The sequence below is a fragment of the Bradyrhizobium sp. NBAIM08 genome, assembly GCF_020193935.1.
Taxonomy (GTDB): Bacteria; Pseudomonadota; Alphaproteobacteria; order Rhizobiales; family Xanthobacteraceae; genus Bradyrhizobium; species Bradyrhizobium yuanmingense.
In genome coordinates this window covers 168467-390049 of sequence record NZ_JADYVR010000004.1, presented here as the reverse complement: position 1 = coordinate 390049, position 221583 = coordinate 168467, and the positions used below count along the sequence as shown (strand labels likewise).

230 protein-coding genes, 2 tRNA genes, 1 pseudogene and 1 riboswitch (2 of these 234 only partly in view) are annotated in these 221583 nt (G+C 65.3%); of the genes and pseudogenes, 140 read left to right on the top strand and 93 right to left on the bottom strand.

What is annotated here, in order from left to right; all coding sequences use genetic code 11:
* From I6F37_RS16535 to I6F37_RS16510, 6 genes are all read left to right on the top strand, one after another.
* Positions 1 to 621 carry the 3' portion of an ABC transporter permease gene (locus I6F37_RS16535; protein WP_036014490.1) on the top strand. The gene continues 321 nt to the left of window position 1, outside the view, so only the last 621 of its 942 coding nucleotides appear in the window; its start codon lies off the left edge, out of view; the stop codon is at positions 619 to 621.
* Positions 621 to 1529 carry an ABC transporter permease gene (locus I6F37_RS16530; protein WP_225151981.1) on the top strand — a complete coding sequence of 303 codons (909 nt, stop codon included), beginning with the start codon at positions 621 to 623 and terminating at the stop codon, positions 1527 to 1529. The genes I6F37_RS16535 and I6F37_RS16530 overlap by 1 nt, the downstream gene beginning before the upstream one ends.
* Positions 1526 to 2515 (top strand): ABC transporter ATP-binding protein, encoded by a 990-nt coding sequence (locus I6F37_RS16525; protein ID WP_225150896.1) that lies wholly within the window; start codon positions 1526 to 1528, stop codon positions 2513 to 2515. The genes I6F37_RS16530 and I6F37_RS16525 overlap by 4 nt, the downstream gene beginning before the upstream one ends.
* Entirely contained in the window at positions 2512 to 3540 is a 1029-nt protein-coding gene (locus tag I6F37_RS16520) for an ABC transporter ATP-binding protein (RefSeq protein WP_225151979.1), read from the top strand. Before I6F37_RS16525 ends, I6F37_RS16520 begins: the two co-directional genes overlap by 4 nt.
* A gap of 25 nt (positions 3541 to 3565) precedes the next feature.
* Positions 3566 to 5131: an ABC transporter substrate-binding protein gene (locus I6F37_RS16515; protein WP_225151977.1), complete on the top strand. Its 1566-nt coding sequence runs from the start codon at positions 3566 to 3568 to the stop codon at positions 5129 to 5131.
* A gap of 160 nt (positions 5132 to 5291) precedes the next feature.
* Complete coding sequence (locus I6F37_RS16510; RefSeq protein ID WP_162130853.1) at positions 5292 to 5429, top strand: hypothetical protein; 138 nt, start codon at positions 5292 to 5294, stop codon at positions 5427 to 5429.
* 6 nt (positions 5430 to 5435) lie between these two features.
* Here I6F37_RS16510 and I6F37_RS16505 read toward each other — a convergent pair whose 3' ends face one another.
* Together I6F37_RS16505 and I6F37_RS16500 are read right to left on the bottom strand one after the other, a co-directional pair.
* Complete coding sequence (locus I6F37_RS16505) at positions 5436 to 6101, bottom strand: GntR family transcriptional regulator (protein WP_036014455.1); 666 nt, start codon at positions 6099 to 6101, stop codon at positions 5436 to 5438.
* A gap of 7 nt (positions 6102 to 6108) precedes the next feature.
* Positions 6109 to 7521: an FAD-binding oxidoreductase gene (locus tag I6F37_RS16500; RefSeq protein WP_225151976.1), complete on the bottom strand. Its 1413-nt coding sequence runs from the start codon at positions 7519 to 7521 to the stop codon at positions 6109 to 6111.
* Between the two features lie 165 nt (positions 7522 to 7686).
* Between I6F37_RS16500 and I6F37_RS16495 the strand changes: the two genes are divergently transcribed.
* The 14 genes from I6F37_RS16495 to I6F37_RS16430 all read left to right on the top strand — a co-directional run bounded on the left by I6F37_RS16495 (position 7687) and on the right by I6F37_RS16430 (position 26290).
* Positions 7687 to 8571 (top strand): dihydrodipicolinate synthase family protein, encoded by an 885-nt coding sequence (locus I6F37_RS16495; RefSeq protein ID WP_225151973.1) that lies wholly within the window; start codon positions 7687 to 7689, stop codon positions 8569 to 8571.
* A gap of 192 nt (positions 8572 to 8763) precedes the next feature.
* Positions 8764 to 11097 carry a TonB-dependent siderophore receptor gene (locus tag I6F37_RS16490; protein WP_225151971.1) on the top strand — a complete coding sequence of 778 codons (2334 nt, stop codon included), beginning with the start codon at positions 8764 to 8766 and terminating at the stop codon, positions 11095 to 11097.
* 2 nt (positions 11098 to 11099) lie between these two features.
* Entirely contained in the window at positions 11100 to 12296 is a 1197-nt protein-coding gene (locus I6F37_RS16485; RefSeq protein ID WP_225151969.1) for a PepSY domain-containing protein, read from the top strand.
* A 76-nt stretch (positions 12297 to 12372) separates the two neighbouring features.
* Positions 12373 to 13605: a rhodanese-like domain-containing protein gene (locus tag I6F37_RS16480; protein ID WP_225151967.1), complete on the top strand. Its 1233-nt coding sequence runs from the start codon at positions 12373 to 12375 to the stop codon at positions 13603 to 13605.
* A 125-nt stretch (positions 13606 to 13730) separates the two neighbouring features.
* The gene (gene serA / locus I6F37_RS16475; protein ID WP_036014487.1) at positions 13731 to 14975 is read left to right on the top strand and encodes a phosphoglycerate dehydrogenase; all 1245 of its coding nucleotides are present in this window, start codon (positions 13731 to 13733) and stop codon (positions 14973 to 14975) included.
* Positions 14976 to 15083: 108 nt separating this feature from the next.
* A complete protein-coding gene (locus tag I6F37_RS16470; protein ID WP_225151965.1) occupies positions 15084 to 16103 on the top strand; it encodes a patatin-like phospholipase family protein in 1020 nt (339 codons plus the stop codon).
* A 3-nt stretch (positions 16104 to 16106) separates the two neighbouring features.
* Entirely contained in the window at positions 16107 to 17561 is a 1455-nt protein-coding gene (locus I6F37_RS16465; RefSeq protein ID WP_128264933.1) for a GntP family permease, read from the top strand.
* Positions 17562 to 17653: 92 nt separating this feature from the next.
* Positions 17654 to 19315 (top strand): tannase/feruloyl esterase family alpha/beta hydrolase, encoded by a 1662-nt coding sequence (locus tag I6F37_RS16460; protein WP_225151963.1) that lies wholly within the window; start codon positions 17654 to 17656, stop codon positions 19313 to 19315.
* Between the two features lie 49 nt (positions 19316 to 19364).
* Positions 19365 to 19814, top strand: coding sequence for a MarR family winged helix-turn-helix transcriptional regulator (locus I6F37_RS16455; protein ID WP_225151961.1), 450 nt, complete (start codon positions 19365 to 19367; stop codon positions 19812 to 19814).
* A gap of 14 nt (positions 19815 to 19828) precedes the next feature.
* Positions 19829 to 20599: an enoyl-CoA hydratase gene (locus I6F37_RS16450; RefSeq protein WP_225151959.1), complete on the top strand. Its 771-nt coding sequence runs from the start codon at positions 19829 to 19831 to the stop codon at positions 20597 to 20599.
* Positions 20600 to 20710: 111 nt separating this feature from the next.
* The gene (locus I6F37_RS16445) at positions 20711 to 22792 is read left to right on the top strand and encodes a methyl-accepting chemotaxis protein (RefSeq protein ID WP_225151957.1); all 2082 of its coding nucleotides are present in this window, start codon (positions 20711 to 20713) and stop codon (positions 22790 to 22792) included.
* Between the two features lie 125 nt (positions 22793 to 22917).
* The gene (locus I6F37_RS16440) at positions 22918 to 23856 is read left to right on the top strand and encodes a dihydrodipicolinate synthase family protein (protein ID WP_225151955.1); all 939 of its coding nucleotides are present in this window, start codon (positions 22918 to 22920) and stop codon (positions 23854 to 23856) included.
* Between the two features lie 356 nt (positions 23857 to 24212).
* Complete coding sequence (locus I6F37_RS16435) at positions 24213 to 25613, top strand: selenium-binding protein SBP56-related protein (RefSeq protein WP_036014420.1); 1401 nt, start codon at positions 24213 to 24215, stop codon at positions 25611 to 25613.
* Between the two features lie 83 nt (positions 25614 to 25696).
* Positions 25697 to 26290: a hypothetical protein gene (locus tag I6F37_RS16430; protein ID WP_085972252.1), complete on the top strand. Its 594-nt coding sequence runs from the start codon at positions 25697 to 25699 to the stop codon at positions 26288 to 26290.
* A gap of 3 nt (positions 26291 to 26293) precedes the next feature.
* Here I6F37_RS16430 and I6F37_RS16425 read toward each other — a convergent pair whose 3' ends face one another.
* From I6F37_RS16425 to I6F37_RS16415, 3 genes are read right to left on the bottom strand one after another with little or no spacing between them, the layout of a single operon-like run.
* Positions 26294 to 26992 carry a DUF1045 domain-containing protein gene (locus I6F37_RS16425; protein ID WP_225151951.1) on the bottom strand — a complete coding sequence of 233 codons (699 nt, stop codon included), beginning with the start codon at positions 26990 to 26992 and terminating at the stop codon, positions 26294 to 26296.
* An 18-nt stretch (positions 26993 to 27010) separates the two neighbouring features.
* Positions 27011 to 28204 (bottom strand): alpha-D-ribose 1-methylphosphonate 5-triphosphate diphosphatase, encoded by a 1194-nt coding sequence (locus tag I6F37_RS16420; RefSeq protein WP_225151949.1) that lies wholly within the window; start codon positions 28202 to 28204, stop codon positions 27011 to 27013.
* Entirely contained in the window at positions 28201 to 28869 is a 669-nt protein-coding gene (locus I6F37_RS16415) for a chloramphenicol acetyltransferase (RefSeq protein WP_036026920.1), read from the bottom strand. Before I6F37_RS16415 ends, I6F37_RS16420 begins: the two co-directional genes overlap by 4 nt.
* Before the next feature lie 174 nt (positions 28870 to 29043).
* Here I6F37_RS16415 and phnC point away from each other — a divergent pair, with 174 nt between their 5' ends.
* The 4 genes from phnC (at position 29044) to phnE (I6F37_RS16395) (ending at position 32646) form a co-directional block, all read left to right on the top strand.
* Positions 29044 to 29859, top strand: a complete 816-nt coding sequence (phnC, locus tag I6F37_RS16410) for a phosphonate ABC transporter ATP-binding protein (RefSeq protein ID WP_225144940.1) — start codon at positions 29044 to 29046, stop codon at positions 29857 to 29859.
* A gap of 75 nt (positions 29860 to 29934) precedes the next feature.
* The gene (phnD, locus tag I6F37_RS16405) at positions 29935 to 30840 is read left to right on the top strand and encodes a phosphonate ABC transporter substrate-binding protein (RefSeq protein WP_225151947.1); all 906 of its coding nucleotides are present in this window, start codon (positions 29935 to 29937) and stop codon (positions 30838 to 30840) included.
* Positions 30841 to 30907: 67 nt separating this feature from the next.
* The gene (gene phnE, locus I6F37_RS16400; protein WP_225147383.1) at positions 30908 to 31795 is read left to right on the top strand and encodes a phosphonate ABC transporter, permease protein PhnE; all 888 of its coding nucleotides are present in this window, start codon (positions 30908 to 30910) and stop codon (positions 31793 to 31795) included.
* Positions 31792 to 32646, top strand: a complete 855-nt coding sequence (gene phnE, locus I6F37_RS16395; RefSeq protein ID WP_225151945.1) for a phosphonate ABC transporter, permease protein PhnE — start codon at positions 31792 to 31794, stop codon at positions 32644 to 32646. Before phnE (I6F37_RS16400) ends, phnE (I6F37_RS16395) begins: the two co-directional genes overlap by 4 nt.
* A gap of 136 nt (positions 32647 to 32782) precedes the next feature.
* On the opposite strand, the gene phnF is transcribed toward phnE (I6F37_RS16395), so the two are convergent.
* Positions 32783 to 33514: a phosphonate metabolism transcriptional regulator PhnF gene (gene phnF, locus I6F37_RS16390; RefSeq protein WP_225151943.1), complete on the bottom strand. Its 732-nt coding sequence runs from the start codon at positions 33512 to 33514 to the stop codon at positions 32783 to 32785.
* Positions 33515 to 33632: 118 nt separating this feature from the next.
* Here phnF and phnG point away from each other — a divergent pair, with 118 nt between their 5' ends.
* The 9 genes from phnG to I6F37_RS16345 are packed head-to-tail and all read left to right on the top strand — an operon-like array spanning position 33633 to position 40616.
* Entirely contained in the window at positions 33633 to 34097 is a 465-nt protein-coding gene (phnG, locus tag I6F37_RS16385) for a phosphonate C-P lyase system protein PhnG (protein WP_225113388.1), read from the top strand.
* Between the two features lie 4 nt (positions 34098 to 34101).
* The gene (gene phnH / locus I6F37_RS16380; RefSeq protein ID WP_225151941.1) at positions 34102 to 34710 is read left to right on the top strand and encodes a phosphonate C-P lyase system protein PhnH; all 609 of its coding nucleotides are present in this window, start codon (positions 34102 to 34104) and stop codon (positions 34708 to 34710) included.
* 4 nt (positions 34711 to 34714) lie between these two features.
* Entirely contained in the window at positions 34715 to 35818 is a 1104-nt protein-coding gene (locus tag I6F37_RS16375) for a carbon-phosphorus lyase complex subunit PhnI (RefSeq protein WP_225151939.1), read from the top strand.
* Positions 35815 to 36711, top strand: a complete 897-nt coding sequence (locus I6F37_RS16370) for an alpha-D-ribose 1-methylphosphonate 5-phosphate C-P-lyase PhnJ (protein WP_036014400.1) — start codon at positions 35815 to 35817, stop codon at positions 36709 to 36711. Before I6F37_RS16375 ends, I6F37_RS16370 begins: the two co-directional genes overlap by 4 nt.
* Positions 36704 to 37501 carry a phosphonate C-P lyase system protein PhnK gene (gene phnK / locus I6F37_RS16365; RefSeq protein WP_036014398.1) on the top strand — a complete coding sequence of 266 codons (798 nt, stop codon included), beginning with the start codon at positions 36704 to 36706 and terminating at the stop codon, positions 37499 to 37501. The genes I6F37_RS16370 and phnK overlap by 8 nt, the downstream gene beginning before the upstream one ends.
* 22 nt (positions 37502 to 37523) lie before the next feature.
* Complete coding sequence (gene phnL, locus I6F37_RS16360; RefSeq protein WP_057027587.1) at positions 37524 to 38222, top strand: phosphonate C-P lyase system protein PhnL; 699 nt, start codon at positions 37524 to 37526, stop codon at positions 38220 to 38222.
* Between the two features lie 12 nt (positions 38223 to 38234).
* Positions 38235 to 39383: an alpha-D-ribose 1-methylphosphonate 5-triphosphate diphosphatase gene (locus I6F37_RS16355; protein WP_057027588.1), complete on the top strand. Its 1149-nt coding sequence runs from the start codon at positions 38235 to 38237 to the stop codon at positions 39381 to 39383.
* Positions 39380 to 39976, top strand: a complete 597-nt coding sequence (gene phnN / locus I6F37_RS16350) for a phosphonate metabolism protein/1,5-bisphosphokinase (PRPP-forming) PhnN (protein ID WP_225151937.1) — start codon at positions 39380 to 39382, stop codon at positions 39974 to 39976. Before I6F37_RS16355 ends, phnN begins: the two co-directional genes overlap by 4 nt.
* A 28-nt stretch (positions 39977 to 40004) precedes the next feature.
* Positions 40005 to 40616: a pyridoxamine 5'-phosphate oxidase family protein gene (locus I6F37_RS16345; protein WP_036026947.1), complete on the top strand. Its 612-nt coding sequence runs from the start codon at positions 40005 to 40007 to the stop codon at positions 40614 to 40616.
* 193 nt (positions 40617 to 40809) lie between these two features.
* On the opposite strand, the gene I6F37_RS16340 is transcribed toward I6F37_RS16345, so the two are convergent.
* From I6F37_RS16340 to I6F37_RS16325, 4 genes are all read right to left on the bottom strand, one after another.
* Positions 40810 to 41313, bottom strand: a complete 504-nt coding sequence (locus I6F37_RS16340; protein WP_036014392.1) for a DUF6496 domain-containing protein — start codon at positions 41311 to 41313, stop codon at positions 40810 to 40812.
* A 127-nt stretch (positions 41314 to 41440) separates the two neighbouring features.
* Complete coding sequence (locus I6F37_RS16335) at positions 41441 to 42223, bottom strand: alpha/beta fold hydrolase (protein WP_036014391.1); 783 nt, start codon at positions 42221 to 42223, stop codon at positions 41441 to 41443.
* 4 nt (positions 42224 to 42227) lie between these two features.
* Positions 42228 to 43523 carry an O-acetylhomoserine aminocarboxypropyltransferase gene (locus I6F37_RS16330; protein ID WP_036014390.1) on the bottom strand — a complete coding sequence of 432 codons (1296 nt, stop codon included), beginning with the start codon at positions 43521 to 43523 and terminating at the stop codon, positions 42228 to 42230.
* A 278-nt stretch (positions 43524 to 43801) separates the two neighbouring features.
* Positions 43802 to 44602: an IclR family transcriptional regulator gene (locus I6F37_RS16325; protein ID WP_036014389.1), complete on the bottom strand. Its 801-nt coding sequence runs from the start codon at positions 44600 to 44602 to the stop codon at positions 43802 to 43804.
* A 129-nt stretch (positions 44603 to 44731) separates the two neighbouring features.
* On the opposite strand from I6F37_RS16325, the gene I6F37_RS16320 reads away from it, so the two are divergent.
* Genes I6F37_RS16320 through I6F37_RS16295 form a run of 6 tightly spaced genes read left to right on the top strand, consistent with a single transcriptional unit; the run spans position 44732 to position 49346 of the window.
* Positions 44732 to 45697 carry a tripartite tricarboxylate transporter substrate binding protein gene (locus tag I6F37_RS16320; RefSeq protein WP_036014388.1) on the top strand — a complete coding sequence of 322 codons (966 nt, stop codon included), beginning with the start codon at positions 44732 to 44734 and terminating at the stop codon, positions 45695 to 45697.
* 3 nt (positions 45698 to 45700) lie between these two features.
* A complete protein-coding gene (locus tag I6F37_RS16315) occupies positions 45701 to 46318 on the top strand; it encodes a flavin reductase family protein (protein ID WP_036014386.1) in 618 nt (205 codons plus the stop codon).
* Between the two features lie 52 nt (positions 46319 to 46370).
* Positions 46371 to 47231, top strand: a complete 861-nt coding sequence (locus I6F37_RS16310) for a fumarylacetoacetate hydrolase family protein (protein WP_036014385.1) — start codon at positions 46371 to 46373, stop codon at positions 47229 to 47231.
* Between the two features lie 3 nt (positions 47232 to 47234).
* Positions 47235 to 48038: a 2-oxo-hept-4-ene-1,7-dioate hydratase gene (gene hpaH, locus I6F37_RS16305; protein WP_036014384.1), complete on the top strand. Its 804-nt coding sequence runs from the start codon at positions 47235 to 47237 to the stop codon at positions 48036 to 48038.
* Between the two features lie 24 nt (positions 48039 to 48062).
* Positions 48063 to 48458, top strand: a complete 396-nt coding sequence (locus I6F37_RS16300; RefSeq protein ID WP_036014383.1) for a RidA family protein — start codon at positions 48063 to 48065, stop codon at positions 48456 to 48458.
* A 12-nt stretch (positions 48459 to 48470) separates the two neighbouring features.
* The gene (locus I6F37_RS16295) at positions 48471 to 49346 is read left to right on the top strand and encodes an amidohydrolase (RefSeq protein WP_225151935.1); all 876 of its coding nucleotides are present in this window, start codon (positions 48471 to 48473) and stop codon (positions 49344 to 49346) included.
* 187 nt (positions 49347 to 49533) lie between these two features.
* Here the strand turns inward: I6F37_RS16295 and I6F37_RS16290 are convergent, their stop codons facing one another.
* Complete coding sequence (locus I6F37_RS16290) at positions 49534 to 50541, bottom strand: LLM class flavin-dependent oxidoreductase (RefSeq protein ID WP_036014381.1); 1008 nt, start codon at positions 50539 to 50541, stop codon at positions 49534 to 49536.
* A gap of 252 nt (positions 50542 to 50793) precedes the next feature.
* Here I6F37_RS16290 and I6F37_RS16285 point away from each other — a divergent pair, with 252 nt between their 5' ends.
* The 4 genes from I6F37_RS16285 (at position 50794) to I6F37_RS16270 (ending at position 53809) form a co-directional block, all read left to right on the top strand.
* Positions 50794 to 51297: a twin-arginine translocation pathway signal gene (locus tag I6F37_RS16285; RefSeq protein ID WP_036014379.1), complete on the top strand. Its 504-nt coding sequence runs from the start codon at positions 50794 to 50796 to the stop codon at positions 51295 to 51297.
* Between the two features lie 13 nt (positions 51298 to 51310).
* Positions 51311 to 51949: a ferric reductase-like transmembrane domain-containing protein gene (locus I6F37_RS16280; protein ID WP_036014376.1), complete on the top strand. Its 639-nt coding sequence runs from the start codon at positions 51311 to 51313 to the stop codon at positions 51947 to 51949.
* 321 nt (positions 51950 to 52270) lie between these two features.
* On the top strand, positions 52271 to 53059 hold the full coding sequence (locus tag I6F37_RS16275) for a class I SAM-dependent methyltransferase (RefSeq protein ID WP_036014374.1): 789 nt from the start codon (positions 52271 to 52273) through the stop codon (positions 53057 to 53059).
* 273 nt (positions 53060 to 53332) lie between these two features.
* Positions 53333 to 53809, top strand: a complete 477-nt coding sequence (locus tag I6F37_RS16270; protein WP_036014373.1) for a cyclic nucleotide-binding domain-containing protein — start codon at positions 53333 to 53335, stop codon at positions 53807 to 53809.
* Positions 53810 to 53935: 126 nt separating this feature from the next.
* Here the strand turns inward: I6F37_RS16270 and I6F37_RS16265 are convergent, their stop codons facing one another.
* The 3 genes from I6F37_RS16265 to I6F37_RS16255 form a co-directional block, all read right to left on the bottom strand.
* Positions 53936 to 54139 carry a hypothetical protein gene (locus I6F37_RS16265; protein ID WP_036026980.1) on the bottom strand — a complete coding sequence of 68 codons (204 nt, stop codon included), beginning with the start codon at positions 54137 to 54139 and terminating at the stop codon, positions 53936 to 53938.
* A gap of 802 nt (positions 54140 to 54941) precedes the next feature.
* Positions 54942 to 55292 (bottom strand): RidA family protein, encoded by a 351-nt coding sequence (locus I6F37_RS16260; protein ID WP_085969234.1) that lies wholly within the window; start codon positions 55290 to 55292, stop codon positions 54942 to 54944.
* Between the two features lie 94 nt (positions 55293 to 55386).
* Positions 55387 to 55461: transfer RNA gene (locus I6F37_RS16255), tRNA-Thr, on the bottom strand.
* 317 nt (positions 55462 to 55778) lie between these two features.
* Here I6F37_RS16255 and I6F37_RS16250 point away from each other — a divergent pair.
* The 13 genes from I6F37_RS16250 (at position 55779) to I6F37_RS16190 (ending at position 65158) form a co-directional block, all read left to right on the top strand.
* Positions 55779 to 55967 (top strand): hypothetical protein, encoded by a 189-nt coding sequence (locus I6F37_RS16250; protein WP_036014369.1) that lies wholly within the window; start codon positions 55779 to 55781, stop codon positions 55965 to 55967.
* A gap of 38 nt (positions 55968 to 56005) precedes the next feature.
* Positions 56006 to 57712 carry an FAD-dependent oxidoreductase gene (locus tag I6F37_RS16245; RefSeq protein WP_225152221.1) on the top strand — a complete coding sequence of 569 codons (1707 nt, stop codon included), beginning with the start codon at positions 56006 to 56008 and terminating at the stop codon, positions 57710 to 57712.
* 125 nt (positions 57713 to 57837) lie between these two features.
* On the top strand, positions 57838 to 58146 hold the full coding sequence (locus I6F37_RS16240) for an EthD family reductase (RefSeq protein ID WP_036014366.1): 309 nt from the start codon (positions 57838 to 57840) through the stop codon (positions 58144 to 58146).
* Between the two features lie 191 nt (positions 58147 to 58337).
* Complete coding sequence (locus I6F37_RS16235) at positions 58338 to 58847, top strand: hypothetical protein (protein ID WP_036014365.1); 510 nt, start codon at positions 58338 to 58340, stop codon at positions 58845 to 58847.
* A 150-nt stretch (positions 58848 to 58997) separates the two neighbouring features.
* On the top strand, positions 58998 to 59822 hold the full coding sequence (locus I6F37_RS16230; protein ID WP_128264893.1) for an alpha/beta fold hydrolase: 825 nt from the start codon (positions 58998 to 59000) through the stop codon (positions 59820 to 59822).
* A gap of 142 nt (positions 59823 to 59964) precedes the next feature.
* Positions 59965 to 60408 (top strand): DUF2948 family protein, encoded by a 444-nt coding sequence (locus I6F37_RS16225; RefSeq protein WP_036014359.1) that lies wholly within the window; start codon positions 59965 to 59967, stop codon positions 60406 to 60408.
* A 139-nt stretch (positions 60409 to 60547) separates the two neighbouring features.
* Positions 60548 to 61843 (top strand): histidinol dehydrogenase, encoded by a 1296-nt coding sequence (gene hisD, locus I6F37_RS16220; RefSeq protein WP_225151933.1) that lies wholly within the window; start codon positions 60548 to 60550, stop codon positions 61841 to 61843.
* A complete protein-coding gene (locus tag I6F37_RS16215; RefSeq protein WP_025032375.1) occupies positions 61840 to 62337 on the top strand; it encodes a UPF0262 family protein in 498 nt (165 codons plus the stop codon). Before hisD ends, I6F37_RS16215 begins: the two co-directional genes overlap by 4 nt.
* 5 nt (positions 62338 to 62342) lie before the next feature.
* Positions 62343 to 62810, top strand: a complete 468-nt coding sequence (locus I6F37_RS16210) for a low molecular weight phosphatase family protein (protein ID WP_225151931.1) — start codon at positions 62343 to 62345, stop codon at positions 62808 to 62810.
* Positions 62811 to 62964: 154 nt separating this feature from the next.
* Positions 62965 to 63594 (top strand): Maf-like protein, encoded by a 630-nt coding sequence (locus I6F37_RS16205; RefSeq protein ID WP_025032373.1) that lies wholly within the window; start codon positions 62965 to 62967, stop codon positions 63592 to 63594.
* Positions 63595 to 63760: 166 nt separating this feature from the next.
* Complete coding sequence (yacG, locus tag I6F37_RS16200; RefSeq protein WP_225151929.1) at positions 63761 to 63937, top strand: DNA gyrase inhibitor YacG; 177 nt, start codon at positions 63761 to 63763, stop codon at positions 63935 to 63937.
* Between the two features lie 186 nt (positions 63938 to 64123).
* Positions 64124 to 64199: transfer RNA gene (locus I6F37_RS16195), tRNA-Phe, on the top strand.
* 239 nt (positions 64200 to 64438) lie between these two features.
* Complete coding sequence (locus I6F37_RS16190) at positions 64439 to 65158, top strand: hypothetical protein (RefSeq protein ID WP_225151927.1); 720 nt, start codon at positions 64439 to 64441, stop codon at positions 65156 to 65158.
* Between the two features lie 110 nt (positions 65159 to 65268).
* Here I6F37_RS16190 and I6F37_RS16185 read toward each other — a convergent pair whose 3' ends face one another.
* Complete coding sequence (locus tag I6F37_RS16185) at positions 65269 to 66210, bottom strand: GlxA family transcriptional regulator (protein WP_225126902.1); 942 nt, start codon at positions 66208 to 66210, stop codon at positions 65269 to 65271.
* A gap of 147 nt (positions 66211 to 66357) precedes the next feature.
* Between I6F37_RS16185 and I6F37_RS16180 the strand changes: the two genes are divergently transcribed.
* The 9 genes from I6F37_RS16180 to I6F37_RS16140 all read left to right on the top strand — a co-directional run bounded on the left by I6F37_RS16180 (position 66358) and on the right by I6F37_RS16140 (position 76415).
* Positions 66358 to 67377: an alcohol dehydrogenase catalytic domain-containing protein gene (locus I6F37_RS16180; RefSeq protein ID WP_225151925.1), complete on the top strand. Its 1020-nt coding sequence runs from the start codon at positions 66358 to 66360 to the stop codon at positions 67375 to 67377.
* A 63-nt stretch (positions 67378 to 67440) separates the two neighbouring features.
* Positions 67441 to 68265 carry an alpha/beta fold hydrolase gene (locus tag I6F37_RS16175; protein WP_225113367.1) on the top strand — a complete coding sequence of 275 codons (825 nt, stop codon included), beginning with the start codon at positions 67441 to 67443 and terminating at the stop codon, positions 68263 to 68265.
* A 487-nt stretch (positions 68266 to 68752) separates the two neighbouring features.
* Positions 68753 to 69385: a DUF1326 domain-containing protein gene (locus tag I6F37_RS16170; RefSeq protein WP_057027610.1), complete on the top strand. Its 633-nt coding sequence runs from the start codon at positions 68753 to 68755 to the stop codon at positions 69383 to 69385.
* A 60-nt stretch (positions 69386 to 69445) separates the two neighbouring features.
* Positions 69446 to 70225 (top strand): DUF2182 domain-containing protein, encoded by a 780-nt coding sequence (locus I6F37_RS16165; protein WP_036014354.1) that lies wholly within the window; start codon positions 69446 to 69448, stop codon positions 70223 to 70225.
* Positions 70226 to 70564: 339 nt separating this feature from the next.
* Positions 70565 to 73132, top strand: a complete 2568-nt coding sequence (locus I6F37_RS16160; RefSeq protein WP_225151923.1) for an EAL domain-containing protein — start codon at positions 70565 to 70567, stop codon at positions 73130 to 73132.
* Positions 73133 to 73305: 173 nt separating this feature from the next.
* Complete coding sequence (locus I6F37_RS16155) at positions 73306 to 73554, top strand: hypothetical protein (protein WP_025032359.1); 249 nt, start codon at positions 73306 to 73308, stop codon at positions 73552 to 73554.
* A gap of 190 nt (positions 73555 to 73744) precedes the next feature.
* Entirely contained in the window at positions 73745 to 74407 is a 663-nt protein-coding gene (locus tag I6F37_RS16150; RefSeq protein ID WP_036014348.1) for an FABP family protein, read from the top strand.
* A gap of 19 nt (positions 74408 to 74426) precedes the next feature.
* The gene (locus tag I6F37_RS16145) at positions 74427 to 75134 is read left to right on the top strand and encodes a dihydrofolate reductase family protein (protein ID WP_225151921.1); all 708 of its coding nucleotides are present in this window, start codon (positions 74427 to 74429) and stop codon (positions 75132 to 75134) included.
* 9 nt (positions 75135 to 75143) lie between these two features.
* Positions 75144 to 76415: an NAD(P)/FAD-dependent oxidoreductase gene (locus I6F37_RS16140; protein WP_225151919.1), complete on the top strand. Its 1272-nt coding sequence runs from the start codon at positions 75144 to 75146 to the stop codon at positions 76413 to 76415.
* A gap of 50 nt (positions 76416 to 76465) precedes the next feature.
* Here the strand turns inward: I6F37_RS16140 and I6F37_RS16135 are convergent, their stop codons facing one another.
* From I6F37_RS16135 to I6F37_RS16115, 5 genes are all read right to left on the bottom strand, one after another.
* Positions 76466 to 76768, bottom strand: coding sequence for a hypothetical protein (locus I6F37_RS16135; protein ID WP_036027019.1), 303 nt, complete (start codon positions 76766 to 76768; stop codon positions 76466 to 76468).
* 415 nt (positions 76769 to 77183) lie between these two features.
* The gene (locus I6F37_RS16130) at positions 77184 to 77789 is read right to left on the bottom strand and encodes a hypothetical protein (RefSeq protein WP_225151917.1); all 606 of its coding nucleotides are present in this window, start codon (positions 77787 to 77789) and stop codon (positions 77184 to 77186) included.
* A 228-nt stretch (positions 77790 to 78017) separates the two neighbouring features.
* Positions 78018 to 79331 (bottom strand): tetratricopeptide repeat protein, encoded by a 1314-nt coding sequence (locus I6F37_RS16125; protein ID WP_225151915.1) that lies wholly within the window; start codon positions 79329 to 79331, stop codon positions 78018 to 78020.
* 12 nt (positions 79332 to 79343) lie between these two features.
* Complete coding sequence (locus tag I6F37_RS16120) at positions 79344 to 80354, bottom strand: aldo/keto reductase (protein WP_225140507.1); 1011 nt, start codon at positions 80352 to 80354, stop codon at positions 79344 to 79346.
* A 297-nt stretch (positions 80355 to 80651) separates the two neighbouring features.
* Positions 80652 to 81077 (bottom strand): PaaI family thioesterase, encoded by a 426-nt coding sequence (locus I6F37_RS16115; RefSeq protein ID WP_036014328.1) that lies wholly within the window; start codon positions 81075 to 81077, stop codon positions 80652 to 80654.
* Positions 81078 to 81147: 70 nt separating this feature from the next.
* Here I6F37_RS16115 and I6F37_RS16110 point away from each other — a divergent pair, with 70 nt between their 5' ends.
* Positions 81148 to 81774 carry a CoA pyrophosphatase gene (locus tag I6F37_RS16110; protein WP_225151913.1) on the top strand — a complete coding sequence of 209 codons (627 nt, stop codon included), beginning with the start codon at positions 81148 to 81150 and terminating at the stop codon, positions 81772 to 81774.
* Positions 81775 to 81830: 56 nt separating this feature from the next.
* Positions 81831 to 83048 (top strand): hypothetical protein, encoded by a 1218-nt coding sequence (locus tag I6F37_RS16105; RefSeq protein WP_225151911.1) that lies wholly within the window; start codon positions 81831 to 81833, stop codon positions 83046 to 83048.
* A 167-nt stretch (positions 83049 to 83215) separates the two neighbouring features.
* Here the strand turns inward: I6F37_RS16105 and I6F37_RS16100 are convergent, their stop codons facing one another.
* Entirely contained in the window at positions 83216 to 83521 is a 306-nt protein-coding gene (locus I6F37_RS16100; RefSeq protein ID WP_225151909.1) for a hypothetical protein, read from the bottom strand.
* A 193-nt stretch (positions 83522 to 83714) separates the two neighbouring features.
* Here I6F37_RS16100 and I6F37_RS16095 point away from each other — a divergent pair, with 193 nt between their 5' ends.
* The 5 genes from I6F37_RS16095 to I6F37_RS16075 all read left to right on the top strand — a co-directional run bounded on the left by I6F37_RS16095 (position 83715) and on the right by I6F37_RS16075 (position 89043).
* Entirely contained in the window at positions 83715 to 84194 is a 480-nt protein-coding gene (locus I6F37_RS16095; RefSeq protein ID WP_036014322.1) for a hypothetical protein, read from the top strand.
* 344 nt (positions 84195 to 84538) lie between these two features.
* Complete coding sequence (locus I6F37_RS16090) at positions 84539 to 85486, top strand: TAXI family TRAP transporter solute-binding subunit (RefSeq protein ID WP_225151908.1); 948 nt, start codon at positions 84539 to 84541, stop codon at positions 85484 to 85486.
* Between the two features lie 162 nt (positions 85487 to 85648).
* Positions 85649 to 87769 (top strand): TRAP transporter permease, encoded by a 2121-nt coding sequence (locus tag I6F37_RS16085; protein WP_225151906.1) that lies wholly within the window; start codon positions 85649 to 85651, stop codon positions 87767 to 87769.
* On the top strand, positions 87730 to 88143 hold the full coding sequence (locus I6F37_RS16080) for a DUF1850 domain-containing protein (protein ID WP_225151903.1): 414 nt from the start codon (positions 87730 to 87732) through the stop codon (positions 88141 to 88143). The genes I6F37_RS16085 and I6F37_RS16080 overlap by 40 nt, the downstream gene beginning before the upstream one ends.
* Positions 88144 to 88236: 93 nt before the next feature.
* A complete protein-coding gene (locus I6F37_RS16075) occupies positions 88237 to 89043 on the top strand; it encodes an SDR family NAD(P)-dependent oxidoreductase (protein ID WP_225151901.1) in 807 nt (268 codons plus the stop codon).
* A gap of 78 nt (positions 89044 to 89121) precedes the next feature.
* Here the strand turns inward: I6F37_RS16075 and I6F37_RS16070 are convergent, their stop codons facing one another.
* On the bottom strand, positions 89122 to 89457 hold the full coding sequence (locus tag I6F37_RS16070; RefSeq protein ID WP_225151899.1) for a putative quinol monooxygenase: 336 nt from the start codon (positions 89455 to 89457) through the stop codon (positions 89122 to 89124).
* Between the two features lie 149 nt (positions 89458 to 89606).
* Here I6F37_RS16070 and I6F37_RS16065 point away from each other — a divergent pair, with 149 nt between their 5' ends.
* From I6F37_RS16065 to I6F37_RS16050, 4 genes are all read left to right on the top strand, one after another.
* Complete coding sequence (locus I6F37_RS16065) at positions 89607 to 90848, top strand: FAD-binding protein (RefSeq protein ID WP_225151897.1); 1242 nt, start codon at positions 89607 to 89609, stop codon at positions 90846 to 90848.
* Complete coding sequence (glcF, locus tag I6F37_RS16060) at positions 90848 to 92170, top strand: glycolate oxidase subunit GlcF (protein ID WP_057027623.1); 1323 nt, start codon at positions 90848 to 90850, stop codon at positions 92168 to 92170. Before I6F37_RS16065 ends, glcF begins: the two co-directional genes overlap by 1 nt.
* A gap of 85 nt (positions 92171 to 92255) precedes the next feature.
* Complete coding sequence (locus I6F37_RS16055) at positions 92256 to 92615, top strand: hypothetical protein (RefSeq protein ID WP_036039910.1); 360 nt, start codon at positions 92256 to 92258, stop codon at positions 92613 to 92615.
* A gap of 451 nt (positions 92616 to 93066) precedes the next feature.
* Positions 93067 to 94080, top strand: coding sequence for a TorF family putative porin (locus I6F37_RS16050; RefSeq protein WP_036027050.1), 1014 nt, complete (start codon positions 93067 to 93069; stop codon positions 94078 to 94080).
* Positions 94081 to 94221: 141 nt separating this feature from the next.
* On the opposite strand, the gene I6F37_RS16045 is transcribed toward I6F37_RS16050, so the two are convergent.
* Positions 94222 to 95973 carry an ABC transporter ATP-binding protein/permease gene (locus I6F37_RS16045; protein WP_225151895.1) on the bottom strand — a complete coding sequence of 584 codons (1752 nt, stop codon included), beginning with the start codon at positions 95971 to 95973 and terminating at the stop codon, positions 94222 to 94224.
* A 387-nt stretch (positions 95974 to 96360) separates the two neighbouring features.
* On the opposite strand from I6F37_RS16045, the gene I6F37_RS16040 reads away from it, so the two are divergent.
* Entirely contained in the window at positions 96361 to 96759 is a 399-nt protein-coding gene (locus I6F37_RS16040; RefSeq protein WP_036014293.1) for an META domain-containing protein, read from the top strand.
* Positions 96760 to 96849: 90 nt separating this feature from the next.
* On the opposite strand, the gene I6F37_RS16035 is transcribed toward I6F37_RS16040, so the two are convergent.
* The 3 genes from I6F37_RS16035 to groES form a co-directional block, all read right to left on the bottom strand.
* Positions 96850 to 98055 (bottom strand): hypothetical protein, encoded by a 1206-nt coding sequence (locus tag I6F37_RS16035; protein WP_225151893.1) that lies wholly within the window; start codon positions 98053 to 98055, stop codon positions 96850 to 96852.
* Positions 98056 to 98252: 197 nt separating this feature from the next.
* Positions 98253 to 99884 carry a chaperonin GroEL gene (groL, locus tag I6F37_RS16030; RefSeq protein ID WP_036014289.1) on the bottom strand — a complete coding sequence of 544 codons (1632 nt, stop codon included), beginning with the start codon at positions 99882 to 99884 and terminating at the stop codon, positions 98253 to 98255.
* Between the two features lie 118 nt (positions 99885 to 100002).
* Positions 100003 to 100299, bottom strand: a complete 297-nt coding sequence (gene groES, locus I6F37_RS16025) for a co-chaperone GroES (RefSeq protein WP_025033779.1) — start codon at positions 100297 to 100299, stop codon at positions 100003 to 100005.
* A gap of 314 nt (positions 100300 to 100613) precedes the next feature.
* Here groES and I6F37_RS16020 point away from each other — a divergent pair, with 314 nt between their 5' ends.
* Complete coding sequence (locus I6F37_RS16020) at positions 100614 to 101135, top strand: hypothetical protein (protein WP_036027056.1); 522 nt, start codon at positions 100614 to 100616, stop codon at positions 101133 to 101135.
* A gap of 233 nt (positions 101136 to 101368) precedes the next feature.
* Here the strand turns inward: I6F37_RS16020 and I6F37_RS16015 are convergent, their stop codons facing one another.
* On the bottom strand, positions 101369 to 102154 hold the full coding sequence (locus I6F37_RS16015) for a protein phosphatase CheZ (RefSeq protein WP_036014285.1): 786 nt from the start codon (positions 102152 to 102154) through the stop codon (positions 101369 to 101371).
* Between the two features lie 315 nt (positions 102155 to 102469).
* On the opposite strand from I6F37_RS16015, the gene I6F37_RS16010 reads away from it, so the two are divergent.
* Together I6F37_RS16010 and I6F37_RS16005 are read left to right on the top strand one after the other, a co-directional pair.
* On the top strand, positions 102470 to 103300 hold the full coding sequence (locus I6F37_RS16010) for a L,D-transpeptidase (protein WP_036014283.1): 831 nt from the start codon (positions 102470 to 102472) through the stop codon (positions 103298 to 103300).
* Between the two features lie 34 nt (positions 103301 to 103334).
* A complete protein-coding gene (locus I6F37_RS16005) occupies positions 103335 to 103532 on the top strand; it encodes a hypothetical protein (protein ID WP_146207773.1) in 198 nt (65 codons plus the stop codon).
* Positions 103533 to 103949: 417 nt separating this feature from the next.
* Here the strand turns inward: I6F37_RS16005 and I6F37_RS16000 are convergent, their stop codons facing one another.
* From I6F37_RS16000 to I6F37_RS15975, 6 genes are all read right to left on the bottom strand, one after another.
* Positions 103950 to 104765, bottom strand: coding sequence for a DUF2076 domain-containing protein (locus tag I6F37_RS16000; protein WP_036014279.1), 816 nt, complete (start codon positions 104763 to 104765; stop codon positions 103950 to 103952).
* 124 nt (positions 104766 to 104889) lie between these two features.
* Positions 104890 to 105735, bottom strand: a complete 846-nt coding sequence (locus I6F37_RS15995; RefSeq protein ID WP_225151891.1) for a ChbG/HpnK family deacetylase — start codon at positions 105733 to 105735, stop codon at positions 104890 to 104892.
* Complete coding sequence (locus I6F37_RS15990) at positions 105732 to 106769, bottom strand: glycosyltransferase family 2 protein (RefSeq protein WP_225151889.1); 1038 nt, start codon at positions 106767 to 106769, stop codon at positions 105732 to 105734. The genes I6F37_RS15995 and I6F37_RS15990 overlap by 4 nt, the downstream gene beginning before the upstream one ends.
* Before the next feature lie 86 nt (positions 106770 to 106855).
* On the bottom strand, positions 106856 to 107833 hold the full coding sequence (hisG, locus tag I6F37_RS15985) for an ATP phosphoribosyltransferase (RefSeq protein WP_225151887.1): 978 nt from the start codon (positions 107831 to 107833) through the stop codon (positions 106856 to 106858).
* A gap of 4 nt (positions 107834 to 107837) precedes the next feature.
* Positions 107838 to 108989 (bottom strand): ATP phosphoribosyltransferase regulatory subunit, encoded by a 1152-nt coding sequence (locus tag I6F37_RS15980; protein WP_109145350.1) that lies wholly within the window; start codon positions 108987 to 108989, stop codon positions 107838 to 107840.
* A 238-nt stretch (positions 108990 to 109227) separates the two neighbouring features.
* The gene (locus I6F37_RS15975) at positions 109228 to 109983 is read right to left on the bottom strand and encodes a 16S rRNA (uracil(1498)-N(3))-methyltransferase (RefSeq protein ID WP_225151885.1); all 756 of its coding nucleotides are present in this window, start codon (positions 109981 to 109983) and stop codon (positions 109228 to 109230) included.
* A 208-nt stretch (positions 109984 to 110191) separates the two neighbouring features.
* Between I6F37_RS15975 and I6F37_RS15970 the strand changes: the two genes are divergently transcribed.
* Both I6F37_RS15970 and ubiA read left to right on the top strand, forming a co-directional pair.
* Complete coding sequence (locus I6F37_RS15970; RefSeq protein WP_225140496.1) at positions 110192 to 110854, top strand: hypothetical protein; 663 nt, start codon at positions 110192 to 110194, stop codon at positions 110852 to 110854.
* On the top strand, positions 110851 to 111783 hold the full coding sequence (gene ubiA, locus I6F37_RS15965; protein ID WP_225151883.1) for a 4-hydroxybenzoate octaprenyltransferase: 933 nt from the start codon (positions 110851 to 110853) through the stop codon (positions 111781 to 111783). The genes I6F37_RS15970 and ubiA overlap by 4 nt, the downstream gene beginning before the upstream one ends.
* A 118-nt stretch (positions 111784 to 111901) precedes the next feature.
* Here the strand turns inward: ubiA and I6F37_RS15960 are convergent, their stop codons facing one another.
* Positions 111902 to 112420, bottom strand: a complete 519-nt coding sequence (locus tag I6F37_RS15960; RefSeq protein ID WP_109145346.1) for a DUF6101 family protein — start codon at positions 112418 to 112420, stop codon at positions 111902 to 111904.
* A 264-nt stretch (positions 112421 to 112684) separates the two neighbouring features.
* On the opposite strand from I6F37_RS15960, the gene I6F37_RS15955 reads away from it, so the two are divergent.
* The 6 genes from I6F37_RS15955 (at position 112685) to lpxK (ending at position 118219) form a co-directional block, all read left to right on the top strand.
* Positions 112685 to 114076, top strand: a complete 1392-nt coding sequence (locus I6F37_RS15955; RefSeq protein ID WP_036027073.1) for a TldD/PmbA family protein — start codon at positions 112685 to 112687, stop codon at positions 114074 to 114076.
* Positions 114063 to 114881, top strand: coding sequence for a 3'(2'),5'-bisphosphate nucleotidase CysQ (locus I6F37_RS15950; protein ID WP_036009209.1), 819 nt, complete (start codon positions 114063 to 114065; stop codon positions 114879 to 114881). Before I6F37_RS15955 ends, I6F37_RS15950 begins: the two co-directional genes overlap by 14 nt.
* Before the next feature lie 61 nt (positions 114882 to 114942).
* Positions 114943 to 115185 carry a DUF4170 domain-containing protein gene (locus I6F37_RS15945; protein ID WP_036039955.1) on the top strand — a complete coding sequence of 81 codons (243 nt, stop codon included), beginning with the start codon at positions 114943 to 114945 and terminating at the stop codon, positions 115183 to 115185.
* A complete protein-coding gene (locus tag I6F37_RS15940) occupies positions 115182 to 115901 on the top strand; it encodes a lysophospholipid acyltransferase family protein (protein WP_036039958.1) in 720 nt (239 codons plus the stop codon). Before I6F37_RS15945 ends, I6F37_RS15940 begins: the two co-directional genes overlap by 4 nt.
* Positions 115864 to 117210 (top strand): 3-deoxy-D-manno-octulosonic acid transferase, encoded by a 1347-nt coding sequence (locus tag I6F37_RS15935; RefSeq protein WP_225151881.1) that lies wholly within the window; start codon positions 115864 to 115866, stop codon positions 117208 to 117210. The genes I6F37_RS15940 and I6F37_RS15935 overlap by 38 nt, the downstream gene beginning before the upstream one ends.
* On the top strand, positions 117203 to 118219 hold the full coding sequence (gene lpxK / locus I6F37_RS15930) for a tetraacyldisaccharide 4'-kinase (RefSeq protein WP_225151879.1): 1017 nt from the start codon (positions 117203 to 117205) through the stop codon (positions 118217 to 118219). Before I6F37_RS15935 ends, lpxK begins: the two co-directional genes overlap by 8 nt.
* A gap of 317 nt (positions 118220 to 118536) precedes the next feature.
* Here lpxK and I6F37_RS15925 read toward each other — a convergent pair whose 3' ends face one another.
* The 5 genes from I6F37_RS15925 to I6F37_RS15905 form a co-directional block, all read right to left on the bottom strand.
* Positions 118537 to 118764: a hypothetical protein gene (locus I6F37_RS15925; RefSeq protein ID WP_225144895.1), complete on the bottom strand. Its 228-nt coding sequence runs from the start codon at positions 118762 to 118764 to the stop codon at positions 118537 to 118539.
* 309 nt (positions 118765 to 119073) lie between these two features.
* On the bottom strand, positions 119074 to 119451 hold the full coding sequence (locus I6F37_RS15920) for a TadE/TadG family type IV pilus assembly protein (RefSeq protein ID WP_225113339.1): 378 nt from the start codon (positions 119449 to 119451) through the stop codon (positions 119074 to 119076).
* Positions 119448 to 119888 (bottom strand): TadE/TadG family type IV pilus assembly protein, encoded by a 441-nt coding sequence (locus I6F37_RS15915; protein ID WP_036027076.1) that lies wholly within the window; start codon positions 119886 to 119888, stop codon positions 119448 to 119450. The genes I6F37_RS15920 and I6F37_RS15915 overlap by 4 nt, the downstream gene beginning before the upstream one ends.
* Before the next feature lie 74 nt (positions 119889 to 119962).
* Entirely contained in the window at positions 119963 to 121198 is a 1236-nt protein-coding gene (locus tag I6F37_RS15910; RefSeq protein ID WP_225151877.1) for a TadE/TadG family type IV pilus assembly protein, read from the bottom strand.
* A 304-nt stretch (positions 121199 to 121502) separates the two neighbouring features.
* Positions 121503 to 121727, bottom strand: a complete 225-nt coding sequence (locus tag I6F37_RS15905; protein ID WP_036009228.1) for a DUF2093 domain-containing protein — start codon at positions 121725 to 121727, stop codon at positions 121503 to 121505.
* A 194-nt stretch (positions 121728 to 121921) separates the two neighbouring features.
* Here I6F37_RS15905 and I6F37_RS15900 point away from each other — a divergent pair, with 194 nt between their 5' ends.
* On the top strand, positions 121922 to 122716 hold the full coding sequence (locus I6F37_RS15900) for a dienelactone hydrolase family protein (protein WP_225151875.1): 795 nt from the start codon (positions 121922 to 121924) through the stop codon (positions 122714 to 122716).
* A 267-nt stretch (positions 122717 to 122983) separates the two neighbouring features.
* Complete coding sequence (locus I6F37_RS15895; protein WP_197424412.1) at positions 122984 to 123130, top strand: hypothetical protein; 147 nt, start codon at positions 122984 to 122986, stop codon at positions 123128 to 123130.
* 145 nt (positions 123131 to 123275) lie between these two features.
* Here I6F37_RS15895 and xseA read toward each other — a convergent pair whose 3' ends face one another.
* Positions 123276 to 124895, bottom strand: a complete 1620-nt coding sequence (gene xseA, locus I6F37_RS15890) for an exodeoxyribonuclease VII large subunit (RefSeq protein ID WP_225151873.1) — start codon at positions 124893 to 124895, stop codon at positions 123276 to 123278.
* Positions 124896 to 125024: 129 nt separating this feature from the next.
* Between xseA and I6F37_RS15885 the strand changes: the two genes are divergently transcribed.
* The 4 genes from I6F37_RS15885 to I6F37_RS15870 are packed head-to-tail and all read left to right on the top strand — an operon-like array spanning position 125025 to position 127409.
* Complete coding sequence (locus tag I6F37_RS15885; protein ID WP_225151871.1) at positions 125025 to 126035, top strand: alpha/beta hydrolase; 1011 nt, start codon at positions 125025 to 125027, stop codon at positions 126033 to 126035.
* Between the two features lie 2 nt (positions 126036 to 126037).
* Entirely contained in the window at positions 126038 to 126559 is a 522-nt protein-coding gene (locus I6F37_RS15880) for a DUF2306 domain-containing protein (protein ID WP_225151869.1), read from the top strand.
* A complete protein-coding gene (locus tag I6F37_RS15875; protein WP_225151867.1) occupies positions 126556 to 127107 on the top strand; it encodes a hypothetical protein in 552 nt (183 codons plus the stop codon). The genes I6F37_RS15880 and I6F37_RS15875 overlap by 4 nt, the downstream gene beginning before the upstream one ends.
* A 2-nt stretch (positions 127108 to 127109) precedes the next feature.
* Positions 127110 to 127409: a transcriptional regulator gene (locus tag I6F37_RS15870; RefSeq protein WP_225151865.1), complete on the top strand. Its 300-nt coding sequence runs from the start codon at positions 127110 to 127112 to the stop codon at positions 127407 to 127409.
* 142 nt (positions 127410 to 127551) lie between these two features.
* Here the strand turns inward: I6F37_RS15870 and I6F37_RS15865 are convergent, their stop codons facing one another.
* Complete coding sequence (locus I6F37_RS15865; protein ID WP_225151864.1) at positions 127552 to 129972, bottom strand: S8 family peptidase; 2421 nt, start codon at positions 129970 to 129972, stop codon at positions 127552 to 127554.
* Between the two features lie 55 nt (positions 129973 to 130027).
* Positions 130028 to 131005, bottom strand: coding sequence for an AAA family ATPase (locus I6F37_RS15860; protein ID WP_225151863.1), 978 nt, complete (start codon positions 131003 to 131005; stop codon positions 130028 to 130030).
* 624 nt (positions 131006 to 131629) lie between these two features.
* Here I6F37_RS15860 and purD point away from each other — a divergent pair.
* Entirely contained in the window at positions 131630 to 132913 is a 1284-nt protein-coding gene (gene purD / locus I6F37_RS15855; RefSeq protein WP_225140483.1) for a phosphoribosylamine--glycine ligase, read from the top strand.
* Between the two features lie 204 nt (positions 132914 to 133117).
* Positions 133118 to 134020, top strand: coding sequence for an alpha/beta fold hydrolase (locus I6F37_RS15850; RefSeq protein WP_225151862.1), 903 nt, complete (start codon positions 133118 to 133120; stop codon positions 134018 to 134020).
* Between the two features lie 104 nt (positions 134021 to 134124).
* Here the strand turns inward: I6F37_RS15850 and I6F37_RS15845 are convergent, their stop codons facing one another.
* Positions 134125 to 134583, bottom strand: a complete 459-nt coding sequence (locus tag I6F37_RS15845; protein WP_225151861.1) for a nucleoside deaminase — start codon at positions 134581 to 134583, stop codon at positions 134125 to 134127.
* Positions 134584 to 134700: 117 nt separating this feature from the next.
* On the opposite strand from I6F37_RS15845, the gene I6F37_RS15840 reads away from it, so the two are divergent.
* Together I6F37_RS15840 and rsmD are read left to right on the top strand one after the other, a co-directional pair.
* Entirely contained in the window at positions 134701 to 136716 is a 2016-nt protein-coding gene (locus I6F37_RS15840) for a pseudouridine synthase (protein ID WP_225151860.1), read from the top strand.
* A gap of 2 nt (positions 136717 to 136718) precedes the next feature.
* Positions 136719 to 137276, top strand: coding sequence for a 16S rRNA (guanine(966)-N(2))-methyltransferase RsmD (rsmD, locus tag I6F37_RS15835; RefSeq protein ID WP_249795282.1), 558 nt, complete (start codon positions 136719 to 136721; stop codon positions 137274 to 137276).
* A gap of 79 nt (positions 137277 to 137355) precedes the next feature.
* On the opposite strand, the gene mutL is transcribed toward rsmD, so the two are convergent.
* Complete coding sequence (gene mutL, locus I6F37_RS15830) at positions 137356 to 139170, bottom strand: DNA mismatch repair endonuclease MutL (RefSeq protein ID WP_225151857.1); 1815 nt, start codon at positions 139168 to 139170, stop codon at positions 137356 to 137358.
* Positions 139171 to 139486: 316 nt separating this feature from the next.
* Between mutL and I6F37_RS15825 the strand changes: the two genes are divergently transcribed.
* Positions 139487 to 139795: a hypothetical protein gene (locus I6F37_RS15825; RefSeq protein WP_225126843.1), complete on the top strand. Its 309-nt coding sequence runs from the start codon at positions 139487 to 139489 to the stop codon at positions 139793 to 139795.
* Positions 139796 to 139851: 56 nt separating this feature from the next.
* Here the strand turns inward: I6F37_RS15825 and arfB are convergent, their stop codons facing one another.
* The 7 genes from arfB to I6F37_RS15790 form a co-directional block, all read right to left on the bottom strand.
* Positions 139852 to 140268 carry an alternative ribosome rescue aminoacyl-tRNA hydrolase ArfB gene (arfB, locus tag I6F37_RS15820; protein WP_027575820.1) on the bottom strand — a complete coding sequence of 139 codons (417 nt, stop codon included), beginning with the start codon at positions 140266 to 140268 and terminating at the stop codon, positions 139852 to 139854.
* A 99-nt stretch (positions 140269 to 140367) separates the two neighbouring features.
* A complete protein-coding gene (locus tag I6F37_RS15815) occupies positions 140368 to 141735 on the bottom strand; it encodes a pitrilysin family protein (RefSeq protein WP_225151856.1) in 1368 nt (455 codons plus the stop codon).
* Positions 141732 to 143123 (bottom strand): pitrilysin family protein, encoded by a 1392-nt coding sequence (locus I6F37_RS15810; protein ID WP_036027162.1) that lies wholly within the window; start codon positions 143121 to 143123, stop codon positions 141732 to 141734. Before I6F37_RS15810 ends, I6F37_RS15815 begins: the two co-directional genes overlap by 4 nt.
* Positions 143124 to 143330: 207 nt before the next feature.
* Positions 143331 to 144059 carry a hypothetical protein gene (locus I6F37_RS15805; protein ID WP_036009255.1) on the bottom strand — a complete coding sequence of 243 codons (729 nt, stop codon included), beginning with the start codon at positions 144057 to 144059 and terminating at the stop codon, positions 143331 to 143333.
* 96 nt (positions 144060 to 144155) lie between these two features.
* On the bottom strand, positions 144156 to 144650 hold the full coding sequence (gene lspA / locus I6F37_RS15800; protein WP_036009258.1) for a signal peptidase II: 495 nt from the start codon (positions 144648 to 144650) through the stop codon (positions 144156 to 144158).
* 10 nt (positions 144651 to 144660) lie between these two features.
* Positions 144661 to 147669 carry an isoleucine--tRNA ligase gene (gene ileS / locus I6F37_RS15795; protein WP_225151854.1) on the bottom strand — a complete coding sequence of 1003 codons (3009 nt, stop codon included), beginning with the start codon at positions 147667 to 147669 and terminating at the stop codon, positions 144661 to 144663.
* A 203-nt stretch (positions 147670 to 147872) separates the two neighbouring features.
* The gene (locus I6F37_RS15790; protein ID WP_036027101.1) at positions 147873 to 148844 is read right to left on the bottom strand and encodes a bifunctional riboflavin kinase/FAD synthetase; all 972 of its coding nucleotides are present in this window, start codon (positions 148842 to 148844) and stop codon (positions 147873 to 147875) included.
* Between the two features lie 230 nt (positions 148845 to 149074).
* On the opposite strand from I6F37_RS15790, the gene I6F37_RS15785 reads away from it, so the two are divergent.
* A complete protein-coding gene (locus I6F37_RS15785; RefSeq protein WP_008567674.1) occupies positions 149075 to 149470 on the top strand; it encodes a response regulator in 396 nt (131 codons plus the stop codon).
* A 217-nt stretch (positions 149471 to 149687) separates the two neighbouring features.
* On the opposite strand, the gene I6F37_RS15780 is transcribed toward I6F37_RS15785, so the two are convergent.
* Together I6F37_RS15780 and I6F37_RS15775 are read right to left on the bottom strand one after the other, a co-directional pair.
* Positions 149688 to 150542: a TIGR01459 family HAD-type hydrolase gene (locus I6F37_RS15780; RefSeq protein ID WP_036009268.1), complete on the bottom strand. Its 855-nt coding sequence runs from the start codon at positions 150540 to 150542 to the stop codon at positions 149688 to 149690.
* Positions 150543 to 150557: 15 nt separating this feature from the next.
* Positions 150558 to 152036: an EAL domain-containing protein gene (locus I6F37_RS15775; protein ID WP_225151852.1), complete on the bottom strand. Its 1479-nt coding sequence runs from the start codon at positions 152034 to 152036 to the stop codon at positions 150558 to 150560.
* A 295-nt stretch (positions 152037 to 152331) separates the two neighbouring features.
* On the opposite strand from I6F37_RS15775, the gene I6F37_RS15770 reads away from it, so the two are divergent.
* Entirely contained in the window at positions 152332 to 153171 is an 840-nt protein-coding gene (locus I6F37_RS15770; RefSeq protein ID WP_036009273.1) for a class I SAM-dependent methyltransferase, read from the top strand.
* Between the two features lie 47 nt (positions 153172 to 153218).
* Here I6F37_RS15770 and I6F37_RS15765 read toward each other — a convergent pair whose 3' ends face one another.
* The 7 genes from I6F37_RS15765 to uvrC form a co-directional block, all read right to left on the bottom strand.
* A complete protein-coding gene (locus I6F37_RS15765; protein WP_036009276.1) occupies positions 153219 to 154349 on the bottom strand; it encodes a YihY/virulence factor BrkB family protein in 1131 nt (376 codons plus the stop codon).
* Positions 154349 to 154933, bottom strand: a complete 585-nt coding sequence (locus tag I6F37_RS15760; RefSeq protein WP_036009277.1) for a phage holin family protein — start codon at positions 154931 to 154933, stop codon at positions 154349 to 154351. The genes I6F37_RS15765 and I6F37_RS15760 overlap by 1 nt, the downstream gene beginning before the upstream one ends.
* A 91-nt stretch (positions 154934 to 155024) precedes the next feature.
* Positions 155025 to 155984: a 50S ribosomal protein L3 N(5)-glutamine methyltransferase gene (gene prmB / locus I6F37_RS15755; protein WP_036009280.1), complete on the bottom strand. Its 960-nt coding sequence runs from the start codon at positions 155982 to 155984 to the stop codon at positions 155025 to 155027.
* Positions 155984 to 156451 carry a molybdenum cofactor biosynthesis protein MoaE gene (locus tag I6F37_RS15750; RefSeq protein ID WP_036009282.1) on the bottom strand — a complete coding sequence of 156 codons (468 nt, stop codon included), beginning with the start codon at positions 156449 to 156451 and terminating at the stop codon, positions 155984 to 155986. The genes prmB and I6F37_RS15750 overlap by 1 nt, the downstream gene beginning before the upstream one ends.
* A 4-nt stretch (positions 156452 to 156455) precedes the next feature.
* On the bottom strand, positions 156456 to 156707 hold the full coding sequence (gene moaD / locus I6F37_RS15745) for a molybdopterin converting factor subunit 1 (RefSeq protein WP_036009285.1): 252 nt from the start codon (positions 156705 to 156707) through the stop codon (positions 156456 to 156458).
* Complete coding sequence (gene pgsA / locus I6F37_RS15740; RefSeq protein WP_036009286.1) at positions 156704 to 157321, bottom strand: CDP-diacylglycerol--glycerol-3-phosphate 3-phosphatidyltransferase; 618 nt, start codon at positions 157319 to 157321, stop codon at positions 156704 to 156706. Before pgsA ends, moaD begins: the two co-directional genes overlap by 4 nt.
* Before the next feature lie 97 nt (positions 157322 to 157418).
* Positions 157419 to 159485 (bottom strand): excinuclease ABC subunit UvrC, encoded by a 2067-nt coding sequence (uvrC, locus tag I6F37_RS15735; RefSeq protein ID WP_036009290.1) that lies wholly within the window; start codon positions 159483 to 159485, stop codon positions 157419 to 157421.
* A 250-nt stretch (positions 159486 to 159735) separates the two neighbouring features.
* On the opposite strand from uvrC, the gene I6F37_RS15730 reads away from it, so the two are divergent.
* Positions 159736 to 160359, top strand: a complete 624-nt coding sequence (locus I6F37_RS15730; protein WP_036009293.1) for an outer membrane protein — start codon at positions 159736 to 159738, stop codon at positions 160357 to 160359.
* A 70-nt stretch (positions 160360 to 160429) separates the two neighbouring features.
* On the opposite strand, the gene I6F37_RS15725 is transcribed toward I6F37_RS15730, so the two are convergent.
* From I6F37_RS15725 to I6F37_RS15710, 4 genes are all read right to left on the bottom strand, one after another.
* Positions 160430 to 160645: a cold-shock protein gene (locus tag I6F37_RS15725; RefSeq protein ID WP_008544396.1), complete on the bottom strand. Its 216-nt coding sequence runs from the start codon at positions 160643 to 160645 to the stop codon at positions 160430 to 160432.
* A 278-nt stretch (positions 160646 to 160923) separates the two neighbouring features.
* Entirely contained in the window at positions 160924 to 161784 is an 861-nt protein-coding gene (locus I6F37_RS15720) for a 23S rRNA (adenine(2030)-N(6))-methyltransferase RlmJ (protein WP_225151850.1), read from the bottom strand.
* Positions 161785 to 161943: 159 nt separating this feature from the next.
* The gene (locus I6F37_RS15715) at positions 161944 to 162636 is read right to left on the bottom strand and encodes a ribonuclease T2 (RefSeq protein ID WP_036009339.1); all 693 of its coding nucleotides are present in this window, start codon (positions 162634 to 162636) and stop codon (positions 161944 to 161946) included.
* Between the two features lie 115 nt (positions 162637 to 162751).
* The gene (locus tag I6F37_RS15710) at positions 162752 to 163213 is read right to left on the bottom strand and encodes a hypothetical protein (protein WP_036009298.1); all 462 of its coding nucleotides are present in this window, start codon (positions 163211 to 163213) and stop codon (positions 162752 to 162754) included.
* A 184-nt stretch (positions 163214 to 163397) separates the two neighbouring features.
* Here I6F37_RS15710 and I6F37_RS15705 point away from each other — a divergent pair, with 184 nt between their 5' ends.
* Positions 163398 to 163703, top strand: a complete 306-nt coding sequence (locus I6F37_RS15705) for a hypothetical protein (RefSeq protein WP_036009301.1) — start codon at positions 163398 to 163400, stop codon at positions 163701 to 163703.
* 46 nt (positions 163704 to 163749) lie between these two features.
* A complete protein-coding gene (locus I6F37_RS15700; RefSeq protein WP_036009304.1) occupies positions 163750 to 164280 on the top strand; it encodes a DUF3617 family protein in 531 nt (176 codons plus the stop codon).
* A gap of 6 nt (positions 164281 to 164286) precedes the next feature.
* Here the strand turns inward: I6F37_RS15700 and I6F37_RS15695 are convergent, their stop codons facing one another.
* The 4 genes from I6F37_RS15695 to I6F37_RS15680 are packed head-to-tail and all read right to left on the bottom strand — an operon-like array spanning position 164287 to position 167394.
* Complete coding sequence (locus I6F37_RS15695) at positions 164287 to 164697, bottom strand: hypothetical protein (protein ID WP_036009309.1); 411 nt, start codon at positions 164695 to 164697, stop codon at positions 164287 to 164289.
* 17 nt (positions 164698 to 164714) lie between these two features.
* Positions 164715 to 166103: an ATP-binding protein gene (locus I6F37_RS15690; RefSeq protein WP_036009312.1), complete on the bottom strand. Its 1389-nt coding sequence runs from the start codon at positions 166101 to 166103 to the stop codon at positions 164715 to 164717.
* Between the two features lie 20 nt (positions 166104 to 166123).
* On the bottom strand, positions 166124 to 166855 hold the full coding sequence (locus I6F37_RS15685) for a response regulator (protein WP_036009315.1): 732 nt from the start codon (positions 166853 to 166855) through the stop codon (positions 166124 to 166126).
* The gene (locus tag I6F37_RS15680; protein ID WP_050991840.1) at positions 166852 to 167394 is read right to left on the bottom strand and encodes a MarR family winged helix-turn-helix transcriptional regulator; all 543 of its coding nucleotides are present in this window, start codon (positions 167392 to 167394) and stop codon (positions 166852 to 166854) included. The genes I6F37_RS15685 and I6F37_RS15680 overlap by 4 nt, the downstream gene beginning before the upstream one ends.
* Before the next feature lie 337 nt (positions 167395 to 167731).
* Here I6F37_RS15680 and I6F37_RS15675 point away from each other — a divergent pair, with 337 nt between their 5' ends.
* The 5 genes from I6F37_RS15675 (at position 167732) to I6F37_RS15655 (ending at position 172104) form a co-directional block, all read left to right on the top strand.
* Entirely contained in the window at positions 167732 to 168814 is a 1083-nt protein-coding gene (locus I6F37_RS15675) for a branched-chain amino acid aminotransferase (RefSeq protein WP_036009351.1), read from the top strand.
* Positions 168815 to 169119: 305 nt separating this feature from the next.
* Complete coding sequence (locus I6F37_RS15670) at positions 169120 to 169644, top strand: YegJ family protein (protein ID WP_036009354.1); 525 nt, start codon at positions 169120 to 169122, stop codon at positions 169642 to 169644.
* Between the two features lie 39 nt (positions 169645 to 169683).
* Positions 169684 to 171204: a histidine--tRNA ligase gene (hisS, locus tag I6F37_RS15665; protein WP_036009357.1), complete on the top strand. Its 1521-nt coding sequence runs from the start codon at positions 169684 to 169686 to the stop codon at positions 171202 to 171204.
* 67 nt (positions 171205 to 171271) lie between these two features.
* A complete protein-coding gene (locus I6F37_RS15660) occupies positions 171272 to 171526 on the top strand; it encodes a tautomerase family protein (RefSeq protein WP_275498569.1) in 255 nt (84 codons plus the stop codon).
* Positions 171527 to 171711: 185 nt separating this feature from the next.
* Positions 171712 to 172104, top strand: a complete 393-nt coding sequence (locus I6F37_RS15655) for a thioesterase family protein (RefSeq protein ID WP_225151848.1) — start codon at positions 171712 to 171714, stop codon at positions 172102 to 172104.
* A gap of 18 nt (positions 172105 to 172122) precedes the next feature.
* On the opposite strand, the gene I6F37_RS15650 is transcribed toward I6F37_RS15655, so the two are convergent.
* From I6F37_RS15650 to I6F37_RS15640, 3 genes are all read right to left on the bottom strand, one after another.
* Positions 172123 to 173484, bottom strand: coding sequence for an NAD(P)H-dependent oxidoreductase (locus I6F37_RS15650; RefSeq protein ID WP_036009368.1), 1362 nt, complete (start codon positions 173482 to 173484; stop codon positions 172123 to 172125).
* Between the two features lie 67 nt (positions 173485 to 173551).
* Positions 173552 to 174376, bottom strand: coding sequence for a pyrroline-5-carboxylate reductase (gene proC, locus I6F37_RS15645; RefSeq protein ID WP_036009371.1), 825 nt, complete (start codon positions 174374 to 174376; stop codon positions 173552 to 173554).
* A gap of 203 nt (positions 174377 to 174579) precedes the next feature.
* Positions 174580 to 175080: a YbjN domain-containing protein gene (locus tag I6F37_RS15640; RefSeq protein WP_036009392.1), complete on the bottom strand. Its 501-nt coding sequence runs from the start codon at positions 175078 to 175080 to the stop codon at positions 174580 to 174582.
* A gap of 433 nt (positions 175081 to 175513) precedes the next feature.
* Positions 175514 to 175672, top strand: a riboswitch (FMN riboswitch).
* A gap of 77 nt (positions 175673 to 175749) precedes the next feature.
* On the opposite strand from I6F37_RS15640, the gene I6F37_RS15635 reads away from it, so the two are divergent.
* Positions 175750 to 176307 (top strand): 6,7-dimethyl-8-ribityllumazine synthase, encoded by a 558-nt coding sequence (locus tag I6F37_RS15635; protein WP_036009395.1) that lies wholly within the window; start codon positions 175750 to 175752, stop codon positions 176305 to 176307.
* A gap of 124 nt (positions 176308 to 176431) precedes the next feature.
* Here the strand turns inward: I6F37_RS15635 and I6F37_RS15630 are convergent, their stop codons facing one another.
* From I6F37_RS15630 to lgt, 5 genes are all read right to left on the bottom strand, one after another.
* A complete protein-coding gene (locus tag I6F37_RS15630; protein ID WP_036009398.1) occupies positions 176432 to 177385 on the bottom strand; it encodes a ribose-phosphate pyrophosphokinase in 954 nt (317 codons plus the stop codon).
* A 194-nt stretch (positions 177386 to 177579) separates the two neighbouring features.
* Positions 177580 to 178197: a hypothetical protein gene (locus I6F37_RS15625; protein ID WP_036009374.1), complete on the bottom strand. Its 618-nt coding sequence runs from the start codon at positions 178195 to 178197 to the stop codon at positions 177580 to 177582.
* A 186-nt stretch (positions 178198 to 178383) separates the two neighbouring features.
* Positions 178384 to 179151 carry a peptidoglycan editing factor PgeF gene (gene pgeF, locus I6F37_RS15620; protein ID WP_036009377.1) on the bottom strand — a complete coding sequence of 256 codons (768 nt, stop codon included), beginning with the start codon at positions 179149 to 179151 and terminating at the stop codon, positions 178384 to 178386.
* On the bottom strand, positions 179148 to 180266 hold the full coding sequence (locus tag I6F37_RS15615) for a class I SAM-dependent methyltransferase (protein ID WP_036009380.1): 1119 nt from the start codon (positions 180264 to 180266) through the stop codon (positions 179148 to 179150). The genes pgeF and I6F37_RS15615 overlap by 4 nt, the downstream gene beginning before the upstream one ends.
* Before the next feature lie 20 nt (positions 180267 to 180286).
* Positions 180287 to 181132 carry a prolipoprotein diacylglyceryl transferase gene (lgt, locus tag I6F37_RS15610; RefSeq protein ID WP_036009383.1) on the bottom strand — a complete coding sequence of 282 codons (846 nt, stop codon included), beginning with the start codon at positions 181130 to 181132 and terminating at the stop codon, positions 180287 to 180289.
* A 198-nt stretch (positions 181133 to 181330) separates the two neighbouring features.
* On the opposite strand from lgt, the gene I6F37_RS15605 reads away from it, so the two are divergent.
* The 4 genes from I6F37_RS15605 to ychF all read left to right on the top strand — a co-directional run bounded on the left by I6F37_RS15605 (position 181331) and on the right by ychF (position 184535).
* Entirely contained in the window at positions 181331 to 181594 is a 264-nt protein-coding gene (locus tag I6F37_RS15605; protein ID WP_036009386.1) for an accessory factor UbiK family protein, read from the top strand.
* Positions 181595 to 181933: 339 nt separating this feature from the next.
* On the top strand, positions 181934 to 182650 hold the full coding sequence (locus I6F37_RS15600; RefSeq protein ID WP_225115004.1) for a 50S ribosomal protein L25/general stress protein Ctc: 717 nt from the start codon (positions 181934 to 181936) through the stop codon (positions 182648 to 182650).
* 58 nt (positions 182651 to 182708) lie between these two features.
* The gene (gene pth, locus I6F37_RS15595) at positions 182709 to 183314 is read left to right on the top strand and encodes an aminoacyl-tRNA hydrolase (protein ID WP_036009403.1); all 606 of its coding nucleotides are present in this window, start codon (positions 182709 to 182711) and stop codon (positions 183312 to 183314) included.
* Between the two features lie 123 nt (positions 183315 to 183437).
* Positions 183438 to 184535 (top strand): redox-regulated ATPase YchF, encoded by a 1098-nt coding sequence (ychF, locus tag I6F37_RS15590; protein WP_036009406.1) that lies wholly within the window; start codon positions 183438 to 183440, stop codon positions 184533 to 184535.
* A 114-nt stretch (positions 184536 to 184649) separates the two neighbouring features.
* Here the strand turns inward: ychF and I6F37_RS15585 are convergent, their stop codons facing one another.
* The gene (locus tag I6F37_RS15585; protein ID WP_028134403.1) at positions 184650 to 184946 is read right to left on the bottom strand and encodes a DUF4282 domain-containing protein; all 297 of its coding nucleotides are present in this window, start codon (positions 184944 to 184946) and stop codon (positions 184650 to 184652) included.
* Between the two features lie 179 nt (positions 184947 to 185125).
* On the opposite strand from I6F37_RS15585, the gene I6F37_RS15580 reads away from it, so the two are divergent.
* The 3 genes from I6F37_RS15580 to I6F37_RS15570 all read left to right on the top strand — a co-directional run bounded on the left by I6F37_RS15580 (position 185126) and on the right by I6F37_RS15570 (position 186401).
* Positions 185126 to 185578 carry a MaoC family dehydratase gene (locus tag I6F37_RS15580; protein ID WP_036009409.1) on the top strand — a complete coding sequence of 151 codons (453 nt, stop codon included), beginning with the start codon at positions 185126 to 185128 and terminating at the stop codon, positions 185576 to 185578.
* Positions 185578 to 186057, top strand: coding sequence for a MaoC family dehydratase (locus tag I6F37_RS15575; protein WP_036009411.1), 480 nt, complete (start codon positions 185578 to 185580; stop codon positions 186055 to 186057). The genes I6F37_RS15580 and I6F37_RS15575 overlap by 1 nt, the downstream gene beginning before the upstream one ends.
* A 197-nt stretch (positions 186058 to 186254) precedes the next feature.
* On the top strand, positions 186255 to 186401 hold the full coding sequence (locus I6F37_RS15570; protein WP_036009412.1) for a hypothetical protein: 147 nt from the start codon (positions 186255 to 186257) through the stop codon (positions 186399 to 186401).
* Between the two features lie 38 nt (positions 186402 to 186439).
* Here I6F37_RS15570 and I6F37_RS15565 read toward each other — a convergent pair whose 3' ends face one another.
* The 5 genes from I6F37_RS15565 to I6F37_RS15545 form a co-directional block, all read right to left on the bottom strand.
* The gene (locus I6F37_RS15565; protein ID WP_007614812.1) at positions 186440 to 186577 is read right to left on the bottom strand and encodes a hypothetical protein; all 138 of its coding nucleotides are present in this window, start codon (positions 186575 to 186577) and stop codon (positions 186440 to 186442) included.
* Positions 186578 to 186905: 328 nt separating this feature from the next.
* On the bottom strand, positions 186906 to 187328 hold the full coding sequence (locus I6F37_RS15560) for a hypothetical protein (RefSeq protein ID WP_036009414.1): 423 nt from the start codon (positions 187326 to 187328) through the stop codon (positions 186906 to 186908).
* A gap of 217 nt (positions 187329 to 187545) precedes the next feature.
* Positions 187546 to 188454: a hypothetical protein gene (locus tag I6F37_RS15555; RefSeq protein ID WP_225115005.1), complete on the bottom strand. Its 909-nt coding sequence runs from the start codon at positions 188452 to 188454 to the stop codon at positions 187546 to 187548.
* A 372-nt stretch (positions 188455 to 188826) separates the two neighbouring features.
* Positions 188827 to 189267, bottom strand: a complete 441-nt coding sequence (locus tag I6F37_RS15550) for a nuclear transport factor 2 family protein (RefSeq protein ID WP_036009417.1) — start codon at positions 189265 to 189267, stop codon at positions 188827 to 188829.
* Positions 189268 to 189467: 200 nt separating this feature from the next.
* A complete protein-coding gene (locus I6F37_RS15545) occupies positions 189468 to 189908 on the bottom strand; it encodes a nuclear transport factor 2 family protein (protein WP_036009420.1) in 441 nt (146 codons plus the stop codon).
* Positions 189909 to 190254: 346 nt separating this feature from the next.
* Between I6F37_RS15545 and I6F37_RS15540 the strand changes: the two genes are divergently transcribed.
* Positions 190255 to 190641, top strand: a complete 387-nt coding sequence (locus I6F37_RS15540) for a hypothetical protein (protein WP_036009422.1) — start codon at positions 190255 to 190257, stop codon at positions 190639 to 190641.
* 37 nt (positions 190642 to 190678) lie between these two features.
* On the opposite strand, the gene uvrB is transcribed toward I6F37_RS15540, so the two are convergent.
* The 4 genes from uvrB to I6F37_RS15520 form a co-directional block, all read right to left on the bottom strand.
* Positions 190679 to 193636 (bottom strand): excinuclease ABC subunit UvrB, encoded by a 2958-nt coding sequence (gene uvrB / locus I6F37_RS15535; protein WP_225151845.1) that lies wholly within the window; start codon positions 193634 to 193636, stop codon positions 190679 to 190681.
* A gap of 93 nt (positions 193637 to 193729) precedes the next feature.
* On the bottom strand, positions 193730 to 193957 hold the full coding sequence (locus tag I6F37_RS15530) for a hypothetical protein (RefSeq protein WP_036009436.1): 228 nt from the start codon (positions 193955 to 193957) through the stop codon (positions 193730 to 193732).
* 52 nt (positions 193958 to 194009) lie between these two features.
* Positions 194010 to 194234, bottom strand: a complete 225-nt coding sequence (locus I6F37_RS15525) for a hypothetical protein (protein WP_036009439.1) — start codon at positions 194232 to 194234, stop codon at positions 194010 to 194012.
* Positions 194235 to 194338: 104 nt separating this feature from the next.
* Positions 194339 to 195253 (bottom strand): LysR substrate-binding domain-containing protein, encoded by a 915-nt coding sequence (locus I6F37_RS15520; RefSeq protein ID WP_074448039.1) that lies wholly within the window; start codon positions 195251 to 195253, stop codon positions 194339 to 194341.
* Between the two features lie 190 nt (positions 195254 to 195443).
* Between I6F37_RS15520 and I6F37_RS15515 the strand changes: the two genes are divergently transcribed.
* The 3 genes from I6F37_RS15515 (at position 195444) to I6F37_RS15505 (ending at position 197261) form a co-directional block, all read left to right on the top strand.
* A complete protein-coding gene (locus tag I6F37_RS15515) occupies positions 195444 to 196223 on the top strand; it encodes a sulfite exporter TauE/SafE family protein (protein WP_109145303.1) in 780 nt (259 codons plus the stop codon).
* Positions 196220 to 196450, top strand: a complete 231-nt coding sequence (locus I6F37_RS15510) for a hypothetical protein (RefSeq protein ID WP_225114101.1) — start codon at positions 196220 to 196222, stop codon at positions 196448 to 196450. Before I6F37_RS15515 ends, I6F37_RS15510 begins: the two co-directional genes overlap by 4 nt.
* A 112-nt stretch (positions 196451 to 196562) precedes the next feature.
* Complete coding sequence (locus tag I6F37_RS15505) at positions 196563 to 197261, top strand: glutathione S-transferase family protein (RefSeq protein ID WP_225114100.1); 699 nt, start codon at positions 196563 to 196565, stop codon at positions 197259 to 197261.
* 63 nt (positions 197262 to 197324) lie between these two features.
* On the opposite strand, the gene I6F37_RS15500 is transcribed toward I6F37_RS15505, so the two are convergent.
* The gene (locus I6F37_RS15500; protein WP_109145300.1) at positions 197325 to 197540 is read right to left on the bottom strand and encodes a cysteine-rich CWC family protein; all 216 of its coding nucleotides are present in this window, start codon (positions 197538 to 197540) and stop codon (positions 197325 to 197327) included.
* Between the two features lie 118 nt (positions 197541 to 197658).
* On the opposite strand from I6F37_RS15500, the gene I6F37_RS15495 reads away from it, so the two are divergent.
* The 3 genes from I6F37_RS15495 to I6F37_RS15485 all read left to right on the top strand — a co-directional run bounded on the left by I6F37_RS15495 (position 197659) and on the right by I6F37_RS15485 (position 201014).
* Positions 197659 to 199200, top strand: a complete 1542-nt coding sequence (locus tag I6F37_RS15495; protein WP_225114099.1) for a DUF1800 domain-containing protein — start codon at positions 197659 to 197661, stop codon at positions 199198 to 199200.
* A gap of 2 nt (positions 199201 to 199202) precedes the next feature.
* Complete coding sequence (locus I6F37_RS15490) at positions 199203 to 200420, top strand: DUF1501 domain-containing protein (protein ID WP_225114098.1); 1218 nt, start codon at positions 199203 to 199205, stop codon at positions 200418 to 200420.
* 270 nt (positions 200421 to 200690) lie between these two features.
* Positions 200691 to 201014, top strand: a complete 324-nt coding sequence (locus I6F37_RS15485) for an antibiotic biosynthesis monooxygenase (RefSeq protein WP_036009456.1) — start codon at positions 200691 to 200693, stop codon at positions 201012 to 201014.
* Positions 201015 to 201191: 177 nt separating this feature from the next.
* Here I6F37_RS15485 and I6F37_RS15480 read toward each other — a convergent pair whose 3' ends face one another.
* The 5 genes from I6F37_RS15480 to I6F37_RS15460 all read right to left on the bottom strand — a co-directional run bounded on the left by I6F37_RS15480 (position 201192) and on the right by I6F37_RS15460 (position 203979).
* Positions 201192 to 201647, bottom strand: a complete 456-nt coding sequence (locus I6F37_RS15480; RefSeq protein WP_036030968.1) for a GNAT family N-acetyltransferase — start codon at positions 201645 to 201647, stop codon at positions 201192 to 201194.
* Positions 201648 to 201733: 86 nt separating this feature from the next.
* The gene (locus tag I6F37_RS15475; protein WP_225114097.1) at positions 201734 to 202546 is read right to left on the bottom strand and encodes a PAS-domain containing protein; all 813 of its coding nucleotides are present in this window, start codon (positions 202544 to 202546) and stop codon (positions 201734 to 201736) included.
* A 229-nt stretch (positions 202547 to 202775) separates the two neighbouring features.
* A complete protein-coding gene (locus tag I6F37_RS15470; protein WP_036009463.1) occupies positions 202776 to 202925 on the bottom strand; it encodes a hypothetical protein in 150 nt (49 codons plus the stop codon).
* Between the two features lie 73 nt (positions 202926 to 202998).
* Entirely contained in the window at positions 202999 to 203175 is a 177-nt protein-coding gene (locus I6F37_RS15465) for a hypothetical protein (RefSeq protein ID WP_162832045.1), read from the bottom strand.
* A 153-nt stretch (positions 203176 to 203328) separates the two neighbouring features.
* Positions 203329 to 203979 (bottom strand): glutathione S-transferase family protein, encoded by a 651-nt coding sequence (locus I6F37_RS15460; RefSeq protein ID WP_025032208.1) that lies wholly within the window; start codon positions 203977 to 203979, stop codon positions 203329 to 203331.
* A gap of 591 nt (positions 203980 to 204570) precedes the next feature.
* Here I6F37_RS15460 and I6F37_RS15455 point away from each other — a divergent pair.
* The 7 genes from I6F37_RS15455 to I6F37_RS15425 all read left to right on the top strand — a co-directional run bounded on the left by I6F37_RS15455 (position 204571) and on the right by I6F37_RS15425 (position 212781).
* Positions 204571 to 205773 (top strand): pyridoxal phosphate-dependent aminotransferase, encoded by a 1203-nt coding sequence (locus I6F37_RS15455; protein ID WP_225114096.1) that lies wholly within the window; start codon positions 204571 to 204573, stop codon positions 205771 to 205773.
* Between the two features lie 339 nt (positions 205774 to 206112).
* Complete coding sequence (locus tag I6F37_RS15450; protein ID WP_225114095.1) at positions 206113 to 206592, top strand: DUF992 domain-containing protein; 480 nt, start codon at positions 206113 to 206115, stop codon at positions 206590 to 206592.
* Between the two features lie 155 nt (positions 206593 to 206747).
* Positions 206748 to 208796, top strand: coding sequence for an elongation factor G (locus I6F37_RS15445; RefSeq protein ID WP_036009483.1), 2049 nt, complete (start codon positions 206748 to 206750; stop codon positions 208794 to 208796).
* A 267-nt stretch (positions 208797 to 209063) separates the two neighbouring features.
* The gene (locus I6F37_RS15440; protein ID WP_008566993.1) at positions 209064 to 209336 is read left to right on the top strand and encodes a helix-turn-helix domain-containing protein; all 273 of its coding nucleotides are present in this window, start codon (positions 209064 to 209066) and stop codon (positions 209334 to 209336) included.
* A gap of 105 nt (positions 209337 to 209441) precedes the next feature.
* Entirely contained in the window at positions 209442 to 211184 is a 1743-nt protein-coding gene (locus I6F37_RS15435; protein WP_225151843.1) for a SulP family inorganic anion transporter, read from the top strand.
* 66 nt (positions 211185 to 211250) lie between these two features.
* Positions 211251 to 212090, top strand: coding sequence for a shikimate dehydrogenase (locus I6F37_RS15430; RefSeq protein WP_036009498.1), 840 nt, complete (start codon positions 211251 to 211253; stop codon positions 212088 to 212090).
* 64 nt (positions 212091 to 212154) lie between these two features.
* Positions 212155 to 212781: a hypothetical protein gene (locus I6F37_RS15425; RefSeq protein ID WP_036030974.1), complete on the top strand. Its 627-nt coding sequence runs from the start codon at positions 212155 to 212157 to the stop codon at positions 212779 to 212781.
* 229 nt (positions 212782 to 213010) lie between these two features.
* On the opposite strand, the gene I6F37_RS15420 is transcribed toward I6F37_RS15425, so the two are convergent.
* Positions 213011 to 214147 (bottom strand): alpha-hydroxy acid oxidase, encoded by a 1137-nt coding sequence (locus I6F37_RS15420; RefSeq protein ID WP_036009502.1) that lies wholly within the window; start codon positions 214145 to 214147, stop codon positions 213011 to 213013.
* Positions 214148 to 214276: 129 nt separating this feature from the next.
* Here I6F37_RS15420 and I6F37_RS15415 point away from each other — a divergent pair, with 129 nt between their 5' ends.
* The 9 genes and pseudogenes from I6F37_RS15415 to I6F37_RS15375 all read left to right on the top strand — a co-directional run.
* A complete protein-coding gene (locus tag I6F37_RS15415) occupies positions 214277 to 214444 on the top strand; it encodes a hypothetical protein (protein ID WP_167361667.1) in 168 nt (55 codons plus the stop codon).
* A gap of 221 nt (positions 214445 to 214665) precedes the next feature.
* Positions 214666 to 216009, top strand: coding sequence for a phosphoglucosamine mutase (gene glmM, locus I6F37_RS15410; RefSeq protein ID WP_036009507.1), 1344 nt, complete (start codon positions 214666 to 214668; stop codon positions 216007 to 216009).
* 246 nt (positions 216010 to 216255) lie between these two features.
* Positions 216256 to 217499 (top strand): annotated as a pseudogene (locus I6F37_RS15405) (MFS transporter).
* A gap of 237 nt (positions 217500 to 217736) precedes the next feature.
* Positions 217737 to 218567 (top strand): outer membrane protein, encoded by an 831-nt coding sequence (locus I6F37_RS15400; RefSeq protein ID WP_036009511.1) that lies wholly within the window; start codon positions 217737 to 217739, stop codon positions 218565 to 218567.
* Positions 218568 to 218733: 166 nt separating this feature from the next.
* Positions 218734 to 219621, top strand: coding sequence for an outer membrane protein (locus I6F37_RS15395; protein ID WP_036009512.1), 888 nt, complete (start codon positions 218734 to 218736; stop codon positions 219619 to 219621).
* 70 nt (positions 219622 to 219691) lie between these two features.
* Positions 219692 to 220282, top strand: a complete 591-nt coding sequence (locus I6F37_RS15390) for a glutathione S-transferase family protein (protein ID WP_036009513.1) — start codon at positions 219692 to 219694, stop codon at positions 220280 to 220282.
* A gap of 18 nt (positions 220283 to 220300) precedes the next feature.
* On the top strand, positions 220301 to 220765 hold the full coding sequence (locus tag I6F37_RS15385; RefSeq protein ID WP_109145289.1) for a GNAT family N-acetyltransferase: 465 nt from the start codon (positions 220301 to 220303) through the stop codon (positions 220763 to 220765).
* 160 nt (positions 220766 to 220925) lie between these two features.
* The gene (locus I6F37_RS15380) at positions 220926 to 221132 is read left to right on the top strand and encodes a hypothetical protein (protein ID WP_225151841.1); all 207 of its coding nucleotides are present in this window, start codon (positions 220926 to 220928) and stop codon (positions 221130 to 221132) included.
* 79 nt (positions 221133 to 221211) lie between these two features.
* Positions 221212 to 221583 carry the 5' portion of a phosphoserine transaminase gene (locus tag I6F37_RS15375; RefSeq protein ID WP_036009516.1) on the top strand. The gene runs 801 nt beyond the window's last position, so the window shows 372 of its 1173 coding nt (coding positions 1-372); its start codon is at positions 221212 to 221214; the stop codon falls past the right edge of the window.

The window sequence follows — 221583 nt, the reverse complement described above, 5'->3', positions numbered from 1 at the left end:
ATTGCGGTCGTCGTCGCCGTGCCGCTCGGCCTCGTCGCCGCCTATCGTCCGAGGGGGCTCGTCGCGCGCCTGACCATGGCGGGGGCGGTGCTCGGCTTCTCATTGCCGGTCTTCGTCGTCGCTTTCGCGCTTGTCTATACGCTCGCACTCGGCCTGCACTGGTTTCCGGTGCAGGGCTATAAGCCGCTGTCGCAGGGCGTGCTGGCCTGCCTGCATTCGCTCGTGCTGCCCGCGATCTCGCTGAGCTTCCTCTATATCGCCTTGATCGCGAGGGTGACGCGCGCTGCGGTGCTGGAGGTGCTGCGCGAAGATTATGTCCGCACCGCCCATGCCAAGGGGCTCGCGGCCCGCAAAATCATCGTACGGCACGTGCTCAGCAATGCCGCAGTCCCGATCATCACGGTCGTCGGCATCGGATTTGCCGCGCTGCTTGGCGGCGTCGTCGTTACCGAGACCGTGTTTTCCATTCCCGGCCTCGGCCGGCTGACCGCAGACTCCATTCTCCGGCGCGACTATCCGGTGGTGCAAGCCCTGATCCTGCTGTTCGCCTTCGTCTATGTCGTCGTCAATCTCGTGGTCGACATTCTCTACGCTGTCGTCGATCCGCGGATCCGGTACTGATGCAGGACGAGCCGATGGCGATGACCCACGCAGCTGAAGGGCTCGATGCGCCGGACATCGGTGTCAACCGGTTTGCGCAGATCGCGAGCCTGCCGGTTCGCCAGCCCATACTGGCTCTGAGTTGCGTTCTGCTGCTCGCCTTTGGCGTGACGGCCGTCGTGAGCCCGTGGATCACCGCGGATCCCGCTGCGCTGGACCCGCTGAACCGGCTTCAACCGCCGTCGCCGGCGGAGCCCTTCGGCACCGATCAAGTCGGACGTTCCGTGTTTGCCCGCGCGCTGGTGGGAACGCGGGTTTCGCTGTCGGTCGGCATTGCCGTTGCTGTTCTCACCACGCTGATCGGCGTGTGCATCGGTGTCATCGCCGGTTATTTCCGCAGCGTCGACAAGATCGTGATGCGCGCGATGGATGCGGTGATGGCGATCCCCGCGATCCTGCTCGCGATCGCACTCGTGGCGCTGATTGGCGCTTCGCCCATCGTGATCGTCACGGCGATCAGCCTCCCGGAAATTCCTCGCATGGCGCGCGTGGTGCGCGCCAGCGTTCTCAGTTTGCGCGAACGCGTCTATGTCGAGGCCGCCATCACTTGTGGCGGGCGTACCGTGACCATCCTGCATCGTCACATCCTGCCCGGCGCTGCCGGGCCGATCATGGTGCAGTCGACCTACGTCTTTGCCTCCGCGATGATCCTGGAATCGATCCTGTCGTTTCTCGGTGCAGGCACGCCGCCCGACGTGCCGAGCTGGGGCAACATGATGTCGGAGGGACGGCAGTTCCTGCAGATCGCGCCGTGGATTCTCGGCTTCCCAGCCTTGATGCTGGCGATGACGGTGCTCGCCGCCAACCTGCTCGGCGATGCGCTTCGCGACCTGCTCGATCCGAGCTTTGTGGGAGGCGAGATGCGATGAGTGCGCCGTTGCTCTCCGTCGAGAACCTCTCCATTACGCTCAACACCCGAGGCACCCCGGTGCCGCTCGTCCGCAACGTCTCGTTTGCGATCGATCCGGGTGAGACGCTGTGCCTCGTCGGCGAGAGCGGCTGCGGCAAGAGCCTGACCGCGCTCTCAATCATCGGTCTGCTCAACCGAAGCGTCATGCAGGTCGCTTCCGGCCGCATCCTCTTCGAGGGGCGCGATCTCGTCACGCTCGGCGCCGAGGAACTGCGCAAGCTCCGGGGCGACCGTCTCGCCATGGTGTTTCAGGAGCCGATGACGTCGCTCAATCCGCTGCTGCGGGTCGGCGAGCAGATCGCGGAGGTGATCGTCGAGCATCGTGGCGTGTCCGAGGCGGACGCGCGGCGGCAGGCGGTCGGATTGCTCGATCTCGTCCGCATTCCGGATGCGCGGCGACGGGCCTCCGAATTTCCGCACCAGCTTTCCGGTGGCATGCGGCAGCGCGTGATGATCGCGATGGCGCTCGCCCTGCGCCCTGCATTGCTGATCGCCGACGAGCCGACCACCGCGCTCGACGTCACCATCCAGGCCCAGGTCTTGACCCTGATCGACGATCTGCGTCGCGAGTTCGGCACGTCCGTGCTCCTGATCACGCACGATCTCGGGGTGGTCGCGGAAATGGCCGACCGGGTCGTCGTGCTCTACGCCGGCAGCATCGTGGAGCAGGCCGGCGTCAACGGCATCTTCGATGCCGCGGCCCATCCCTATACGCGCGGCCTGCTTGGGGCGATCGGCCAGCTCAACAGCGGCACCCGCGATCGTCTCGCCGAGATTCCCGGCAGCGTGCCGAGCCCGGTCTCGCTCGGCACGGGCTGCGCCTTTCGCCAGCGCTGCGGCGCGGCGATGCCGGTGTGTCACTCGGAGCCGCCGTTGTTGTCGGGCGCTGACGAGCACCTGACGGCATGCTGGCTGGGCAAGGCCGGCGCGATGGTGCCGGCATGAGCGCCGTCCTCGAGGTCTCAGGTCTGACCCAGATCTTCACCTCACGGCAGGGGCCGTTCGGATTGTTCGGCCGGCGCGATCTTCGCGCCGTCGACGACGTCAGCTTCGTCGTCGCGCACGGACGTACCTTCTGCCTCGTTGGTGAAAGCGGCTGCGGCAAGACCACGATCGGCCGCATGGTCGTGCGCCTGTTGCGGCCGACGGCCGGCTCGGTCCACATCAATGGCGAGGACTTCGGCAATCTCTCCGGCGAGACGCTGCGCAGGAAGCGCCAGCAGGTGCAGATGGTGTTCCAGGATCCCTTCGCCTGCCTCAACTCGCGCATGACCGCGGCGGAGATCGTCGAAGAGCCCTTGCAGAATTTCGGCATCGGCGATGCGGTGTCGCGACGGCGGAAGGTCGCGCGTCTGTTCGACCAGGTCGGACTGCCCCAACATTTTCGCGCACGTCTGCCGCATCATTTGTCGGGCGGACAGCGGCAGCGCCTCGGCATCGCGCGGGCGCTCGCCGCGGATCCCGCGCTGATCGTCGCGGACGAGGCGGTCGCGGCGCTGGACGTGTCGATCCGCTCCCAGATCCTGAATCTCCTGAAGGATGTCCAGCGCGAGATCGGGATCTCCTATCTGTTCATCTCGCATGATCTCGCCGTGGTGCGCTATCTCGCGGACGACGTGGCGGTGATGTATCTCGGCGCCATCGTCGAGCAGGGGCCGGCGAAGGCCGTATTCGCTGCACCGGCGCATCCGTATACGCGGGCGTTGATCGATTCCGTCCCTGCGGTCCACCCGCGCAACCGGCGCCGCCGCGCGGCTCTCGAAGGCGAGGTGCCGAGTGCCGCTTCGCTGCCGTCCGGATGCCGCTTTCGCACGCGCTGTCCGTTCGCGACGGACATTTGCGCGCAAGCGGCGCCGGCGATGACTGAAGTCACGCCCGGCCATGCCGTCGCCTGTCATCACGCAGGATCGCTGCCACGCTTCGACGCGCCGGGTCCGGGCCGGGCCGTAGCCCCCGACGCAGTTGCCTAGAAACAGAAAACGGGAGGAGTATCAAATGAGATCGCCGAACGGAATATTTGCGGTCATGATGGCGGCAGGCTGGCTGGGTGCAATATCGCCTGCCGTTGCGGAGACGGTGCTCAAGATCCGCCCCTTCGGCGATCTCAAGCAGATCGATCCCGTGATCACGTCCGACTATATGGTTCGTAACCACGGCTATATGGTGTACGACACGCTGTTCTCACTGGACGAGAAGCTCGTCGCGCAGCCGCAGATGCTGGAGTCCTTTGCGGTCGGCAGCGATCAACTCACCTACACCTTCACGCTGCGCGGCGGCCTGACCTTCAGCAACGGCCAGCCGGTCACCGCGGAGGATGCGGTCGTATCGCTGAAGCGCTGGTGGCAGCGCGATGGCCTTGGCCAACAGCTTGCCTCCGTCAGCGACAGCCTGACGGTCAAGGACGAAAAATCCTTCGAACTGAAGCTCAAGCGCCCGTGGGGGCTGGTGATCGAGGCGCTCTCCAAGCCGAGCTCCAATGTGCCCTTCATCATGCCGAAGGGGATCGCTGCGACGCCGGCGGACACCGCCATCACGGATGCGACCGGCTCGGGTCCCTTCATCATGAAGAAGGACGAGTGGGTTCCGGGCTCCAAGGTCGTTTACGTCAAGAGCCCGTCCTACAAGTCGCGCGCGGAGCCGGCGAACGGGCTTGCCGGCGGTAAGCTCGCCAAGGTCGACCGGGTCGAATGGCATTACATCCCGGATGCGCAGACCGCGCTCAATGCACTCCAGGCCGGCGAGATCGACATTTTCGAGGAGGTGCCGCCGGACTTCCTGCCGACGCTTGCCGGCAATCCCGACATCAAGACGATGCCGCAGGACACGCTCGGCATGCAGATGGTGTTCCGCATGAACATTTCGGTCCCGCCGTTCAACAATCCAAAGGTCCGGCAGGCGATCAGCTACATGATCGACCAGGACAAGTTCGCGCGAGCCTATGTCAGCGACCCCAAGCTCTACAAGAGCTGCCCGAGCTTCTACATGTGCTCGTCACCCTATTTCACGGCCGCCGGCTGGACCAAGCCCGATATCGAAAAAGCCAAGAAGCTGATTGCCGAGAGCGGTTATGACGGTACGCCGGTCGTGGTGCTGCATGCGACCGAAAGCGGGCCCACGAATACGTTCAGCCTCGTTGCCGAGCAGTTGATGCGTCAGATCGGCCTCAAGGTCGAACCTCAGGCGATGGACTGGGGCACGCTGGTTGGACGGCGCGCATCCAAGGAAACCGTCGACAAGGGCGGCTGGTCACTGTTCATGTCGGGACCGACGGGCGCCGACATGTTCGAGCCGGTCGGCCACCTTGGGCTGCGCGCAAACTGCGACAAGGCCTGGTTCGGCTGGCCTTGCGACGAGCAGATCGAAAAGCTGCGCAACGAATTCGCGTTGGCGACAGATCCCGAGCAGAAAAAGAAGATCGCAGCCGACCTCCAGCTCCGCGCCGTCGACTATGTGCCGTATTGGCCGGCTGCACAGCTCTATCTGGTGCGGGCGGTACGCAGCAACGTTGACGGCCTCGTAAAGGGAGCGGTCCCGGTCTACTGGAACATCACCAAGAAGTAGTGCGATCCGGCACGGCGCCGGAGGAACCAATCGCTCCCAGCAACATTCAAATGGAGGGTTCGACGCGGGCCCGGGTTGCGCGCGCCTCCATCGTCTCGGCGTCCGTGACGTCGCCTCTGGCGATGGGGGAATCGTGGGTACGGTCATAGAGAACTTGCTGATGCGGAAGCAGAAGCTGGTGGAACAGCTCGAACAGGCGCCATCGGTGGAGGATCGCGACCGAATCGAGCACCAGCTCGAGCAGATCAACACCGCGCTGGATTTTCTGGACAGGCCGGGATCGAAGGAGGAGCGGTAGACGCGCTCAATCCACCTTCAGCGCCGTGGCATAGACCATTCCCGAATTCGTGATGTGCGTCGTCATCAGGCCTTCGAAGGCGGCGAACTCGCCGCGCGCGAACAGATCGAGCAGCTTGCGGTGCTCGTCGAAGGACGTGCGGGTGCGCACGTCGATCGGCGAGGTCAGATTGGTGCGCAGCGCGGCGACGCGGCCGGAGACGAGCTGATAGGATTCGGCGAGATAACGGTTGCCGCAATGGGCGAACAGCGCCTCGTGAAAAGCGGTGTCGGCGCGGCCATAGGCGATGTTGTCCTTTGCCGCGACGGCCGGCTCCATCGCCGCGATCGCCGCGCTCATGGACGCAATCGCGCCGTCGCGGTCATTGCGGAAGGCGAGCTCGGCGGCCTTGGGCTCGAGCGCAATGCGGAAGGTGCAGAGCGCATGGATGTCGTCCGCACTCGGCGTGAAGACGAAGCTGCCGACCTGGGGTCGGATCACCACGAGTCCCTGCGCCTGCAGCTGGCCCATGGCCTCGCGCACCGGTGTGCGGCTGACGCCGAAGGAATTGGCCACCATCTCCTCGGAGATGGCAGCGCCTAACGCGAACTCGCCGTCGATGATGGCCTGGCGCAGCCGCAGCATCACCCGCTGCGACAGCGATTTCGGCGTATCGAGCTTGAGCGATCGCATCGTGCGTTCAGATCACCTTGCCGGGATTGAGCAGGTGATCGGGGTCGAGCGCCGCCTTGAGCGTGCGCATCAGCGCGATCTCGGCCTCGCCCCTCGCATGGCCCAGCCATTGCTTCTTCAAGGTGCCGATGCCGTGCTCGGCGGAGACGCTGCCGCCGAGCTCGCGGACCAGACGGTAGATGATCGCGTCCATCTCCTCCTTCGGCTGCTGCGCGACGGAAAGGCCGGTGACCCAGGCGACGAGATGCAGATTGCCGTCGCCGATATGGCCGTAATAGACGCTCTCGCAACCCTCGATGCCCGCAGCGAGCGCCGCCTTGCAGCGTGTGACGAACTCGTCCATCCGTGCCACCGCAAGGCCGATGTCGTAGGAGATGTGCGGCCCCAGCATCTGACCGAATTCGGCGCAGACGTCGCGCACGCGCCAGAAGGCTTGCGTCTGCGCCAGCGATTGCGCCACCGCGGCATCCGCCAGCAGCCCGCGCTCCATCAGCTCCTCGAGCCAGTTCTGGAAGCGCGGCGCATCCACGCTCTCGTCGGTGCCCTGCGCTTCCACCAGCACGTAGAGACCGTGGCCTGGGGCGACCGGCGGCTTCACGCCGGCGCGCTTCGTGATCACGTCCCAATAATCCGGCCACATCACCTCGAAGGCGGACAGCAGCGGGCCGAGCCCTGAGCGCGCCGCGTCGAGCAGCGCGATCACCGCGGCATAATCCTTCAAGGCGCACAGCGCGGCCATGGTCGAGCGCGGCTTCGGGAACAGTTTTAGCACCACGCGCGTGATGATGCCGAGGGTGCCTTCCGAGCCGATGAACAGATGCTTCAGGTCATAGCCGGCATTGTTCTTCATCAGCTTGTTGAGGCTGGTGATGACGGTGCCGTCGGGCAGCACCACTTCGAGACCAAGCACCAGCTCGCGCGTCATGCCGTAGCGGATCACGCGGTTGCCGCCGGCATTGGTCGAGAGATTGCCGCCGATCGCGCAGGAGCCGCGCGAGCCGAGATCGAGCGGAAAGAAGAAGCCGGCTTCGTCGGCCGCCTTCTGGATCGTCTCCAGCGGCGTGCCGGCTTTCACCGTCATCGTCATCGAGGCGCGATCGATCTCTTCGATGCCGGTCATGCGCTCCAGCGAGATCGCGACCCAGCCCGCTTCGGGCGAAGCGCCGCGGCACAGGCCGGTCAGTCCGCCCTGTGGCACGAACGGCAGATGCGCCTGCCGGCAGGTCGCAATCGCATCGGCGACGCCCTGCGCATCGACGGGGCGGATCACCGCGCGCGGCGTCTGCGGCAGGCTCGCGCTCCAGTCGTTGCAATTGCGCGCCGGCACATCTGTGCCAACAAGCACTGCCAGCGCGCCGAGCCTGTCGCGCAACGCGCCGAGCAATTGGTCGGGGCGTCCGGTGGGGGTCACCATGTCCATGCGAGACCTCCTCAAGATCTGGCCGCGCACATGGCGCGGAGGATTTGCATGAACGTTGTATGTAAGGTACAAGAGCAAAAGTAAAGTGAAAACAAGGTCTCGGCAAGCGTGAAAGATCGTTGGAGATCAGCGGCTTAGCCGGGGGCGGCAGCAAAGGGTGGTGTGATGACCGAGGCAATTTGCGGGTTCTGGGTGGCGTCGGCGACGCCGCTGGCAGCGGACGGCAGCGTGGACTCCGCAAAGCTCGCGGCACACGCCAAGCAGCTGTTTAGCAAGGGCGTCGACGGCGTCGTGCTGTTCGGCACCACCGGCGAGGGGACCTCATTCAATGCCGTCGAACGCATTGCGACGATCGAGGCGATGCTCAAGTCCGGGATCGCGGCGGAGCGCATCGGAATCGGCGGCGGCTTTCCTGCCATCACCGACAGCATCGCGCTGACGCGCGCCGTGCTCGGCCTCGGCCTGCGTCACATGTTGCTGCTGCCGCCTTATTTCGATCGGAGTGTCACGCCTGAAGGCATCGAGGACGCCTTTGCCGCCATCATCGACGGTGTTGCCGACGATCGCCTGCGCGCCTCGCTCTACCACATTCCGCAAGTCTCGGGCGTTGCGATCCCGACGACAGTCGCCGCAAGCCTGCGCAAGCGCTACGGCCAAGTGGTTGCCGGTCTGAAGGACTCCAGCGGCGACTTCAAGCAGTTCCAGGCATTCCGTGCCGCCGCGCCCGAGCTCGCCATCACCGTCGGCAACGAACCCGACATCGCCCGCGCGATCGCTGCGGGCGGCGCCGGCACCATCTGCGGCATGGCCAACATTGCGCCGGAGCTGGTCAAGGCGATGGTTGACGGCAAGAACGTCGAAGCGCGCATGCAGGCGGCGGTCGACGTCGTGCTGAAGACGCCCTCCCTTGTCGCAACGCTGAAGGCGATCCTTGCGGCGCAGACCGGCGATGCAGGTTGGTTGCGCGTGCGTCCGCCGCTCCCCGCTTTGTCGGACGGCAGTGCGTTCAAGCGGAAGCTCGACGAGTTGATCGCTCCCGCCATCGCGTGATCGTGAAATATCGGGCCACGATTTCGCGTGCAGCGTGTCATGCGCGGTGGACCGGCAATTCATGATTGCTGTCCAGCATCCGCCTCCTCTTAGAACAATTCAACACTAGAGCGATTCAAGCCCGGCTACGGTTCTCCTTGATCGCGGCGGCTGTTACAGGCGCACACTTCAATGCTCCTGACTTGAAGTGGAATGAAAGTGCGTGCCTTCGTGGATGGCCAACGTGACAACGGCCATCGAACTCGTGCCGGCAAGAGCCGTGCAGGTCTTCTCATGGGAGCAGCGGTGCTGCTCATCGAATATCCCTCCATCACGACGAGCGCACAGGCGCAATCGGCTCTGCCGCCGGTGAGGGTGGAGGCGCCGGCGCCACGACCGAAGCCGGCACGTGCATCGGAGCAGTCGTCACGCCGCGCGCAAACGGCGGCGCGCCGCCAGCCCAGCCGCAATCCCGCACCCGCGGCGCCGACGCTGTCGGAGCGCGCCGCTGCCGTAGCCGCCGCACAGCAAGCCGCAAAGCTCGGCTACCGCGCGATGCCGAGCGCGACCACGCTGCGCAGCGGCGCCTCGCCGCTCGACACCTCGCAGGCCGTCAACGTCGTGCCCGCGCAGGTGCTGAAGGACCAGCTCCCGCGCAACATCGACGACGCGCTGAGCAACGTCTCCGGCGTCACCCAGACCAACACGCTCGCCGGCAGCCAGGACGCGGTGATCCGCCGTGGCTTCGGCGACAACCGCGACGGCTCGATCATGCGCAACGGCATGCCGCTGGTGCAGGGCCGCAGTCTCAATCCTGCGGTCGAAAGCGTCGAGGTGCTGAAAGGTCCGGCTTCGCTGCTCTACGGCATCATGGATCCCGGCGGCATCGTCAACACCATCAGCAAGCGGCCCGAGCTCTATCAGCACGGCTCGGTCACGCTGCTCGGCTCGGCCTTCAGTGCCTCCAAGACCGGTGCCGACGGCCTGCTCGACGTCACCGGTCCGATCGGCGACCAGGGGCTCGCCTATCGTTTCATCGGCTACGGCGTCAGCGAGGATTATTGGCGGAATTTCGGTCGTCACCGCGAGATGCTGGTTGCGCCCTCGCTCGCGTGGTACGGCCAGGACACCACGGTGCAGCTGAACTACGAGCACCGCGAGTTCATCTATCCGTTCGACCGCGGCACCGCGTTCAATCCGGTGACGAAGGCGCCGCTGGCCGTGCCCGCTACGCGCCGACTGGATGAGCCTTTCAACAACACCTGGGGCACGTCCGATCTGATCCAGGCTTCGGTCGAGCACCGCTTCAACCAGGATTGGAAGCTCTACGCAGGCTACAGCTACAACACCGAAACCTTCAGCGCCAACCAGCTCCGCATCACCGGCATCAATTTCACGACCGGCGTCGAGACGCGCAGCAACGACGGCACGGGAAGCTCGCTGAGCAATGTCAGCTATGGGACATCCTATGTCTCGGGCGGCTTCTGGCTCGGCGACATGCGCAACGAGATGCTATTCGGCGGCGACGGTCAGTATCGCACGATCTATCGCGACGTCTTGATCCGGCAGACAACTCCCGCCTTCAACGTCTACGATCCTGTCTATGGGCTGATCGGGCCTGGAACCAGGGTGTCGAACCCCGACAGCGCCCAGACCGACAAGCTTGGCCAGTGGTCGCTGTTCTTCCAGGACACGCTGCATCTGACCGAGCGGTTCGCACTGGTCGGTGGTGTGCGCTATATGGACTACGATCAGATCGCCGGACGCGGAAAGCCGTTCAACACCAACACAAACGTGTCGCAAGACAAGGTGCTCCCGCTTGGCGGCGCGATTTTCAAGCTGACCGACCAGATCTCGCTTTATGCGAGCTACACCGAATCGCTGAAGCCGAACTCGACGATTGCGCCGATCGGCGTGGTGATCGACTCCAGGGTCGCGCCCGAGGAGGGTGTGTCGTACGAGACCGGCGTGAAGTTCGACATCAACCGGCGCATCTCCGGGACCGTCGCATTCTACGACCTCGACAAGAAGAATGTGCAAACGACGAAGACGAACAGCGCGGGCGTGGTGGAGCTTCACACCGTCGGCCGCGCTCATTCGCGCGGCCTCGAAATCGACGTCACCGGCAGGCTCACCGACAGTTGGGCATTGATTGGGAGCTATGGCTATACCGACGCCCGCGTGACGGTCTCCGAGGATCTGACGTTGCTCGGCAAGAAGCTGCAAAACGTCGCCTTGAACACCGCTTCGCTCTATCTGGTCCACGACTTCGGCACCGCCTTGCCCGGCCAGCTCCGTCTCGGCGGCGGCGCGCGCTATGTCGGCGATCGTCCCGGCGATTCGATCAACAGCTTCTTCCTGCCGTCCTATGTCGTCGCAGACCTCTTTGCGACTTACGAGACGAAACACGAGCAGTTTCCGGTGGTGTACCAGGTGAACGTCAAGAACCTGTTCGACACGGTCTACTATCCCTCAGCCGTGAATAATTTAAACGTCGCTATCGGCGACGCGCGCCGGGTGTCTCTCTCGGCGACGGTGAAGTTCTAGCCATGGCCGCGCGGCCCGGGCACATGATCAAAACTGTCCTGCTCCAGGTCCATTCCATCGCAGGCCTGGTGCTCGCGCTGCTGCTAGCCTTGATCGCGCTGACCGGCGCGATCATGAGTTTCGAGGACGAGATCGTCGATCATCTCAACGCCGGCATCATGCATGTCGTGCCACGCGAGATGCCGGCGCTGATGCCGGACGAGCTGGTCGCGCGGCTGGGGGCGGGGCAAAATTTCGGTCAGGTCTCGGCCGTCATGTTGTCGAGCGATCCGACTGCGGCCGTGCGGGTCCGCTTCGCGCGCGACGAGCAGGGCGAGCGGCCGAATTCGCTCTATGTCGACCCCTATGATGCGCGCGTGCTGGGTGCGCCGCGCGGCGAGGCGTTCTTCGCGACGGTTCGGAAGCTGCATCGCTGGCTGCTGATCCCTGGCGATGCCAAGGGCTGGGGACGCCAGATCACCGGTGTGGCCGCGCTCGGCCTGATCGTCATGCTGGTCTCGGGCCTCGTGCTGCGCTGGCCCCGCCGCGTGCGCAGCGTGAAGATGTGGCTCAAGCCCAATCTCGGTTTCGGCGGACGCGGGCTGCATCGCTCGCTGCATGCGGTGATCGGCACCTGGGTTCTTCCGGTCTATCTGGTGATGACGCTCACGGGCCTGTGGTATTCGTTCGACTGGTACAAGGACGGCGTCGTCTGGCTGCTGTCGCGTCCAGAAGTCTCTGCCGCGAAGATGCAGCCAAGAATGTCCGCGAAGGCGCCGCGTGCGGCGGCTCGTTCCGAGCCGGCCCAGCCGATCGGGTTCGACCTGGCATGGACGACGTTCCGGCGTGAGGAGGGCGACCGCTTTGCCAGGGCTCTGCTGACGCTGCCGCCGGGGCCTGGCACGGCGATACGGATCCGGTCGTGGGGGAAGGATTCGACGCTGGACACCACGCGCGATGAATTCCGCATCGATGCCGTCACCGGTCAGGTCGCCTCCGCCGAACGTTACGCCGACAAGACGTTCGGCGAGAAGATCATCGCCAACATGCTCGATAACCATCGCGGCGCGGTCCTGGGCTGGCCCGGCAAGCTCGCCTTCATGATTGCCGCGGCCCTGATGCCGCTGTTCTCGGTCACCGGCATTTTGCTCTATCTGTCGCGCCGCAAGCTGCGGCGCCCGGCGCAGCCGCCGCTCGGGCGGCTCGTTCCGGGCGAGTGAGTTGCAGCCGAAGAGGCTAGCCAACACCTCGACAATCGTTCAAAAGCCCGTGGCACGTCCTTGTCAGGTTTTCGCCATGAAGCTTCCGACCGTCACCCCCGCCGATATCCGCCGCGCCCTGCTCCTGCGCGAGGAGATCGCGCTGCTCGATCTCAGATACGAGGCCGCCTTTGCCACCGGCCATCCGCTGTTCGCCGCCAACATGGCCGCCGACCGGATCGCGATCGAGGCCGAGGTGCGGCTGCCGCGCAAGGACGTTGCGATCGTGCTTTATGATGACGGCGAGGGGCTGGTTGCGACCTGCGCCGAGCGTCTGGCTGCACTCGGCTACAGCAATGTCAGCGCACTCGAGGGCGGGCTGAAGGCGTGGCGCGATGCGGGCTTCGAGGTTTTCGAGGACGTCAATTCCTATTCCAAGGCCTTCGGCGAGCTGGTCGAGTCGCGTCGCCACACGCCCTCGCTGAGTGCCGATGAGGTGGCAAAGCTGATCGCCGACAAGGCCAACATCGCCATCCTCGACGTCCGCCGCTTCGACGAATACGCGACCATGAACATCCCGGGCTCGGTCAGCGTGCCCGGCGCGGAGCTGGTGCTGCGGGCAGGCCAGGCCGCGCCCGACCCTGAAACCACGATCATCGTCAATTGCGCCGGCCGCACCCGCTCCATCATCGGCACCCAGTCGCTGATCAATGCCGGCGTGCCCAACAAGGTGCGGGCGCTGCGCAACGGCACCATCGGCTGGACCCTGGCGCGGCACGGGCTCAATCACGGCGCCGACAGGCGCGGCGCGATCGGCCCGTTCGAGGGCGGCCCGGCCAATGCCCGCGACGTCGCCTATCGCGCCGGTGTCCGCCATATCGGAGCGAACGAGATGGCGGCGCTGGTCGCAGAAACCCATCGCACGCTGTATCGCTTCGACGTGCGCGGTGCCGAGGACTATGCGGCCGGGCATCTTCCCGGCTTCCGCCATTATCCCGGCGGCCAGCTCGTGCAGGAAACCGACATGGCCGCGCCCGTGCGCGGCGCGCGCATCGTCCTGACCGATGACAGATGCGTCCGCGCCGACATGACGGCGTCCTGGCTGGCGCAGATGGGTTGGGAAGTCTATGTGCTCGAGGGCGGCTATGATTGCGCGCTGGAAATCGGTCCACCGCAAGTCTTGCCGAGGCCCGACCCGGCCCACCGCTACCGCCGTCCCTATGAAGGCACCGATGTGGCCGAAGCTGCGATGCAGGCCTATCTCGATTGGGAATACGGCCTCGTCGAGCAGCTCCGCCGCGACGGCACGCACGGGTTCTATGTGATTTGACCGAGCTCTGGGATGCCAAGCGCATCCTCGGCTCCGGCCGTCTTCTCCCCGTATCCGTTCCCTATTGTGCTGCGCACCGCCCGCGGTCTATGTGCGAAGGCAAAGCTGCCATCTACGGAGATGCCATGTCCGCCCCAGGCCAAAGCCCTGAGCGAAGCGCCAAGGCGCTGCTGCTCGAAGGCGTCAATGATAGCGCTGTCGACCTGTTCGCGAGCGCCGGCTTCACCAATGTCGAACGGCTGACCAAGGCGCTGGACGGCGCGGATCTGCGGCACGCGCTCGAGGGCGTGTCGCTGCTCGGCATCCGTTCGCGCACGCAGATCACGGATGAGGTTCTGGCGGCGGCCGGCCAGCTTCTCGCGGTCGGCTGCTTCAGCGTCGGCACCAACCAGGTCGATCTTTCGGCGGCGCGCAAGCGCGGTATTCCCGTCTTCAACGCCCCGTTCTCCAACACGCGCAGCGTCGCCGAGCTCGTCATCGGCGAGATCGTGATGCTGCTGCGGCGGATCTTTCCGCGCTCGGTGTCGGCCCATGCCGGGGGCTGGGACAAATCGGCGGCGGGCAGCCGCGAGGTGCGCGGCCGCACGCTTGGCATCGTCGGCTACGGCAATATCGGCTCGCAGCTTTCGACGTTGGCCGAAGCCATGGGCATGCGCGTGATCTATTTCGACCGCACCGACAAGCTTCGCCACGGCAACACCGAGCCGGTCGAGAAGCTGGAAGATCTGCTGGCGCAGAGCGACGTCGTCAGCCTGCACGTGCCGGAGACGCCGGAGACTGCGGGCATGATCGGCGAGAGGGAGCTGCGGGCGATGAAGCCGGGCTCGTTCCTGATCAACAACAGCCGCGGCACCGTGGTCGATCTCGATGCGCTGGCGCGTGCCTTGCGCGACGGTCATCTCGCCGGTGCGGCCGTCGACGTCTTTCCCGTCGAGCCTTCGTCGAATGCCGATCGTTTCAATAGTCCCATTCAGGGCATCGAGAACGTCATCCTCACCCCCCATATCGGTGGGTCGACTGAGGAGGCGCAGGAGCGCATCGGCGGCGAGGTCGCGCGAAAACTGGTCGACTATTTCATTACCGGCTCGACGATGGGCGCGGTCAACTTCCCGGAGGTGCAGCTGCATCTTCGTCCCTCCGGTGCACGCTTCAGCCATGTCCATCGCAACGTGCCCGGCATGTTGCGGCGGCTGAACGAGGTCTTCCTTCAGCGCGACATCAACATCGCCGCGCAATATCTGGAGACCGCCGGCGACCTCGGCTACGTCGTGCTCGACGCCGATCTCGGCGGTCAGGATTCCGGCGAGCTGCTGCGGCAGATCCGCGGCCTCGAGGGAACGGTCGGGGCGCGGCTGGTATTTGAGCACTAAACCGCCCACGTTCCGGTTGCATCTTGCGGCCGGTGCTCCCACACTGCGGTCGAATTCGACGTGTTCCAGTCACGTCGAATTTGAGCTTCAGTTGCGTGAGTGTCCGCCATGGAACGGGACGCCGTACTGATTGATCTCGCGCTGCAGGGCGGCGGTTCGCATGGCGCCTTCTCCTGGGGTGTGCTCGACCGTCTTCTGGAAGAGAAATGGCTGGAGATCGCCGCGATCTCCGGAACCTCCGCAGGCGCGATGAATGCGGCGGTCCTGGCGGACGGGTGGACGGCCGGCGGCGCCGAGGGGGCGCGTGAGGCGCTCGACCGATACTGGCGTCGTATCTCGAAGGCCGCGGCCTTCAGCCCGCTACAGCGCTCTCCGCTCGACCGCTTGATGGGGCGCTGGACCCTCGATACGTCGCCGTTCTACATCCTCACCGATTTGATGTCGCGTGTGCTCTCGCCCTACGACCTCAATCCTACCGGTAACAATCCGCTGCGCGCGGTGCTGGCCGAGAGCATCGATTTCGAACGGCTCGTGCGCTCGCCGATCCAGCTATTCATCACCGCGACCCGGGTACGCACCGGGCGCGGACGTATCTTCCGCAACGCGGAGATCACGGCCGACGTGCTGCTGGCATCGGCCTGTCTTCCAACCATGTTCCGCGCGATCGAGATCGACGGCGAGCCCTATTGGGACGGCGGCTATGCTGGCAACCCGACCATCACGCCGCTGGTCCGCGAAAGCGACGCGCATGACACCATTCTCGTCCAGATCAATCCGACCGAGCGGCCGGAGCAACCGCGGACGGCTGCGGAGATCCTCAACCGTCTCAACGAAATCTCCTTCAACTCGCCGCTGATGAAGGAGCTGCGCATGATCGCGCTGCTGCGCCAGGCGGCCGATCCGGGCAGCGGCGAGGGCGCGCGCTGGGCGAAGATGCGCACGCACCGGATCAAGAGCGACATGCTGGCGAAGTTCGGGGCCTCCTCGAAGCTCAACGCGGAGTGGGAGTTCGTCTCGATGCTGCGCGCCGAGGGACGCATGGCCGCGGACAACTTCCTCGCCGAGCACGGCGCGGAGATCGGCCGCCGCTCGACCGCCGATCTCGATGTCCTGCTGTCGGAGTGCTGAGGCATGGGTCTCCTCGGCCTCCTCGTCGGACTCGGTCTGCTCGTCCTATTCGCCTTCCGCGGTTGGAGCGTCCTGCTGCTCGCGCCGTTCGCCGCACTCATTGCTGCGTTGTTCGGCGGTGAGCCGCTGCTCGCGAACCTGACCCAGGTGTTCATGGTGAACGCGGCGGGATTTCTGGCGCAGTTCTTTCCGATCTTTCTGCTTGGTGCCGTCTTCGGCAAGTTGATGGACGACAGTGGCGCGGTGACGTCGGTCGCCGGCTTCATGGCGGAGCGCCTCGGCGAACGCCGCGTGATCCCGGCGGTCGTGCTCGCCGGCGCGCTGGTCACCTATGGTGGTGTCAGCCTGTTCGTTGCGTTCTTCGTCATCGTTCCAATGGCCCGCTCGCTGTTTCGTGCCGCTTCGATTCCGCGTCGTCTGATCCCGGCCGCGATCGTGCTGGGAACGTCGACCTTCACCATGTCGGCCCTACCTGGCACGCCGTCGATCCAGAATGCGATTCCGATGCCGTTCTTCGGCACGACGCCGTTTGCCGCGCCGGGCCTCGGCATCGTCGGCTCGCTCATCATGCTCGGCGCGGGATTGTGGTGGCTGCATCGCGCCGAAGCTGCGGCGCGCCGCGCCGGGGAAGGCTATGGCGACGACGCCGAGGGCGCGATCGAGCAGGCCGCTGCTGACGAGCTCGTGCGCGAGCGCGCGACGACTGCCCGCGAGTTCGATCCGGCGGAGCTACAGCACGGTCATCGCAGCGAGCGGCCGTCGCCCGTGCTGAACGCCATGGCGCCGCTCGTCGTTGTCGTGACCGTCAACCTGTTGATGTCGCTGGTGGTGCTGCCGCGGCTCGATGTCAGCTATCTCGCCGAGCCGCGCTTTGGCGACACGACGCTTGCGGCGGTCGCAGGCGTGTGGTCGGTCGCGGTGGCGCTGGCTGCCGCCATCGTCACGACCATCGCGCTGAACTGGGCGCGCCTGCCGGTGCTGCGCCGGACCATGGACGCCGGGGCCAATGCGTCGGTCCTGCCTGCGTTCAGCGTCGCCAGCCTCGTCGGCTTCGGCGCCGTCGTGGCCTCGCTGCCGGCGTTCACGATCGTGCGCGACTGGGTGCTGGCGATCGAAGGGGGACCGCTGGTCTCGCTCGCCGTCGCGACCAACATCCTGGCCGCGCTGACCGGGTCGGCGTCGGGCGGCCTGACCATCGCCCTCGATGCTCTCGGCCCGACCTATGTCGAACTTGCCGCGCGCCACGGCATCGACCTTGCGCTGATGCATCGCGTGGCGGTGATCGGCGCGGGAACGCTGGACATCCTGCCGCATAACGGTGCGGTGGTCAGCCTGCTCGCGATCTGCGGCCTGACCCATCGCGACAGCTATTTCGATATCGTCATGGTCGGTATCGTGACCTCGCTCCTGGCGCTGCTGGCGGTGATCGCCCTGGGCACTGCGCTGGGCTCGTTCTGACGGAAAGCCGGCGTCAGCGATTGACGGACGGGCGAAGGTTGCATTGAATGCGGCCAAGTGCCGAACGCAACAGGACAAGCCGGGTGGAAACGATGAAGCGCAACAGAGCGAAGCTGTGTGCATGGCTGGTGGGCACTGCGGCCGCAATGAGCGCGAGTGGTGCCTCAGCGGCAACGCTGGCCGAAGACGCCGAGACCGTCTGCAAAGGCCTCGTCGGCGGCGCTGACGCCGTGAAGATCGATTCCGCGACCCTGCAGGCGCCGTCGCAATTGGCCGTGGCCGAGCGCGGGCCGACGCCATTGGCACGCATCACGCCGGCTAATCCGCGCTTCTGCAAGGTGCTCGGCCATATCGATCCCACCGATCCCAAGGCGCCCCCGATCAAATTCCAGGTCAACCTCCCCGTCGAATGGAACGGGCGCTCGCTGCAATATGGCGGCGGCGGCTTCAACGGTGTGCTGATCACGGGCCTTGCCCTGCCGCCGGCCTATCCCTTCGACAGGCCCTCGCCGCTGGCGCGCGGCTTCGTCACCTACGGCACCGACTCTGGCCACGAGACCAAGCAGGGCGAGCCGCCGCAGGTCTTTGCGCTGAACGACGAGGCCTTCGAGAATTTCGCCCATCGGGCGTACAAGAAGGTGCGCGACGCCGCGGTCGGGCTGATGCAGCGCGCCTACGGCAGGAAGCCGGAGAAGCTGTACTTCATGGGCTCGTCGGAGGGCGGCCGCGAAGGCCTCACCATGGCGCAGCGCTATCCCGACGATTTCGACGGCATCTTCGCCCGTGTGCCCGTGATCAACTGGGTCGGGCTGCAGCATGCCGGCACGCGCTCGGGTCTCGTCACCATGGGCGAGGGCTGGATCAACCCGGCGCAGGTCAAGCTCGTAGGCGAGGCCGTGCGCGCGGCTTGCGACAAGGCCGACGGCTCCGACGATGCGCTGGTGCAGGATCCCGTCGGCTGCAAGGCGGCGTTCAAGGTCGAGACGCTGCGCTGCGCGGCCGGGCAGAGCGGCGACCACTGTCTCACCGATGCACAGATCAAGGCGGTGAACACGCTGCACGCCACCTACAAATTCCCCTTCGCGCTCGCCAATGGTCTCGACGATTATCCGGGCTGGGGCGTCTCCGGCGAGGACATCCCCGCGGTCGGGCCGACCGGCGGCTGGGTCTCCTGGTGGCTCGGCACCGCGCCGCCGGCGCAGCCGCCCGCGCCGAACAACGGCATCGCCTGGATCTACGGCGCCGGCGGCATCCAATATGTCTTCGCGCGCGATCCGAAGCTCGACGTCACCACCTACAAGGTGGAAGAGCACAAGGCGCGGCTGCTCGAGGTCTCCAGCCTGATGGATTCCACCGATCCCGATCTCAGTCGGTTCCGGGCGCGGGGCGGCCGGCTGATCGTGCTCGAGCACATGGCCGACTACGCCCAGAGCCCCTATGCCGGCATCCGCTACTTCGAGAGCGTCGAGCGCAAGATGGGCAAGGCCGAGACCGCGGAGTTCGCGCGCCTCTACACCGCGCCCGGCGTCGACCATGTCGGCTCCGGCGCGCCCGCCAATGTCGATATGCTGAGCGTTCTGGTCGACTGGGTCGAGAATGGCAAAGCGCCCGGCGACCTCGAAGTCAGGGAGCAGAAGGTCGAGGCGCCGTCGTTTGCCGCGACGCGCTCGCTGCCGCTGTGCCGCTGGCCGGCCTGGCCGCACTACAAGAGCGGCCCGGTGACGGAAGCGGCGAGCTTCACCTGCGCGCCATAACCAAGAGGGCCCGTTTGACAACGCGCCTGCGTTTCACTATCTATTTCGCATGCGAAATAACAGCGCCGGCGCGCAGCACCATCGGCTGATCTACTTGCTGAGTGTCGCCCAGCGCCGGCTGCAGCGCTGGATGGCGGCGCAGCCCGAGAGCGCGGTGACGCCGGCGCAGGCGGGGCTACTGTTCATCCTTGGCAAGCAGGATGGCGTCCTGATGGGCGAGGCGGGGGCGGCACTCGACATGGGGCCGGCTGGCATTTCTGGTCTCGTTGACCGCACGGTGGCTGCGAAGCTGGTCGAGCGGCGGGCCGACCGCGAGGACGGCCGCGCCTTTCGCATCTGGTTGACGCCGAAGGGGCGCACCGCGCTGGCGCAGGCCAAGACCAGCGCGGCGGAGGTCAACGCGGCGCTGACGGAAGGTTTCACGGCCGCGGAAATCGACATCGTCGCACGCTGGCTGACGAGCATTCAGGACAAGTTTCCAAGACGTTCAGACGAATAACACGGAGCAGGCCAATGACCGAGCAGGTCCGGATCGAGAATAGCGGCGGAATCCTCACCCTCACGCTGGCACGTCCCGACAAGAAGAACGCGCTGACGGATGCGATGTACGGCAAGCTCGCCGATGCGATCGAATCCGCCGAGTTCGACCCATCCGCCCGCGTGATCCTGATCCGCGGCGAGGGCGACATGTTCACCGCCGGCAACGACGTCGGCGAGTTCGCGGCCGTCGCGGCCGGCAAGTCCGAAGGCAGCCGCAACGTGGTGCGCTTCATCCAGTCGCTGGCGCGCTGCACCCGGCCGCTGGTCGCGGCCGTGCAGGGCCGTGCCGTCGGCGTCGGCACCACGATGCTGCTGCATTGCGATCTCGTCGTGCTCGCCGACAACGCGCAATTGTCGACGCCGTTCGTCAGCCTCGCGTTGGTGCCTGAAGCCGCCTCCAGCCTGTTGATGCCGGCGCGCATCGGCTACGCCCGCGCCTACGAGATGTTCGCGCTTGGCAAAACCGTGCCGGCCAGGTCGGCGCTGGAATGGGGCCTCGCCAACCGTGTGGTGCCGCTCGACAAGCTGGATGCGGAAGCGCTTGCGCTGGCGCAGCGTCTCGCCCGCCAGCCGGCCGGGGCTCTCATCGCGACCAAGCGGCTGATGCGCAACGGCGAGGCGCTGGTCGCGCAGATGCAGGCCGAAGGCGAGCAGTTCGCGCAGCGCCTGCGCACCGCCGAAGCGCGCGAGGCGTTTACGGCGTTTGCGGAGCGCCGCCCGCCGGATTTCACCAGAATAGGATAGTATTCCGAATGCGTGCAGGTTGGATCGCTTCGATTCAACTCAAACCTTAACGAAACATTGGCACGTGGCGGTGCAAGGTGGGCCTCTCCTGAGAGTTAGATCCCTCGACCCATGTCCATTTTTAAGAAATCGGTAAGCACGCTCCTCCTGGTCCTGATGACGCTGCTGGCGGCCGGCGCGCTGACCAGCACGGCCATCCAGATGGTCGGGGCTTTCGGCCGCTACAGCGACAGTCTGGAGACCGAGCGGCTCGCGAATGCCGACAAGTCGATCTTCCATGGTGTGGTTGCCCTGCGCAGCAACCGTGGCGATGCCCAGAGCGCCCTGCTCGGCGAGGACGATCCGCGCGCCAAGCTCGGCGTTGCCGAGAAGGCGGAACAGGCCGGCTTCGACGCCATCAGCGCGGCGCTCTCCACCGTCGAATTCGCCCGCCGCGACGAGCTCGCCAGCACGCTGAAGCAGCGCTGGAGCGAGGCCGCGCCAAAATTCCAGTTGTTCTACGACGAGGCCAAGCTGCCGCGCGCCGAGCGCAAGCTGGAGCGGACCGCGCCCTGGTACGATGCGGTCACCAAGGTGATCGAGACCGCCAATCTCGCGTCCACCGCGGTGTCGAACCGCGCCTGGATGAACGATCCTTACATCGCCCGCATGATCCAGGCCCGCCGCCTCGCCTGGCAGGTGCGCGACCGCTACGGCATCCAGTGCTCGACCCTGCGGCCGAACGTCAACGCCAGCAAGCCGCTCGACGATGCCCAGAAGCAGACCGTGGCCGGATGGAACGGCGTCGTCACCGCCGGCTGGACCGGCATGGAGGAGCTGCTGGCTGCGCCTGACGTGCCGGCCGACCTCGTCAACACGGCCAAGGAGGCGAGGGCCAAGACTGACGGCGCCCTCAAGCAGATCGGCGAGCTCACCAAGGGCTTGGATGGCAGCGGCCGTCCCGCGATGCCCGCTTCGGAATGGAACGCGTTGTGCCAGGCTCCGTTCGCCTCCATCGTCGCGGTCGCGAGCAAGGCGCTCGACCTGTCGATCGCGCACGCGGAGGCGGTTCAGGCGAAAGCCCTCACCAATCTCATCGTGCAATCCTTCGGCTTCCTGCTCGCACTGGCCGTGACTGTCGCGGGCGTGTTTGTGGTGCGCAACCGGCTGATGCGCCCGGTGCGCGCCATCCTCGACGCCATCGCCCGCATCAGCGCCCGCGACTATGCGACGCCGGTGCCGCAATCGCGGCATCCCGACGAGTTCGGCACCATGGCGGCTGCGCTCGAAAGCCTGCGCGAGAGCGCGGGGACCGCGGAGCGGCTGGGTAAGGAACGCGAATCGCAGCAGGCGCTTCAGCTCGCCCGCTCCGGCACCGTCGACGCCGCCTGCCGCAGCTTCGACGAGACGGTGCAGGCCGTCATCCAGAGCGTCGCAGCCTCGACGCGGGACCTCGACGCCACCGCAAGCGGCGTGCGCTCGCTGGTCTCGGAATCGAGCAGCCAGACCGCCGCGGTCTCCTCCTCGGCCGAGCAGGCCACCAACAATCTCGAGACCATCGCGGCCGCGACCGAGGAGCTCTCCGCATCCGTGGGCGAGATCTCCGCGCAGGTGCAGTCGAGCGCGCGCGAGGCCCGCGAGGCCGTAGCCCAGGCCGAGCAGACCAATGCGACGGTCGAGATCCTCGATCAGACGGCAAGCCGCATCGGCGAGGTCGTGAAGATGATCAACGCGATCGCGGCCCAGACCAATCTGCTGGCGTTGAACGCCACCATCGAGGCCGCGCGCGCCGGCGAGGCCGGCCGCGGCTTCGCGGTGGTTGCAGGCGAGGTCAAGAGCCTTGCGGCGCAGACCGCGACGGCGACGGAAGAGATCTCGCGCCAGGTCGAGGAGATCCAAGGCGCCACCGGCCAGGCGGTCGCCGCGATCCGGTTGATCGGCGGCGCCATCGGCGGCATCGACGAGAAGATGACGGCGATTGCCGCCGCGGTCGAACAGCAGCGCGCGGCCACGACGGAGATCTCGCGCAACTTCCAGCAGGCGGCCCAGGGCACCCGCGAGGTCACCGATACCATCGGCAGCGTCGCCAGGCTCAACCAGGAGACCGGCAATGCCGGGACGGTGCTGTCGGAGTCCGTCAAGAAGATGTCGGCGGACGCCGATCGTCTCCGCGTCGCGGTCGAGGGTTTCCTGGGCGCCGTGAAGAGCGCCTGATTTTCGTACTCTTTCCACCTGATGTCGCGCGGGCATTGCCGCAGCTCGGCACTGCGGGTACATCTGTGCCGCCTCGCTCCCGCGGGCGCGGCGACAGACGCAAGACATCAGGGATGGAGAGTTCGATGCCGGTCACCCCACACAAGGCCCAACGCCCCTATCGCGGCGTGTTCCCGGTCGCGCCCACCATCTTCGACGAGCGCGGCGAGCTCGACCTCGAGGGTCAGCGCCGCTGCATCGATTTCATGATCGATGCCGGCTCGCACGGCATTTGCATCCTCGCCAATTTCTCCGAGCAGTTCGTGCTCACCGATGCCGAGCGCGACGCGGTGATGCATGCGGTGCTGGACCATGTGGCCGGCCGGGTTCCCGTGATCGTCACCACCACCCATTTCAGCTCGGCCGTATGCGCCGCGCGCAGCAAGCAGGCCGAGGCGGCCGGCGCCGCCATGGTGATGGTGATGCCGCCCTATCACGGCGCGACCTTCCGCGTCCCCGAGAAAGGCATCGTCGAATTCTTCAAGGTGCTCTCCGGCGCGATCAACATCCCGATCATGATCCAGGACGCGCCGGTTGCCGGCACGCCGCTGTCGGTCGAGTTGCTCGCGCGGCTGTCGCGCGAGTTTTCCAACATCCGCTATTTCAAGATCGAGGTGCCGGGCGCGGCCTCGAAGCTCCGCAGCCTGATCGAGGCGGGCGGCAAGGACATCGAGGGCCCCTGGGACGGCGAGGAGGCGATCACGCTGCTCGCCGATCTCGACGCCGGCGCCACCGGCGCCATGACCGGCGGCGGCTATCCCGACGGCATCCGCCAGATCATCGATCCCTATTTCGCGGGCGATCGCGAAAAGGCGAAGGCCGCCTACGAGCGCTGGCTGCCGCTGATCAATTACGAGAACCGCCAATGCGGCCTGATCGCCTGCAAGGTCATGATGCAGGCCGGCGGCGTGATCAAGTCGGAGGCGGTGCGCCATCCGCTGCAGCCGCTGCATCCGGCGACGCGCGCCGGGCTATTGGAGCTCGCCAAGGAGCGCGACGCGTTGGCGCTCAGGTGGGGGAAGTAATTCTCTCCCCCGTCATTGCGTGAAGCTGTCGTAGGGTGGGCAAAGCGAAGCGTGCCCACCAACTTGCGCGCCCGCGGGAAGAGCGGTGGGCACGGCGCTTTGCGCCTTTGCCCACCCTACGAAGGCTGCGAGGAGCGACTTGTGCGCCCTCGCTCGAAATGAACGAGGGATGCCCATTTCGCCTGAAGGCGTCGAATTAGCGCGTTCCGGGCCGTTCCCCATAGCCCCGCGATGGCATAATGTACGCGCGCCAACCGGCGCCTTGCGGAGATTCCCAGGACATCGCGCAACAGCTCTTCTTTTGCCACTATCCCGAGCCAGGTTGGTGCAAACCGACAGAACAGGGAGGCAGTGCCATGACGATGAGGCCGGATCCTACCTTTCACGCATCGCCCAAGCTTGCGATGGAAGCGCCTGCGGAGAACTTTGCTTACACCTTGCTGCTCAGTCCGGATTTCTCAAAGCCGGATGCTCTCGCGGTCATCGACGTCAAGCCGGGATCGCCGACCTATAGCCAGATCGTCCATACCGTAGCGATGCCCAACAAGGGTGATGAGTTTCATCATTTCGGCTGGAATGCTTGCTCCTCCGCCCTGTCGCCGCTCGCCGGACACGCCTTCATCGAGCGGCGCTATCTCATTATCCCCGGGCTGCGCTCGTCGCGGATCTACGTGATCGATACCAAGCCCGATCCGACGCAGGCTAAGATCCACAAGATCATCGAGCCAGAGGAGGTCTTCAAGAAGACCGGCTACTCGCGACCGCACACGATCCATTGCGGGCCGGACGGCATTTACGTGAGCACGCTGGGTGGCGGCGGCAAGGACGGCACCAACGGACCTCCGGGCGTCTTCATCATGGATTGCGAGACGTTCGAAGTTCTTGGACGATGGGAGATCGACCGTGGCCCGCAGACGCTGCATTATGATTTCTGGTGGAATCTGCCGCGCGATTACATGGTGACGAGCGAATGGGCGTTACCGCCGCAGTTCGAGAACGGGATCGTCCCGGAAGATCTGCTGGCGAATAAATATGGCCATCGTCTCCACTTCTGGGACCTTCGCGCCCGTCGCAACGTCCAGACCATCGACCTCGGCGCCAATCATCAGATGGCGCTGGAGGTGCGCCCCGCGCACGATCCGGTTCGCGAGTACGGCTTCGTCGGTGTCGTGGTCGACACCACCAACCTCGAAGCGTCGATCTGGACCTGGTGGCGCGAGGGCGGAAAATTCCATGCCGAGAAAACGGCGACGATCCCTCCCGAACCCGCGCCCAAGGAGAAGCTGCCGCCGCTGCTGCAGGGATTTGGCGCCGTGCCGCCGCTGGTGACGGACATCGACCTGTCGATGGACGACCGGTTTCTCTATGTCTCGTGCTGGGGCACGGGTGAGATGCGCCAGTACGACGTCAGCGATCCCAGAAAGCCGAAGCTTGCGGGCTCAGTCCACATCGGCGGCATCGCGCGCCGCACGCCCCATCCGAACGGCAAGCCCTTTGCGGCGGGTCCGCAGATGGTCGAGATCAGCCGCGACGGCCGGCGCGTGTACTGGACCAATTCGCTCTATTCCACCTGGGACGACCAGTTCTATCCCGACGGGGTTCCGGGTGTGGAAGTCATGGCCAATGTCGGTCGGAACGGCGGCCTCGAACTCGACAAGGACTATTTCGTGAGCTTCCCCGACGGATATCGTGCGCACCAGATCAGGCTCGAGGGCGGCGATTGTTCGACGGACTCATTTTGCTACCCGTCGGTCTAGATGGGACGCAGGCGAGCCCGGCCCTTGGCTGGCTGTGGCTCGCGCTTGTTGCGAGCGGTCTCTACCACGGGGTCAATCCGGGAATGGGATGGCCGCTCGCCGTTTCGGCCGGGCTCATGGACAAGAGCCCCCTCGCGCTCTTCCGTGCATTGTGGGCTCTGGCGGCCGGGCACCTCCTGGCAACACTTCTCGTGCTGCTGCCGTTCGCCTTCCTGCTCGTACTGGCCGAATGGCAGCGTCCAATCCAGATCGGTGCGAGTCTTCTCGTCATCGGCTTTGGCGTCTACCGGCTGATCGACCGGCGTCATCCGCGCGCGCTGGCACGAATTCCGCCGACGCAATTGGTGCTCTGGTCATTTGCCGTCGCCATCGCTCACGGCGCTGCCCTGATGCTCGTGCCGATCTATCTCGGGCTCTGCCAGGCCTTCGAGCTCGATGCCGGCCATCAGGCGGCGGGCGCGCTGATGACGGCAAATCTCGGGATGGCGGTGCTGGTGTCGCTGGTGCACGTTGCCGCCATGGTCGGCGCCGGCGGATGTCTGGCGTGGCTGGTCTACCGCCATCTGGGACTGAGGTTCGTCTCGCGAAGCTGGTTCAACCTGGATGCAGTCTGGGCGACCAGCCTCGTTCTGGTTGGCGCGGTGGCACTCGCTTTCAATCTTGCGGCCTCGCGCTGAGGTCTACCGCACCAAAGCCCATTCGCCGATGATGCGAAATCTTGCTTTGGCATCCTCCTGCTTGAACAGCGCGATGCGATCGACCGCGAGCGTCTCGATGCCGAGCGCCGCAAACCTTGCCCGCAGCATCTGAAGGATCGGCCCGCGCCGCTCCGCATCCAGCCGACCCGTCAAGGTCATGTGGAAACGGAATTCCTCCATCACGTAGGGATAGCCCCAGCGGTCGAGATAATCGCGCTGCCGCTCGCTGAGCTTCTCCGGCTTGCGCCGAGCGCGATCTTCCGCCGTCAGCGGGGCGCGAAACGGGTCGAACGCGCGAACGCAATCAGCGGCAAGTTGCTGGAGCGTTTCCATCGGCTCGGCCGGACTAACGGCAATGAAGCCGCTGATGGCATCGACCACTGGTCGGATTGCCGGGATCGGACGTGTCCTGCCCGCGAAGGCCGCGCAGGCGGCCAGCAGCTCGGCTTCGGTATTGCCAGGCGCCAGCGCCATCGGCGCCTTCAGCGTGGCGTGAAAGCCGTATTTGCGAGGATCGGCGCTGACCTCGCGCCAGTCGGGCGCGGCGTGCAGCGCCTGCTCTGGAAACGAAATCTCGCCGCCGCTGTAGGCGTCATAGCCGAGCAGCTCGGCGCCGAAGCGGGAGAGGGCGCTGTCGCGGCCTGCGGCATAATAGATCGCGTAGCGGGGGAAACCTGTCATTGCCTCAGCATAACCAATTTACGCCGCGACGACAGTCTCGCGCGGGGCCGCCACTGCGGTGAGCAGCCGCGTCGCGTCGGTGAGATGCACGAGCCTGCCGCCTGAGATCACCGCGATCACCCGCGGCCGCAGCTTCACGTTGTCGTCGACGAGGAGAATGTCAGCGCGGCGTCCCTCCGCGAGCAGGCCGCGATCGGTGAGGCCGGTCGCGCGCGCCGGGCCGGCGGAGACCAGATCCCAGGCCTGAGCCAGAGGCACCACGCCATCGGCGGCCAGGCGGAACGCGGCGAGCAGCTGCGCGGGATAATAATAGTCAGACGCCAGCACCGAGCAGAGCCCCTTGGCGATCATGTCGGAGGCCCTGGTCCAGCCGGTGTGGCTGCCGCCGCGCACGACGTTCGGCGCGCCGTAGACGATGGTATCGCCGTGGCTGGCCGCTGCGCGCGCCGTCTCCTCGTTGATCGGAAACTCCGCGATCAAGGCGCCGAGCTCGCGAAAGTCCCGGCGCATCGCCGGGCTCGAATCGTCGTGCGAGAGCATCCGCACCTCGGCCCCGCGGGCCGCAGCGGCCAGGCGTGACACCGAGGCGGGCACCTCGTCGGCGCGCGAGACCACGCGCTCGACCAGCCGGTCGAATTCTTCGCTCGACAGACCGGTGCGCTCCACCATGCGGTTGCGCTTGCGTGGGTTGGAGATGTCGGCAACGACGCCGTCCATATGATCGTTGAAGGCGAACAGGTCGACGCGGCCCTCGCTGAGCCACTGTGCGATCTCCGCTTCGGCATCGAGATTGAAGGTCTCGTGCCGCAGGTGGAAGCGGGTGTCGGCAGCGAATTGCGGACGCTGCCGCTCGATCGCCTCCATCAGGCCGCGCGCATTGTCGGCGCTGCGCAGGCCCGGCTCCCACGAGCAGGTCGTGGCGTGAAACACGGTAGTGATGCCGTTGCTGATCGCCTGGCGGTCGCTGTCGGCGAGCGCGACGTCGATCGGAAAGTCGACGCCGGCGCGCGGCATCATCTGGCGCTCGAAGGCATCGCCATGCAGATCGACGATGCCGGGCAGCACCAGCAGGTCACGGGCATCCAGCGCCAGCCGCGCCCGGCCGCGAGAGGCGTCGACCTCTGCAATGTCTGTTCCGGAGACGAGAAGGGAGGTTGCGACGAGCTCGGCGCCGATCAGGGCCCGGCCGCCTTCGATGAATATGTCTGTCACGCGACCGCGCTTCGTTTGCTGGCAGGAGAATTGGCGAGTGAGCTCGCTTTTGCTTCGTATGCCGAGAGGAAATCTTCAATCCCGAGCTTGCGGAAATTGGGCAGCGCCTCGCGCAACTTGTCGTGATCCCAGTCCCACCAAGCAAGCCTTGCGAGCCGTCCGGCGATCTCCTCCGAGAATCGCCGCCGCACGATGCGGGCCGGATTGCCGGCGACGATGCTGTAGGCCGGCACGTCCTTGGTGACGATCGCGCCGGCGGCGATCACCGCGCCGGTGCCGATGTTGCGGCCCGGCAGCACGATCGCGCCATGGCCGATCCAGACGTCATGGCCGATATGAACGTGATGCCGGCGGCGCCAGTCGAAGAACTCGAGATCGTCGCTCTCACCTTCGAAATAGGCGCTGGATCGGTAAGTGAAATGCGCCTGAGTGGCGCGATGCATCGGATGGTTGCCGGGATTGATGCGGGTCATCGCCGCGATCGAGCAGAACTTTCCGATGGTGGCGTAGGTGATCTGCGCATCGTTCACGACATAGGAATAATCGCCCATCGCCACTTCATGCAGGATCGTGCGCGCGCCGACCTCGGTGTAGGCGCCGAGCCTGGTCTCATGCAGCTTGGCCGAGGGATCGACGGTCGGCTGAACCGAAAGAGCTTTGGCCATGTTGCATCCGAAGTGCGAGGGCGGGAGTCTTTCTTCGAGCGGCCGGATGACGGTGTCGTGACAATGAGATGACAGGGGATGACGTGCGTAGGATGGCCGCACTGCAGCAGCCTTGTCACACAAGTGTTAACCACGGGCGTTAGCGGTTGGCTCCAGCTACTCTGGAGCCCCTCGATGCTGGTGGTTGAAGGCCTGACGTGTCGCTTCGGCGCGAAGGCCGCTGTGGACGATGCTTCGTTTCAAGTTTCCCCTGGCGGCTTCGTCGGGGTGATCGGGCGATCCGGCGCCGGCAAGTCGACATTGCTGCGGTCCATCAACCGCCTCATCGAGCCCTCCGAAGGCCGCATCCTGTTCGAAGGCGTCGACGTCACCGCGCTGCGCGGCAAGGAGCTGCGGCAGTGGCGTGCGCGGTCGGCGATGATTTTTCAGCAGTTCAACCTCGTCGGCCGGCTCGACGTCCTCACCAATGTGCTGATGGGGCGGCTGTCGACGGTGCCGACATGGCGGTCGCTGCTGCAGCTTTGGCCCGAAGAAGACAAGGCCATCGCGATGTCGGCGCTCGAGCAGTTCGACATGGCTGCCATCGCGGCCCAGCGCGCCGACCAGCTCTCGGGCGGTCAGCAGCAGCGCGTGGCGATCGCGCGGGCGCTGGTTCAGCAGCCCGACATTATCCTTGCCGACGAGCCGATCGCCTCGCTCGATCCCCGCAACACCAAGATCGTGATGGATGCGCTTCTGCGCATCAACAAGCATTTCGGTATCACCGTGCTCTGCAACCTGCATTCGCTCGATCTCGCCCGCAGCTATTGCGACCGCCTGATCGGGATGGCCGCGGGGCGGGTGGTGTTCGACGGCGCGCCGGCGGCCTTGACCGATCATATCGCGCGCGAGCTGTACGATCTCGAGGCGAATGAAGTCATGGATGTTGCGCCCGCGGATGCATCGGTCGGCACGGCAGTTCCTGCCCTCCGCACGGTTGCCGTGGCCTGATCGCTGCTTCTTTAAATCGAGCCTGGTCGTAGAGCCGGAACTCGACAGTTTCATAACCTTGAAATGGGAGACGTCATGATAGACCGTCGTACGATCGTTGCCGCTGCGGCCCTGGCATTTTCAGTTTCAGCCGCTGCGGCGCAGGACTGGAAGGCAAAATATCCTGAGTTGATCTTCGCAAAAGTCCCCGACGAGAATGCCTCCGGCACCACCAACCGCTGGACGCCTCTGACGGAGTACCTGTCCCGCGAGCTTGGAACCAAGGTCACGCTGCGCATCGCCAACGACTACGCCGCGGTGATCGAAGGTCAGCGTGCAGGAAACATTCACATTGCGATGTACGGCCCGGCGTCCTACGCGCGTGCCTACATCATTGGCGCGAAGGTCGAACCGTTCGCGATGGAGGTGAACGGCGACGGCACCAAAGGCTATTACTCGGTTCTCTATGTCAAAAGCGATTCGAGCTACAAGGACATTAAGGACCTGCAAGGCAAGAACCTCTGCCTCGTCGATCCCAATTCGACTTCCGGCAACAACGTGCCGCGTTTCGCGATGAACAAGATGGGCATCGACCCGGAAAAGTTCTTCGCCAAGGTGGTCTATTCGGGGAGCCATGAAAACGCGGTGATCGGGCTTTCCCAGGGCACCTGCGACGCGGCGTTCAACTGGTGGAACGACGAGAAGGAATCGAACCTGCTCCGGATGGAACGGAAGGGCATGGCGAAGGCCGCTGATTTCAAGATCATCATGAAGTCCGAGCAGATCGTGAACTCGCCGATGGCCTATCTCAGCAGCCTGCCTGACGACCTCAAGGCGGCGATCAAGAAAGCCGTGCTGGAAATTGCGGTGAAGGACAAGGCGGCTTTCGACAAGATCTATGAGGGGAAGCAATTGCCCTACGTCGAGGTCGACCACAAGGCGTATGAGGCCGTGATCGAACTGACCAAGTTTGTCGACAGCATTCGTAAGCAGAAATCCTGAGGGAAACGAAGGGTTGGACAAGGCGGGCAGATTGCAAGATCTGCCCGTCGGCTCTTCCGAACATCCCATGCGAACAGCAGTTCCCGAATTTCCGGAAGCCAGGCTGCGTGAGCTTGGCGATCGCTATGCCGCTGCAATTGCCGCCAAGCGCCGGCGCGTATGGCTCGGTGCCGCCGTCCTGATCGCCGTTGCCATTGCCGCGGGCTGGATGGGCGAGGTCAGTCTCGGAAATTTTGTCGAGAACTTCTGGCGCTTCCCGGCCTATTTCGTCAGCATCGCACCCAAATTTTCGTTCGCGACCGCATGGAGCGATTTGGCGGACTGGCTGTGGGGATTGCCGCGCTGGGCACGGCTTCTCGGGGATACGTTGCTGATAGCCTATATGGGCACCCTCTCGGGTGCGCTGTGCGGTTTCGCGCTTTGCTTCCTCGCCTCGGCCAATCTCGTGAAATCAGGAACGACTGTTTTCGTCACCCGGCGCGTTCTGGAGTTTTTCAGGACCGTGCCGGAGATCGTGTTTGCCCTGATCTTCGTGCTGGCCTTTGGTCTCGGGCCGCTGCCGGGCGTTCTGGCGATTGCAATCCATACCGCCGGAGCGTTGGGCAAGCAATTCGCCGAGGTTGTCGAGAACATCGACAGCAAGCCGGTCGAAGGGGTGGCGGCAAGCGGGGGCAGCTGGGTTCAGGTTGTTCGGTTCGGCGCGTTGCCTCAGGTCCTCTCGAACTTCGTGAGCTATGCCTTGCTCAGGTTCGAGATCAACGTGCGTGGCGCGGCCGTGATGGGCTTCGTCGGCGCCGGCGGGATCGGCCAGGATCTGATCGAGGCGGTTCGCAAGTTCTACTTCACCGACGTCAGCGCCATCCTGCTGCTCATCGTCCTTACCGTCATGTTGATCGACTTCCTGACGGAACGGTTGCGACACCGCCTGCTCGGGCTGGAGGGAAGCACCCGATGAGCTCCTTCAGTTTTGAAAACCGGGCCGGCATTGCCCATCGGTATCCCGACGTCTTCCGGACCGATTGGTGGCAGCGGGGAAGGATCGCAATACTCGTCGGCGGGACGGTCGGGCTGTTCCTGTTCGGGATCGTCCAGCTCGATATTCCCTTTAATCGGCTCTCCCTGGGCATGGTCAGGCTGGGCGAATTCGTCCAGCTCATGTTGCCGCCCAACCCGGGTTCTTGGGCGGAGGTTCTGAAATATCTGCATGCGCTCGGAGAGACGGTGTCGATCGCGTTTCTCGGCACCCTGGGCGGCGCGCTGCTCGCGCTGCCGGTATCCCTGCTCGCGGCGCGCAACGTGGTTGCAAACCGGATCATCCGCCTATTGACGCGTCGTGGCCTCGATACCATCCGTGGAGTCGACACTTTGATCTGGGCACTGATCTGGGTCGGCGTCGTGGGGCTGGGGCCGTTTGCCGGCATCCTGGCCGTGATCTGCAGCGATTTCGGAACGTTCGGCAAGCTGTTCTCGGAAGCGATCGAGGTCGCCGAGAAGAACCCCGCGGAAGGCGTTCGGTCATCGGGCGGCAACCATCTCCACAGCGTCCGCTTCGGATTGCTGCCGCAGGTGTTCCCGGTCTTGCTGAGCCAGGTGCTCTACTATTTCGAGTCGAATACGCGATCGGCGACGATCATCGGAATCGTTGGCGCTGGCGGCATTGGCCTTCAGCTTGCCGAACAGATCCGGGTGCTGGAATGGCAGAAGGTAACGTTTCTGATCCTGCTGATCCTGGTAACTGTATCGTCGATCGACTGGATTTCCGGCAAGCTGCGCTTCGCGATCATCGGCAAGCGGACGGTCGCCTAACGTCGTGCTGCAGTCTTATCCGTTCCGATTGGATCGGAACGGAGCTCTGATTTTTGTTTTGACGCGTTTTCTCGACGCAAATCGTTTCCACCCCGGATCAAGTCCGAGGGCAGGCTTCGCTGGAAAACGCTCTGATCTAAGCGTTCTCCACCAAAAACTCCACCCGCTCTGCCGCAAAGCGCGAGTGCTTCGTCACCAGCGGCTTGCCCGTGAGATCGTGGTCGGTGGCGTCGACCACCAGGATCGGCCGCCCCAGCGCCAGGTCGAGCCGTGCGGCGTCGCTCGCGTCGACAATCCCCGCGGTGATTCTCGTTGCGCCACGGCGATAATCGCGGACGCCGAAATGCTCCAGCAGCTTCGTCATCGAGCGCGTTGCCGCGAACACGGCGCCTGCATCCGGGAACAGCTCAGCCGAGAGCCAGGTGGTGGAAACACAGATCGGCGTGCGGTCGGCGAGGCGAATCGCCTCGATCCGCACCAGGGGCGCGCCGGTCTTAAGGCCCAGCTCCCGTGCGAGCTCGCGCGTCGCGACGTCATCGGTCGCCTCGATCAGCCGGCCATGCGGCTCGCGGCCATCGGCGCCGACGATCTCGGAGAAGCGCGTGCGCGAGCGCAGGGGATAAGCGAGCTTCTGCGCCTCGACATAGGTTCCGCTGCCGCGCTCGGCGCGCACCAGGCCGCGCTCGGCAAGCGCTGCCAGCGCGCGCCGCACGGTGTGGCGGTTGACGCGATAGGTTTCGGCGATCTCCATCTCGCCCGGCAATTTGTCGCCGGCCGCAAAGCGGCCGTCGGCGATGCCGCGCTCGATGCCATCGGCCACGAGGCGCCATAGCGCGACGCCCGAGGAGGCTGTGTCCTGCATGCTCATGTCGCGGGAAACCTACTCCAGAAATCACAGCATTGTCACGAAACAGTCATGGCGCGTCCGTATGAAGTTGTCTATTATTATAGACAACTTCGGTGCGGCAAGTTCTGTAGAAGGTTCGATGGACCAGGTGACCCAGCACAACGACCAGCAAGCCCAGCGCAAGGCCGCAATGGCGGTGCTGGCGCACGCGGAGGCGGGCGAGATCGCCGCTCGCCTCCGCAACTTGGCCCTCCCGGACCATCAGGATCTGCGCACGCCCGAGAACGGCCTCGTCATGCTGCGCGGCCGGGTCGGCGGCGACGGCGCGCCGTTCAATCTCGGCGAAGCGACGGTGTCGCGCGCCGCGGTGCGGCTTGCGAGCGGCGAGGTCGGGTTCGGCTACACGCTCGGCCGCGACGGTGAGAAGGCGCGTCTGATCGCGCTGTGCGATGCGCTGGTGCAGTCCCGCGATTTCGGCGGAGCGGTGGAGCGCGACGTTATCGCGCCGTTGCGCGAGCAGCTTATGGTCAGGCGCAAGCAGGCGGCGGCAGCGGCCGCCGCAACGAAGGTTGATTTCTACACCATGGTGCGCGGTGAGGGGTGAGATCATGACCACGATTGCGGAACTGCCGCCGGGTTTCGCCGACAAGGTGCTGTCGGCGCAATCGACATTTCGCTCGGTCATGGACGCCATGGCGCGGCCGGGCTCGGTCCAGCGCATCGTGCCGATGGCGGGGGCGCCAGGGCCGATGATGCGAGGCACCGCCGCGATCGCGCTGACGCTGTTCGACCACGACACGCCGCTCTGGCTCGACGCACGGATGGCGGAAAGCGCGGACGTGACGAAGTGGCTGAAGTTCCACACCGGAGCGCCGGTTGTGCAGGATTCGTCGGTTGCTTCGTTCGCGCTCATCAGTGACGGCGGCGCCTTGCCTTCGTTCGAATCCTTCGCGCTCGGCACCAGCGAGTATCCGGACCGGTCGACCACGGTCATCATCCAGGTCGACAGCCTCGCCTCCGGGCGCAGCTTCGAGCTGCGCGGCCCCGGCATCGACGGGGTCGCCACGCTGCAAGCGTCGATCAAGCCGTTCGACCTGTTCGAGCGCCTGAATATGAACGAAGCGCTGTTTCCGCGCGGCATCGATGTGGTGCTGGTCGCCGATGACGCCGTGGTCGCGATCCCCCGCACCACGCGCGTCGTGAGCAAGGGAAGCTAGAAGCATGTATGTCGCAGTCAAAGGCGGCGAACGCGCCATCGAGAACGCCCATCGCCTGCTCGCGCATAAGCGGCGCGGCGACCAGAGCGTTGCGGAAATCACGCTCGACCAGATCTCGGAGCAGCTCGGCCTGGCCGTCGATCGCGTCATGAGCGAAGGCTCGCTCTATGACCGCGAGCTCGCGTCGCTTGCGATCAAGCAGGCGCGCGGCGATTTGATCGAGGCGATCTTCCTGGTTCGCGCCTTCCGCGCCACGCTGCCGCGCTTCGGTGCCAGCGAGCCGGTCGACACCGGCACCATGCGGGTGCAGCGGCGGGTGTCGGCGACCTTCAAGGACATTCCCGGCGGCCAGATCCTGGGGCCGACCTTCGACTACACGCACCGCCTGCTCGATCCATCGCTCGCCCAAGGTTTTGTGCCGGAGAGGCCAGCTGCGGCCGAAGCCTCCACCGCGCCGACGCCGCGCGTGACAGACATTCTCGGGCGCGACGGGCTGATCGAATCATCGCCGGAAGCCGAGGACGGTGCCAGCGTCGGCGATCTCACCCGCGAGCCGCTGAATTTCCCCGCGGACCGTGATTTGCGCCTGCAAAACCTCGCGCGCGGTGACGAAGGCTTTCTGCTCGCGATGGGCTATTCCACCCAGCGCGGCTACGGCCGCAACCATCCCTTCGTCGGCGAGATCCGCTTCGGCGAGGTCGAGGTCGAATTCGTCGCGGAAGACGTCGGCTTCGCCGTGCCGCTCGGTGCGATCGAGCTGACCGAGTGCCAGATGGTCAACCAGTTCAAGGGCTCGGCGACCGAGGCGCCGTGCTTCACCCGCGGCTATGGCCTCGCCTTCGGCCAGAGCGAACGCAAGACCATGTCGATGGCGCTGGTCGACCGCGCATTGCGCGCCCGTGAGCTCGGCGAGGAGGCGCTCGCACCGGCGCAGGACGAGGAGTTCGTGATGTCGCATTCGGACAATGTGCAGGCGACCGGCTTCGTCGAGCACCTAAAGCTGCCGCACTATGTCGACTTCCAGTCCGAGCTCGGCCTGCTCCGAAAGTTGCGGCAAGAGTTTGCCGATGCCAATGCGCCCGATGCCATGAAGGAGGCCGCGGAATGAACGCGCCCGCCTACAATTTCGCCTATCTCGACGAGCAGACCAAGCGCATGATCCGCCGCGCGATCCTGAAGGCGATCGCCATCCCCGGCTATCAGGTGCCGTTCGCCAGCCGGGAAATGCCGATGCCCTATGGCTGGGGCACCGGCGGCGTGCAGGTCACGGCCGCGATCCTGGGGCCGCAGGACGTGCTGAAGGTGATCGACCAGGGCTCCGACGACACCACCAACGCGATCTCGATCCGCAAATTCTTCGCCAAGACCGCGGGCGTTGCGACCACGACGGCGACGGACGAGGCTACCGTGATCCAGACCCGTCACCGCATCCCCGAGACGGCGCTGAACGAGAACCAGGTGCTGGTCTATCAGGTGCCGATCCCCGAGCCGTTGCGCTTCCTCGAGCCGCGCGAGACCGAGACGCGGCGCATGCACGCGCTCGCCGAATACGGCCTGATGCATGTGAAGCTCTACGAGGACATCGCACGCTTCGGCCACATCGCCACGGCCTATGCCTACCCGGTGAAGGTCAACGCGCGCTATGTGATGGACCCGTCACCGACGCCGAAATTCGACAATCCCAAGATGGACAATTCCCCGGCGCTGCAATTGTTCGGCGCCGGCCGCGAGAAGCGCATCTACGCCATCCCGCCCTACACGCAAGTGGTGTCGCTCGATTTCGAGGATCACCCGTTCGAGCCCTACCGCTTCAACGCGCCCTGCGCGCTCTGTGGCGCGGAGAATTCCTATCTCGACGAGATCGTGACCGACGACAAGGGCGGGCGCATGTTCGTGTGCTCGGATACCGATTATTGCGAGGGCCGCCAGGCCGCCGGCCATCACGGCAGCCTCAGTGCCGCGCCGTACAAGGATAAGGCGCAGGAGGCCGCGAATGGCTGATCAGAATCTGGTCGAGAACGACGAGCCGCTGCTGGTCGCAAAATCCCTCAGCAAGTCGTTCGGCCGCATCAATGCCTGTCGCGACGTGTCGTTCTCGCTCTATCCCGGCGAGGTGTTGGCGATCGTCGGCGAATCCGGCTCGGGCAAGTCGACGCTGCTGCAAATGCTGTCGGGCCAGCTCGCGCCGAGTGCAGGCCATGTGTCCTATCGGATGCGTGATGGCGTCACCCGCGATCTCACGACGCTCGGCGAGGCCGAGCGCCGCTTCCTGTTCCGCACCGATTGGGGCTTTGTGCATCAAGACCCCGCGCAGGGCCTGCGCATGGCAGTCTCGGCCGGCGCCAATGTCGGCGAGCGGCTGATGGCGGTCGGGTGGAATCACTACGGCCGCATCCGTGAGACCGCGTCGGATTGGCTGACGCGCGTCGAGATCGACGTCGCGCGCATCGACGATGCGCCGCGCACCTATTCCGGCGGCATGCGCCAGCGCCTCCAGATCGCCCGCAACCTCGTTACCGAGCCGCGGCTCGTGTTCATGGACGAGCCGACCGGCGGCCTTGACGTATCGGTGCAGGCGCGCCTGCTCGATCTCTTGCGCAGCCTCGTCGCCGAGCTGAACCTCGCCGTCATCATCGTCACCCACGATCTCGCGGTGGCGCGCCTCTTGTCGCACCGCGTGATGGTGATGAAAGGCGGCCGCGTCATCGAGACCGGTCTCACGGACCAGGTGCTCGACGACCCGCGCGAGCCCTATACCCAGCTCCTCGTCTCCTCGATCCTGCCGCCATGAACTTTACGATATGAGCTTTCCAATGACCGCCATGATCGACATCACTGACGCCGGCAAGACCTTTACGATGCACCTGCAGGGCGGCATCGAGCTGCCTGTCGTGCGTGGCGTGACCTTCCAGGTCAATCCAGGCGAGTGCGTCGTGCTGTCGGGGCCGTCGGGCGCCGGCAAGTCGTCCATCCTGAAGATGATCTTCGGCAATTATCGCTGCGATAGCGGCTGCATCGGCATCCGCCATCGCGGCAAAGTGGTCGATCTTGCCACCGCCGAGCCACGCCAGGTGCTCAACATCCGCCGCTCCACCATCGGCTATGTCAGCCAGTTCCTGCGCGCGGTGCCGCGCGTCGCCACCATCGACGTCGTCGCGGAGCCGCTGATCGCGAATGGCATGAGCCGGGCAGACGCACAGGCGCGCGCCGGCGAGCTGCTGCATCGTCTCAACATCCCCGAACGGCTCTGGCAGCTTCCCCCCGCGACCTTCTCCGGCGGCGAGCAGCAGCGCGTGAACATCGCCCGTGGCTTCATCTCCGACCTGCCGATCCTTCTGCTGGACGAGCCGACCGCCTCGCTCGATGCGGCCAATCGCGCCGTGGTGGTCGAGCTGGTCGCTGAAAAGAAACGTCAGGGCGTCGCCATGGTCGCCATTGTCCATGACGACGAAATCCGTCATTTGATTGCCGACCGCATCGTCGACGTCACCGGCTTTGCCGCCGCGGCCTGAAGGAATGGGGAAATGAAGAAGGAATCCGTGATCGCCAACGCCAGGATCGTGCTGGCTGACCGGGTGATCGAGCAGGGCTGGCTCGCGCTTGCCGACGGCCGCATTGCGGAGATCGGCGAGGGGAGGGCGCCCGCGGGTGCCGAGGATGCCGGCGGCGATCTGATCATGCCCGGCCTGATCGAACTCCACACCGACCATCTCGAGGCGCATTACGTGCCGCGGCCAAAAGTGTTCTGGAATCCTGTCGCCGCCGTCATCTCCTATGACGGCCAGCTTGCGACCTCGGGCATCACCACCGTGTTCGATTCGCTCCGGGTCTGGCGCGAGGACGGCGCTGAGGAGGTCGATGGCCGCGCCGGCGTGCTCGCCGCCGCGATCACCACCGCGCGCGAGGCCAACCTGCTGCGCGCCGATCACTTCCTGCATCTGCGCTGCGAGATCCCGATGCCGAGCGTGGTCGAGGAGGCCAAGGAGCTGATCGACCGTCCCGACGTCAAGCTGATGTCGCTGATGGACCACACGCCGGGCCAACGCCAGTTTCGCGACGAGGTCAAGCTGCGCGACTATTACCGCGGCAAGGGCGGCGGCAAGACCGATGCCGAGCTCGACGAGCTGTTCGCAAAGCGGTTCGAATATCAAAGGCTCTACGCCGCGGCCAACATGCGCGAGATCGTGGCGCTGGCGCATCAGTACAACATTCCGCTGGCGAGCCACGACGACACCACCGAGGAGAACGTCGCGGACGCCGTGCGCGACCGCGTCTCGGTCGCGGAATTCCCGACCACGCTGGAGGCCGCGCGCGGCCTGCACCAGGCCGGCATCGACATCCTGATGGGCGCGCCGAACGTGGTGCGCGGCGGCTCGCACTCCGGCAACATCGCCGCGGTCGATCTCGCCCGCGAGGGCCTGCTCGACATCCTGTCGTCGGATTACATTCCGTCGAGCCTTTTGATGGCCGCGTTGCAATTGCCCGAGCATGTGCCCGCGATCAGCCTTCCGGCCGCGGTCCGCACCGTGACGAAAGCGCCCGCCGAAGCGGTCGGCCTCACCGACCGCGGCGAGGTCGCGACCGGCAAGCGCGCCGATCTGATCCGCGTCCATGTCGCAGGCCACGTTCCCGTGGTCCGCAGCGTCTGGCGCGAAGGACACCGCGTCGCATGAGCGAGATGGCGGCCACGGGCGAAGGCGAGACGGGTGCGATCGGCCCCGGCCGGCTCGTGCTCGTGGTCGGCCCCAGCGGCGCCGGCAAGGATACCTTGCTGCGGCTAGCCCAGGCGGCTTGCAGCGACGATCCCGACATCGTCTTCCCGCGCCGCATCGTGACGCGTGCGTCCTCGGTCGATGAAGACAATATCGCGGTCAGTCCCGACGAATTCCGCCGCGCGTGCGAGCACGGCGACTTTGCCGTGCACTGGGAGGCGCATGGGCATTCCTATGCACTGCCGCTCGAGATCAACGACGACGTCCGCGCGGGCCGCACCATCGTTGCCAACGTCTCACGCACCGTGATCGCTGCCTTGCGCCGGGCCTATGCCAACGTCGTGGTGGTCGCGATCACGGCGCCGCCGGACGTATTGGCGCAGCGGCTTGCCGCGCGCGCCCGGAAAAGCGATGGCGACATCGCCGAGCGGCTGTCGCGCAGCGTCGATGACGCCTCGGCACACGCCGATGTCACCATCCTCAATGCCGGCAGCGCCGACTATCACAGCCGCCAGCTCGTGCGCGTGATCAGGAAGCAAGGCTGGCAAGATTAGTTGCGGGCAATAACACGGAGAGAGTGGAATGACGGTGATTGAAACGGTCGAGCAGCTGGAGGCCATCTACGGCGTCACGAACGATGCCTCGACCGTCAAAGTTGCCGACCACGTCACCCCGCTCTACCGCATCTTCATCGAGAAGGCGCCGTTCGCCGCGCTCGCCACCATCGGGCCCGAAGGCATCGACTGCTCGCCGCGCGGCGATCTGCCCGGCTTTGTCCGCATCCACGACCCCAAGACGCTGATGCTGCCCGACCGCCGCGGCAACAACCGGGTCGATTCCTTGCGCAATATCGTGCGCGACCCGCGCGTGTCGCTGATGTTCCTGATCCCCGGCTCGGGCAATGCGGTGCGGGCCAACGGCCGCGCGCATCTGTCGATCGATCCGGAGCTGCTGGCCTCGTTCAAGGTCGAGGGTAAGGCGCCGCGTAGCGTCATGGTGATGAACGTGGACGAGATCTACTTCCAGTGCGCCCGCGCCATCGTCCGCGCCGATCTCTGGAATCCCGACAAGCGCGTCGATCCGAAGACGCTGCCGACACCGGGGCAGATTCTTGCGGAGATGAGCGACAACAAAGTCGGCGGCGCGGAATACGACCGCATCTGGCCGGAGCGCGCCGCCGCGACGATGTGGTGAGTGAGCCGTCTCTTTCCACGATCGACGGAATCGTAGGGTGGGCAAAGGCGCATTTGCGCCGTGCCCACGACCTGCCCAACGCGGCGAAGAATCGTGGGCACGCCTCGCTTTGCCCACCCCACAGACGCCCGCGATGTGGTGCCGACCACTTCTGACCGCGCCAGATGAATCCGCCTGACGCCGCCTGAGCTGATCAGCTCTGGCGGCGCGCCCTGGTGCGCGCCGCCTTCTTCGCGGCGGCGGAGCGCACCTTGGCACCCTTGGTGTGGCTTGCCTTGCGCGCGGCGGCTGAACGGGACGCTGCGCTTCGGCGGCTTGCGGCTCGCTTGGCCTGTTTCGACAGCGCACTGCGCGATGCGGTCGATCGCGGTTCCTTCTTCAGAGCGTTCGTGGCGGCGCGCGATACTTTTGGCCTCCGCTTCGGCGTGCGTTTGCCCTGGCCGACCTCGTAAGCGTACTTGGCACTACGGCGCGTCGACTTCTTAGTGCTTCCCTTGCGCGGTGGCGGCAGATCGACACCGGCGCGACGCGCTTCGGAGAGGCCGATCGCGATGGCCTGCTTGGTCGAGCGTGCGCCGTGCTTGCCTTTCCGGATCCTGTCGATCTCGTCCTTGACGAATTCGCCGGCCTGCGTGCTGGCCGACTTGCCGGCGCGCTTGTCTTGCCTGGCTTTGCGAATGACTTCCTGTCTCGGCATGGTCCAGTTCCCTTCTTGAGTGAGAGGGATGTCTGACCGCAACGCGCAAGACGGAAGATTGATCCGCCTAAAGCATGATCCGGAAAAGTGCGAAGCGGTTTTCCGGAAAGATCATGCGTAGACAACTTTAGTTCCTCAGCGCCGCCAGCAGCTCGTCCGGCCGCTCGGCCATGATCATGTGGCCGGCGCCGGGCACCACGACGGTCTTTGCATGCGGGATCGCCGCGGCGAGCGCCTTGCCGGCCTTCGCCGGCGTCATCATGTCCCGCTCGCCGAGGATGAGCGTCGTCGGCACCTTCACGGTCGCCGCAGCGGCAAGCGCATTCGTATAGGAGTTGCAGGCCGACAGATCCCTGAACAGCACGCCCGGCTCGCATGCCCTGAGCACCGCCTGCGCGCCGCCATGCATCCACAGGCCCGGCGCCAGGCTGCCGCCGAGCTCCGCGTTGAAGCCGAGGCCCCAGATCGAGACCATGTCGTTGGCATCCTGCGAGTTGGCTTCGGCGGCTTTCAACAGATCCGGACCCACCGTCATGGTCGCGGCGGTGCCGATCAGGCTCAGCGCTGACACCTTGTCGGGATGTCGCGCGGCGGTCTCCAGCGAGATCAGCGAGCCCATGGAGTGACCGATCAGATGCGCCTTTGCGGCGCCCGCCGCATCGAGCAGCGCCGCCGTCCAGTCGGCCATCTCGGCGATGCTGCCGAGCGAAGGCCCAGTAGAGCGGCCGTGGCCGGGCAGGTCGGGCGCCAGCACGGCAAAGCCGTGATGGGCGAACCAGCGCGTATGCAACGCCCAGGTCGCATGGTCGAAGCCGGCGCCGTGGATGAAGACGACCGCGGGCAGGGACTTGTCGAAGTCGCGGCCACCGGTTGCGACAAGCACATCGGTGCCGTTGACGGAGAGCTTCATGGTGTCAGGCCTTTTGCGAGATGCGCAGCGCTTGGTTGAGGTCGTCGATGATGTCGCTTGCGGTCTCGATGCCGACCGAGAGCCGCACCAGCTCTTCGCCGATGCCGGCCGCCTTGAGCTGCTCGGCGTCCATCTGCTGATGCGTGGTCGAGGCCGGATGGATCACCAGCGTCTTGGCGTCGCCGACATTGGCGAGATGGCTGATCATGCGTAAGCTCTCGATGAACTTGCGTCCGGCAGGCCGGCCGCCCTTGATGCCGAAGGAGACGATCGAGCCGGCACCGCGCGGCAGCAGCGTCTTGGCAAGCTGGTAGTCCGTATGATCCTCGAGCGACGGGTGCAGCACCCAGTCCACGGCCTTGTTGGACTTCAGCGCCTCCAGCACCAGATGCGTGTTCTGCATATGCCGGTCCATGCGCACGCCGAGCGTCTCGACGCCCTGGAGCAGCTGGAACGCGTTGGTCGGCGACAGGCAGGCGCCGAAATCGCGCAGGCCTTCCGTGCGGGCGCGCATGATGAAAGCGGCGGTGCCGAACTGCTCGTCGAAGACGATGCCGTGATAGCCGCCATAGGGCTCGGTCAGCACGCCGAACTTGCCGGAGGAGCGCCAGTCGAAGCGGCCGCCGTCGACGATGGCGCCGCCGATCGCGATGCCGTGGCCGCCGATCCATTTGGTCGCCGAATGCATCACGATGTCGGCGCCGAGCTCGATCGGACGGCTGAGATAGGGCGTGGCGAAGGTGTTGTCGATCAGAAGCGGAATCTTGGCCTCATGCGCGATCGCCGCAACCTTCGGGATGTCGAGCACCTCGAGGCCGGGGTTGCCGATGGTCTCGCCGATCACGAGCTTCGTGTTCGGTTTGATCGCCGCCCGGAATGCGTCGAGATCGCGTGGTTTCACAAACGTCGTGGTGATGCCGAAGCGGGGCAGCGTGTGCGCCAACAAATTGATGGTGCCGCCATAGAGCGAGCTCGACGCCACGATGTGGTCGCCGGCATTGAGCAGCGTGGCGATGGCGAGGTGCAGCGCCGCCTGGCCGCTCGCCGTGCAGATCGCGCCGACGCCGCCTTCCAGCGCCGCAAGCCGCTCCTCCAGCACGCCGGTGGTCGGATTGGAGATGCGCGTATAGATGTGGCCGGCGCGCTCCAGATTGAACAGCGCGGCGGCGTGATCGGAATCCTGGAACACGTAGGACGTGGTCTGGTAGATCGGCACCGCCCGGGCGCCGGTCGTGGGATCCGGATGCTGGCCCGCATGCAGGCTCAGGGTCTCGAAGGCAGGCGGTTTCGGCGCGGGCATGCGTGGCCTCGTTGATCGGTCGGCGATGGCGGCCGTTGTGCCACAAAACGGAGCGGTACGTCAGCCCATTGACAGCGCTGGGTTTGAAGCGAGCTCCAGCCGCGCCGGCGGTGCGCTCCCTCGCCCCGTTCTTACGGGGAGAGGGTTGGGGTGAGGGGCTCTCTCCACGAAGATGATGGCAGCTGGACTCGCGGAGGCTCCCCCTCACCCGGAATTTGCTGCGCAAATATCCGGCCTCTCCCCGCAAGCGGGAGAGGCGAAGAGGCGCCGTCCGCGCTTCACCCCCCGATCGCCTGCTCGATCACCCGCGCCTCCCGCAGCAGGATCTCCGCGACCTCCTGCTCGCGCCTTGGCCCGAGCCTCGTGCGAACGGCGGAGACGGTCATCGCTGCTGCCGGTTGCCCGTCCGGCGTCTTGATCCAGGTCGAGATCGATTTCGTCCCCTGCACCAGTCCGATCTCTCTCATGCCATATCCCAGCCGCCTGGCGGCGGTGACCTCGCCGAGCACGGTCGCGACGTCGGTCCGGTAGGCCTCGAACCGCTTCTCGTTCGCCGCGACGATCTTTCGCGCCTCCTGCGCCGGCATTGCGGCGAGAATGGCAACGCCGGCGCTGGAGACGCCGAGCGGCCGGCGCGCGCCGACCTCGATCGACAGCACCTGGATCGGGTAGACGCCGATCCGGCGATCGACGCAGAGCGTGTCGTTGCCGGTGCGCACCGTCAGGAACAGCGTGTCGCCGATCGCGGCGGACGCGCGCTGCAGCGACGGATTTGCGGCGACCAAGAGCCGCGATGGCCGCGGACGCGCCAGCGCCAGTTCCGGTACCTGGTTGCCGATCGCGTAGCGGCCGCTCCGGCCGTGCCGCTCGACGATGCCTTCCTCGATCAGCACGTGGACGATGCGATGCACGGTGGGGCGGGTGAGCCCGGTCGTGCGGACCACCTCGGCCAATGGCACACCGTCCTCGCGCCCTGCGGCCAGGATGCGCAGCACCGCGAGCGCGCGCCGGATCGCCTGCGCGCCATGTCGCGGCTCCACGGCGCTGCGGGTGGATTTCGTTGCGCGTCGTTTGTCCATAATATGGACAAGAACGCCACAATTCGCTCGACAGGGCAAGCGCGCATCTGGAGATTGCGCTCCGATCGGGATGCCATGCACGAAAGTCTGCGCCCGATATGGAATTGGAAGCGCCGCCGGGAGGTTAACATGAGATTAATCTGGATTGCCATCGCTGCAGCAGCCGCAATGTTGGCGGGACCCGCCTCCGGCCAGCAATGGCCGGCGCGCAACGTCAAGCTGATCGTGCCCTATCCCGCCGGCGGCAATGTCGACAGCGCCGCGCGCATCGTCGCCGACAAGCTCCAGGAGAAGCTCGGCCAACCCTTCGTCATCGAGAACAAGGCCGGCGCCGGCGGCATGATCGCGGGCGAAGCCTTCGCCAAGTCGGCGCCCGACGGCTACACGCTGTTCGTCGGCGCCAACGGCCCGGTGCTGTTCGCGACCGAGATCAACAAGCGCGACGCCTATAATTGGAAGAAGGACTTTCTCCCGATCTCGACGATCTCGATGACGCCGCTGGTGCTCGAGGTTCATCCCTCGGTGCAGGCGACCACGCTCAAGGAGTTTCTCGACCTCGCCAAGCGCGAGCCCGGCAAGCTGACCATGGCCTCGCCCGGCCCCGGCACCACCAACCATCTGCTTAGCGAGCTGATGCAGTCGAATCTCGGCCTGCAATGGGTCACCGCGCATTATCGCGGCAATGCGCCGGCCATCAACGATCTCCTGGGCGGTCAGGTGCAGTTCGCCTTCGACCAGCTCACGGTCAGCCTCCAGCACATCAAGGCCGGCCTGTTCCGCGCGCTCGCCGTCACCTCACCGCATCGATTGAAATCGCTGCCCGACGTGCCGACCTTCGCCGAGCTCGGCTACAAGGACTTCGACGGCCAGACCTTCACCGGCCTGTTCGCGCCCGCTGGCACGCCTGCGCCCATCGTCGAGAAGCTGCACGAGACGCTGGTCGCGATTCTCAAAGACCCCGCCGTGGTCGACAAGTTCGAAAAGCTCGGCGGCGAAGCCACGCCGATGACGCCGGCCGAATTCAGGGCCTATCTCGAGCGCGAGGACGCCAAGTGGATTCCGGTGGTGCGCAAGGCCAATATCAGGGCGGACTGATCGATGCGGATCGATCCGACCGAGCTCGGCGCCGAGCGCATCTACCGCCTGATGACCGGCATCGTGGTGCCGCGCCCGATCGCCTGGGTGACCAGCCTGTCAGCCTCGGGTGTGCTCAATCTCGCCCCGTTCAGCGCCTTCACCTTCGTCTCGCAGAAGCCGCCGATGCTCGCCATCAGCGTCGGCCGCAAGGGCGCTGACTACAAGGACACCGCGCACAACATCCTCGATACCGAGGAATATGTGATCCACATCGCGGATACGCCGCTGATGAATGCCGTGCACGACAGCTCCGTCGAGCATCCGCCTGAAATCAGCGAGGTCGAGCATCTCGGCCTGGAGACGCTCGCGAGCGAGCGCATCAAGGTGCCGCGGCTTGCCGCCGCGCCGGTCGCGATGGAGTGCCGATTCCGGCAGTGCCTCGAATTCGGTGACGCCAAGAGCCGGCTCATCGTCGGCGAGGTCGTGCTGTTCCATTTGCGCGACGGTCTCGTCAACGACGGCAAGGTCGAGACCAGGGCGCTCGACCCGATCGCGCGCATCGGCGGGCCGCGCTACGCCCGCCTCGGCGAGATCGTGACGCTGGGCAGCGTGTTCCAGACTCCCAAGTCGAAAGACTGAGTGTGCGGGCCTCATCGCCGGCCGCCGCCCCAAGATCATCGGAGGACATACAATGCGACTGCTGAGCTATCTGCTGGACGGCGAGGCGCGCTACGGCGCGGCCGTGGACGGCGGCGTGGTCGATCTGACCAGGCGCATCGGCCGCGACTATTCGGACGTCAAGGCGCTGATCGCGGCCAACGCACTCGCCGAAGCGCAGGAGGCCGTCGCGGGGCAAAAGCCGGATCATGCGCTGGACAAGCTCGTCCTGTTGCCGCCGGTGCTGGCGCCGGAGAAGCTCTGGTGCATCGGCGTCAATTACGCCGAGCGCAATGCGGAGTATAAAGACAATTCCGACCTGCCCAAATATCCCAGCCTGTTCGTGCGCAGCATGTCCTCGATGACGGGCTCCGGCCAGCCGATCGTGAAGCCCAGGGTTTCGGACCAGCTCGACTACGAAGGCGAGCTCGTCATCGTGATCGGGCAGGGCGGCCGCCACATTCCCCGCGAGAAGGCGTGGTCGCACATCTTCGGCATGACCTTGTGCAACGAGGGCACGATCCGCGACTGGCTGCGCCACGGCAAGTTCAACGTCACGCAGGGCAAGAATTTTGATCGTTCCGGCAGCATCGGCCCATGGATTGTGACGTCGGATGAGCTCGATCCGCGTGGTCCCCATGACATCATCACGCGCGTCAACGGCGAGGTGCGACAGCAGGACACCACCGAGCGGCTGATGTTCCCGTTCGACTTCCTGATCTCCTATCTTTCGACCTTCGCCACCCTCAAGCCCGGCGACATGATCGTCACGGGCTCGCCGACGGGCGCGGGCGCGCGCTTCGATCCGCCGCGCTGGCTCAGGAGCGGCGACGTCGTCGAGGTCGAATCCAGCCGCATCGGCGTGCTGCGCAACACCGTCATGGCGGAGCAGTAAACGATGCTGGACAATGCCACGATCGAGCGCCTCGCCGCCCGGCTCGACGAAGCCGAGCGCACGAAATCGCTGATCCCGACGTTCACGAAAGAATATCCCGATTTCAGCATCGAGGATGCCTACGCCGTCCAGCGCGCCTGGACCAAGCTTCAGCTCGGCCGCGGCCGCATCATCAAGGGCCACAAGATCGGCCTGACCTCGAAGGCGATGCAGAACGCGGTCGGAATCAACGAGCCCGACTATGGCGTGCTGTTCGCCGATATGTTCTACGCTGATGCCACGCCTGTTCCGTTCGACCGCTTCCACGCGCCGAGGATCGAGGTCGAGCTCGCCTTCGTGCTGAAGGCGCCGCTGCGCGGGCCCGATTGCACCATTTTCGACGTGCTCAACGCCACCGACTACGTCACGCCGGCGCTGGAGATTCTGGAGACGCGCATGCACCGCGTCGATCCGGAGACCGGCAAGACGCGCAAGGTGATGGACACGATCTCGGACAACGCGGCCAATGCCGCGCTGGTGCTCGGCGGCCGGCCGATCCGCCCGATGGATGCGGATCTGCGCTGGATCGGCGCATTGCTGTTCCGCAACGGCGAGGTCGAGGAGACCGGCCTTGCCGCCGGCGTGCTCAATCACCCCGCCAACGGCATCGCCTGGCTCGCCAACCGCCTCGCGCCGCATGATGAGCATCTCAAGGCCGGCGAGGTCGTGCTGGCGGGATCGTTCACGCGGCCCGTCGACATCCGCCGCGGCGACACCTTCCATGCCGATTACGGCGCCTTCGGCTCGGTGTCATGCCAGTTCGTCTGAAGCAACAATAAAAGGGAGCGCAACATGAGTGGTCAAACGCGGCGCAAGAGCATCCACATCGGCGGCTTCAAGCACGTCAACCCGATTCCGAACGCCTGCCGCATCGGCAATCTCGTGATGTCCGGCGTCATCCTCGGCCGCGATCCCGCGACCAATGCGATGCCCGAGAGTCTCGACGCCCAATGCGCCAACATGTTCGCGCATATGAAGGCGACGGTGGAGGCCGCCGGCGGCTCGACCTCCGACATCATCAAGATGACGGTGTGGCTGAAGGACCGCTCGCAGCGCGGCCCCGTCAATGTCGAATGGCTCAAGATGTTTCCGGACGAGCATTCGCGCCCCGCACGTCACGCGCTGCCGATGGACAACATGGACGGCGGCGCGCTGGTGCAATGCGACTTCACCGCCGTGATCGACTGAGGGAGCGCTTCCATGCCGACCTATCTGCCGTTCGACCCCAACCCGCGCCGCCCAAGCAAGGCGCCGCCGCCGAAGACCATCGACAGCCAGTTTCACGTGCTGGGTCCGATCGAGAAATATCCTGAGCGTCCCGGCGCCGCCTATCGGATGCCGACCGCGACCTGGGAAGCGGCGCTGCGCATGCACAAGACGCTCGGCATCGAGCGCGGCATCATCGTGCAGACCACGACCTACGGCGCCGACCACGCCGTCGTGCTCGACGGCCTTGCCGCGATGGGCCCGAATTATCGCGGCTGCGCCAATGCGCTGGTGTTCGCGGAAGCCAGCGACGCCTATCTCGCAAAACTGCATGATGCCGGCGTGCGCGGCGCGCGCTTCAGCTTCCGCCAGGAGCTCGGCGCCGTGCTGTCGGACGCCGATTTCGCCCGCGCCATCGCCCGCATCCGCGAGCTCGGCTGGTACGTCAAGATACAGCCCGAGAAGGACGGCATCATGTCGAGCGTCGCCAAATACGAAGATCTCGACGTGCCCGTGCTGATCGACCACATGGCGCGCCCCGACCCCGACGCCGGCAGGAACGATCCGAATCTGCGCAAGATGCTGGAGCTGCTCGCCAAGGGCAATTTCTGGGTGATGCTCTCGCTCGGCGAGAAGACCTCGAAGACCGGCGCGCCTTACGACGACGTGATCCCGATCGCGCGCGCCTATATCGAGGCCGCTTCCGATCGCTGCGTCTGGGCCAGCGACTGGCCGCATCCGGTCTCGGTGAAGCAGCCGCCGAACGATGCCGATCTGCTCGAGCTGATGTACCGTTACGCGCCCGACCAGGCGGAGCTGGAGAAGATCCTGGTGCACAATCCGGCCAAGCTGTTCGGCTTTGCGGATTAGGGCATGAGAGGATTGGGCTGAGCAGCTCGCCACGCGCGCGGTGCGCTCCCTCTCCCGCGTGCGGGAGAGGGTCGGGGTGAGGGCTCTTTCCTCTAGGGGATTGTCCCATTGCGGAGACACCCTCTCCCCAACCCTCCCCCGCAAGCGGGGGAGGGAGCGCACCTTCATCGCCGCGACAATCGGGCCCTCACCCCACCGGCTGCTTCGCGAGCCTATCCCGCACCTCCGCGGCGATCTCGAACGAGCGCAGCCGTGCCGTGTGGTCGTAGATCTGCCCCGTCGTCATCAATTCGTCCGCGCCGGTTTCAGTGATCAGCGCCTTCAGCTTCGCTTCGACCACATCGGGCGACCCGACCGCTGAGCACGACAGCGCTTGCGCAACGCCGGCCTTCTCGGCCGGCGACCACAACGCGTCCATGTCCTCCACCGGCGGCGGCAGCGGCCCCGGCGTGCCGCGGCGCAGGTTGATGAATTGCTGCTGCAGCGAGGAGAACATCCGCTGTGCCTCTTCATCGCTGTCGGCCGCGAACACGTTGACGCCGATCATCGCATAGGGCTTGTCGAGCTGCGCCGAGGGCTCGAAGCGCGCCCGATATTCGCGCAGCGCCGGCATCATCATCTGCGGCGCGAAATGCGAGGCGAACGCGAAGGGCAGGCCGAGCATTGCCGCCAGCTGCGCGCCAAAGGTGCTCGATCCCAAGATCCACAGCGGCACCTTGGTCCCCATGCCGGGCACGGCGCGGATCGCCTGGTTCGGCTGCACGTCGCCGAGCAGCGCCTGCAGCTCCAGCACGTCATGCGGAAAGTTCTCGGACGTGGTGGCAAGGTCGCGCCGCAGCGCCCGCGCGGTGAACTGGTCGGTGCCCGGCGCCCGGCCGAGCCCGAGATCGATCCGCCCGGGATAGAGCGATTCCAGCGTGCCGAACTGCTCGGCGATGACGAGCGGCGAGTGGTTCGGCAGCATGATCCCGCCGGAGCCGACGCGGATCGTTTTCGTTCCGCCCGCGATGTGGCCGATCACTACCGACGTCGCCGCGCTGGCGATGCCCGTCATGTTGTGATGCTCGGCCAGCCAGAACCGCTTGAAGCCCCACGTCTCGGCATGCCGGGCCAGATCGAGCGAATTGCGAAAGGCCTGCGCCGCGTCGCCGCCCTGCCGAATGGGTGCGAGGTCGAGCACGGAGAAGGGGATCATGGGAGGGCTGCCAGTGTGGAGGGGCCGCGTGACGGTGCGCGCTTGCAGGACACACATGTAATGGCAGCGCGCAGAATAGGTAGAGCACTTGCGGGCCCCTCTTGTCAGCTCATCTGAGAGATGCACGCCGCGAAGACGGCCGTTCACAACACTGTTATTGCAGGCCCTGGCGCCCCTCGCGCCAACTGGGCGTTTTACACCTGGTATTGTAGCTTGCGGGAAGCAGCTGCGCTGCTGCCAGGAGGAACTGACATGACCACGGTCGTCTTCACCCGCCGCAACCTCCTCGCTGCCGGCGGCTCCGTCCTCGCAACGGGCCTTCTGGCAACCGGCGCTTCCGGCGTCCTGCTGCCCGCCCGTGCGAGCGGCCTCGCACCGACCGAATCGATGTCGGGCGGCGCGAACAATTACCGCAAGGGCGCGGCGATCGTGGAGCGGATCGGCAAGGGCGGTTTCTGGATGAGCGGCACCGTGCGCCGCGCCGGCGACGGGGCTCCGCTGGCCGGGCAGCGCATCCAGATCTGGGCGCACACCGTCGAAGGGCGGGAGCACGAGCCGCAGAGCCACGGCGCAACGCTCACCGACAAGGACGGCAGGTTCCGGCTGGAGATGCCGCAGATCATTCCGATCTTCGGCCAGCCGCACGGCCACCTCGCCTATGACAGCGGCGAGTTCAAGACCGTCTTCCTGCGGCCGGTGATGCGGAGCGCCAAGGAGACCAGCCTGGAGGCGCACTTCGTGCTGCAGCCGGCTTGAACCCGACTTGCAGATGACGCGATGGAGATCGGCCCGGGCGCCCCTGATCTGGGGCGCCCTTGGCTTGGCGATCGGCGTGCCGGTTGCGCTTGCTGCGGCCAGCGAGCAGCTGGCATGGCGCGATCCTGTCTACATTATCGCCGGCTTCGCCGGGATCATCGCCCTCGGTCTCGTGCTCGTGCAGCCCTTGCTGATCGGCGGCTACCTGCCGCGATTGTCGGCCTATCGCGGCAGGCGCGCCCATCACTGGATCGGCGGCGCGCTTGCTCTCGCGATTCTGATCCACGTCGCCGGCCTCTGGATCACCAGCCCGCCCGACATGGTGGACGCACTGACCTTCTCATCGCCGACGCCGTTCTCTCCCTTCGGCGTGATCGCGATGTGGGCCATCTTCGCGGTTGCGTTCCTGGCTCTGCTGCGAAGGCGGTTGGGATTGCGGCCGCGAACCTGGCGCATCATCCATATTCCCCTCGCCATCGTCATCGTCGCAGGTAGCGTGGTCCATTGCCTGCTGATCGAGGGGACGATGGAGACGATCTCCAAGGTGGCACTCTGTGCGCTCGTCCTCGCGGCGGCCATGAAAGTCATGATTGACCTGCAGGTGTGGCGGAAGCGACAGGCGCCGCGCGGGGAGAATGTCGCACGGCAATAATCCGGCGGATCTGGTCAGCTCCAGGACTTCCCCAGGGGGCTATCGCATTTGGGAGTTTTCCCCGCGGCCATCCTTCGAGACGCCCGCTTTGGGCGGGCTCCTCAGGATGAGGGTGGAGTGCGCGGCAGCAAATTTCAACGAGCACTGATGCTGATTAGCCTCATCCTGAGGAGGCGCGTCAGCGCCGTCTCGAAGGACGAGGCGTGCGCGCTGGCCGCTGGTACGAGTCATCTGCGATAACCTGGGGACTTCCCCAGTCCCATCTCTTGTGCGCAGAATGGCGCGCGCCAAGCATCGTCATCGGGCCGGGAGGATCTCGACATGGCAGAGCAGACCATTCGCTTCGACGACGGTGCCGCCTACGAGCAGATGATGGGAATCTGGAGCCGGTTCGCAGGCGAGATATTCCTTGATTGGCTGGCACCTCCTGCAGGCTTGCGGTGGATCGACATCGGTTGCGGCAACGGCGCCTTCACTGAACTCCTGGTCGAGCGCTGCAACCCCGCCGAGGTCCAGGGCATTGACCCCTCGGCCGAGCAGCTTGCTTTTGCGCGCACACGACCTACGGCGCACGTGGCAAAGTTTCACCAGGGCGATGCGATGGCACTTCCTTTCGCCGACGCCAGCTTCGACGCGGCTGTGATGGCGTTGGTTCTGGTGTTCGTTCCGGACCCCGCGAGGGGCGTCAGCGAAATGGTGCGGGTCGTTGTCCCCGGCGGTGCGGTCATGACGTATATGTGGGACATGTTGGGTGGCGGCTTTCCGCTCGACCCGATCTATGACGAGATGAAGGCAATGGGCATTCCGGCAACGCGCCCGCCACGGATGGATGCCTCTCGCATGGAAGCGTTGCGGGACCTGTGGCGAGGAGCAGGTCTCGAGGACGTGCAAACGCGAGAGATTACGGTGCAACGGACGTTTTCAGGTTTCGACGACTTCTGGGCAATCAGTCTGAAGTCCCCCGCGCTCCGGCCTTCCGTTGCCGCCATGAGGCCCGCAGACGTCGAGACGCTCATAGCGCGGGTGCGTGCGGGCCTGCCGGCGCATGCGGACGGTCGCATCACCTGCACTGCGCGCGCGCACGCGATCACGGGGCGCCGGCCCAAATAGCTCGCACTGTGCGGCCCGTAGGATGGATAGAGCACTTGCGAAACCCATCATCTTCGCCACCGCACGAGTCTGATGGGTTTCGCTGCGCGCGGCAGTGGTCCAGAGTCGAGAGGTGAAATCTCTCGCCGCGTCATTGCGAGGAGCCCTTGCGACGAAGCAATCCAGACTGTTTCCGCGGACACATTCCTGGATTGCTTCGCTACGCTCGCAATGACGGAACCTGGCTGCACCGCTTAGCTTGCCGCAGCCTTCGACCGGGCGTAACCTCGCGCAATGCTCGTCACGTCCCCCGATCTGAAAGCGTTCCTGCTGGCGACGCCGTTCTTCGGCGGGCTTTCGGAGGCAGGCCTCGACCTCTTGATCTCGATGCTAGTCGAGCGCCGCTTCGAGGCCGACGCGACCGTTGTGGCCGAGGGCGAGCCGGGACGTTCGATGTTCATCGTCAAGTCCGGCCGGCTGGCGGTGAGCAAACGCACGCATGCGGGCAGGGTCATCCCGATATCGCGTTTGGAGCCTGGCGATTTCTTCGGCGAGATGACGCTGATCGAAATGCAGAACCGCTCCGCCACTGTTATCGCGGAGGCGCCGACCGTGCTGTACGAGCTGACGGCCCAAAAGCTCTATGCCTGCTACAAGGCCGACATCCACGCCTACGTGATCGTCCTGCAGAACATCAATCGCGAGCTATGCCGGCGGTTGCGCCGTTCGGACGACCGCTTCGCAGCACTGCAAATGAATGGCGACCATTGATGGTGCGCAGTGCGTAGGATGGGTAGAGCCCTTGCGAAACCCATCATGTTTCGTGGCTCGACAAGGAGCAGATGGGTTTCGCTTCGCTCTACCCATCCTACGGGCTACTGAGATCCTCGACCCGCATCACGACTTGTCGTGCGCGTACTTCTCCAGGACCAGCCGATTATACTCGTCCCTGACGGCTCTGCGGGAAACATGTCCCTTCCGGTCCTTGGCGATTTTCAAAAGATCAGGATCGGTCGGTGCTTTTGATTTCCGCCGAAATCTCGCAAGAAGAGGAATCGTCGGCTCCGACATCCTTCCAAACAGGCGGTCGAACCATCCCATCGTGTCCTCCCGGACAGGTCGCGAGCGAAAAGACTAGCACCATGAAATGAGGGGTCAACGTGCCGTGTGGCCGCAACCTTTCGAAGAGGCGCAACCGGAAGGACACCGATCGCAACGCTTCTGGCCCGTCGGGCAAAACACCGCCTCTCCCGCGCAGCCCCCGTCAATCCCTTCCCGCAAATATATTCCACTTTACCGAAATTCGGAATTGCAGTATCCATCGCTCATCCCGGCCCAGGGAGAGGGGCGATCGTACGTCGTCACGAACGAGGGCCAGGGTGCGGTGGACGCGGCTGCGTCGGGCACGCAGGGCGGGACCAGGGCGAGATGAACCTCGTGAGGTCTCACAGCGTGCGGAACGGACGGCGCCAACATCCGGCGAAGCCTCTTGGCGGAGCCGGAAGCTGCGTACGGCAAAACCGTGTGGTCCTGACCGTCGTTGCTACGGTCAAGCCTTGCGGAGATGCATCTGGGCTCAACCGGGCCTTGAGGCATCGTCAATTCGCGAGGTGACGGAGGCCAGAAGGAACTCGGCTCCGGGGAGAGCAGGCATAAGCCGTCAAACCACTGCGCAGGGAAGGCCGTGTGTTGGGCTTCACCTGTATGCCGCTGTGCAGTTTTCTGCGTGTGCTGTCGCACAGCGGACCGTGGGTGCCAGCCGGCACCCGGCCTTCCCTGCGCCCTCTTCATAGAAGAGGGACAAGGAAACGAGCAAAACTCGGGCGTTTCGGGCCGCGAGAATGCCAAGCCATGTGTGGAAGACTGACGAAACGACCGAACTTGCTCTTCTCGCCCGTGAGGATCAGCGGCGCGCGGCGATCGCCGTCAGCTCCAGCTTGACGCCCGGGCCGAGATCCGCAACGCCGATCGCGGCACGCGCCGGCAGATGCTCCGCGGTGAAATAGCGCTTCCACACCTGGTTGAACGCGGCCTTCTCAGTGAGGTCGGCCACGAAGATCGTCACCTGCAGAACGCAGGACAGATCGGAGCCGGCCCCCTCGAGCAGGGTCTTCAACTGGCGCAGCACATCCTCGGCCTGGCCGGCCATGTCGAGCCCGGCATCTTCAGGGACGATGCCGCCGAGATAGAGCACGCCATTATGCTCGACGATCTCGTGGAGCAGTCCTTCATAGGGCAGGGAGCGTGTGATCACGATCGCATCCATGGGTGTTGCGGGCGCGCTGGCCAGGCACAAGGCTTGGTTCAACAAGGCTTGGTTCAACACGGCTCGCGTCGGTGAGGAAAGCTGGTGCTGCCAGACAGGATTGAACTGTCGACCTCTCCATTACCAATGGAGTGCTCTACCACTGAGCTACGGCAGCATGTGCTGGGACAAGAATCGGCCGCCCGAGGGGCCTACCAAGCGGGCCGATATCTGCCACAAGCCCCCCTCCTGCGCAAGCTTGCTAGCCCCGCCAAAACGAGAAAATCGGGCCGATATCGGCGCCAAAATGCCCGTTTTCGTCCGGACTGACCGCCTTCATGCCGATTCGGGGTCTGACATCCCTGCCCAACTGGTCAGTTGGCCGGGGAGCCGGATTCGATCCATCTCGCGTTTCGCAAGGGTCCTATCGCCTCACCCTCTTGAGCTGCCACACTTCGATGGCATCCTGTGGCCGGTTGCTGTGATGGAGCCGCGATGGGCGACGAGACTGACAAGAGCGCGAGGCAGCCGAGGGCGTCCCGGGACGACCGGCTGAAATCGGCGCTGCGCGAAAACCTGAAGCGGCGGAAGTTGCAGGCGCGCGAACGCGCCGCAAGCACCGACCCCTCGCAGAACGACGATGGTTCCCTAAATGAGGGGGCCGCCGGCAAGACCTCTCGTTGAACGCCGGCGGCTGGAAATTTGGAGTGCAAGCAGTGGCCATGGGGCAGGACGAAACACAACGAACCGATCGTGATGCGCAGCTGTTGCGGTTCACCCGCCCCGAGCAGACCTTTCCGGCGCTGACGCCCGCCGAGATCGAACGGATCAGGCACTTCGGCGAAATCCGCACCTACGCGGACGGCGAGTTGCTGTTCGAGACCGGCAAGCCCGGGCCCGGCATGTTCGTGGTGCTGGCGGGCCACGTCGCCATCACCCAGCGCGACGGTCTCGGCCACGTCACGCCCGTGATCGATCAGGGGCCGGGGCAATTCCTGGCCGAGCTTGGCCAGCTCTCGGGCAGGCCGGCGCTGGTCGACGGCCGCGCCGAAGGCAATGTCGAGGTGCTGCTCGTCCCGCCGGACCGGCTGCGCGCGCTGCTGGTGGCCGAAGCCGAGCTTGGCGAGCGCATCATGCGCGCGCTGATCCTGCGCCGGGTCAATCTGATCCAGGGCGGCATCGGCGGCCCCGTGCTGATCGGGCCCTCGAACTCCGCGGGCGTGGTGCGCCTGCAGGGCTTTCTCACCCGCAATGGCCAGCCGCATCATCTGCTCGATCCCGAGAGCGAGCATGACGCCGCCGAACTGATCGCGCGCTTTTCGCCGAAGCCGGAGGATTGGCCGCTCGTCGTCACGGCCGGCGACACGGTGCTGCGCAATCCCAGCGAGACCGAGCTCGGCCGCGCCATCGGCATGATTGGCGGGGCCAAGGACGACCGTATCTACGATGTCGCCATCGTCGGCTGCGGGCCGGCGGGGCTCGCGACTGCGGTCTACGCTGCGTCCGAAGGTCTCTCGGTCGCGGTCGTCGACACCCGCGCCTTCGGCGGCCAAGCCGGCGCCAGCGCGCGCATCGAGAACTATCTGGGCTTCCCGACCGGCATCTCCGGCCAGGCGCTGGCGGGCCGCGCCTTCACGCAGGCGCAGAAGTTCGGCGCCGACATCATGATTCCGATGTCGGTGAGCTCGCTGGATTGCTCGCGCGTCAACGGCACCTTCGCGCTGGCGCTGGATTGCGGCGAAACCTTGCGCTCCCGTTCGGTGGTGGTCGCCAGCGGCGCGCGCTATCGCCGTCCCGATATTGCCAACCTCGACAAGTTCGAGGGCCGCGGCGTCTGGTACTGGGCATCGCCCGTGGAGGCGCGGCTCTGCGCCGGCGAGGAGGTGGCTCTGGTCGGCGCCGGTAATTCGGCTGGCCAGGCGGCCGTGTTCCTGTCGGGCCATGCCAAACGCGTGTTGATGATCATCCGCGGCGGCGGCCTTGGCGCCAGCATGTCGCGCTATCTCATCGAGCGCATCGAAGCGACCCCGAACATCGAACTGATGTTCAACACCGAGATCACCGCGCTCGAGGGCGACGAGGCCTCGCTGCTGCGGCGCATCCGCTGGAAGAGCCGGCTCTCGGATGACGAGGATTCCGCCGACATCCGCAATCTCTTCCTGTTCGTCGGCGCCGATCCCGCCACGTCCTGGCTCGACGGTTGCGGCGTGACGCTCGATCGCGGCGGCTTCGTGGTCACGGGCGCGCAGTCGGAGCAGAACCAGGGCAAGCTGGTGGCGCCGCTGGAGACCTCCGTGCCCGGCGTCTACGCCGTCGGCGACGTCCGCTCCGGCTCGGTCAAGCGCGTCGGCGGCGCCATCGGCGAGGGCGCGCAGGTCGTTGCCTCCCTGCATGGCTATCTCGGCGACGCCGCAAAACCGGCGCTTTAGTCAAGGACAAGGCAAGGCAATGGCAAGCCAAATCCGGCTTGTCATCTTGCTGCGCAATGCGTGACTATCCCCTCGTCGCGAGGCAATCGCGCGCGGAAAAAACAACGATTCAACGGGAGGACCAAATGGCTGAAGTCGTCGTGCTCTACAAGACACCCAAGGATGCTGCCGCCTTCGACAAGTACTATGCCGAGACGCACATTCCACTCGCCAAGAAACTTCCCGGCCTGAAGAACTACGCCGTCAGTAAAGGGCCGGTCGCATCTCCCGCAGGCCCTTCCGGAATCCATCTCGTCGCCATCCTCACCTTCGACAGCGTGGCCGACGTTCAGGCCGCCTTTGCCAGCCCGGAAGGCAAGGCGACCGGCGCCGACGTGCCGAAATTCGCCAGCGGCGGTGCCGACATCCTGATCTTCGATACCAAGAACGTGTGAGTTCAATTCAACTTTCGTCGAAAGCCTGCCGTCGTTTGTGACAGCGCTGCAAAAAGTTCAGCCATGCGTTTTTCGATTTCGCACGATGACGCATGGCTGCGCTCATGCATGTGACGACAACGCAGGTGGTAATCCGATGAGGACCGTAATACTATTCTCGTCACCTCAACGCCGAGAGTAGGAGAGATGTCATGGTGCTTGGCCTAAGCCTGCCCGCCCTTACGCTGATCCATGTCATCATCAGCCTGATTGCCATCGTCGCCGGGCTTGTCGTGATGTTCGGCCTGCTTGGCTCGAAGTCGATGCCGGGCCTGACTGCGATCTTCCTGCTGTTCACCATTCTCACCAGCGCGACTGGTTTCCTGTTTCCATTCAAGGAGCTGCTGCCCTCGCACATCATCGGCATCATCTCGCTGGTGCTGCTCGCGATTGCCTGTTTCGCGCTCTACGGCATGAAGCTCGGCGGCGTCTGGCGCCCGGTCTACATCGTCACCGCGATGATCTCGCTCTATTTCAACGTCTTCGTGCTGGTGATCCAGTCGTTCCTCAAGGTGCCCGCACTTGCCGCGCTCGCGCCCGCCGTGCCCCCGGCGCCGCCATCGGGGCCGGTCTTCGCCGTGGTGCAGGGCATCGTGCTGGTGTTCTTCGTCGTGCTGACCATCGGCGCCTGGCGCCGCTACAAGCCCCTGGCGTTTGCCTGATTGGCCCCTCTCGTCATTCCGGCCATCGCACAGCGATAAACTCTGGTGCGCAATCGCGCACCAGAGAATCCCGATTTATCAATCTCCAGATTCCGGGTTCGCGCTGACGCGCGTCCCGGAATGACGTCTCTCATTGAAAGGAGCCCCACCATGCCCACCATCACCACCAAAGACGGCGTCGAGATCTTCTACAAGGACTGGGGCTCGGGCCAGCCGATCGTGTTCAGCCATGGCTGGCCGCTGTCCTCGGACGATTGGGACGCGCAGATGATGTACTTCGTCACGCGCGGCTATCGCGTCATCGCCCATGACCGCCGTGGCCACGGCCGCTCGGCGCAGGTCGCCGACGGCCACGACATGGATCATTATGCCGACGATCTCGCCGCGCTCACCGCGCATCTCGACCTCAAGAACGCCCTCCATGTCGGCCATTCCACCGGCGGCGGCGAGGTCGTGCACTACATCGCCCGTCACGGCGAGAGCCGCGTCGCGAAGGCCGCGATCCTCTCCGCGGTGCCGCCGCTGATGGTGCAGACCGCAGCCAATCCCGGCGGCCTGCCGAAGAGCGTGTTCGACGATTTCCAGGCCCAGCTTGCCGCCGGCCGCTCGGCCTTCTACCGCGACATCGCCGCCGGCCCGTTCTACGGCTACAACCGCCCCGGCGCAAAACCGCTGGAAGCGGTGATCGAGAACTGGTGGCGCCAGGGCATGATGGGTGGCGCGAAAGCGCATTACGACGGCATCGTCGCGTTCTCGCAAACCGATTTCACTGAGGATCTGAAGAAGATCAACGTCCCGGTGCTGGTGATGCATGGCGACGACGACCAGATCGTGCCATACGCGGACTCGGCGCCGCTCTCGGCCAAGCTGCTCAAGAAAGGCATCCTGAAGACCTACAAGGGATTCCCCCACGGCATGCCGACCACGCATGCCGAGACGATCAACGCGGATCTCCTGGCGTTCTTCAGGGAGTGAGGTTTCACGACTCTCACCCTCCCTTGTTGTGGGAATGGGTGGCTCGCCGCGTAGCGGCGAGCCGGACGAGGGCTTAACTTGTGTGTGGAAATTTCGGGGCTCGTGCGCGTTGAGCCCCGTCCACTCCAGGAGAGGCGCGGCGATGTCGCCCCAGCTCAAACTGATCGCTCTCGACGCCGACGACCTCGCCGTGATCTCGACCCATGTCCAGGACGCCCGCGTCCAGGCTTCCGATATCATTTGGCGGCAGGGCGAGAAACGGCTTGTGGTCGGAATGAGCCGGCTGGACTGGGAGCAGACCTTGGAGGGCGAGACCGAGCCGCGCCGGCTGGTCGCAGCGCTCCGTTTCGACCGTGTGCTCGCCTGCAAGTCGCGCAACATTGACCTCGCCGCGCCGGACAAGATACTGGATCTCGTCGGCATTGAATTTCACCCCCGGGACGGCCGAGCCGAGGAGCCCGGCGGCAGCGCCCTGCTTTTGTTCGCCCAGGGCGGCGCCATCCGCCTGGACGTCGAGTGTCTGGAATGCGAGCTGACCGACCTCGGGGCCGACACGCTGGGCACTGGAGTCCAGGGGGAGGGCTGAAGAGGCCGTATACCAGCCGAATGGGCCCTGGCTGGGATGGCATCTGCCGAGGGTTGACGCAGCTTTCCCGCCGCGCCATTGAGCAGGGGACCTGGTGCGCCGACCCGCCCCTCAAGACCAGCCGGAAGCCAAGCGAAACATGCCCGTTCGCCTCGACCGCAGCAGCGCTGATTTTGACCAGCGATTCGCCGCCTTCCTCGCCGCCAAGCGCGAGGCGTCGGCCGACGTCGAGGCCGCCGCGCGCGCGATCGTCGACGACGTGGCCAAGCGTGGCGACGCCGCCCTGCTCGAGGCGACGGCCAAGTTCGACCGCTTGAGGCTGGACGCATCCTCCTTGCGCGTCTCCGCCGCCGAGATCGAGGCCGCCGTGAAGGCCTGCGAGCCTGCGACGCTGGATGCGCTCGAGCTTGCGCGCGACCGTATCGAGACCTATCACCGCCGCCAGCTGCCGAAGGACGAGCGCTTCACCGATCCGCTCGGCGTCGAGCTTGGCTGGCGCTACACCGCAATCGAATCCGCCGGCCTCTACGTCCCCGGCGGCACGGCGGCCTATCCGTCATCGGTGCTGATGAATGCCGTGCCGGCGAAAGTCGCCGGCGTGTCGCGCCTCGTGATGGTGGTGCCCTCGCCGGACGGCAAGCTCAATCCGCTGGTCCTGGCGGCCGCCCATCTCGGCGGCGTCACCGAGATCTACCGTGTCGGTGGTGCGCAGGCGGTGGCCGCGCTCGCGCACGGCACCGCGACCATCGCGCCGGTCGCCAAGATCGTCGGCCCCGGCAATGCCTATGTCGCTGCCGCCAAGCGGCTGGTGTTCGGCAAGGTCGGCATCGACATGATCGCCGGCCCCTCGGAGGTGCTCGTCATTGCCGACGACACCGGCAACGCCGATTGGATCGCCGCTGACCTCTTGGCGCAGGCCGAGCACGATTCCAGCGCGCAGTCGATCCTGATCACGGACTCGGCGTGCCTTGCCGCCGACGTCGAAAAGGCGGTCGAGGCGCAGCTGAAGACGCTGCCACGCGCCGCGATCGCCAGCGCGTCCTGGGCCGATTTCGGCGCCGTTATCATGGTGAAGAACCTGGGCGACGCCGTCCCGCTTGCCGACGCCATCGCGGCCGAGCATCTCGAGATCATGACCGTCGATCCCGACGCGCTCGCGGCGAAGATCCGCAATGCCGGCGCGGTGTTCCTCGGACCGCACACGCCCGAAGCGATCGGCGATTATGTCGGCGGCTCCAATCACGTGCTGCCGACGGCGCGCTCGGCGCGGTTTTCCTCCGGCCTCTCGGTGCACGACTTCATGAAGCGCACCTCGATCCTGAAATGCGGGCCCGACCAATTGCGTGCGCTGGGACCTGCCGCGATGACGCTCGGCAAGGCGGAGGGGCTGGATGCCCATTCCCGCTCGATTGGATTGCGCCTCAATCTGTCATGACAAAGCCGCCCGCACAGGACGACTCGACCAATCGCATCGTCGGCGTCACGCTGGACGAGGAATCGATCGGCCGTTCCGGGCCCGACATCGAGCACGAGCGGGCGATCGCGATCTACGATCTGATCGAGCAGAACCTGTTTGCGCCCGAGGGTGCGGACGGCAAGGGCCCGTTCACGCTGCATATCGGCATCACCGGCAACCGGCTGATGTTCGACATCCGCCGCGAGGACGGCACGCCCGTGGTCGCGCATCTGTTGTCGCTGACGCCGTTCCGGCGGATCGTGAAGGACTATTTCATGATCTGCGACAGCTATTACCAGGCGATCCGCACCGCGACCCCCGACAAGATCGAGGCCATCGACATGGGCCGCCGCGGCATCCACGACGAAGGATCGCGCACGCTGCAGGAGCGGCTGAAAGGCAAGGTGCGGGTCGACTTCGAGACCTCGCGCCGGCTGTTCACGCTCATTACTGTCCTGCACTGGAAGGGCTGAGCGCGATGGCGGATCCGCCACGCGCACGCGATCCTCAGTCGGTGCTGTTCGCCTGTGCGATGAACAGCGTGCGCTCGCCGATGGCCGAGAGCCTGTTGCAGCACATGTTTCCGCAAGGCCTCTACGTGAAGTCGGCCGGCAACAGGAAGGGCGAGCTCGATCCCTTCGCCGTCGCCGTGATGAGCGAGCTCGGCCAGGACATCTCCGGCCACAAGCCGCAGACCTTCGAGGAGCTGGAGGATTGGGAGGGACTGAATTTCGACCTCATCATCACGCTCTCGCCCGAGGCGCATCACAAGGCGCTGGAGCTGACGCGAACGCTCGCGGCCGAGGTCGAATACTGGCCGACGCAGGATCCCACCACCATCGAAGGCAGCCGCGACCAGAAGTTAGCTGCCTATCGCGAGGTCTGTGATCAGCTCCTGATGCGCATCCGGCGGCGCTTCGCCAAGGTCGGCGCGGCGAGCGGGTAGCATCAGCCCGCCGTAACACCCGCGTCACAGAGAGCAGGCACAGCCGTGGCGGATACCTCGAATCACCAAACTCCGGTTCCCGGGTTGTGAAATCAGCCCCCTTCCGATAGGTTCCGCGCGCAATTCACCCCTGCCTCATCTTCCAAATCACCTGATGCTTGGCCGCCCCAAATTCGTACTTGCCTCCGGCTCGCCGCGTCGGCTGTCGCTGCTCAACCAGGCCGGCATCGAGCCGGATGCGCTCCGGCCGGCCGACGTCGATGAGACGCCGAGGCGGGGCGAGCTGCCGCGCGCCTGTGCCAACCGGCTGGCCAGAGCCAAGGCCGACGCTGCGCTGAAGTCGGTGCAGCTCGACGACGAACTGCGCGGCGCCTTCATCCTCGCCGCCGACACGGTGGTGGCGGTCGGCCGCCGCATCCTGCCCAAGGCCAATCTGGTCGACGAGGCCGCGCAGTGCCTGCGGCTGCTGTCGGGCCGCAACCACCGCGTCTACACCGCGATCTGCCTGGTCACGCCGCGCGAGGCTTTCCGCCAGCGTCTGGTCGAGACGCGCGTGCGCTTCAAGCGCCTGTCCGAGGACGACATCCAGGCCTATATCGGCTCCGGCGAATGGCGCGGCAAAGCCGGCGGCTACGCCGTCCAGGGCATCGCCGGATCCTTCGTGGTCAAGATGGTGGGGTCCTACACCAACGTCGTCGGCCTGCCGCTCTACGAGACCACGACACTGCTCGGCGGCGAGGGCTTTCCGATCCGCTTCGGCTGGCTCAATACCACCGCGGTGTGAGCCCAAGTGAGCCCAAGGGCCGCGCCGACAAAAACCTCGAAAACAACCCCATGCACAGTAGAATGGCCCCGCCGGGTCCGACCAGCGGCACATGCGCGGCTGCACCGGGAACCCGTTTCCGGGCAGGCTCTTGAACCCCGTCACCCCGTGTAAGCTGCCGACATCCATGGACGACCAGGTCACCACCGGCCCGCTCAAAACCTGCCCGATCTGCGGCAAGCCGCAGACGCAGGCCACCCGTCCGTTCTGCTCCTCGCGCTGTCGCGACGTCGACCTGAACCGCTGGCTGAAGGGCTCCTACGTCATCCCCGGCCGCGACGACGAAACCGACGACGTCGAATAATCGAGCTTTATCAAAGTTTTAATTGCCTCGCTGAAGCGCCGAGCAGCAGCCGCAGCAACCCCGCCCGATCTTGTGCACAGAAGGGCCGCGCCCGGCGCAGCCACTTCGCGAAGCCGGGTGGACAGGCCGCTCCGAGCCCACTATAAACCGCCCGCTCGATGGGCTTTGGCCCCTCTCTTGGAGCACGCCCAGGTAGCTCAGTTGGTAGAGCATGCGACTGAAAATCGCAGTGTCGGTGGTTCGATTCCGCCCCTGGGCACCAATCTACGCTTTTCCACACTGAAGCACGATCTCGTACGATAGCGCTTGCCAGATGACCGGCGCGAAGCGCGCTCGCGTTTTTCTTTTCTCTTCCTGGAGCTTGCCAAGAGGCATCTGGAAAACCCGGCGCGCGGCGGCGTCTGGAATCAAGGCATCTAAGTCGTTCGGCAGGCTTGGCCGACCGCCTAGGCTCCCGCTAAAGGCTGCGCGATCCCGCGCGGCTTCCGCAGGAGCCCAACCATGAAGCAACTCAAGGATATAGCCATCGAAGACCATGGAGGCCTCGATCGGTGGCGGCAGTTCGAGCAGGTGTCGGCCGATCTTGTGCAGGGCGGCGTCCTGTGGTCCTTGAAGGGACAGGCAGTCACCCTCGAGCGGACCAACGTCACCGTGGGTCTGAAGAGGCAGTGGGCGTCACACGCTCCGTTCGGCGCTGACCATCGCCGCTCGCGCTTTGAGCCGAGCCGGGTGGCTCTGGAAGCAGACAACGGAACGGTTCTCGAAGAGCTGCTTGAGCCGCGCGCGAGCTTTGCCGGCCATGAGTTGCAAACGCCGTGGACTGAACTGCAACTCGCCTACTTCGCCGGCTGCGCGATGTGGACCTATCTGAACATGCCGTTCCTGCTTGCCTGGCCGAGACTTGAGACCGAGGAACTGGAGCCCTGGCCGGCCGACAGCGGAGACTGGCGCCGCCTTGCGGTGCGATTTCCGGCAGAGATCGCGACGCACAGCACCGTGCAGACGCTCTATTTCGACGGTGAGGGGCTGCTGAAGCGCCACGACTACAACGTCGAGATCTCCGGCAACACGCCCGGCGCGCATATCATCGAAGACTACACGGAAGTCTCGGGCATCAAATTCCCGACGAAACGCCGGATCTATTCCCGCCAGCCAGACGGCAGCTTCAGCACCGAGCCCCTCGTCGTTTCGATCGATCTTTCCAACATCCGGCTCAGCTAGCGATGAGCCTTTGGAATCCAAACTCGACGGCGTGAGAAGCCGGTGGCCTTATGACGATTGATCCGACATGGGCCGCCTTTCTCACACGCATTGCCGCGGTCGCGCGTCGATCATAGTGCGGCCAGCGGTCCGGCATCATTGCGGATGGCTCTAGGGACCTCCCCAAGCACGCGCGCAAACGCCAGACGCATCCGCTCTCGGTTCGCGAACCCCACCTCGCGAGCGATGACCTCGATCGGCAACCGACTTTGTTCCAGCATCAACTTCGCGGCTTCGACACGCAACGCTTCGACCGCCTTTGCGGGCGTGGTGCCGGTTTCCGCCCGAAACAGCCGCGTGAACTGCCGGGGGCTGAGGCACGCGGCCTCGGCAAGCTCGTCAACGGTGAGGTTTTCGGCAAGGTTCTGACGAGCGTAGTTCAGCACGCGCTGGACCCGATCTTCATTCGCGCCGAGGTCCAGCAAAGTGGAATGCTGGGACTGTCCGCCTGAGCGGCGATGGTACATGACCATGCCCTTCGCGACCGAACGGGCAATATCGGAGCCGTGGTCGCGCTCGATCATGCCCACGACCAGGTCCGTTCCCGCGGTCATGCCGGCTGACGTCCATATCGGTCCGTCCGCGATGAAGATCTTGTCCATGTCGACCTCGCAGCTGGGGAAACGGTCCTGCAGCGCCTGCGCGTAACGCCAATGCGTGGTGGCGCGCCGGCCGTTCAGCAAGCCCGCATCTCCCAGGACGAACGAGCCCAGGCAGATGGCGGCGACGCGGCGCGCGTCGCGAGCAGCAGCGCGAAGCAGCCGGACCAATCCCGGCGACGAGGTCGGTATCTCCAGGCCCGCGGCGACGATCAGCGTGTCATAGCGAGCATCGTCGATTGGGTCCGTCATGACCTGCATGCCGGATGACGAGGCGACCAGTCCTCCTTCCTCCGAGAGGACGCGCACGTCATAGACCTTCTCGCCGGCCTGCTTGTTGGCCACGTCGAACGCTGCGACGGCTCCGAAGCAGACGGGTTGGAAACTCGGGCAAAGGACGAGGCCGATCTTCATGCTTTCTCCGCGACGGTTGCTAATCGCCTAGATGGTCGTTCCAGTGATGTTTCGCCATGCATGGCCGGAATGATGGCATCTACGTCCTGTCGGCTTGGGCAGGCCGCTGGTAGCGCTCCGACAGGTTTTTCAGACCTTGGAGCTTTCATGTCGAGCGATCCGACGACATACAGCGCTGTTCAGGCCGTCGCGCCGGGACAGCTCGAACTGACGCAAAAGCCGCTTGTCGATCCCGGCCCCGGGCAGGTCCGCCTTCGCGTCGAGGCCTGCGGTGTCTGCCACTCCGACGCCGCGACCGTCGAAGGGGCTTTTCCGATCCAATGGCCGCGCGTGCCGGGCCACGAGGCTGTAGGCGTGATCGACGCGGTCGGCAGCAACGTCGAGGGTTGGACGCTCGGGCAGCGCGTCGGCATCGGCTTCCTCGGAGGTAGTTGCGGACACTGTGCAGAGTGCCGCGGCGGCGATCTCGTCAATTGCCGGAACCAGGAGTTCACCGGCGTTCATCATGACGGGGGCTACGCGCAGTACATGCTCGCGCGCTCAAGTGGCCTCGTGTCGATTCCCGATGGGCTCGCCTCGGAAGACGCCGCTCCGCTGCTCTGCGCCGGACTGACGACCTTCAGCGCGCTCCGCAACTCTCCCGCTCGCGCCGGCGATCTGGTCGCCGTGATCGGCATTGGCGGCCTCGGGCACCTCGCCGTGCAGTTCGCCCGGCGCATGGGCTTCGAGGTCGTGGCGATTGGGCGCGGACCGGACAAAGGTGGTCTCGCCGGAAAGCTTGGCGCCCACCATTATGTCGACAGCTCGAGCGTCGCGGTTGCTTCCGCGCTGCAGGATCTGGGCGGCGCGCAGCTCGTCGTCATCACCGCGTCAGGTGGTAGAGCTGTGGCAGACGCGGTGAAGGGGCTTCGGCCGCGCGGCCGGATCATCGCGCTCGGCGCATCTCCCGAACCTGCGGAGATCGCGACGTCCGACCTCCTGTTCGGCGAGCGTTCGATCGAAGGCGCCTTGACCGGCGATCCAGCGACCGCCGATGCCACCTTGCGGTTCAGCTCGCTCGCTGGCGTTGCCGCCATGATCGAGACGATGCCGCTAGAACGCGCGCCGCAAGCGTATCGCAAGATGATGGCGGGCGAAGCCCGCTTTCGCATCGTCCTCACCATGTAGATGCGCTGCCAATCATCAGGATCGACTCCGCATCAAGCAAATGCAACTCACAAAGGAGCAACCATGTCGCTCGAAACCGCTAGAACAGAATCTTTGAACGTCGGCGATGTGCGCTTCGCCTTCCGGCGGCTCGGCCCGACGGCCGGGACGCCGCTCATCCTGCTGCAGCACTTCACCGGGACGATGGATGCCTGGGATCCGGCAGTGGTGAATAGCCTTGCTGAAACGCGGCCGGTCATTGCGTTCAACAATCTCGGCATAGGCACCTCCACCGGCCGGACGCCCGACACGGTGGAGCAAATGGCCTCGGATGCCGAGACATTCATACGAGGCCTTGATCTGCCAAAGGTTGACCTCCTCGGCTTCTCCCTCGGCGGCATGCTCACCCAAGTGCTTGCCGTGCAGCACCCCGGCTTGATCCGCAAGCTCATCATCGCCGGCGCTGCACCGCGCGGGGGCGAGGAACATCTGCTCGCCGTAGTCGACGAAGCCTTCGCTCAAAGCGGGACGGATGTGCGGTTGCCCCTGTTCTTCACACCCTCCGAAGAAAGTCAGCGCGCCGGCCGCGCTTTCGTCGCCCGCGCAACCATGCGCAAGGAGGATCGTGATCCGGACAGCGGCGAGGATGTCAGCAACGCGCAGGCGAAGGCAATCATTGGCTGGTGCGCCAGGAAGCATGAAGGCGAAGCGACGCTCCGCGCCATCGCGCAGCCTACGCTCATCGTGCACGGCAGCGACGACACGATGTTTCCGAGCATCAACGCCTACAACATGTTCAAGGCTATGAAGAACGCCCAGCTCGTTCTCTATCCGGACTCCGGCCACGGCGCGCTGTTCCAGTATCCAGCGAGGTTCGTCGCCCATTGCCGAACCTTCCTGGACGAGTGAGGGAAGAGATCGATGCCAATCTTCAGCAACTGGCGATCGAAGCCCATGGCGGCCTCGATCGGTTTCGGCAGTTCTCGTTCCTCACGGCGCGGCTTCACCAATTTGGCATCCTCTGGAATCCGAAGGGAAAGCCGGACGTGCTCACTCATGCCAATACGTTCTTGTTGCTTGCTAGAAATTCTCTCGATATTTCAATTACAAGAGCGTCGGAGAGCGGATCCCGCCCCTGCGCACCAACGCCCCCGACATCGGACATCCCCCGAGCTGTAGCTGCCCCCGAGCCACTACCCTCGTCCGCTATACGTAGCCGGCGGCCGCTGATATGATCCTCCGACGGTAAACGGCAGCTCGCCACCATACTTTTCTGCGATGCCGGCCTTCTGATCGGACCTCGATCCCGCTCGCGCCATTTCGCATTGCTTCGACAAGAACGCTGAACAAATTCGTCAACGGCTGCCGCGTCCCCGCTCACATCAGGAGATGTGCCATGACTGCATCGGACTGGCGTCTCGAAGGCGAATGGATGAAGAACTGCACCTGTGCGTTCGGCTGCCCCTGCGATTTCAACGCACGGCCGACCCAAGGCTATTGCAAGGGATTGGTCGCCATGCGGATCGCCAAGGGACATTTCGAAGGGACCAGGCTCGATGGTCTCTGCTTTGCGATCACGGTCGATTTCCCCGGGCCGCTGCATGAGGGCAACGGGACAATCCAGCCCATCATCGACGAACGCGCCACGGCGGAGCAGCGACAGGCGTTGTTCGATATCTTCTCCGGTAAGCATTCGGCCGAAGGCACGCTGTTCCAGATCGTCAGCATGATCGTCACCAAGATCCATGATCCCGTGTTTGTGCCGTTCGAGTTCTCCTTCGACAAGGACGGACGCGTCGCAAGACTCGTCGCCAAGGGCGTGCTCGAGACCGATGTCGAGCCGATCAAGAATCCGGTGACCGGTGATCCGCACCGCATCCAGGTGGTCATGCCCGAAGGGTTCGAACATCGGGCGGCCGAGGTCGCATCCGCCGACATCCGCTCGACCGGCGCGATCCGGTTCGAGACCCGCGCTACGCATAGCTCGCTCGCCAATGTCGTGCAGACGCCTAAGGGCGTTGCGGCATGATGCGGCGCTGACACCGACACAAGATCTCGGTGTCAGCTCCTCGTCGCTATGGACAAGTCGATGCAGGAGCGCTCGATACTCGAACACTTGCTCCACCGCGACCGGCTGATCGTCGCGATCGGGACCGCCGCAGTGGTCGCGCTCGCCTGGGCCTATCTCGCTGCGGGCGCCGGCATGGACACCGAGATGATGGCCGACATGCCGGACATGGCGCCGATGCCGTGGACGCCGTTCTATGGCGCGCTGCTGTTCGTGATGTGGTGGGTGATGATGGTCGCGATGATGGCGCCGAGCGCGGTGCCCACCGTTCTCCTGTATGCGACCGTCAAGCGAAGGCAGGAGGCTGCCTCCCGCGCCGCAATCGATAGCTGGATCTTTCTCGCCGGTTATCTCGTGACGTGGGCCGGGTTCAGTCTCGCTGCGGTCCTGGTGCAAGGAGCATTCGAACGCTTCGGGTTGTTGTCGATGGCGATGGCAAGCACCAGCGCGATTCTGGGCGGCGGCGTGCTGATTGCAGCAGGGCTCTATCAGTTCACGCCGCTCAAACAGGCCTGCCTGCGCTACTGCGACAGTCCGCTGTTGTTTCTCAGTCGATATTGGCGGCCCGGCACGCGCGGCGCATTCCGGATGGGACTTCGCCACGGCAGCTACTGCGTCGGCTGCTGCTGGTTTCTGATGGTATTGCTGTTCGTCGGCGGCGTGATGAACCTGGCCTGGATCATCGGCATCGCGCTCTATGTCGCCGCCGAGAAGCTGCTGCCGTTCGGCCAACGGTTGAGTTATGCGGCAGGCGCGCTCCTCATCCTGTCCGGCACGATCGTCCTTGCGCGCGCGATGTGAAAAACGGTCCAAAGACGGCTAAAATGTGCCGCTTGCGACATGGCGATGTGCCTGATTGCCCAATACCAGCCGACCTCCGTGATGATACGGAGGCTTTGAGCTGAAGAATTGAGCTTCCTCCAAACAAAAACTTAAGGCTGTTTCGGCTACCTTCGCGCTATGAACGGCACCCGCGCGGGTGTCCCTGTGCAGTCGAGGCGGAGACAAGGCGATGCCAATACTGCGGGCGAGCGCAGTTCTGCCCTGGCGGCCGAAGCGGGGGTGCGCGTCGTGATTCCCGCAGGGGCAGTTCGCAAAGCCGGAAGAGCGATCCTGCGGAATGCTCCGCTGCAGATCGCATTGTTCTTTCTCCCCCTGGTCTGGATCGGCTATTTCGCAATCACCGCCTCCGAGCGGATGGACGCGATCCAGCAAGCGCGGTCGCACGGCAACAGCGTCGCCGAATTGTTCGAGGAGAACACCGAGCGCATCTTCGAGCGCGTGGATCAGTCGTTGCTGGTGGTACAGGCACTCTACGCCCAGGATCCGCAGGCCTTCAGCCTGAAGTTCTGGTCCGACAAGGCCCGCCTCGCCACCGGCGACGTGGTCCAGTTCGCTCTGATCGGATCGGACGGATACATGACCGAGACGACGGCGGGCTATTCCGGTCCGCCACTTTATCTCGGTGATCGCGAGCACTTCATTCATACCATGTCGCAAGTCGACGATCGCCTTTACGTGGCGAAGCCGGTGCTGGGCCGCGCGTCCAAAAAGTGGACGATACAGCTCGCGAGAAAGCTGTTCGATCTCGCCGGCAATCGGGTCGGCGTGGTTGTCGGCTCGATCAGCGTCGACGTCGTCGGCAGGTTCTACGACACCGCAAAGCTCGGCGTCGGGGGAACGCTGGTGCTCAGGAATGCGAGCCACGTGGTGCTCGCCGCCCGGGGCGTGGACCAGGGGTCAGTGCTGGGACAAAGCGCGCCGAGCCGCGTCGCGGGCGAACTGGGCGACGGCTTCTATGCGCAATATTGGAACGAGAACCGACCGGACCGCAGCGACCGACTGATCACGGCGCGCAGGTCGCGCGCGTTTCCGCTCATCTTCACCGTCGGCATTTCGGAGCAGGAGATCTATTCCCGCTCCGCCTTCAGGCAGAAGGTCTATCTCGGCGGCGCGGTGCTGCTCACGTTCATCATCCTCGCCGCGACGACATTTCATTGGCGACGGCAGCAGGCGCTGGATCGCGCCCACCGCGAGCGGCGCGATTTCGCCAGCAAGTTCGAGGATGCGCTCAGGAACCTCCCCCAGGGCTTGAGCATGTTCGATGGCCGCGACCGTCTGATCGCGTTCAACCGGCAATGGCTCGAACTTTACGACCTCGTGCCGGAAGACATCCGGATCGGCATGGACTTCCGGGAGGTGTTCGCGAAGCAGACCGCCGTGCTCGACGTCGAGGCGTACCTCGTCGATTTGAAGAACCGGCTCGCCCAGTCGGAGCAGATCTCGAACACCGTGCAGTTTCCGGACGGCCGGGTCGTCTACATCTCCTACGGCCGGCGCGAGGACGGCGGCTGGGTTGCCACGCATGAGGACATCACCGAGCGCAAGGCGTCGGCGGACCGCATCGAGCGGCTCGCGCATTACGACAGCCTGACCGGCCTTGCCAATCGCAATCTGTTCAAGGAGCGCATCGACGAGGCGCTGGCCCGCCCGCGCCGGCCGGAGCCCGCGTTCGCCGTACTCCTGCTCGATCTCGACAAGTTCAAGTCGGTCAATGATGCGCTCGGCCACCAATGCGGCGACGCGTTGCTGAAGCAGGTTGCCGACCGGATCAAGGCGCAGATCCGTGATGCCGATACGGCGGCGCGAATCGGCGGCGATGAATTTGCCGTCATCGTCGCACCCGGCGGGGCCGCGATGCGCGACGGCGCTGAAAGCCTGGCCGCGCGGCTGGTCGAGGCCATTGCCGAACCCTTTCACATCGATGGCCACCCCGTCGTGAGCGGCTGTAGCATTGGCCTTGCGCTCGTGCCCGAGCACGGCACGCGGGTCGACGAGATCCTTCGCAACGCCGATCTTGCGCTCTACAGGTCGAAGAATGCCGGCAGAAACTGCTTCCACGTCTATTCACCGGAGCTCAAGGCGGAAGCGGATCAACGCAACGTGCTCGAGATCGAGCTGCGTGAAGCGATCTGGCGCGAGGAGATAGAGCTGTTTTATCAGCCTGTGATCGAGCTCGGCACTGGTCGGGTAAAATCGGTCGAGGCCCTGGCGCGCTGGCATCACGCCACCAGGGGCTACATCCCTCCGGCGGAGTTCATTGCGGTTGCCGAGGCGGGGGGACTGATCGTCGAGCTCGGCCACCAGGTGCTCGCCAGGGCCTGCCGCGATGCGATGAACATGCCGGGCGACATCAAGGTCGCTGTCAATCTCTCCGCCCTGCAATTTGCCAGCGCCAATCTCGTCGACACCGTGACCTTTGCGTTGACGCAGAGCGGGCTTCCGCAGACCCGGCTCGAGCTCGAGATCACCGAGAGCGTTTTTCTCGCCGACACCGAGGAGAACCTCAGGACGCTCCAGCGCCTCAAGGCGCTCGGCGTCTCCATTGCCCTCGACGATTTCGGTGTCGGATACTCGTCGTTGTCCTATTTGACGGCCTTTCCTTTCGACAAGGTCAAGATCGACAAATCCTTCATCGACAGGATCGATCGCTGCGAGACCGTCGCCGTGCTGAAATCCATCGTGCAGCTGGCAAAGACGCTGAAGCTGTCGATCGTCGCCGAGGGGGTCGAGTCCTCCGAACAGGTCAGACGGCTCCAATCACTCGGCATCCCGCTCGGCCAGGGATTTCACTTCAGCAAGCCCGTGCCGCTTGCAAGCCTCTCCTGGCAAGCCCCCACGGCGCGCCGGAAACGGCGGGTGGCGTGAGCTGAATGCCCCAGGCGTTTTCATCATGCCCGCCACTGCAGCCCCTTGGGCCGAAGAGCGTTCCTTAATTGCCGGTTCGGAAGCCTGCGCCCGCCCGTCCTGGCACTCCCCTTGCTCAGTCCTGACCCAAGCCCGGGCCTCGGCGGAGAGGCCGTTTCAGGTTGAGGCAAGTGATGCAGGAAGTGTCCCGTTCTGGTGCTGCTGACGAACTCCGGCTCGACGCGTTGATCGCCGATCTATGGTGGCGCGTTCGGCTGATTAATACCGACATTCTCGAGGAAGAGGCGCGCGCCGGGGTGTTCGACCCGGTTCAGCCGACCTACCCGCTTCTCGCGGCCAACCTTCGCGCCCGGCGCGACAATCTGGTCGCGACGATCGGCGTGCTCGAGCAGCGTGCGAGATCGGTGTCGGAAGCGGCTTGAAGCGGTCGCGGGGGCGCGCCAGCCTCGGCGTCTTCGTCAACCGGCCCGGCTGCAGCGCCAGAGGCGGGCGCGGGATGCAATGCGCATCCTCGCATGGCTCGAATGCCTCCGACGCTGTGCCGCTAACAGTTGAATTCAGGCCGCCGCCTGCCCGTGTTATGGCTGGTCTCTGCACCCCCGCGAGGCCGCCATGCTCCCCATTCCCGCCGATATCTTCACCGAACCCGAGGACGTCTCGCCCGACGGCCTGGCCAATCTCGGCCCGCTTCGGCGTCTTGCCGGCACCTGGCAGGCGGACAAGGGCATCGACATCAATCCGAAGGCGGAAGGGCCGGAGCGGCGGACCTTCATCGAGCACATCCGCATGGATCCGATCGATCCGCAGGCCAACGGGCCGCAGCTGTTGTACGGGCTGCGGTACCACATCCACATCAACACGCCCGAGGAAGACATTACCTTCCACGACCAGGTCGGCTACTGGCTGTGGGAGCCGGCGACCGGGCTGATCATGCAGACCCTGGCGATCCCGCGCGGGCAGGTGCTGCTGGCCTCGGGCAAGGCCGGGCCCGACGACAAGACGATCTCGGTCACCGCCAAGCGCGGCGACACCGCCTACGGGATCTGCTCGACCGATTTTCTGGAGCAGGCCTTTCGCACCGATGCTTACCGCTGCGACATCACCTTCAACGACGACCGCAGCTGGACCTATCTGATCCAGACCGAGTTGTTCGTGCGCGGCGCGCCGTTCAATCACCACGACACCAACACGCTCCAGCTCATAGCGCCACCCAGGCTCAATCCGCTGGCGGCGATCGTGAACGATCGTGCCGCGCGCGGTGGATCCGCGGCCTGAGTGCTGCCCGGAGGATTGCATGAAGCCCCACGTCATCTGCCTGATGCACTCCAGCCTCGACGGCCGCACGCATCCCAGCCGCTGGCGTCCGAAGGGCGCGGGCACGGACTGGTTCGAGAAGATCCACGATGAGCTCGGCGGCGATGCCTGGGTGATCGGCCGCGTCACGGGTTCGGAGTTCGCCAAGGGCAGGCCCTATCCCCCGACAGACGCGAAAGTTCCGCGCGAAAACTGGTTCGCCCGGCGCGATGCAAAGACCTACGGCGTCGTGCTCGATGCAGAGGGCAAGATCGGCTGGGGGCGCGCGGAGATCGGCGGCGATCCGATCGTCGTCGTGCTGACCGAGAATGTCCCGGATTCGCATCTCGCTGGCCTCCGCGGCGAGGGCGTGTCCTACATCTTTGCCGGCAAATCCGAGATCGACCTCGCACTGACGCTGGACATTCTCAGCCGCGAGCTCGGCGTGAAGCGCCTGCTGGTCGAGGGCGGCGGCGTCGCCAACGGCGCGTTCCTGCGCGCCGGCCTCATCGACGAATTCAACCTGATCCTCAGCCCCGCGATCGACGGCGCAAAAGGCGCCCCCTTCGTGTTCGATTCCACCGAGGCGGACAGCGACCGGCGCGCGCCGATCGCCGCGATGACGCTGGAGAGCACGCGCGAGCTCGGCGGCGGCGTCCTGCTGCTGCGCTATCTGATCCAGAACGACCCGCAAGCCGTGAGCCGGTAAGGCGCGGCCATGTCCGATCCGTCCGAGCACATCGTCATCGTCGGCGCCGGCGCGGCCGGCCTGATGGCGGCGCGCGAGCTGGCGCGTGCGGGGCGCAAGGTGACGATCCTGGAGGCGCACCAGCGCTGCGGCGGCCGCATTCATCCGCTGCCGGCCTCGCAGTTCGGCTATGCCGCCGACGGCGGCGCCGAGTTCGTCCATGGCGAGGCGCCGGTCACACGCGCATTGCTGCGCGAAGCCGGCCTGTCGCTTCAGGAGATCGAAGGCGAGCAGTGGCGCTTTGACGGGACGAAGCTCACGCGCGAGCGCGACGATCCCCATGAAGCGGAGCTTCAGGCCAAGCTGGCGGACTTGAAGGACGACCTCACGGTCGCCGACTTCCTGCGCCGGCATTTTGCAGGCGACAATTACGCGCCGCTGCGCCATTCGATCGAGCGGATGGTCGAAGGCTATGACGCGGCCGATCCCGAACGCGCCTCCACGCTGGCGCTGCGCGCGGAATGGATGGACGGCGGGCACGCTCCGCAGGCGCGCATCGAAGGCGGCTACGGCGCGATGATCGACGTGATGGCGGCCGACTGCCGCAGGCACGGCGTCACCATCCGCCTCGGCAGCGTCGTGTCGGCGATTGCGGAGGAGGGCGGCGCGGTGATCGTTCGCTGCGCCGGCGGCGACGTGCACGCCTGCGACCGCATGATCCTCACCGTGCCGCTGCCGCTGCTGCGCGAGATCGCGCTACCGGCAGGCGCGCGTGCCAAGCTGGCTGCTGTCGACGACATCGGCTTTGGCAACGTCATCAAGATCCTGCTGCGCTTCGCGCGGCCATGGTGGCGCGAGCGCAAGGAAGACCTTGCGGACATGACATTCCTGCTCTCGGACGAGGCGATCCCGGTCTGGTGGACGCGCTATCCGGACCAGCATCCCGTGCTGACGGGCTGGTTCGGCGGCCCGCGCACGGCGGAGCTGGAAAGCCTCGACGCGCGAGCATTGATCGATGCCGGGCTCGGCTCGCTCGCCGCGATCTTCGGCCTGCCGCGCGATCACATCGCGCGCGAGCTGGTGGCGTCCGCCGCGACCAACTGGGCGCATGATCCGTTCGCGCGCGGCGCCTATTCGTGGGCGACGCCGCGCACCCGAGCGGCACAGGCGATCCTCGCGCGTGGCGACGGCTTGGTGCTGTTTTCCGGCGAAGCGCTCTATCGCGGCCGCGACATGGGCACGGTCGAGGCGGCACTGGCGAGCGGCCTGGAGACGGCGAACATGATCCTTCGGGGACAATGAAAAGAGGCCCGCATCTGATGCGGGCCTCTCGTCGCGTGTGTCTCCAGATCTTACCAGCGTCCGCCGCCGAAGCTGAACGTCACGCCGGGGCCTCCGCCGTAATAGCCGTAGGGCCCGCCGCCGTAATAGCCGTGGTGCCGCGGGTAATAGCCGTAGCTCCTGTAATACGGCCGGTAATAGCCGTGATGATGCCGCCAATGATGATGGTGGCGGTAATGCCTGCGGTGCGCGCTGATGTCGGTGGTCTGGCTTTCCTGCGCGGTCTGCTTGGCACTTGTATTGCCGGCCGCGCTCGCCGATCCACCGGCCAACGCCGCAGCACCAAGGGCGATCGCGGCAATGAGATATTTCATGTCATCACTCCAGTTGAAGGTCGTGTGACAACACATGAGTATCCCGCGCGTTCCAGCCACTGCGGGCGTCGAAACGACGCAGATTTTCAGTTCCCCGATGAACGCACGTTAACGTTTGTGAACGAGCGAAGGCCGCGCGATCTATCGTCGCATGAAGAGGCATGGCCTGCGACTCGCGCCCCGAACGCGGCGCAGCTTCTCTTCGACGATGCGGTGCGAGTCCGGGACACGAGAGTGGCGCATGTAGATTTTCGCAACTGTCACGGATGCGGATTAGGAAAGCGGTGTCGCTCGGAGAGCGCAGCGAGGATCGCGTCCTTGTCTGCGATGAATGTACGACCGTGATAGCTGAGCGCAGTGCCAGGGCGCCGTGGCATCAGCGCGATCGTACACGTTGACGCCAGCGGACACGGACCTACTTGAACGGGTCCTGGATCGACGGGGCCGACTGACGAATGCGGCGCACGCTGACCGGGGTGCCGTCGGAGACGAACAGCAGCTCGTATTTGCGGCCCTCGCTATCGGTCGCCGAGCAGGTGACGTCGTTCACCTTTCTGGCGGCGAAGTTGCCGGTTTGCCGGCAGATGCCGGTCGAGGTCTGCTCGGCGGGCACGGGCAGGCCGTCGACCTTGGGGCGGTTCTTGGAGTTGAGCAGCACGCGGTCGATCCGCAGCTCGTAGGAATTGTCGTCGGCGCGCTTGCCGTTCTCGCCGGAGAACGACACCACGTGGCTGTCATCGGAGGGATCGTCGACCGCGACGGCGAAATTGACCCGGCCCGTGTCGCCATGGGCATAGGCCACCGTCTTGCACGGGAAAGTGCGGCCCGCGACCCTGAACGTCTTGCAGTGGCCGGACATCAGCGCCAGGAGATCGATGAAGGCGTTCGGCTGCGCGGGCTGATTGGTGACCGGAACGGGTTTGGAAGTCTCGGCAAAACAAGGACTTGCCGCGATCACGAGCAACGCGGCGAGGACCAATCGGCGAAGGCGCGTCGTCGGGCTCATGAGCCAGGGGGCCATGGCGGAAGAGTTCCGCACCATAGCCATCGAGCCGCAAGTTGGTTGCGATCCCGTTTGTGCTGCAAATCCCGTCTGGAATATCACCGCGTCAACCCCGAGGGCGATTCGTCCAAATCGCCCGATCCGTCCCGGCGGCCACATGCCATCAGGGCGGTGTTTTTTTCGTGGCGGAGCATGATCCGAAAAAGTGCGTAGCGGTTTTCCGAAAAAATCTGCTCAAACAATAACCTAACCCATTGCCGCCTGCCAGCGCGTGTCGCGGAAGGAGGGGCGGCGGTGGAGGCGGGCGTCCAGCACGGCGCGGGCGCGGGGCAGCTCACCGCTGCGCATGAGCGCGACGATATAGGTGTCCTCGATCAGCTCGCGCTGGGCGTGGCTGCCGCCGATGCGCACCACCTCGCCGAGCACCGGCGCGAGCATCTGCACGCAAGTCCGGTAATCCTCATCGGCGAAAGCCGCGAGTGCGCGGAAGATCGCCGGCACCACAGGGCCCGCCGGCAGCTTGCCGTCGGCCAGCCGCTGCTCGATCGCCGCAAGGCGGGCGGCGAGCGCTTCGCGATTCTGCGTCGCGGCTGCGAATAGCGCCATGTGGACGTCGGCAAAGGACAGACTCGATTTCGGAAACAGTTTTTGCGCGGCGGCGTCGGCTTCCTGCCACAGCGCCTTCGGTACCGCATGACCGTACATCGACAGGCGCCACAGCAGCGAAGCGCTGTCGGTGATGACGTTGAGCGGCGGCGCCTGCGTGGCAGTGGGCCGAAGCACGTCGGCATAGATCGCGAGCGCCCGCGCCGCATCGCCATGCTCGAGCGCGCCGAGCGCCTGATGCCAACGGATATGGCCGTGGAGGATTCCGGAGCGGTCATAAGCCGGCAGCCATTCGTCGACGAGACGATCGGCGTCCTCGGTCGATCCATCCTCGAACATCGCATGCAGCACCGCGTGCGCGGCGTGGGCATTTTCCCGGCGCAGATTGAAGCCGCGCTCGGTGACGGCGCGGCCGCGCGCGACGTCGCCATTCTCCGTCATCGCCCAGCCGGACATGGTGAGGAACCACCAGTCCTCGCCGTAATGTGGGGCGACGCGTTCGCAGAGCTCGTGCCGGGCGCGGTCGTGATCGGCCATGCCTGAGAAGGCGAACAGGCCGAACGCGCCAAGCGGCAGCGACAGCACCAATGCGTCGCGGGGCCATGCGTCGATATGCTTCAGCGTCGATGCGATCGCCTCCGGCAGCCGGCCCTCGATCGCGAGCGCCAGCGTCTCGACATGCGAGCGCTCGCGCTCGCTGCCGCGCCCGGCCACGAGCTCGCGCGCGCGTGCCGCCTTTTGCCGCGCGAGATCGCCCTGCTGGTAGAAGGCATGAACGCGGCCGCGGGCGATGTGGGCCAGCGCGAAATCAGGGTCGGCCGCGATCGCGCGCTCCAGCATCTCCGCCGTGCCGGTCCAGCCCGCGAGCATGAGGTCGACGCCGTCGCGATAGGCGGATGCTGCCTCGTGCGAGGTGGTGGAGAGCGGTAGGCCGTAGCGGTCTTGAAGCGCCATCGAAGGCCCCCCTCACGCCGTCCGCGCGCGGCGGCCTTCGATCGGATAGGCCGGATCATTGTAGCCTGGCGTCGAGGGATGGCCTGGCGTCACCAGGCGGTCGATCAGCGCCTCGTCCTCCGCGGTGAAACGATAATCGAGCGCGCTGATGTAGCCGTCCCATTGCTCCTCGGTGCGGGGACCGGCGATCACCGACGAGACGAAGGCGGAGTTGAGCACCCAGCCGACCGCGAACTGGCCGGCGGTGATGCCTTTCTTCTCGGCGTGAGCCTTGATCTCCTGCGCAAGCTGGAGCGATTCCGGCCGCCATTCGGTCTGCATCATGCGGGTGTCGTTGCGCCCCGCGCGCGTCTCCTTGTCGGGCGCTGCATCCACCCTGTACTTGCCGGTGAGCACGCCGCGCGCAAGCGGGCTATAGGGCACGATGCCGAGACCGTAATAGGCGCAGGCCGGAAAGTGCTCGACCTCCGGCATGCGGTTCATGGCGTTGTAATAAGGCTGGCTCACCGCGGGCCGGTCGATGCCGAGTCGGTCGCAGATGTTGCAGATCTCGGCGACGCGCCAGGCGCGGTAGTTGGAGACGCCGAAATAGCGCACCTTGCCGGCGTGGATCAGGTCGCTCATGGCGCGCACCGTCTCCTCCAACGGCGTGGCATGGTCTTCCTTGTGCAGATAGTAGATGTCGATGTGATCGGTGCCGAGCCGCATCAAGCTCTCGTCCGCCGCCTGCAACACCCAGCGCCGCGACAGCCCGCCGCGATTGGGATCGTCCCCCATGGGGTTTGCGAGCTTTGTGGCAAGCACCCAGGCACCACGATTGCGCGCGATGGCGCGGCCGACGACCTCCTCGGAGGCGCCTTTGGAATAAGCGTCCGCTGTGTCGATGAAATTGATCCCGGAATCGCGTGCCTTGTCGATGATCCGCTTCGACGTGGCCTCATCGGTCGGCCCGCCGAACATCATGGTGCCCAGGCAAATCGGCGAGACCTTGAGGCCGCTGCGGCCGAGCTGGCGGTATTGCATGGGCGAGTCCTCGATGTTGGTGGACGGCAGCATAGCCAGCAAAGTCCGTCATTGCGAGCGCAGCGAAGCAATCCAGAGATGTGTCCGCGGAGGGATGCTGGATTGCTTCGCTGCGCTCGCAATGACGGTGGGGCACGTTTGCGCCTCACATTCAGTGTCATCGCCCGCGAAGGCGGGCGATCCAGTACGCCGAGACAGTCGTGATCGATCGAGGGGCCGCGACGTACTGGATTTCCCGCCTTCGCGGGGAATGACGGCTGCGGGTGTGGCGCGCAGCAGCGCCGGCCTGATCGCCCGCTACCCCGGCCCCTTCAAGATCTTGAACACGCCGTTCGCCATCACGATGCAGCGGTCGTCCACGGTCACCTCGGTGCTCATGAAGATCAGGCTGCGGGTCGAGCGCACCACGCGCGGGCGGGAGATCAGGGTGTCGCCGATCTGGCCGGCCTCGACGAAATGGGTGTCGAGCTGCACCGTCGCCAAGTACTCCTTGCCGGAGACGTAACGGGCCGTCATGCCGCAGGTGCGATCGGCGAACGTCATCATCACGCCGCCCTGGACCATGCCGCGGCGGTTGTGGTGCTTGTCCTCGGTCGCGAGCGCGAACTCGTAATGGCCGTCGACCTTGCGCTCCCACAACGGGCCGATCAGATGCAGGAAGCCCGTGGTCTCCAGGATGCTCCAGCCCTCTGATTTCAACCTTGCCGCGGCCTTGCTGGTCATGTCGTCGTTCGTCCTTGCAACGCGATGTCTCCTCGTTTCATCAGATGCGGTCCTGGTGTAGTCAAGCATCATGAGAACGTTCGACGATGCCACCAGACGGAATATCGCAGAGGCCTGCGCGGCCTTCGCGCGGCTGCCCGACACAGCCGAGCCGCCGGCGCTGAAGCGCGCCGCGGTGGTGCTGGCGCTGACCGAATCCGACGACGGTGGCGACACCGCCTTCCTGCTCACCAGGCGCGCCTCGCACCTGCGCGCCCATCGCGGCCAATGGGCGCTGCCCGGCGGACGCTGCGATGCCGGCGAGACGCCGGTCGAGGCGGCGCTGCGCGAGCTCGACGAAGAGCTCGCACTCGCGCTGTCAGCCGATGCGGTGCTCGGCCTGCTCGACGATTATCCGACGCGCTCGGGCTATCTGATCACGCCGGTCGTGGTCTGGGCGGCCGATAGTGCTGCGATCCGCCCGAACCCGGACGAGGTCGCCTCCGTTCATCGCATCGCGCTGGCCACGATCGAGCGCGACGATGCCTTCGATTTCACTGAGATCCCCGAGAGCAACCGCCGCGTGATCCGCTTCCATCATCAGATGAGCCTGATCCATGCCCCGACCGCGGCGCTGATCTACCAGTTCCGCGAGGTGCTGGCGGGGCGGCACACCCGCGTCACCGACCTGGAACAGCCGGTATTCGCCTGGACGTGACGATGGTAAACGGCGCGTTAACGCGACGGTTACCGGATGCCTGCTAAGAAGGCAGCATGCATCATTCGATTCGAAATAAATTGGCGCTGGTTCCGCTCGCGCTCGTCCTGATCTCGCCTGCGGCGCGCGGCGCCGAGGCCGACGCGCTGTCGCCCGCCGTTCGCAATGCCAACGCCCAGCTGCTGTCGCAGTTTTTCGCACAAGGCGGGGGCGCTTCGCCCGCCGTGCTCGAATATCGCCGCAAGCTCGCGGAATACCAGGCCGCGCGCGCCGCCTTCGATGCCGAGGCCGGCGCCTATTGGAGCCAAATCTCCGAGAAGCGGAAGACCCGCAACGCCAAGCGGCGCAATGGGCAGCAGATCACGCTCGATGACTACGTGCTGGAGCATCCGCCGCTCTATACCGGGCCGAAGAAGCCGGTGAATCCGGAGCCGGAGGAAACGCCGGATCGCCCCGCGAGAAGACCGATCCCCGTGGTCGCCGATTTCCTGCGTGCGGCGCAGGAACTCTACCAGTTCACGCCGCAACGCCCGTCCAGCGAGCTCGAGTTCAAGCGCGCCTATGCGCGCTACGCTCTGGCCCATGGCCTGACGCGCGAGCAGGCGGTGCGGGTCTATTCGTTCGAGACCGGCGGCACCGGCAGTTACGACGTGCAGGCGGGCATCGAGCATGGCGGCAAGCGCGCGATCTCGACCGCGATGGGCTACAACCAGCTGCTCACCACCAACAGCGTCGAGCTGCTCGCCGAGCAGGGCCATGAACTGATCCGCGCGCTGTCCGAGAAGGTGACGCGCACATCTGGACCGGCGCGGCATGCGCTCGAGCACAAGCTCACTGTCCTGAAGAAGATGGTGGCGCACGCGAAGTCGGTGCCCGATACCTGGTCGGAGCACGAGAAGATGGGCGCCACCCCGCAGGGCTGGGCCATGCATGCGATGGTGCTCGACGTTGACATCGGACCGATGCTGCAGACCCACAAGCTGCTGACTTCGGTGCATTTCGCCCGCGCCAAGGGACACTCGCGCCCGCTGTCGGCGGCCGAGCTCGAGATGATGAACCTCACCGGCGACGGCACCGGCCTCGACATGGTGACGATGCCGCAAGCGATGCGCGAGCGGGTGCCGACCTCGAATTTCTTCCAGCGCGGCGGCTATGAGCGCAACCCAGTCGCGATCCGCCACAACACGGTGGCGAAGCTGCTGGCCGTGACGGACGAGCGCATGGACGTGAACAGCGGCAAACCCGGCGCAAGGGAATTGGCAGGGGCGTTCTAGGAGCGCTCGCTCTTGCCGCATTTTCCGCTGTCATGCCACGCGAAGGCGGGGCATCCAGTACGCCGCGGCCTCTCGATTCAACCACAAGGGCTCTGGAATACTGGATCGTCCGCCTTCGCGGACGATGACACCGAGTAAGTGGCGGGGCAGCCGCCCGCCTTCTCCGCTTACTGATCCGGCCCGAACTTGAACTTGCCGTCACCCTCCAGATACGGGCCGGTGCGCATGTAGAGCTGGCCGTTCTGGCCGATGAAGAACAGCGTGCCCTTGGGCACCTTCTTGGCGCCCTTCAAGAGCTCGCCGGCGTTGCTGGTGCCCATCTTGTAGGAATAGGTCTTGCCCTCCCTGTCGTAGGCGTAGCCGGTGTCGGTCTTCAGCTCCCAGGGCGTCGCTGCGGTTTGCGCCAATGCGGGCGCTACCAATGCGCCGAGCGCGGCTGCGAGTGCAAATATCTTGATTGAAAATGCCGTCATCCCATCCTCCCAAGATCGGGACATTCCATGATTGAACAAATCACGAACGATGCGTCCCGGTCAACTTGCGATAGCGCCGCAGCGCATCACGTCTTGCCCAGCAGTTTGTGATTTTCCCTCCGTCCCCTCGCGACTATGTTCCGCTTTCCGTTTAGAACGCAACTCGACAAAAATATTGGTGGGGATGATTCGAATGAACCTTGTCGTCAAAGCCTGCTCGGCTGCCGCGCTGTTGCTCACGGCGCTGGCGCCGGCCGCCCAAGCCGATGACTACCGGCTCAGCCACAACCAGCGGATTTCGTGCAGCCGCGGCCTTGCCCCGGGCAAGCTGAACACGGCGACCTGCAAGTCCTACACCTATCTCTTCAACACCAGGACCTCGGAATATTTCCGCTGCCAGGTCTCCCTGGCGCTGACCCGCGACAACAAGGAAGTCATCAACGTCCAGACCGACGGCGGCTGCACCAAGAAACCGCGCATTTTCGAGACCGACGGCAAGTACGATTTCGACGCCACCGAGACCGAGCCGCCGAACACCAATTCGTTCTTCGGCCCCGGCGGCTATTCGGTCTGGGCCGCCGACGTCGGCGCGCAGAAGGTGCGCGGCTGCATTACCATCTCCTCCGGCCTCGGCTCCGACATCTCAAAATGCCTGGACATGACGTTCCAGTGAGCGAGCGCTCGATAGCCACTGCGTAGACGGTGCGCTCCCTGCCCCGCCTACGGGGGAGGGCTGGGGAGAGGTGTCTCCGCATCGGGACAATCTCCTAGAGGAGAAAACCCTCACCCGCGCCTTCGGCGCGACCTCTCCCGCAAGCGGGAGAGGTGACCGAGCAAGCCGCTCCGACTCGGACCTAACGCGACTCCAGTCCCGCTGCGCCACCTCGCCGCACCGTCCGGTTCCCAAAAACCCAGCGGGAACGGCCCTTTGCCGCAGTCCTGTTTTGCCTTTTGGATGGGTTGACCCGCATCCCTCATCCGGCCAATTTCGCCGCCGGTTTGGGGAGAACAACAACCATGAAACGGACGATTTTCGGCGCGGCCGCGGCTCTGGCTCTGGCGGCGTCGGCACCTTGCGCCCAGGCGCAATCCTTCATCAACGTGCTGACCGGCGGCACCTCGGGCGTCTACTATCCGCTCGGGGTCGCGATCGGAAAGATCTACGGCGACAAGATTCCGAACGTGAAGACGCAGGTGCAGGCCACCAAGGCGTCGGTCGAGAACCTGATCCTGCTGCAGCAGGGCCGCGGCGAGCTGGCGTTCACGCTGGGCGACTCGCTGAAAGCCGCCTGGGAGGGCGAGGAGGAGGCGGGCTTCAAGACCAAGCTCGACAAGCTCCGCACCATCGGCGCGATCTACCCGAACTACATCCAGATCGTCGCGACTGCCGACAGCGGCATCAAGACGCTCGCCGATCTCAAGGGCAAGAGCCTGTCGGTCGGTGCACCGAAGTCGGGCACCGAGCTGAACTCCCGCGCGATCCTGGCCGCTGCCGGCATGAGCTACAAGGAGCTCGGCAAGGTCGAATATCTGCCGTTCGCCGAATCCGTCGATCTCATGAAGAACCGGCAGCTCAACGCCACGCTGCAATCGGCCGGGCTCGGTGTCGCCTCGCTGAAGGACCTCTCGACCTCGAGCCCGATCACGGTGGTGTCGGTGCCGAAGGAGACCGTCGACAAGATCGGCCCGCCCTTCGTGGCGGCGACTATTCCGGCCAACACCTATACCGGCCAGGACAAGGACGTGCCGACTGCGGCCGTGATCAATTATCTGGTCACCAGCTCCGCCGTCTCGGACGATCTCGCCTATCAGATGACCAAGCTGGTCTATGAATCGCTGCCCGAACTCGTCACTGCGCACGCGGCCGGCAAGGAGATCAAGCTCGAGACCGCCGCCACCGGCAGCCCGGTCCCGCTGCACCCCGGCGCGATCCGCTATTACAAGGAACAGGGGCTGATCAAGTAATCAGCTCCTGTCGTCGGACGTCATGGCCGGGCTTGTCCCGGCCATCCACGTTCTGCGGCTGTGCATGGAAGTTTCGTGGATGCCCGGGACAAGCCCGGGCATGACGGCTCGGGACATACCGTGCCAATGCTACAAGCGCTCGACGATTGGGGATAGGCTGAGATGCTGGAAAAGGCAGAGGGGACTGAGATCGCGCCCGACAAGGTCAAGGTCGAGTTCGACAATTTCGAGCATGGCTTCCCAGAAGGCTTCGGCCCGGGCTGGTGGGGCCGGCTCGCCTACTGGATCGGCATCGCGTTCGCGATCTTCCAGCTCTACGTCGCCGCCTTCAACTATCTGCCGAGCCAGGTGGTGCGCGGCGTCCATGTCGGATTCCTGCTGCTGCTGACCTTCGGCCTGATCGCCAACTTCACCGCGAAGAGCAATTTCGGCCGTGCGCTGGGCTGGGCGATCGGCGCCGCCGGCTTCTACTGCGGTCTCTACCAATGGATCTTCTATGCCGACCTGATCGCGCGCGATGGCGATCCGACCAGGCTCGATCTCGCCGTCGGCACCCTACTCGCGGTGCTGATCTTCGAGGGCACGCGGCGGCTGATGGGCGCGGCGCTGCCGCTGATGTGCGGTGCGTGTCTCGTCTATTGGTTCTTCGGTCAGTACCTGCCGTCGCCGCTCAACCATCGCGGCTATGATTTCGACCAGATCGTCACGCATTTGTCGTTCGGCACCGAAGGCTTTTACGGCGTGCCGGTCTACGTCTCCGCGACCTACATCTTCCTGTTCATCCTGTTCGGCTCGTTCCTGGAGCGCGCCGGCATGATCCAGCTGTTCACCGACGTCTCGCTCGGCCTGTTCGGCCGCACCCGCGGTGGACCTGCCAAGGTCGCGGTGTTCGCCTCGGGCATGATGGGGACCATCTCCGGCTCGGGCGTCGCCAACGTCGTCACCGTCGGCCAGTTCACGATTCCCTTGATGATCAGGTTCGGCTACCGCCGCGCCTTCGCAGCCGGCGTCGAGGCGACGGCCTCGATGGGCGGCCAGATCATGCCGCCGGTGATGGGGGCGGTCGCCTTCATCATGGCCGAGACGCTCGGCGTGCAATATTCGGAGATCGTCAAGGCCGCCGCGATCCCCGCGATCCTCTATTTCGCCTCCGCGTTCTGGATGGTGCATTTGGAAGCCGGCAAGCACGGCCTGGTCGGCATGAAGCGCTCGGAGATCCCGAGCGCCTGGAAGGCGCTGGTGACGCGCTGGTACCTCGTGCTGCCGCTCGCGGCGCTGGTCTACATGCTGTTCGAGGGTTTTACGCCGCTCTATGCCGGCAGCATGGGCCTTGCGCTGACGGTGGCGCTGATCCTCGGTACCGCCATCACGACGGGCGCCTCCTCGAACGTGATCCGGACCATCTTCTGGGTCGGGCTCGCGCTCGTCGTCGCGGCATTGTCGCGCGACGGCCTCCAGATCGTGCCGGTCGCGACCGTCGTGGTCGGCCTGATCGTGATCACGGCGTTCGTGCGCGGCGGCTTTGCGGCGTTGCGCGCCTGCCGCGATGCGCTGGCCGAGAGCGCGAAATCCGCCATCACCGTCGGCATGGCCTGCGCGATCGTCGGCGTCATCATCGGCATGATGTCGCAGACCGGCGTCGGCACCATTTTCGGCGGCTGGGTGATCGGGCTCGGCGAGAAGAGCCTGTTCCTGGCGCTGGTCATGACCATGCTGCTGTCGATCCTGCTCGGCACCGGCATTCCGACCATCCCGACCTACATCATCACCGCCGCGCTCGCAGCTCCCGCGCTGGCCAAGCTCGGCGTGCCCTTGATCGCGAGCCACATGTTCGCATTCTATTACGGCATCATGGCCGACCTCTCGCCGCCGGTGGCGCTCGCCGCGCTTGCGGCGGCGCCGATCGCCAAGGAGAACCCGGACAAGATCGGCTGGGAGGCGATGCGCATCGCGCTCGCCGGCTACGTCATTCCCTTCATCTTCGTCTATTCGCCGGCCTTGATGCTGCAGGCCGGCGATCCCATGGCGGCCAAGCTCGGCTTCTACGGCGCGGTGGCGCTGGCGAGCTTGAAGGCGCTGGTGGCGATCGGCCTGTTCGGCATGGCCGCGATCGGCTTCCTGTTCACGCGGCTGACGCTGGTCGAGCGCCTGGTCGCGCTCGGCGCCGCGTTCTGCCTGCTCGGCGAATTCCCCTTCAGCGATACTGCGGGCTTCGTGCTCGCCGCCGCGCTGGTGCTGTGGCAATGGCGGCAGCGTCCGCCGGCGCCGGTCGAGGCGGTGTGAGCCTCTGTCTTGCGACAGCGGGCGGCGTGAAAGCGCTGACGCTGTCCGCGTTCACGCTTGTCTGGACGCATTCGATCGCGAAGGTCGAATGGCAGGAAGACTGGCGCCTCACGCCATCAGGCCTCGAGCTGGTGCAAGCCCGCGTCAAGGGCACCGGCCCCGGCATGGAGCCGCCGGCCGAGGCGCGGCTGGTCGACGGCTGGTTTCAATGGCGGCCGCAGCGTGCGCCGATGCCGGAATTGGTGCTCGGCAATTCCGGCGCGGCCGGAGAATGGCGGCTGTGCCATGACGGGACGTGCTGGACATTGTCGGAGATTGTCGGGCATCCCATTGGTGCTAACGTCACCACGTTGAGCGTCTGCAAAGAACCGTAGCCCGGATGGAGCGGAAGCGTAATCCGGGACCACTGCCCCGGATTGCGCTGCGCTCCATCCGGGCTACAAGAACAACAACACGGGAGACACGCGATGGATCGGCTCAAGGGCAAGGTTGCGATGGTGGTGGGGGCCGGCTCGATCGGTCCAGGCTGGGGTAACGGCAAGGCGACCGCGGTGACCTTTGCGCGCGAGGGCGCGCAGGTGTTCTGCGTCGATCGCAACGGTGCCGCGGCCGAGGAGACCGCCAGGATCATCAGCGGCGAGGGCGGCAAGGCGATTGCGTTCACGGCCGACGTGTCGCGGCCTGCCGAGATCGAGGCGATGGTCGCGGCGTGCCTCAAGGCCTATGGCCGCATCGACGTGCTCGACAACAATGTCGGCATCGCCGAGATGGGCAGTGTCGTCGAGGTGAGCGAAGAAAGCTGGGACCGCGTCTTCAGCGTCAACCTCAAGAGCGCCTATCTCGCCATGAAGCACGTCGTTCCCGTCATGGTGAAGCAGGGCGGCGGCTCGATCATCAACATCTCCTCGATCGCCTCGATCCGCCACATGGGCATCTCCTACGTCACCTACGGCGCCTCGAAAGCGGCGATGAACCAGATGACGCGCACCACCGCGATCGAGTTCGCGCGCCATCACGTCCGGATCAACGCGATCCTGCCCGGCCTGATGAAGACGCCGATGGTCGAGCACTCCGCCGGCCTCGCCGCCAGCTACGCCAAGGGCGATGTCGAGGCGATGTGGCGCGCGCGCGACGCCCAGGTGCCGATGGGCCATATGGGCGATGCATTCGACGTCGCCAACGCCGCGCTGTTCCTGGCCTCGGACGAGTCGAAATACGTGACGGGCGTCGAGCTCGTCGTCGACGGCGGGATCACGTGCAAGGCCGGGGCTTGATCCAACCCCAGCTTGCACGCAGCCCGCCGCTGCGAGTCATAGGCGATCGCCCTGGCTCGCAAGGAGGAAGCAGATCATTCACAGCAGGGCGTATTGCGCGCGTTCGCGCCTGGTCAGCAGCGGCAGCGCCTGTTCCGCGATGTAGCTCTTGAAATGCGCGCTCTCCTGGTGCGCCCTAAAGGCGTCTTCGTCGCGGAACAACTCGTAGAACAGGAACTGGGCCGGATTGTCCTTGGCGCGCGAGATCAGGAACAGCTTGACGCCTGGCTCGCGCTGCGCCTGAGGGAGGAAGCCGCGCAGGATTTCGGCAATGCGGTCGGCCTCTTCGGCCTTTGCTTCCCATTGCGCCACGACGAGAAGTCCGCCGCCGATGGCCGGGTGGCCGGCCTCTTGATTCATTGCCTGTTCGGTCATGATGGAGCTCCTTGAGAATGCTCCATTCGATAGCGCGGCTCCGGGCGGCAATGGTTCGATGAAGATCGTAGTGCGAATGTCGCCGCGGCCCAGCGTTCCGTCGCGGGTCGAATTGATTTCCTGCGCGATTTTCGCTACCGCCTTTTCCCGTGGATACGCTCAAGGTCAGAGACGCCAAAGACGTCGAAGAGGTGGTGCGCGCGGCGATCGCGAGCGAGCAGCCGCTCGAGATCATCGGCCATGGCGGCAAGCGCGGCATCGGCCACGCCATGGCGACCAACGCCGTGCTCGACGTCTCCGCGCTCAATGCCGTCACCGCCTACGAGCCGAGCGAGCTCATCATCACGCTCCAGGCCGGCGCGCCGCTGGCCGACGTGCTGGCGCTGATCGACGCCAAGAACCAGCAATTCGCCTTCGAGCCTGTAAACACCGCCCCGCTGCTCGGCACGCCGGCAACAGGCACCATCGGCGGCATGATCGCGGCAGGGCTCGCCGGGCCGCGGCGGATCCGGGCGGGCGGAGCGCGCGACCACCTGCTCGGCGCGCATGCCGTCTCGGGTTTCGGCGACAGCTTCAAGACCGGCGGCAAGGTGGTGAAGAACGTCACCGGCTACGACCTCTGCAAGCTGCTGGCGGGGTCCTGGGGCACGCTGTCGGTGATGACCGAGGTCACGCTCAAGGTGATGCCCAAGCCCGAGGCCGAGCGGACGCTGTTGCTGCGCGGTTTAGATGATGCCGCCGCCAACAAGGCCATGACTGCGGCGCTGGGCTCGGCTTTCGACGTCTCCGCCGCCGCGCATCTGCCGAAATCGGCGTTCAGGGCCGGGACCGAGGGGCTGGGCGACATTGCGGGCCAAGGCGAGGCCGAGGCGCTGACCGTGCTGCGGCTCGAGGGCATCACCGCGTCCGCTGCGCACCGCGCCGGCTCGCTGCGCCAATTGCTTGCGCCGTTTGGAACCGCGACGCTGATCGAGGACGTGGCATCCGCGGCCTTGTGGAGCGCGATCCGCGACGTGCTGCCGTTCGCGGCGAGCGGCGCGCTCGGCGCCTGGCCGGTCTGGCGGATCGTCTGCCCGCCGGCCTCGGGCGCCGCGCTAGGCTCGCAGCTGGCGCGCGAGACGGGCGGCGATGTGATCTACGATTGGGGCGGCGGGCTGATCTGGGCGGCGCTTCCGCCGAAGCCGGACGCGCATGCCCCGGCCGTGCGTGCCCACGCCAATTCCGTCGGCGGGCATGCCACGCTGATCCGGGCCGCCGAGGATATCAGGCGCGAGGTCGACGTGTTCCATCCGCAGGCACCTGGCATTGCCGCGCTGAGCGAGCGGGTGCGCGCCAGCTTCGATCCGAAGACCATTCTCAACCGGGGGCGGCTCACGCGGAGCGCTGGCTGATGAAGACCGAATTCTCACTCGCGCAGCTCGCCGACCCCGATATCGCGGAAGCCGACAAGATCCTGCGCGCCTGCGTCCATTGCGGCTTCTGCACCGCAACCTGCCCGACCTATGTGCTGCTCGGCGACGAGCTCGATAGCCCGCGCGGCCGCATCTATCTGATCAAGGAGATGCTGGAGAAGGACCAGGCGCCGACCGCCGACGTGGTCAAGCATATCGACCGTTGCCTGTCGTGCCTTGCCTGCATGACGACCTGCCCCTCGGGCGTGAACTACATGCACCTGGTCGACCAGGCCCGGGTGCAAATCGAGCAGCGCTATCGGCGGCCGCTGACCGAGCGGCTGCTGCGCCAGGTGCTGGCCTTCGTCCTGCCGGACCCGCAGCGCTTTCGCGTCAGTATGTGGCTGGCGCGGCTCGCCCGTCCGCTCGGCGTCTTGCTGCCGACACCCCGGCCTGCGGCGACGCCGGGCTTGATCCAGCGCATCAAGGCGATGCTGGCGCTGGCGCCGGACCGGCTGCCGCCCGCAGGGCCCGCCGCCGGCAGCGTGTTCGCGGCGCTGGGCAAGAAGCGCGGCCGTGTGGCACTGCTCCAGGGCTGCGCCCAGCAGGTGCTGGCGCCGCGCATCAACCAGGCCGCCATCAGTCTCCTGACCCGCCACGGCATCGAGGTCGTCCTTGTCAGGGACGAGCAGTGCTGTGGCGCGCTGACCCATCACCTCGGCAACGACGAGGATGCGCTGGCACGGGCTCGCGCCAACGTCGCGGCGTGGCGGAAGGAAATGGCCGGCGAGGGGCTCGATGCCATCCTGGTGACGACCTCCGGCTGCGGCACGGTGATCAAGGATTACGGCTATCTCCTGCGCGAGGACACAGCGTGCGCGGCCGATGCTGCGAGGGTCTCGGCGCTTGCCAAGGACATCACCGAATACGTCGCCGGCCTCGAGCTTGCGACGGCGGCGCGAGCGGACGACATCGTCGTCGCCTATCACTCCGCGTGTTCGTTGCAGCATGGACAGAAAATCACAGGCCTTCCGAAAGAATTGCTTTCCAAGAATGGATTCGTGGTGAAAGATGTGCCCGAGAGCCATTTGTGTTGCGGTTCGGCGGGGACCTACAACATTCTCCAGCCCGAGCTTGCGGGTCGGTTGCGTGATCGCAAGGTCGCCAACATCGCGAGCGTCAAGCCGGACATGATTGCCGCGGGCAATATCGGCTGCATGGTGCAGATTGCCAGTGGCACGTCAGTTCCGGTCGTACACACGATTGAGCTTCTCGATTGGGCGACGGGCGGGGCGCGGCCGGCACTGAACGCGCAGGTTTGAGCTTTCAGGAGCCCGAACTGTCCTCCCGAGGTGACGACTGAAGACGCCCGATCAAGCATTGTTCGGCGGCAACAGGAGGACCACGATGGCGAAAGCGAAGAAGAAGAAAAGCAAGAAGGCCAAAAAGGCCAAGAAGGCCGTAGCGGCGAAGAAGTCCGCGAAGAAGGCGACGAAGAAGAAGGCGGCCAAGAAGACCGCCAAGAAGTCTGCCAAGAAATCTGCCAAGAAGGCCGCCCCGAAGAAGGCTGCCAAGACGACCGCAAAGAAGTCGGCGGCCAAGAAGGCTGCTCCGAAGAAGGCCGCGAAGAAGGCGGCACCGAAGAAGGCGAAGGCAGCGCCTGCTCCGAAGCCGTCGGCACCGGCGGAGACTCCCGCGCCCGCCGAGACAAGCTGGGCGATGCCTTCGTCTTCTGCGGAAGCGGCGCCGGCCGAGGGGCAGGGGTAGGAAGGCGGTCTCTCAGCGCCTTCGGACTGTCACTCGGGACTGTTACTCGGGATTGTTACTTGGGATTGTTACTTGGGATTGTAACGAGAAGGCCGCGGCACCCCGGTGCTGCGGCCTTTTTGCATCGCGGAAAGCCGCCTTGGCGGCTGGCGCTCCGGGCCCACCCTGATTCGTAGCGAAGGTGTCACGCCGCCTGGCGATCCCCGGGTTTACACGGGTCTGCACTGCACCTTGGAATGCAAATAATGTGATCGAGAAGCCACACAGCCTGACAACCTTTCGTGAATTCGTCAAAACGCCTAAAAAGTCGGCAGATGCCCGTGCTTTTTGCTTCACGGTTCCTGTCCATCGATCCAAATTGCCGCAGTGACGCAATTTTGCAGGTAGGCCGCATGCCCCGGGGGGCTTCCGGGGGCGACTGCTAAGTAAGAACGGGTAGATGGGGATCGAAATGAAAAAAGTGGCTTTGTTGGCAACGGCGCTGGCAATGGTGACGACGGGTTCGGCGTTCGCGGCAGATCTGCGCGTGAAGGCATTGAAGGCTCCGCCGCCCCCGGCGTTCGATCCTTGGGATATCGCCTTCGGCGGCGGCATCATGAGCGATTACGTCTTCCGCGGCATCACCCAGTCGAACCATAAGCCGGCCGTCACGGCCTATTTCGAGCCTCGCTACAACGTCACCAAGGACTTGCAGCTCTACGTCGGTACGTCCGCCTCGAGCATCTCCTTCCCGAACCGCGCTGCGGCGGAAGTCGACTTCTACGGCGGTATCCGCCCGACCTTCGGCATGTTCGCCTTCGACTTCGGTCTCTGGGGCTACCTCTATCCGGGCGGACAATGCTTCGGCTCGCAGTACACATTGGCTCAGGGCAATTGTGGCGGCGACATCGATTACTCGCAGGGGGCAATCGGCCTTCCGATCAACGGCAACTTCGCCAAGAAGGACGCCAGCTTCTTCGAAGCCTACGCCAAGCTGAACGTCGTCATCAACGACCAGTGGACGGTCGGCTTCAACGAGTACTACTCGCCGAACTTCCTGAACCTCGGCGCCTGGGGCAATTACGCCTCGATCACGGCCAAGTGGACCGCCCCGAGCACAATCTTCGGTGCCAGCGGCGTCGGCATGTACGTGTCGGGTGAGTTCGGCCGGCAGTGGTTCGGCACTTCCGACATCTTCTACGGCATCGCGGGCGATCCGGTTTATGCGAACGGCATCAAGGAGCCGAGCTATAACACTTGGAACGTCGGCGTCGGCTTCACCTACAAGGTGTTCACGCTCGATCTGCGTTATCACGACACCGACCTGAACAAGGGCGACTGCAACGCCTTGACCAGCGATCACACCGCGAAGTTCACCGGAAGCTTCACCCCCATCAACCCGGGCGGCTTCGGCTCCAACTGGTGCAGCGCGGCCGGCGTGGCCAAGCTCTCGTTCGACCTGACGGCGATGAGCAATCTGAAGTAAGCTTCTTTCCGAAACGACTTCGCGAGGGCGGCAGGGCAACCTGCCGCCCTTTTGCTTTTCTCCACGCCGTCATGGCCGGGCTTGACGCGTGTATGGAGTGACGACTCGAACTTGATGATCAGCGGCTACCCAGCGCTCGCCTCAGCGCGCGGCGCTCGGCTCCGCCGCAGTCCGCTCGCCGCCGACGACGTGGATCGCACCGTCCTTCACCAGCGCCACCTTGCGGGTGTGGAAGGCATCGAGCGTCGAGCGGTGGCCGATCGAGACGATGGTGGCCTGCGGCAGTCTCTCCGCCAGCAGCCGGTAGAGCCGGGCTTCCGACGGCTCGTCGAGCGAGGCGGTGGCTTCGTCCAGGAACAGATAGTCGGGCGCATGCAGCAGCGCGCGCGCTAGCCCGAGACGTTGCTGCTCGCCGAGCGAGAGCATCCTGTTCCAGTGGCCGTCCTCGTCCAGCCGCTCGGCGAGATCGGGCAGCCCGACCGCGATCAGGGCCTCGCGGACCTGCGCGGCGTCGAACGCGCCCGGCGCTGCCGGATAGATCACGGCATCGCGCAACACACCGACCGAGAAATAGGGCCGCTGCGGCAGCATCATCAGCTTTGCCTTTTCCGGGACCACAACCGTGCCGGTGCCGAACGGCCAGATGCCGGCGATGGCCCGGAACAGCGTGGACTTGCCGGAGCCGGACGGTCCGGTCACCAGCACGCGCTCCGAGGCCTGAATGGTGAAGGCCTTGGCGGCCACCAGCGGCGTGCCGTTGGGCAGGTTCACGCAGAGCTGCTCGAGGTCGATATGGCGGCCGGCGACCTCCAGCGCGATGGCAGGCTCATGTGCCGGCAGATTGACCGCCGAGGCGACCGACATCTCGAAGCCATCGAGACGGGCAACCACCGCACGCCATTCGGCCAGGGATCGGTAGGCGCTCACGAAGAAGGACAGGGCCTTCTGCACGCTGCCGAAGGCGGAGCCGGTCTGCACCATCCCTCCAAGTTGAATCTTACCGGCAAAATAGGCAGGCGCGGTGAGGATGAAGGGGAAGATCACGGCGGCTTGGGAATAGCTCGCCGTGAAAGCAGTCAGACGCTTGGTCCGGCTCATGATCGCGTACCAATTGCCGACGACATAGCCGTAGCGGTGCAGCAGTCGTTCGCGTTCGGCGCCTTCGCCCTTGAGCAGTGCGATCTGTTCGGAGTTCTCGCGCACGCGGACGAGGTTGAAGCGGAAGTCGGCCTCGTAGCGCTGCTGCTCGAAATTGAGATTGACCAGAGGCGAACCGATCCAGTGCGTGAGCGCGGTGCCGAAGATCGCGTAGACGAGCGCCGCCCACACCAAATAGCCGGGGATGGGAAAGTCGAGGCCGGAGATATGCAGCGGTGCCGCGTTCGACAGCCCCCACAGAATGACCACGAACGAGAGCAGCGTGACGATCGAGGAGAGCAGCCCGATGCCGATATTGAGAGTCTGCTCGACGAAACTCCTGACGTCGTCGGTGATGCGTTGGTCCGGGTTGTCGGCCGCATCGCCCTTGAGCTGCATCCGATAGTGGGTCGCGCTATTCAGCCATTCGCCCAGATAGTGACGTGTCAGCCATTGCCGCCAGCGAATCTGGAGCCACTGATTGAGATAGAGCTGGTAGACGGAAAGCGCGACGCTGGCGCTCGCGAGCAATGTGAAGACGCCCAGCTCCCAGACGAAGCCGTTCCAGTCGCGCTCCTGGAGATAGTTGTAGAAGCGGCTGTACCATTGGTTCACGAGCACATCGATGGCGACCAGCAGCAGTTCGATCACGATCACCGCGCCGAGCAGGCCGCGGCCGGCCCATTTGTCCTCTGACCGGAAATAAGGGATGGCGATTCGCCAGACGATCGCGAGCGTGGCGCGGATGTTGTTCACAGAGCTGGATCTCCTCAGGGGATGTGCACGATGCCCAGAGCCAAATAGCTGAGGCGATGGCGGAAATGGGCGCGCTTAGACTAAAGTCGCAAGTTCTGCAATTTGCGTTGGATTGTCGCAGCCAGCAACCCTAGCATGGTGCCCGCCGGTGCGGGGCAGGGTGCTCCGGGATTTCGCGACCTTGTGAGCGGCCGGGAACCGCCGGATGCGCGAGAACTTCGCGCCGCGGCTGCAACTGGCTGCCGATCGCTTTCTCGTTCGGCGTGGTCTTCGAAGGCGCCCCGGGCTTCGCCATGCCGGTGCGCCTGCATCGACCATGCGCGAACCTTCTCAACGCCCCCGCCGTCTCATAGAAGGTGCGGCAAGTCAGGTCGGTCGAGAGGTCTCATGGTTTCGTTCCAGCGATTGGTGTGTGCGGCGGTTGCAATGTTCGCGATGTCCACACTCGCGCGTGCCCAGGAGGGGTTTCCGTTCGGCACCGAGATGACGCTGGAGGCGTTGCCGCAGGCAGGCTCGAAGCGGATTCCCAACATCGAGATCGGCGACAATGGCGAGGTCGTGCTGGAGCTCTGGTGCAAGGGCGGCAAGGGCCAGTTCTCGGTCGCCGGCAACACCGTGATCTTCGTGCCCGGCCAGATCCAGAACCGCAACTGTCCGCCGGCGAGAGCGCAGGCCGACGACGAGCTCGTCGCAGCCCTCGGCAGCGTCGAGACCTGGAAGCGCCAGGGCGACGTGCTGACGCTGATCGGCCCGAAGCCGCTGCGCTTCAGGACGACGGGGAATTAGGCCTCTGTCATTCCCCGCGAAGGCGGGGAATCCAGTACGCCGCAGCCTATCGATTCCATCGCTGCTGTCTCGGAGTACTGGAAGTCAAGCCTACTTCCAGACCGACTTGTCGGCGTCCCAGCGCTGGCCCTTCAGCTCCTTGACGAGCGCCTCGATCGAGCCGTTGTCGTCGGGCAGATCGCCTTCTTCGTCGAGGCTCGCATCGTCGGACAGATTGAGCCTGGCCCCGCTGCCCTCGTCGGCCGTCGTGGTCGCCGGGCTGCCGATCCAGAGCATGAGCTTGTCGGTGGTGCCCGGCTTGTCGGGCGAGACCAGGCCTGCAAGCTCGATCGTGTCGGTGAGCTCGAGCGCCGGGAAGTCCTGGTTCGGCCGCTTGAACACCAGCTTGAGCCTGCCGGTGGCCGGGTTGAAGTTTTGCGTGACCGGCTTTGCCGCGAGCGTCCTGCTCAGCACGCTCGCCACCGCCGTTGCAAGCTTGCCCTTGTTGATCTTGTCGCCCTCGCGCCAGTCGGCCGCAGGGAAGCGGATGGTGCGGTCCATCTCGGTCATGCCCGCGGTCCAGCCTGCGGCGGTGACGCCCGGCATTGCCTTGAACTTCGCCAGCAGCGCGCCGGCGCGCTCGGGATCGACCGACATGGTGATGGTCTGCTCGCCCGCGCGCAGCGCGTCGCAGCCGACATTGAGGCTCGCCAGCGTCACCTCGACCTCCTGGCCCTTCAGGCTCTTCAGGAAGTCGGTCGCCGCATCCAGCTTGACCTTGACCGCGATCGCTTCCGGCGAGACGTCGGTGAAATCCTTCGGCTGCGGCGTGATGCCGTCGTCGGAGGTCTGACTGTCCAGGAATTCCTTTTCGCTGAGATCGGAATTGTCCGGCGAGGTCACTTCGGTCACCGCCTGGCCGACCGCGATCTGGCCGCGGAATTCGAACATGTCGCCGGACTGCTTGCGCGTCAGCTTGACGCTGACCGGCGACTTCTCACTGATGCTCTGCGTCGTTCCGGTCAGCGTCTGGCCGGCCACCTGGAGGTTGACGACGAAGCGGTCCTTGCGGTCGGAGTTCTTCGCGATGGGGTAGCAGACGTCGAGCACCGCCGCGGTCAGCGTCTTGCCTTGGCGCGTCTCCTTCAGGATCACGTCGGCATTGCCGTCCATCAGCCCGTCCATCGCGGTGAAATAGCGCGTCTCGGTTCCCCCCGGCGCGGTCGCCTTCGGCGACAGCTTCATCTGGGCGGAGGCCTGCGGCGGAACGGCGAGCAGGGCCAGAACGGCCGTGGAGCAAACCAGAAGCGCACGCATCGATGACATCCTCGCGCAACGGCCATGATCCGGAAAGCGTGAAGCGGTCTCTAGGATCATGCCCAAACAATCAGAATCGGCGCGCCACCGTAGTGGGTTTTGGCCGCTGGTTGAATCGGAAAGCGAAACGGGCAGGGTCGGCAAAAAAGAAGGCCGCCCGGAGGCGGCCTTCGCAACTCTGTCACGGAACGGAAGGCTTAGAAGCCGCCCATGCCGCCGCCGGGGGGCATCGCGGGCGGAGCTTCCTTCTTCGGCATCTCGGCGACCATGGCCTCGGTGGTCACCAAGAGGCCGGCCACGGAAGAAGCGTCCTGCAGCGCGGTGCGCACCACCTTGGCTGGATCGATGATGCCCTTCTCGACCATGTCGACATAGTCCTCGTTCTGGGCGTCGAAGCCGAAGGTCTCGGACTTGTTCTCCAGGATCTTGCCGACCACGATCGAGCCTTCCACGCCGGCGTTCTCGGAGATCTGGCGGATCGGGGCTTCCAGCGCCTTCAGCACGATGTTGATGCCGGCCTGGACGTCGTCATTGGCGTTGGTGAGACGGCCGACCGCCTTCTTGGCGCGGAGCAGCGCGACGCCGCCGCCGGGAACGATGCCTTCCTGCACCGCGGCGCGGGTGGCGTTGAGCGCGTCCTCGACGCGGTCCTTCTTCTCCTTGACCTCGATCTCGGTGGCACCGCCGACGCGGATCACCGCGACGCCGCCGGCGAGCTTGGCGAGGCGCTCCTGGAGCTTCTCGCGGTCGTAGTCCGAGGTGGTCTCCTCGATCTGCGCCTTGATCTGGCCGACGCGGGCCTCGATGTCGGGCTTCTTGCCGGCGCCGTTGACGATCGTGGTGTTCTCCTTGTCGATCACCACCTTCTTGGCGCGGCCGAGCATCTTCACCGTGACGTTCTCGAGCTTGATGCCGAGCTCCTCGGAGATCAGCTGGCCGCCGGTCAGGATCGCGATGTCCTCCAGCATGGCCTTGCGGCGGTCACCGAAGCCCGGCGCCTTCACCGCGGCCACCTTCAGGCCGCCACGGAGCCGGTTGACGACCAGGGTGGCCAGCGCCTCGCCCTCGACGTCCTCGGCGATGATGACGAGCGGCTTGCCCGACTGCACCACGGCTTCCAGCACCGGCAGCATGGCCTGCAGGCCCGAGAGCTTCTTCTCGTGCAGGAGGATGTAGGCGTCCTCGAGCTCGGCGGTCATCTTCTCGGCATTGGTGACGAAGTAGGGGCTGAGATAGCCGCGGTCGAACTTCATGCCCTCGACGATATCAACCTCGGTCTCGAGCGACTTGTTCTCCTCGACGGTGATGACGCCCTCGTTGCCGACCTTCTGCATCGCCTGGGCGATCATCTTGCCGATGGCGGCATCGCCGTTGGCCGAGATGGTGCCGACCTGGGCGACCTCGGAGGAGGCGGCGACCGGCTTGGCGCGCTTCTCGATGTCCTTGATGACGGCGGCAACCGCGGTGTCGATGCCGCGCTTGAGATCCATCGGGTTCATGCCGGCGGCGACCGCCTTGGCGCCTTCGCGCACGATGGCCTGGGCCAGCACGGTCGCGGTGGTGGTGCCGTCGCCGGCGAGGTCGTTGGTCTTGGAGGCGACCTCACGCACCATCTGGGCGCCCATGTTCTCGAACTTGTCCTCGAGCTCGATCTCCTTGGCGACCGTGACGCCGTCCTTGGTGATGCGGGGGGCGCCGAAGCTCTTCTCGATGACGACGTTGCGGCCCTTCGGACCGAGCGTCACCTTGACGGCGTTGGCGAGAACGTCGACGCCGCGCAGCATGCGATCGCGCGCGTCTCCGGAAAACTTGACGTCTTTGGCAGCCATGGTCTGCAATCCCTCGTGTTATGTGATGTGTGTTGTCTTGTGCCGTGCGGCGGAACGATGGATGCCCGGATCGCCTGGATCCGGGCATGACATTCAGCGGCTGTTCAGGCGGACGGCCTTAGGCCAGCACGCCCATGATGTCCGACTCCTTCATGATCAGGAGCTCTTCGTTGTCGATCTTGACCTCGGTGCCCGACCACTTGCCGAACAGCACGCGGTCGCCGACCTTGAGGTCGATCGGGATCAGCTTGCCGGTCTCGTCGCGGCCGCCGGGGCCGACGGCGACGACCTCGCCCTGGGACGGCTTTTCCTTGGCCGTGTCCGGAATGATGATGCCGCCCTTGGTCTTTTCCTCGGCGTCGATACGTTTGACCACGACACGGTCATGCAGCGGACGAAATTTGGATTTAGCCATGACGTTTCCCTTTGGAGGCTCGCTTCGGAAGTAGTGGGGTCGGCGGGGCGGCGCTTCCGTCCGCCCTCGCGTCGAGGATCGAACGGCGCGCTTAGCAATCGGGCTTTCCGAGTGCTAATAGTGGGTCCGGAAATATGGCTTGGCCGCGATCCTGTCAAGCAAAGGTGGTTAAGCGATTGTTGAGGCGGATATAGGATGGTGGCATTGGAAACTCGCTCGGGGCGTCGCCGTAAAGAACGACGTCATTGCTCCGGCAGCGGTTTTGCGCTTGGCTGCGGGAGGGGTGCGGCCATGGTCTTGTTCGGGGGAATGCCATGATCAGTTCGGCTCACGCGCGCACGGTTGCCAATCTGGCGGCCGCCTCTTGTCTGGCGCTGCTGCTGGGCGCCTGCGGCGGCGGCTTCAACCTGCCGTCCCTCACGTCGTCCCCGCCGCCGCCCGATGCCGAACCTGGCGTCGCTCCGGAAATGCCCGCCACCATCCGCGCCGACGAGATCGTCGGCCGCTGGGGCCTCGCCTCGTTCCAGAACCCGGCCGATCGCGCCCGCACCGAGAAGATGGCGCGCGAGCAATGCAGGAACCCCTACGTGATCACCGCCGGTTCCTCCGGTGGCGTGATCATGCATCTCGCCGACCAGGCGACGCCGCAGGAGCTGCGGCTGAAGGGCTCGCCGAGCGGCAAGAACTACATCGGGCCGGCCGGCCCGACCCCCGGCGACCAGGACCGCGAAATCGTCTCCTTCGACGGTCGCGTCATGATCACCCGCTTCATCGACAAGGACGCTGGCACCCGCTACGGCAACATGGTCTACGTCCGCTGCGCGCCGAGGGCGTGACGGTCTCTTACCCTCTCCCCTTGTGGGAGAGGTGGCTCGCCGCGTAGCGGCGAGACGGGTGAGGGGTCTATCTCCTCACGAACGGTCTTGCGAGTCGAGAGAACCCTCATCCGGCGCTTCGCGCCACCTTCTCCCACAAGGGGAGAAGGGAAGAAGAGTTCACGATCTGCACCGGCCAAAACAAAAAACGCCGGCCCAAGGCCGGCGTTTTGTTATTCCGATGTCGTCGCCGCTCAGTCGAACAGCGCGTCGATGTCGTCCTGCGAGGCGTGGCCGACGTCGCCGGCGAGCTTGGGGCCGTTGAGGAGCTTCTCGTCCTCGCTGCGGTTGTCGACCTGCGCGGGCACATGGGACTTGATCGCGTCGACGCCGCCCCAGATCTCCATCATCGCGTTGATGTGCTGCTCGATGAACTTCATCGTGCCCATGACCTTGCTGATGCGCTGGCCGGTCAGGTCCTGGAAGTTGCAGGCTTCGAAGATCGAGATGACGCGTTCCTGGATGTCGTCGGCAAGGCGCTTCTGCTGATCGATCGAGTCCACCTTCGACATCGCGCTGGCGGCCTGGTCGATCGATTCCGCGGCTTCGAGGATCTGCTGGGTCGCCTGCTCGGTGCCGCCGACCACCGCGCCGAGCTCGCCGTTGACCTTGGCCATCTCGCCGCCGTCGAAGCTCTTGCCGTGCAGCGTCGCGATCTCGCGCTTGGTGCGGTCGATGGCGTCGTGGATGAGGTCGAGCTCGACCTTCAGCTTCTCGCACTGCTCGATCTGCGCCCGGTAGGTATCGAGCATGGTGCGCGCTTCGGCAAGCTCGTGCGCGGTCGAGGCGTCGATCGCCGCCATGGCAGCGCTGCCGGACAGCGGGGCCGCGACGATGCCCTTCGCCATCTGGGCGCGGATCGCGCGCAGCTCGGCCATGATCTCGCTATGCATCGGGAGTGCCTCTTCAGTTACGTCTACAATGGGCATCTCGCCACCGACGATATCTTCGACGCGAAAACGCTTGCGGTGAACAGCCATCAGGATACTCCCCCACCTCACTCACGCGTCTTTGTAGGCAGAAGCGATTTAACACGAAGTTCACAGCAGGAACTGCTGATCGGCCGCGCGCGACGCGGCGCAAAGAAGCGATTAACCATGGCCGCGCGGCGTTCATCGAAAATAAACGCTGATCGCCAAATTGCAGGCGCGCTCGCGACGTGGTGAATCCAAACGCGCTGTCCGTTTACCAAACAAAACGGCTTTTGCTTTTTATTGACCACGTCGAAGAGCGCGGATCAGCCACCGGCTCTCCACGACGCATGTGATCTAGACGAAACAGTACAGAGTACGTCGATGTTCAAGAAAATGTCTGTCGCGCTGCTCGGCAGCGCTTGCACCTTCATGGCCGGCGCGAACGACGCGGGCGCCTTCGACAACAGCGTGCCGAACGATCCGCCCGCGGTGCTGTACCAGCCGCGCGTGCCGCCGGCCCCGGTGCGCGTGGCGTCCCATTCCAACATGGGCGGCGGCTTCATCGAATTCCTGTTCGGCGATGGCCCCGGCCGCGGCCCGGCCTACGCGCCGGAGCAGCCGGTGTATCAGCAGCAGCCGGGCTATTACGACCAGCGGCGCCTGCCGCCGATGGGCGAGCCGCAGATGCAAGGTGGGTATCAACAAGGCGGATATCAGCAGGGCGCGTCTCTGCAGCAGGAGGCGGTCGATCCGCGGCAGCGTCCGTTCGATCCGAAATTCGAGAAACAACTCGTTGACTATAGCGGCAAGGAAAGTCCCGGCACGATCGTGGTCGATACGCCGAACAAGTTCCTCTATCTCGTCGAGGGCAACGGCCGGGCATTGCGCTACGGCATCGGCGTCGGTCGTCCCGGCTTCACCTGGTCCGGCGTGAAATCGATCACCGCCAAGCGCGAATGGCCGGACTGGACGCCGCCGGCGGAAATGCTCGCGCGCCGGCCCGATCTGCCCAGGCACATGGAAGGCGGCCCGGAAAATCCGCTCGGTGCCCGTGCGATGTATCTGGGATCGACGCTCTATCGCATCCACGGCTCCAACGAGCCCTGGACCATCGGCACCAACGTCTCCTCCGGCTGCATCCGCATGCGCAACGAGGACGTCATCGATCTCTACGGCCGCGTCAATGTCGGCACCAAGGTCGTGGTGATGTGAAGCGTCATGCGCTCGATGGAGCGATCAAGTCCGGGTGCCGCGTCGGCTCGAAATGCGCGGCGTCGAAGGGACGCTGCCGCCGCCAAACGTCCGCCTGAATAGTCCTACGTCCGCTGACGGTGCCTCGACCCGCGACGAGGGACAGCGGCGCGGCGAGGACGAGCTGATGAAGCCGAATGCGGTGCGCGAGCCGAGCGGTTCAGCCGCCGCACCGACAGCTCTGCCTTCCTGAGGCGCTCGTGCAGTCCCTCCAACTCGTACAATTCGGTGATGAGATGGGTCGTGACGTCGCTCAGGGTCGCGATGCGCTGTTGAAGTGAACTCATTCTTAAAACCCCCGACTGTAGCCAAGAGAGGCAGCCACGATGTGTGGCATAAGCAGTGTGTTCTTCCAATTGAACACCCATGTCCAAATTTGGAAATCCGGGAGTCTACGGCGGCGTGTGTCGGAGGACGATTTCGCCCGGCATGGTGAAGTCAGGCGCACCTCGTGACGTTCTGCACGGTGCTGTCCGACAACGCACGCACTAGTCATATTATATCGAATGGCATCATGGCGTGTGGTGGCAGAGCAGAAGTGCGTTGAGCTCTGCTTGAACAGAAATCGGCCGCCCGGAGGCGGCCGTTCCACATCTGTCGGTCGAATGGCCTACGCGTAATCGCTGCCGCCGTCGTCGTCGCCGCCGAAATCGCTGTTGTCGGCCGTGTCGAAGCTGTCGTCGTGATCGTTGCCGTAGTTCTGGTCGTAGTTGTCGCGCTCGTTCGACGCCTGGTCGAAGAAGCCCTGGCGGGATTCCCGGTTCGAGCCAATGTCATCGAGGCCGGCCTCGCGCGCCAGCGAGCCGCCGGACTGATCGCCGCCGCCCCAAGGACTTCCACCAGCGCTGCGGTCGCCGAGCGCGTTGCTGTCGCCAAAACCCTGCTGGTGCGATCCGCCCATCATGCCGCGGATGCTGGAGAGCAGCAGCGAGCCGCCGACGACGCCGGCCGCGGCTGCCGCCGCCGTGCCGAGGAACGAGCCGCCGCCACCGCCGATCGGCGGAGCGCCCTGACCCGGACCTTGGCCGTAAGCCTGTCCGTAAGGCGGCGCGCCGTAACCCGGCTGGCCTTGCGGCATCGCCTGGCCGGTGTTCCAAGCCGGACGCTGCTCACGCTGCGGCACATTCGGCACCGAGCCGCGGGACGGGCCGCCGCCAAACAATGTGTCGCGCATGGTGTCGAGGAAGCCGCCGGACTGCGCCTGCTCGGGCGCGTGGGCCGCTTCCAGCTCCTGGATGCGGGCATTGGCGCGCTTCAACGCTTCGTCCTGGACCAGCGTGGTCTGCACCAGCGCGTAGATGGCGCCGGGCGCCTTGCGCAGCCCGTCGGAGATCGCGGCGATCGCATCGGGATCGCGCTGTGCATTCTCCAGCTTAGAAAGCCGGTCAAAAAGGTCGTCGACGAGCTGGCGTTCCTGCGGCGTCATGATCTGTCTCCTTCGCGCCAAACCAAGCGCGAGAGGAGATGTAGGGTTCCATTATGGCCCCAACAGTGCCGGCCGGATTAAATTTCGGTATGCGACAAGCTGCCTCTGGGCCGCTTTTCGCCGTTCACTGCAGTGTCACGTTGCTGTCGGCCAGCAGGCGCGCGAAGGCATCGCCCGCGAGATAGGCGTGCTCGCGCTCGCGCACGTCGGTCATCGGATCGAGGCCGGTAAGGACATCATCGACGAAGCCGGGATGGCACATCACGAGGCCGCCGTCGGGGAGACCTTCCAGGAATTGCCGCATCAGCGCGCCGAAATCGGCGGCGCGCGTGAAATCATAGGCGCCGGCGAAGCCGGGGTTGAAGCTGAGGCCGGCGCTGCCGGCGCGGCGGCGGAATTGCGCGCTGAGGATATCGAGCACCATGGCCTTGGGGGAGGCCAGCCGCTGCCGCAGCGGCAGGTCGCGGCCGCCTTGGCGCACCCAGGCGTTCGGCGCGACTTCGCTGACCGCATCGACAAAACCGTCGCGCACCTGCGGGAAGAGCTGCACATGCTGGTGACCGTCGACGAAGTCGGGGGTGCGTCCGAACGCGTCCATGAAGGCGGCCAGCTGTGCCTTCACCTCGTTGCGGATGAATTCACGGTCGAGCCGGCGCATCAGTCCGGCGCGCAGCAGCTTGGGAAAGGCGAAGAACATGTCGCCGTCCAAGGGGCGGAAATGCATGGTGAGCGGCCGGAACGGCGCCGACAGCGTCACGTGCAATCCGATCGCGCAACGCGGGCTTTGCGTTGCCGAAGCCTGCAGCGCCTCGACGTCGCCGCGCGCGATCGCGGGCCCCACCATCATCACCGAGGTGGCATTGAGGCGGCCGCGTTCGATCAGGTCGCGAATGGCGCGGTTGACGCCCGGGCTGATGCCGTAATCGTCGGCGCAGAGCCAGATCCGCCGCGGGCTCGCGGCCACGCTCATTCGGCTGCCGTCCTGCTCGCGGCATCATCAGCTTCGGAATGCTTCTCGCTGTGCTCGGCGACGAAGTAGATCGGCCGCGCCTTCAGCTCGGAGAGGATCTTGCCGATATATTCGCCGACGATGCCGATCATGATGAGCTGCACGCCGCCGATCGTCATCAGTCCGATCACGAGCGAGGGATAGCCGGGCACCTGCTTGCCGGTCGTGAACACTTCCCAGAGGATCGAAAGGCCGAACAGGAAGGCGCCTCCTGCGAGAATGACGCCGAGCAGGCTGGCGAAGCGCAAGGGCGCCACTGAAAAGGACGTCAGGCCCTCGATCGACAGGCCAAGCAGGCTCGCGGCGTTGAAGGTGGTGACGCCATGGGCACGCGCTGCGGGCTCGTAGTCGACGCGGATCTGGCGGAAACCGATCCAGCTGGCGAGGCCCTTGAAGAAGCGGTTGCGTTCCGGCAGCTGCCTCAGCGCCGCGACCGCGCGCGGCGACAGCAGGCGGAAATCGCCGGCGTCCTCCGGAATCTTCTGACGGGCGCCCCAATTGATCAGCGCGTAGAAGCCGTGCACCGCGACCCGGCGCAGGAAGGACTCGTTGTCGCGATGCGCCTTGGCGGTATAGACGACGTCATAGCCGTCATCGATCCAGTGCCGCACCAGCTGTTCCACCAGCACCGGCGGATGCTGGCCGTCGCCGTCCATGAACATGACCGCGCCGAGGCGGGCATGGTCGAGGCCCGCCATCAGCGCGGCCTCCTTGCCGAAATTGCGCGACAGCGACACCACCTGGACGTCGATGGCGTCGGCCGGCAATGACCGCGCGATCGACAGCGTCGCATCCTTGCTGCCGTCGTCGACATAGACAACTTCGCAGGACAGGCGATAGCGCTGCCGCAGGGTCTTGGCGAGCTCGCAGATGCGCTGATGCAGGCCGGCAAGGCCAGCCGCCTCGTTGTAGACGGGAACGACGATCGACAGCCCCTTCGCGGCTGCGCTGGCTGCGGTGGTCGTCATGCCGGATACGTCAGAGCCCAGCGTCATCGATCAAGGTTCCAGAGGTGTTTAGGTCTTCTCAACCGCATATGGTAGCTGCCGTTTGCTGTCGCAAAGCTGAACAAACCTTGGGCTCACCGCCGCAGGAACGCCTCCAGCTTGGCGAACAGCGGGTTCTCCCGGTCGAACACGTAGTCGAGCGACACCACCGAGACGGTCTCGGCGCCATGCTCGCGCAGGAAGCTCGCCAGCGCGTAGAGCTGCCCCGGTGGGCAGTGCAGGGTCAGCATGCCTGACGAGGTCGGACCGCCGAACGGGGCCTCCACGCCGAACCGGCTGTGGGCTTCCCCGAGCAGGGCGGCATCGCATTGCCGGAAGCGGGTGCGGACTTCGCGGTACTTGTTGGCCCGCGCCCGCGCTGCGATGTGATCGAGGATGACACGCGCCGTCTCGCGCGCCTGCGGCGACCAGTCGGCCTCCTTGGCGGCCACCAGATTGGCCTGGCTGCGCAGGATCACGCCGTCATCGAGCACCCGCAGGCCGTTGGCCGCAAGCGTCGCGCCGGTCGTGGTGATGTCGACGATCAGCTCGGCGCTGCCGGCCGCCGGCGCCCCTTCGGTGGCGCCCGCGCTCTCGACGATGCGGTAATCGCTGATGCCGTGAGCCTGGAAGAAGCCGCGGGTGAGGTTGACGAATTTGGTCGCGACCCGCATCCGCATGTGATGCTGCTCGCGGAAGCCGGTGGTGACGTCGTCAAGGTCGGCCATGGTGCGGACGTCGATCCAGGCCTGCGGCACCGCGACGACGACGTCGGCATAGCCGAAGCCGAGCCCGTCGATCAGCGACACGCGCTTGTCGGCATCGGCGATGTTCTCGCGCACCAGGTCTTCGCCGGTGACGCCGAGATGCGCGAAGCCGCGCGACAATTGCGCGGCGATCTCGCTCGCCGAGAGATAGGCGACCTCGACATTGTCGAGGCCTGCGATGGTGCCGCGGTAGTCGCGGGCGCCGCCGGCCTTCGACAGTTTGAGGCCGGCACGGGCAAAGAAGGCCTCAGTGTTCTCCTGCAGGCGGCCCTTGGAGGGAACGGCCAGAACGAATGGCGCGCTCATGATTTTACGCTCCCACCTTGCGGCCGATCCGGTTCAGCGCCTCCACCCAGACCGAGAAGCCGACCGCCGGAATCGGCTCAGCTGATCCGAGCTGGGTCATCAGCCCGTCGTAGCGGCCGCCGGCGACCAGCGGCTCGGTGCCGTTGCCGCTGTGATGCAGCTCGAACTCGAAGCCGGTGTAATAATCGAGCCCGCGCCCGAACGCGGTCGAGAAACGAATCTGCCTCACGTTGATGCCGCGCGCGGCCATGAAGCCGACCCGGCTCTCGAACTGATCGATCGCAGATGCGAGATCGAGCTTCGCGTCCGTCGTGAGTGCGCGCAGCTCGGCGATGGCGTCGTCTGGATTGCCCGAAATCGACAGGAAGCGCTTGAGCACGGCGATCGCCTCGCGCGGCAGCGCGCCGCCCTTCAGCGTTGATTGCTCAAGGAAGCGATCGGCGATCTCTGCCGTGGTGCGGCCGCCGACATTGGTGGTGCCGGCGATCGACATCAGATCGGTGACGAAGGCGAGCGCCGCCTTGCGGTCGGAGCCGGCAAGGGCCGCCAGCACGCCCTCATACTCGCTGCGCGTCGCGGTGGTCGCGGCCGCCAGCCGCTCCAGATCCTGCTCCAGGCTGATCTTGCGGTTGAAATCCTTGACCAGGCGGCGCCGCCAGACCGGATAGAGGTTGAGGGCGTCGAGCAGCGCATTGAACAAGGCGACATCGCCGGTGCGGATCTCGACGTCGCGGACGCCGAAGGCGGCCGTCGCCTCCAGCCCCAGCGCCAGCATCTCGGCATCGGCCGCGGCGCGGTCCTGACGGGCGAACGATTCGATACCTGCCTGGAGGAATTCACGGGCCTGGCCGCTACGGTAGCGGAACACCGGACCGAGATAGCTGAACCCCGCCGGCTGGCCGGCGCGCCCCGAGGCCAGATAGTCGCGCGCGACAGGAATGGTCAGGTCCGGGCGCAGGCAGAGCTCCTCGCCGGAGAGGTCGGTGGTCAGGTAGAGGCTCTTGCGGATGTCCTCGCCGGACAGGTCCAGGAACGGCTCGGCTGGCTGCAGGATGGCGGGCTCGGCCCTGACATAGCCGGCCTGCGCGAACGACAAGAGCAGCGTATCCGCCCAGGCGGCAGAGCCGGCAGCATTTGAGGTGGCAGTCGCGGTCATCTCTGCGGTCCATCGTCCCGGCGGAACCGGGCAGGCAAGGGGAGGCGAATTGGCGCAGCCCTTAGCATGGCCCGACAGCGGTTTCGACCTCCAAAGGATCAATCGCTTAACGGGTGGGCAATTCGTCATGGCCGGGCTTGTCCCGGCCGTCCACGCCTTGCCCACCGGCGCAAAAGGACGTGGATGCCCGGGACAAGCCCGGGCATGACGACGCCATGCGTTTGCACCGCTGACGAAGTTAGCTGACCTTTCCGCTCCAATCCCCCAGCACCGCTTGCACCAGCGCCAGGGCGGCGACCGCGGCGGTGTCCGCCCGCATGATGCGGGGGCCGAGCGCCAGCCGCAGGATTTTGGGTTGGCGCAGCAACAGCGCCCGCTCTTCCTCGGCAAAACCGCCCTCGGGGCCGATCAGCACGTCGATACCGCGTCCGACCTCGCGCGCGCCTTGCAGGCTCTGAACGGGATTCTGGACCTCCGCCGCCTCGTCGCAAAAGATCAGCAGGCGGTCGGCGGGCCGCTGGCTCAGGAAGCGCTCCAGCGGCACCGGCTCGGCCACGCTGGCGATGCTGAGGATGCCGCATTGCTCGGCCGCCTCGACCACATTGGCGCGCATCCGCTCGGTGTTCACCCGGGACGCCTGGGTGAACCGGGTCAGCACCGGCTGCAGGGCGGCGGCGCCCATCTCGATGGCCTTCTGCACCATGTAGTCCAGCCGGGCATGTTTGAGCGGGGCAAAGACGTAAGTGAGGTCGGCGAGATGGTCCTGGGGCCGGGTCTGCTGCAGGATCACGAGGCCGTCCGGCCGCTTGCGGCCCTCGATGGCGGCCTGCCACTCGCCATCCCTGCCGTTGAAGGCCAGGACCTCGGCCCCGGCCGCCAGCCGCAGCACATTGCCGAGATAGTTGCTCTGGTCGCGGTCGAGCGGCACCCTGGCGTCCTGGGCCAGGGTGGCATCGACGAACAGGCGGGGGGCGCGAAAATCGTGGGAAGGCATCGCTTGGGATCCGATTACCGGCCGTTCTTAACCGAAAGGCGCCATTTCGGGGGTAAATATTGCCGAACTGGTGCGTCCCAGCGCCGCGCTCTCGCCCTATTCCACGGGTTGTTAAGCGCCGGCGGGAATCGTAAAAACGCGAACACGCTGGTCGCGCTTCAATTGGGAAGCCCTGAACCCGTAAGCTCCTGCCGGAGAGACTGTCTTGATGATCCGCCATTTGATGGTTCCGATCACTGCCGCCATGGTGGCCATGGGTGCTGCGGGCGCGACTGCGCAAAGCGCGTTCCCGGCGCCGCTGCCCAACCAGCCTGCCGCCAATTCCCCATTTCCTCCGGTTAACGGTTCGGCACCCGCTGCTTCGCTCGGTGCGGCGCCGCAATCGTCCTTTCCCGTGAACGGTGCTGCCCCGATCGGTGGCGCTGGCGCCTTCAGCGCGGCTCCCCCGACGCAGGCCGGTCCCGGCGAGGACTGCATGAAGGCATTCATTCCGCTGCGCGAGGAAGCCGAGAAGCGCGGCAAGCTGATCAAGGCCGCGAGCGATCGTCGCGCGCAGCCGGACGAGGCCTGCAAGCTGATCCGCAATTTCAGCCAGGCTGAAGTCAAGATGATCAAGTACATCGAGACCAATGCCGCCAAATGCGGAATCCCGCCCCAGATCGGTGCGCAGCTGAAGGAAGGTCACAAGAACACCGAGGCCATGGCGACGAAGGTCTGCAACGTCGCGCAACAGATGCAGAACCAGCCGCGCGGGCCCGCCGGACCGTCGCTGAGCGAGGTGCTGGGCTCGGGCTCGGCGCCCGAGGCCAATGCCGGCAGGAAGGGTGGCAGCACCTTCGATACGCTCAACGGCAACGTCCTGACCCGATGAGCGATACATCCGCCCGCGTTGCCGATTCCACCGGCAACTGGGTCGATACGCTCGCGCCGCATTGGGCGCGGCCTTACCTGCGCCTGTCCCGCTTCGATCGCCCGATCGGCTCCTGGCTTCTCCTGATGCCATGCTGGTGGTCGGCGGCGCTGGCCGCCGGCATGGCGCATGACGTTCGCGGCCTGCCGCTCACCATCGTGCTGTTCTTCATCGGCGCTTTCGTCATGCGCGGGGCCGGCTGCACCTGGAACGACATCACCGATCGCGACCTCGACGGCAAGGTCGAGCGCACGCGCTCGCGGCCGCTGCCGTCGGGGCAGGTGACCACCAGGCAGGCGCTGGTCTTCATGGTCGCGCAGGCGCTGGTCGGTCTTGCGGTGCTGCTGCAGTTCAACCGCTTCGCGATTGCAACGGGCATCGCCTCACTCCTGATCGTCGCGATCTATCCCTTCATGAAGCGCATCACCTGGTGGCCGCAGATCGTGCTCGGGCTCGCCTTCTCCTGGGGCGCGTTGATGGGGTTTGCCGTCACCTTCGGCCGCATCGACGCCACCGCGCTCGTGCTCTATGCCGGCGCGATCTCCTGGGTGATCGGCTATGACACCATCTACGCGCATCAGGACACTGAGGACGACGCGTTGATCGGCATCAAGTCGACCGCGCGCCTGTTCGGCGCGCATACGCGCCAGGCGCTGGTCCTGTTCTACGGGCTCGCGGTGATGCTGATCGGCGTCGCGCTGGCATCCGGCGATGCGCGCTGGCCGGCCTGGCTTGGGCTTGCCGCCTTCGCCGCGCATCTGGTGTGGCAGATCGTGCGGCTGCGCATCAATGATCCCGAGCTGTGCCTGCGCCTGTTCAAGTCGAACCGCGATGCCGGCTTGCTGTTGTTTGCGGGATTGCTCGCCGACGCGGTGCTGCGGGCGGCGTGAGGCGAATGCGTAGGGTGGATTAGCGAAGCGTAATCCACCAACTTCTATCTGCGCAGAAAGCAAAGAGGTGGGTTACGCCCTTCGGGCTAACCTACCCTACGACACCTGTGATTGCCGCCTAATTCCTCGCGATGATCTCGCGCTCGCCCTGATGAACCGGCAGCTCGCGCGCCATTGCGGTGCGCCGGCGCATCAAGAATTTCGGACGACGGGCGCGGATCGCGTTGGTGCGGCGGCGACGCGGTGCGGGTTTGCGCGCGCCTTCGTCGAGCTGCGGCAGCGCAAAGATCTCGCTCCAGATCGCCCAGGCCTGCGCGATCTCGTCCGCGTCAGTGCTGATCAGCAGCGGGATGGACAGCGAAGGATCGCGATGCACGAGGACGAGCGTCTGCGTCTCGTCATTGCCGCGGAGCGCAACGCCGGTGAAGTCGGCGACGCGCACGTTGATCGCCATCTGCATGCCGCGCACGGCACGGCGCAGCACGACACGCTCGCGATGAAGCTCGATCTGCCTGACATGTCCGTCGGCGCGCGGATCATGCGCATCGAAGCGGACCGGAAGGGAAAGGGGGTCGAGCCGCAGGGAGCGGCTCGACCCGGCGGGGTGGGCCCCGCATGTTGCTGTTTGACGCCTCACGGCTTTGTTCTCCCCGCCAGGATTATGTTCCCGGTCGATGCGAGGACCTTAGCGCCGGGCGGTCCGAAACCGCTTAAAAAGGCTGGTTAACCCACCGTCACTCGCTCCTCATGATTGACAAGACCTTGGCGTGCATGATTGACGAGACGTTGCGCCGACGTCGCGAATCTGAGCTTTTGGCGGGCTGAAAATGCTTGAAGTCCGCGCTATCAGGGCACATCTGTGGGTTCCGGTCCCGAACCCCGCCCCAACAGGATTTCGTTCGTGAACTCTTCACCAAGCCCGACGCTTTCGCCTTCCGCCAATCGCGACCTGTTCGATCAGTCCGCGCTCTCCGATCTCGCGCAGCGGCTGGTCGAGGCGGCCAAGCGCGCCGGCGCGGATGCGGCCGACGCGGTCGCGGTGCGCGGCGTCTCGCAGGGCGTCGAGGTCCGCGACGGACGCGTCGAGGAATCCGAGCGGTCCGAGGGCGACGATGTCGGTCTGCGCGTGCTGGTCGGTCAGCGTCAGGCGGTGGTCTCCACCAACGACGTCAGCGGCGATGCCGTCACCAAGCTCGCCGAGCGTGCGGTTGCGATGGCGCGCGTCGCGCCCGACGACAAATATGTCGGCCTTGCCGATCCCGCGCTGCTCGCGCGCGACTTTCCCGATCTCGACCTGCTCGATCCCGCCGTGCCCACGACGACCGAGCTCGAGCGCCGCGCGCTCGCGGCCGAAGCTGCCGCGCTCGGCGTCAAGGGCGTGACCAAGTCCGGCGGCGCCTCGGCCTCATCCGGCATCGGCGGCATGGTGCTCGTCACCTCGACCGGCTTCCACGGCTCCTATCTGCGCTCCAGCCAGGGCATCTCCGCCACCGCCATATCGGGCGAAGGCACCGGCATGGAGCGCGACTACGACTTCACCTCGGCGCCGCATGGCGCCGATCTGCTGTCGCCGGAGGTCGTCGGCCGCTCCGCCGGCGAGCGCACCGTGGCGCGCTACAATCCGCGCAAGGTCGAGACCTGCAAGGTCCCGGTGGTGTTCGATCCGCGCGTCGCCGGCTCGCTGGTCGGCCATCTCGTCGGCGCCATCAACGGCGCCTCGATCGCGCGCAAGACCAGCTTCCTGAAGGACAAGCTCGGCCAGCAGCTGTTTGCGAAGAACATCCGCATCATCGACGATCCCCTGCGCAAGCGCGGGCTGCGCTCGCAGACCTTCGATGCCGAAGGCGTCGCGGTGAAGCGGACCGCGCTGGTCGACGACGGCGTGTTGACGACTTGGCTGCTCGACTGTGCCACCGCGCGCGAGCTCGGCCTCACCACCACCGGTCACGCCCATCGCGGCGTGTCCTCCTCGCCTTCGCCGGGGCCGTACAATCTGCATCTCGAGCCCGGCTCTGCAACGCCGGCCGAGCTGATCGCCGACATCAAGCAGGGCTTCTACGTCACCGACCTGATCGGCTCCGGCGTCAACGGCGTCACCGGCGATTACAGCCGCGGCGCCTCCGGCTTCTGGATCGAGAACGGCGAGATCACCTATCCCGTCAGCGAGGTGACGATCGCCGGCCATCTGTTCGAGATCTTCAGGTCGATGCAGCCTGCGAACAATCTCGAATTCCGCTACGGCATCAATGCGCCGACGGTGCGCATCGAGGGTTTGACGCTTGGCGGACGCTGACGCGCATTCTCTCGACCACACCCTCCTGACCCGCGACGCGGCGCTGCTGAAGGACACGGTGCGGGAGGCGGGCGCGCTGGCGCAGTCGATGTTCCGCACCGAGCTGAGGAAGTGGACCAAGGGCGCGTCCTCGCCGGTGTCGGAGGCCGACATCGCCGTCAACGATCTGCTCGAATCGCGCCTGCGTGCCGCGACGCCCGAATATGGCTGGCTGTCCGAGGAGAGCGCCGACGATGCGGCGCGGCTGTCGCGGCGGCTGACCTGGATCGTCGATCCCATCGACGGCACGCGCAATTATCTCGGCGGCCATGACGAATGGTGCGTCAGCGTCGCGCTGGTGGCGGACGCTTCGCCGGTGCTCGCCGCCGTATTCGCCCCGGCCAGCGACGAATTCTTCTTCGCGGTGCGCGGCAAGGGCACGACGCTCAACGACAAGCCGGTGCGCGCGACAGGCGGATCCGAACTCGACTTCGCCCGCGTCGCCGGCCCGAAGCCGCTGGTCGAGCGGCTGAAGCCGTCACTCGGCGAGATCAAGCTGCACCGGCGGATCGGCTCGCTGGCGCTGCGGCTGTGCCGGGTCGCCGATGGCGCGCTGGATGCGGCATTTGCGGGCGGCAACAGCCATGATTGGGATCTTGCGGCGGCTGATTTGATCGTGCAGGAAGCGGATGGTAGGATGAGCGACCTCTCCGGAGAACCCATCCTCTATAACCGCCGGGAAGTGGCGCACGGGGTGCTGGTGGCAGCGGGACGCGAACGTCATGCGGGCATTGTCGCGCATTTTCGCAACCGTCCGATAGCCTAAGGCGCATTCGTGGTGCTTCTCGAACACTGCTTTGCCGGGCAGCCCCTTAGGAACAGAACTCATGCCAGATAGCGCCCCGCAACAACTACTCCACCTCGTCATCGGCGGCGAGCTCGTCGATCTCGAGCACAACACCTTCAAGAATCTGGACGAGGTCGACATCGTTGGCCTGTATCCGAACTATGCCAGCGCCCACGCCGCCTGGCGGGCCAAGGCGCAGAGCACGGTCGACAACGCGCAGATGCGCTACTTCATCGTCCACCTGCATCGGCTGCTCGATCCGAATCAAGAACCGGCGCGTTGAAGAAACTGCTTCGCAATACGCTGCGAAGCAGCTGGTTTCAGCGTGCCGTCGGGGTCCTGGCGGCCGAATATCTGCGTCTGGTCTGGCGGACCAACACCTTCACCTTCGATCCGCCCGACGTCTACGAGCGCGTCGAGCCGCAGCTCCCTGCGATCTTCGCGTTCTGGCACGGCCAGCATTTCCTGACGCCCTTCATCAAGAACCAGAACAAGGCCTCCTATCGGGCCAAGGTGCTGATCTCCCGGCACCGCGACGGCGAGTTCAATGCCATCGCCGCCGAGCGGCTCGGGATCGGCACGATCCGCGGTTCCGGCGACCATGGCGGCGCGTTCCACCGCAAAGGTGGCGTAGGCGCCTTCAAGGAAATGGTGCGGACGCTCCAGGCCGGTTGTAATGTCGCGTTGACCGCCGATGTCCCCAAGCGCTCGCGCGTGGTCGGGCTCGGCATTATCATGCTGGCACGGGAATCGGGACGGCCGATCATGCCTTTCGCGATGGCGACCAGTCGCTTCGTCCGGCTCAAGAACTGGGATCGCACCACCATCAATTTGCCATTCGGGCGGGGCGCTTTGGTCGGCATCAAGGAAATCCACGTTCCCGCAGATGCCGACGCCGCCATGATGGAGACGTTGCGGCAGGAGCTGGAAGACACGTTGAACGAGGCGACCCGGCGCGCCTATGCGCAGCTCGGCCGCCCGGGACCGGAAGATGCCTAAGTCGCTGCCCATTGCGCTGCCGATCACGCTGCGGATGTATCGGCGCCTGGCCGCCGGCCTGGTGCCACTCGCGCCTGCGCTGATCAAGCGGCGGCTGAAGCAGGGCAAGGAGGATCCCGCCCGCGTCGGCGAGCGGCGCGGCCTGTCCGCCGACGTGCGGCCGCACGGCCCGTTGGTCTGGATTCATGGTGCCAGCGTTGGCGAGGTCCTGGCGGCGGCCGCCCTGATCGAGCGCCTGCGCGATCTCAATCTGCGCATCCTGCTCACCTCGGGCACGGTCACCTCGGCCGCGGTCGTCGCAAAACGCTTTCCCCCCGACGTCATCCATCAATACGTGCCGTATGACTCGCCGCGCTACGTCGCGCGCTTCCTCGATCATTGGAAGCCGTCGCTGGCGCTGTTCATTGAATCCGATTTGTGGCCGAACCTGATCCTCGCCGGCGCGGCGCGCCGGGTGCCGATGGTGCTGATCAACGGGCGGATGTCGCCGCGTTCCTTCCCGCGCTGGCGCCGCATGCACGGCACCATCTCGGCGCTGCTGTCGCGGTTCGACATCTGTCTTGCGCAGTCGAAGAAAGATGCCGAGCGCTTTGCCGCGCTCGGCGGCCGCGACGTCGCGACGACGGGCAATCTCAAGCTCGACGTGCCCGCGCCGCCGGCCGACCCCGCCAAGCTCGAACGGCTGATGGCGATGACGCGCGGGCGTCCGATCATCGTCGCGGCCTCGACCCATCCGGGCGAGGACGAGATGCTGGTCGCGGCGCATCGCAGCCTGGTCGGCTTCTTCCCGCAGCTTCTCACCGTGATCGTGCCGCGGCACCCGGATCGCGGCTCATCGATCGCAGGCCTCGTCACGGCGTCGGGCCTGAAGCCCAGCTTGCGCTCGCGCGAGGAGCTGCCGACCGCGACGACCGACGTCTATGTCGCCGACACCATGGGCGAGCTCGGCCTGTTCTATCGGCTCTCGGGAATCGTGTTCATGGGCGGATCGCTGATCCACCATGGCGGGCAGAACCCGATCGAGGCGATCAAGCTGGGCGCCGCGATCGTCCACGGTCCGCACGTGTTCAACTTCGCCGACGTCTATGAAGCGCTCAATACCAGCGGCGGGGCGCGGCAAGCCGACACGCAGGAGGCGCTCGTCAAGCAGCTCGGCCAGTTGCTCGCCGATCCCACCATGCGCGACAAGATGCAGCGCGCAGGTACGGGCGTGGTCGAGCAGCTTGGCGGGGCGCTCGATCGCACCATGACCGCGCTCGAGCCGTATCTGCTGCAGTTGCGGATAGAGATGGGGGCCGCCAATGCGTGAGCCGGCCTTTTGGTACCGGCCACGCTCCCTTCAATCGTACGCGCTATGGCCGCTCGGTGCGCTTTACGGCGCGATCACTGCACGGCGCATGCTGCGCCAGGGCGTGGACGCCGGCATCCCCGTGATCTGTGTCGGCAACTACCATGTCGGCGGTGCCGGCAAGACGCCGACGGTGCTGGTGTTGACCAAGCTCTTGCGCGAGCTCGGCGAGACGCCGGTCGTGCTCAGCCGCGGCTATGGCGGGCGCCTGAAGGGGCCGGTGATGGTCGACCGCGAGCGTCACGATGCGTCCGACGTCGGCGACGAACCCATGATGATGGCGCGCGACGTCCCGGTCGTCGTCGCGCGCGACCGCCTCGACGGCGTCGCGCTGGCGAAATCGCAAGGCGCCACTGTGATCCTGATGGATGACGGCTTCCAGAATCCGCGCCTGTTCAAGGACGCCTCGCTGATCGTGATCGACGGCGAGCGCGGCCTCGGCAACGGCGCGGTGTTTCCCGCAGGGCCCCTGCGCGCACCGCTCGCGGTGCAGCTCGCGCGCACCGATGCGCTGGTGCTGATCGGCGACGGCAATGCCGCCAACGACGTCGCGGCGGAGATCGCGAAGCGGAACAAGCCCGAGCTGCGCGCGCGCCTGAAGCCGGATGCGGCCTCGCTCGCGCAGCTGCTCGGCAAGCGGGTGTTCGCCTTCGCCGGCATCGGCGATCCCGAGCGTTTCTTCCGTACCTTGCGTGCGAGCGGGATCGACGTCGCGCGCACGCGCGCCTTCGCCGACCACCACATGTTTTCGGACGGCGAGATCGCAGCGCTCGCAGCGGAGGCGCAGCGCGAGCAGCTCACGCTGGTGACCACGGAAAAGGATCTTGCACGCTTGCGCGGCCGCGCAGGCGTGCCTGACGGCATCGTGCCGTTCGCCGTTCAGCTCGAGTTCGATGACTTGGCGAAGCTGCGGCAATTGATCAGCGATCATCTATACAGAGCGCGCGAGCGAAGGTTCAGTGCGCGCTGATCGCGCAACGTGAGGCAACGTCTCTGCCCTGGTCGCGAAACGTGTCGTATTCGCCGCCGGGAAGCTGATCTGCGGATCCAAAGTGCAGCCGCCGCCGTCGGACGACGCGGCGGCTGTACTCATGTCGAAGTCGGAATCATGTCTGCAACGAGCCATGCTCACCACGCGCCGGCGGCCATCAATCCGATGATGGTCAGGCACGACATGCAGGCGACGACGACGGTGTAGCATTCGGGTGTATTCATTGCCGTCTCCCAAACTGTTGCCAATTGCTTGGTCACTGCTACGCGGGAGTGATCGCCGGTCTTGGAGCCGCTTCAATTCGGCAGGCCGAGACCGGTCTTGCGGTGCGGGTCCGTTTCCTCATCGTCACTCAGCGTCGCGGGATAATGATCCGCTGCGACAGCTTCAGCGCGCTCAGCTGCGATCAGAAGCTGTTTGCGCATCTCAGCGAGACGGGCGCGGCAATATTCACGATAGAGCAGGTCGAAAATGGCGGGCATGATCACCCCCATCGCTTGATTGTCGATTTGCAGATATTCCACCGCGAATTTTCAAGGTGATCGTCGCCCGTCAGATGGCTCTTCGATATGAGCCCGTTCACAGACCGCGCCAATTCCAACGCTCGATGGCTGTTTGGTTGACCTGATCGTCTGTGCGATAAAAAGAACAGGGCCAATTACCTAACCTGCACTATAGCAGTGCTTTGTTTCAGCAGAACTTCATCAAACAACTCTAGGGCGCGGAATTGCAACAAAGAATCCAACCACAGGGCGAAACGACTCACCCACGGCTGCAAGGAATGTAGAACGCAAGCGATTGGCATGGCAGAATCCATTTTTCTGTCGGCGACCTCAACTCGGGAAGCAGGCTCGCGCGGTCAGCGTGATCGGAGACAGGTTGATGATCTGCGGAAACTCGAATGAATAGCTCGCGCTGACCTGGTTGCCGCATGCGGCCGTGGCAAAGGTGAATGTCCCCGGGGGGAGCGTGAGGCCGTAGGCCTGCTGGGCAGCGTAGGTCGTGATCGCGCTGCTGCTCGGGCAGAGCGTGTTGTTGACGCTCGCGCAGCGCGCCGCCATTTCGCTGCCATGCTGGATTCCGAGCTGAGTCCAGAACAGCAGCCCGCATTCGATGATCCCGAATATGAACAGGAAGAACACGGGAGCGGTCAGCGCGAATTCCAGCGCCGTGGTGCCGCGCGTGTCCCGCCATAATGCGGTGAGCTTCACTGCAGCCTCGTGGTGGACTGCGCGGTGTATGTGTAGGTAGCCGCCACGATCTGATAGTCGATGATCGTATAGTACGTCGCTTGCGCCGAGACCGTCGTATATGTCCCGGCCGGCGCACCGCCGGTGCAGACCGTTCCGCAGCTGGTGGCGCTCACGCCCGCACTCGTCGGACATCCGCAGAACTGGACCGGCGGAGGTGAAGCGGTAATGTTCGTCGCGCTGGTGGCACTTGCGACGGCGTTCGCGATGCCGCTCGTGTCGAAGCCGCGCGCAATCGCGTACTGGGCTCCCGCTTGCGCGGCATTTTCGACCTGCATCTTGCGATAGAGGGCAAGCCCGATGTCCGTGACCGAGACGACCATCAAGGACAGCAGGGGAACCAAGATGGCGAATTCGGCTGCCGCGACGCCCCGTTGATCGCCGGCAGCGATTCGCACATGCCGCGCCAGAGAACCGAGCAATCGACGGCCAAGCTTAAATGAGAAACTCTGGATCTGCATCGCTCCAAACCTCATTCGACGAGCTGCGCGGTTTGCGAACCGATCGTCGCGGTGCCGAGCGCGGTGCAATTGACCTGCAGGTTCGACGTGCCGCTGAACGTCAGCGTATCCGCGATGATCTTGGTGCAGGATGTGCTGGTGCCGTTGCCGCCGCTGAAGCTGAGATTGGCCTTTGGCAGGTAGATGGCACCGCCGAAATTCTGCGTAGCACCGCCGGTGAGATTGAAATTGGTCCCGGCCGGCATGTTGCGGTCGCCATACATGACGATGCCCTTCGTCGGGCCGCTGGTCGGCCCGGTCAGGTCGACGCTCGCGTTGCTGCCGATCGAGGCGGTGCCCCAGTCGCTGCCGGAGCCCGTGAACACCAGGGTGACGCCGCTGCCGGTGATGGTGGCATTTCCGGCGACGCTCAAGCTGGCGCCGTCCAGATAGTAGATGCCAGGATTGAGGTTCAGGACTGCGCCGGCGTTGACCGTGATGCTGCCCATGTAGCAGCCGGGGTCGAGCGAGTTCGTCTTTCCGTTGGCGTTGACCGTGATCTTGGCATTGCTGCAACTCGGCCGCGTCGGCGGAGTGACGTCAGCATAGGGATCGGCGACAGGCGTGATGTGCGTCTTGACCCCGTTGGTCGCCGTGATGCTGCTCGCGCCGGAGACGTCGCCGACCACGCCGACCTGGTTTGCCGCCACCGAGGCGCTGCCGGCGACGTTGAGCGAGGGGCTCGCGCTCGAATTGCTGTAGAGATTGCACTTGATCAGGTTGAGCTGGTTGCCGCCGCTGACGTTGACGGCGGGGCTTGCGCTCCTGTTGAGCGCAAGGACGCAGCCCGTCCCGGAATTGGGCAGCGCGACCGAGCGCGCGGTGATTGGTACGCGATCCGAGCCGAACAAGGCCGACAGCAGCCGCCGCTGCGGTTGACTGACGATGACTTCGATGGCCTGCGCGTTCGACGCCTGACTGCCTGTTTTGGGTGGCTGGTTCACCGTGACAGTGACGTCGTTCGCGCCGTCGGTGTAACCATAATTTGCCGCGACCGCCTTGGCTTCGGACCGGGGGTCGCCGCCTGCACTGGCAGCCGTCGCAGCGCTGACCGCGCCGGAATCTGCAACGCTCTGCATGTTCTTGTGCTTGTAGTACCACCAGCCCACTTCCGTTCCGAGGCCGGCGGTGCCGACCAGGACCGGCATGAGCAGCGCAGAAATGAGCACGTAGCTGCCCTGCTCGTCGCGGATGAACCGTTCGAGCAAATGATCCCTTGCGCTCGAAGGTACACCGAACGAACGGCTGAAAATTCTCCGGAGGTCCATGCTTCCTGCCCGCTTGCCACTTTATCCCGAGGCAATGTGGTGCGGGCCGGCTTAAATGGGCCCCAATGGAAGCCTGACAATTTTAGATATCGGCGAACATTCAGCCGGCATTCATGGCCGCACTCTTACTGAATGAAGCCGCGTCCAGGAGAAGTCAGATGAAATTGCGGTCTGCAATCGTTACCGCCAGCCTCGTGTGTCTGCCGGTTTTGCCCGCCCTGCGAGAGTGACGAGCGCCGAAGGATCACGGCTGCTTCAGCGCGCCGGGAAAATGCCGCTGCAGCACCGCGGTGGGCGTGGCATAGGCCTCCTGCAGATCGACGCTCCAGTATTTCAGCTCGTCGAGCGGGATGCGGACGTCGGTGATCGCGCAGCGCACGAAGGTCCCCGGCGAGATCACGCGGAAATCGCCGTCGAGATATTGCACCTGCGCTTCGCCATGGCCCGAGGGGCCGAACTTGTTCAGCACGGTCGAAAGTCTCCGTGGGAGGCCTCTCCATGGAAAACCGTGGAAGGCACGATGTGTTGGACGGGATGTAGCATAGATGGGGTGGCTTGTCCGCCCGTTAAACCCACCGGTTCGTGATGATTTGCCGCCGTTTTCGCATGATAGGGCTTCAGTCGAAGGGGCGCCGGTTCCGGCAGCTCCTGCCGCAGAGTCCGATGCGCCTTCGCCTCGCCGCTTTGTTCCTGACGCTGCTGATGTCGGCCGCGCACGCCGCCCCGGCGCCGCAGCCGGTCGAGATCCCGCTCGCCTCCGGGGTGCTCCATGCGCAGCTCTACAAGCCCGCGGGCGAGGGGCCGTTTCCGGCCGTGATCGCGCTGCACGGCTGCGGCGGGCTGGGTAGCCATTCCGATCCCGTGCTGCCGCGCTATCGCGATTGGGCCGAACGCCTGCTTAAGGCCGGCAATGCCGTGCTGCTGCCCGACAGCTACGGCTCGCGCGAGCTCGGCCCGCAATGCCGCGTCAAGGAGATGCACGTCAAGGCGCGGCGCGAACGTGTCGGCGATATCGCGGTCGCGCGCGCCTGGCTGATGCAGCAGGCTTGGGTGGCGCGGGACCGTGTCAGCCTGATCGGCTGGGCCAATGGTGCGAGCGCGCTGCTCTGGGCCGTGCGTCCGCAGAGCGCGGGGCGCGATCACGGTCCGGATTTCCGCGCCGCCATCGCATTCTATCCGGATTGCCGGATCTCGGCGGGCCTCGGCTGGAGCACGCGGGTGCCGACGCTGGTCTTGATCGGCGCCGATGACGAGGTGTCGTCGCCGCCGGCCTGCCGCCAGATGGTGGACGGCGCGCGCGGCCGCAGCGCGCTGGCGCGCATCGTGGTCTATCCCGGCGCCGATCACGATTTCGACCGCACCGGCGCGCCGCTGCACGCCGCCGCGGCGCCCGAGCACGGGGATGCCGAAGCCCGCGCCGCCTCGCAGAAAGACGTCGCGCAGTGGCTGGCGCGGTGATGGCGGTGCCGTAGCCCGGATGGAGCGAAGCGAAATCCGGGACGGTGCAACGGTGGCACGACCCCGGATTACGCTTCGCTCCATCCGGGCTACGCGTCCGGCCCAAGCGGGGCCGTCCGGGGAACAACGTCAGGCGGACAGCCCCGCATCGACCACCGCCCTGCACGGAGTGTGGCCGACGGGGAAATCTACGGATCGCGCATGGCTGCGGTTTCAGCAGGTGGCCGCGTCATCATTCGACCACGATGTCGATTAAACGCATCTCACATGCACGGCCGCATCACGCTCTTCGCCTCCGCCCTGATCGTCTTCACCGTCGCGATCCTGCTATTCGAGGCCCACGCCGGCCCCCACCGCGCGCCGGACCATTGCGGCTTCTGGACTACGATCGAGGCGGGATTGTCGTGCCGCTGAAGTAGATTTGAATGGGCGACGCGCTGTCGCCACATCGTCATTGCGAGCGCAGCGAAGCAATCCAGAATCCCTCCGCGGAAGCAGTCTGGATTGCTTCGTCGCAAGGGCTCCTCGCAATGACGCGGATAGAGCCCGTCCTCGCCCCTCAGAACAAGCTGCCCTGATCCACCGGCTTGGCCAGGCGCTTCGGCGCCGGCTTCGTCTCCGCGGCCGGCTTCGGCTGCGCCGGCGCGCGCTTGGCCGCGGGCGCCGGCCGATCCGCATCCGCCGTCGCGCCGACGCGGCCATCCGCGAACTCGATCTCGACCCGCGCGCCGGGGCCGATCGCATCCGCCGCATGCACGGGATGGCCGGCCTCGTCGCGCACCAGCGCAAAGCCGCGCGCGAGCACGCTGCGATAGGACAGCGCGGAGAGCAGCTTGCCGCTGTTCTCGACCCGCGCCTCCAATCGGTGCAGCAGCGTGACAAGCGCGCGCTGCGCCCGCTCAGTCAGACGATGCGTGCGCTCGCGCTGGCGGGCAATCGCATTGCGCTGCGCCTGCGCATTCGCAAGTTTCGAGGCGCGTAAGCGAACCTCCAGCCCCGCAAAGCGGTCGCGCCGCCGCCGCAGCAGCGAGCGCGTGGAGAGACCAAGCCGCTCGCCGCACACGGTGAGGCGATGATCGGCCTGCGAGATCTGGCCGTGCAGCACCCGCAGCGTCAGTTTCGAGCTTGCGGCGGTGAACCTGCGGAAATGCGCATGCGTGTTGGCCTTGAGGCAGCGGGGCAGGGATGCGCCCGCCGAATCCAGCCGCTGCCGCGGGATCGCCAAGAGATCGCCAGCCGCCGGCAGCGCGCGCGCCGCGGCACGCAGCTCGCTGCGGCGGCTCTCCTGGGCGCGTTGCCAATAGGCGCGGGTGCGGCGGCCGAGATCGCCCACCTCGACGAACAGGTCGCTGCGCACCGGCACCGCCATCTCGGCCGCCGCCGTCGGCGTCGGCGCGCGCTTGTCGGCGACGAAATCGATCAGCGTGATGTCGGTCTCGTGCCCCACCGCCGAGATCAGCGGGATCATGCTCTCGGCGGCTGCCCGCACCACGATCTCCTCGTTGAACGACCAGAGATCCTCCAGCGAGCCGCCGCCGCGCGCGACGATGAGCACGTCGGGGCGGGGAATCCTGCCGCCTTCGGGCAGCGCGTTGAAGCCGCGGATCGCGGCGGCGACCTGCTCGGCCGAGCCGTCGCCCTGCACCTTGACCGGCCACACCAGCACGCGGCGGGGGAAGCGGTCCTCCAGCCGATGCAGGATGTCGCGGATGACGGCGCCGGTCGGCGAGGTCACGACGCCGATCACCTCCGGCAGCCAGGGCAGGAGCTGCTTGCGCGCCTCGTCGAACAGGCCCTCGGCGGCGAGCTTCTTCTTGCGCTCCTCCATCAGCGCCATCAGCGCGCCGATGCCGGCCGGCTCCAGCGCCTCGATCACGATCTGGTATTTCGAGGAGCCCGGATAGGTCGTCAGCTTGCCGGTCGCGATCACCTCGAGCCCCTCCTGGGGCTTGAAGCGCATGCGGCTGTGCACGCCCTTCCAGATCACCGCCTCGATCTTGGCGCTCTCGTCCTTGAGCGCGAAATAGCAATGGCCGGAGGAATGGGCGCCGCGGAAGCCGGAGATCTCGCCGCGGACGCGGACATGCCCGAAGGCGTCCTCGACCGTCCGCTTCAGGGACAGGGACAGTTCGGAGACGGTGAATTCAGGCGCGTTGAGCAGTTGTTCCGCAGGCGGCATAGCAAACGATTCGGCATTTCGGGGTCAGGCCCGACGTTAAGGATTTTCGCAGGCAAGCGCCAATCCCGGGATTGATCGGAAGAGTACTCTGTATTATAGAGTTCTCTGAAATCTGGCGTAGGGGCGATCATGGCGATGCAATTGCTGCGGGGTGCGCTGAGCTTGCTGAAATGGGGTCTCTGCGCGGTCGGCGCCGTGGCGCTGCTTCTGACCGCCCTGATCGCGACGCCGCTGCAGCGGCCGACCGAGCTGCGCTCGGTCTCGGAGTCCGCCAAGGGCATCGACTGGTCCACGCTTCCGCCGCTCGAGCGCTTCCAGGCCCGCGACGGCACCTGGCTCGGTTTCCGGCACTACGCGCCGAAGGGGACCGCGACCGATCGCGGCGCGATCTTCATCCATGGCTCCTCCGCTTCCTCGGCCACGGTCAATCACGCGCTGACGCATGCGATCGCCGCGCGCGGCGTCGAGACCTGGGCCTTCGACATCCGTGGCCATGGCGGCTCCGGCACACGCGGTGATATCGGCTATGTCGGCCAGCTCGAGGACGACCTCATCGATTTCGTCGCGCATGTCCGCAAAAGTGCCCCGGACCTGAAGCTGACCCTGGTCGGCCATTCCGCCGGCGCCGGCTTCTCGCTGCGCGTTGCCGCGACGCCGATCGTGCAGGACATGTTCGTGCGCACCGTGCTGGTCGCGCCCTATCTCGGCTATGACGCGCCGACCAACAAGCTGAATTCCGGCGGCTGGGCCAATCCCGACATTCCGCGCCTGCTAGGCCTTGCGGCCCTGCGCAAGCTCGGCATCGATTGCTGCGCGCAGCTTCCGGTCCTGGCCTTCGCCGTGCCGCCGAATTCCGAGCGAATTTTGACGGCGACCTATTCCGACCGCCTGATGCGCAACTTTGCGACGCGCGGCTATCGCCTTGATCTGCCCGGCGTGACCCACCCGATGACGATCTTCGGCGGCGCTGAGGACGAGATGATGATCTCGGACAAATATGCGGACACCGTGCAGGCGGTGAAGCCGTCGATCGACGTCAAGATCATCGACGGCGTCAACCACATGGGCATGGTGACGAATCCGAAGGCGGTCTCGGTGATTGCCGACGACGTCGCCACGCGCAGCGCACTGGGGAGCTGATCATGATGGCGCATTTGACCCCCGCCGGTGCGATCCACGTGGTGCTGGCGCTGATGTGTCTCGTTGCCGGGCTAATTCAGTTTCTGCGGCCGAAGCGCGGTGCAGGCCATCGCGCGCGCGGATACTTCTATGTCTACGCGATGCTGGCCTCCGACGCCGCAACCTTGCTGGTCTACCGGTTCACTGGTCATTTCAACGCGTTCCATGTCGCCGCAATCGTGAACTTCACCCTGATCGTCCTCGCCATCGTGCCGCTGCTGCGAACGCCGCGACCGGCGAACTGGCGAAGGGCTCACTATAATTTCATCGCCTGGTCCTATGTCGCTCCCGTGTCGGCGGCGATCACGAACATCGCGTCACGATTGCTGCCCGTGACGACGCGGGAGCAGGTCGCATTGATTGCACTCGCCGCGTCGCTTGTGACGATGATGGTCGCCTATATTCTGATCCGGAAGCATCAGCCTCCAGTGGATGCACCAGCGATGTCCACCGGGTTGGTCGAGCGGAGCGGAGCGCCATCGTGATCGACAGCAAGCAGGCGTCCGAAGCGCTGACCGATATCGAGGACACCGTCCGCCGTGTGCGGCAGTCGCGGATCTACGAGGTCTCCAGTCTTGCCCTGCTGATGTGGGGCGTGCTGGCGTTCGTCGGCAACATCTCGGGCTGGCTCTGGCCGCGCTACGGGCTCTATTTCTGGTTCGCGGTGTACGGGGTGTCGGCCGTAGGCCTGATCGCGCTCGGCGCCTACCACCGCGCGAAGAGCCGCGTTCGCGTGTTCGACGGGCGCTATTTTCTGACATTTCTGCTGATCGCCGCCTTTGGCATCTTCGTCTGCTATTTCGGTCAGTTCACGCCGCGCCAGCAGACGGCGTTCTGGCCGATCTACATCATGCTGTTCTACATGATGGCCGGGGTGTGGTTCGGCACTGCCTTCCTCGTGATCGGCGCCACCATCGTTGCGCTGACGCTGGTCGGCTATTTTTACATCCCCGGCCCATCGCTGCTGTTGTGGATGGCAGCCGTCAACGGCGGCGGGCTGACCCTCGGCGGGCTCTGGATGCGGCGGAGCTAGCAATGGCCGAGCTCGACGACATCATCCACCAGCCGCTGCGCCTGAAGATCATGGCCGCGCTGAACGCGCTGCCTGCGGAGATGGGGCTGGAATTCGTCCGCCTGAAGAAGCTCACCGGCGCCACCGACGGCAATCTCGGGGCGCATATCGAGACCCTGGCGAAGGCGGGCTATGTCCAGGTGGACAAGGCTTTCGTTGGCAAGAAGCCGCAGACCACGGTGACCGCCACGGCGGCGGGGCGAGGGGCGTTTGCACGGCATGTGGCCACGTTGCGGGAGATCATTGCTGGGAGGGAGGGGTAGGCCATCGGCAAGCTGGTACAGTGGGGTAGGTGCCGTTCCGGACCTGCTTAGCTACCGACAAAACTAAACGATTTGCGCTAAGAGTAGGTGCTTTGTACTAGCGTTTTGTATTGAAGAGAAGCCTTTAGCTAGCTGCAGCCAGTTAAGCTCCGACACGCACCGCAACGCGGGGTTGGACTTTCAGCATTGCCCGCACCTCATCGTAAATCGGCAAGGCGTCGTCTTCGACTTCCAAGGTCACGGCCAATCCAAACCTTACGAGGTCTGGAAGCTCGTCGCCTTGGTCGGGATCACGAGCAACGCGCAGTTCCAGCCTCTCACCATCTACAAAGTTACGGGCAGCCGTCCCTTCCCAAGTCCGATGATAGATGGTTCCGCGCGGCTTACGCTCCGACTGGCCTTGTGCGGCTCGAGTGCAGATGCTCTTGAACTCAGGCTCCTCCACTTTCAGCCTTACCCCCTTATAGGCCCGTCGTCCTGGCTGTACCGGCGTAAACCAAGCCAGTGTCACACTGAGCCTGCGTACTCCCCGAACGCCCGAGAGGCACGCTGGCAGGGGAAGGCTGAACAACTGACCGTCGTTTTCCCCAACCTGACCCTCCGCCCAAAGAGTTGCCCGAGACCCGATACATCCAAGAACCTCTTCGACGTCCGGAATGCCAAATCCGAAATGGCGAAGGACATTGGCAGTTCGTTCCCTTCCCCTGTGTTTTCCTTGCGGCCCAAACACGTCGTGGATCAGTGAACGACTTTCATCGGGAACAGTGGCTCGGTGAACCAGTAGAGCTTTAATCACCACGGCACGGGCTGCACTGGGTAAACCGACGAAATTCGCCTCGTACGCTGCCTCAAGACTCTCGTGTATGAGATGGCACGCCCGGGTTGCTAGAGCGGTCGCCCCACTCGTGGAGCCGGAGTGTTGAATTGGATATCTTGCACCCACGCTAGGCCCCGGTCCCGCAGCGAGAAGGCCACCAAGCCTGTTGGGCTCTTGCAGATCGAGGTCTGCAACGTTTGGACGTTGCTGTCGCAGGATGGCTCGAAGGCGCCCTCCGGGGAACAACAGGTCCGGCTTAACGGAGCTACGATACCCGAGCCCCATCCGTGATACAGGGTTCGCAAAAACCCCGAAGGGGAGCGGGTCGCGAGAATGGCCCACGTCTGGCGCAGCGGCGATTTCGTCATCATGAAGCGCACCAATGGTCAAACAGTTCATCGCTTCTGAAGGTGGCAGCAACCGACGACTATGCATCGTCCCGCTCAACCCGAACAGCGTGGCCCTAGTTCGTTGTTCACCATTGCTAATGGCGTAGCTGGCGACGTCGATGTTAGCGATATGCAAGCTGCCATGGTTGCCGGCGCTCACCAGAAAGAGGATGCCATGCAGAGCAGCAAGCCAGTCTAAAGCCCGGGCAAAGGCTGAGACCCTATTCCCAAAAGGCCGCTTTGTGTCACCAATCGAAAGGTTCACGATGAAAACATCAGGACCAATCGGCGGAGAGTTCGCATCACCCACCTTGAGGCGCCCAATGGTGCGCACAAGCAAGTCGACAATAAGCGCGTCCGTGGGAGGCGCCTCGTCAACAAAGTTTGGATCGTTGACCGCAGAATACATGATCGGGATGAAAGCGACGCGACGCCCGAGCGGAGGTTCTCGTTTGGCCAAGTCGCCATGCAACACCAATGATGCCATCGCGGTGCCATGTACCCTTGGGCCGACTGCCAGCGGTTCAAGGTTTAAGAAATCTTCCACTAACAGTCGCCCCGCTAGAAGTGCGTGGTTCTGCTGAGGTACGGCATCCAGGATTGCAGCGATAGGAGAGCTCTGTTCTTGTCCCTCGACAGGGAGCTCAGACGTCTCCGTCTCAACTGCCGTCGAAATCTTGAGCGAACTTTGCGGCCTAATTGCAAAAATCTCAACGAGGCGGGCCAAACTGCCGTCAGTCCTTGCGGCGATGTCAGCAGCTGCCGCAGCCTCGACATCCACCAGAAGGGCATCGTAAGCTATTTCTGCAAATCGACTGCTATTCCGCACGCTTCCGCCAGAATTTTCTATTTCACGAATGGCGAGTGCTCGATTTGCAGTAGCTTTCGTTTCGTCCGGATCGAAGGCTAGTTCAATTTCAAGCCGTACGCTGGCTTGCGGCGATAGTTGAGCGTCCTCAGCGATTGTGGCAGCATCTTCATCCGTGACACGGTCTCTCGGCCCCCACCGCCTCAAACTGTAAAGGCACGAGAAGACGCTTTCCCATTTAGCGTTCTGTCCGAGACTTCCACCGCTTGTCCACAACGTCCAGAGTCGCAGCAGTTCATTTATCGCCCGTTGATCGGGCATGGTCAGGTAGTAATGGCCTTTCGCAGCTTCGTCGTTGTCATCGACAAATTCGAGGTCATCATCGGCCAATATCCTCAGCCCGATTTCCTCACACGCTTTAGCAAAGGCAGAGGGCGCGCCTCTCGTTTCGAAAACCACGAGTGTTTCGGGCGCTAGCGCATCGGGCTCATTTCGAAGGGTCAAAATATCTTCGCCGCGCTGCAGCGCTTGCTGCAATCGCTCAAACATCGGCCCGATACGCTGAGTTTGCCGCCCTTTCTGATAAGGGACTGGCTGAGGAATTCTAGGTGCTGCGCCGCGTGTTCTTTGGACGTTTTCCGGCGGATCGAACTTTAGCAATGGTTTGTCTTGGTCTCTTGGCATCCGGCGCACCCCCTACGCGCTTTGACCAAAGTCTTACTTTCTCTTCGATCAGGCTCTTTGGAGTGAGCTGCCCGAGGCCGAGAATATTTTTGCGTTGTACATCTAAAACAAAATCCGTTGCTTCCGCGTAGCTTACAAGGCCAATATTCCGCACTAGCTTCTTTACATCCACCTCCATGTCCGCCGCATGGAAGGTCTTCTCGAAGTACTTGGCCAGTTCTTCTGACGTCGGGGCAGGCATTGTAAGCCGCAGCTGAAATCGTCTCCAAGCTGCCCTATCAAGGAGTTCAGGATGGTTGGTAGCCGCTACGATAACTACGTAGCTTGGAAGAGCGTCAACCTGCAATAGAAAGTTTGACACTACTCTCTTTATCTCGCCTGTCTCATGCTCGTCACCGCGCTCCTTTCCTATCGCATCAAACTCGTCAAACAACACCACACAGGGGATGGTCCGTATGTAATCGAAGAGGCGCGCCAGCCGCTGGGCAGTTTCTCCCAAATAGCTCGCAATTAGGGCGTCGTAGCGAACAGAGTAGAAAGGCAGTGCGAGAGCCTCGGCGAGAGCTTCGGCAAGAGCTGTCTTTCCGTTCCCCGGCGGTCCAGAGAGGAGAACGCGGTGGCGGGGTTCTAGACCATGACTTCTCAACAGATCGGCGCGAAACTGCTCTTCAATAAGCTCCGCGCACTGTTGCTCGACCTCGGGTGACAGCACCAAATCAGAAAGCTTCTTTCGTGGCTTCACTTCGCTGATCAGCTCTCGTCCCGGCTGGGCTTTTTGGCTTCCGTAACTTGAGTGCAAGACCTGCGAATTTAGGGCTCTAGTGAGCCGGTCCGCCAAAGCATCGTGCTGCTGCGCACGCTCTTCGGCAGCTAGAGTCTCCACTGTGGTGCGCAGCATTGTCCGATCACCGCTTGTGGCTGCTCGAACAAGCGATATTAAGAGATCAGACCGAGCCATAGGCCGCGCTTTCCGTTTCGGGCTTTCCATCTGCGACGAGCCGATAGCACGCTCGTTCCTTAATCGTTACTTGATAGCTTATTCGCTCGCTACAACCTCGTCCAAAATGACTGCTGTGGAAAGCGCCTCAGACGGCCGGTATTGCACGTCTTAGAGAGCGCGAGTGCGCTCAGACGCTTCGGAAGCCGCTGTTGCAGGTAGGAGCGCCGTTGGCCGCGCCTTGGTGAAGCCGAGGTTGTAGTTGAATGGGTACTGCCAATATTCCGCTTCAGCGTTGAAAAAGCTATCGATTTTGCGTCCGTTCGATGTCTCTTTGTATTGCGCTTCGTATTCGCCTCGATCCTCCTTATCGTCACCCTTCTTCTGAGGCGCAAAGAGAACGGTTGGCGTCCAGATGCTCTTCCCTTCAGTGCGGCTGTCGTGACCGAAAACGAGACCTGGGGGATACCGACGAAATAGCTGAGGGCCTGCGATAACGCTGCGCGCACATTTTCGCTCCCCCCTTGAGCCCCACCCCGATTCGTGCGACCTCCGCCTCCAGCAAAACCTCATCCTGAGCCCTCGATGCACATTCTCCTGCTTGGTTCCGGCGGCCGCGAACATGCCCTGGCGTGGAAGATCGCAGCCTCTCCCCTGGTGACCAAATTCTGGTGCGCGCCCGGCAATGCCGGCATCGCCAGGGAGGCGGAATGCGTGGCGCTCGATGTCGCCGACCATGCCGCCGTGATCGACTTCTGCAAAAAGAACGCGGTGGAGCTCGTGGTGGTCGGGCCGGAGACGCCGCTCGCGGCCGGCATCGTCGATGATCTCAGCGCCGCCGGCATCAAGGCGTTCGGGCCGAGCAAGGTCGCGGCCCAGCTCGAAAGCTCCAAGGGGTTCACCAAGGCGCTGTGCACCGAGTTCGGCATTCCGACCGGCGCCTACAAGCGATTCACCAATGCCGATGACGCGCGCGCCTATGTGCAGAGCCAGGGCGCGCCGATCGTGGTCAAGGCCGATGGCCTTGCCGCCGGCAAGGGCGTCGTCGTTGCGAAAACCGTGCGCGAGGCCGAGGACGCCATCGCCATGATGTTCGAGGGCGCCTTCGGCGAGGCCGGCGCGGAGGTCGTGATCGAGGAGTTTCTGCCGGGCCGCGAGATCAGCTTCTTTGCGCTGTGCGACGGCGAGACGGCGATCCCGCTGGCCTCCGCCCAGGACCACAAGCGCGTGTTCGACCACGACGTCGGCCCGAACACCGGCGGCATGGGCGCCTATTCGCCGACGCCGCTGGTCACGCCCGCCGTCCACGACGCGATCATGGCCAAGATCATCCTGCCGACGGTCGCAGGCATGAAGCAGCGCGGCACGCCGTTCCGCGGCGTGCTCTATGCCGGCATCATGCTGACGACGCAGGGGCCAAAACTGTTCGAGTTCAACGTCCGCTTCGGCGATCCCGAGTGCCAGGTCTTGATGCTGCGCATGATGAGCGACATCGTGCCGGCGCTGCTCGCCGCCTGCGACGGGGAGCTGAAGCACTTCGACCTGCGCTGGCACAAGGAATCCGCGCTCACCGTGGTGATGGCGGCGAAGGGCTATCCCGGCGACTACCAGAAGGGCACGCGCATCCAGGGGCTGGAGGAGGCCGCCAAGGTCGACACCGTCGAGATCTTCCACGCCGGCACGGTTGAGAAGGACGGCGCGATCCTCGCCAATGGCGGCCGCGTGCTCAACGTCTGCGCGCTGGGGGCGACTGTGACGGAAGCGCAGGCGCGCGCCTATCAAGCCGTCGACCGCGTCGACTGGCCGGACGGTTTCTGCCGCCGCGACATCGGCTGGCAGGCGGTGGAGGCGGAAAAGGCCAAAAATTAGCGCGTCATTGCGGACGGCGCCCCCAAAAGCGCCGGTCCGGAATCGCGACGTTCGCGTCACCGCGCCGCCACATCTACAATCCAGAATGTGCAATCAGCAGTTGGGGTTAGTTGCCCCGACGATAATACCGGTACTGTGCATGGGGTTGTTTTCGACACTTTTTTGTCGAGCGGCCCCGCGACCGACCAACAAGGATGCAACAAGATGTCCGATCTCGCCGACCTCTATCCGGGCTTCGCCGCCGAATGGATCGATACCTCGTTCGGCCGCATCTTCGCCCGCGTCGGCGGCAAGGGCCCGCCGCTGCTGCTCCTGCACGGCTTCTCCGAGACCCACGTGATGTGGCACCAGGTGGCGCCTGAGCTTGCCGAGCACTTCACGCTGATCATCGCCGACCTGCCGGGCTACGGCTGGTCCGACATGCCCGCGAGCGATGCGCTGCACATCCCCTACTCTAAGCGCGCCATGGCGAAAGCCATGGTCGAGGTGATGGAGCGCCTCGGCCACGTGCATTTCGCGCTCGCCGGCCACGACCGCGGCGGCCGCGTGTCGTATCGGCTGGCGCTCGATCATCCCGGCCGGCTGTCGAAGCTCGCCGTGCTCGATATCCTGCCGACCTATAATTACTGGGAGCGGATGAACCGCGCCTATGCCTTGAAGATCTATCACTGGACCTTCCTGGCGCAGCCCTATCCGCTGCCGGAGACGCTGATCGCAGGCCAAGGCGAGTTCTTCCTGCGCTTCAAGATGGCGAGCCAGACCAGGTCGAAGACGCTGGACGCCATCGATCCGCGCGCGCTCGAGCACTACCTCGCCCCGTTCCGCGATCCCGCCCGCATCCACGCGATGTGCGAGGATTACCGCGCCAGCGCCTATTTCGACTACGACCTCGACAAGGCCGATTTCGAGGCCGGCAAGAAGATCACGATTCCGATGCTGGCGCTGTGGGGCAATGCCGGCATCGCCCAGGCCGCCGCGACGCCGCTGGAGACGTGGACACAATGGGCCACCAACGTCGACGGCATGCCGGTGGATTCGGGGCACTTCCTCACGGAGGAGAATCCCGATGTGACAGCGAGGGCGCTGCGCGAGTTCTTCTTGGCCTGACGATCTTGTAGCCCGGATGGAGCGCAGCGAAATCCGGGATTCTCTCCTCGCCGCGGCACTGCCCCGGATTGCGCTTCGCTCCATCCGGGCTACGCGACTCCAACCTACCGCCGCTCCCGAAAGAACTCCTTCAGCAGCCGCGCCGCCTCGCTCTCGCCGACGCCGGAATAGACGTCCGGCGCGTGGTGGCAGGTCGGCGAGGCAAAGAACCGCACGCCTGACTCCACCGCGCCGCCCTTGGGGTCGGCCGCGCCGTAATAGAGCCGCCTCACCCTTGCAAACGAGATCGCGCCCGCACACATGGTGCAGGGCTCCAGCGTCACGTAGAGGTCGCAGTCGACCAGCCGCTCGCTGCCGATCTTCGCGGCGGCCGCGCGCAGCGCGATGATCTCGGCATGGGCGGTCGGATCATGGTCGGTCAGCGTCCGGTTGGCGCCGGTGGCGATGACCTCGGAAGCGCGGACCACCACGCACCCGATCGGAACTTCGCCCGATTTTCCGGCAGTTTCAGCCGCCAGAAGCGCCAAATCCATGAAAGAAGGGGCTTTCATGCCTCGTATCATCGCCAGAAACCTGCTACTAGCTCCGCCTTCAGCAAGAGTGGATACCGATTTTGCCTGAGCATGCGGCTCGCAGCGAGCGCGCACAATGCTCGCGCCACCCCTTAAGTGAGATTAGTCATGCCTCGCGACAGCGACAAAGACAACGATTCCCGCGGCCGGCGAGGCCCGGCCAAAGGCCGTAGCGGCAAGCCGCGCGGGCCTGAGAAGAAGTTCGCCAAGCGCGGCTTCGAGGGCAAGGGTGGGGGTAAGCGCGAGCGCGACAGCCGCCCGCCGCGTGGCGACCGCGACAGCCGTCCATTCCGCCGCCGCGAGGAGGGCGACGCACCGCGCCGCGATTTCAGTGACCGTCCCCGCTTCAAGCGCGACGACCGCGGCAGCGAGGGGCGCGGTGAGCGCAGCTTCAAGCCGCGCGGCGATCGCCCGTCAATTGGCCGTGACGATCGTCCGCCGCGCAGGGATCGCGACGATGCACGCTCGGCCGGCCGCTCCAGCGACAGGAAGTTCGGCGACAAGAAGCCCTACGCGCCGCGCGGCGACCGTCCAGAGCGCAAGTTCGACGGCGAACGGAAATTTTCGCGGGGCGGGCCGGATCGCCAACGCGACCGTGGGGATCGCGGACGCGACCGTGGGGATCGCGGGCCGCGCGAGGATCGTGGCGAACGTAGCTTCAAGCCGCGCGGCGACCGCCCGAATTTCGATCGCGGTGATCGCGCACCGCGCGGTGATCGCCCACGCAAGAGCTTCGACAAGGATTTCGGCGGCCGCGATCGCGGCGACGAGAAGCCCTGGCGTCAGCGCGACGATCGGCGGGAGGGTGGCCGTGGCGAGGACCGTCCGCGTTTCTCTCGTTCGCGCGACGACCGCGCATCCGGTGACCGCCCGTTTCGCGAGCGGCCGAAATTCGATCGGCCCCGTGACCGCGACAGCGAACGCGGTGACCGTCCGAAATTCGATCGGCCGCGCCAGCGCCCCGAAGGCCGCATGGACTGGCAGGAGCATCCGCGCAACGAAGGCCGCTTCCGCGATCGTCCGCGCCGCGACAACGAGGACGACAGCAGGATTTTCGAGAAGCGTCCCGCCTTCGGCGGCCGCGGCGCCTATCGCGAGCGCGATCGTGATTTCGAGGGCCGGCCGCGCCGCGACGAGGCGCCGAAGCCGAAGAAGGCCGGCGAGCGCATCGCCAAGGTGCTGGCCCGCGCCGGTCTCGCCTCGCGCCGCGACGCCGAGGAGATGGTCACGCAGGGCCGCGTCACCGTCAACGGCCGGGTCATCAACTCGCCGGCGCTCGACGTCACCAAGAACGACGTCGTCATGGTCGACGGCAAGCCGTTGCCGGAGCGTGAACGCACGCGGCTTTTCCTCTACCACAAGCCGCGCGGGCTGATGACGACGCATGACGACCCCGAGGGCCGTCCGACCGTGTTCGACAATCTGCCCGAAGGCCTGCCGCGGCTGATCAGCGTCGGCCGGCTCGACTTCAACACCGAAGGGCTCTTGCTGCTCACGAACGACGGCGGCCTCGCGCGCACGCTCGAGCTGCCCGACACCGGCTGGCTGCGCCGCTACCGCGTCCGCGCCCATGGCGACGTCACCCAGGCGCAGCTCGACCAGCTCAAGAACGGCATCGAGATCGAGGGCGTCAAGTATGGTCCGATCGAGGCCACGCTGGAACGCGACCAGGGCGCCAATGTCTGGCTGGTGTTCGCGATCCGCGAGGGCAAGAACCGCGAGGTGCGCAATGTCTGCGCCCATCTCGGCCTCGAGGTGAACCGGCTGATCCGCGTCTCCTACGGCCCGTTCCAGCTCGGCGAGATTCCGGAAGGTCAGGTCGAGGAGATCCGCGCGCGCGTGCTGCGCGAGCAGCTCGGCGACAAGGTGATCGAGAAGTCGGGCGCGCAGTTCGACACGCCCTCGAAGTCATCTTCGCGCTCCGGCGAGGCGCCGAGCGAGAAGAAGCCCGCCAGCAAGCGCGCGGTGATCAACGATCGCAAGGGCCGCCGTGTGCTGGTGCAGCGCACCGGCAGCGAGGAGGCGCGCGAGCGCAACGAGATGGAGGCGAGCGGCTACGGCCCGCCGCGCCGTCCCAAGCGCGGTTATCACGGCAAACGCGACCTGACGCCGCGGGAGGATTGAAGTTGCGCGTCGTCGGCGGTCGTTTGAAGGGGCGCAATCTCGCCTCACCGTCTTCGCGTGACATCCGCCCGACGGCGGACCGGTTGCGCGAGTCCGTGTTCAACATCCTCGTGCACGCCTATGACGATCCGATCCAGGACGCGCGCGTGCTCGATCTCTTCGCCGGCACCGGCGCGCTCGGCATCGAGGCGGCCTCGCGCGGGGCGAAGTTCACGCTGTTCGTGGACAACGGCGCGGAGGCGCGTGCGCTGTTGCGCAACAATGTCGAGGCGCTCGGCCTCGGCGGCGTCACCAAGGTGTATCGCCGCGATGCGACCGATCTCGGCCCCGCGCATCCCGTCGAGCCGTTCTCGCTGGTGTTTCTCGACCCGCCCTACGGCAAGGGCTTCGCCGAGAAGGCGGTCGCGAGCCTGCGCGACGGCGGCTGGCTCACCCCGGGCGCGCTGCTGGTGGTGGAAGAGGCGAAGGCCGCGCAGTTCGTGACGCCACAAGGTTTTGAGGAGCTGGAGCGGCGGGCCTATGACGACACGGAGTTTGTGTTCTTGCGTAGGGCGGATTAGCAAAGCGTAATCCGCCACTGTCTCTCACGGCGGAAGCTGAAGAGGTGGATTCCTTCGGCTAATCCACCCTACGGCACCGTCACCGCCGCCCGAACAGCTTCTCCACGTCGCTGAGCTTCAGCTCGACATAGGTCGGCCGGCCGTGATTGCACTGGCCGGAGTTCGGCGTCTCCTCCATCTCGCGGAGCAGGGCGTTCATCTCCTCCGGCCGCAAGCGGCGGCCGGCGCGCACCGAGCCGTGGCAGGCCATGGTCGCCGCGACGTGCATCAGGCGGCGTTCGAGCGGCAGCGCCTCGTCCCATTCGGCCATGTGCTCGGAAAGATCGCGCAACAGGCCTCCGGCATTGGTCTTGCCGAGCAGCGACGGCGTCTCGCGCACCGCGACCGCGCCGGGGCCGAAGGATTCAATGGCAAGGCCGAACGATGCCAGCTCCTCGCTGCGCTCCAGCAGGCGCTCCACAGTGGCCTCATCCATCTCCACGATCTCAGGGATCAGCAGGATCTGCCGCTGCACGCCGTTGGCGGCGAGCGAGGCCTTCAGCCGCTCGTAGACGATGCGCTCATGGGCGGCGTGCTGATCGACGATGATCAGGCCGTCGCGGGTCTGCGAGACGATGTAGGTCTCGTGGATCTGCGTGCGCGCCGCGCCGAGCGGGCGATCGACGAGATCGCCGGCGGGTTGGCTCTCGATCCGCACGTCAGCACTGGGCGCGCCGACGTCGAAGGCAGCCTGCGCACGCTCGGCGAAGGCGGGCGCGGCGGCGCCCTCGAACGACGGCATCGGCGCCACCGGGGCGGCTGGCGAGGCGCGCCAGTCCCAGCCTGCCGGGCGGGGCGGCATGAAGGCGGGCCGGAACGAGGACAGCGCGCTCTCGCCGCTATTGGCGGCGGTGCGGCGGCCCTCGCGTGCGAGTGCTTCCTTCAAGCCATGCACGATCAGCGCGCGGACGAGGCCGGCATTGCGGAAGCGCACCTCGGTCTTGGCCGGATGCACATTGGCATCGACCTCGCGCGGATCGAGCGTGACGAACAGCGCGAGCACCGGATGGCGGTCGCGCGGCAGATAGTCGGAATAGGCCGCGCGCACGGCGCCGAGAATGAGCTTGTCGCGCACCGGCCGGCCGTTGACGAAGAGATATTGGCCGAGTGCGTTGGCCTTGGTCAGCGCGGGAGCCGCAGCATAGCCGGCGACCACGACGCCCTCGCGCTCGGCATGGACCTCGATGGCGTGGCTGCGGAACTCGGCGCCGAGGATGTCGCCAAGCCGAGTCAGCCGTCCGGCCGCGCCGGGCAGCGCCGCGGTCCAGGTCACCGGTGCGCGCTCCTCGCCGGCGAGCGTGAAGGCGATGTCGGGCCGCGCCATCGCGAGGCGCCGTACCACTTCGCGGATGGCCTCCGCCTCGGTGCGGTCGGTCTTCAGAAACTTGAGCCGCGCCGGCGTCGCGTAGAAGAGGTCGCCAACCTCGACGCGCGTGCCATGCGCCAGCGCCGCCGGCATGATCCCGGACTTCTCGCCGCCCTCGACCGACAACGCCCAGGCGTGCGGCTCGCTGGCGTGCCGCGTGGTGATGGAGAGGCGCGCCACCGAGCCGATTGAGGGCAGGGCCTCGCCGCGAAACCCGAGGGTGCGGATCTGCAGCAGGTCCTCGTCGTCGAGCTTGGAGGTGGCATGGCGCTCGACGGCGAGCGCAAGGTCTTCTGCGGTCATGCCGCTGCCGTCGTCGGTGATGCCGATTCGCCGCCGCCCGCCGCCGTCGGTGAAGACGTCGATGCGGCTCGCGCCGGCATCGATCGCGTTCTCGACCAGCTCCTTGACCACGCTCGCCGGGCGTTCGACCACCTCGCCGGCGGCGATGCGGTTGACGACCTGTTCTGGCAGCTGGCGGACGGGCATGAGGCTCACTCGGCGAATATTCTCAAGTCTAGTGCCACGCAGCGACAAATGCATGGGTCAGGTCGAGCTTCCCACACCCGAAATGGGGGACATTTTCGGCGCGCCTCGTCCGTCGGGAATGCTTGGGATGTTCCGCGCCGCCGCATATGAGGAGCACAATTCCGCGAAAGCGCCGCGAAAACCCTAAACGATCACCACACGACGCGGCTTGCATCACACCGCGCCGTTCGAACTCTCTTTGCGATGAACCGGTCCGGTGCAGGCGAACGGTGCAGAAGGCAACCGACGGTTCATCGCGACATTCCAGGAGAAATGGATGAAGTTGGTGAAGACCTCTGCGATCGCTTGCGCTCTCGCGGCCCTCGTTGCAACGCCCGTTCTCGCCCAAGGCACCTCGTCTGGGACGAGGCCTGGCGGCACCGTACAAAGCAAGCCCATGCAAGGAGGCGCGTCAGGCAGCGAGGATGAGGATCTCGGTGCACAGCAGGGCGCAGCCGGCGAGAAGGTCGGCATGAAGTCGGGCAAAGGCACGAAGGGGTCCGTCGGGACCACCGGCAGCGCGACGCGCAAGGGCACCACGGACGATGCGGCGACCGGCGGTGCTGCGGCCGGCAAGCGCTACTGACGCCAGCTCGCGAACGGCAAATCTCCGGTCGCTCGCGCGACCGGAGGTTTTTCGCATCAATCGTCGAAGCTCCGGCCGCGGCCGGCCTTGATGTCGCTGCGGCGTTTCTTGCCCTCGAGCCGGCGCTGCTTGGAGGCGAAGGTCGGCCGCGTCGCACGGCGAGGCGTCGGCCGGACCATGGCCTCCTTGAGGATCTCGACGAGACGGTCGATGGCATCCTGACGGTTGCGCTCCTGAGTGCGAAAGCGCTGAGCGTGGATCACGATCACGCCGTCCTTGGTCATGCGCTGGCCGGCAATGCGGGCAAGGCGCAGCGCCGCGTCCTCGGGCAAGGTCAGCTTGCGCGTGTCGAAGCGCAGCTGCGCGGAGGTCGCGACCTTGTTGACGTTCTGCCCGCCCGGGCCGGAGGCGCGGACAAAGCCGATCTCGATGTCGTCCTCGTCGATGACGAGATCGCGGGATATCCGCAGCATGCTGGCACCATTCGTGATGTCAGGACATACCGCGGACATCCGTCGTCAGCAATGGCGCTGCCGTGAAACGCAAATGGCCGGAAACGTCGAGAAAAGAGATCAGTTCGACTTCGTCGCCGGTGCAGCCGCCGGTTGCACGGCGGCCTGCGGGGCCCGGCCGACGACGACGGTCAGCAGCCCCTGGCCCCAGAGCCGCTTGGCGGCCGCCTTGGCATCGTCCAGCGTCACGGCGTCGACGATGGCGTTGCGCTTCTCGATATAGTCGATCGGCAGCTTGTCTTGCTGATATTGCAGCAGCGCCTGTGCCAGCTTGGACGAGGTGTCGAGCGCCAGCATCTGCGAGCCCTTGAGATAGGACTTGGCCTCATCGAGCTCCTTCTGCGTCGGGCCCTGCTCGGCGATGCGGCGCACCTCCTGTTCGATGGCCTCGATGGTGTCGCCGGCGCGGTCGGCGCGGGTGCCGGTATTGCCGATGAAAATCGCCGAGTGCTGCATCCAGAGCAGCGACTCGTACACCGAATAGGCCAGTCCGCGCTTCTCGCGCACCTCGCGATAGAGCCGGGACGATAGGCCGCCGCCGCCGAGGATGTGGTTGACGACGTAGGCCGCCATGAAGCTCGGATCACTCCGCTTCACGCCGGGTCCGCCGAAGGTGATCACCGTCTGCGGCACGTCGAGGGTCACGAAGGCGCGTTGCGGCGGCTTTGCAGCCTCGACGTCGGGGACTGGCGTCAGATTGGCTTTGGCGGGCAGGCTGCCGAAGGTGTGGTCGAGCAGCTTTCCGAGCGTAGCCGGATCGACGTCGCCGACGACCGCAATCTTGAGGCCATCCCTGGCGAGGACACGGCCGACATAATTCCTCAGGTCGGCAATTGTGATGGTCGGCACGCTGTCGAGGTTGCCGTTGCTCTGCCGGCTGTAGGGGTGATCGCCGAACGCGAGCTCCAGAAACTTGCGGCTCGCCAGCGAGGTCGGATTGGTGGTCTCGCGGCGCAGGCCCGAGATGACCTGCGAGCGGATGCGTTCGACGTCGGCCGTGTCGAAATGCGGCGAGGTCAGCGCCATCCTGAGCAGGTCGAAGGCCTCGTCCTTGTTGTCGCGCAGCATGCGAAGGCTGCCCCGGAGGGTGTCGCGGGTGGCGTTGAAGGACAGCTCGATGGCGCGGCGGTCGAGCCGTTCATGGAACGTCTTGGAATCGAGATCGCCTGAGCCTTCGTCGAGGAGAGAGCCGACCAGATTGGCAACGCCCGGCTTGTCCTTGGGGTCCTCCGCCGAGCCCCCGGCGAAGGAATATTCCATGGCAATCAGCGGCACGGTTGCGTCCTGCACGAACCAGGCTTCGATGCCGCCCGGCGAGATCAGGTGCTGGATCTTTGCGGCGGCCTGCGACGGCGAGACCGCAGAGAATGCGAGGACCGCGCCGGCGGCAACGGAGAATGCAATGTGGCGAAGGAAGGAATAGGTCACGAGCGCTTCTCCTCGCGCTTGGCGGTTGCAGTGTCCTTGATCAGGTAGCCCGTCACCGAGCGCTTCTTCTCGAGCCATTTCTGGGCGACGGCGCGAACCTGCTCGGCGGTGACGGCGCGGATGCGATCGGGCCAGCTCCTGATGTCCTCGATCGACAGGCCCGTGGTCAGCGCGCCGCCGTACCAGCGCGCCAGCACAGCCTGGTTGTCCTGGGCGTAGATCGCTTCGGCAATGAGCTGGGTTTTGACCCGCTCCAGATCCTCGGCGCGGATGGGGTTCTGCGCGACGTTGGCGAGGACCCCGTCGACCGCCTGCTCGACCTCCGAAAAACTGACGCCGGGTTTCGGTGCAGCCGAGATCGCGAACTGGGTCGGGTCGAGCGAGATGCTCGAATAGCTGGCGCTGGCGGAGACCGCGAGCGGCTTGTCGACCACGAGGGCGCGGTAAAGATAGGAATTGCTGCCGCTGCCGATCAACTGCGCCAGCACGTCGAGGGCCGCGCTCTCGCCGGCCGCGGCCGTGGTTGCCGAGGGCACGAGATAATAGCGCCGCATGTTCGGCTGCTCGACGCGCGGGTCGGCCAGCGTGACGGTGCGCGGGGCGGCGGGCTCGGGCTCCTGCGGACGAACGCGCCGCGCCGGGATCGCGGGCTGTGCGGGGATCGAGCCGAAATTGCGCTCGACCAGCGGGCGGACTTCGGCGGCGTCGACGTCGCCGGCGATCACCAGGATCGCGTTGTTCGGCGCGTAGAAGCGACGATAGAAGGCGAGCGCATCCTCGCGATCGAGCTTCTCGATCTCCTGATGCCAGCCGATCACCGGCCGCCCGTAGGGATGGTTGAGATAGAGCGCGGCCATGATCTGCTCGTTCAACCGCGCATCCGGATTGTTGGCGACGCGCATGTTGTACTCTTCGAGCACGACGTCGCGCTCGGGCAGCACGTTCTCGTCCTTGAGGACGAGGCCCGTCATGCGGTCGGCCTCGAACTCCATCATGGTCGGCAGCTGCTCTTTCGGCACGCGCTGATAGTAGTTGGTGTAGTCGACCGAGGTCGAAGCGTTCTCGTTGCCGCCGACACGCAGCACGGTCTGGGAGAATTCGCCTGCCGGATGCTTCGCGGTGCCCTTGAACATCAGGTGCTCGAGGAAGTGCGCGAGGCCGGACTTGCCGGGCGTCTCATCGGCCGAGCCGACTTTGTACCAGATCATCTCGGTGACAACGGGGGTGCGGCGGTCCGGGATCACCACGACCTGCATGCCGTTGGCGAGCGTGAAGCTGGCGGGCGGAGCCGATGTCACCGTGGTCTGGGCAAGGGCGGCGCTGGCCGAAAGGACACTCGTCGAAAGCAGCGCGGCAAGGAGGCAGGCAGCCGATCGGTAAGAGGACATCATGATCCCTGGTTGTGAGGTGCCGAGCCCGGATCTCCGGCTCGGAGGGCACGGCAGGCTACACCGTGCGGCTGAGGCTTCGCGTCACGAAGCAGAGAACTCAACGCTTAGGCAAGTTACTGATAAGCAATTTTGAACGAGGTGGGCGGACATGCACCGCCGACCCTCGCTTCGCGTGGGTCAGAATGTCGCGACAGGACAGGAACGCTATTGTTCCTTCTCCTTGCCGGATCGGACGTCGAAATAGGTCCGCTTCGAATTATCCGGGCCGGCGCCGTAGGCGTAGTTCGGCGACGGCGTCTGATATCCCGGCGGCGGCTCCACCAGCGATTGGCGTGGCGGTTCCGACGTAAACTGCTTGGACTCGGGCCCGTTCCCTTTGAAGAGTTTCCACAGCCCTCCGGTATATCCGAGTTCGGCAGGGCTCATCGTCGGATTGGCCACGTTGGTGCCCGGCTGGACCGGGTCATTGCTCGTCCTGTCGGCGGCGGCCGTCCTATGGGCGTTCAACTCGGCGGGCGACAGCGGCTGGGCGTTCTTCCAGTACTCCGTTGCCTTGTTACCGGACTTCTTCCGCTGGGCGATGGCCTCCTTGCGGCGCTTCTCGTCGGGGTCCTTCGGCCAGTTCGGCGCAGCCGCAGCCTCGGCTGCGGCAGGCGGCGGCAGGTCGAGCTTGGGCGGCACGACCAGCGGCGAACGCTCGCGGTATTCGATGCCGGGTTTTTCCATGCTCCGGGCGCCAAGGCCGGTCATCAGGTTGTCGATGAGCTTCTCTTCGAAGGTCATGTCGTCGTCGTCGTCATCGTCGGCAGCACGGGCGCCACCGGTCGACATGACGAGGCCGATGCCGAGCGCGACGGCGGCCAATTTCAGTGCCCGCCAGCCCCCCGATTGGGAGCCCCGAACCATCGAACCGCTGGTCTTCGAGCTGCGCATCACCGTACCTGTTTCATATTGTAGCAGATTGCCGCCCACACGCGGCTTGACCCTTGCAAAAGCCGGGTTCCAGCTGCCGGTCCGTATCGGCCGGGATCAGGGCGCTTTTGCGGCGGGTACCCCCAGGAAGGAATCATACAATAGCGCTGCCACCCCAGCAACGATGGCCACGTCCGCGAGGTTAAACACATACCAATTATAGGTATTTCCGGCGATCTCGATGTGGAACAGGGCGAAATCCACCACCGCGCCATAGGCCAGGCGGTCGATGCCGTTGCCAATGGCGCCGCCGATGATCAGGCCGAGCGCGACGGTCGCGAGCATGGTGTGCGAGCGGGCCATCCAGATCGCCAGCGCAACCACCGCGATCGCCTTGACGGCCATCAGCGCGAACTGCGCGGCCTGGCTGTCGTTCTGGAGCCAGCCGAAGCTGATGCCGATATTCCAGGCCAGCACCAGGTCGAAGAACGGCGTCACCCGCACCGCGCCGCGACGGGCGAGGTCGAACACGTTCAACAGCCAGAGCTTCGAGGCCTGGTCGGCCACGAGCGTGACCATGGCCGCGAGGATGCCGGCGCGGAGCGGGGTCATGGCCGACCGATCAGATGCTCACCCCCAGCGCCTTCCATTCGCGCAGCGCCTTGGCGTCGCGCGGGGTGACGTCGGGGTATTCGGCGTCTTCGCCGACCATCGGCGAGATCTTCCAGGAGCGGGCGCATTTGGTGCCGACCGCCTTCTCCACCACGACTGCAACGCCGGGCACGGCATCGAGGCGGAACGCCGAGGCCGGCGCCTCGCCCTCCCGCACCTCGTAGTTCGAAGTGATGCAGACTTCAGCCAGATCGATGTCGAACAAGGTTGCCAGCATGCCGCGATCGGCGACATAGATTACCGGCGATGCCTCGAGCGAGGAGCCGATGTTCTTGGCGGCGCGTTCCAGCTCGAGTGCGCCGGTGACGACGCGACGCACGTTGCGGATCGTCTCCCATTTCGCGGCGAGCTTGTCGTCGCGCAAGGCTTCGAGATCGGTCGGGAACAGCGTCAGGTGCACGGACGGTTCGGCGTCGGGCCGGTACATGCGCCACGCCTCCTCCGCAGTGAAGCTGAGGATCGGGGCCAGCCATTTCAGGATCGAAGCGCACAACAGGTCGATGGTCGTCAGCGCCGCCTTGCGCGTCAGTGACGAGGGCGGATCGCAATACAGCGTATCCTTGCGGATGTCGAAGTAGAAGGCGGAGAGCTCGCTGTTCAGGAAGGCCGACAGGATCGCGACCACGGTCTTGTAGTCGAACTCCCGGTAGGCCTTGCCGATCGCGGCGGCGCGACCTGAGAGCTCGTGCAGCATCAAGCGCTCGAGCTCGGGCATCTCGGCCGGCGCGATTGCGTCGGCCGGCTTGTAATGATGCAGCGTGCCCAGCATCCAGCGCACGGTGTTGCGCAGCTTGCGGTAGGTCTCGACGGTGTTCTTCAGGATCTCGGGGCCGATGCGCTGGTCGTCGGTGTAGTCGCTGGATGCGACCCAGAGCCTTAAGATGTCGGCGCCAGATTCCTTGATGACGGCCTGCGGCTCGATGGTGTTGCCGAGCGACTTCGACATCTTGCGGCCGTCCTCGGCCTGGGTGAAGCCGTGGGTCAGCACGATGTCGTAAGGCGCGCGGCCGCGCGTGCCGCAGCTTTCCAGCAGCGAGGAGTGGAACCAGCCGCGATGCTGGTCCGAGCCTTCCAGATACATCACCGTGTCGGCGCCGCCGTCGACCTTGCGCTTGATGCCGGCGAGCCCGGGAAACTGCACGGGATCTTCGAGCACGAAAGCGTGGGTGGAGCCGGAATCGAACCAGACGTCGAGAATGTCGTCGACCTTCTGCCAGTCCTCGTTCGCGCGGGGCCCGAGGAAGCGCTCGCGCGCGCCGGTCGCGTACCAGGCGTCGGCGCCTTCCTTCTCGAAGGCTTCACCGATGCGCGCATTGACGGCCTCGTCCTGGAGGATCTCGGCGGACCCGTCGCCCTTCTCGCGCACGAACACGGCGATCGGCACCCCCCAGGCGCGCTGGCGCGAGATCACCCAGTCGGGGCGTGCCTCGATCATGCCGTTGATGCGGTTCTCGCCGGACGGCGGCACCCATTGCGTCACCGAGATCGCCTGCAGCGCGCGGGCGCGCAGCGTGTCGCCGCTCTTCGTCTTGCCGCCCACCGCGATGTCCTTGTCCATCGCAATGAACCATTGCGGTGTGTTGCGGAAGATTACCGGCTTCTTGGAGCGCCAGGAGTGCGGATATTGATGCTTCAGCCGGCCGCGGGCGAGCAGCATGCCTTTCTCGACGAGCGCCTTGATCACGGCCTCGTTGGCATCGCCCTTCTCGCCCTTGTCGGTGATGACGCGCTTGCCGGCAAAGCCCGGCGCATGATCGGTGTAGGCGCCGTTCTCGTCGACGGTATAGGGGATGGCGGTGTTGATGCCGCGCGCGTCGAGATCGCGCGCCTCTGCCATCCAGACATCGAAGTCCTCGCGGCCATGGCCGGGCGCCGTGTGCACGAAGCCGGTGCCGGTGTCGTCGGTGACATGGTCGCCAGGCAGCAGCGGCACGATGAAGTCGTAGCCACCGCCGACACCCTTGAGCGGATGGGCACACTCGATCGCGTCCATGGTGTCGCCGGGGACGTCGCGGACCTTCTCATAAGCCGTCACGCGCGCCTGCTTGAAGACGTCTTGCGCGAGCGCATCGGCGAGGATGAGGAGGTCGCCGTTCCTGGCCCAATTGTCGGCGGGGGCGTCCGTCACCTTGTAGAGGCCATAAGCGATCTTCGGCGAGAACGAGATGGCGCGATTGCCCGGCAGCGTCCAGGGCGTGGTGGTCCAGATCACGACGCTCGCCGAGGCGAGCGCACCGTGCGCGGGCGAGGTCACCGGGAATTTCACCCAGACCGTATCGGACGTGTGGTCCTCGTACTCCACCTCGGCTTCGGCCAGCGCGGTCTTCTCAACCACGCTCCACATCACCGGCTTGGAGCCGCGATAGAGCGTGCCGTTTGCGGCAAACTTCATCAGCTCGCGCGCGATCTGGGCTTCGGCCGGATAGCTCATGGTGGCGTAGGGATGGTCCCAATCGCCGATCACGCCGAGGCGCTTGAACTCCTCGCGCTGCACGCCGAGCCAGTGCGTGGCATAGGCGCGGCACTCCTTGCGGAAATCAATCATCGCGGCGCTGTCGCGGAAGTCGGGCTTCTGCTTGCCCTTCTTGCGATAATGCTCCTCCTCGACCTTCCACTCGATCGGCAGGCCGTGGCAGTCCCAGCCCGGCACGTAGTTGGAATCGAAGCCGAGCATCTGCTGGCTCTTGGTGACGAGGTCCTTCAGGATCTTGTTCAGCGCCGTGCCGATATGGATGTTGCCGTTGGCGTAGGGCGGGCCGTCATGCAACACGAACTTGGCGCGGCCCTTCGCACTCTGGCGCAGCTTCTCGTAGAGGCCGATCTCGTACCAGCGCTTGAGGATCTCCGGCTCGCGCTGCGGCAGCCCGGCGCGCATCGGGAATTCGGTCTGCGGCAGGAACAGGGTCTTCGAATAGTCCTTGGCTTCAGACTTTTGGGACTTTTGCGGCTTTTCGGACATGAGGCTGACTGGCTCGGAAGGGGCGCGGGAACGGATGGCGATGCGGAATCGCGGGTGAAACGACGAAATCCCGGTCTTGCGCCGAGCCCTCAGGCTCAGGCGGAAGCCGGGCCGCTAATCCCTATGATGCGCCGCGCAAACATGGGCTCTCCATAGCAGGGGGGCGGAGGAAGCGCAAAGGTCCGGGGGCCCGGTTTCGCCTCTCAATCGATCACGCCCAGGCGCGGAAACGCGTCCGGGGCGGCGGCGAGCATGGCGCGGGCGCGGGCGGAATCGTCGTCCATCTGGTGAATCAGGGCCTCTAGACCATCGAATTTCAGCTCATCGCGGATGAAGCCGATGAAGGCGCAGTCGAGCGCCTGCCCGTAGAGGTCGCCCTTGAAGTCGAACAGGAAGATTTCGAGCAGCGGAGCGCCATTGTCGAAGGTCGGGCGGCGGCCGAAGCTGGCCACCCCGTCCAGCCGCTCGGTGCCGCGGCCGACCCGGACCGCGTAGATGCCGTGCTTGAGGCCGCAATTGGCGTCCAGGCGGATGTTGGCGGTGGGATAGCCGAGGTCGCGGCCGCGCTTTTCGCCGTGGATGACCTCGCCGGTGATGAACCAGGGCGCGCCCAGCATGGTCGTGGCCTCGTCGAGCTGGCCCTCGGCGAGGGCGATCCGGATCGCGCTGGAGGAGACCGGCCGCTCGTCGATATCGACATGCGGCTGGACGTCGACTTCGATGCCGAGCCGGGGCGCCTCGTTGACCAAGAGGCTCGGGGAGCCGACGCGACCCTTGCCGAAATGGAAGTCGTAGCCGACCGCGATGCCGCTGACGCCGAGCCGCCCGATCAGGTCATGGTGAATGAAATCTTGCGCGCTGGTTCCGGCACGGGCCTTGTCGAAGGTCATGACCACGGCGCCGGCAAGCCCGGTACCGGCCAGAAGCCGCAGCTTGGCCCGCTCGTCCGTCAGGCGGAATTGCGGGGTGTTGGGGCTGAAGAACCGTCGCGGATGCGGCTCGAAGGTCAAGGCCAGCGCAGGCCGGCCATGCGCCCTGCCCATCTCCAGGGCAGCCGCGATGACGGCGCGATGGCCGAGATGCACGCCGTCGAAATTGCCCATGGCAACCACGGCGCCCCTCGGAATCGCGGAATCCGGCGTTGTATCGCGGATGACGGTAAAAGGCGGAGCCATCAGGGGAATTCTCGAACCGGGCAGGACCGGCCCGGACCGTGGCGCGACCGGCACCGCGAAGTCAAGCGGCGGGGCGGGCAGACATTGAACACGATTTCAAGCCTTCGGAGCTGACCGCAGTTAACGCGCTGTTTAAGGCCTTGGTGCTAGTCCTTGAGGCGTGGAACTGCCGGGCGCCGGCCTGGCAGGTCCGATCGTAATATTCCTGGGTTTGCGTTGGGGGAGTCGAGATGGCGGTTGATTTGTCGATGCCGGTTCTGGTGGTGGATGACTACAGCACCATGATCCGTATCATCCGGAATCTGCTGAAGCAGCTTGGCTTCGAGAACATCGATGATGCCAGCGACGGTTCGGCAGCGCTGAACAAGATGCGCGGCAAGAAGTACGGGCTCGTGATCTCCGACTGGAACATGGAGCCGATGACGGGCTACGACCTCCTGCGCGAAGTCCGCGCGGATCCGAACCTCGCCACCACGCCCTTCATCATGATCACCGCGGAATCGAAGACCGAGAACGTGATCGCGGCCAAGAAGGCCGGCGTGAACAACTACATCGTCAAGCCGTTCAACGCGGCGACGCTGAAGACCAAGATCGAGGCGGTCTTCCCGGACATGGCGAGCGCGTAAGGGCGCTCTTCGCCGGACAACAATTTTCCATTTGGAACGTCATGCCCGGGCTTGTCCCGGGCATCCACGTTCTTGGATGCAAAAAAAGGAAGACGTGGATGACCGGGTCATAGGCGAGCGCAAGCGACGCCGTCCTTCGGACGGCTATGCCCGGCCATGACGGCGTCTGAGGCTTGCCCTTTGGTCTAAGTCCATTGCAGCTGCGCGCGCTCCGCCGTCACCACTTCAATTCGCGCATCAGCGCCTTCGGCGGGTGGCCGAACAGCTCCATGACCGAATTCGGGTCGAGCTGGTCGAGGCCCTCGAACTCCTCGGCATGGATGCCGCGGGTGACGAACAGGCAGTCGATGCCGAATTCGCGGGCGCCGGTTAAGTCGGTGCGGACGGAATCGCCGATCGCCAGCACCTTCTTCCGGTCGATCTGGTAGCCTTGGCGTTCGCCGGCAAGCGCCATGGCGCGCTCGTAGATCGGCCGGTGCGGCTTGCCGTAGAAGATCACCTCGCCGCCGAGCTCGCGGTAGAGCTCGGCGATGGCGCCGGCGCAGTAGATCAACCGGTCGCCGCGTTCCACCACGATGTCGGGGTTGGCGCAGACCAGCGTCAGCTTGCGCTCGCGCGCCTGCAGCATCATGCCGCGATAGTCTTCCGCCGTCTCGGTCTCGTCGTCGTAGAGGCCGGTGCAGACGATGTAATCGGCTTGCTCCAGCGGCGCGGTCACCGCATCGAGGCCGCGATAGATCGAGTTGTCGCGCTCGGGGCCGAGCCAGAACATCTTGCGGCCGGGATGCTCGGCGACGTAGAGCCGGGTCAGGTCGCCTGAAGATACGATCGCGTCATAGGTCTCATCGGGGACGCCGAGCTTGCGCAATTGCCGCTGCACGGAGTCGGCAGGGCGCGGTGCGTTGGTGATCAGGATTACCGTACCGCCGCGGCTGCGATAGGTGTGCAGCGCCTCGCAGGCTTCGGGGAAGGATTCCAGCCCGTTATGGACCACGCCCCAGATATCGCTGAGCACGACCTCCACGCCGCCCACGAGCTCGCGCAGGCCTTCGGCAAAATGCAGCGCGGTCATGACGTGCGCGGCCGATCAGATGCGGCGCGCGAGCGCTGCGTTTCCGGTGATGCGTTGGGGCGGAGGCGCCGAAGAGGTCGCGCCTGAGCTGGGTGTGGCGGAGCCATTGGATCCCTGAATGTCCTGCGCCTGGTTCGGCGAGGCCCCGCCGGTAGCAGATGCCCCCTCCGGCCGCAATGGCCGGGGCGGCGCGAACAGGAACCCTTGGCCGAACCGCACGTCATAGTCGAGCAGGTCGACCACGGCGCGCTCGCCTTCGATCCGTTCGGCGATCAGGTCGATGCCGAAGCGGCCGAGCAGGTCGGAGAGGTCGGACGGGTGGATGTCGGAGGCGGAGGCCTGCTTGGGATCGAGCAGCAGCGCGGCCGGCACCTTGATGAAGCGAACCCCGCGATCGGCCAGCTCGCGCGGTTCGATGCGCAAATCCGTGACATGGTCGATGGAGAAACGGAAGCCGCGCTGGGCGAGCGCCGCGAGGTTCTCGGTCTCGGCGGGGCCGAGATTGCGGAAGGTCGACTGCTTGAACTCCAGCACCAGCGAGGGTGCCAGCGCGCGGTTGGCTTCCAGGAAATCGAGACATTGCGCGAAGGTGGTGGAATTGCCCAGCGTGGACGCCGCGACGTTGCAGAACACGCCGACGTCCTTGTTGCGCACCATCAGGCGCCGCAGCACCTGCACGCATCGCAGCATCACCATGTTGTCGATGCGCCCGATCAGGCCCGAGGCTTCCGCGATGCTGATGAACTCTTCGGCGGCGATCAGCTGGTCGCGCTCGTCGCGCAGGCGCGTCACCGCCTCGTAGAACCGCACCTTGCGCTGCGGCAGCGTGACCATCGGCTGCAGGAAGATATCGATGCGGTTCTCGTCGACCGCATTGCGCAGCGTCGCCAGCAATTGGGTCTGGTTGCGTCCATTGGCGGTCTGAACCGGGGGGGCGGCCTGGACCTGCACCGTCGGCGGCGCCGGCCGTAGCGGGGGCTGCGGAAGCGGAGGAGGAGCGAGCGGCTTCTCCTCGAACGGGGCAGCCAGATCGATCGGCGTTTCCGGCTCGGGCCTTGAGACCGGGGCGGGTGCGGGAGCCGGCGCGTGGCCGGCGAGCAGATCCTCATGGGCCGCCACGGTGGTGGCGAGCTGCCTGACCAATCCGCCAAGTTCGTTGATCTCGCCGATGACCGACTGGATGCGGTCGGAATTGGTCGAATTGGACGCGGCGATGCGGCTCTCGACCGCAGCCAGCCGGCGGCCGAACTCGGCCACCTGGCGGGCGAGGTCGGCGGTGCCGCGCGAGAGATCGGCGATCTGGCCGCCGACGTCGCTGCGGTCGCGCAGCCGCATCGACACCGCGTTGTAGAGGATCAGGAAGGTCAGCGCGGTCAGCGCCACGATCGCCGATTCCGTTCCGCTGATGCCGGCGACCGAATAGAGCACGAGCCCGAGCGAGGCCGCGACCAGGACCATGCAGATGGCGATGAAGATCGTCGAAATGCGAATCATGCCGCGCGTTATGCCTTTAAGAGCTGACTGCCTCACCCGGGGAAAACACGGGTCGCTCGACCTCGTCACGCCTCATGCTCCCCCAAGCTTCGATCAGCCTAACATCATTGTTGATTCGAGGGGATAGGACTGTGTCGGAGCCTATTCAGGCCCGCGCGCCCAAAGCGTTTCGTCACACGTCTGCCGGCTCAGGTGCGGAAATCAAGACGCTCTCAGCGGAAAATCATGCCGCCCTCAAGGCCAGCGCGCCGCATGCGCCCTATCGTCCCGGCGTTTTCAACCGCAGGAGATTGCCATGTCGACATCCGCCGCGCTCAAGCCAGCCGCCCCCCAACCTGATCTTGCCGCCGTCAAGCAGCGCCAGCACGGCGCCTGGTCGTCCGGCGATTATGCCGTGGTCGGCACCACCTTGCAGATCGTCGGGGAACAGCTCTGCGAGGCCATTGACTTGCGCGCCGGCAGCAAGGTGCTGGACGTCGCTGCCGGCAACGGCAATGCGACGCTGGCGGCGGCGCGGCGCTGGTGTGACGTCACATCCACCGACTACGTGCCGGCGCTGCTCAAGCGCGGGCGCGAGCGCGCCATGGCCGAACACCTCGCCGTCGAGTTCCGCGAAGCGGATGCCGAGGCGCTGCCCTTTGCGGATGCCGCCTTCGACGTCGTGCTCTCCACTTTCGGCGTCATGTTCACGCCGGATCAGGACAGGGCGGCCTCCGAGCTCGCGCGGGTCTGCAGATCCGGCGGCAAGATCGGTCTCGCCAACTGGACGCCGCAAGGCTTTATCGGCCAGCTGTTCAAGACCATCGGCAAGCATTTGCCGCCGCCGGCCGGGGTGAAATCGCCCGCCATGTGGGGCACACCGGCACGGCTCGAGGAGATGTTCGGCGGCGTGGCCGCGGAGATCGCCGCCGAGCCGCGCATGTTCGTGTTCCGCTATCGCTCGCCGGACCACTGGCTCGACATCTTCAAGACCTTCTACGGCCCCACGCTGAAGGCGTTTGCCGCGCTCGACGCAAGCGGCCAGGCCGCGCTGACGCGCGATCTCCTGACGCTGCTCGAAGAGTTCAACCACGCCGATGACGGCACGATCGTGGTGCACAGCGAATATCTGGAAGCCGTGATAACCAAGCGCTGATCGCGCCCGGGATGCGGTCGGGCCAGCTTCGGCCCGACCGCTACCGATCAAAATGGCGCGGTGGCGCCGACCGTGTCGGCGGAGACGGCGTCCCGGGTGCCGAGCGGCTTCGCCCGCCCGGTGGTGGTATCGCGCAGCGTCTGCCGCTCGATCTCCGAATTCAGCTCGGCGCCGAACATGATGACGATCGCCGACATCCACATCCACGTCATCAGGCCGATCGCCGCGCCCAGCGAGCCGTAGGTTGCGTTGTAATTGGCGAATTCCGAGAGATACCAGGACAGCAGGGCGGAGCCTGCGATCCAGAGGATCGCGGCAATCACGGCGCCGAGGCTCAGCCATTGCCAGCGCGGCGCGTCACGGCTGGGCGCGAAGCGATAGAGGATGGCGAGTGCGACCAGCAGGATGATGAACAGCAGCGGCCATCGTGCCAGCGCCACGATCAGCTTGCTTTCCGGCGCCATGCCGAGATGATTGAGCGCAAGCGGGAAGGCGACGACGGCTCCCACCATCAACAGCAGCGCCACGATGCCGCCGACGGTGAAGGCCAGCGAGACCATGTTCAGCCGGATGAAGCTGCGCTTCTCGCGTTCCTCATAGGCGACGTTGAGGGCGTCGAAGATCGCCTTGACGCCGGCATTGGCGCTCCAGATCGCAAGCAGCAGGCCGACCAGGAAGGTGACGCCGAGCGTCGCATTGCCGTTCGACACCACGCGGGCGACCTGGTCCTCGACGATCTGGAACGAGCCCTCCGGCAGCATGGTCGCAAGCGTGTGCAGATTGGCGCTGATCGTGGCGGGATCGGCGAACAGGGCATAAGAGGAGACGAGCGCGGTGACTGCGGGGAAGAGCGCGAGCAGCCCGAAGAAGACGACGCCGCCCGCCGTCGCGAGCAGGCGATCCTCGTCGATGCGTTGATAGGTCCGCCAGAAAATGTCCTTCCAGCCAGCCCAGGGGATCTCGAACGGGCTTTTCGCGCGGCGGCCGCGGCCCGGCTGCATCGCCGCACCGGCCGGGTGCGTTTCCGGGGAATTCGCTTCGCCCTTGCGGTGGTGTTGCGGAGGCCCGGGCCTCGCCAGGCCGGAATCCTGAAAGTAGCGCTCCGCGGTCAGCACGAACACGGCCGTCGCCGCCACCAGCAGCCAGGAGTCGATCTGTTCGGGGCGCCGCGTCAGCATCACGCCTCCAGACTATGCCTGTTGCGTCGCCGCCGGGCGGCCGTCAGCCCGACCAGGCCGACCGCCGCGAGCATCAGGCCGAGCTGCACGGGACGGTTGGCGCGGGCCGGCCAGGTCTTGATGCCGCCGCGCTCGCCCGGTGCGAGCGGCGCGAGGGGAATCGTCGTTGCGACCTCCTTCACCGCCTCCTTGACCGTTCCACGCGGGATCCGGGGCGTGGCGATCGCCACGCGCAGACGGCTCGCGAGCGGCACGACCGGCTTGGCCTTGCGTTTCATCTGGGCCATGGCCACCCCGGCACAGACCGCAGCCAGCACCAGCAGCACTGCGGCGACGGCGCCAAATCCCCAGAACTGCCCGTAGGTGATCCCGACCCAGCGGTACAGGGCGATCAGTCCGACGAAGAATGCCGCGACAACGAACAGGCCGGCGACCGCGAACAGCCCGCCGGCCACCGCGTAAGATGTCACCTTGCCTGTGGCCTGGCTGGTCTGGTCACGCAGATAGGATTGAGCAGCGCGTTTGACGTGATTGAGCTTGAGCGCCATCCCGGCGCGCAGCAATTCGCCCGATGGCGCGAGCATGCGGACATCCTCCCAAGACGAGAAAATTCATCGGGGGATGAACGTGGCGATATTTGACTTGTTCCGACGGAGCGTGATCGGCCGCGATGAATCAGCCGAGATCGGCGGCCGCGATCCAGAACACCTCGCCCTCGGAATCTTCGGTGTCCAGCCAGAGCAGCGGCAGTTCCGGAAAGGCCTCGTCGACCAGCTCGCGGCCGCGGCCGATCTCGCAAATCAGCCCGCCATCCGCCGTCAGGTGGTCGGGCGCATCGCGTAGGATCCGGCGCACCACGTCGAGACCGTCGGCGCCACCATCGAAGGCGAGCTTCGGCTCGGCCCGGCACTCCGGCGGCAATGCCGCCATGCCCTCGGCGTCGACGTAGGGCGGGTTGGTGATGATCAGGTCGTATCTATTGCCGCCGAGAGGGGCGAACAGATCGCCGCGATACAGGCTGATGCGGTCCTCGAGCCCGTATTCGCCGACATTGCGCGCAGCGACCTCGAGCGCGCCCTTGGAGATGTCGACGGCGTCGATGGTGGCGTTCGGGAAATGATGCGCGGCGAGGATCGCAAGGCATCCCGAGCCCGTGCAGAGATCGAGCACGCGCTCGACCGCCGTCGGGTCGTCGATCAGCGATCCGGCCTCGCCGTGGGCGCCGAAATGCGACTCCAGGAGCTCGCCGATGAAGGAGCGCGGAACGATGACGCGCTCGTCGACATAGAAGGGCAGGCCGCGCATGTAGATCTTGTTGACGAGATAGGCGGCCGGTTTGCGCGTCGTGACGCGCTGATGGATGAGGTCAAGGAGGGTCTTGCCTTCCGCGGCGCTGACGCGCGCGTTGGCGAAGATCTCGAACTGGTCGGGATTGAGATGCAGCGCCTCGCAGACCAGGAACGCGGCTTCCGCGACGGGGTCGGTCGTGCCATGAGCAAAGGAAAGCTTGGCCTCGACGAAGCGGCTCACCGCATAGCGGACGAAGTCGAGCAGCGTGAGAAGCTCGCCGGGTCCCACCTTCGCGAGGTTAGGCGCGGCGCGGCCGCGCGCGGTCTTTTTCGTTGGCTTGGCCATCAGGATTTGGTCCAGCGTGCGGCGGCTTCGTCGTCACGGGCATGGGCCTCGACCCAGCCGGTGCCGGTGGCGCTCTCTTCCTTCTTCCAGAACGGCGCGCTGGTCTTGAGATAGTCCATCAGGAACTCGGCGGCCTGGAACGCCGCCTGTCGGTGCTGCGAGGCGGTCACCACCAGCACGATGTTCTGGCCCGGCATCAAGCGGCCGACGCGGTGGATCACCGTGATGCCGTTGAGCGGCCAGCGCGAGACGGCCTCTTCGGCGTGGCGCCTGATCTCTTCCTCCGCCATGCCCGGGTAATGTTCGAGCGTCAGCGCGGCGACCGTGGCGCTGTCCTCGTCGGCGCGGCAGATGCCGGAAAATGTCACCACAGCGCCGATATCCGTCCGGCTGCTCGTCAGGACCGAGATCTCGCGCGCGATGTCGAAATCGTCTTCCTGGATACGGATGGTGACGGGGCAGGTCATGAGGCTAGCCGCCGGTCATGGGCGGGAAGAACGCGATCTCGCGGGCGCCTGCGATGGCGGCGTCCTGCTTGACGTGAGCGCGGTCGATCGCGGCGCGGATCACCTTCGGCTTCTCGAACGCGTACGCATAGGCTTCGCTTTGGCCGGAGAGCCAGGCGATCAGCTCCTCGACGGTGCGCACGCTCGCGGGAGGCTCGATCGTCTCTTCGGCCTTGCCGACGCGCTCGCGCACCCAGGCGAAATACTTCACCTTCATCCCTCGTCCTCCTTGATGAGGTGATGGATGCCGGCGCGGAAATAGTCGTAGCCGGTGTACATGGTGAGGATCGCCGAAGCCCACAGCAGCGCGAGGCCAATCATCGAGACCACCGGCACCACCTGATCGCCGGCTGGGCCGGCGATCAGGAAGCCGATCGCAACCAGCTGGACCGTGGTCTTCCACTTCGCAAGCTTGGTCACGGGCACGCTGACACGGAGCGCAGCCAGATATTCGCGCAGGCCCGAGACCAGGATCTCGCGGCACAGGATCACGATGGCGGCCCATAGCGACCAGCCGTGAATGATGCCGTCCGCGGCCAGCATCAACAGGCAGGAGGCGACCAGTAGCTTGTCGGCGATCGGATCGAGCATGCGGCCGAAAGCCGATTGCTGATTCCAGATCCGCGCGTAATAGCCGTCGAGGTAATCCGTCACCCCTGCGGCGATGAAAAGGGCGACCGCGAGCCAGCGCAGCCAGAGCGGCTGATCCAGAATCGACTGCGCATAGATGCATCCGACCACGACCGGGATCGCGGCGATCCGGCCATAGGTCAGGATGTTGGGGAGGGACATCGCGCGGCTGGTCGTCCCTCGTGTGGTGGCGATGTTCATCCGTCCTACCAATACCGCTGCTGCCTGAACGTCAACCGTCCCGCGCCCCAAATGAGGTGCGGACACGACGATCATATGACTGCGGTCCCCCTTTAGTTCATCCCGGTTGGGGATGGAAATACTCGAAAATCCTGCGCGCGCTCTCGGCGCTCACCCCCGGAACCTTGCCGAGATCGGCGATCGAGGCCCGTTCGATCTCCTTCAGGGTTCCGAAATGGTGCAGCAAGGCACGTTTGCGTGACGGGCCGATGCCCGGAATCTCCTGCAAACCAGCCTCGCGGATGTCCTTCTTGCGCAGCTTGCGGTGCGAGCCGATGACGAAGCGGTGGGCTTCGTCACGCAGGCGCTGGATGAAATAGAGTACGGGATCGCGCGGCTCCAGCTTGATCGCCTCGCGCTCCGGCATGAACAGGGTCTCGCGGCCGGCATCCCGGTCCGGTCCCTTGGCGACCGACATCAGCGACACCTGGGTCAGGCCGAGATTGGCGAAGATCTCGCGCACGGCGTTGAGCTGGCCGCGGCCGCCGTCGATGATCACGAGGTCGGGCCATTGCGGGAAATCGTCGTCCTTGGCCTTGTTGCCTTCCTTGGCGGCATCCTCGGGCGGATTGATCAGGCGCTTGAAGCGGCGCTCCAGCACTTCGCGCATCATGGCGAAGTCGTCGCCGGGCGTGATCCCTTCCGACTTGATGTTGAACTTGCGGTACTGGTTCTTCACGAAGCCATCTGGGCCCGCGACGATCATGGCGCCGACCGCGTTGGTGCCCTGGATGTGGCTGTTGTCGTAGACCTCGATGCGTTTGGGCACGTGCGGCAGGCTCAGCGTCGCGGCCATGGCCTCGAGCAGCCGGCTTTGCGTCGCGGTGTCCGCGAGCTTGCGGCCGAGCGCCTCGCGCGCATTGGTCAGCGCGTGGGCGACCAGCTCCTTCTTCTCGCCGCGCTTGGGCGCGGTGACCTCGACCTTGTGGCCAGCCTTGATCGATAGCGCGTTGGCGAGCAGCTCGCTCTCCTCGATATCGTGCGAGAGCAGGATGTTTCTCGGCGGCGGCTTGTCGTCGTAGAACTGCGCCAGGAAGGATCCCAGCACCTCCTCCGGGGTAAAGCTCTTCTCCGCGCGCGGAAAGTAGGCGCGGTTGCCCCAGTTCTGTCCGGTGCGGAAGAAGAACACCTCGACGCAGGAGAAGCCGCCCTCCTGGTGGATGGCGAACACGTCGGCTTCCTCCACCGTGCGCGGATTGATGCCCTGCTGCGACTGGATCGCCGACAGCGCGGCGAGGCGGTCGCGGTACAGTGCGGCGCGCTCGAATTCGAGCTCGTTCGAGGCCTTCTCCATCTCGCCGGCGAGCTCCTGCTTCACCGCATGGCTCTTGCCGGAGAGGAAGTCGCTGGCCTCGCGCACCAGCGTCGAATAGCCGCCGAAATCGATCTCCCGGGTGCAGGGTCCGGCGCAGCGGCGGATCTGGTGGAGCAGGCAGGGCCGGGTGCGGCTCTCGAAGAAGGAATCGGTGCAGGAGCGGATCAAGAACGCGCGCTGCAGCGCCGTGATGGTGCGGTTGACCGCGCCGGCGGAGGCAAACGGGCCGAAATAGCGCCCGGGCCGGGTCTGCGCACCGCGATGTTTCAGGATCTGCGGCGCCCAATGGTCGCCGGTGATCAGGATGTAGGGGAACGACTTGTCGTCGCGAAGCTGCACGTTGAAGCGCGGCCGCAGCTGCTTGATCAGGTTGGCTTCCAGCAGCAGCGCCTCGGTCTCGGTCGTGGTCGAGACGATCTCCACCGTGACGGTGGCCGCGATCATGCGCAGGATGCGGGCCGGCAGCGGCGCACTCTGGCGCGCATAACTGGACAGGCGCTTTTTGACGTTCTTGGCCTTGCCGACATAGAGCACGTCGGCGTTCGCATTGAGCATACGATAGACGCCAGGCGAGGTCGGTGCGAGGCGGACCGCGCGCTCGATCGCCTCGTGACCGGTCGCGAGCGGGCCTTCGCCGACGGCGCCGCTCTCTTCCAGGATGTCCGGCAGCAGGGCATCGTCCTCGTCATCGCCCCCTGCCGCCGCGGGATCTACGTCCGGCCCGGCCAGCCGCTCGGGCGGCGTGTCGCTCGCAGCCGGCGGCGCCTTGCGCGCGCGGTCGTCCGGATTGTCGGGGGAATCGTGAACCATGGGACGAATTTAGGCGCTGGGGGGACTGATTTGAAGTTCCGGCCATGCGGCACGCACAGAGGATGGCGGGCAGCTCCCGGTAACGCTTCCTTAAGTCTGTTAAGCAGGCGGTAACCCGGCTTAACAGCCCTTTAACTTAAAACTCTCGATAAATCCTACGCGAAAAGCTCTTGGTTCCGTAACCATGCGATTTTGCTCGCGCGGCGGCGCGGGCATCGCTCGGGTTGCGACAGTGGCGTTGGAGTGAGTGATGAAGAGGCTCGTTGTGGGCGCAGCCGCGTTGGTTGCAGCCGGCTGGACAGCTTCGGCAGAGGCCGCCGATCTCAGTTACGGGCAGCGTGCGCCCTATACCGTCAATCAGCCGCTCAATGCCTATAGCTGGGCGGGTCCCTATCTCGGCGGCAATATCGGCTATGAATGGGGCTCGGTCGACAACAACCCCACCAAGCCGTCCGGCTTCGTCGGCGGTGTGCAGGCCGGCTACAATTTCCAGAACGGCCCGTGGGTGTTCGGCGTCGAGGGCGACATCCAGGCCGCCGGCGCCGACGACACGTTCGCGCCGTGGAAGTTCTCCAATCCGTGGTTCGGCACCCTGCGCGGCCGCGCCGGCTATGCGTTCAACAACGTGCTGTTCTACGGCACCGCCGGTCTCGCCTTCGGCGAGCTGCGCGCGCAGACCTTCGGCTGGTCGGAGTCGCACACCACCGCGGGCTGGACCATCGGCGCCGGTGCGGAAGTCGGCCTCGCGCCGAACTGGAGCGCCAAGCTCGAATATCTCTACATCGATCTGTCGACCAGCCAGTTCGCAATCACGGGCGTGTCAAACGGCTATAGCGCCAACGTTGTCCGCGCAGGCGTGAACTATCGCTTCTGACATCCAAAGAAGAAAATACCGGACCAGCCTCCCGGCCGCTCGCGGCCGGGATTTTTTTTCGCCAGGCTTGCTAGGAGAGGATCACCAGATTGACCGCCTTCGGTCCCTTCCCCTTCTTGTCCGGTTCGACTTCGAAAGTAATACGCTGTCCTTCGGCAAGGTCCTTCAGTCCCGCCCGCTCCACAGCAGTGATGTGAACGAAGACATCGCGACCGCCGTCGTCAGGCTTGATGAAGCCGTAGCCGCGCTCGCCGTTGAAGAACTTGACCGTTCCCGTCATGGCCATCGGGAAACTCCCCCTCATTGCTCCTCCGTCGCGACGCAGACTCACGTCGCGACATGACCGGGCCTTACGGAGCCCGGGAGCTGGCCATCCTTGGACGGACCTGATCGGTCCGGCGGGATCTTTCTTAGGGCCTTCACTCCGCCGCAACCATTCGCGGAAGCGGAACGTAAAGCCAGTCACGGAAATAGCATAATACGGTTCTTTGCAGATTGACTACCGGTCCTGCATATTTTTCCCAAGAATGCCGGAGTGTTACGGCTTGGCGTCAATGCTTGGCGCTAAGGCTTGGGCACCTCCAGCCGGAATCTGGCAGCACCGCCCTGGCCGAGCGGTATTTCCAGCTCCGGCAGAATGGTCTTGAGCTCGCCGTGCAGCGTGTAGGGCGGGTTGACGATCAAGAGACCGGTGGAGGTGAGGGCGGCGCTGTCGGCTTGCGGCGCGACGCTGAATTCGAGGCGCAGGCATTTTCCAGGCGGTTTTGCTGCAGCTGCGAGCCGCGCCACGGTTTGCGCCAGCGTGTCGGTGGCGCGCCGGTTCTTGGCGGGATACCAGATTACGTAGATACCGGTCGGCCATTTCGCGAACGCTGCCGAGAAGGCTTCGCCGAGCCGCTCGAACTCGTCCTTGGCCTCGAACGGCGGATCGATCAGCACGAGGCCACGCCGCTCCTTCGGCGGCACGAAGGCCGGCAGCGCCACCCAGCCGTCGAGGTCGACCACGCGGGCCTGCTCGTCGCGGCGCAGCGCATCGATCAGCGCTTTCCGTGCCTTCGGCTCGAGCTCGCAGGCGACGAGCCGGTCCTGCGGCCTGAGCAGGCCGCGCGCGATCAACGGCGAGCCCGGATAGACCTTGAGCTCCACCTTCGGATTGAAGGCGCGGACGATGTCGAGATAAGGCTTCGTCAGCGCCGCGCTCTCGTTCGACAGGCGCGCCTGCAGCAGCCGCGCGATGCCGGTCAGCCATTCGCCGCCGCGGCGCGCCTCGTCGCTGTCGAGATCGTAGAGGCCGGCGCCGGCATGGGTGTCGATGACGCGGAACGCTGCCGGCTTGTCCTGCAGATAAGTGAGGATGCGCGCCAGCACGATGTGCTTGATGACATCGGCGAAGCTGCCGGCGTGGAAGGCGTGGCGGTAGTTCATGGCGGAGAGTTACGACATCGCGCGCCGAAAGTAACTGCTGTCATTCCGGGGCGGTGCGCAGCACCGAACCCGGAATCCATTGCGCCGCGGGCTATGCTGGTCGATGGATTCCGGGTTCGCGCTTTGCGCGTCCCGGAATGACGATCTGAGACGTCGGCCTCAACCGCCCCTGATCGGCGGCATCGTCACCTGGTCGCGGCGGCAGGCGCGGCGCTCGATCTCGTCGCAGGCGCGAAATTGCAGGTCCTTGCTGAGGCAGATGCGGACCTCGGACAGCCGTGTCCGGTTGCAGGTGACCGAGACGGCGGCATTGCTGAGACCCGGATTGGCCTTGATGAAGGCCTCCTCGACCTCCGCCGGCGCGACGGTCTTGGCCTGCGCCAGATCGAGATATTCGGGCGGGATCTTGATCGCAGCGCGCGCCTTGCGGATCATCTCGAAATAGCCGCGGCCCTCCAGCCCGGAGCAGGTGCCGTGCTTGTCCCATTCGTTGAAGATCAGGCCCGGCGCCGGCATCAAATCGAGCATCGAGGAGACGATGTTGCGGTTCAGCCGCGGCGCCGGGCGCTGGCAATACTCCGGAAAACCGTTCTCGTATTGCGGCCACAGCCCATGTACCACGAAGGCGTAGGGCCGTCCGCCGCATTGCATCTGGGACCGGCCGCCGCGTTCGGCTGCTTCCTCGCAGAACGAGGGCGACCACGACAGCGCCAGCACATAGAAATCGAACTCGCCCGGGGCGTTCTGCCGCTTGTCCTGTGCCTTCGCACCGCCGGCGAGGCTAGCCAACCCCGCAGCAAGAGTGAGCGAGATCATCAAACGGGACAACGAACGCAATCTGGAGTAAAACATGGCGACGCCCCTCAACTAGACTGTGCACACAGCCTAGCAGGCGATGGGAACATTTCAAGAACAAAATTGGAGCTGTCGTCGGCCGGCTGATCAGCCCAGCCAGCCGCTGCTGGAATCAGGGCTTGGCGGCGCGGCACGCCGGGTTATAGGCCCAGTTGCGATCCACCCCGACGACGCACCATTCGACGCCGTTGCCGTAGGAGGCGAAGCCGCCATCCTCGATGATCGAGAAATGCACCTTGCGCGGCTTGCCGTCATTGAGCATGGCCTCGCCGGTGCAATAGCGGCGCGGAATGTTGTCGGACTGCCAGGGCCGGAACGCGGTTTCGCGAACGGCGGAGAAGCCGGTGATCTGCAACGAAGAATTCCAGAACTTGGATTCCTTTTCGGCGAATTCGTGCACGATCCTCGGCAGAGCCCAGTCGCAAGGGGCGACGGCGCCGTCATAGCGCGGCCCGCTCAGCCAGAAATTCAGCTCCAGCGGATTGGCGGCCCTGGCCTCGCCGAGCGACACCGCTCCGAACATGAGGCCGAGCACGGCGGCGAAACGGAGCGATTTCTCGAAGGGGGCGCGCATGATCAATCCGGGCAGCTAAGGTCTTGCGAAGGCCGGACGGTGCCGCGAAGGTTGGGGCGGGTCAAGTGCAGCGCGGCAACACTTCGCCAGGACTTGACCAGGATGTCGCGGCCAACAGGGGTTCGGTTCTTTTCACGTCCGTCCCGGCACCGTAGACTGGCGCCAGCCAATTGGAGTGACGGGAATGCGAATCATTGCGGCCGCGGGCCTTCTTGCCAGCCTGATTGTCTCGGGCATGGCGAGCCAGTCGGCGCGCGCCGACATCTTTTCTCTGGTGCCGCCGTTCAAGGGCAACGACACCGGCGGCATCATCGCCTATTCGATGGCGACCCAGGTCGATGCGCGTCAGGTCGCCGTCGATCACTGCGCCCGCTACGGCAAGGTCGCGAAATTCCTGGGCGTGCAGGCCTATGAGGGCGGCTACATCTCGTTCTCCTGCCGCTGGGTGCCCTATGGCGCCGCCGACCGGCCGATCCGCACACTGTACTGAGGCGCTGTCGTAGGCGCCGCACCTCTCTCAGCCGGGAGCTTCCCTCATGACGCGCAAACTCGCTTTGCTCGGCTCGATGCTTTGCCTCGCGTTGTCGGCAGGCAGCGCCAGCGCCGACGAACTGCCGCTGCGCAAGGCCGGTCTTTGGGAGATGAAGCTGGTCACATCGGGCTCGCCCATGCCCGAGATGACCATGCAGCACTGCACCGACGAGACCGTCGACAAGGAGATGAGCAACAACGTCTCCCCGATGGCCAAGCAGATCTGCGCCAAGCAGGAGATCAAGAAGACCGCGACCGGCTATGTCAGCGATTCCGAGTGCAGCGTCGCCGGTGTCAGCACGACCTCGCATGCCGAGATCACCGGAGACTTCAACTCGGCCTACACGGTGAAGACGACCTCACACGCCAAGGGCGGCGTTGCCGGTGCGGCGGGGCGCGATAGCACGACGACGCTGCAAGCCAAGTGGCTCGGGGCCTGCAAGCCGGATCAGAAGCCCGGTGACATCGTCATGCCCGGCGGCTTCAAGATGAACACGCGCGACATGGACAAGCTGAAGGCGCTGCTGCCGAAGTAGGTGGGGTCATTTCAACGCCTGCGCCAACGGACCGTCCTTGGCAGCCAAGGCCGACCAGCCCGGCTTACTCCCGGCTTCCAATCGCGCGAAATAGACATCGCGTAGAAAGATTTTGGCGGCGAGCTGGCCGCCGGCTTCGGTCCACGTGACGGTGAATTCGTGGGTCGAACCGGGAGGGGCGAAGCGAGAGCTTTCGTTGACGAACGCCGCCGGATTGGCGAACGGTAGGTTCGCCGGGTCGTGCCACTCAGGCTCAATCGGGGTTGGGCAGCGATTGTAGAGCCACACGTCGCTACAGATTTTCCCGTTTCGATCGAGCATGTAGGCGTAGGCCACCTTGCCATCATCCTCGATGATGACTGCGCTCTCATCGAACGGCGAGACGAATTTAGCGACGAATCCGTCCGTGCCATTCATTCTCTAACCTCATTCGCCTACACCGGTATCCGCACGCTTGCCCTCAATCCTCCCATCGGGCTGTCACCGAGCGTGATGTCGCCGCCATGCGAGCGGGCGATGTCGCGGGCGATCGCGAGGCCAAGGCCGGTGCCGCCTTCATCCTGGTTGCGGGCGTTGTCCAGCCGCAGGAACGGCTTGAACACCTCTTCGCGCAAGTGGGCGGGAATGCCGGGGCCGTCATCGTCGACGGTGACGGTCAAATAACGGTGATCGCGTTGGCCGGTGATGGCGATGTTCTTGCCGTAGCGCGCTGCGTTGGTGACGAGGTTGGCGAGGCAGCGCTTGAACGAAGCCGGCTTCACCGTCACCACGGGCAGGCCGTTGAAGGCGACGGTCGCGGTATGGCCGTGACGCTCGGCATCGCTGCGCAGCTCCTCGAGCGCCTGCGCCATGTCGGTCGGCTGCGACTGCTCGCCGGAATCGCCGCGGGCGAACGCAAGGTAATCCTCCAGCATCATCGACATTTCGTCGACGTCCTTGCGCATGCCTTCGAGCTCGGGACTGTCTCCGATCAGTGCCAGCTCGAGCTTGAAGCGGGTCAGGATGGTGCGCAGATCGTGGCTGACGCCGGCGAGCATCGCGGTGCGCTGCTCCATCGTGCGCTCGATGCGCGACTTCATCTCCAGGAAGGCGACGGCCGCGCGCCGCACCTCGCGCGCGCCGCGCGGCCGGAAATTCGGGGCCTCGCGGCCCTTGCCGAAACTCTCGGCGGCATCGGCGAGGCGCAGGATCGGCTTGATCTGGTTGCGCAGGAACAGCACCGCGACGATCAACAGGATCGAGGACGTGCCGACCATCCAGAACAGGAAGATCTCCGAGTTCGAGGCATAGGCGGCGCTGCGCTGCGCGAACACGCGCATCACGGCGTCGTCGAGCTGGATGCGGATCTCGACCAGGTTGGAGCGGCCGACCGTGTCGATCCAGAACGAGCGGCCGATCTGGCGGCCGAGCTGCACCGACAGCGTCTGGTCGAGCAGCGAGAAGAACGGTTTTGGTCCCGGCGGCGGCATGTCGCCGGCAGGCAGGAAATCGACGACGAGGCCGAGCCGCTGCTGCGCGATGCGGCGGATCTCGGTGCGGTCCTTGTCCTGCGGATAGCCCTTGTAGACGTCGATCAGCGCGGCGATGTCCTGCACCACCGCGGCCGACAGGCGGCGCGTCACCGTGTTCCAGTGCCGCTCCATGAACACGAAAGCGACGACCGATTGCAGCACCACCATCGGTACGATCATGATGAGGAGCGCGCGGGCGTAGAGGCCGGTCGGCATCCAGCCCTTGAACGCGTTGCCCATCCAGCCGTTCGCGGCGGAGACGCGGCCGGCGGCGCTCTTCAGAAGCGTCAGGCCGGTATCTATCGTGCTCATCTGGCGCGCTTCACTGCGGTTCAGGGCGAGGCCACCAGGCGGTAGCCGATGCCGCGCACCGCCTGCAGGAACAGCGGATTGGCGGGATCGGTCTCGATCTTGCGCCGGAGGCGGTTGATCTGCACGTCGACGGCGCGCTCGTTGACGCTGCCATTGCCGGTCAGTGCGCTGCGCGGCACGGTCTCGCCCGGCGTCTCCGCGAGAATCCGCAGCATCTCGCGCTCGCGGTCGGTGAGGTGGATGACCTCCTCGCCCTGGCGCAATTCGCCGCGTTCGAGATGGTAGACATAGGGGCCGAAGGCGATCTTCTCGATCGTCGTGGCCTGCGGCGGCGGCGCGGCGCGCTTGAGGATGTTGTTGATGCGCAGCGCCAGCTCGCGCGGTTCGAACGGTTTTGCGACGTAATCGTCGGCGCCGATCTGCAGGCCCTCGATGCGGGCTTCCGCCTCGTGGCGCGCCGTCAGCATCACGATCGGCACCGACGACGAGGTGCGGATGAAGCGGGCGAGGTCGAAGCCGGTCTCGCCGGGCATCATGACGTCGAGGATCAGGAGATCGAAATGCAGGCCCATCAGCTTCGAGCGCGCATCACCGGCGCTCGCCGCGGTGGTGACGCGGTAGCCTTCACTTGCAAGAAAGCGCGAGAGCAGGTCGCGGATGCGGCGGTCGTCGTCGACCAGCAAGAGATGCGGGGCATCGTCGGCCGGTTGCACCGGCGGGCGCGCGAGCGTGGCAGCGAGCGGCACGGTCACTCCTTGGCGTCTTGTTTGACGGCAGCGAAGATCGTCTCCAGCACCTTGTCCGGATCGTCGCGGTCGATCATCGCGCGCAGGAAGCGCTTGACCGTCTCGGCGTCCTGCGGACCCATCTCCGCGAGCGCCCTGGTGATCCGCGTGGTCTGCAGCCCGGCGAGCTTCTGCACCAGCGCCTCGCCCTTCGGCGTCGCGTAGAGCAGGCGCTGGCGACGATCGTTGTCGCCGGTCTTCTGCACGATATAACCCTCGTCCAGGAGCTGCTTCAGCACCCGGCCGAGCGACTGTTTGGTGATGCGCAGGACGTCGAGCAGGTCGGCGACCTTGAGCCCGGGATAGCGGTAGACGAAATGCATGACCCGGTGATGGGCCCGGCCGAAGCCGAACGCCTCCAGCTCCTGGTCGGGATCGCCGACGAAATCGCGATAGGCGAAGAACAGCAGCTCGATGATATCCCAGCGCAAATTGCCTCCATCGCCTGCGGCCGGCCGGGGCGCGGCAGCGTCTTGAGAAGGAGTCGCGAAATTTATGTCAGGCATATTGACGTATCTTGGGTTCAATGTTACAAAACGATCGACCCGCACGAAATTTTAGATCGTTTCGCGCCGGGTGGCATCGGAGCAGGACGGCCGGAGAGAGCCGGACAGGCGGCGACGGCCGAAGCAGATCTACCGTGCGATTGTCGAGCGGCATTTCGGCAAAACATACTGGACTTCCGCCTTCCGCAAAAGCATGTCCTCGATGACATGCTGGCTGCGGAAACCGGCCGTAACATGGCTGGCGGCGGTCCGGCCAGAAACCAATCAAGCCAGCCGGGCCCGAACGGGCAGGCGGGCGCGAGAAACAGCGCCGCCACCGGCAGCGGGAGGCAAGGACATGAGCATGACATTCGACATCCAGCCCGCATCCAATCCGACGCCCGAGAAGGACCGCGTCGCCAAGCTGGTGGATCCCGGTTTCGGGCGGGTCTTCACCGATCACATGGCAATCGTCCGCTACAACCAGGCCAAGGGCGGCTGGTACGAGGCGAAGATCGAGGCACGCGCCAACTTCCAGCTCGATCCCGCCGGCGCGGTCCTGCACTACGCCCAGGAGATCTTCGAAGGCCTGAAGGCCTACAAGCGCGACGATGGCGGGGTGAACCTGTTCCGTCCCGACGCCAATGCGCGCCGCTTCAAGGACTCGGCCGATCGCATGGCGATGGCGCAGCTGCCCGAAGACGTCTTCATCGAGGCGGTCGAGCAGATCGTGCGCATCGACCGCGCCTGGATGCCGGGCGGCGAAGGCAGCCTTTACCTGCGGCCGTTCATGATCGCGAGCGAGACCTTCCTCGGCGTCAAGCCGTCGTCCGAATACATCTTTGCGGTGATCGCCTCGCCGGTCGGCTCCTACTTCAAGGGCGGGCCCGCGCCGGTCTCGATCTGGGTGTCGGAGAACTACACGCGCGCCGCGATCGGCGGCACCGGCGCGGTCAAATGCGGCGGCAATTATGCCGCGAGCCTGCGCGCCCAGGCCGAAGCGATCCAGCACGGCTGCGACCAGGTCGTCTTCCTTGACGCGGTCGAGCGCCGCTACATCGAGGAGCTCGGCGGCATGAACGTGTTCTTCGTGTTCGAGGACGGCTCGCTGTCGACGCCGCCGCTCGGCACGATCCTGCCCGGCATCACCCGCGACTCCATCATCACGCTCGCCCGCGACGCCGGCAAGACGGTGCGCGAAGAACCCTATACGCTCGAGCAGTGGCGCAAGGACGCGGCCTCAGGCAGGCTGAAGGAAGCCTTCGCCTGCGGCACCGCCGCGGTGATCTCGCCGATCGGCAAGGTGCGCTCGGTCAGCGGCGATTTCGACATCTCGGGCGGCGCCGCCGGCCCCGTCGCCATGGGCCTGCGCAAGCAGCTCGTCGACATCCAGTACGGCCGCACCAACGATCCCCACAACTGGATCCGCAAGGTGTTTTGATCACCCTCCCCTGGAGGGGTCCGGGACTAGCGTAGCTCGCCCGTGGGTCGATCGCGCGCAGCGCGAGCGGGGTGGGGTGATCTCTCAACACGGGCAGTGTTCGATGTGGAGAGACCCTCACCCCACCCCGTCTCTCATCTTCGCTACGCTCAGATGCGAGCCGACCACGGGCGAGCTACGCTCGTCCCGGGCCCCCTCCAGGGGAGGGTAAAAAGCGCAACGTTTGTGGCTTATTGCGCACTGAACGTGCTGCTGCCGACGTGCGACAAAGCCAGGACACAACAAGCGTCCCGGACATCGCGATCATGGCAACAAAGCTCTCCCAACCCATGAAATGGGTCGTTCTCGCCGCCATCACCGGCGTTTGCGTTTTCGGCATCCTGACCGTCGGCCCGACGCACGAGGTTGCTGCGCAAGACCGCTCGCCGATCGTCGATGTGCGCACCGGCGATCCCGAGATGAACACCGCGATCGCTCGCGCCCGCGGCTCGCTGCCGACCTTCTGGGCCTCCTATGAATCGCCCAAGCCGTCCGAGTCTGGTCACGCTTTGAAGGTGCGCTTTACGACCCGCAAGGGCGGGGAGCACATCTGGATCGGTGAGGTGAAGAAGCTGCCCGACGGGACCTTGACCGGCGTCTTCGCCAACGAGCCGCGCGATCTGCCGGGCAAGCGAGCCGGCGATAAGGTCAAGTTCGCGGAGGCCGACATCTCGGACTGGATGTTCATGCGCAACGGCAAGATCGTCGGCGGCGAGACCATCAAGCCGACGCTGAAATCGCTGCCGAAGGCCGACGCGGACGCGCTCCGGGCGCGAATGGAGCAGCCGTAGGGCAGTTGCCGCCCCGCGCCGCGGCTGGTAAACGCCCGCATGGCCGAGAAACCCAAAAAACCCCAGAAACTGAAGGCGCGCCTGCCGCGCGGGCTCGAGGATCGCGACCCTGCCGCGATCCGGGCGACGCGCGAGATGGTCGAAAAGATCCGCGCCGTCTACGAACTCTACGGTTTCGAGCCGGTGGAAACGCCGGCGATGGAATACACCGACGCGCTCGGCAAATTCCTGCCGGACCAGGATCGCCCCAACGAGGGCGTGTTCTCGTTCCAGGACGACGACGAGCAATGGATCAGCCTGCGCTACGACCTCACCGCGCCGCTCGCGCGCTATGTCGGTGAGCGCTACGGCACCGACGGTCTGGTGCTGCCCTATCGCAGCTACCGCGTCGGCTACGTCTTCCGCAACGAGAAGCCCGGCCCGGGCCGCTTCCGCCAGTTCATGCAGTTCGATGCCGACACCGTCGGCTCGGCGACGCCGGCGGCGGACGCCGAGATCTGCATGATGGCGGCGGACACGATGGAGGCGCTCGGCATCGCGCGCGGCCAGTACGTGGTGAAGGTGAACAACCGCAAGGTGCTCGACGGCGTTCTGGAAGCCATTGGCCTCGCTGGTGAGGACAATGCGGCGCGCCGACTGACCGTGCTGCGCGCGATCGACAAGCTCGACAAGTTTTCCGCCGATGAAGTGCGCAAGCTGCTCGGTCCCGGACGCTGGGATGGCGGGGAGGAAGGCAAGGGCGACTTCACCAAAGGCGCCAATTTGAGTGCGGCGGAAGCCGATGTTGTTCTCGCCATCACCAAGCCGCGCGAGGATTGGAGAGAAGCAATTGCCGCGGCAGAAACCTATCTCGCCAAGAGCGAAGTCGGTCAGGCCGGCGTCAGCGAGCTGGAAGAGATTGCAAAACTGGTCACGGCCTCGGGCTATGGTGCGGATCGTATCAAGATCGATCCCTCGGTCGTGCGCGGCCTCGAATATTACACCGGTCCCGTCTACGAGGTCGAACTCCTGCTCGATACCAAGGACGAGAAGGGCCGCCCGGTGCGCTTCGGCTCGGTCGGTGGCGGCGGGCGTTATGACGGCCTCGTCTCGCGCTTCCGCGGCGAGCCGGTGCCGGCAACCGGCTTCTCGATTGGCGTATCGCGGCTGCAGGCCGCGCTGACGCTGCTCGGCAAGCTCGACACGCGGCCCGAGTTCGGCCCGGTCGTCGTCACCGTGTTCGACCGCGACCGCGTGGCCGACTACCAGAAGATGGTCGCGAGCTTGCGTACCGCGGGCATCCGCGCCGAGCTCTATCTGGGCAACCCGAAGAACATGGGCAACCAGCTCAAATATGCCGATCGCCGCAACTCACCTTGCGTCATCATCCAGGGCTCGGATGAAAAGGCGCGCGGCGAAGTGCAGGTCAAGGACCTGATCGAGGGCGCCAAGGCGGCCGCTGCGATCGCCTCCAACCAGGAATGGCGCGAGACCCGGCCGGCGCAGTTCTCGTGCAGCGAAGCCGATCTCGTCGCAAAAGTGCGCGAGGTCCTGGGCCGCCATGACGTGAAGTGGGGCTAGCTATTCGCAGGCCGCGTCATGCCCGGGCTTGTCCCGGGCATCCACGTCTTGTTTGATAGAAGAGAACGTGGATGGCCGGGACAAGCCCGGCCATGACGACAGCAGCAGGGAGAGAACAATGCCTGAGATCACCATCAGCATGGCCGAAGGCCGTACCGACGAGCAGAAGGCCGGCATGATGCGCGACATCACCCAGGCGCTGGTGAAGAATCTCGGCGTCGATGCCGATGCCGTCGTCATCCAGATCAACGAAGCCCCGCTCCGTCACAAGATGAAGGGCGGCAAGACCTTCGTGGAGCGTGCGGCGGCGGCGAAGAAGTAGCGGTCGACGGTTCTGCATTCACCGCTGTCGTCCCCGCGAAGGCGGGGACCCATAACCACAGGGAGTGGTATTGGGCCAGCTGGTAACTCCGAGCCTTCGCCAAACTTGATCCTGTGGTTATGGGTCCCGGATCTGCGCGCGCTTAAGGCGCGCTTGTCCGGGACGACACTGAGTGTAAGGGGTCCATGGACGCACGCGACTTCATCACAACAGGCATGAGCGCCGAGCGCACGCTGGTGGTCCCGGTGGAGCGCACCGTCGGGCATTTCGTGTCAGGCATGCCTTTTGTCTACGCGACGCCGATGATGATCCTGGAGATGGAGATGGCATCGCGTGATGCGATCCGCTCAGCGCTTCAGCCGGGCTGGGTCACTGTCGGTACCGAGGTCGACATCCGCCATCTTGCCGCCGCGCTCGTCGGTGCGACCGTGCGGACCACTGCAAAGGTGGTCGCGGTCGAGCGCCGCGTCATTCGCTTCGAGGTTGAGGCATTCGAGGGCCCGCGCAAGCTCGGCGAAGGCCGCCACGCCCGCGGGCTCGTCAATGTCGAGATGTTCAACAAGCGGCTCGGGGCTTAACGCGGCTGTGGATTTCGCCTAATCCAGCTTCCGCGCTTTTGGAGACGAATACGACGTTTCCTGCTCCCTGCGGAGACGCACGGCAGACAGCCTCTCGTCAATCGCCACATCCGCCCAGGTGATGCAGGTGTCTTTGGCTACCGCCTTGGTCAATCGCACATTGTGCGCAAGCCCGAGTGGCAGATAGCGCTTTTCAAGGGAGGTGCTGGCGGGCGTCAGTTTGCCGAAGACGGTGTAGCCACCTTCTCCGTCGAGCATGTCTCCCTCGCGCAAGTCCTTCTTGGCTGTGGCAGCAACATCGGCGTTGAACGTCGTGGCGACGCCTGTCGCCTCATTGCGCAGAGCGATCGAGGCAACTGAAATTCCAAGCTCCAGCCCTATGAGATGCCACTTCTTGTAGGAGCTCATGTAACGACCGCTCGGATCGGTGACGACGCTGTATTCCTGGAAACAGTTGCGGATGTAATCGCTGTCGCCTTCGAAACAGACCCACACGCCCTTGCGGATGTCGTTGGGGATGGGCCTGCCTTCGGCCGTCAGGCAGGATACGACCTCGACCTGGCCCTTGGATTCCAGGATGCCGCCCTCCGAACGGGGGCGCATCAGCGTGGGGATGTCGTCGACCGATCCCGGTGGGAATGCAAGGCCATGCGAGGGCGCCTCCAGGCCGGTTGCGTTCGCGATCGCGGCAGATTCAATCGCAGGCTTGGAGCCGTCGAGGAACGCGTTGAACATTTTTGGATTCATGCCCCCGCGCGCAGCTTGCTCTGCAGACAATCCCCAGTGATCCCAGACCGTTTCGGGCGTCGATTCCCGGTAATGCGGCAGCCATTTGTGGCCACGGCCCGCTGCCACGACGGGAAAACCGCAGGCCCTCGCCCAATCTACGAGGTCGCAAGCGAGAGCCGGCTGATCGCCATAGGCCAGGCTGTAGATCACGCCGGCCTGCCTGGCTCTCTGCGCGAGGATCGGTCCGCAGAAGGCGTCGGCTTCGACGGTCACGTTGATGACGGCCTTGCCTGCAGAAAAGGCGCCGAGGCAGTGCTCGACCGCCGCGACAGGATTGCCGGTGCACTCTGCGATCACCTCGATGCCTTCGCACTTCACAAGCGCTTCCCAGTCGTCGGTCAGGAAGGTCGTGCCGTACTTGAGAGCATCCCCGAGTGAGGTCGCGGCGAACTGCTCCGGGCGCCACCCCACCCGGTACAGGTTTTCGCGGGCACGCGATGGGGACAGGTCAGCAATTCCAACGAGATGGACGCCCGGCGTACGCAGGACTTGATGGAGATACATTGCGCCGAACTTGCCCGCCCCGATCAGTCCGATTTTGATGGGGCGCCGCTCGGCCTGTCGTTCGAGAAGTTTCGCGTAGAGGTTCACGATTGCTCTCCCTATCGGCAACGACCGGGATCGCCGCGCATTCGGCCGCCGAAGCGCTCTGATCCGTCTACTTCGCCAATTCCTTCGACCGCTGCGTGGCCGCGGCGATGGCGCGGATCATGAGTTCGCGCAGGCCCGGCTCGCCCATCAGCACACTGAGCGCGGCGGCCGTGGTGCCGCCGGGCGAGGTGACGTTCTGGCGCAGGGCGCTGGACGGCAGCTCCGACTGGTGCAGCAGCTCGCCGGAGCCGGCGACGGTCTCGCGGGCGAGCTTGGTCGCCAGCGCCTCCGGCAATCCCGCTTCGACGCCGGCGCGGGCGAGCTCCTCAGCGAGCAGGAACACATAGGCCGGGCCCGAGCCGGACACGGCGGTGACCGCGTCCATCAATCCTTCATCCTCGACCCATTCGACCGAGCCGGTGGCGCGCAGCAGCGCATCCGCCACCGCGCGCTGCGCGGCGCTGACGTTGTTCGCGGCAACAGCGACGGTGATGCCGCGGCCGATCGCTGCCGGCGTGTTCGGCATCGCGCGCACCACGGCGCCGCCACAGACCTCCTGGAGCGAGGCGATCGTGGTGCCTGCCATGATCGAGACCACCGACGTCTTCTCCGAGACGAACGGCTTCAGCTTGGCGCCGGCCTCGCGGAACATCTGCGGCTTCACCGCCACGACCAGCGTCTCGACGGCGCCGGCGGCGCTCACATCAGGATTGAGCACGACGCCCTTGGCGGCCAGCGCGGAGATCTCGGGCGCAATGTGCGGCTCGATCACCGCGACGCGGCGCGGATCGAGTCCGCCCGAAAGCCATCCGGTCAGCATCGCGCCTCCCATCTTGCCGGCGCCGGCAAGCAGGATTGTGCCGGTGACGTTTTGGAGGGTGCTGTTCGCCATCGGTGTCGCCAAATACTCGGTGTCGTCCCCGCGAAGGCGGGGACCCATAACCACAGGCCGTTCTAATGGACGGAGGGCAGAGCAACAAGCGTTGTGCCACAAGCGAAATCACGCGGTCTGGATCCCGGATCTGCGCGCGCTTTGGGCGCGCTTGTCCGGGATGACGTGGGGAGGGAGCTGCCGCCCTCGCGCCTTGGGAGGCCCTACGCTTCTCCGACCGTATCGAACATTGCCGCGTCCATCGCCTCCGCCGTGCTCTTGCCGGCCCACACCACGAACTGGAACGCGGGGAAGTAGCGCTCGCAGGCATGAATGGCGCCGGCGAGCATGACCTCGCATTGCGCCGGCGAGGCGGTGAGGCCGCCCGGCAGCACCAAGGCCTGGCGGTGCATCACCATGCCGGTGGTGGTCCACAGGTCGAAATGGCCGACCCACAGCTGCTCGTTGACAGCGGCGACGAGCCGCTGCACCTCGCCGCGGCGCGCGGGCGGAATCTTCATGTCGAAGGCGCAGGCCAGATGCAGCGCCTCGATCTCGCCCATCCAGGTAAAGGAGAGCTGGTAGTCGGTCCATTGTCCCTTGGAGACAATCGTGAGCTCGTCCTCGCCGGAGCGTTCGAACGGCCAGTTGTTGCTGGCGGCGATGTCCTCGACCACCGCGAGCGGATGGTTTCTGGAATCGATAGTGCCTTCGAGCAGGGACATGCCGTCTCGACCTCTTGCCTTCTTGTTGTCTTTGATACGCACGCGGTTGGGCCCGGCGCGCACTCCCTAAAACGTCGCTGCGGCGTCCCTCGGATCAGCCTTTGCAATCCCCTCGGAGTCGCTGTTGCGATCCCTCGGATCAGCGCAGGCCTGTCGCGGATCAAGTGATGTGATTTGCGGAATCTGCGCAACGGGGTCGCGAGTCCGTCCACAAGCCAGGACTCGTTCGTCCACAGCTCATCTCCGCCACAATTCTTAACGGACGAGAACAAACCGGAATCGGATTCGGCAAAAAAGCTCGCCGCAAATTCCGTGAGGCGAGGGCCGGACCGCCGTGCGGGCATGGGACCATGCGCTTGGCCCATGCGGAACATGCTTGCCGCGACTGCCCGGCGGCGGCATATTTCGTGATAGGCCGTTCATCCCGGACGGCCGATGTTCTCAGGGCGGGGTGAAAGTCCCCACCGGCGGTAAGGGCCGAACGGCCCAAGCCCGCGAGCGCCTTCCGCGAGGGCTATCCCGAACGGAAGGGTCAGCAGATTCGGTGCAACTCCGAAGCCGACGGTTAAAGTCCGGATGAAAGAGAACGGTCGCTGGCAGACGCATCGCAAGGTGCGGCTGTTTGTCGTTCCGTGTGCCCTGATTCTGGTCCTTAAACCGAGGAAAGCCATGAATCAGATGCTGCAAGACCCCCAAAACGAAACGTCCCAAACGCCGCCGCCGGTTCCCGTGGATCCGGCCCCTGCGCATCCGCGTTTCGCCAAGCCGCAGCGGGTGGCCTTCGTGCAGGCCTGCTGGCACCGCGACGTGGTCGCGGAAGCCCGCATCGCCTTCATGAAGGAGGCGGAAGCCCGCCACCTCACCCATGTCGACGTGTTCGAGGTGCCGGGCTCGTTCGAGATCCCGCTGCACGCGCAGGTCCTCGCCAAGACGCGGCGCTACACCGCGATCGTCGCGGCCGGTCTCGTCGTCGACGGCGGCATCTACCGCCACGAATTCGTCGCCGACACCGTGATCAAGGCGCTGATGGACGTGCAGCTGCGCACGGAGGTGCCGGTGTTCTCGGCCGTGCTGACGCCGCAGCAATTCCACGAGACCGAGGTGCACTACGATTTCTTCCGCAAGCACTTTGCGATCAAGGGCGTCGAGGTCGCGACCGCCTGCGCGGAGACGTTGCACGGCCTGGAGCGCCTGCGCGGCCAGGTCGCAGCGGGGATCGTGGGGTAGGCAATGGTCATTCCGGGGCGCGCGCAGCGCGAGCCCGGAGTCCATTGATCGACACGGATTGCTGCAAGATGGATTCCGGGTTCGGCGCTGACGCGCCGCCCCGGAATGACGGTGCTAGATCAAATCAGTCGAACAGGCTCGACACCGATTCTTCCGCCGCCGTGCGCGCGATCGCATCCGAGATCAGGCTGGCGATCGGCAGGGTGCGGATGTTCGGCGCCTTGGTCACCGCGTCGGTCGGCAAGATCGAATCGGTGATCACCAGCTCCTTCAGCCTGGAGCCGGCGATGCGCGCCGCCGCGCCGCCGGAGAGCACGCCGTGGGTGATGTAGGCGTAGACGTCCTTGGCGCCCTTGGCGAGCAGCGCATCGGCCGCGTTCACCAGCGTGCCGCCGGAATCGACGATGTCGTCGACGAGGATGCAGGTGTGGCCGGAGACGTCGCCGATCACGTTCATGACCTCGGATTCACCCGGGCGCTCGCGGCGCTTGTCGACGATCGCGAGCGGGGTGTTGATGCGCTTGGCGAGGCCGCGCGCGCGGGCGACGCCGCCGACGTCGGGCGAGACCACCATCGTCTTGGTCAGGTCGAACTTGTCCTTGATGTCGCGCACCATCAGCGGCGCGGCGAACAGGTTGTCGGTCGGGATGTCGAAGAAGCCCTGGATCTGGCCGGCATGCAGGTCGAGCGTCATGACGCGGTCGACGCCGGCCTGCGTGATCATGTTGGCGACGAGCTTGGCCGAGATCGGCGTGCGCGAGCCTGATTTACGGTCCTGCCTTGCGTAGCCGAAATAGGGCAGCACTGCGGTGATGCGGCGCGCCGAGGAGCGGCGCAGCGCGTCGGTGATGATGAGCAATTCCATCAGATGGTCGTTGGCGGGGAACGAGGTCGACTGGATGACGAAGGCATCCGAGCCGCGGACGTTCTCCTGGATCTCGACGAAGATCTCCATGTCGGCGAAGCGCCGCACCACCGCCTTGGTCAGCGGCAGGTCGAGCCCTTGCGCGATCGCCTGGGCGAGGGCCGGATTGGAGTTGCCGGCGACGAGCTTGATGGAGCCGTTTTTGGCCGACATGGACGCTTCCTCCCGCGCTTTGCTGGATACGACCTTCAACATCAGAAAATACCCGCTGGCAGCACGGTTACGACGGGCGAGGAAATATCAGGCGGAAGGCCGCGATGGCAACCCGGGATGCTACGTTTTCCCTTCGAAAATCCTGAGTCGGGCCAACGGCTTGGCCGCAAGTTGAGGCCGTGGTTTAGCGGGGGTTATTGCTCGGCATAGCCGAGCGCTGATGCCGGCATGTCCGGCGCGGGAGCGTCCTTGACGACGCTGGCCACCGCCGGTCCCCGCAATGCCGGAGCCGCGCCGGGTGCATCCGGCGTTCCGTTGATCATGTTGGAAAGTCCGCTGAATCCGGCCTGGGCGATCTTCCGCAGCACGAGGTCGTCGGCAGCCGACCACGCGTCGCGCCCGCCCTTGGCCGAGGTCGGTTCCTCGCCGGAGAGACGCAGCGCGCGCTGCTGATTGGCGTCGTAGACGTCCCAGACCCAGGCGATCACGGTCTTGCCGCGCACCACCTGGGCGGAGAGGTAGCTGCGCACGCGATAGGCAGCCGTACCTTCGCGGGAGACCACGGACAGGCTGCGCAGCTTGGATTCGCTGTCGAGCACGCCGACCATGCGGTCGAACACTTGCGGAGGTGGCCCGTCGATCGATTCGAAGGCGATGGTGGCCCCGCTGCCGGCGCTCGGCGCCATCGCATAGGAATTGGCGGCACTGCCGCCGCCGCCGGCGCAGCCGCCCAGCGCGGCCGCCGCCACCAGCAGCATGACCGCCAGCACGCGCGAACCCGCGCGGCGGAAGATGAATGACGCGTCCCTCATTATGGAGGGCAGCGATATCGTTAAAATCGATTAAGGTCTAGGGCAGGCGCGACACATCCGCACTGTCATTCCGGGGCGATGCGCAAGCATCGAACCCGGAATCCATTTCGCCGCGTGAATTGCCGCACGATGGATTCCGGGTTCTCGCTTCGCGAGCCCCGGAATGACACGGGGTTGCCCCTGTGTTCACCCTTCCAGCGCGATCGCGTGAACGTGGCGGCCGTAATCCGGCTCCTTGCGATGCACCGAACGGCGATAGCTGAAGAAGCGCTCGTCGGCGTAAGTATCGAGACCGAGATCGTCGATCATCAGGATGCCGGCGGCCTCCAGCCGCTTGCGGATGAAGCCGGCGAGATCGAACATCGCGTGGCCCTCGCGCACCGAGGGGATGAAGAACACAGCGTTCTCGGCATCCTGTTCGATGAAGCGCGCCACGAACTCGTTGCCGACCTCGTAGCTGTCCTGGCGGATTAAGGGGCCGATCGCGGCGATGATGCCGCCGCGCGTGGCGCCGAGCTGCTCCATCGCCGCGATGGTGGCTTCCAGCACGCCCGTCAATGCGCCCTTCCACCCCGCATGCGCGCCGCCGATCACGCGCGCTTGGGGATCGACGAATAGCACCGGCCCGCAATCGGCGGTGGAGACGCCGAGCGCGATGCCCGGCGTCTTCGTCACTAGCGCATCGCCTTTGGGCCGCGGTCCGTTCGGCCACGGTGCCTCGGCAACGAGCACGTCGGGCGAATGGATCTGGTGCAGGCTGAGGAAGCGCTCGGGCGCGACGCCGACATGTTCGGCCATGCGGCGGCGGTTCTCCGCGACCAGGGCCTGATCGTCGTGGGAGCCGAGCCCGCCGTTCAGCGCGGAATAGATGCCGCCGGAGACGCCGCCCTCGCGGGTGAAGAAAGCATGGCGCAGGCCGGGCACGGCCGACAGCAGCGACGAAGCTATCGTCATGAGGCCTCTCCTGCCTGTTCGAGATCGCTGAGGCCGGCAAGGCTTGCCAGCCGCGGCTCGGAGATGCCGAGCACCTTGAACATCGAGCCCATGCCGCCACGCCCCGTATCGGTCAGGCGCCTGAGTGCCACCGAAATGTCGGTGGCAACGTCGGGCGCAGCTTTCTGCATCAGGGCGGCGGCGCGGGTGTCGATGCCGATCCGCTTGAGGAAGTCGCCTTGCGTCACCGGCCCATGCACGCGCGCGCCGACATCCTCGGCCGCGCGCGCCAGCGCCTGGAAATCGACATGGGCGGTGACGTCGGCCTGGCCCGGCGCCTTCAAGGGATCGGCGAAGCTGTGGCGCGCAATCGCCTGGAACGTGTCGCCGGCGTCGCTGCGGAGGTGGCCGTAATCGATGATCAGCGCCGCGCCGTCCTGGTCGCGCACGCGCGTGGCAAGTTTCATGATCTCGCCGTCGGGGCGCCACTCGAACACGGCGCCGATGGGGGCGGCGCGCACCAGGGGCGGCAGCAGCACGTCGAAGCGGGGCGTCGGCTCCGGCGCCGCGCCGAACTGAAGCTTGCCGTTGGGATCGATCTCGATCACGCGCTCGTGCCAGCCGTTCTCAAGTCGGACCATCTGGTGAATCGGCAGCACGTCGAAATATTCGTTGGCGAGGATGATGCTGGGGCCCTCCGGCACCTCGTCGATGCTGTCGTGCCAGGCGATGTTGCGCACGTTGGCGAGCGTCGCGCTCTGCCGGTCCCGCAACACGGGATTGACCTCGACCATGTGGATGTGGAGCGCCTGGTAGAGCGGGGGCAGCACGCGGAGCGCGCGCAGCGCATCCGCCATCATGGTGCCGCGGCCGGGGCCGAGCTCGATCAGCCGCAGGAACTGCGGCGAGCCCATCTGCTTCCAGACCGAGGCGGTCCACAACCCCAACAGCTCGCCGAACATCTGGCTGACTTCGGGCGCCGTGGTGAAGTCGCCCTCGCGCCCGAGCGGATCGCGCGAGACGTAATAGCCGTAGCGCGGATGCATCAGGCACAGTTCCATGTACCGCCAGACCGGCATGGGCCCGGAAGATTTGATCAGCGCCTTGATCTCGTTGAGCAGCGGCTGGTCGGTCACGGCGATCTTCTCGAAATGAATTAACGAATGGCCTGGACGGGCGTCGGCGCACCGCGCCTCACTGCCAATACAATAAGAATGAGGCCGACGATAAGCATCGGGATCGACAGCAGCATGCCCATGGTTAATCCGCCCCAGAGAAAACCGAGCTGCGCGTCCGGCTCGCGGAAATGCTCGCCGGCGATGCGGGCCAGGCCATAGACCAGGATGAAGGCGCCGAGGATCATGCCGGGGCGCTTCAAGGCACCGAACCGGATCATGATCGCGAGCACGGTGAACAGCAGGATGCCCTCCATGCCGGCTTGGTAGAGCTGGCTCGGATGCCGCGGCAACTGCGTCGGATCGTTGGGGAAGATGATCGCCCAGGGCAGGTTCGGGTCGGTGGCGCGGCCCCACAATTCGCCGTTGATGAAATTGGCGATGCGTCCGAGCAACAGCCCGACCGGGGCGACCGCGGTGGTGATGTCGCCGAGCGACAGGATCGAGATGCCATTGCGCGAGGCGAACCACATCACCGCGACGACACAGCCGAGGAAGCCGCCGTGGAACGACATCCCGCCCTCCCACAACTTAAAGATCGCGGCGGGATGATCGATGAAGAAGGGCAGGTTGTAGAACAGCACGTAGCCGGCGCGGCCCCCCACGATGATGCCGAGCGTGACCCACAGGATGAAGTCGTCGATCTGAAGCAGCGAGATCGGCGCGGGTCCGCCCCACAGGCGTTCGCTCTTCAGCAGCGCGCGGGCATAAAGCCAGCCGAACACGATGCCGCAGATATAGGCCAAGGCATACCATTTGATCGCGAACGGACCGATCTCGAGCGCGATCGGGTTGAAGGCGGGGAAGTCGATGAGCAGAAACGGCATCGCGCCTTCTGTGTCCAAGCGGGATCGCTGCGGTCGGCGCCGGCAGACGCCCCGTGATTCCTCTTATGCAGGGACGTTGAATACGATTGCAAGGAAACCGGCGCATGACAAGGATACCGCCGCTTCGCCCTTGAACCGGCCCCGTCGGATTGCCATTGTCATTCTGCGTGTTCGCGCAAAGTTTATCGGAGGCCCACAATGACCCAGACCAACAACCGGTTTTTCGACGAGATCGGCCGCCTGATGAACGACGCCGCCGGTGCTGCCCAGGGCGTCAAGCGCGAGTTCGATTCCGTGATGCGCAGCCAGGCCGAAAAATTCCTGCGCGACATGGACCTCGTCAAGCGCGAGGAGTTCGAGGCGGTCAAGGACATGGCGCGCCTTGCGCGTGAGGAGAACGAAGCCCTGAAGGCGCGGCTCGCAGCCCTGGAGGCGAGGCTCGGGGGGACCCCGACGTCGTAAAGCGCAGTCTCTTACCCTCCCCTGGAGGGGGAGGGTCGGCGCGTAGCGCCGGGGTGGGGTGATCTCTCCACTCGGGCACCGCCTCGATCGAGAGACTGTCACCCCACCCCGGCTCACGTTTTGCTACGCTCCATATGAGCCGATCCTCCCCCTCCAAGGGAGGGTAAGGACCCGGGCCTCCCAGGGGAGGGTACCAGCCCATTCTCCTTGTCATTTCCGCAGCTTCCGGGTAAAAGCCCGCCACGTCCGCGGCCCCCGCACCCCTGGAGGCTTGCTGTGGACCATGCCATGGGCCGCCTTGCGGCCCATTAACTTTTGCAAAAACAAGGACTTAACGACATGGCGACGACCGTCAAGGAATTGAAGGCGACCGCGCGTCCGAAGAGCGGCAAGGGGGCCGCCCGGGCTGAGCGTCGCGCCGGGCGAGTGCCCGGAGTGATCTACGGCAACAACCAGCCCCCGCTGACGATCTCGATCGAGGATCGTGAACTGCGCCAGCGCATCCTTGCCGGCCGGTTCCTGACCACGCTGGTCGACATCGACCTCGAGGGCAAGAAGCACCGCGTCATTCCGCGCGACTATCACCTCGATCCGGTCAAGGACTTCCCGATCCATGTCGACTTCATGCGGCTGGGCGAAGGCGCCACCATCCGCATCAGCGTTCCCCTGCACGTGGTGAAGGCCGAAACCTCCCCGGGCGTGAAGCGCGGCGGCACCGTCAACATCGTCGCGCATGCGATCGAGCTCGAATGCGGCGTCGAGAGCATCCCGCAATACATCGAGGCCGATGTCGGCGCGCTCGAGATCGGTCACTCCCTGCATCTGGCCGACGTCAAGCTGCCGGCCGGCGTCAAGGCGCTGACCCGCGAGGACGCGACCCTCGTCACCATCGTGCCGCCGTCCGGTTACGCCGAAGAGCAGAAGGCCGCTGCTGCGGCTGCCGCTGCTGGTGCGGCCCCGGGCGCTGCGGCTGCTCCGGCCGCTGGTGCTGCGGCTCCGGCTGCTGCTCCTGCCGCTGCTGCCAAGGCTCCCGCCGGCGGCGACAAGAAGAAGTAATCTCTCGAAGCTGGCGCGCGGTCCTTGACCGCGCGCCGAGCGGGGGGCGCGCCGCGTCATGCGACTCTTTGTTGGGCTCGGCAATCCCGGCGCGAAATACGCACGTAACCGGCACAATATCGGCTTCATGGCCGTCGACGAGATCGCGCGGCGTCATGGTTTTGCGCCGTGGCGCCGCCGCTTTCAGGGCGAGACCTCGGAAGGTGCGCTCGGACCCGAGCGCGTGATCCTGCTCAAGCCCACGACCTACATGAACGAGTCCGGACGCAGCGTTCAGGAAGCGGCGAGCTTCTTCAAGATCGCCGCGGGCGACACCACCGTGTTCCACGACGAGCTCGAGCTGCCGCCAGGCAAGGTGCGGGTGAAGATCGGCGGCGGCATTGCCGGCCATAACGGCCTGCGTTCGATCTCGGCGCATATCGGCAACGATTATCGCCGGGTGCGGCTCGGCATCGGTCATCCCGGCGTCAAGGAGCTGGTGCACGGCCATGTGCTGTCGGACTTCGCCAAGGCCGACAACGAATGGGTGGCGACGCTCTGCGATGCGGTGGCCGAGCATGCCGCGCTGCTTGCCAAGGGCACGGACGCGACCTTCGCCAACAGGGTGCATCTGGCCATGCAGGCGAAGGGGTTTTTGACCAAGGACGAGAACGGCAAGGAATAGCACCTGTCATCGCCGGACTTGATCCGGCGACCCATCCTTCGAAGACGATGGATGCGCGGATCAAGCCCGCGCATGACGAGTTCGAAAGACATTTGCGCGCGAAGCGCGGAGGCCAGGACCACCATGGGATTCAAATGCGGGATCGTCGGATTGCCCAATGTCGGTAAGTCGACCTTGTTCAATGCGCTGACCGAGACGGCCGCGGCGCAGGCCGCGAACTATCCTTTCTGCACCATCGAGCCGAATGTCGGCGAGGTCGCCGTGCCCGATCCCAGGCTCGACAAGCTCGCGGCCATCGCCAAGTCGGGCCAGATCATCCCGACCCGGCTGACCTTCGTCGACATCGCCGGCCTCGTGCGCGGCGCCTCCAAGGGCGAAGGCCTCGGCAACCAGTTCCTCGCCAATATCCGCGAGGTCGACGCCATCGCGCATGTGGTTCGCTGCTTTGAAGATTCCGACATCACCCATGTCGAAGGCAAGATCGCCCCGCTCGCGGACATCGAGACCATCGAGACCGAGCTGATGCTCGCCGATCTCGACAGCCTCGAGAAGCGCGTCGACAATCTCACCAAGAAGGCCAAGGGCAACGACAAGGACGCCAAGGAGCAGCTCGATCTCGTCAACCGCACCCTGGTGCTCTTGCGCGAAGGCAAGCCCGCGCGCCTCGTCGAGCGCAAGGCGGAGGAGGAGCGGGCCTTCTCGATGCTCGGCCTGCTGTCGTCCAAGCCCGTGCTCTATGTCTGCAACGTCGAGGAAGGCTCGGCCGCGACAGGCAACGCCTTCTCCAAGGCGGTCGAGGAGCAGGCGGCGAAGGAGGGCGCGGTTGCCGTCGTCATCTCCGCCAAGATCGAATCCGAGATCGCGACCATCTCGCGTGACGAGCGCGCGGACTTCCTGGAGACCTTGGGCCTCGAAGAAGCCGGCCTCGATCGCCTGATCCGCGCCGGCTACACCCTGCTCGACCTCATCACCTACTTCACCGTGGGCCCGAAGGAAGCGCGCGCCTGGACCATCTATCGCGGCACCAAGGCGCCGGCGGCGGCCGGCGTGATCCACACCGATTTCGAGAAGGGTTTTATCCGCGCCGAGACCATCGCGTATGACGATTACGTCGCGCTCGGCGGCGAAGCCGGTGCCCGCGATGCCGGCAAGCTCCGCCTCGAAGGCAAGGATTACGTCGTCGCCGACGGCGACGTGATGCATTTCAGGTTTAATACGTAGGAGCTGGTCATTCCGGGGCGCGCGAAGCGCGAGCCCGGAATCCATCTATACGCTTGTTCTGTGGCTCAATGGATTCCGGGCTCGCCTCTTCGAGGCGCCCCGGAATGACGGGAATCACCGCATCCCTGATCCCTGGTCCCGGATCGCGCCGAGATGCTCGTTGATGCGGAAGACGATCAGGATCAGCTCCGCGACGATGCGCGAGAACACGATGCCGACCACGACGCTGGCGATCGACGACAGCAGCACCAGGAAGCCGCCGAACGGGCTGATCGCCATCGCAGCGAGCCCTGAGAAGATGCCGGAGAGCCCGAACAGGCAGATCAGCGCGATCACCAGCCAGTAGAAGGTCTTGATGATCGTCGGCGTGATGAAGCGGTCCCACTGGAACAGGTCGCTGAATGAGAACATTGCTCTCCCCAAGGCAAATCGCAAGGCAAATCGGGACTTCAAATCGGGCTTCGGCCGTCGATCGATCCGACTCAAATCAACGCCGATCTCAAGTATGTAGCACGAGCCATGCGGGCCGGCGGGTTGAGATTGCCGCAAAGTGCGGCCACAATCTGTCATTCCCGCAAAGCTTTCCCGAGATGACCCTGACCTTCGAAGATTTCCCGCCCGGCCGGTTCGGAACGTTCGGCCCGCGCCACGTCACCCGCGACGAGATATTGGCCTTTGCCGCCGAGTTCGATCCGCAGCCGATGCACCTCGACGAGGCGGCAGCAGCTGAGAGCATGCTGCGCGGCCTGTCCGGTTCGGGCTGGCACCTGTGCTCGCTGATGATGCGGATGATGGCCGACGGCTTCATCACGCGCGCCGCGTCACTGGGATCTCCCGGCGTCGACGAGGTGCGCTGGCTGTCGCCACTGCGGCCCGGCGACGATCTCACGCTCGACGTCGATGTCCTGGAGGCGCGGGCCTCGAAGAGCCGACCTGAGCTCGGCATTGTCAAGTTCAAATGCACCGCGCGCAATGCGACGGGGCAGGCGCTCGCCGAGATGACCTCGCCGATCCTGATCAAGCGGCGCGAGGGAGCGGCCTGATGCGGTTCTTCGAAGACATCGCGATCGGTCAGCGCCGCGAGATCGGCGCCTATACGTTCACCGCGGAAAAGATCAAGACCTTCGCCGCCAAGTTCGATCCGCAACGCTTTCACCTCGACGAGGAGGAGGGCAAGAACTCGCTGTTCGGCGGGCTCGCGGCCTCGGGCTGGCATGTCGGCTCGGCCTGCATGAGCCTGCTTGTCGCCGACGGCCAGCGTCTGGCGCGCGAGGCCGCCTCGCGCGGCGAGGAGGTCGCCGTGTGGGGCCCGTCGCCGGGTTTTCGCGACCTGCGCTGGATCAGGCCGGTGCTCGCCGGCGACACCGTCTCTTACGTCAACGTCGTCATCGACAAGCGCACCTCGGCCTCCCGTCCCGGCTGGGGCATTTTGACGGCCCGCACCACCGGCACCAACCAGCGCGGCGAGGAGGTCTATTCCATCACCGCCTCCGCCTTCGTGCCGCTGCGCAAGGTCGGTTAGATCTGTTCCAAGATGAACGGGCAAATGAGTGCGCGAGTGTTGCCCGCGCGCTATGGACGCGATTCCGGGTGGCTGCCATAAGCCTGCGCAACATGGTTACGGCGAAGCAGTTTCGCGGAACCAGTCAGTTGCTAACTAATTATGAACCTGTCGCTGTCTATTTGAAACGAATAGGCAGACGACAGGGGACGAGGACCATGGCTGATCGCGGCGCACTCAAATTTGTTGGATTCATCTTCGCGACCGCGACGCTGGCCGTGATGCTGGTCGCGGGCATGGTGGCGAAGGGCTACGCCGATGGCGCCTACACGCTGGAAGCCTCGACCGCGGAAGCGGCCCGGTAAGAATTCGTTAACGATCGCGGCCGGCATCCGGCCGCAGCTCAGCGGCTATAGACGAACGCCAGGATGGCGATCGCAACCGCCAGCAGCCCGACAAAGCGCAGCATGATCGTGCCGAATTGATTCGGCGCGGGCCGCAACGGGATCGGGTCCGTGGTGTCGGGCCGAATGCTTTCCATCTGAAACGTCCCCCTGAGCCCGGCCGTAGCTGCACGGGCGCTTGGCGTTGGTCGCCGGGGTGGGCCGGAGGGTTCAATGGTGGCCGTTGGCCGCGCCACATTCTCCGCTGTCATGCCCCGGCTTGTCCGGGGCATCCAGTACGCCGCGGCCCATCGATTCAATCACCGGCGCTGGTGGAATACTGGATCACCCGCCCCTGTGCGCAATTGCGCACTAGGCGGGTGATGACACCTGTGTTGGAGAAACGGCTGCGTGACCCACCAACAAATCAAAACCGCCGCGCTCCCTTCCGGAACGCGGCGGCCAATGATGCGTTCGTGCCGGCGATCAGCTGTTGCGCAGGCCGTCGGCGGCGCGCTTCCACTGCGCGACGTTGTCGGCGATCATGCGGGTCGACTTCATCGCGGCCTGGCTGAGCTGGGCGTAGCCGGAGATCTCGCGCTGGACGCGCTGGCCTTCGGCGTGGAGCAGGTCGCGCAGGCTCTCGAGCTCGGAGATCAAATTCTCGATCTCGGCGAGCGAGGTGCCGGCGACGCGCTGGATCAGCGAGTTGACGTTGTTGACGGTGGCTTCCGCGCTCGGGTCGAGCGGCGGGGCGTCGGTGGTGGTCGCTGCCGGACGACGCAGATAGGCGATGTCGTTGCGGACGAAGTCGCGGATGCCGGCTTCGACCTCGGTCACGGCGGCGAGGTTGGTGTCGACCGTCTCGGTCTCGGTGGCTTCGATCTTTTCGGGACGCATGGCGTTCATCGTTATTCCCCTGTTCGCGTTGAGCGCAGCGCGAGTGTCCCCCGCACGACGACGTCTGTGAGGCAGGCTGCATCAGGGCGTCCGATTTTGACCGCAAATGGGCCAAGATGCGGCAAGGCCGGACCATTCGGGGGTTTTGCCGTGGCGTATGGTTAGGGAAGGGTGAATGCTGCCGCGGTGATGGCCTTCTCCCCGCAGGCGGGCAGAGGCGCCGGCCTCACCAGCTCTTCTTGAAGCCCGCCGTCACGCTCTTGTTCAGCGTGCCTTGCGAGGTTTCACCGACCGAGCCGGAAACCGTGACGTTGTCGAACAGCTTCTGCTCGGCGCCGAGCTTGCGCAGCCATTTGTCGTCGGTGGTCGACAGCGTCTGGCCCGCAATGATGCTGGTGCCGGTGTCGGTCGCGGTGACCTTGGCGCTCTGGTCGGTCTCGTAATTGCGCGTGACGTGGCCGCCGATGCCGGGGACCGCGCTGGTGCCCTGCTGGTTGACGCTGTAGCCGTTCTGCAGCGTCAGGGAGGTGTCGCCCGACAGCGGCACCGATTTGGTCAGCGACGCCCCGATCTTGCTGTGCTCGGCGCCGGGATCGACCCTGGCTTCCACCGCGGTCTTGTCCCAGATCGCGCCCGCACCCGGCGCGGTCGCCGTCGCCCAGGCGCTGCCCGAGGATTGCGGCAGGCTGCCGCCGTTGGTGGCCTTCTGCGCCAGCAGCTCGGACATCGTCCTGGGCTCGCTCGCCAGCGTCATGTCGGCGCCGACTCGGGTATCCCAGAACGAGGATACCGATTGCTTCACGGTCACTGCCGACGAGCCGTTGGCATTCGGGTTCGACGACCAGTCGAGGCCTTCCCTGGCGGCGGCCTGGGCGCGCTTCTTGGCGGCCATCGGGTCGATGCCGGTCCCGGCATCGACCGCGAGCTGGCTCCAGTCGAGCTTGTCGACGTCGATGCCCTTCATGATGTCGGGATCATTGACGTCGGGGGCTTCGGCCGCCTCGGCCTCGTCGTCGGATGCGGGTGCGGAGAAGGGCGGAATGATCTGTGCCTGTAACGTCAGCACCGAGCCCAAGATGAATGCGGCCGCCAGCAACGGCAGCCTGGTCCAGCCAAACCCTGTCGAGAATTCCATCGTCCTGCCCACGAACCCCAGCGCATGCTGTCCGCCCCACTATAGCGGTTGCAATGACCATGCGCCATTCCGGCGCTGAAAGTGCCGGTTTATCGTTGCGGAATTGTGGCGGTTCGCAAGGGGAGGCGAACCAACGGGCCGCGCGAAAGGCGCGCGCCCGATGACAGGTTCGTGATGCGACGGCATCCGGCGGGGCTGGAGGCCAGGACGTCGCGATCGCCTCGTCATCGGTCCCGAACAGCGGGGCCCGTTGGCGTCCCCCCTGAAGCGCGATGATCATCATCGCGCTTCAGGTTGTTGTTTGCGCATGATCTTCTCGGAAAACCGCTTCGTACTTTGCGCTAACGCGGCCCCTCAGAGCCGGATCATGCGTTAGCCGACGCTGGTCATCTTCGGCAGATGAATGGCGCGGCCGAGTGCCTGCTCGACCAGGTCGAAGGTGTCGATCAGCACCCGCATGCTGATCAGCTTGCCGGCCCTGAACTGGGCGAACTGCGCCACGCGCAGGCTGATCGGCTTGTTGGAATCCAGCGCCGTCAGCGAATAGCGCACCATCGAGGCGGCGGAATCCACGCCCAGCATGATGCTCTCGCGGTCGAAGCGGCGGACCTGGAAATTGTCGGCGAGCTGGCGGATGACGTCGAGCACGGCATCCTTGCCCTGGCGCGCGCCGAGGAACGGAAACATGTCGATCGGGCCGTAGAGCGCCCACTCGACGTCCTCGTCGATCAGGGCCTCGATATCCCTAAAATCCCGGTCGTTGATCGCGCGGTGCAACGCACGCGAGAAACGCCAGAGGCTGTGCTCTGTCATTTGGGGCAGTCCTGAAGCTGGCTTTACGGAAAAAAACGGCAAACAACCCCATGCGCACCAAGGCGCCAGGGCTCAACTCATTTGTATACGAACAAATTAGCAGATTTCGGCCAAAACGCAATTCACGTTTTCGCAATGCACACTTGAACGGGTTTTGTGAGATTTACAATACAACCCCGTAATTGTCCGGGTCCCGGCGCTCAGTCCGCCCCGGCAATCAGCGGCCCGATCTCCCGTTCCAGCACCTGCTGCACCAGGTCGTAGGAATCGATGATCTCGCGCATCTCCGCCACCAGTCCGCCGCGAAACGTGTAGAACACCGCCATGTCGAACTGCACGATGCGGTCGTTGCTGCGCTTCTTGAAAAAAGCGTTCATGTAGGTCGCGACGGCCTCGCCCTCGGCGACGATATGCGGCGTCTTGTAACGAACCTCCGAATAGCGCGACCAGACCGTCTGCCACAACTCGCGCAGCTCCTGCTTGCCCTGGCGCGGCACCAAATGCGGCAGCACGTCGATCGGCGCGTGGGTGAGGAAATAGACGTCGTCGGTGCAGCAGGCCAGCGCCGTCTCGATATCGCCGCGCGCGAAGGCATCGAGCAGGTGCACGACGCGTTGGCGATTCAGCTGCTCCACCGTCATTCCCGCCCGCTCTCCTTGGTCTTGTGCCTTTTGCAAGCCTAGCGCGTGGTCTCACGCCGGCGCAATCCGCAAGATCACAGGGATGTTTGCAGAGGTTTTGACGTGCGAGCGCAATGCCCGGTTCATGGGGTTCGCGGCGTCTTCGGCTGCTTGGTGTGCAAGCCCGCGTGGACGAACCCGCAAAGCCGCGCGCCGGGAACATAGGCGGCCCGCTCTCGTGCGCCGAAGCTTGGGTGAACGTGGAGGGGAGAGACGCAGCCGGCATCGCCGGCCTGCGTGATCCATCTCACGTCGCGCCTGTCCAGACGCCGCTACCGTCATCCCCAAGTCATCAGGGAGACGTGCCATGGCCACCATCGCCGCCACGAGAAAGTCCCGCCTGCATAACGCGCTCGAAGGCCTCGCGCTGACCGCGACCCTGCAGAGCTTCCCGACCTTCGCCACTGCGGCCTTCCTGCTCAAGCTCATCGGCAACCACGACCTCGTCGGCGATCCCGGCGTCGCCATCTTCGTCGCCTTCGCCTCGTTCACCCACGCCCTGATCGCCGTGACCCTCGGCCCGAGCTTCCCGCACCTGTTCAAGACCGTCTACGAGCCGAAATTCTTCGAGGCCCATCTGTCGCTCTCCGACAAGATCACGGCATGGCGCACCCAGCCCGTCGCCTCGCTGCAACTGGTGACGATCGTGCTGCTGCTGTCGGTGATGGCCGTGGTGGCGGCGAGCGTGGGGTGAGGGGGTAACCACGAACGTCGCCGATAAACCTACGCGTCTACCTCTTCTTCCACCCACCCCTTCGCCCCGGTGCCCCGCCCGTCGACTTCGGCGCGGGCCCGAACTCCGGTCCCGACTGCCGCGAATCCGTCGGCTGGATGATCCTGCTGGTGCTGCCGAACGGCTTTGACGGCAGCGCGCGGCTCTCGCGATAGGGCAACGACTCCGGGCCGTGCATCTCGTCGAGATGCGGCTTATGCACGCGGGAGCCCTTGCCGCCGCCGGCCTTGAGCGCAGTTGCGGCGCTCTTGTTCCTCATGGCGCTGACGGGCAGGTTCGCGGCATCGCCGTATTTCTTCGCTCCCGCATAAGCGCCGGCCTTGCCCGCGACGGTGCGCTGCTTGGCGGTTGGGTCGTCCACCACTGCAAGCTCGGTGGCGCGCAGGCGCTTGACCTCGTCGCGCAGGCGCGCGGCTTCCTCGAAGTTCAGGTCGGCGGCGGCCTCGCGCATTCGCGTTTCGAGATCGGCCAGAACGGCTTCGAAATTGTGGCCGATCGAGATGACGTCGTCGGTCATGTCGTGGCCGCCGACCTCGATCAGCACGTGGTCGCGCTCGTAGACCGAGTTGAGGATGTCGCCGATCTGCTTCTTCACGCTCTCCGGCGTAATGCCGTTGGCATTGTTGTACTCGACCTGCTTCTCGCGGCGGCGGTTGGTCTCGGCGATGGCGCGCTCCATCGACCCCGTCATCTGGTCGGCATAGAGGATCACCTTGCCGTCGACGTTGCGCGCGGCGCGGCCGATGGTCTGGATCAGCGAGGTCTCGCTGCGCAGAAAGCCTTCCTTGTCGGCGTCGAGGATGGCGACCAGGGCGCATTCGGGGATGTCGAGGCCTTCGCGCAAGAGGTTGATGCCGACCAGCGCGTCGAACGCACCTAAGCGCAAATCGCGGATGATCTCGATGCGCTCGATCGTGTCGATGTCGCTGTGCATGTAGCGCACGCGAATGCCCTGTTCGTGCAAATATTCGGTGAGGTCCTCGGCCATGCGCTTGGTGAGGACCGTGATCAGCGAGCGATAGCCGGCTTGCGCGGTGGCGCGCACTTCGCCGACGAGATCGTCGACCTGCGTGCGCGCCGGGCGGATGTCGACCGGAGGATCAATAAGTCCGGTCGGGCGAATGACCTGCTCGACGAACACGCCGCCGCTCTCGTTCAGCTCCCAGCTGCCCGGGGTCGCCGACACCGCGACGGTCTGCGGCCGCATCATGTCCCATTCCTCGAAGCGGAGCGGGCGGTTGTCCATGCAGGACGGCAGGCGGAAGCCGTATTCGGCCAGCGTCGCCTTGCGGCGGAAGTCGCCGCGGAACATGGCGCCGATCTGCGGGATGGTGACGTGGCTTTCGTCGGCGAAGATCAGCGCGTTGTCGGGCACGTATTCGAACAGCGTCGGCGGCGGCTCGCCGGGGCGGCGTCCTGTCAGATAGCGCGAATAGTTCTCGATGCCGGCGCAGCTGCCCGTCGCCTCCATCATCTCGAGGTCGAAAGTGGTGCGCTGCTCCAGCCGCTGCGCTTCCAGGAGGCGTCCCTGGTCGTGGAGCTGGTCGAGCCGCTGCTTCAACTCTGACTTGATCGACTTGATCGCCTGCACCAAGGTCGGGCGCGGCGTCACATAATGCGAGTTGGCGTACATCTTGATGAATTCGAGCTCGTCCTGCTTGTGGCCGGTGAGCGGATCGAACTCCTCGATAGTCTCGATGGTGTCGCCGAACAGGTTCACGCGCCAGGCGCGGTCTTCATAGTGCGCCGGGAAGATGTCGATGACGTCGCCGCGCACGCGAAACGTGCCGCGGGTGAAATCGGCCTGGGTGCGCTTGTACTGCAGCGCGACGAGGTCGGCGATCAGCTGCCGCTGGTCGATGCGCTCACCCTTCTTCAGCGCGAAGGTCATCGCGGTGTAGGTCTCGACCGAGCCGATACCGTAGATGCAGGACACCGAGGCCACGATGATGACGTCGTCACGCTCGAGCAGCGCGCGCGTCGCCGAGTGGCGCATGCGGTCGATCTGCTCGTTGATCGAGGAATCCTTTTCGATGTACGTGTCCGTGCGGGGCACATACGCTTCCGGCTGGTAGTAGTCGTAATAGCTGACGAAATACTCGACCGCGTTGTCCGGAAAAAAGTTCTTGAACTCGCCATAGAGCTGGGCGGCCAGCGTCTTGTTCGGCGCCAGGATCAGGGCCGGGCGCTGCGTCGCCTCGATCACCTTGGCCATGGTGTAGGTCTTGCCGGAGCCGGTGACGCCGAGCAGCACCTGCGAACGGTCGTTGCGATTGATGCCCTCGACCAGCTCGGCGATCGCGGTCGGCTGATCGCCCTTGGGCTCGTAGGCCGACTTGATCTCGAACCGGACACCGCCTTCGGACTTCTCCGGGCGCGGCGGCCGGTGTGGCGTCCACACCTTCATGGAGCCGTCGCCCTTGCGGAACTCCGGCCGGCCCTCGCGGATCAGCGATTCCAGCGCATCCGCGGTGGCCTTGACGCCGAGCGCCTCCATCTTGGACCGCGGCGGACGCGCCAGCGCCTCGGCATCGTCCTCCTCGGTGGGCAATCCGAGCTGCCGCGCCAGTTCCGGATCGAGCGTCGGAATCGTGGCCGCGGTTCCGTAATTGGCTTGCGGCGCCTCCTCCAGTCCGGCCAGCTCACTGGACTGACGGGCGCCCGGCGGCTGCGGATTGGGCCGCAGCGGCATCGGCCGCGCCGCATCTTGCGGAAACTCCTTCGGCGTCGAAGCCCGCGCGCGATGCGCGGCGGCCTCACCCCCGGCGCGGCGGTCGCGCGAATTGTCCGGCGGCGGCTGCAGGCCGGTGCCTGATCCCAGCCCGGCATCGCCGCGATTGATCGCAGGATTCAGCAGTTCAGCCAGCGCCGGCCCGATCGGCTGCACGTCGGGGCGATGTGCTTTGGATTTGGGGGATTTGCCGGATTTTTCGGAGGATGCAGGTTTCTTCGCCATGAGGCGAATATGGGACGAGTCAGCCCCGCGATAAAGGGTGAATGGCCGTGGCCGTGCAGGCTGCTGACAGCAGGTTGGCAGCAGCCTTGCGGTTCACGCCGCCGGCCGCGGCCCCTCGTCGTCACCGGCCGCGACATTCGGCTCGAGGATGTCGAGATGAATGCCGCCGCAATCGGTGCAGCGCATGGCCCAGTACTCGCATCCGGCACGGCCGCCGATCACGCGGAGCACTGTGAGAGCGCTGTCGCATTCCGGGCAGTTGGACAGCACTGCGCGGGCGTAGATCCGCGGCCGCGCTGCATCGGTTTCGATGATGGACATGACCGGTTCCCCCTTTTTTCGCCGCCCTGTCTCTGGTCGGCCTGCGGACCGCCTATTCGTCGTCGCCGCCGGTCCGCAGCCGAAAACGATCGATGTGGTGCTTGGCATCGGCAATCGCGGCATCGCGATCGGGCCAGGCGAAGCCGACTTCCATGGCCGGAAACAGCACGCCGTCGATGGCCACCGGGCTGAGATCGGCCCGGCGGATCCGCGCGTGCCACAGCCCCTTGCCAGCTTCGAAGGATTCGATGTCAAAGCCGTCGTAGAGGGTCGTCATGAGTGTAGGTCCCACGTTTCTTTTCGGAGGGTCACGAGACCACGTCTGCGGATTTTGGGATGTGAAGCCGTTCACAAGCGGGCGGCTTTTTTGCCCGCCGGGCTTCAGTTCCGCGCTGCGGCGCGGCCGATCCGCCGTGGACGGGCGGCAGGTTCCGATGCCGCCCGCATGATCCAGCGGCGGAAGGCGGCAAAGTCGCGCTGCTCGGTCTGGAAGCTGCGATAGAGCAGATACCAGCGCATGCCCTTGGGCACCGAGAGGTCGAACGGCGCCACCAGCCGGCCGGCCGCGAGATCGTCGTCGATATAGGGGCGGATGCCCATCGCGATGCCGAGCCCGTCGGCCGCGGCCTGCAGCGCCTGGCCGTAGAACTGGAACTCGGGCCCGCGCGCGTTGATCCTCGCTGTCCCCGCCGCCTTCAGCCAGATCGGCCAGTCCTCGGGTGAGTGCGCGACGCGGATCAGGCTCGGTCCCTTCAGGTCGGCCGGGCGTTTCAATCCGCCGGCAAGGCGCGGCACGCAGACGGGGGTGAGATCACCGGCGAACAGCGGCTCGGCGACGAGGCCGGGCCAGTCGCCGGTGCCGAGCTTGATGCCGCAGTTCCAGTCCTCGCCGAACGGCACCGCGGCGCCGCCGGTGGTGAAGCGCACCTCGATGTCGGGCTCCTCGCTGCGAAACTCCGACAGGCGCGGGATCAGCCAGCGCATCGCAAAGGTGTGGCCGACGCCGATGGTGAGCACGCGCACGCTGGCGGGCGCCGTCACCTGCGCCGTGAGGCTCGCCAGCGCATCGAAGATCGGGGTCAGCCCGCTCTGATAGGCGCGGCCCGCCTGCGTCAGCACGAGCCTGTTGGCCTTGCGCTCGAACAAGGCGACGCCGAGCCGCTCTTCGAGCAGGTGCACCATGCGGCTGACGGCGGCCGCCGATACGCTCAGCTCCAGCCCGGCCGCAGCAAAGCTGCCGGTCCGCGCCGCCGCCTCGAACGCCTTGATGCCGTTGAGAAACAGCAACCGCCGCAAATGACCCACCCTCAGGAAAGCTGATGCCAGGGCAAGATATCTCAGTTTGCGGAAGAGGCGCAAGCGAGGCACAAACATCAGCGCAATTCGAGCTGATTTGTTGAAGCAGGCGCGGTGCCTTCGCCTCTCCTCGCGGGGCGAGGGAGTGAAACAGTTTGCGTCCCTCACTCGCCCTCGGGAGATTCCTTTCGTGACGCCCATCATGATCGCTGCCCTTGGATTGCTGATGGTGGCCACGGCGTTCCTGTCGGGGCTGTTCGGCATGGCGGGCGGGCTGATCCTGATCGGCGTGCTGCTGGCATTGATGCCGCTGCCGACCGCGATGGTGCTGCATGCGGTCACGCAGATGGCTTCGAACGGCTGGCGCGCGTTCCTGTGGCGGGCGCATATCCGCTGGCGGCCGGTTGCGAACTACATGGTCGGCGCGGCCGTCGCGCTCGCGGCGTGGTCGCTGACCCGCTACGTGCCCGATAAGCCGGTCGCGCTGCTGCTGCTCGGCATCACCCCGTTCATGGCGCGGCTTTTGCCGGCGAACATCAAGCCGGACCCTGATAGCCTCTGGCAGGGCACGGTCTACGGCACGATCTGCATGGGCCTGATGCTGATGACCGGCGTCTCCGGCCCGCTGCTCGACACCTTTTTCCTCGGCGGCGATTTCGGCCGGCGCGAGAAGGTTGCGACCAAGGCGATGTGCCAGGTCGTCAGCCATTTCACCAAGCTGATCTATTTCGGCGGCATCATCGACCAGGCCGCGGGCCTCGATCCCGTGCTCGCTGCCGTCGCCATCGCAGCCTCGATGCTCGGCACCACGCTGGCGCGGCGCATCCTCGAAGCCATGACCGACCAGCAGTTCATCGCCTGGTCCAACAAGCTGATCACCACCATCGCCTGCTACTACATCGTCCACGGCGGCTGGCTGTTGCTGCGTGCGCCGGTTCTGGCCGCCTTCGACAAGGGAGGTTTGCAATGAGCTGTAACGCCGATCCGCTGGTGCTGGACTTCGTCGAATGGGTCGCGCGCGAGCCGCGCGTCTACGCCGAGGTGCTCGCGACCTGGAAGACCTCGTGCCCGCGCCTCACCATCTGGGAGGACGCCGCCGAGCGCGGCTACGTCGCGCGCGAGACGATTGCCGGTCTCGGGCTGGTGATCGCGGCAACGGAAGGCGGCGAGAGGCTGTTGCGCGCGAACGGGCGGTGACGCGCACCTCTCTCCACATCGTCATTGCGAGCGCCAGCGAAGCAATCCAGAATGTCACCGCGGAAGCAGCCCGGATTGCTTCGCTGCGCTCGCAATGACGGAGCACTGCTCAATGTCGCTCAAACTCTACGAACTCGTCGGTACCGATCCCACGCGCCCCTTCAGCCCGTATTGCTGGCGCACCCGGATGGCACTGGCGCACAAGGGCCTTGCGGCGGAATCGCTACCCTGGCGCTTCACGGAGAAGAGCGCGATTGCGCCGCACGGCTCGGAGAGGGTCCCCGTGCTGTTGCACCACGACAAGGCGATCGTCGATTCCTGGACCATTGCGAACTATCTCGAGGACACTTTTCCGGATCGCCCGTCGCTGTTCGGCGGGGAGGGCGGCCGCGCGATGGCGCGCATGATCAATGCGTGGGGCGACATCGCCATCGTCGGCGGCATCTTTCCGCTCATCATCGCCGATATCCCGAACAATCTGAATGAGGTCGATGCCGCCTATTTCCGCAAGTCGCGCGAGGCGCGCTTCGGCGGCAAGACGCTCGAGGAGATCATGGCGGGCCGCGACACCGGCATCGTCGCGTTCCGCAAATCGCTCGAGATCATGCGGCAGACGCTCAAGACGCAACCTTTTCTCGGCGGGCAGGCACCGAACTACGCCGATTACATCGTGTTCGGCGGATTCCACTGGGCGCGCGTGGTCAGCCCGTTCAAGCTGCTCGAAGCGGATGATTCGGTCTATGTGTGGCGCGAAAAGCTGCTGGATGCGTTCGACGGCATGGCGCGGAAGTCGCCGGGACAAGAGGTGTAAACTTCGTAGCCCGGATGGAGCGCAGCGAAATCCGGGGCCGGTGCTAGCGGAACGATTCCCGGATTACGCTTGCGCTCCGTCCGGGCTACGCGTCGCCGCTTTCCGCAAGCATTCCCGGCACAGGCAATCCTCCCCCTCGATCGGCATCGGCAGCCGTGCCGTCTCCTCCGCGCACCAGCAAGTCCCTGAGAGATCGCAGCCGAATTCGCTGCCGCAACGGGAACAGGTGAGACGGCGCGCAAGTGCCGGCGCTGACGGGATTTCTTTCGGATTTGTCATGTTTTACGTCGAAGCTTCGCCGTCATTTTCATGGCGGGTTCATCTGCCGCTGCAGTATCTTACGCGCCGACCGCGTCGAAAGGAAAGCATCTCGCAGCGCGCGAAGGACAGATCATCGATGGCCCGCGATTCGCAAGCCGCCCTCGTCGCGCTCAACCGCTTCGGCTTCGGCGCCCGCGGCGGTGCATCGGGCGATCTCGTCAACGCAAGCTCCGACCCGCGCGGCTTCGTGAAGGCGGAGCTTTCGCGTGCCAATGGCGTGCTGCTGGAAGCGCCGGTTCTGCAATCGACGCCGCAGCTCGGGCAGGCCGTGTTTGCCTATCAGGACCAGGTCAAGCAGGCGCGTGAGGCGGCGAAGGCCGCTGCGCCCGCCGAGACGCCGCCTGCCGATCAGAACGCGCCCTTGCGCCGCAATCTCTCGCTGAATGCAGCGGCAGAGATCACCGGCCAAATGGCCGATGCAAAGCCCGCCGAGAACACCGTTCGGCCCGAGGCCATGCAGCCGAACGCCGCGCCGCCTGCTGCCAAGCCAGCGCCGCAGCCGCTCAATGTCATCCAGAAAACCTTTCGCGCCGAGGCACTGGCGCGGCTGCAGCGCGCCACGCTCGTCGAGTGCGGTTTCACCGAGCGCCTCGTCGCGTTCTGGTCCAATCATTTCTGCATCTCTGCCAGCAAGGGCGAGCTGGCGCGGATCTGGGCCGGCGCGTTTGAGCGCGAGGCGATCCGGCCGCACGTGCTCGGGCGCTTCGCCGACATGCTGAGGGCGGTCGAGCAGCACCCGGCGATGCTGTTCTTCCTCGACAACCAGCAATCGCTTGGACCTGACTCGCGCGCCGGGCAAAACCGCAAGCGCGGGCTGAACGAAAATCTCGCGCGCGAGATCCTGGAGCTGCATACGCTCGGCGTCGGCGGCGGCTACACCCAAGGCGACGTCACCTCGCTCGCGCGCATCATCACCGGCTGGACCTTTGCCGGCAGGCAAGGGCAGCTCGGAGTTCCCGGCTCCTTCGTCTTCAACACCAATGCGCATCAGCCCGGGCCGCAGGTCCTGCTCGGCAAGACCTACGATCAGGCGGGCCTCGCACAGGGCGAAGCTGCGCTCGCCGATCTCGCGCGGCATCCCTCGACCGCGAGTTTCATCGCCACCAAATTCGTCCGTCACTTCGTTGCGGACGAGCCGCCGCCGGCGCTCGTTGCGCGCCTGCGCGACGTCTTCGTCAGGACCGACGGCGATCTCAAGGCGCTGGCGACGGCGCTGGTTGATTCCGAGGAAGCATGGAAGGCGCCGCTCACCAAGCTGCGCTCGCCATACGATTTCCTCGTTGCGAGCGGCCGGCTGCTGGCGCGCGTGCCGGAGGATCCCGGGGCCTATCTCAACAACCTCAATCTGCTCGGCCAGCCGCTGTGGTCGCCGCCGGGTCCCAACGGCTTTCCCGACAGCAATGCCGCCTGGGGCGCGCCGGAAGGCATCAAGCTCAGGCTCGACATCGCGGCGCAGATCGGCGCGCGGCTTGGCAACAACATCGATCCGCTCGACCTCCTGGAGTTCGCCGCCGCCGATGCCGCCTCGGCCGAGACGCGGCGGACCATCGAGCGCGCGGAGTCGCGGCAGCAGGCGCTGGCGCTGCTGCTGATGTCGCCGGAAATGCAGAGGAGATGATGATGACCGACTGCGTCGAGAACCGGCTCCTCACGTCCCGCCGCGGTCTCCTGCTCGGCGGCGCGTCCTTTGCAGCCTGGGCCTACCTGCCGAAATTCGCCCGCGCGGCCGACGGGCGCGATCCGCGATTGATCGTGGTGATCCTGCGCGGGGCGCTGGACGGGCTCTCGACCGTCGCGCCGCTGGGCGATCCCGATTATCCCGGCCTGCATGGATCGATCGCGCTCAGCGCCGACGGTGCCCATCCCGCAATCATGCTCGACTCGTTCTTCGCCCTGCATCCGGCGATGCCGGAGTTTGCGCGCATGTATCGCGACAAGCACGCTGCCGTGATCCACGCGGTTGCGACGCCCTATCGCGACCGCTCGCATTTCGACGGCCAGGACGTGCTCGAAAGCGGCTATGCCGGCCCTGGCCGCGTGCAGTCCGGCTGGCTCAACCGCGCGCTGGAAGCGCTGCCGCGCGGCGAGCGCGTGTCGAGCGGGCTTGCGGTCGGGCCCACTACGCCGCTGGTGCTGCGCGGCAATGCGCCGACCGTCGGCTGGGCGCCGGTCGCGCTGCCGCAGGCCGACGACGACACGGCCATGCGCCTCGTCGAGCTCTACCGCCATCGCGATCCCGCTTTGGCCTCCGCGCTGTCGCAAGGCCTCCAGCTCGACAAGGTCGCGAGCGGCGACGACATGAAAGCGACGCGCGGCAATGCGGTCGCGCAGATGCGCCAGGTCGCGCGCGGCGCCGCAAAGCTGATGGCGGCTGATGATGGCCCGCGCATCGCCGCGCTCGCCTTCGACGGCTGGGACACGCATGCCAATGAGGGCGGCCCTGTGGGGCGTCTCGCCTTCCTGCTCGGCGGCCTCGACGGCGCGCTCGCCGAATTCGAAAGCGGATTAAGGGATCGCTGGCGCGACACCGTCGTGGTTGTCGCCACCGAGTTCGGCCGCACCGCGCGCATCAACGGCACCGAGGGGACCGATCACGGCACGGGCACGATCGCCTTGCTCGCCGGCGGCGCGGTGCAAGGCGGCCGGGTGATCGCGGACTGGCCCGGCCTCAAGCTCGCGAACCTGTATGAGGGCCGTGACCTCAAGCCGACCACGGATCTGCGCTCGGTGATCAAAGGCGTGCTGCAAGATCAGTTCGGCCTGTCCGATCGCACGCTGGCCGAGACGGTGTTCCCCGACAGCGCAAGCGCAAGGCCGATGAAGGGGCTTGTGGTCTGACTTAACCTCTCCCCGGCCTTCTGCGGGGAGAGGTCGGATTGCTCAGGCTCGTGCGCCTGAGCAATCCGGGTGAGGGGCAGGGCACACTATTCCCGAGAGGGGAGTCCATCCGATTCCCACATTGACCGTGCGTGCATCGCGCACATCGCCTACAATCGAGACCGAACTCGCGGAGGCAGCCCCTCACCCCACCCTCTCCCCGTAAGAACGGGGAGAGGGAGCGAGAGAGCACCGCATCCTGACGGTCGCGCCCACAGGAGACACCACCCCATGTACATCGCCATGAACCGCTTCCGCGTCGCCAAGGGCTCCGAGGCTGCCTTCGAGCAGGTCTGGCTCACGCGCGACACCCATCTCGACAAGGTGCCGGGCTTCGTCGAGTTTCACCTGCTGCGCGGGCCGGAAGCCGAGGACCACACGCTGTACGCCTCGCACACCGTGTGGGCGAATTATGCGGCGTTTGAGGCCTGGACCAAGTCGGAAGCATTTCGCGCGGCGCATCATAAAGCGGGCGACAACAAGCCGCTTTATCTCGGCCATCCCCAGTTCGAAGGTTTCGAGGTGATGCAGACCGTGGGGCGCGGCGCCAAGTAACGCTGCCAAGTAGCGCTGCCAGCAAAAAAATGCGGCCCCTGTCAGACGCGGCGACTGACGGGGACCGCTGGGGCGCATGATCGGTGACGGGGGGCCTGACCAGACGCAGGGGCAGCCTAGCCTTGCTGTGTTACGCGCGGGTGACAGGTGGAGTTATCCACAGGCTCCCGGCACGACTCAGAAGATCTTGCGATAGACGATGAAACCGGAGCGCTCCGCGACCTTGTCGTACAGGCGCTGCGCCGTGAGATTGGTCTCGTGCGTCTGCCAGTAGACACGCGGCGATCCCGCCAGCTTCGCCCGTTCGTAGACGCCATGGATCAGCGCCGAGCCGACGCCCTTGCCGCGCGCGGCCTCGGAGGTGAACAGGTCCTGCAGATAGCAGGACGGCTCGATCGCGGTGGTGCTGCGATGGAACAGATAATGCGTCAGCCCGAGCAGGCGGCCGTTGTCCTCGGCGACCAGCGCATGCATCGGCTCATAAGCATCGAAGAAGCGCTGCCACGTCATCGCAGTGATCTCGGGCGCGAGCGCGGTCGGACCGGAGCGGCCGTAAAAGGCGTTGTAGCCGTCCCACAGCGGCAGCCATTGATCGTAATCCTGCCTGGTGACGGCGCGAATGATGAGCGACATGTGAATTTCCGCGATCTCGGAGGTGCGCGATGAAGGGATGTCCTTCATACGTGATGATCGTATTGCCGATCAATCGCACACTCGCCTCACTCCGCAACGCGCAAGTACTGGATCAGCTTGCGGCCGGCCGGATCGCGCAGCGAGCGGTAGTAGTCGGCGCGCGCCGGCGCATCGGTGTGGCGCACGAGGTCGGTCACGGGCGTGTAGCTCAGCATCCGCCCGCCGTCCGGCAGTGCGGCGCAGACGAAGCGCAGCACCTCGCCGTTGCGCAGCGCGACGTTGATCGGCGTGGCATCGCCGACCCGCACCATCTCCATGCGCTGCGCGATGAAAGTGCCGAGCTCGTCCTCGGCCAGCGCGAACGCGCCGGTGTCGCGGCCGTGATACATCAGCGCGATGAAGGGTGGCTTCGCCTCGGCGACCTCGTCCGGCACCGCAAAATAGTCGCGGAACGCGCGGTTGATGAATTCGGCCCGGGTCTCGGCATCGAGCAGCACGATGCCGATATCGACCTTGTCGAGCGCGGCCGACAGCCGCGCGGCAATGGCGTGGCTGCGGCGCTCGGCCGCGAAACTGCCGAGCAGCCGCTCGCGCATCAGCCCGGTGATGCCGGCGGTTCCGAAAACGGTGACGGCCAGGAGGCCGAGCGGCGCCAGATCGGCGGCGCCATGGCCGGAGACGCCGTGACGATTGAGGAAGAACAGCGCCGCGCCGATCACCGCGACAATCGCGGTCGTCACGGCGGAGGCGAGACCTGCGAGCGCGCCGGCGAGAGCCACGATGGCGACGAACAGCGGGGCGGGCGAGGGCGCGGGGACGAAGCGATCGAGCAGCATCGCCAGCAGCAGGGTCGCTGCCGTCAGCGCCGGACCGGAGATCGCACGCCATCCGAACCGCATGGACCTGTCTCGCTCCTCCCGAAAGAGGTAAGGCCGCAACACTGGCTGATTGTTGCGTGACTGCGATGCGATTTCGTGCGGCGTGCTTAAGGCGCGGTTGCGTGGAAGCGTAAGGCTTTCGGATGATTTTAAAGCATGATCCGGAAAAGTGTGAAGCGGTTTTCCGAAAAGATCATGCTCAAACAATAACCTAAAGCGCGATGATGATTCATCCTAATCGCATCGCGCTTTAGACCATGTGCGCGCGCTGCTGCAGCGTCGGCGCATGCAGCGTCGACGTGCCCGTGCCCTTGCGCGTGCCGACGATGATCAGCAGCGAGGCCGCGACCAGGATGGCCGCAGTCAGGGTGATTGCAACGACTACCACAGGTGATTTCATCGACGTCCTGTCGCGATGCCGGTCGGCGCGGGCCGCACGGCGCCCTGAAGGCTGGTCCAGGATGAAACGGGAATCAGACCGGCAGGCCCATCGCCATGGTCGCCTTGGTCGACAACACCGTCAGGGTGACGATCAGGCACAGCGAAAGCGCGGCGACGGCGAGCGAAGCCGCGACCGCATGGGTGAGCCGGGAAGACGCGACGGTAGCGGATGGGCTCTGAAACCCCGCTGTGCCGGACGCCCGCATCATGGTCTAAATCCTTCAACACGCGAGCGAATCACCCGCGACTTTCCAGAATTTCCCAGTTTCAACCGGCAATATTGCGGCGGCGACCGCGCGGAAAGTGGCGGGATTGCGGCAGAGGCGGCCCTTATGCCCGCTATTCGCCGGAGCGGACGCGCCTCAGGCGCTCGCGGCGATGCTGGCGGGGTCGTCGATGTCGGCCGGGCGCCAGTCCATGGTCACGAAGCCGGGCGCGGCTTCGACTCGTTTGAGCCAGTCCCGGATCGCCGGGAAGGCCTGGAGGTCGAAGTCGCAGCGGTCGGCGAGGTGGGTGTAGCCGTACAGCGCGATGTCGGCGACCGTGAGCTGGCGCGCGGCGAAATAGGAATTGGTCTTGAGGTGATTCTCCATCACCTGGAGCGCGCCATAGCCGCGCTCCATCCAGTCCTCCAGCGAATGGGTCTGCAGGTCGCGGCCGCCCTTGACCAGCGACAGCCAGAAATAGGCCGCGCCGATGTTCGGCTCGAGCGCGTGCTGCTCGAAGAACATCCATTGCAGCGCCTCGGCGCGGTCGATGCGGTTTTCCGGCGCGAGCGGCGTGCCGACGGCAACGTACCAGAGGATGGCGTTGGACTCGGCGAGATAACGGTCCTCGCCGACCTCGAGCAGCGGCACCTGCCCCGACGGGTTCTTGGACAGGAAATCCGGCGTGCGGCTCTCGCCGCGCAGAATGTCCACCTCCACCGCTTCGTAAGGCAGATTGAGCAGCGCCAGCGCAAGGCGGACCTTGTAGCTGTTGCCCGAGCGTTGCATCGAATAGAGCTTGTACATTCTGGCGTTCGAAATCCGAGGACGAGAAGACGCGGCGCCCGTTGCCCCGCGAGGCGGCTAAACAATGATGCCGATGCGAATCCGCCGCAAGTGCTGGCCGATAGAAAAACTCGAAAACCCTACCGCACTGCAATGGAGGGGAAGATCATTTCGCGTCGATGCAGTTCAGTTCACATGTACGTCAATCTGCGGACACATCGCTCTACGTAGGCTACCGCATAGACGATCGAGATTAGGACGCCAGTGTTTCCGCATCGTCATGGCCGGGCTTGACCGGGCCATCCACGTCTCACTTGCCGCACGAAGAACGTGGATGCCCGGGACAAGCCCGGGCATGACGACGAGCGGTTTCCTGGAGACGTGCACCATCCAGAATTGCTCCGAGGACAGGCCTTGTCGGATATGAGCGATTCCGGAGGCAATGTTACGGAATATTGCGGGAAACCGCGCCTCGCAGCGCTCCAAATCGTAAACTTTTCCGGGATCTGGCCGAAGTTTCTTGCGGCCCAGCGGCACACGTTTTAGGGTGGCTCATTCCCACAATTGGAGTCGTGAGGCGAAGGGCTTCACGACGCTCGCCAGGAGATGATGATGTCCTTCCTTGCCGCTGCGCTCGACCGTGTGAAGCCGTCCGCGACCATCGCGGTCACGGATAAAGCACGCGCGCTGAAAGCGGCGGGCCGCAACGTCATCGGCCTCGGTGCCGGCGAGCCCGACTTCGACACGCCCGCCAACATCAAGCTGGCGGCGATCCGCGCCATCGAGGCCGGCAAGACCAAGTACACCGCGGTCGACGGCATTCCCGAGCTGAAGGAAGCCATCATCGCGAAATTTCAGCGCGAGAACGGCGTCGCCTACAAGCCGAACCAGATCATCGTCGGCACCGGCGGCAAGCAGGTGCTCTACAACGCGTTGATGGCGACCATCAATCCGGGCGACGAGGTGATCATTCCCGCGCCCTATTGGGTCAGCTATCCCGAGATGGTCGCGCTCGCGGGCGGCGAGCCGGTGGCGGTGGTCTGCACCGCCGCGACCGGCTTCAAGCTCCAGGCCGAGGCGCTCGAGCGCGCGATCACGCCGAAGACCAAATGGGTCATCCTGTGCTCGCCGTCGAACCCGACCGGAGCTGCCTACACGCGTTCGGAACTGAAAGCGCTCACCGACGTGCTGGTGAAGCATCCCCACGTCTGGGTGATGACCGACGACATGTACGAGCATCTCGTCTATGACGACTTCCAGTTCACCACGGTCGCGCAGGTCGAGCCGAAACTCTACGACCGCACGCTCACCGTGAACGGCGTCTCGAAGGCCTATTGCATGACCGGCTGGCGCATCGGCTACGCCGGCGGTCCCGCGCAGCTCATCAAGGCGATGTCGACGATCCAGTCGCAGTCGACCTCGAACCCGTCGTCGATCGCACAATGGGCCGCGGTCGAGGCGCTGAACGGTCCGCAGGACTTCATCCCCGCCAACAACAAGGTGTTCAAGGAGCGGCGCGACCTCGTCGTCTCCATGCTTAATCAGGCCAAGGGAATCGAGTGCCCGCGTCCCGAAGGCGCGTTCTACGTCTATCCGTCGTGCGCCGGCACGATCGGCAAGACCGCGCCGTCGGGCAAGGTGATCGCCAATGACGAGGACTTCGTCACCGAGCTCCTGGAGACCGAAGGGGTCGCCGTGGTGCAGGGGTCGGCCTTCGGCCTTGGACCGGCGTTCCGCATATCCTACGCGACCAAGACCTCGGACCTCGAAGACGCCTGCAAGCGCATCCAGCGCTTCTGCGGCAATCTGCGGTAAGACGGTCTCGGTATGCGATGTCCCCTCTCCCCTTGTGGGAGAGGGTGGATCGCCGCGAAGCGGCGAGACGGGTGAGGGGTTCTCTCCGCGAGTCCCTCTGCCAGTTCAATTCTCGGAGACAACCCCTCATCCGGCGCCATAGCCGAAGCTCCGCTTCGGCGTTCTTAAGAACGGTGGCCGAAGGCCGGCTATGCCACCTTCTCCCACAAGGGGAGCAGGGAAGACAGCACACCGATTCGTAGCGCGCGATCTAGTCCCGCCTGAGTTCTTGTGGCATAGACCCGCAACACGGGTGGGGCGCTCTCTCTGCTCGCATCACATTTTTCGCCGGAGACTTTCATGCGCCGTTCGTTCCTCTTCGCCGGACTCACCGCTGCCAGCCTCATCGCCTCCGTCGTGAACACCGGCGCGCAGCAGCGGATGGCGCGGGTCGGCGTGCTCGAATGCCGCGGCGGCGCCAGCGTCGGCTTCCTCGTGGGGTCGGTGACTCATCTCGGCTGCGTGCTGCGCGCCGACGGCTTGCCCGACGACCGCTACGTCGCGACCATCCGTAAAGTGGGCCTCGACATCGGCATCACCCAGGAGACGGCTTTGGCCTGGGGCGTGTTCGCGCCGGTCGACCGGCTCGGCCCCGGCGACCTCTCCGGCAATTACGTCGGCGCGCAGGGCAGCGCCTCCGTCGGTGTCGGCTTGGGGGGCAACGTGCTGGTCGGCGGCTCCAACAATTCGATCGCGCTGCAGCCGCTGAGCGTGCAGGGCCAGGTCGGCCTCAACATCGCCGCCGGCCTCGAGAGCCTGGAACTCCGTCCGGGCCGTTGACACTTCTGCGTGTGATCGCACCGCGCGAAGCGGCGCGATTTTGCTGACGACGCACCGCAGCGACGTTTGATGCTTGCCAAATCTCGGGGAGGGGCAGAGCATCGGCGTTTGCCGACCCAATCACGGGCCGAGCTCCACACCAAGGAGGCGGCGAAATGGGACAAGACGTCAGAAGTCCCCGAGGTCCACGGTGCATCGCGCTGGTGGGCCCTTTCCAAAGCGGTAAAACCACACTTCTGGAAGCAATATTGGCGCGAACGGGTGCAATCCCGCGCGCCGGCAGCGTCGATGCCGGAACGTCCGTCGGCGACGCCACGCCCGAGGCCCGTCATCACAAAATGACCGTCGGCCTCACTGCCGCCACCACGAGTTTCATGGGCGACAGCTACACCTTCCTCGATTGTCCCGGTTCCGTCGAGTTTGCCCACGACATGCGCGCCGCGTTGCCGGCGGTCGACGCCGCAATCGTGGTCTGCGAGGCCGACGAGAAGAAGCTGCCGCAGCTTCAGATCATCCTGCGCGAGCTGGAAGAGCTGAAGATTCCGCGTTTCCTATTCCTCAACAAGATCGACCGCGCCAGCCAGCGCATCCGTGAGACGCTGGCGATGCTGCAGCCCGCCTCGCGCGTGCCGCTGGTGTTGCGCCAGATCCCGATCTGGAAGGGCGAGCTGATCGAGGGCTTCGTCGATCTCGCGCTGGAGCGCGCCTTCATCTATCGCGAGCACAAGGCCTCCGAGGTGATCGCGCTCGAAGGCGGCGATCTCGATCGCGAGAAGGAAGCCCGCTTCTCGATGCTGGAGAAGCTCGCCGATCACGATGATGCGCTGATGGAGCAGCTGCTCGAGGACATCCAGCCGCCGCGCGATGCCGTCTTCGACGATCTCGCCCGCGAATTGCGGGAAGGGCTGATTTGCCCGGTGCTGCTGGGCGCCGCCGTGCGCGAAAACGGCGTGTTGCGCCTGATGAAGGCGTTGCGTCACGAGGCGCCCGGCGTTGCGGAGACCGCAAAACGTCTTGGCGTACCCGAGGCTAAGGACGCGCTCGGCTATGTCTTCAAGACGCTGCATTCGCAGCACGGCGGAAAGTTGTCGCTGACGCGGCTGCTCGCCGGCCATCTCGACGACGGCGCCACGCTGCAATCCTCATCCGGCGGTGCCGGGCGCATCTCCGGCATCCTCGCCGTCAACGGCGCCTACGACACCAAGCGCGCCTCGGCCGAAGCCGGCGAGACCGTGGCCCTCGCCAAGCTCGATCCGGTCAAGACCGGTGACACGGTTTCGAGCGGCAAGACGGCGCCCGCGGCATTGATCACGATCGAGCCGACGCCGCCGGTGCTCGCGATCTCGGTCGCGGCCACCGACCGCAAGGACGACGTCAAGCTCGGCCAGGCGCTGACGCGCCTGCATGAGGAGGATCCCTCGCTCATGATCGTGCAGAACGCCAAGACTCACGACACTGTGCTGTGGGGCCAGGGCGAGATGCATCTGCGCGTCGCCAGCGAGCGCTTGCGCGACCGCTTCGGCGTCAAGATCACCTCGCATCCGCCTGCGATCGGCTATCAGGAGACCATCCGCAAGCCGATCACCCAGCGCGGCCGTCACAAGAAGCAGTCCGGCGGCCACGGCCAGTTCGGCGATGTCGTGCTCGACATCACGCCGCTGCCGCGCGGCGACGGCTTCAAGTTCGCCGAGAAGGTGGTGGGCGGCGCGGTGCCGCGCAACTACATCCCGGCGGTGGAGGAGGGCGTCGTCGATGGATTGGCGCGCGGTCCGCTCGGCTTCCCCGTCACCGACGTGCAGGTGACGCTGACCGACGGCTCCTATCACAGCGTCGATAGCTCCGATCTCGCCTTCCGCACGGCCGCGCGGGTCGGGCTCAACGAAGGCCTGCCGCAATGCCAGCCGGTGCTGCTGGAGCCGATCCACATGGTCGAGATCGTCTGCCCGACCGACGCCACCGCCAAGATCAACGCGATCCTGTCGGCGCGGCGCGGCCAGATTCTCGGCTTTGACACCCGTGAGGGCTGGACCGGCTGGGACTGTGTCCGCGCCATGATGCCGGAAGCGGAGATCGGCGAGCTGATCGTGGAGCTGCGCTCTGCCACCGCCGGCGCCGGCAGCTTCACGCGCCAGTTCGACCACATGGCCGAAGTCACCGGCCGCGCCGCCGACCAGATCATCGCCGCACATCAGCACGCGGCGTGAGGCGGCTCCCGCTGTAAGGGCCGCACGCCCTCTCACCCTCTCCCCGTTCTTACGGGGAGAGGGTGGGGTGAGAGGCTGTGTCTACACGTGCGGTGAACGTTGGACTCTCGCGCTCTCCTCGCCTTCGTCATTGCTTCGTCGCAAGGGCTCCTCGCAATGACGGAGGAGCCAGACGGGCGGTCGCTTGCATCCATCGCGGGATGATGTATTTTACATCGTTGTATATGTTCTAAATATCACTTATAACTGCTCGTAAGTGAGGCCAAGGTGATCACCTCGTTCCAGATGCGGGCAGCCCGCGCGTTGCTCGGCATCGACCAGAAAACCCTGGCCGAGCTCGCCGGCGTGTCGCTGCCGACCATCCAGCGGATGGAGGCCTCCACCGGCAATGTTCGTGGCGTGGTCGAGACCTTGATCAAGGTGGTCGAGGCGTTCGACCGGGCCGGCGTCGAGCTGATCGGCGAGCAGGCCCGCAGCGACAGCGGCGGACGTGGCGTTCGCTTGAAGGAGCCGGGGCCGCCGCGCCGTGTCGGAGCATGATCGCGCGTTGATCATGCCCGGGATCAAGATGGGCTAGCGCATCGTCGCACCTCGGGACGCACGATGCTTCGGAGCATTGTGGGGCCAGCGGAGCACCTTGCTGACATGAGCATCACGAGCGATCAGGCAGGACGGCTGCACCAGTTGCGTCAGCCGACCTTTGCCGAACTGTATCTGCCGAAGCTCGTCACCGTCTTTCGCGAAGGCTACGGCCTCGCGGATTTCCGCGCCGACGTCTTCGCAGGCCTCACGGTCGCGATCGTCGCGCTGCCGCTGTCGATGGCGATCGCGATTGCCTCGGGCGTGACGCCGGACCGCGGCCTCTACACCGCCGTCGCCGGCGGCTTCATCGCCTCCTTGCTCGGCGGCAGCCGGTTCCAGATCGGCGGCCCTGCCGGTGCCTTCATCGTTCTGGTCGCGGCGACCGCGGAGCGGCACGGCGTCGATGGCGTCATCCTCGCCACCATGATGGCGGGCCTGCTCCTGATCGCCGCGGGCCTGCTGCGCGTCGGCACCTACATCAAGTTCATTCCCTATCCCGTCACCGTCGGCTTCACCGCCGGCATCGCCGTCATCATCTTTGCCAGCCAGCTCCGCGATCTCTCCGGCATCACGCTCGCGGGCAAGGAGCCCAGCGAGTTCGTGCCCAAGCTCGTCGCGCTCGCCGGCGGCCTCAACACGATCAATCCGTCCGCCGTCGCGGTCGCCCTCGTCAGCATCGGCATTATCGCCGCCTTGCGCCGCTGGCGGCCGTCCTGGCCCGGGATCCTGATCGCGGTCGTGTTTGCAGCCGTCGCTAGCGCGGTGCTGTCGTTGCCGGTCGAGACCATCGGCTCGCGCTTCGGCGGCATCCCGCGCGAATTGCCATCGCCGGCGCTGCCCGCGTTCTCACTGGAAAAGGCAAGGGCGGTGTTGCCGGATGCGATCGCCTTTGCGTTGCTGGCGGCGATCGAATCGCTGCTGTCGGCGGTGGTGGCCGACGGCATGACCGGCCGCCGTCATCGCTCCAATTGCGAGCTGGTGGCGCAAGGCGCGGCCAATATCGGCTCGGCGCTGTTCGGCGGCATCTGCGTCACCGGGCTGATCGCGCGCACCGCGACCAACATCCGCGCCGGCGCGCGCGGGCCGCTCGCGGGCATGCTGCATTCGGTGTTCCTGCTTTTGTTCATGCTGGTCGCGGCGCCGCTCGCAAGCTACATCCCGCTGGCCGCGCTGGCCGCGGTGCTGGTCGTGGTGGCCTGGACCATGGCGGAGAAGCATGAATTCGCAACTCTGCTGCGCTCGTCATGGGGCGATGCGGTGGTGCTGCTCGCGACCTTTCTGCTCACGATCTTCCGCGATCTCACCGAGGGCATCCTGGTCGGCTTCGCGCTCGGCGCGGTGCTGTTCATCCATCGCATGGCGGAGATGACGGGCATCGAGGAGCGCTCGCCGCTGGTTGCGGATGATCGCCCCGACGACGGCAACGGCGACCGTGTGCGTTACGATCCCGCGCTTGCGGTCGACCGCGACGTGCTGGTCTATCGCATCACCGGCGCTTTCTTCTTCGGCGCGGCCTCGGCGATCGGCGGCGTGCTCGACGGCATTGCCGACCGGCGCAAGGCCTTCGTGGTCGATTTCGCCGCGGTGCCGTTCCTGGATTCGACCGCGGCCAACGTGATCGGCCGCGTCGCCGCCAAGGCGCACCGCCAAGGCATCCGGCTGTTCATCACGGGGGCCTCGCCCACGGTCCGCCGCGCGCTGCTCACCCATGGCGTCACGCCGCCGCGCGCGCGCTATCGCACGAGCCTCGAGCGCGCCATCGCCGACATCAAGGGCCGGGCCGCCGACGAGACCGCTGCGAGCTGACCGCGCGCGCTTGACAGAGCGGGCGCGACGCGAAATGGATCGCCTCGGAAACGACCCGAGGGAAAGATGACCGCGCCCAAGCCCCCTGCAGCCTGTCTGATCGGATGGCCGGCCGCGCATTCGCGCTCGCCGCTGATCCATCATCACTGGCTGCGCACGCTCGGCATCGAGGGCGGCTATGTCATCGAGGCGGTGCCGCCCGAGGATCTGCGCGATTTCGTGCTGCGGCTGTCGCTGCGCGGCTTCGTCGGTGCCAACGTCACCATCCCGCACAAGGAAGCCGTGCTGGCGCTGTCGACGCCCGACGCGCGCGCCAGGGCCGTCGGCGCCGCGAACACGCTGTGGTTCGCCGACGGCGAGCTGCGCTCAACCAACACCGATGTCGAAGGCTTCATCAACAATCTCGACGCCAGCGCGCCCGGCTGGGACATGGCCGAGGAAGCGCTGGTGCTGGGCGCCGGCGGCTCCTCGCGCGCAGTCGTGTTCGGCCTGCTGGAGCGCGGCATCAGCTGCGTGCATGTCGCCAATCGCTCCATCGCGCGGGCCGAGACCCTGGCACAACAGTTCGGATCGAACGTGCATCCGCTGCCGTGGGACGCGATCGGCGAGGTGCTGCCGCGCGCAAAGCTTCTCGTGAACACGACCTCGCTCGGCATGCATGGCCAGCCTTCACTCGACGTCGACCTCGCGCGCTTGCCGCAAGATGCCGTCGTCGCCGACCTCGTCTACGTTCCCCTGGTGACGCCGCTGCTCGCCGCGGCGACGGCGCGCGGCCTGAAGACCGCCGATGGGCTCGGCATGCTGCTGCATCAAGCGGTGCGCGGCTTCGAGCTGTGGTTCGGGCGGCGGCCCGAGGTCACCGCCGAGCTGCGCGCATTGGTCGAAGCCGATCTCACGAAGACTTGAGAGGGGCGCGGCGAATAGCACACCATCTCTGGAGTTCTACGTCGTGGGACAATCGGAGACCGCCATGCCTGTTCAACGTGCAACTTTCACACGCCCCCTGATCGCCGTCGCGATGGTGGTCGTCTCGACCTACTGCGCCTTCGCCCAGAGAGCGCCGGTGCCGACGCGCGTGCGCGGCACCATCGAAAGCGTCAATGGCGACACCATGCAGGTCAAGTCGCGCAGCGGTGAAGAGCTCAAGCTTCGCCTCGCCTCCGACGTGAACGTGTCGGGCGTCACGAAGATTTCACTCGCCGACATCAAGCCGGGCTCGTTCATCGGCGCCACCACCGTGCCGGGACCGGACGGCAGCCAGAACGCCGTCGAGGTGCACGTGTTTCCGGAAAGCATGCGCGGCACCGGCGAAGGCTCGCGACCCTGGGACCTCAAGCCCAACTCCAGCATGACCAATGCGACCGTCGCGGAGAGCGTCGTCGGCAATGACGGTCACACGCTGCTGGTCAAGTACAAGGACGGCGAGAAGAAGGTGTTCGTCGCCGACGACACGCCGGTCGTGACCTTCGTGCCCGGCGACAAATCCGAGCTGAAGCCCGGTGCCAAGGTCATCGCCTTCATGAAGCAATTGCCCGACGGCTCGTTCGAGACCAACCGCGTCAGCGTCGGCCGAGACGGCCTGACGCCGCCGATGTGAGGGGCTGTGAGACGCGCACCTGCCGCCTGAAATGCCGCCGTCGTCCCGGACAAGCGTCAGCGCAGGTCCGGGACCCATAACCACAGGGAAAAGTTGTTGCGCGAAGCAGGCCACTCCGAGTCCCCATAGCCACACCCGCCTGTGGCTATGGGTCCCGGATCGGCGCGCGCTTTGGGCGCGCTTGTCCGGGACGACAGTGATTATTGCTGCGGCATCCCGGCAGACGCACTCACACCGCAATCACGTGATCGTCGATCTCGTCCACCCGGTTGACGCCGCACAGGCCCATCGTGGTGAGCAGCTCCTTCTGGATGATGTCGATCGCCTTGGCGACGCCGGCCTGGCCGCCGGCACCGAGGCCATAGGCATAGGCGCGGCCGATCATGCACGACTTTGCGCCGAGCGCCAGCGCGCGCATCACGTCCTGGCCGGAGCGGATGCCGCCGTCGAACATGATCTCCATCCTGTCGCCCACCGCGTCCGCGATCTCGGGCAGGACCTCGATCGAGGACGGCGCGCCGTCGAGCTGGCGGCCGCCGTGGTTGGAGACCACCAGCGCCTGCGCGCCGGTCTTGGCGGCTTCCTCGGCGTCCTCGACGTCGAGGATGCCCTTAATGATCAGCTTGCCCGGCCAGATGCTGCGGACCCACTCGACGTCCTTCCAATTCAAGGAGGTGTCGAACTGCGAGGCCGTCCATTCGGCGAGGCGGTTGAGATCTTCAGTGTTCTTCACGTGGCCGGCGATATTGCCGAAGGTGCGGCGCTTGCCCTGCAGCACGCCGGAGACCCAGGCGGGCTTGCTGGCGAAGTCCAGCAGCTTCGACAGCGACCATTCCGGTGGCACCGTCATGCCGTTCTTGATGTCGGCATGGCGCTGGCCGATCACCTGCAGGTCGACCGTGAGCACCAGCGCGCTGCACTTGGCGGCCATCGCGCGCTGGATCAATTCCTTGATGAAGCCGCGGTCCTTCATGACGTAGAGCTGGAACCAGAACGGCTTCTCGACACTGGCGGCGATGTCCTCGATTGAACAGATCGACATCGTCGATTGCGTGAACGGGATGCCGGCGGCCTGCGCGGCGCGGCAGGCGTGGATCTCGCCGTCGCCGTGCTGCATGCCGAGCAGGCCGACCGGCGCGAGGATCAGCGGCATCGTCGACGGCTCGCCGAGGATCGTGGTCGAGGTGTCGCGCTTGGAGACGTCGACCAGGATGCGCTGGCGGAACTTGATCGCCTGCATGTCCTCGCGGTTGGCGCGCAGCGTCTCCTCGGCGTAGGAGCCGCGGTCGCAATAGTCGAAGAATGCCTTCGGCACGCGGCGCCGATGCAGCGTGCGAAGATCGTCGATACAGGTAATATGCTTCATGTCGTTTCCCCGGCCCGTCACGTATCAAACAGTCTTGCATCGGAAGATTTCGGGGTCATCTAGCATGGTTGGATGCACAGCCAAATCGTTTGCAGAACGTTTTGGAAGGAGAGTGCCAAGGAGAGCGCCATGACGAAGCCGCACGCAGGACCTTCGCCGGAAGAGATCAAGGAGAAGCATGATCTCGAGGAGGCGCTGGAAGAAGGACTTGAGGAGACCTTCCCGGGCTCCGATCCCGTCAATGTCACCCAGCCGGCGCCGAGCCGCGCGGACGGCCATGTGAAGCGCTCGGATTAAGGCGAGTTCCACCGCTTTTCGCTGGTCACGCCGGAATTGCAATGTTAACAATGTGTTATCGGGGGCGGTCGCGGCGCCGGTTCCGTAATGATTCATCATATTTTTTGAAGCCAAGTTAGCCGCGATAGCTTTATAAGACCTCGGCAAATCAGGGATGCGGGTCCCGTTGGGGCAGCCCGTGGTTGTAGAGGGGAGTCCCTGGTTGTTGCTTGGGGGACGATATGAGCCGCAAATATTTCGGGACGGACGGGATTAGGGGCCGCGCCAACGGACTGATCACGCCGGAGCTCGCGCTCAAGGTCGGCCAGGCCGCGGGCCTTGCGTTTCAGCGCGGCGACCACCGCCACCGCGTCGTGATCGGCAAGGACACCCGTCTGTCCGGCTACATGATCGAATACGCCATGGTGGCAGGCTTCACTTCGGTCGGTATGGACGTGCTGCTGGTCGGCCCGATGCCGACGCCGGCGGTCGCGATGCTGACCAAGTCGATGCGCGCCGATCTCGGCGTGATGATCTCGGCCTCGCACAATCTGTTCGAGGACAACGGCATCAAGCTGTTCGGCCCGCAGGGCTTCAAGCTGTCCGACGACGTCGAGCGGCAGATCGAGCAGTTGCTCGACGAATCCCTCGACAAGCGGCTCGCCCAAAGCGCGAGCCTCGGCCGTGCCCGCCGCATCGACGGCGTGCATGACCGCTACATCGAATTCGCCAAGCGCACGCTGCCGCGCGACCTCTCGCTCGAGGGCCTTCGCGTCGTGATCGATTGCGCCAACGGCGCCGCCTACAAGGTGGTGCCCGAGGCGCTGTGGGAATTGGGCGCCGACGTGGTGCCGATCGGCGTCGAGCCCGACGGCTTCAACATCAACAAGGATTGCGGCTCGACCTCGCCGGAGGCGCTGTCGAAGAAGGTGCGCGAGATGCGCGCCGACATCGGCATTGCGCTGGACGGCGACGCCGATCGCGTCATCCTGGTCGACGAGCGCGGCCATGTCGTCGACGGCGACCAGCTGCTCGCGGTGATCGCGCAGAGCTGGAAGGAGGACGGACGCCTTTCGCGTCCCGGCATCGTCGCCACCGTGATGTCCAATCTCGGGCTGGAGCGCTTCCTGCAAGGGCAGGGCCTCGAGCTCGTGCGCACGCCGGTCGGCGACCGCTACGTGCTCGAGCAGATGCTGAACGGCGGCTACAATCTCGGCGGCGAGCAGTCCGGCCACATCATCCTGTCCGACTACGCCACGACCGGCGACGGTTTTGTCGCCGCATTGCAGGTGCTCGCCGTGGTGCAGAAGCTGCGCCGCCCGGTGTCCGAGGTCTGCCACCGCTTCGATCCGCTGCCGCAGATCCTCAAGAACGTCCGCCACAAGGGCGGCAAGCCGCTCGATGATTCCGACGTCAAGTCGGCGATCTCCGACGGCGAGAAGCGCCTCAACGGCCACGGCCGCCTCTTGATCCGCTCCTCCGGCACCGAGCCCGTGATCCGCGTCATGGGCGAAGGCGAGGACCGTCACCTCGTCGAGGACGTCGTCGACACCATTGTTTCGGCATTGGGGCAGGCCGCGGCTTGAGTCCTTCCTTCTCCCCTTGCGGGAGAAGGTGGCGCGAAGCGCCGGATGAGGGGTTCTATCCGCTCGCAACACAGCTCGTGAGGATAGAAACCCCTCACCCGTCTCGCCGCTAACGCGGCGAGCCACCCTCTCCCACAAGGGGAGAGGTAAGAGGCGCATCCCAGCCATTTGCGATTGACGCTGGTCCCACCGTCGCTTGCGTCGTAATCAGCACCTCGCGGCAATCTGCCGCGCCGGATTGCCGCCTTGAACAAGCCTGTCGTCGTCTCAGAGGAAACGCTGACCGAGCCCGTCGTCGTCGCAGAATTGGCGCCGGCCGCCGCCAAGGGGCCGGCCTATATCGTGCTCGCCGGCATCAGCGTCTCGCACTTCCTCAACGACACCATGCAGTCGCTGATCGCCTCGGTGTACCCGATCCTGAAGGACGCCTACGCGCTCGACTTCGCGCAGATCGGCATGATCACGCTGGCATTCCAGTTCACGGCCTCGCTGCTGCAGCCGGTGGTCGGGCACTACACCGACAAGAAGGCGCAGCCCTATTCGCTCGCGGTCGGCATGGCCTCGACCTTCTTCGGCCTGCTGCTGCTTAGCGTCGCGCACCAATATCTCGTCATCCTCGTCGCCGCCGCGCTGGTCGGCCTCGGCTCGGCGGTGTTTCACCCGGAATCGGCGCGCATCGCGCGGCTCGCCTCGGGCGGACGCTACGGCTTTGCGCAATCGGTGTTCCAGCTCGGCGGCAGCTTCGGCACCTCGATGGGGCCGGTGCTCGCCGCGTTGATCGTGGTGCCGTTCGGGCAGGGCAGCATCGCCTGGTTCTCCTCGATCGCGTTTCTCGCCATCCTGATTCTCTGGCGCATCGGGCGCTGGTACGCGCCGCAGATCGCGACGAAGAAAGCGGCGCCCGTCCACACCCAGCCCGGTGCGCCGAGCTCGCGCCGTGTCGCGGTAGCGCTCGCAGTGCTCGTCGTGCTGTTGTTCTCCAAGCAGCTCTACGTTTCGAGCCTGTCGAGCTATTAATCTTCTACCTGATCGACCGTTTCGGCGTGTCGACGCAGGCAGCCCAGATCTATCTCTTCGTCTTTCTCGCGGCGAACGCCGTGGGTGCGTTTCTCGGCGGTCCGCTGGGCGACCGCTTCGGCCGCAAGATCGTGATCTGGATCTCGATCCTCGGCGCGCTGCCGTTCACGCTGGCGCTGCCCTATGCCGGGCTCGTTGCGAGCGCGGTGCTCAGCGTCGCCATCGGCCTGATCATCTCCTCGACGACGTCGTCGATCATCGTGTTTGCGCAGGAGCTGGTGCCGCACCGCTTCGGCATGATCTCCGGCGTGTTCTTCGGCGTCGCCTTCGGCATCGGGGGCCTGGGCGCGGCCGTGCTCGGCAAGCTCGCCGACCACACCTCGATCGAGTTCGTCTACCAGGTCTGCGCCTGGCTGCCGGCGATCGGGCTGCTCGCGGTGTTCCTGCCCAAGCTGCCGCGAAACGCGCGTTAACGCATCCTCTCTTGCCGCGTTGCGGCTTCACACATCGTTAGGGAATGCGGCGCCGATGTCGCATTTGGCGCGGCATTTTTGCAACGCTCGCACGGCGCGCGCGTGTAGGGTGAGAAAAAATCAACCTTAAAAATTAGGGTTAAGTGGCGCTTAAACATTTGCTGGCATTGTCCCCCCGTGAGTTTCCAGAACGTGAGGCGCTCGTATTCAGCCTCACCGGCCATAAGGACGAAGCCAATGCGTAGCGTTAAGTCTCTCCTTGCCGCGGGTGCGGCAACCCTGATCTCGTCGATGGCGTTCGCCGCCGATATGCCGATCGCCGCCCCCCCTCCGATGTACGCGCCGCCGGCTCCGCCCGCCGACTTCGGCGGCTGGTATCTGCGCGGCGACATCGGCATGACCAACCAGAGCGCGAAGCGCATCGAGAGCGCCCTGCCGGCCGGGTACTCGAAGACGACGGAAGGCCTCGGCTTCGACTCCTCGCCGCTGTTCGGCCTCGGCGTCGGCTATCGCTTCAACAACTGGTTCCGCGCCGACGTCATCGGCCAGTACCGGGGCAAGGCCAATTTGCACGGTAGCGACAATGTCGTGGGACCCGGCTTCGTCGGCGTCAACAACTACAGCGGCAGCAAGTCCGAGTGGCTCGTGATGGCCAACGCCTATGTCGACCTCGGCACCTGGTGGTGCGTCACTCCGTTCATCGGCGCGGGCGTCGGCGGCTCCTACAACAAGCTCAGCGGCTTCCGCGACGACGGCGTGTCCTACAGCCCGCTGCTCAACAACAGCGTCGCCTACTTTGCCGACAACGGAAAGTGGAACCTCGCCTGGGCCGCTCACGCCGGTCTTGCCTACAAGGTCAATCCCGGCTTCACCGTCGAACTGGCCTACAGCTACATGAACCTCGGCGATGCCGCGCCCGGCAACTACCGTTTGTTCGACAACAGCGCTTCCGGCCCGACCTCGATCAAGGTCAGGGACATCACCTCGCACGACGTCAAGCTCGGCGTGCGCTGGGATCTCAACAGCCCGCCGGCCTACGTGCCGCCGCCGCTGGTCACCAAGGGCTGATCGCAACCTGATCGGTTAGGACTCCTTAACGGCGCGGGATCATCCCGCGCCGTTTTGCTTTGCGTATTTTTCATGGCGAGGTGCGGCGAAGGCGCCTGGCGCAACCATTGGTTAAGGTTAACAGGCGATGATCATCGCAACAGTTCGAGTCCGATGGAGCGTGGTGATGCGTAGGCTGGTGTTGGCAGCGGCGATGTTGGGGACGGTGTCTGCCGCGCAAGCGGCCGACATGCCGGACCTGCCCGTGCTGCGCGGCGGCTTCGCCGACGGTCTGTCGAAGACCTCCGTCAATTGGAATGGCTTCTATGTCGGCGGTCATGGCGGTTATACCGCAGATGCCACGGATTTCAGTCAGAGCGTGGTCGGACTGACCAACTACATCTTCCGCGACAGCGTACTCCAGGGGCCGACCTCGACGTGGTCGCTGCTGAACAAGACCAACACTCAAAGCACCAATTTCGGTGGCTTCGTCGGCCGCAACTGGCAATGGTATGATGCCGTTCTCAGTCTCGAGGGCACTTACAGCTACTTCAACGATATGGCGACATTGACGTCAGGAACCAACTCGCTCGTCATCGTCAACCCGCCTGGTGAGGTGCGGGCGCCCGGCGTCACCAACAACTATGCCGTCACGCTGACGGGTGCCGCGGCGGCACAGGTCAAAGACATGGTGACGCTCCGCGGCCGCGTGGGTTGGGACGGCGGCAGCTTCATGCCTTATGCCTTCATGGGCGCTGCCGTCGGGCGAATGGACGTGTCGCGCACCGTGACCAGCAGCGTCTCGATGCGACAGGACACGACGACGACGGATTTCTTCGGCAACACCACGACGATACTTGGAACGTGGGGCCCGGTTCCTGCGCAGTCAGGCACGCAAGGTCAGCACAGGACCAATACGTACGCAGTGGGTTGGACCGCCGGCCTCGGGCTCGAATACTGCGTTTGGGACGGCTTGTTCGCCCGCATCGAATACGAATATGTGAGATTCTCGCCCGTCATGAACACGCAGGTGACGTTGAACAACGCGCGCCTCGGCGTCGGCTACAAGTTCTGAGCCGTCCGCTTCCTGTTGACAGCTGCGCTTCGTCCTGATGCTCTCTCGTTCCGAAAGCGGGGCGGCAGCGATGAAGATCTACGGCGACAGCAATTCCGGCAATTGTCTCAAGGTGAAGTGGGTCTGCGACAAGCTCGCTGTGCCCTACCAGTGGATCGAGATCGACACCCGCAAGGGCGAGACGCGCACGCCGCAATTCCTGAAGATGAACGGCGCCGGCCAGGTGCCGACCGTCGCATTCGACGACGGCCGTACGCTGGCGCAGTCCAACGCCATCATCCGCTATGTCGCCCGCGACAGCGTGCTGGTTCCGCGCGACGCCTTCACGGCGGCCAAGATGGACGAATGGCTGTTCTGGGAGCAGTACAGCCACGAGCCTTATATCGCCGTGTGCCGCTTCCTCATGGTCTATCTCGGCAAGGATGCCTCCGAGCTCGATCCTGAAAAGGTCAAGCGCGGCTATGCGGCGCTCGACCGCATGGAGCAGCATCTCGCCGCCAGCCGCTTGTTCGCCGGCGAGGAGGTGTCGCTCGCCGACGTGTCGCTGCTCGCCTATACGCGCCTCGCGCATGAAGGTGGCTTCGACCTCGGCCGTTATGCCTCCGTCCGCCGCTGGATCGGCGACGTCGAAGCGTTTCTCGGCCTTCCGCCGGCGCGCTGAGGTGCGGAGTCGCCTGACATGAATGCCGAAGCCGTCTCTATCCGTCCCGCGCGCCGCGAGGACGTCGTCGCCATCGTGGCGATGCTCGCCGACGATCATCTCGGCCGCGCGCGCGAGCGCGTGGAGGATCCGTTGCCGTCCTCCTATTACGACGCATTCGCGCGGATCGCGCGCGATCCGAATCTGACGCTGGTGGTTGCCGAGAGTGAGGGCAGGGTGGTCGGCTGCCTGCAACTCGCGATTCTGCCGGGCCTGAGCTCGCAGGGCGGATCCCGCGGACTGCTCGAGGACGTTCGCGTTGCCACCGAGTGTCGCAGCCGCGGCATCGGCGAGCAATTGGTGCAATGGGCCGTGACGGAAGCAAAGGCGCGCGGCTGCAATCTGGTCGAGTTGCTCACGCATCAGACGCGCGTCGATGCGCAGCGCTTCTACAAGCGGCTCGGCTTCACGGCGAGTCACGTCGGCATGACTGTCCGCTTTTGAGGCAGCGCGACGCGAGCGCTTCGCAGCCGGCGAAAAGCGGGCTTTTCATTCGGTCGTGTTAAGAGCCGGTAAACTACCGCTCCGTCGTTCACATTGATGAAGGAACGAAGGGTGCTACGGGGGCATCTGACACCGGGCTCGCTCGGTTCGGGACATTTCAATGACAAGCTATTCGATGATCAAGGTCGGCAACGACTACGTCGTGCAGGCCAATGACAAATGCATTTTGAAGGTCGGAAGCCGCCGCAAGGCGGCGCAATTGATCAGCGATGCCACGGACTTGCTGAACGCGCTCACTGTTGTGCAATCCCCCGATATTGCACCGGAAGCGCCATCACTGGCGCGTGAGGCCCCGGAACTTCCTTGACGGACCTTCCCGATTCCCGTATCAGCCGCGGCGGGACACCTCCCCCCAACGGGAGGCTTACTATCTGGAAGGGTAGATCATGACTGTAGCGAAGCCCGCTTCGCGGCCGACCGTGCCGCATTTCTCCTCCGGCCCCTGCGCCAAGCGCCCCGGCTGGAACGCCCAAAATCTCAAGGACGCAGCTCTCGGCCGCTCGCATCGCGCGAAGATCGGCAAGGCCAAGCTCAAGCTCGCGATCGACCTGACGCGCGAAGTGCTCGAGGTCCCCGCCGATTACCGCATTGGCATCGTGCCGGCCTCCGATACCGGCGCGGTCGAGATGGCGCTGTGGTCGCTGCTTGGCGCACGGCCGGTCACCACGCTCGCCTGGGAATCCTTCGGCGAGGGCTGGGTCAGCGACATCGTCAAGGAATTGAAGCTCAAGGACGTCACTAAGCTCAATGCGGCCTAC

Excerpts from the sequence above, each read along its gene's own strand:
- I6F37_RS16530 (WP_225151981.1), top strand. The coding sequence starts at position 621 with ATGCAGGACGAGCCGATGGCGATGACCCACGCAGCTGAAGGGCTCGAT.
- I6F37_RS16525 (WP_225150896.1), top strand. The coding sequence starts at position 1,526 with ATGAGTGCGCCGTTGCTCTCCGTCGAGAACCTCTCCATTACGCTCAAC.
- I6F37_RS16520 (WP_225151979.1), top strand. The coding sequence starts at position 2,512 with ATGAGCGCCGTCCTCGAGGTCTCAGGTCTGACCCAGATCTTCACCTCA.
- I6F37_RS16515 (WP_225151977.1), top strand. The coding sequence starts at position 3,566 with ATGAGATCGCCGAACGGAATATTTGCGGTCATGATGGCGGCAGGCTGG.
- I6F37_RS16510 (WP_162130853.1), top strand. The coding sequence starts at position 5,292 with ATGCGGAAGCAGAAGCTGGTGGAACAGCTCGAACAGGCGCCATCGGTG.
- I6F37_RS16505 (WP_036014455.1), bottom strand. The coding sequence starts at position 6,101 with ATGCGATCGCTCAAGCTCGATACGCCGAAATCGCTGTCGCAGCGGGTG.
- I6F37_RS16500 (WP_225151976.1), bottom strand. The coding sequence starts at position 7,521 with ATGGACATGGTGACCCCCACCGGACGCCCCGACCAATTGCTCGGCGCG.
- I6F37_RS16495 (WP_225151973.1), top strand. The coding sequence starts at position 7,687 with ATGACCGAGGCAATTTGCGGGTTCTGGGTGGCGTCGGCGACGCCGCTG.
- I6F37_RS16490 (WP_225151971.1), top strand. The coding sequence starts at position 8,764 with ATGAAAGTGCGTGCCTTCGTGGATGGCCAACGTGACAACGGCCATCGA.
- I6F37_RS16485 (WP_225151969.1), top strand. The coding sequence starts at position 11,100 with ATGGCCGCGCGGCCCGGGCACATGATCAAAACTGTCCTGCTCCAGGTC.
- I6F37_RS16480 (WP_225151967.1), top strand. The coding sequence starts at position 12,373 with ATGAAGCTTCCGACCGTCACCCCCGCCGATATCCGCCGCGCCCTGCTC.
- serA (WP_036014487.1), top strand. The coding sequence starts at position 13,731 with ATGTCCGCCCCAGGCCAAAGCCCTGAGCGAAGCGCCAAGGCGCTGCTG.
- I6F37_RS16470 (WP_225151965.1), top strand. The coding sequence starts at position 15,084 with ATGGAACGGGACGCCGTACTGATTGATCTCGCGCTGCAGGGCGGCGGT.
- I6F37_RS16465 (WP_128264933.1), top strand. The coding sequence starts at position 16,107 with ATGGGTCTCCTCGGCCTCCTCGTCGGACTCGGTCTGCTCGTCCTATTC.
- I6F37_RS16460 (WP_225151963.1), top strand. The coding sequence starts at position 17,654 with ATGAAGCGCAACAGAGCGAAGCTGTGTGCATGGCTGGTGGGCACTGCG.
- I6F37_RS16455 (WP_225151961.1), top strand. The coding sequence starts at position 19,365 with ATGCGAAATAACAGCGCCGGCGCGCAGCACCATCGGCTGATCTACTTG.
- I6F37_RS16450 (WP_225151959.1), top strand. The coding sequence starts at position 19,829 with ATGACCGAGCAGGTCCGGATCGAGAATAGCGGCGGAATCCTCACCCTC.
- I6F37_RS16445 (WP_225151957.1), top strand. The coding sequence starts at position 20,711 with ATGTCCATTTTTAAGAAATCGGTAAGCACGCTCCTCCTGGTCCTGATG.
- I6F37_RS16440 (WP_225151955.1), top strand. The coding sequence starts at position 22,918 with ATGCCGGTCACCCCACACAAGGCCCAACGCCCCTATCGCGGCGTGTTC.
- I6F37_RS16435 (WP_036014420.1), top strand. The coding sequence starts at position 24,213 with ATGACGATGAGGCCGGATCCTACCTTTCACGCATCGCCCAAGCTTGCG.
- I6F37_RS16430 (WP_085972252.1), top strand. The coding sequence starts at position 25,697 with ATGGGATGGCCGCTCGCCGTTTCGGCCGGGCTCATGGACAAGAGCCCC.
- I6F37_RS16425 (WP_225151951.1), bottom strand. The coding sequence starts at position 26,992 with ATGACAGGTTTCCCCCGCTACGCGATCTATTATGCCGCAGGCCGCGAC.
- I6F37_RS16415 (WP_036026920.1), bottom strand. The coding sequence starts at position 28,869 with ATGGCCAAAGCTCTTTCGGTTCAGCCGACCGTCGATCCCTCGGCCAAG.
- phnC (WP_225144940.1), top strand. The coding sequence starts at position 29,044 with ATGCTGGTGGTTGAAGGCCTGACGTGTCGCTTCGGCGCGAAGGCCGCT.
- phnD (WP_225151947.1), top strand. The coding sequence starts at position 29,935 with ATGATAGACCGTCGTACGATCGTTGCCGCTGCGGCCCTGGCATTTTCA.
- phnE (WP_225147383.1), top strand. The coding sequence starts at position 30,908 with ATGCGAACAGCAGTTCCCGAATTTCCGGAAGCCAGGCTGCGTGAGCTT.
- phnE (WP_225151945.1), top strand. The coding sequence starts at position 31,792 with ATGAGCTCCTTCAGTTTTGAAAACCGGGCCGGCATTGCCCATCGGTAT.
- phnF (WP_225151943.1), bottom strand. The coding sequence starts at position 33,514 with ATGAGCATGCAGGACACAGCCTCCTCGGGCGTCGCGCTATGGCGCCTC.
- phnG (WP_225113388.1), top strand. The coding sequence starts at position 33,633 with ATGGACCAGGTGACCCAGCACAACGACCAGCAAGCCCAGCGCAAGGCC.
- phnH (WP_225151941.1), top strand. The coding sequence starts at position 34,102 with ATGACCACGATTGCGGAACTGCCGCCGGGTTTCGCCGACAAGGTGCTG.
- I6F37_RS16375 (WP_225151939.1), top strand. The coding sequence starts at position 34,715 with ATGTATGTCGCAGTCAAAGGCGGCGAACGCGCCATCGAGAACGCCCAT.
- I6F37_RS16370 (WP_036014400.1), top strand. The coding sequence starts at position 35,815 with ATGAACGCGCCCGCCTACAATTTCGCCTATCTCGACGAGCAGACCAAG.
- phnK (WP_036014398.1), top strand. The coding sequence starts at position 36,704 with ATGGCTGATCAGAATCTGGTCGAGAACGACGAGCCGCTGCTGGTCGCA.
- phnL (WP_057027587.1), top strand. The coding sequence starts at position 37,524 with ATGACCGCCATGATCGACATCACTGACGCCGGCAAGACCTTTACGATG.
- I6F37_RS16355 (WP_057027588.1), top strand. The coding sequence starts at position 38,235 with ATGAAGAAGGAATCCGTGATCGCCAACGCCAGGATCGTGCTGGCTGAC.
- phnN (WP_225151937.1), top strand. The coding sequence starts at position 39,380 with ATGAGCGAGATGGCGGCCACGGGCGAAGGCGAGACGGGTGCGATCGGC.
- I6F37_RS16345 (WP_036026947.1), top strand. The coding sequence starts at position 40,005 with ATGACGGTGATTGAAACGGTCGAGCAGCTGGAGGCCATCTACGGCGTC.
- I6F37_RS16340 (WP_036014392.1), bottom strand. The coding sequence starts at position 41,313 with ATGCCGAGACAGGAAGTCATTCGCAAAGCCAGGCAAGACAAGCGCGCC.
- I6F37_RS16335 (WP_036014391.1), bottom strand. The coding sequence starts at position 42,223 with ATGAAGCTCTCCGTCAACGGCACCGATGTGCTTGTCGCAACCGGTGGC.
- I6F37_RS16330 (WP_036014390.1), bottom strand. The coding sequence starts at position 43,523 with ATGCCCGCGCCGAAACCGCCTGCCTTCGAGACCCTGAGCCTGCATGCG.
- I6F37_RS16325 (WP_036014389.1), bottom strand. The coding sequence starts at position 44,602 with ATGGACAAACGACGCGCAACGAAATCCACCCGCAGCGCCGTGGAGCCG.
- I6F37_RS16320 (WP_036014388.1), top strand. The coding sequence starts at position 44,732 with ATGAGATTAATCTGGATTGCCATCGCTGCAGCAGCCGCAATGTTGGCG.
- I6F37_RS16315 (WP_036014386.1), top strand. The coding sequence starts at position 45,701 with ATGCGGATCGATCCGACCGAGCTCGGCGCCGAGCGCATCTACCGCCTG.
- I6F37_RS16310 (WP_036014385.1), top strand. The coding sequence starts at position 46,371 with ATGCGACTGCTGAGCTATCTGCTGGACGGCGAGGCGCGCTACGGCGCG.
- hpaH (WP_036014384.1), top strand. The coding sequence starts at position 47,235 with ATGCTGGACAATGCCACGATCGAGCGCCTCGCCGCCCGGCTCGACGAA.
- I6F37_RS16300 (WP_036014383.1), top strand. The coding sequence starts at position 48,063 with ATGAGTGGTCAAACGCGGCGCAAGAGCATCCACATCGGCGGCTTCAAG.
- I6F37_RS16295 (WP_225151935.1), top strand. The coding sequence starts at position 48,471 with ATGCCGACCTATCTGCCGTTCGACCCCAACCCGCGCCGCCCAAGCAAG.
- I6F37_RS16290 (WP_036014381.1), bottom strand. The coding sequence starts at position 50,541 with ATGATCCCCTTCTCCGTGCTCGACCTCGCACCCATTCGGCAGGGCGGC.
- I6F37_RS16285 (WP_036014379.1), top strand. The coding sequence starts at position 50,794 with ATGACCACGGTCGTCTTCACCCGCCGCAACCTCCTCGCTGCCGGCGGC.
- I6F37_RS16280 (WP_036014376.1), top strand. The coding sequence starts at position 51,311 with ATGACGCGATGGAGATCGGCCCGGGCGCCCCTGATCTGGGGCGCCCTT.
- I6F37_RS16275 (WP_036014374.1), top strand. The coding sequence starts at position 52,271 with ATGGCAGAGCAGACCATTCGCTTCGACGACGGTGCCGCCTACGAGCAG.
- I6F37_RS16270 (WP_036014373.1), top strand. The coding sequence starts at position 53,333 with ATGCTCGTCACGTCCCCCGATCTGAAAGCGTTCCTGCTGGCGACGCCG.
- I6F37_RS16265 (WP_036026980.1), bottom strand. The coding sequence starts at position 54,139 with ATGGGATGGTTCGACCGCCTGTTTGGAAGGATGTCGGAGCCGACGATT.
- I6F37_RS16250 (WP_036014369.1), top strand. The coding sequence starts at position 55,779 with ATGGGCGACGAGACTGACAAGAGCGCGAGGCAGCCGAGGGCGTCCCGG.
- I6F37_RS16245 (WP_225152221.1), top strand. The coding sequence starts at position 56,006 with ATGGGGCAGGACGAAACACAACGAACCGATCGTGATGCGCAGCTGTTG.
- I6F37_RS16240 (WP_036014366.1), top strand. The coding sequence starts at position 57,838 with ATGGCTGAAGTCGTCGTGCTCTACAAGACACCCAAGGATGCTGCCGCC.
- I6F37_RS16235 (WP_036014365.1), top strand. The coding sequence starts at position 58,338 with ATGGTGCTTGGCCTAAGCCTGCCCGCCCTTACGCTGATCCATGTCATC.
- I6F37_RS16230 (WP_128264893.1), top strand. The coding sequence starts at position 58,998 with ATGCCCACCATCACCACCAAAGACGGCGTCGAGATCTTCTACAAGGAC.
- I6F37_RS16225 (WP_036014359.1), top strand. The coding sequence starts at position 59,965 with ATGTCGCCCCAGCTCAAACTGATCGCTCTCGACGCCGACGACCTCGCC.
- hisD (WP_225151933.1), top strand. The coding sequence starts at position 60,548 with ATGCCCGTTCGCCTCGACCGCAGCAGCGCTGATTTTGACCAGCGATTC.
- I6F37_RS16215 (WP_025032375.1), top strand. The coding sequence starts at position 61,840 with ATGACAAAGCCGCCCGCACAGGACGACTCGACCAATCGCATCGTCGGC.
- I6F37_RS16210 (WP_225151931.1), top strand. The coding sequence starts at position 62,343 with ATGGCGGATCCGCCACGCGCACGCGATCCTCAGTCGGTGCTGTTCGCC.
- I6F37_RS16205 (WP_025032373.1), top strand. The coding sequence starts at position 62,965 with ATGCTTGGCCGCCCCAAATTCGTACTTGCCTCCGGCTCGCCGCGTCGG.
- yacG (WP_225151929.1), top strand. The coding sequence starts at position 63,761 with ATGGACGACCAGGTCACCACCGGCCCGCTCAAAACCTGCCCGATCTGC.
- I6F37_RS16190 (WP_225151927.1), top strand. The coding sequence starts at position 64,439 with ATGAAGCAACTCAAGGATATAGCCATCGAAGACCATGGAGGCCTCGAT.
- I6F37_RS16185 (WP_225126902.1), bottom strand. The coding sequence starts at position 66,210 with ATGAAGATCGGCCTCGTCCTTTGCCCGAGTTTCCAACCCGTCTGCTTC.
- I6F37_RS16180 (WP_225151925.1), top strand. The coding sequence starts at position 66,358 with ATGTCGAGCGATCCGACGACATACAGCGCTGTTCAGGCCGTCGCGCCG.
- I6F37_RS16175 (WP_225113367.1), top strand. The coding sequence starts at position 67,441 with ATGTCGCTCGAAACCGCTAGAACAGAATCTTTGAACGTCGGCGATGTG.
- I6F37_RS16170 (WP_057027610.1), top strand. The coding sequence starts at position 68,753 with ATGACTGCATCGGACTGGCGTCTCGAAGGCGAATGGATGAAGAACTGC.
- I6F37_RS16165 (WP_036014354.1), top strand. The coding sequence starts at position 69,446 with ATGCAGGAGCGCTCGATACTCGAACACTTGCTCCACCGCGACCGGCTG.
- I6F37_RS16155 (WP_025032359.1), top strand. The coding sequence starts at position 73,306 with ATGCAGGAAGTGTCCCGTTCTGGTGCTGCTGACGAACTCCGGCTCGAC.
- I6F37_RS16150 (WP_036014348.1), top strand. The coding sequence starts at position 73,745 with ATGCTCCCCATTCCCGCCGATATCTTCACCGAACCCGAGGACGTCTCG.
- I6F37_RS16145 (WP_225151921.1), top strand. The coding sequence starts at position 74,427 with ATGAAGCCCCACGTCATCTGCCTGATGCACTCCAGCCTCGACGGCCGC.
- I6F37_RS16140 (WP_225151919.1), top strand. The coding sequence starts at position 75,144 with ATGTCCGATCCGTCCGAGCACATCGTCATCGTCGGCGCCGGCGCGGCC.
- I6F37_RS16135 (WP_036027019.1), bottom strand. The coding sequence starts at position 76,768 with ATGAAATATCTCATTGCCGCGATCGCCCTTGGTGCTGCGGCGTTGGCC.
- I6F37_RS16130 (WP_225151917.1), bottom strand. The coding sequence starts at position 77,789 with ATGGCCCCCTGGCTCATGAGCCCGACGACGCGCCTTCGCCGATTGGTC.
- I6F37_RS16125 (WP_225151915.1), bottom strand. The coding sequence starts at position 79,331 with ATGGCGCTTCAAGACCGCTACGGCCTACCGCTCTCCACCACCTCGCAC.
- I6F37_RS16120 (WP_225140507.1), bottom strand. The coding sequence starts at position 80,354 with ATGCAATACCGCCAGCTCGGCCGCAGCGGCCTCAAGGTCTCGCCGATT.
- I6F37_RS16115 (WP_036014328.1), bottom strand. The coding sequence starts at position 81,077 with ATGACCAGCAAGGCCGCGGCAAGGTTGAAATCAGAGGGCTGGAGCATC.
- I6F37_RS16110 (WP_225151913.1), top strand. The coding sequence starts at position 81,148 with ATGAGAACGTTCGACGATGCCACCAGACGGAATATCGCAGAGGCCTGC.
- I6F37_RS16105 (WP_225151911.1), top strand. The coding sequence starts at position 81,831 with ATGCATCATTCGATTCGAAATAAATTGGCGCTGGTTCCGCTCGCGCTC.
- I6F37_RS16100 (WP_225151909.1), bottom strand. The coding sequence starts at position 83,521 with ATGACGGCATTTTCAATCAAGATATTTGCACTCGCAGCCGCGCTCGGC.
- I6F37_RS16095 (WP_036014322.1), top strand. The coding sequence starts at position 83,715 with ATGAACCTTGTCGTCAAAGCCTGCTCGGCTGCCGCGCTGTTGCTCACG.
- I6F37_RS16090 (WP_225151908.1), top strand. The coding sequence starts at position 84,539 with ATGAAACGGACGATTTTCGGCGCGGCCGCGGCTCTGGCTCTGGCGGCG.
- I6F37_RS16085 (WP_225151906.1), top strand. The coding sequence starts at position 85,649 with ATGCTGGAAAAGGCAGAGGGGACTGAGATCGCGCCCGACAAGGTCAAG.
- I6F37_RS16080 (WP_225151903.1), top strand. The coding sequence starts at position 87,730 with ATGGCGGCAGCGTCCGCCGGCGCCGGTCGAGGCGGTGTGAGCCTCTGT.
- I6F37_RS16075 (WP_225151901.1), top strand. The coding sequence starts at position 88,237 with ATGGATCGGCTCAAGGGCAAGGTTGCGATGGTGGTGGGGGCCGGCTCG.
- I6F37_RS16070 (WP_225151899.1), bottom strand. The coding sequence starts at position 89,457 with ATGACCGAACAGGCAATGAATCAAGAGGCCGGCCACCCGGCCATCGGC.
- glcF (WP_057027623.1), top strand. The coding sequence starts at position 90,848 with ATGAAGACCGAATTCTCACTCGCGCAGCTCGCCGACCCCGATATCGCG.
- I6F37_RS16055 (WP_036039910.1), top strand. The coding sequence starts at position 92,256 with ATGGCGAAAGCGAAGAAGAAGAAAAGCAAGAAGGCCAAAAAGGCCAAG.
- I6F37_RS16050 (WP_036027050.1), top strand. The coding sequence starts at position 93,067 with ATGAAAAAAGTGGCTTTGTTGGCAACGGCGCTGGCAATGGTGACGACG.
- I6F37_RS16040 (WP_036014293.1), top strand. The coding sequence starts at position 96,361 with ATGGTTTCGTTCCAGCGATTGGTGTGTGCGGCGGTTGCAATGTTCGCG.
- I6F37_RS16035 (WP_225151893.1), bottom strand. The coding sequence starts at position 98,055 with ATGCGTGCGCTTCTGGTTTGCTCCACGGCCGTTCTGGCCCTGCTCGCC.
- groL (WP_036014289.1), bottom strand. The coding sequence starts at position 99,884 with ATGGCTGCCAAAGACGTCAAGTTTTCCGGAGACGCGCGCGATCGCATG.
- groES (WP_025033779.1), bottom strand. The coding sequence starts at position 100,299 with ATGGCTAAATCCAAATTTCGTCCGCTGCATGACCGTGTCGTGGTCAAA.
- I6F37_RS16020 (WP_036027056.1), top strand. The coding sequence starts at position 100,614 with ATGATCAGTTCGGCTCACGCGCGCACGGTTGCCAATCTGGCGGCCGCC.
- I6F37_RS16015 (WP_036014285.1), bottom strand. The coding sequence starts at position 102,154 with ATGGCTGTTCACCGCAAGCGTTTTCGCGTCGAAGATATCGTCGGTGGC.
- I6F37_RS16010 (WP_036014283.1), top strand. The coding sequence starts at position 102,470 with ATGTTCAAGAAAATGTCTGTCGCGCTGCTCGGCAGCGCTTGCACCTTC.
- I6F37_RS16000 (WP_036014279.1), bottom strand. The coding sequence starts at position 104,765 with ATGACGCCGCAGGAACGCCAGCTCGTCGACGACCTTTTTGACCGGCTT.
- I6F37_RS15995 (WP_225151891.1), bottom strand. The coding sequence starts at position 105,735 with ATGAGCGTGGCCGCGAGCCCGCGGCGGATCTGGCTCTGCGCCGACGAT.
- I6F37_RS15990 (WP_225151889.1), bottom strand. The coding sequence starts at position 106,769 with ATGACGCTGGGCTCTGACGTATCCGGCATGACGACCACCGCAGCCAGC.
- hisG (WP_225151887.1), bottom strand. The coding sequence starts at position 107,833 with ATGAGCGCGCCATTCGTTCTGGCCGTTCCCTCCAAGGGCCGCCTGCAG.
- I6F37_RS15980 (WP_109145350.1), bottom strand. The coding sequence starts at position 108,989 with ATGACCGCGACTGCCACCTCAAATGCTGCCGGCTCTGCCGCCTGGGCG.
- I6F37_RS15975 (WP_225151885.1), bottom strand. The coding sequence starts at position 109,983 with ATGCCTTCCCACGATTTTCGCGCCCCCCGCCTGTTCGTCGATGCCACC.
- I6F37_RS15970 (WP_225140496.1), top strand. The coding sequence starts at position 110,192 with ATGATCCGCCATTTGATGGTTCCGATCACTGCCGCCATGGTGGCCATG.
- ubiA (WP_225151883.1), top strand. The coding sequence starts at position 110,851 with ATGAGCGATACATCCGCCCGCGTTGCCGATTCCACCGGCAACTGGGTC.
- I6F37_RS15945 (WP_036039955.1), top strand. The coding sequence starts at position 114,943 with ATGCCAGATAGCGCCCCGCAACAACTACTCCACCTCGTCATCGGCGGC.
- I6F37_RS15935 (WP_225151881.1), top strand. The coding sequence starts at position 115,864 with ATGCGCAGCTCGGCCGCCCGGGACCGGAAGATGCCTAAGTCGCTGCCC.
- lpxK (WP_225151879.1), top strand. The coding sequence starts at position 117,203 with ATGCGTGAGCCGGCCTTTTGGTACCGGCCACGCTCCCTTCAATCGTAC.
- I6F37_RS15900 (WP_225151875.1), top strand. The coding sequence starts at position 121,922 with ATGCGCCTTCGCCTCGCCGCTTTGTTCCTGACGCTGCTGATGTCGGCC.
- I6F37_RS15895 (WP_197424412.1), top strand. The coding sequence starts at position 122,984 with ATGCACGGCCGCATCACGCTCTTCGCCTCCGCCCTGATCGTCTTCACC.
- xseA (WP_225151873.1), bottom strand. The coding sequence starts at position 124,895 with ATGCCGCCTGCGGAACAACTGCTCAACGCGCCTGAATTCACCGTCTCC.
- I6F37_RS15885 (WP_225151871.1), top strand. The coding sequence starts at position 125,025 with ATGGCGATGCAATTGCTGCGGGGTGCGCTGAGCTTGCTGAAATGGGGT.
- I6F37_RS15880 (WP_225151869.1), top strand. The coding sequence starts at position 126,038 with ATGATGGCGCATTTGACCCCCGCCGGTGCGATCCACGTGGTGCTGGCG.
- I6F37_RS15870 (WP_225151865.1), top strand. The coding sequence starts at position 127,110 with ATGGCCGAGCTCGACGACATCATCCACCAGCCGCTGCGCCTGAAGATC.
- I6F37_RS15865 (WP_225151864.1), bottom strand. The coding sequence starts at position 129,972 with ATGTTTGAGCGATTGCAGCAAGCGCTGCAGCGCGGCGAAGATATTTTG.
- I6F37_RS15860 (WP_225151863.1), bottom strand. The coding sequence starts at position 131,005 with ATGCTGCGCACCACAGTGGAGACTCTAGCTGCCGAAGAGCGTGCGCAG.
- purD (WP_225140483.1), top strand. The coding sequence starts at position 131,630 with ATGCACATTCTCCTGCTTGGTTCCGGCGGCCGCGAACATGCCCTGGCG.
- I6F37_RS15850 (WP_225151862.1), top strand. The coding sequence starts at position 133,118 with ATGTCCGATCTCGCCGACCTCTATCCGGGCTTCGCCGCCGAATGGATC.
- I6F37_RS15845 (WP_225151861.1), bottom strand. The coding sequence starts at position 134,583 with ATGATACGAGGCATGAAAGCCCCTTCTTTCATGGATTTGGCGCTTCTG.
- I6F37_RS15840 (WP_225151860.1), top strand. The coding sequence starts at position 134,701 with ATGCCTCGCGACAGCGACAAAGACAACGATTCCCGCGGCCGGCGAGGC.
- mutL (WP_225151857.1), bottom strand. The coding sequence starts at position 139,170 with ATGCCCGTCCGCCAGCTGCCAGAACAGGTCGTCAACCGCATCGCCGCC.
- I6F37_RS15825 (WP_225126843.1), top strand. The coding sequence starts at position 139,487 with ATGAAGTTGGTGAAGACCTCTGCGATCGCTTGCGCTCTCGCGGCCCTC.
- arfB (WP_027575820.1), bottom strand. The coding sequence starts at position 140,268 with ATGCTGCGGATATCCCGCGATCTCGTCATCGACGAGGACGACATCGAG.
- I6F37_RS15810 (WP_036027162.1), bottom strand. The coding sequence starts at position 143,123 with ATGTCCTCTTACCGATCGGCTGCCTGCCTCCTTGCCGCGCTGCTTTCG.
- I6F37_RS15805 (WP_036009255.1), bottom strand. The coding sequence starts at position 144,059 with ATGCGCAGCTCGAAGACCAGCGGTTCGATGGTTCGGGGCTCCCAATCG.
- lspA (WP_036009258.1), bottom strand. The coding sequence starts at position 144,650 with ATGACCCCGCTCCGCGCCGGCATCCTCGCGGCCATGGTCACGCTCGTG.
- ileS (WP_225151854.1), bottom strand. The coding sequence starts at position 147,669 with ATGTCCGAAAAGCCGCAAAAGTCCCAAAAGTCTGAAGCCAAGGACTAT.
- I6F37_RS15790 (WP_036027101.1), bottom strand. The coding sequence starts at position 148,844 with ATGGCTCCGCCTTTTACCGTCATCCGCGATACAACGCCGGATTCCGCG.
- I6F37_RS15785 (WP_008567674.1), top strand. The coding sequence starts at position 149,075 with ATGGCGGTTGATTTGTCGATGCCGGTTCTGGTGGTGGATGACTACAGC.
- I6F37_RS15780 (WP_036009268.1), bottom strand. The coding sequence starts at position 150,542 with ATGACCGCGCTGCATTTTGCCGAAGGCCTGCGCGAGCTCGTGGGCGGC.
- I6F37_RS15775 (WP_225151852.1), bottom strand. The coding sequence starts at position 152,036 with ATGATTCGCATTTCGACGATCTTCATCGCCATCTGCATGGTCCTGGTC.
- I6F37_RS15770 (WP_036009273.1), top strand. The coding sequence starts at position 152,332 with ATGTCGACATCCGCCGCGCTCAAGCCAGCCGCCCCCCAACCTGATCTT.
- I6F37_RS15765 (WP_036009276.1), bottom strand. The coding sequence starts at position 154,349 with ATGCTGACGCGGCGCCCCGAACAGATCGACTCCTGGCTGCTGGTGGCG.
- I6F37_RS15760 (WP_036009277.1), bottom strand. The coding sequence starts at position 154,933 with ATGCTCGCGCCATCGGGCGAATTGCTGCGCGCCGGGATGGCGCTCAAG.
- prmB (WP_036009280.1), bottom strand. The coding sequence starts at position 155,984 with ATGGCCAAGCCAACGAAAAAGACCGCGCGCGGCCGCGCCGCGCCTAAC.
- I6F37_RS15750 (WP_036009282.1), bottom strand. The coding sequence starts at position 156,451 with ATGACCTGCCCCGTCACCATCCGTATCCAGGAAGACGATTTCGACATC.
- moaD (WP_036009285.1), bottom strand. The coding sequence starts at position 156,707 with ATGAAGGTGAAGTATTTCGCCTGGGTGCGCGAGCGCGTCGGCAAGGCC.
- pgsA (WP_036009286.1), bottom strand. The coding sequence starts at position 157,321 with ATGAACATCGCCACCACACGAGGGACGACCAGCCGCGCGATGTCCCTC.
- uvrC (WP_036009290.1), bottom strand. The coding sequence starts at position 159,485 with ATGGTTCACGATTCCCCCGACAATCCGGACGACCGCGCGCGCAAGGCG.
- I6F37_RS15730 (WP_036009293.1), top strand. The coding sequence starts at position 159,736 with ATGAAGAGGCTCGTTGTGGGCGCAGCCGCGTTGGTTGCAGCCGGCTGG.
- I6F37_RS15725 (WP_008544396.1), bottom strand. The coding sequence starts at position 160,645 with ATGGCCATGACGGGAACGGTCAAGTTCTTCAACGGCGAGCGCGGCTAC.
- I6F37_RS15720 (WP_225151850.1), bottom strand. The coding sequence starts at position 161,784 with ATGAACTACCGCCACGCCTTCCACGCCGGCAGCTTCGCCGATGTCATC.
- I6F37_RS15715 (WP_036009339.1), bottom strand. The coding sequence starts at position 162,636 with ATGTTTTACTCCAGATTGCGTTCGTTGTCCCGTTTGATGATCTCGCTC.
- I6F37_RS15710 (WP_036009298.1), bottom strand. The coding sequence starts at position 163,213 with ATGCGCGCCCCCTTCGAGAAATCGCTCCGTTTCGCCGCCGTGCTCGGC.
- I6F37_RS15705 (WP_036009301.1), top strand. The coding sequence starts at position 163,398 with ATGCGAATCATTGCGGCCGCGGGCCTTCTTGCCAGCCTGATTGTCTCG.
- I6F37_RS15700 (WP_036009304.1), top strand. The coding sequence starts at position 163,750 with ATGACGCGCAAACTCGCTTTGCTCGGCTCGATGCTTTGCCTCGCGTTG.
- I6F37_RS15695 (WP_036009309.1), bottom strand. The coding sequence starts at position 164,697 with ATGAATGGCACGGACGGATTCGTCGCTAAATTCGTCTCGCCGTTCGAT.
- I6F37_RS15690 (WP_036009312.1), bottom strand. The coding sequence starts at position 166,103 with ATGAGCACGATAGATACCGGCCTGACGCTTCTGAAGAGCGCCGCCGGC.
- I6F37_RS15680 (WP_050991840.1), bottom strand. The coding sequence starts at position 167,394 with ATGCCTGACATAAATTTCGCGACTCCTTCTCAAGACGCTGCCGCGCCC.
- I6F37_RS15675 (WP_036009351.1), top strand. The coding sequence starts at position 167,732 with ATGAGCATGACATTCGACATCCAGCCCGCATCCAATCCGACGCCCGAG.
- I6F37_RS15670 (WP_036009354.1), top strand. The coding sequence starts at position 169,120 with ATGGCAACAAAGCTCTCCCAACCCATGAAATGGGTCGTTCTCGCCGCC.
- hisS (WP_036009357.1), top strand. The coding sequence starts at position 169,684 with ATGGCCGAGAAACCCAAAAAACCCCAGAAACTGAAGGCGCGCCTGCCG.
- I6F37_RS15655 (WP_225151848.1), top strand. The coding sequence starts at position 171,712 with ATGGACGCACGCGACTTCATCACAACAGGCATGAGCGCCGAGCGCACG.
- proC (WP_036009371.1), bottom strand. The coding sequence starts at position 174,376 with ATGGCGAACAGCACCCTCCAAAACGTCACCGGCACAATCCTGCTTGCC.
- I6F37_RS15640 (WP_036009392.1), bottom strand. The coding sequence starts at position 175,080 with ATGTCCCTGCTCGAAGGCACTATCGATTCCAGAAACCATCCGCTCGCG.
- I6F37_RS15635 (WP_036009395.1), top strand. The coding sequence starts at position 175,750 with ATGAATCAGATGCTGCAAGACCCCCAAAACGAAACGTCCCAAACGCCG.
- I6F37_RS15630 (WP_036009398.1), bottom strand. The coding sequence starts at position 177,385 with ATGTCGGCCAAAAACGGCTCCATCAAGCTCGTCGCCGGCAACTCCAAT.
- I6F37_RS15625 (WP_036009374.1), bottom strand. The coding sequence starts at position 178,197 with ATGAGGGACGCGTCATTCATCTTCCGCCGCGCGGGTTCGCGCGTGCTG.
- pgeF (WP_036009377.1), bottom strand. The coding sequence starts at position 179,151 with ATGACGATAGCTTCGTCGCTGCTGTCGGCCGTGCCCGGCCTGCGCCAT.
- lgt (WP_036009383.1), bottom strand. The coding sequence starts at position 181,132 with ATGCCGTTTCTGCTCATCGACTTCCCCGCCTTCAACCCGATCGCGCTC.
- I6F37_RS15605 (WP_036009386.1), top strand. The coding sequence starts at position 181,331 with ATGACCCAGACCAACAACCGGTTTTTCGACGAGATCGGCCGCCTGATG.
- I6F37_RS15600 (WP_225115004.1), top strand. The coding sequence starts at position 181,934 with ATGGCGACGACCGTCAAGGAATTGAAGGCGACCGCGCGTCCGAAGAGC.
- pth (WP_036009403.1), top strand. The coding sequence starts at position 182,709 with ATGCGACTCTTTGTTGGGCTCGGCAATCCCGGCGCGAAATACGCACGT.
- ychF (WP_036009406.1), top strand. The coding sequence starts at position 183,438 with ATGGGATTCAAATGCGGGATCGTCGGATTGCCCAATGTCGGTAAGTCG.
- I6F37_RS15585 (WP_028134403.1), bottom strand. The coding sequence starts at position 184,946 with ATGTTCTCATTCAGCGACCTGTTCCAGTGGGACCGCTTCATCACGCCG.
- I6F37_RS15580 (WP_036009409.1), top strand. The coding sequence starts at position 185,126 with ATGACCCTGACCTTCGAAGATTTCCCGCCCGGCCGGTTCGGAACGTTC.
- I6F37_RS15575 (WP_036009411.1), top strand. The coding sequence starts at position 185,578 with ATGCGGTTCTTCGAAGACATCGCGATCGGTCAGCGCCGCGAGATCGGC.
- I6F37_RS15570 (WP_036009412.1), top strand. The coding sequence starts at position 186,255 with ATGGCTGATCGCGGCGCACTCAAATTTGTTGGATTCATCTTCGCGACC.
- I6F37_RS15565 (WP_007614812.1), bottom strand. The coding sequence starts at position 186,577 with ATGGAAAGCATTCGGCCCGACACCACGGACCCGATCCCGTTGCGGCCC.
- I6F37_RS15560 (WP_036009414.1), bottom strand. The coding sequence starts at position 187,328 with ATGAACGCCATGCGTCCCGAAAAGATCGAAGCCACCGAGACCGAGACG.
- I6F37_RS15555 (WP_225115005.1), bottom strand. The coding sequence starts at position 188,454 with ATGGAATTCTCGACAGGGTTTGGCTGGACCAGGCTGCCGTTGCTGGCG.
- I6F37_RS15550 (WP_036009417.1), bottom strand. The coding sequence starts at position 189,267 with ATGACAGAGCACAGCCTCTGGCGTTTCTCGCGTGCGTTGCACCGCGCG.
- I6F37_RS15545 (WP_036009420.1), bottom strand. The coding sequence starts at position 189,908 with ATGACGGTGGAGCAGCTGAATCGCCAACGCGTCGTGCACCTGCTCGAT.
- I6F37_RS15540 (WP_036009422.1), top strand. The coding sequence starts at position 190,255 with ATGGCCACCATCGCCGCCACGAGAAAGTCCCGCCTGCATAACGCGCTC.
- uvrB (WP_225151845.1), bottom strand. The coding sequence starts at position 193,636 with ATGGCGAAGAAACCTGCATCCTCCGAAAAATCCGGCAAATCCCCCAAA.
- I6F37_RS15530 (WP_036009436.1), bottom strand. The coding sequence starts at position 193,957 with ATGTCCATCATCGAAACCGATGCAGCGCGGCCGCGGATCTACGCCCGC.
- I6F37_RS15525 (WP_036009439.1), bottom strand. The coding sequence starts at position 194,234 with ATGACGACCCTCTACGACGGCTTTGACATCGAATCCTTCGAAGCTGGC.
- I6F37_RS15510 (WP_225114101.1), top strand. The coding sequence starts at position 196,220 with ATGAGCTGTAACGCCGATCCGCTGGTGCTGGACTTCGTCGAATGGGTC.
- I6F37_RS15505 (WP_225114100.1), top strand. The coding sequence starts at position 196,563 with ATGTCGCTCAAACTCTACGAACTCGTCGGTACCGATCCCACGCGCCCC.
- I6F37_RS15500 (WP_109145300.1), bottom strand. The coding sequence starts at position 197,540 with ATGACAAATCCGAAAGAAATCCCGTCAGCGCCGGCACTTGCGCGCCGT.
- I6F37_RS15495 (WP_225114099.1), top strand. The coding sequence starts at position 197,659 with ATGGCCCGCGATTCGCAAGCCGCCCTCGTCGCGCTCAACCGCTTCGGC.
- I6F37_RS15490 (WP_225114098.1), top strand. The coding sequence starts at position 199,203 with ATGACCGACTGCGTCGAGAACCGGCTCCTCACGTCCCGCCGCGGTCTC.
- I6F37_RS15485 (WP_036009456.1), top strand. The coding sequence starts at position 200,691 with ATGTACATCGCCATGAACCGCTTCCGCGTCGCCAAGGGCTCCGAGGCT.
- I6F37_RS15480 (WP_036030968.1), bottom strand. The coding sequence starts at position 201,647 with ATGTCGCTCATCATTCGCGCCGTCACCAGGCAGGATTACGATCAATGG.
- I6F37_RS15475 (WP_225114097.1), bottom strand. The coding sequence starts at position 202,546 with ATGCGGTTCGGATGGCGTGCGATCTCCGGTCCGGCGCTGACGGCAGCG.
- I6F37_RS15470 (WP_036009463.1), bottom strand. The coding sequence starts at position 202,925 with ATGAAATCACCTGTGGTAGTCGTTGCAATCACCCTGACTGCGGCCATC.
- I6F37_RS15465 (WP_162832045.1), bottom strand. The coding sequence starts at position 203,175 with ATGATGCGGGCGTCCGGCACAGCGGGGTTTCAGAGCCCATCCGCTACC.
- I6F37_RS15460 (WP_025032208.1), bottom strand. The coding sequence starts at position 203,979 with ATGTACAAGCTCTATTCGATGCAACGCTCGGGCAACAGCTACAAGGTC.
- I6F37_RS15455 (WP_225114096.1), top strand. The coding sequence starts at position 204,571 with ATGTCCTTCCTTGCCGCTGCGCTCGACCGTGTGAAGCCGTCCGCGACC.
- I6F37_RS15450 (WP_225114095.1), top strand. The coding sequence starts at position 206,113 with ATGCGCCGTTCGTTCCTCTTCGCCGGACTCACCGCTGCCAGCCTCATC.
- I6F37_RS15445 (WP_036009483.1), top strand. The coding sequence starts at position 206,748 with ATGGGACAAGACGTCAGAAGTCCCCGAGGTCCACGGTGCATCGCGCTG.
- I6F37_RS15435 (WP_225151843.1), top strand. The coding sequence starts at position 209,442 with ATGAGCATCACGAGCGATCAGGCAGGACGGCTGCACCAGTTGCGTCAG.
- I6F37_RS15430 (WP_036009498.1), top strand. The coding sequence starts at position 211,251 with ATGACCGCGCCCAAGCCCCCTGCAGCCTGTCTGATCGGATGGCCGGCC.
- I6F37_RS15425 (WP_036030974.1), top strand. The coding sequence starts at position 212,155 with ATGCCTGTTCAACGTGCAACTTTCACACGCCCCCTGATCGCCGTCGCG.
- I6F37_RS15420 (WP_036009502.1), bottom strand. The coding sequence starts at position 214,147 with ATGAAGCATATTACCTGTATCGACGATCTTCGCACGCTGCATCGGCGC.
- I6F37_RS15415 (WP_167361667.1), top strand. The coding sequence starts at position 214,277 with ATGACGAAGCCGCACGCAGGACCTTCGCCGGAAGAGATCAAGGAGAAG.
- glmM (WP_036009507.1), top strand. The coding sequence starts at position 214,666 with ATGAGCCGCAAATATTTCGGGACGGACGGGATTAGGGGCCGCGCCAAC.
- I6F37_RS15400 (WP_036009511.1), top strand. The coding sequence starts at position 217,737 with ATGCGTAGCGTTAAGTCTCTCCTTGCCGCGGGTGCGGCAACCCTGATC.
- I6F37_RS15395 (WP_036009512.1), top strand. The coding sequence starts at position 218,734 with ATGCGTAGGCTGGTGTTGGCAGCGGCGATGTTGGGGACGGTGTCTGCC.
- I6F37_RS15390 (WP_036009513.1), top strand. The coding sequence starts at position 219,692 with ATGAAGATCTACGGCGACAGCAATTCCGGCAATTGTCTCAAGGTGAAG.
- I6F37_RS15385 (WP_109145289.1), top strand. The coding sequence starts at position 220,301 with ATGAATGCCGAAGCCGTCTCTATCCGTCCCGCGCGCCGCGAGGACGTC.
- I6F37_RS15380 (WP_225151841.1), top strand. The coding sequence starts at position 220,926 with ATGACAAGCTATTCGATGATCAAGGTCGGCAACGACTACGTCGTGCAG.